The organism is Natronocella acetinitrilica (genome assembly GCF_024170285.1).
GTDB classification, from domain to species: domain Bacteria; phylum Pseudomonadota; class Gammaproteobacteria; order Nitrococcales; family Aquisalimonadaceae; genus Natronocella; species Natronocella acetinitrilica.
This window is the reverse complement of sequence record NZ_JALJXV010000004.1, coordinates 171959-400511: the sequence shown is the minus strand read 5'-3', so window position 1 is coordinate 400511 and position 228553 is coordinate 171959. Positions and strand designations below refer to the sequence as shown.

Annotated in this window: 225 protein-coding genes and 4 tRNA genes (2 of these 229 cut by a window edge); 83 read left to right on the top strand and 146 right to left on the bottom strand. The window is 62.0% G+C overall.

Features of this window, described 5'->3' with window-relative positions; all coding sequences use genetic code 11:
* Nucleotides 1-1691, bottom strand: the 5' portion of a protein-coding gene (gene rnr / locus J2T57_RS10690) for a ribonuclease R (protein ID WP_253477791.1). 625 nt of this gene lie to the left of the window's left edge; the window shows 1691 of its 2316 coding nt (coding positions 1-1691); the start codon lies at nt 1689-1691; the stop codon falls past the left edge of the window.
* Between the two features lie 109 nt (nt 1692-1800).
* On the opposite strand from rnr, the gene J2T57_RS10685 reads away from it, so the two are divergent.
* A tRNA-Leu gene (locus J2T57_RS10685) sits at nt 1801-1887 on the top strand.
* Between the two features lie 57 nt (nt 1888-1944).
* On the opposite strand, the gene J2T57_RS10680 is transcribed toward J2T57_RS10685, so the two are convergent.
* From J2T57_RS10680 to J2T57_RS10625, 12 genes are all read right to left on the bottom strand, one after another.
* A complete protein-coding gene (locus J2T57_RS10680; protein ID WP_253477787.1) occupies nt 1945-3240 on the bottom strand; it encodes an adenylosuccinate synthase in 1296 nt (431 codons plus the stop codon).
* Between the two features lie 37 nt (nt 3241-3277).
* Complete coding sequence (locus tag J2T57_RS10675; RefSeq protein WP_253477784.1) at nt 3278-4477, bottom strand: ATP phosphoribosyltransferase regulatory subunit; 1200 nt, start codon at nt 4475-4477, stop codon at nt 3278-3280.
* An 18-nt stretch (nt 4478-4495) separates the two neighbouring features.
* Entirely contained in the window at nt 4496-4690 is a 195-nt protein-coding gene (locus tag J2T57_RS10670; RefSeq protein ID WP_253477782.1) for a DUF2065 domain-containing protein, read from the bottom strand.
* Nucleotides 4691-4790: 100 nt separating this feature from the next.
* Nucleotides 4791-5663, bottom strand: coding sequence for a protease modulator HflC (gene hflC, locus J2T57_RS10665; protein ID WP_253477780.1), 873 nt, complete (start codon nt 5661-5663; stop codon nt 4791-4793).
* On the bottom strand, nt 5663-6913 hold the full coding sequence (gene hflK, locus J2T57_RS10660; protein WP_253477778.1) for an FtsH protease activity modulator HflK: 1251 nt from the start codon (nt 6911-6913) through the stop codon (nt 5663-5665). The genes hflC and hflK overlap by 1 nt, the downstream gene beginning before the upstream one ends.
* Nucleotides 6914-6998: 85 nt before the next feature.
* Entirely contained in the window at nt 6999-8285 is a 1287-nt protein-coding gene (gene hflX, locus J2T57_RS10655) for a ribosome rescue GTPase HflX (RefSeq protein WP_301289331.1), read from the bottom strand.
* 31 nt (nt 8286-8316) lie between these two features.
* A complete protein-coding gene (hfq, locus tag J2T57_RS10650; RefSeq protein WP_253477774.1) occupies nt 8317-8577 on the bottom strand; it encodes an RNA chaperone Hfq in 261 nt (86 codons plus the stop codon).
* 165 nt (nt 8578-8742) lie between these two features.
* Entirely contained in the window at nt 8743-9738 is a 996-nt protein-coding gene (gene miaA / locus J2T57_RS10645) for a tRNA (adenosine(37)-N6)-dimethylallyltransferase MiaA (RefSeq protein ID WP_253477772.1), read from the bottom strand.
* A 1-nt stretch (nt 9739) separates the two neighbouring features.
* Nucleotides 9740-11599 (bottom strand): DNA mismatch repair endonuclease MutL, encoded by a 1860-nt coding sequence (gene mutL, locus J2T57_RS10640; protein WP_253477770.1) that lies wholly within the window; start codon nt 11597-11599, stop codon nt 9740-9742.
* Nucleotides 11600-11687: 88 nt separating this feature from the next.
* Nucleotides 11688-12971 carry an N-acetylmuramoyl-L-alanine amidase gene (locus J2T57_RS10635; protein WP_253477767.1) on the bottom strand — a complete coding sequence of 428 codons (1284 nt, stop codon included), beginning with the start codon at nt 12969-12971 and terminating at the stop codon, nt 11688-11690.
* 101 nt (nt 12972-13072) lie between these two features.
* Nucleotides 13073-13570 carry a tRNA (adenosine(37)-N6)-threonylcarbamoyltransferase complex ATPase subunit type 1 TsaE gene (tsaE, locus tag J2T57_RS10630; protein ID WP_253477764.1) on the bottom strand — a complete coding sequence of 166 codons (498 nt, stop codon included), beginning with the start codon at nt 13568-13570 and terminating at the stop codon, nt 13073-13075.
* On the bottom strand, nt 13567-15051 hold the full coding sequence (locus J2T57_RS10625) for an NAD(P)H-hydrate dehydratase (protein ID WP_253477762.1): 1485 nt from the start codon (nt 15049-15051) through the stop codon (nt 13567-13569). Before J2T57_RS10625 ends, tsaE begins: the two co-directional genes overlap by 4 nt.
* 60 nt (nt 15052-15111) lie before the next feature.
* Between J2T57_RS10625 and queG the strand changes: the two genes are divergently transcribed.
* Entirely contained in the window at nt 15112-16182 is a 1071-nt protein-coding gene (gene queG / locus J2T57_RS10620) for a tRNA epoxyqueuosine(34) reductase QueG (protein WP_253477759.1), read from the top strand.
* On the opposite strand, the gene panC is transcribed toward queG, so the two are convergent.
* From panC to pcnB, 5 genes are all read right to left on the bottom strand, one after another.
* On the bottom strand, nt 16163-17020 hold the full coding sequence (gene panC / locus J2T57_RS10615) for a pantoate--beta-alanine ligase (protein WP_253477756.1): 858 nt from the start codon (nt 17018-17020) through the stop codon (nt 16163-16165). The two genes, queG and panC, sit on opposite strands and share 20 nt — an antisense overlap.
* 27 nt (nt 17021-17047) lie before the next feature.
* Complete coding sequence (gene panB, locus J2T57_RS10610) at nt 17048-17869, bottom strand: 3-methyl-2-oxobutanoate hydroxymethyltransferase (RefSeq protein WP_253477754.1); 822 nt, start codon at nt 17867-17869, stop codon at nt 17048-17050.
* Nucleotides 17870-17962: 93 nt separating this feature from the next.
* Entirely contained in the window at nt 17963-18631 is a 669-nt protein-coding gene (locus J2T57_RS10605) for a deoxynucleoside kinase (protein ID WP_253477751.1), read from the bottom strand.
* On the bottom strand, nt 18628-19134 hold the full coding sequence (folK, locus tag J2T57_RS10600) for a 2-amino-4-hydroxy-6-hydroxymethyldihydropteridine diphosphokinase (RefSeq protein WP_253477748.1): 507 nt from the start codon (nt 19132-19134) through the stop codon (nt 18628-18630). The genes J2T57_RS10605 and folK overlap by 4 nt, the downstream gene beginning before the upstream one ends.
* Entirely contained in the window at nt 19131-20486 is a 1356-nt protein-coding gene (pcnB, locus tag J2T57_RS10595) for a polynucleotide adenylyltransferase PcnB (RefSeq protein ID WP_253477745.1), read from the bottom strand. Before pcnB ends, folK begins: the two co-directional genes overlap by 4 nt.
* Before the next feature lie 121 nt (nt 20487-20607).
* Here pcnB and J2T57_RS10590 point away from each other — a divergent pair, with 121 nt between their 5' ends.
* Nucleotides 20608-21051: an RDD family protein gene (locus J2T57_RS10590; RefSeq protein WP_253477742.1), complete on the top strand. Its 444-nt coding sequence runs from the start codon at nt 20608-20610 to the stop codon at nt 21049-21051.
* On the opposite strand, the gene lptG is transcribed toward J2T57_RS10590, so the two are convergent.
* Together lptG and lptF are read right to left on the bottom strand one after the other, a co-directional pair.
* Nucleotides 21027-22088 carry an LPS export ABC transporter permease LptG gene (lptG, locus tag J2T57_RS10585; protein WP_253477740.1) on the bottom strand — a complete coding sequence of 354 codons (1062 nt, stop codon included), beginning with the start codon at nt 22086-22088 and terminating at the stop codon, nt 21027-21029. The genes J2T57_RS10590 and lptG overlap by 25 nt on opposite strands.
* Nucleotides 22088-23185, bottom strand: coding sequence for an LPS export ABC transporter permease LptF (gene lptF / locus J2T57_RS10580; protein ID WP_253477737.1), 1098 nt, complete (start codon nt 23183-23185; stop codon nt 22088-22090). Before lptF ends, lptG begins: the two co-directional genes overlap by 1 nt.
* A 173-nt stretch (nt 23186-23358) precedes the next feature.
* Here lptF and J2T57_RS10575 point away from each other — a divergent pair, with 173 nt between their 5' ends.
* The 4 genes from J2T57_RS10575 (at nt 23359) to J2T57_RS10560 (ending at nt 28441) form a co-directional block, all read left to right on the top strand.
* Entirely contained in the window at nt 23359-24849 is a 1491-nt protein-coding gene (locus J2T57_RS10575) for a leucyl aminopeptidase (protein ID WP_253477733.1), read from the top strand.
* Between the two features lie 15 nt (nt 24850-24864).
* Nucleotides 24865-25305 carry a DNA polymerase III subunit chi gene (locus J2T57_RS10570; protein WP_253477730.1) on the top strand — a complete coding sequence of 147 codons (441 nt, stop codon included), beginning with the start codon at nt 24865-24867 and terminating at the stop codon, nt 25303-25305.
* Entirely contained in the window at nt 25306-25572 is a 267-nt protein-coding gene (locus J2T57_RS10565) for a hypothetical protein (RefSeq protein WP_253477727.1), read from the top strand.
* A gap of 97 nt (nt 25573-25669) precedes the next feature.
* Nucleotides 25670-28441 carry a valine--tRNA ligase gene (locus tag J2T57_RS10560; RefSeq protein ID WP_253477724.1) on the top strand — a complete coding sequence of 924 codons (2772 nt, stop codon included), beginning with the start codon at nt 25670-25672 and terminating at the stop codon, nt 28439-28441.
* 19 nt (nt 28442-28460) lie between these two features.
* On the opposite strand, the gene J2T57_RS10555 is transcribed toward J2T57_RS10560, so the two are convergent.
* The 8 genes from J2T57_RS10555 to J2T57_RS10520 all read right to left on the bottom strand — a co-directional run bounded on the left by J2T57_RS10555 (nt 28461) and on the right by J2T57_RS10520 (nt 35255).
* Entirely contained in the window at nt 28461-28712 is a 252-nt protein-coding gene (locus tag J2T57_RS10555) for a DUF2970 domain-containing protein (protein ID WP_253477719.1), read from the bottom strand.
* A 37-nt stretch (nt 28713-28749) separates the two neighbouring features.
* Nucleotides 28750-29322, bottom strand: coding sequence for a DUF2845 domain-containing protein (locus tag J2T57_RS10550; protein WP_253477716.1), 573 nt, complete (start codon nt 29320-29322; stop codon nt 28750-28752).
* Nucleotides 29323-29344: 22 nt separating this feature from the next.
* Nucleotides 29345-29737, bottom strand: a complete 393-nt coding sequence (locus J2T57_RS10545; protein ID WP_253477714.1) for a hypothetical protein — start codon at nt 29735-29737, stop codon at nt 29345-29347.
* A 106-nt stretch (nt 29738-29843) separates the two neighbouring features.
* Complete coding sequence (locus J2T57_RS10540; RefSeq protein ID WP_253477712.1) at nt 29844-31130, bottom strand: TRAP transporter large permease; 1287 nt, start codon at nt 31128-31130, stop codon at nt 29844-29846.
* Nucleotides 31127-31642 (bottom strand): TRAP transporter small permease, encoded by a 516-nt coding sequence (locus tag J2T57_RS10535; RefSeq protein WP_253477709.1) that lies wholly within the window; start codon nt 31640-31642, stop codon nt 31127-31129. The genes J2T57_RS10540 and J2T57_RS10535 overlap by 4 nt, the downstream gene beginning before the upstream one ends.
* 25 nt (nt 31643-31667) lie before the next feature.
* Nucleotides 31668-32660: a TRAP transporter substrate-binding protein gene (locus tag J2T57_RS10530; RefSeq protein ID WP_253477706.1), complete on the bottom strand. Its 993-nt coding sequence runs from the start codon at nt 32658-32660 to the stop codon at nt 31668-31670.
* Nucleotides 32661-32726: 66 nt separating this feature from the next.
* The gene (locus J2T57_RS10525; protein ID WP_253477704.1) at nt 32727-33719 is read right to left on the bottom strand and encodes a TRAP transporter substrate-binding protein; all 993 of its coding nucleotides are present in this window, start codon (nt 33717-33719) and stop codon (nt 32727-32729) included.
* Between the two features lie 315 nt (nt 33720-34034).
* The gene (locus J2T57_RS10520) at nt 34035-35255 is read right to left on the bottom strand and encodes an amidohydrolase family protein (RefSeq protein ID WP_253477701.1); all 1221 of its coding nucleotides are present in this window, start codon (nt 35253-35255) and stop codon (nt 34035-34037) included.
* A 12-nt stretch (nt 35256-35267) separates the two neighbouring features.
* Here J2T57_RS10520 and J2T57_RS10515 point away from each other — a divergent pair, with 12 nt between their 5' ends.
* Nucleotides 35268-35489 (top strand): hypothetical protein, encoded by a 222-nt coding sequence (locus tag J2T57_RS10515; protein WP_253477697.1) that lies wholly within the window; start codon nt 35268-35270, stop codon nt 35487-35489.
* A gap of 229 nt (nt 35490-35718) precedes the next feature.
* Here J2T57_RS10515 and rimI read toward each other — a convergent pair whose 3' ends face one another.
* The 6 genes from rimI to ilvN all read right to left on the bottom strand — a co-directional run bounded on the left by rimI (nt 35719) and on the right by ilvN (nt 41119).
* Nucleotides 35719-36198 (bottom strand): ribosomal protein S18-alanine N-acetyltransferase, encoded by a 480-nt coding sequence (gene rimI, locus J2T57_RS10510; protein ID WP_253477694.1) that lies wholly within the window; start codon nt 36196-36198, stop codon nt 35719-35721.
* Entirely contained in the window at nt 36195-36974 is a 780-nt protein-coding gene (locus J2T57_RS10505; protein WP_253477691.1) for a uracil-DNA glycosylase, read from the bottom strand. Before J2T57_RS10505 ends, rimI begins: the two co-directional genes overlap by 4 nt.
* Nucleotides 36975-36979: 5 nt before the next feature.
* Nucleotides 36980-38530, bottom strand: coding sequence for a 2-isopropylmalate synthase (locus J2T57_RS10500; RefSeq protein ID WP_253477688.1), 1551 nt, complete (start codon nt 38528-38530; stop codon nt 36980-36982).
* Nucleotides 38531-38630: 100 nt separating this feature from the next.
* The gene (pssA, locus tag J2T57_RS10495) at nt 38631-39422 is read right to left on the bottom strand and encodes a CDP-diacylglycerol--serine O-phosphatidyltransferase (RefSeq protein ID WP_253477685.1); all 792 of its coding nucleotides are present in this window, start codon (nt 39420-39422) and stop codon (nt 38631-38633) included.
* A gap of 148 nt (nt 39423-39570) precedes the next feature.
* Nucleotides 39571-40587, bottom strand: coding sequence for a ketol-acid reductoisomerase (gene ilvC, locus J2T57_RS10490; RefSeq protein ID WP_253477682.1), 1017 nt, complete (start codon nt 40585-40587; stop codon nt 39571-39573).
* Nucleotides 40588-40624: 37 nt separating this feature from the next.
* A complete protein-coding gene (ilvN, locus tag J2T57_RS10485) occupies nt 40625-41119 on the bottom strand; it encodes an acetolactate synthase small subunit (protein WP_253477679.1) in 495 nt (164 codons plus the stop codon).
* 269 nt (nt 41120-41388) lie between these two features.
* Between ilvN and J2T57_RS10480 the strand changes: the two genes are divergently transcribed.
* The 3 genes from J2T57_RS10480 to J2T57_RS10470 all read left to right on the top strand — a co-directional run bounded on the left by J2T57_RS10480 (nt 41389) and on the right by J2T57_RS10470 (nt 44271).
* Nucleotides 41389-41826 (top strand): DUF4124 domain-containing protein, encoded by a 438-nt coding sequence (locus J2T57_RS10480; RefSeq protein ID WP_253477676.1) that lies wholly within the window; start codon nt 41389-41391, stop codon nt 41824-41826.
* A gap of 157 nt (nt 41827-41983) precedes the next feature.
* The gene (locus tag J2T57_RS10475; RefSeq protein WP_253477673.1) at nt 41984-43705 is read left to right on the top strand and encodes a proline--tRNA ligase; all 1722 of its coding nucleotides are present in this window, start codon (nt 41984-41986) and stop codon (nt 43703-43705) included.
* On the top strand, nt 43675-44271 hold the full coding sequence (locus tag J2T57_RS10470; RefSeq protein ID WP_253477670.1) for a lytic transglycosylase domain-containing protein: 597 nt from the start codon (nt 43675-43677) through the stop codon (nt 44269-44271). Before J2T57_RS10475 ends, J2T57_RS10470 begins: the two co-directional genes overlap by 31 nt.
* Here J2T57_RS10470 and trmH read toward each other — a convergent pair whose 3' ends face one another.
* Nucleotides 44272-44931: a tRNA (guanosine(18)-2'-O)-methyltransferase TrmH gene (gene trmH, locus J2T57_RS10465; protein ID WP_253477668.1), complete on the bottom strand. Its 660-nt coding sequence runs from the start codon at nt 44929-44931 to the stop codon at nt 44272-44274. It abuts the gene before it with no gap.
* A gap of 71 nt (nt 44932-45002) precedes the next feature.
* Between trmH and J2T57_RS10460 the strand changes: the two genes are divergently transcribed.
* Entirely contained in the window at nt 45003-45869 is an 867-nt protein-coding gene (locus J2T57_RS10460; protein ID WP_253477665.1) for an SDR family oxidoreductase, read from the top strand.
* Here the strand turns inward: J2T57_RS10460 and J2T57_RS10455 are convergent.
* From J2T57_RS10455 to J2T57_RS10435, 5 genes are all read right to left on the bottom strand, one after another.
* Nucleotides 45826-46206 (bottom strand): sirohydrochlorin chelatase, encoded by a 381-nt coding sequence (locus J2T57_RS10455; protein ID WP_253477663.1) that lies wholly within the window; start codon nt 46204-46206, stop codon nt 45826-45828. The two genes, J2T57_RS10460 and J2T57_RS10455, sit on opposite strands and share 44 nt — an antisense overlap.
* Nucleotides 46206-46553 carry a c-type cytochrome gene (locus J2T57_RS10450; RefSeq protein WP_253477660.1) on the bottom strand — a complete coding sequence of 116 codons (348 nt, stop codon included), beginning with the start codon at nt 46551-46553 and terminating at the stop codon, nt 46206-46208. The genes J2T57_RS10455 and J2T57_RS10450 overlap by 1 nt, the downstream gene beginning before the upstream one ends.
* 16 nt (nt 46554-46569) lie before the next feature.
* Nucleotides 46570-46899 (bottom strand): c-type cytochrome, encoded by a 330-nt coding sequence (locus tag J2T57_RS10445; RefSeq protein WP_253477657.1) that lies wholly within the window; start codon nt 46897-46899, stop codon nt 46570-46572.
* 103 nt (nt 46900-47002) lie between these two features.
* Nucleotides 47003-47275, bottom strand: a complete 273-nt coding sequence (locus J2T57_RS10440) for an acylphosphatase (protein ID WP_253477654.1) — start codon at nt 47273-47275, stop codon at nt 47003-47005.
* Complete coding sequence (locus J2T57_RS10435; protein ID WP_253477651.1) at nt 47275-48603, bottom strand: virulence factor BrkB family protein; 1329 nt, start codon at nt 48601-48603, stop codon at nt 47275-47277. The genes J2T57_RS10440 and J2T57_RS10435 overlap by 1 nt, the downstream gene beginning before the upstream one ends.
* Before the next feature lie 242 nt (nt 48604-48845).
* On the opposite strand from J2T57_RS10435, the gene wrbA reads away from it, so the two are divergent.
* Together wrbA and J2T57_RS10425 are read left to right on the top strand one after the other, a co-directional pair.
* Entirely contained in the window at nt 48846-49454 is a 609-nt protein-coding gene (gene wrbA, locus J2T57_RS10430; protein ID WP_253477648.1) for an NAD(P)H:quinone oxidoreductase, read from the top strand.
* Entirely contained in the window at nt 49451-49852 is a 402-nt protein-coding gene (locus J2T57_RS10425; protein WP_253477645.1) for a DUF2069 domain-containing protein, read from the top strand. The genes wrbA and J2T57_RS10425 overlap by 4 nt, the downstream gene beginning before the upstream one ends.
* Here J2T57_RS10425 and hda read toward each other — a convergent pair.
* Nucleotides 49812-50513, bottom strand: coding sequence for a DnaA regulatory inactivator Hda (gene hda, locus J2T57_RS10420; RefSeq protein ID WP_253477642.1), 702 nt, complete (start codon nt 50511-50513; stop codon nt 49812-49814). The genes J2T57_RS10425 and hda overlap by 41 nt on opposite strands.
* A 105-nt stretch (nt 50514-50618) precedes the next feature.
* Here hda and J2T57_RS10415 point away from each other — a divergent pair, with 105 nt between their 5' ends.
* Complete coding sequence (locus J2T57_RS10415; protein WP_253477638.1) at nt 50619-51638, top strand: DUF481 domain-containing protein; 1020 nt, start codon at nt 50619-50621, stop codon at nt 51636-51638.
* A gap of 17 nt (nt 51639-51655) precedes the next feature.
* Here J2T57_RS10415 and J2T57_RS10410 read toward each other — a convergent pair whose 3' ends face one another.
* Nucleotides 51656-52732 (bottom strand): DUF2066 domain-containing protein, encoded by a 1077-nt coding sequence (locus J2T57_RS10410; protein ID WP_253477635.1) that lies wholly within the window; start codon nt 52730-52732, stop codon nt 51656-51658.
* Nucleotides 52733-52884: 152 nt separating this feature from the next.
* Between J2T57_RS10410 and purM the strand changes: the two genes are divergently transcribed.
* The 3 genes from purM to J2T57_RS10395 are packed head-to-tail and all read left to right on the top strand — an operon-like array spanning nt 52885 to nt 55031.
* The gene (gene purM / locus J2T57_RS10405) at nt 52885-53961 is read left to right on the top strand and encodes a phosphoribosylformylglycinamidine cyclo-ligase (RefSeq protein ID WP_253477632.1); all 1077 of its coding nucleotides are present in this window, start codon (nt 52885-52887) and stop codon (nt 53959-53961) included.
* Nucleotides 53958-54614: a phosphoribosylglycinamide formyltransferase gene (purN, locus tag J2T57_RS10400; RefSeq protein WP_253477629.1), complete on the top strand. Its 657-nt coding sequence runs from the start codon at nt 53958-53960 to the stop codon at nt 54612-54614. Before purM ends, purN begins: the two co-directional genes overlap by 4 nt.
* 39 nt (nt 54615-54653) lie before the next feature.
* Nucleotides 54654-55031, top strand: a complete 378-nt coding sequence (locus tag J2T57_RS10395) for a SirB2 family protein (RefSeq protein WP_253477626.1) — start codon at nt 54654-54656, stop codon at nt 55029-55031.
* Between the two features lie 28 nt (nt 55032-55059).
* Here J2T57_RS10395 and J2T57_RS10390 read toward each other — a convergent pair whose 3' ends face one another.
* A complete protein-coding gene (locus J2T57_RS10390) occupies nt 55060-55416 on the bottom strand; it encodes a carboxymuconolactone decarboxylase family protein (RefSeq protein WP_253477623.1) in 357 nt (118 codons plus the stop codon).
* Nucleotides 55417-55553: 137 nt separating this feature from the next.
* Between J2T57_RS10390 and mobB the strand changes: the two genes are divergently transcribed.
* Together mobB and fnr are read left to right on the top strand one after the other, a co-directional pair.
* On the top strand, nt 55554-56108 hold the full coding sequence (mobB, locus tag J2T57_RS10385; RefSeq protein ID WP_436262691.1) for a molybdopterin-guanine dinucleotide biosynthesis protein B: 555 nt from the start codon (nt 55554-55556) through the stop codon (nt 56106-56108).
* Nucleotides 56109-56269: 161 nt separating this feature from the next.
* Nucleotides 56270-57040, top strand: a complete 771-nt coding sequence (gene fnr / locus J2T57_RS10380; RefSeq protein ID WP_301289301.1) for a fumarate/nitrate reduction transcriptional regulator Fnr — start codon at nt 56270-56272, stop codon at nt 57038-57040.
* Between the two features lie 65 nt (nt 57041-57105).
* Here the strand turns inward: fnr and hemN are convergent, their stop codons facing one another.
* The 3 genes from hemN to motA form a co-directional block, all read right to left on the bottom strand.
* Nucleotides 57106-58494, bottom strand: a complete 1389-nt coding sequence (gene hemN, locus J2T57_RS10375; protein WP_301289300.1) for an oxygen-independent coproporphyrinogen III oxidase — start codon at nt 58492-58494, stop codon at nt 57106-57108.
* Between the two features lie 105 nt (nt 58495-58599).
* Nucleotides 58600-59463 carry a flagellar motor protein MotB gene (gene motB, locus J2T57_RS10370; RefSeq protein ID WP_253477618.1) on the bottom strand — a complete coding sequence of 288 codons (864 nt, stop codon included), beginning with the start codon at nt 59461-59463 and terminating at the stop codon, nt 58600-58602.
* Nucleotides 59464-59482: 19 nt separating this feature from the next.
* On the bottom strand, nt 59483-60337 hold the full coding sequence (gene motA, locus J2T57_RS10365) for a flagellar motor stator protein MotA (RefSeq protein ID WP_253477616.1): 855 nt from the start codon (nt 60335-60337) through the stop codon (nt 59483-59485).
* A 373-nt stretch (nt 60338-60710) separates the two neighbouring features.
* On the opposite strand from motA, the gene J2T57_RS10360 reads away from it, so the two are divergent.
* The gene (locus J2T57_RS10360) at nt 60711-62183 is read left to right on the top strand and encodes an HDOD domain-containing protein (protein WP_253477613.1); all 1473 of its coding nucleotides are present in this window, start codon (nt 60711-60713) and stop codon (nt 62181-62183) included.
* On the opposite strand, the gene tsaB is transcribed toward J2T57_RS10360, so the two are convergent.
* The gene (gene tsaB, locus J2T57_RS10355) at nt 62161-62871 is read right to left on the bottom strand and encodes a tRNA (adenosine(37)-N6)-threonylcarbamoyltransferase complex dimerization subunit type 1 TsaB (RefSeq protein ID WP_253477610.1); all 711 of its coding nucleotides are present in this window, start codon (nt 62869-62871) and stop codon (nt 62161-62163) included. The two genes, J2T57_RS10360 and tsaB, sit on opposite strands and share 23 nt — an antisense overlap.
* Nucleotides 62871-64175: an MFS transporter gene (locus tag J2T57_RS10350; protein ID WP_253477606.1), complete on the bottom strand. Its 1305-nt coding sequence runs from the start codon at nt 64173-64175 to the stop codon at nt 62871-62873. The genes tsaB and J2T57_RS10350 overlap by 1 nt, the downstream gene beginning before the upstream one ends.
* A 355-nt stretch (nt 64176-64530) precedes the next feature.
* Between J2T57_RS10350 and ectA the strand changes: the two genes are divergently transcribed.
* The 3 genes from ectA (at nt 64531) to J2T57_RS10335 (ending at nt 66840) form a co-directional block, all read left to right on the top strand.
* The gene (gene ectA / locus J2T57_RS10345; RefSeq protein WP_301289324.1) at nt 64531-65061 is read left to right on the top strand and encodes a diaminobutyrate acetyltransferase; all 531 of its coding nucleotides are present in this window, start codon (nt 64531-64533) and stop codon (nt 65059-65061) included.
* Between the two features lie 11 nt (nt 65062-65072).
* A complete protein-coding gene (gene ectB / locus J2T57_RS10340; RefSeq protein WP_253477601.1) occupies nt 65073-66365 on the top strand; it encodes a diaminobutyrate--2-oxoglutarate transaminase in 1293 nt (430 codons plus the stop codon).
* Between the two features lie 85 nt (nt 66366-66450).
* Complete coding sequence (locus tag J2T57_RS10335) at nt 66451-66840, top strand: ectoine synthase (protein WP_253477598.1); 390 nt, start codon at nt 66451-66453, stop codon at nt 66838-66840.
* 56 nt (nt 66841-66896) lie between these two features.
* Here the strand turns inward: J2T57_RS10335 and yoaA are convergent, their stop codons facing one another.
* The 4 genes from yoaA to J2T57_RS10315 are packed head-to-tail and all read right to left on the bottom strand — an operon-like array spanning nt 66897 to nt 72163.
* A complete protein-coding gene (gene yoaA, locus J2T57_RS10330) occupies nt 66897-68819 on the bottom strand; it encodes a DNA repair helicase YoaA (RefSeq protein WP_253477596.1) in 1923 nt (640 codons plus the stop codon).
* A complete protein-coding gene (locus tag J2T57_RS10325; protein WP_253477593.1) occupies nt 68816-69322 on the bottom strand; it encodes a tetratricopeptide repeat protein in 507 nt (168 codons plus the stop codon). The genes yoaA and J2T57_RS10325 overlap by 4 nt, the downstream gene beginning before the upstream one ends.
* Nucleotides 69319-71637 (bottom strand): penicillin-binding protein 1B, encoded by a 2319-nt coding sequence (gene mrcB, locus J2T57_RS10320; RefSeq protein WP_253477591.1) that lies wholly within the window; start codon nt 71635-71637, stop codon nt 69319-69321. Before mrcB ends, J2T57_RS10325 begins: the two co-directional genes overlap by 4 nt.
* Nucleotides 71638-71641: 4 nt before the next feature.
* Nucleotides 71642-72163, bottom strand: a complete 522-nt coding sequence (locus J2T57_RS10315) for a disulfide bond formation protein B (protein WP_253477588.1) — start codon at nt 72161-72163, stop codon at nt 71642-71644.
* Between the two features lie 204 nt (nt 72164-72367).
* On the opposite strand from J2T57_RS10315, the gene J2T57_RS10310 reads away from it, so the two are divergent.
* Both J2T57_RS10310 and J2T57_RS10305 read left to right on the top strand, forming a co-directional pair.
* Nucleotides 72368-74833 (top strand): acyl-CoA dehydrogenase, encoded by a 2466-nt coding sequence (locus J2T57_RS10310; protein ID WP_253477586.1) that lies wholly within the window; start codon nt 72368-72370, stop codon nt 74831-74833.
* A gap of 199 nt (nt 74834-75032) precedes the next feature.
* Nucleotides 75033-77333 carry a methyl-accepting chemotaxis protein gene (locus J2T57_RS10305; protein WP_253477583.1) on the top strand — a complete coding sequence of 767 codons (2301 nt, stop codon included), beginning with the start codon at nt 75033-75035 and terminating at the stop codon, nt 77331-77333.
* Here the strand turns inward: J2T57_RS10305 and sufU are convergent.
* The 7 genes from sufU to J2T57_RS10270 form a co-directional block, all read right to left on the bottom strand.
* Nucleotides 77317-77811 carry a Fe-S cluster assembly sulfur transfer protein SufU gene (sufU, locus tag J2T57_RS10300; RefSeq protein WP_253477580.1) on the bottom strand — a complete coding sequence of 165 codons (495 nt, stop codon included), beginning with the start codon at nt 77809-77811 and terminating at the stop codon, nt 77317-77319. The two genes, J2T57_RS10305 and sufU, sit on opposite strands and share 17 nt — an antisense overlap.
* Nucleotides 77808-79070: a cysteine desulfurase gene (locus J2T57_RS10295; protein WP_301289298.1), complete on the bottom strand. Its 1263-nt coding sequence runs from the start codon at nt 79068-79070 to the stop codon at nt 77808-77810. Before J2T57_RS10295 ends, sufU begins: the two co-directional genes overlap by 4 nt.
* Nucleotides 79067-80395, bottom strand: coding sequence for a Fe-S cluster assembly protein SufD (gene sufD / locus J2T57_RS10290; protein ID WP_253477577.1), 1329 nt, complete (start codon nt 80393-80395; stop codon nt 79067-79069). Before sufD ends, J2T57_RS10295 begins: the two co-directional genes overlap by 4 nt.
* A 30-nt stretch (nt 80396-80425) precedes the next feature.
* Nucleotides 80426-81175 (bottom strand): Fe-S cluster assembly ATPase SufC, encoded by a 750-nt coding sequence (gene sufC, locus J2T57_RS10285; protein ID WP_253477841.1) that lies wholly within the window; start codon nt 81173-81175, stop codon nt 80426-80428.
* 75 nt (nt 81176-81250) lie between these two features.
* Nucleotides 81251-82720 carry a Fe-S cluster assembly protein SufB gene (gene sufB, locus J2T57_RS10280; protein WP_253477574.1) on the bottom strand — a complete coding sequence of 490 codons (1470 nt, stop codon included), beginning with the start codon at nt 82718-82720 and terminating at the stop codon, nt 81251-81253.
* A gap of 14 nt (nt 82721-82734) precedes the next feature.
* The gene (locus J2T57_RS10275) at nt 82735-83199 is read right to left on the bottom strand and encodes an SUF system Fe-S cluster assembly regulator (protein ID WP_253477571.1); all 465 of its coding nucleotides are present in this window, start codon (nt 83197-83199) and stop codon (nt 82735-82737) included.
* 146 nt (nt 83200-83345) lie between these two features.
* A complete protein-coding gene (locus J2T57_RS10270) occupies nt 83346-84665 on the bottom strand; it encodes a nucleoside recognition domain-containing protein (RefSeq protein ID WP_253477568.1) in 1320 nt (439 codons plus the stop codon).
* 153 nt (nt 84666-84818) lie between these two features.
* On the opposite strand from J2T57_RS10270, the gene J2T57_RS10265 reads away from it, so the two are divergent.
* Together J2T57_RS10265 and J2T57_RS10260 are read left to right on the top strand one after the other, a co-directional pair.
* The gene (locus J2T57_RS10265; RefSeq protein WP_253477565.1) at nt 84819-85145 is read left to right on the top strand and encodes a hypothetical protein; all 327 of its coding nucleotides are present in this window, start codon (nt 84819-84821) and stop codon (nt 85143-85145) included.
* Between the two features lie 46 nt (nt 85146-85191).
* Nucleotides 85192-85268: transfer RNA gene (locus J2T57_RS10260), tRNA-Pro, on the top strand.
* Between the two features lie 173 nt (nt 85269-85441).
* Here the strand turns inward: J2T57_RS10260 and J2T57_RS10255 are convergent.
* From J2T57_RS10255 to J2T57_RS10245, 3 genes are all read right to left on the bottom strand, one after another.
* Entirely contained in the window at nt 85442-86524 is a 1083-nt protein-coding gene (locus J2T57_RS10255; protein ID WP_253477562.1) for an NAD(P)-dependent alcohol dehydrogenase, read from the bottom strand.
* 137 nt (nt 86525-86661) lie between these two features.
* On the bottom strand, nt 86662-87129 hold the full coding sequence (locus tag J2T57_RS10250; RefSeq protein ID WP_253477560.1) for a CYTH domain-containing protein: 468 nt from the start codon (nt 87127-87129) through the stop codon (nt 86662-86664).
* Between the two features lie 61 nt (nt 87130-87190).
* Nucleotides 87191-88597: an NAD(P)/FAD-dependent oxidoreductase gene (locus tag J2T57_RS10245; RefSeq protein ID WP_253477557.1), complete on the bottom strand. Its 1407-nt coding sequence runs from the start codon at nt 88595-88597 to the stop codon at nt 87191-87193.
* A gap of 323 nt (nt 88598-88920) precedes the next feature.
* Between J2T57_RS10245 and J2T57_RS10240 the strand changes: the two genes are divergently transcribed.
* The 6 genes from J2T57_RS10240 (at nt 88921) to yghU (ending at nt 93677) form a co-directional block, all read left to right on the top strand.
* A complete protein-coding gene (locus J2T57_RS10240; RefSeq protein ID WP_253477554.1) occupies nt 88921-89529 on the top strand; it encodes a DUF1989 domain-containing protein in 609 nt (202 codons plus the stop codon).
* A gap of 187 nt (nt 89530-89716) precedes the next feature.
* Nucleotides 89717-90466, top strand: coding sequence for a transporter substrate-binding domain-containing protein (locus tag J2T57_RS10235; protein WP_253477551.1), 750 nt, complete (start codon nt 89717-89719; stop codon nt 90464-90466).
* 10 nt (nt 90467-90476) lie between these two features.
* Complete coding sequence (locus J2T57_RS10230) at nt 90477-91127, top strand: amino acid ABC transporter permease (protein ID WP_253477549.1); 651 nt, start codon at nt 90477-90479, stop codon at nt 91125-91127.
* A gap of 2 nt (nt 91128-91129) precedes the next feature.
* Nucleotides 91130-91795: an amino acid ABC transporter permease gene (locus J2T57_RS10225; RefSeq protein WP_253477546.1), complete on the top strand. Its 666-nt coding sequence runs from the start codon at nt 91130-91132 to the stop codon at nt 91793-91795.
* Complete coding sequence (locus J2T57_RS10220) at nt 91782-92549, top strand: amino acid ABC transporter ATP-binding protein (protein WP_253477543.1); 768 nt, start codon at nt 91782-91784, stop codon at nt 92547-92549. Before J2T57_RS10225 ends, J2T57_RS10220 begins: the two co-directional genes overlap by 14 nt.
* 249 nt (nt 92550-92798) lie before the next feature.
* Nucleotides 92799-93677: a glutathione-dependent disulfide-bond oxidoreductase gene (gene yghU / locus J2T57_RS10215; protein WP_253477540.1), complete on the top strand. Its 879-nt coding sequence runs from the start codon at nt 92799-92801 to the stop codon at nt 93675-93677.
* Nucleotides 93678-93755: 78 nt separating this feature from the next.
* On the opposite strand, the gene J2T57_RS10210 is transcribed toward yghU, so the two are convergent.
* The 5 genes from J2T57_RS10210 to J2T57_RS10190 form a co-directional block, all read right to left on the bottom strand.
* Nucleotides 93756-94094: a diacylglycerol kinase gene (locus tag J2T57_RS10210; RefSeq protein WP_253477838.1), complete on the bottom strand. Its 339-nt coding sequence runs from the start codon at nt 94092-94094 to the stop codon at nt 93756-93758.
* A 29-nt stretch (nt 94095-94123) separates the two neighbouring features.
* Nucleotides 94124-95590: a 1-acyl-sn-glycerol-3-phosphate acyltransferase gene (locus J2T57_RS10205; protein WP_253477537.1), complete on the bottom strand. Its 1467-nt coding sequence runs from the start codon at nt 95588-95590 to the stop codon at nt 94124-94126.
* 103 nt (nt 95591-95693) lie between these two features.
* The gene (locus J2T57_RS10200; RefSeq protein WP_253477534.1) at nt 95694-96881 is read right to left on the bottom strand and encodes a CaiB/BaiF CoA transferase family protein; all 1188 of its coding nucleotides are present in this window, start codon (nt 96879-96881) and stop codon (nt 95694-95696) included.
* Nucleotides 96882-96925: 44 nt separating this feature from the next.
* Nucleotides 96926-97711: an enoyl-CoA hydratase/isomerase family protein gene (locus J2T57_RS10195; protein ID WP_253477531.1), complete on the bottom strand. Its 786-nt coding sequence runs from the start codon at nt 97709-97711 to the stop codon at nt 96926-96928.
* A gap of 15 nt (nt 97712-97726) precedes the next feature.
* Nucleotides 97727-100705, bottom strand: coding sequence for an FAD-binding and (Fe-S)-binding domain-containing protein (locus J2T57_RS10190; RefSeq protein ID WP_253477528.1), 2979 nt, complete (start codon nt 100703-100705; stop codon nt 97727-97729).
* 190 nt (nt 100706-100895) lie between these two features.
* Here J2T57_RS10190 and J2T57_RS10185 point away from each other — a divergent pair, with 190 nt between their 5' ends.
* Nucleotides 100896-102065: a pyridoxal-phosphate-dependent aminotransferase family protein gene (locus J2T57_RS10185; RefSeq protein WP_301289293.1), complete on the top strand. Its 1170-nt coding sequence runs from the start codon at nt 100896-100898 to the stop codon at nt 102063-102065.
* A 62-nt stretch (nt 102066-102127) separates the two neighbouring features.
* Here J2T57_RS10185 and J2T57_RS10180 read toward each other — a convergent pair whose 3' ends face one another.
* From J2T57_RS10180 to J2T57_RS10170, 3 genes are all read right to left on the bottom strand, one after another.
* Entirely contained in the window at nt 102128-103411 is a 1284-nt protein-coding gene (locus tag J2T57_RS10180; protein WP_253477522.1) for a TRAP transporter large permease, read from the bottom strand.
* The gene (locus tag J2T57_RS10175; RefSeq protein ID WP_253477835.1) at nt 103408-103995 is read right to left on the bottom strand and encodes a TRAP transporter small permease; all 588 of its coding nucleotides are present in this window, start codon (nt 103993-103995) and stop codon (nt 103408-103410) included. The genes J2T57_RS10180 and J2T57_RS10175 overlap by 4 nt, the downstream gene beginning before the upstream one ends.
* An 82-nt stretch (nt 103996-104077) precedes the next feature.
* Nucleotides 104078-105052: a TRAP transporter substrate-binding protein gene (locus J2T57_RS10170; RefSeq protein WP_253477520.1), complete on the bottom strand. Its 975-nt coding sequence runs from the start codon at nt 105050-105052 to the stop codon at nt 104078-104080.
* Between the two features lie 325 nt (nt 105053-105377).
* Here J2T57_RS10170 and J2T57_RS10165 point away from each other — a divergent pair, with 325 nt between their 5' ends.
* The 10 genes from J2T57_RS10165 (at nt 105378) to J2T57_RS10120 (ending at nt 113816) form a co-directional block, all read left to right on the top strand.
* Complete coding sequence (locus J2T57_RS10165; protein ID WP_253477518.1) at nt 105378-106109, top strand: GntR family transcriptional regulator; 732 nt, start codon at nt 105378-105380, stop codon at nt 106107-106109.
* Nucleotides 106109-106870 carry a 2-keto-4-pentenoate hydratase gene (locus J2T57_RS10160; protein WP_253477516.1) on the top strand — a complete coding sequence of 254 codons (762 nt, stop codon included), beginning with the start codon at nt 106109-106111 and terminating at the stop codon, nt 106868-106870. The genes J2T57_RS10165 and J2T57_RS10160 overlap by 1 nt, the downstream gene beginning before the upstream one ends.
* An 86-nt stretch (nt 106871-106956) precedes the next feature.
* Nucleotides 106957-107451, top strand: coding sequence for a Na+/H+ antiporter subunit E (locus tag J2T57_RS10155; RefSeq protein ID WP_253477514.1), 495 nt, complete (start codon nt 106957-106959; stop codon nt 107449-107451).
* The gene (locus J2T57_RS10150) at nt 107448-107705 is read left to right on the top strand and encodes a monovalent cation/H+ antiporter complex subunit F (RefSeq protein ID WP_253477512.1); all 258 of its coding nucleotides are present in this window, start codon (nt 107448-107450) and stop codon (nt 107703-107705) included. Before J2T57_RS10155 ends, J2T57_RS10150 begins: the two co-directional genes overlap by 4 nt.
* Nucleotides 107706-107708: 3 nt before the next feature.
* Nucleotides 107709-108005, top strand: coding sequence for a cation:proton antiporter (locus tag J2T57_RS10145; RefSeq protein ID WP_253477510.1), 297 nt, complete (start codon nt 107709-107711; stop codon nt 108003-108005).
* A complete protein-coding gene (locus J2T57_RS10140) occupies nt 108002-108943 on the top strand; it encodes a hydrogenase subunit MbhD domain-containing protein (protein ID WP_253477506.1) in 942 nt (313 codons plus the stop codon). The genes J2T57_RS10145 and J2T57_RS10140 overlap by 4 nt, the downstream gene beginning before the upstream one ends.
* The gene (locus tag J2T57_RS10135) at nt 108940-109236 is read left to right on the top strand and encodes an NADH-quinone oxidoreductase subunit K (RefSeq protein ID WP_253477503.1); all 297 of its coding nucleotides are present in this window, start codon (nt 108940-108942) and stop codon (nt 109234-109236) included. Before J2T57_RS10140 ends, J2T57_RS10135 begins: the two co-directional genes overlap by 4 nt.
* A complete protein-coding gene (locus tag J2T57_RS10130; protein WP_253477500.1) occupies nt 109229-110674 on the top strand; it encodes a complex I subunit 5 family protein in 1446 nt (481 codons plus the stop codon). Before J2T57_RS10135 ends, J2T57_RS10130 begins: the two co-directional genes overlap by 8 nt.
* Nucleotides 110671-112155: a proton-conducting transporter transmembrane domain-containing protein gene (locus tag J2T57_RS10125; RefSeq protein WP_253477498.1), complete on the top strand. Its 1485-nt coding sequence runs from the start codon at nt 110671-110673 to the stop codon at nt 112153-112155. Before J2T57_RS10130 ends, J2T57_RS10125 begins: the two co-directional genes overlap by 4 nt.
* Entirely contained in the window at nt 112152-113816 is a 1665-nt protein-coding gene (locus tag J2T57_RS10120) for a complex I subunit 5 family protein (RefSeq protein WP_253477495.1), read from the top strand. Before J2T57_RS10125 ends, J2T57_RS10120 begins: the two co-directional genes overlap by 4 nt.
* Here the strand turns inward: J2T57_RS10120 and J2T57_RS10115 are convergent.
* Together J2T57_RS10115 and J2T57_RS10110 are read right to left on the bottom strand one after the other, a co-directional pair.
* The gene (locus J2T57_RS10115) at nt 113798-114409 is read right to left on the bottom strand and encodes a GNAT family N-acetyltransferase (protein ID WP_253477492.1); all 612 of its coding nucleotides are present in this window, start codon (nt 114407-114409) and stop codon (nt 113798-113800) included. The genes J2T57_RS10120 and J2T57_RS10115 overlap by 19 nt on opposite strands.
* A gap of 14 nt (nt 114410-114423) precedes the next feature.
* The gene (locus J2T57_RS10110) at nt 114424-114894 is read right to left on the bottom strand and encodes an Lrp/AsnC family transcriptional regulator (protein ID WP_253477489.1); all 471 of its coding nucleotides are present in this window, start codon (nt 114892-114894) and stop codon (nt 114424-114426) included.
* Nucleotides 114895-115038: 144 nt separating this feature from the next.
* On the opposite strand from J2T57_RS10110, the gene J2T57_RS10105 reads away from it, so the two are divergent.
* From J2T57_RS10105 to J2T57_RS10090, 4 genes are all read left to right on the top strand, one after another.
* On the top strand, nt 115039-116376 hold the full coding sequence (locus J2T57_RS10105; protein WP_253477486.1) for a D-amino acid dehydrogenase: 1338 nt from the start codon (nt 115039-115041) through the stop codon (nt 116374-116376).
* Nucleotides 116377-116586: 210 nt separating this feature from the next.
* Nucleotides 116587-117183 (top strand): tripartite tricarboxylate transporter substrate-binding protein, encoded by a 597-nt coding sequence (locus J2T57_RS10100; RefSeq protein ID WP_253477484.1) that lies wholly within the window; start codon nt 116587-116589, stop codon nt 117181-117183.
* On the top strand, nt 117120-117689 hold the full coding sequence (locus tag J2T57_RS22420; RefSeq protein WP_366519094.1) for a tripartite tricarboxylate transporter TctB family protein: 570 nt from the start codon (nt 117120-117122) through the stop codon (nt 117687-117689). Before J2T57_RS10100 ends, J2T57_RS22420 begins: the two co-directional genes overlap by 64 nt.
* A 68-nt stretch (nt 117690-117757) precedes the next feature.
* On the top strand, nt 117758-120316 hold the full coding sequence (locus tag J2T57_RS10090) for a tripartite tricarboxylate transporter permease (protein WP_253477478.1): 2559 nt from the start codon (nt 117758-117760) through the stop codon (nt 120314-120316).
* A 4-nt stretch (nt 120317-120320) separates the two neighbouring features.
* Here the strand turns inward: J2T57_RS10090 and J2T57_RS10085 are convergent, their stop codons facing one another.
* From J2T57_RS10085 to edd, 10 genes are all read right to left on the bottom strand, one after another.
* A complete protein-coding gene (locus J2T57_RS10085) occupies nt 120321-121112 on the bottom strand; it encodes a DeoR family transcriptional regulator (RefSeq protein WP_253477475.1) in 792 nt (263 codons plus the stop codon).
* Nucleotides 121113-121256: 144 nt separating this feature from the next.
* A complete protein-coding gene (locus J2T57_RS10080) occupies nt 121257-122366 on the bottom strand; it encodes an ABC transporter ATP-binding protein (RefSeq protein ID WP_253477473.1) in 1110 nt (369 codons plus the stop codon).
* 9 nt (nt 122367-122375) lie between these two features.
* Entirely contained in the window at nt 122376-123200 is an 825-nt protein-coding gene (locus J2T57_RS10075) for a carbohydrate ABC transporter permease (RefSeq protein ID WP_253477471.1), read from the bottom strand.
* Entirely contained in the window at nt 123197-124123 is a 927-nt protein-coding gene (locus tag J2T57_RS10070) for a carbohydrate ABC transporter permease (RefSeq protein WP_253477469.1), read from the bottom strand. Before J2T57_RS10070 ends, J2T57_RS10075 begins: the two co-directional genes overlap by 4 nt.
* A 62-nt stretch (nt 124124-124185) precedes the next feature.
* A complete protein-coding gene (locus J2T57_RS10065; RefSeq protein ID WP_253477467.1) occupies nt 124186-125463 on the bottom strand; it encodes an ABC transporter substrate-binding protein in 1278 nt (425 codons plus the stop codon).
* 228 nt (nt 125464-125691) lie between these two features.
* The gene (pyk, locus tag J2T57_RS10060; RefSeq protein ID WP_253477465.1) at nt 125692-127137 is read right to left on the bottom strand and encodes a pyruvate kinase; all 1446 of its coding nucleotides are present in this window, start codon (nt 127135-127137) and stop codon (nt 125692-125694) included.
* A gap of 49 nt (nt 127138-127186) precedes the next feature.
* Entirely contained in the window at nt 127187-128203 is a 1017-nt protein-coding gene (gene gap / locus J2T57_RS10055) for a type I glyceraldehyde-3-phosphate dehydrogenase (RefSeq protein ID WP_253477463.1), read from the bottom strand.
* A gap of 84 nt (nt 128204-128287) precedes the next feature.
* Complete coding sequence (locus J2T57_RS10050; protein WP_253477461.1) at nt 128288-129079, bottom strand: hypothetical protein; 792 nt, start codon at nt 129077-129079, stop codon at nt 128288-128290.
* Nucleotides 129072-129734, bottom strand: a complete 663-nt coding sequence (eda, locus tag J2T57_RS10045; protein WP_253477459.1) for a bifunctional 4-hydroxy-2-oxoglutarate aldolase/2-dehydro-3-deoxy-phosphogluconate aldolase — start codon at nt 129732-129734, stop codon at nt 129072-129074. Before eda ends, J2T57_RS10050 begins: the two co-directional genes overlap by 8 nt.
* 1 nt (nt 129735) lies before the next feature.
* The gene (gene edd / locus J2T57_RS10040; RefSeq protein ID WP_436262689.1) at nt 129736-131586 is read right to left on the bottom strand and encodes a phosphogluconate dehydratase; all 1851 of its coding nucleotides are present in this window, start codon (nt 131584-131586) and stop codon (nt 129736-129738) included.
* 302 nt (nt 131587-131888) lie between these two features.
* On the opposite strand from edd, the gene zwf reads away from it, so the two are divergent.
* From zwf to hexR, 4 genes are all read left to right on the top strand, one after another.
* Nucleotides 131889-133346 (top strand): glucose-6-phosphate dehydrogenase, encoded by a 1458-nt coding sequence (gene zwf / locus J2T57_RS10035; protein WP_253477453.1) that lies wholly within the window; start codon nt 131889-131891, stop codon nt 133344-133346.
* A 1-nt stretch (nt 133347) separates the two neighbouring features.
* Nucleotides 133348-134067, top strand: a complete 720-nt coding sequence (pgl, locus tag J2T57_RS10030; protein ID WP_253477450.1) for a 6-phosphogluconolactonase — start codon at nt 133348-133350, stop codon at nt 134065-134067.
* A complete protein-coding gene (gene glk, locus J2T57_RS10025; protein WP_253477447.1) occupies nt 134048-135025 on the top strand; it encodes a glucokinase in 978 nt (325 codons plus the stop codon). Before pgl ends, glk begins: the two co-directional genes overlap by 20 nt.
* Before the next feature lie 76 nt (nt 135026-135101).
* A complete protein-coding gene (gene hexR, locus J2T57_RS10020) occupies nt 135102-135947 on the top strand; it encodes a transcriptional regulator HexR (protein WP_253477444.1) in 846 nt (281 codons plus the stop codon).
* 23 nt (nt 135948-135970) lie between these two features.
* On the opposite strand, the gene J2T57_RS10015 is transcribed toward hexR, so the two are convergent.
* The 11 genes from J2T57_RS10015 to thrS form a co-directional block, all read right to left on the bottom strand.
* Nucleotides 135971-137113, bottom strand: coding sequence for an ABC transporter ATP-binding protein (locus J2T57_RS10015; RefSeq protein ID WP_253477441.1), 1143 nt, complete (start codon nt 137111-137113; stop codon nt 135971-135973).
* A 14-nt stretch (nt 137114-137127) separates the two neighbouring features.
* Nucleotides 137128-138762, bottom strand: a complete 1635-nt coding sequence (locus J2T57_RS10010) for an alpha-glucosidase family protein (RefSeq protein WP_253477438.1) — start codon at nt 138760-138762, stop codon at nt 137128-137130.
* 167 nt (nt 138763-138929) lie between these two features.
* Nucleotides 138930-140165 carry a maltoporin gene (locus J2T57_RS10005; RefSeq protein WP_253477435.1) on the bottom strand — a complete coding sequence of 412 codons (1236 nt, stop codon included), beginning with the start codon at nt 140163-140165 and terminating at the stop codon, nt 138930-138932.
* Nucleotides 140166-140579: 414 nt separating this feature from the next.
* A complete protein-coding gene (locus tag J2T57_RS10000) occupies nt 140580-140936 on the bottom strand; it encodes a MerR family transcriptional regulator (protein WP_253477432.1) in 357 nt (118 codons plus the stop codon).
* Entirely contained in the window at nt 140914-141216 is a 303-nt protein-coding gene (gene ihfA, locus J2T57_RS09995; protein ID WP_253477429.1) for an integration host factor subunit alpha, read from the bottom strand. Before ihfA ends, J2T57_RS10000 begins: the two co-directional genes overlap by 23 nt.
* Before the next feature lie 5 nt (nt 141217-141221).
* Nucleotides 141222-143597, bottom strand: a complete 2376-nt coding sequence (gene pheT, locus J2T57_RS09990) for a phenylalanine--tRNA ligase subunit beta (protein ID WP_253477426.1) — start codon at nt 143595-143597, stop codon at nt 141222-141224.
* A gap of 53 nt (nt 143598-143650) precedes the next feature.
* Nucleotides 143651-144685, bottom strand: a complete 1035-nt coding sequence (gene pheS, locus J2T57_RS09985) for a phenylalanine--tRNA ligase subunit alpha (protein ID WP_253477423.1) — start codon at nt 144683-144685, stop codon at nt 143651-143653.
* 140 nt (nt 144686-144825) lie between these two features.
* Nucleotides 144826-145185 (bottom strand): 50S ribosomal protein L20, encoded by a 360-nt coding sequence (gene rplT / locus J2T57_RS09980; protein WP_253477420.1) that lies wholly within the window; start codon nt 145183-145185, stop codon nt 144826-144828.
* A gap of 19 nt (nt 145186-145204) precedes the next feature.
* A complete protein-coding gene (rpmI, locus tag J2T57_RS09975; protein WP_253477417.1) occupies nt 145205-145402 on the bottom strand; it encodes a 50S ribosomal protein L35 in 198 nt (65 codons plus the stop codon).
* 70 nt (nt 145403-145472) lie between these two features.
* Nucleotides 145473-146018: a translation initiation factor IF-3 gene (infC, locus tag J2T57_RS09970; protein WP_253477413.1), complete on the bottom strand. Its 546-nt coding sequence runs from the start codon at nt 146016-146018 to the stop codon at nt 145473-145475.
* A gap of 9 nt (nt 146019-146027) precedes the next feature.
* Complete coding sequence (thrS, locus tag J2T57_RS09965; protein ID WP_253477410.1) at nt 146028-147950, bottom strand: threonine--tRNA ligase; 1923 nt, start codon at nt 147948-147950, stop codon at nt 146028-146030.
* A gap of 220 nt (nt 147951-148170) precedes the next feature.
* Between thrS and J2T57_RS09960 the strand changes: the two genes are divergently transcribed.
* Together J2T57_RS09960 and J2T57_RS09955 are read left to right on the top strand one after the other, a co-directional pair.
* Nucleotides 148171-148794 (top strand): TetR/AcrR family transcriptional regulator, encoded by a 624-nt coding sequence (locus J2T57_RS09960; RefSeq protein ID WP_253477407.1) that lies wholly within the window; start codon nt 148171-148173, stop codon nt 148792-148794.
* A gap of 93 nt (nt 148795-148887) precedes the next feature.
* Nucleotides 148888-149250 carry a hypothetical protein gene (locus J2T57_RS09955; protein ID WP_253477405.1) on the top strand — a complete coding sequence of 121 codons (363 nt, stop codon included), beginning with the start codon at nt 148888-148890 and terminating at the stop codon, nt 149248-149250.
* Between the two features lie 76 nt (nt 149251-149326).
* Here the strand turns inward: J2T57_RS09955 and J2T57_RS09950 are convergent, their stop codons facing one another.
* From J2T57_RS09950 to J2T57_RS09940, 3 genes are all read right to left on the bottom strand, one after another.
* The gene (locus J2T57_RS09950) at nt 149327-150796 is read right to left on the bottom strand and encodes a metal-dependent hydrolase family protein (protein WP_253477402.1); all 1470 of its coding nucleotides are present in this window, start codon (nt 150794-150796) and stop codon (nt 149327-149329) included.
* A 116-nt stretch (nt 150797-150912) separates the two neighbouring features.
* Nucleotides 150913-151890, bottom strand: a complete 978-nt coding sequence (locus J2T57_RS09945) for a lysylphosphatidylglycerol synthase transmembrane domain-containing protein (RefSeq protein ID WP_253477400.1) — start codon at nt 151888-151890, stop codon at nt 150913-150915.
* Nucleotides 151891-151903: 13 nt separating this feature from the next.
* Entirely contained in the window at nt 151904-152887 is a 984-nt protein-coding gene (locus J2T57_RS09940) for an NAD-dependent epimerase/dehydratase family protein (RefSeq protein ID WP_253477397.1), read from the bottom strand.
* A 189-nt stretch (nt 152888-153076) separates the two neighbouring features.
* On the opposite strand from J2T57_RS09940, the gene J2T57_RS09935 reads away from it, so the two are divergent.
* Entirely contained in the window at nt 153077-153283 is a 207-nt protein-coding gene (locus J2T57_RS09935; RefSeq protein ID WP_253477395.1) for a hypothetical protein, read from the top strand.
* Between the two features lie 40 nt (nt 153284-153323).
* On the opposite strand, the gene J2T57_RS09930 is transcribed toward J2T57_RS09935, so the two are convergent.
* Nucleotides 153324-153785, bottom strand: coding sequence for a YHS domain-containing (seleno)protein (locus tag J2T57_RS09930; RefSeq protein ID WP_253477392.1), 462 nt, complete (start codon nt 153783-153785; stop codon nt 153324-153326).
* 11 nt (nt 153786-153796) lie between these two features.
* Nucleotides 153797-154210 carry a DoxX family protein gene (locus J2T57_RS09925; protein ID WP_253477389.1) on the bottom strand — a complete coding sequence of 138 codons (414 nt, stop codon included), beginning with the start codon at nt 154208-154210 and terminating at the stop codon, nt 153797-153799.
* 300 nt (nt 154211-154510) lie between these two features.
* Between J2T57_RS09925 and J2T57_RS09920 the strand changes: the two genes are divergently transcribed.
* The 9 genes from J2T57_RS09920 (at nt 154511) to J2T57_RS09880 (ending at nt 162466) form a co-directional block, all read left to right on the top strand.
* Entirely contained in the window at nt 154511-155875 is a 1365-nt protein-coding gene (locus tag J2T57_RS09920) for an NAD(P)/FAD-dependent oxidoreductase (protein ID WP_253477387.1), read from the top strand.
* 18 nt (nt 155876-155893) lie between these two features.
* The gene (locus tag J2T57_RS09915) at nt 155894-156286 is read left to right on the top strand and encodes a hypothetical protein (protein ID WP_253477384.1); all 393 of its coding nucleotides are present in this window, start codon (nt 155894-155896) and stop codon (nt 156284-156286) included.
* Between the two features lie 74 nt (nt 156287-156360).
* Nucleotides 156361-156810 carry a DsrE family protein gene (locus J2T57_RS09910; protein ID WP_253477381.1) on the top strand — a complete coding sequence of 150 codons (450 nt, stop codon included), beginning with the start codon at nt 156361-156363 and terminating at the stop codon, nt 156808-156810.
* Between the two features lie 150 nt (nt 156811-156960).
* Entirely contained in the window at nt 156961-158211 is a 1251-nt protein-coding gene (locus tag J2T57_RS09905; RefSeq protein ID WP_253477378.1) for an RNA polymerase sigma factor, read from the top strand.
* Between the two features lie 62 nt (nt 158212-158273).
* On the top strand, nt 158274-159065 hold the full coding sequence (locus J2T57_RS09900) for a YciI family protein (protein WP_253477375.1): 792 nt from the start codon (nt 158274-158276) through the stop codon (nt 159063-159065).
* Between the two features lie 49 nt (nt 159066-159114).
* Complete coding sequence (locus tag J2T57_RS09895) at nt 159115-159474, top strand: YciI family protein (protein WP_253477372.1); 360 nt, start codon at nt 159115-159117, stop codon at nt 159472-159474.
* Nucleotides 159475-159489: 15 nt separating this feature from the next.
* The gene (locus J2T57_RS09890) at nt 159490-159843 is read left to right on the top strand and encodes a DUF1428 domain-containing protein (protein ID WP_253477369.1); all 354 of its coding nucleotides are present in this window, start codon (nt 159490-159492) and stop codon (nt 159841-159843) included.
* 106 nt (nt 159844-159949) lie between these two features.
* Nucleotides 159950-161845, top strand: a complete 1896-nt coding sequence (gene ggt, locus J2T57_RS09885) for a gamma-glutamyltransferase (protein ID WP_253477366.1) — start codon at nt 159950-159952, stop codon at nt 161843-161845.
* A 168-nt stretch (nt 161846-162013) separates the two neighbouring features.
* On the top strand, nt 162014-162466 hold the full coding sequence (locus J2T57_RS09880; protein WP_253477363.1) for a hypothetical protein: 453 nt from the start codon (nt 162014-162016) through the stop codon (nt 162464-162466).
* Here J2T57_RS09880 and J2T57_RS22225 read toward each other — a convergent pair.
* Both J2T57_RS22225 and J2T57_RS09875 read right to left on the bottom strand, forming a co-directional pair.
* Nucleotides 162463-162594 carry a hypothetical protein gene (locus J2T57_RS22225; protein ID WP_301289283.1) on the bottom strand — a complete coding sequence of 44 codons (132 nt, stop codon included), beginning with the start codon at nt 162592-162594 and terminating at the stop codon, nt 162463-162465. The two genes, J2T57_RS09880 and J2T57_RS22225, sit on opposite strands and share 4 nt — an antisense overlap.
* A 430-nt stretch (nt 162595-163024) precedes the next feature.
* Entirely contained in the window at nt 163025-163834 is an 810-nt protein-coding gene (locus J2T57_RS09875; RefSeq protein WP_253477360.1) for an ABC transporter substrate-binding protein, read from the bottom strand.
* A gap of 144 nt (nt 163835-163978) precedes the next feature.
* On the opposite strand from J2T57_RS09875, the gene J2T57_RS09870 reads away from it, so the two are divergent.
* Nucleotides 163979-164875, top strand: a complete 897-nt coding sequence (locus J2T57_RS09870; protein ID WP_253477357.1) for a substrate-binding domain-containing protein — start codon at nt 163979-163981, stop codon at nt 164873-164875.
* 6 nt (nt 164876-164881) lie between these two features.
* On the opposite strand, the gene J2T57_RS09865 is transcribed toward J2T57_RS09870, so the two are convergent.
* Nucleotides 164882-165313 carry a hypothetical protein gene (locus J2T57_RS09865; RefSeq protein WP_253477354.1) on the bottom strand — a complete coding sequence of 144 codons (432 nt, stop codon included), beginning with the start codon at nt 165311-165313 and terminating at the stop codon, nt 164882-164884.
* A 116-nt stretch (nt 165314-165429) separates the two neighbouring features.
* Between J2T57_RS09865 and J2T57_RS09860 the strand changes: the two genes are divergently transcribed.
* A complete protein-coding gene (locus tag J2T57_RS09860; RefSeq protein ID WP_253477351.1) occupies nt 165430-165636 on the top strand; it encodes a hypothetical protein in 207 nt (68 codons plus the stop codon).
* A 240-nt stretch (nt 165637-165876) separates the two neighbouring features.
* On the opposite strand, the gene J2T57_RS09855 is transcribed toward J2T57_RS09860, so the two are convergent.
* A complete protein-coding gene (locus J2T57_RS09855; protein ID WP_253477348.1) occupies nt 165877-166167 on the bottom strand; it encodes a hypothetical protein in 291 nt (96 codons plus the stop codon).
* A 129-nt stretch (nt 166168-166296) separates the two neighbouring features.
* On the opposite strand from J2T57_RS09855, the gene J2T57_RS09850 reads away from it, so the two are divergent.
* The 5 genes from J2T57_RS09850 (at nt 166297) to J2T57_RS09830 (ending at nt 170122) form a co-directional block, all read left to right on the top strand.
* A complete protein-coding gene (locus J2T57_RS09850) occupies nt 166297-167154 on the top strand; it encodes a WD40/YVTN/BNR-like repeat-containing protein (protein ID WP_253477346.1) in 858 nt (285 codons plus the stop codon).
* Between the two features lie 85 nt (nt 167155-167239).
* A complete protein-coding gene (locus J2T57_RS09845) occupies nt 167240-167872 on the top strand; it encodes a Spy/CpxP family protein refolding chaperone (RefSeq protein ID WP_253477344.1) in 633 nt (210 codons plus the stop codon).
* 71 nt (nt 167873-167943) lie between these two features.
* Complete coding sequence (locus J2T57_RS09840; protein WP_253477342.1) at nt 167944-168150, top strand: heavy-metal-associated domain-containing protein; 207 nt, start codon at nt 167944-167946, stop codon at nt 168148-168150.
* A gap of 76 nt (nt 168151-168226) precedes the next feature.
* A complete protein-coding gene (gene copM, locus J2T57_RS09835; RefSeq protein WP_253477340.1) occupies nt 168227-168631 on the top strand; it encodes a CopM family metallochaperone in 405 nt (134 codons plus the stop codon).
* Nucleotides 168632-168742: 111 nt separating this feature from the next.
* Nucleotides 168743-170122, top strand: coding sequence for an MFS transporter (locus J2T57_RS09830; RefSeq protein ID WP_253477338.1), 1380 nt, complete (start codon nt 168743-168745; stop codon nt 170120-170122).
* Between the two features lie 8 nt (nt 170123-170130).
* Here J2T57_RS09830 and J2T57_RS09825 read toward each other — a convergent pair whose 3' ends face one another.
* Together J2T57_RS09825 and J2T57_RS09820 are read right to left on the bottom strand one after the other, a co-directional pair.
* Nucleotides 170131-170820, bottom strand: coding sequence for an MBL fold metallo-hydrolase (locus J2T57_RS09825; RefSeq protein ID WP_253477336.1), 690 nt, complete (start codon nt 170818-170820; stop codon nt 170131-170133).
* 50 nt (nt 170821-170870) lie between these two features.
* Entirely contained in the window at nt 170871-171566 is a 696-nt protein-coding gene (locus J2T57_RS09820; RefSeq protein ID WP_253477334.1) for a GntR family transcriptional regulator, read from the bottom strand.
* Nucleotides 171567-171751: 185 nt separating this feature from the next.
* On the opposite strand from J2T57_RS09820, the gene J2T57_RS09815 reads away from it, so the two are divergent.
* From J2T57_RS09815 to J2T57_RS09785, 7 genes are all read left to right on the top strand, one after another.
* Complete coding sequence (locus J2T57_RS09815) at nt 171752-172846, top strand: carbon-nitrogen hydrolase family protein (protein WP_253477332.1); 1095 nt, start codon at nt 171752-171754, stop codon at nt 172844-172846.
* 31 nt (nt 172847-172877) lie between these two features.
* The gene (locus J2T57_RS09810) at nt 172878-173186 is read left to right on the top strand and encodes a hypothetical protein (protein WP_253477330.1); all 309 of its coding nucleotides are present in this window, start codon (nt 172878-172880) and stop codon (nt 173184-173186) included.
* Between the two features lie 146 nt (nt 173187-173332).
* Nucleotides 173333-174853, top strand: a complete 1521-nt coding sequence (locus J2T57_RS09805) for a sodium:solute symporter family protein (protein ID WP_253477328.1) — start codon at nt 173333-173335, stop codon at nt 174851-174853.
* Between the two features lie 86 nt (nt 174854-174939).
* Nucleotides 174940-176307 (top strand): malonyl-CoA decarboxylase, encoded by a 1368-nt coding sequence (locus tag J2T57_RS09800; protein ID WP_253477326.1) that lies wholly within the window; start codon nt 174940-174942, stop codon nt 176305-176307.
* Complete coding sequence (locus tag J2T57_RS09795; protein ID WP_253477324.1) at nt 176304-177833, top strand: malonate--CoA ligase; 1530 nt, start codon at nt 176304-176306, stop codon at nt 177831-177833. Before J2T57_RS09800 ends, J2T57_RS09795 begins: the two co-directional genes overlap by 4 nt.
* A gap of 22 nt (nt 177834-177855) precedes the next feature.
* Nucleotides 177856-178467, top strand: a complete 612-nt coding sequence (locus J2T57_RS09790) for a DJ-1/PfpI family protein (protein WP_253477322.1) — start codon at nt 177856-177858, stop codon at nt 178465-178467.
* A 13-nt stretch (nt 178468-178480) separates the two neighbouring features.
* Complete coding sequence (locus J2T57_RS09785; protein ID WP_253477320.1) at nt 178481-178870, top strand: VOC family protein; 390 nt, start codon at nt 178481-178483, stop codon at nt 178868-178870.
* A 179-nt stretch (nt 178871-179049) separates the two neighbouring features.
* On the opposite strand, the gene J2T57_RS09780 is transcribed toward J2T57_RS09785, so the two are convergent.
* From J2T57_RS09780 to J2T57_RS09765, 4 genes are all read right to left on the bottom strand, one after another.
* Nucleotides 179050-179538 (bottom strand): hypothetical protein, encoded by a 489-nt coding sequence (locus J2T57_RS09780; RefSeq protein ID WP_253477318.1) that lies wholly within the window; start codon nt 179536-179538, stop codon nt 179050-179052.
* Nucleotides 179539-179701: 163 nt separating this feature from the next.
* Nucleotides 179702-180484, bottom strand: a complete 783-nt coding sequence (locus J2T57_RS09775) for an anti-sigma factor family protein (protein ID WP_253477316.1) — start codon at nt 180482-180484, stop codon at nt 179702-179704.
* Complete coding sequence (locus tag J2T57_RS09770) at nt 180481-180999, bottom strand: sigma-70 family RNA polymerase sigma factor (protein ID WP_253477313.1); 519 nt, start codon at nt 180997-180999, stop codon at nt 180481-180483. The genes J2T57_RS09775 and J2T57_RS09770 overlap by 4 nt, the downstream gene beginning before the upstream one ends.
* 202 nt (nt 181000-181201) lie before the next feature.
* Complete coding sequence (locus J2T57_RS09765) at nt 181202-182047, bottom strand: SDR family NAD(P)-dependent oxidoreductase (RefSeq protein ID WP_253477310.1); 846 nt, start codon at nt 182045-182047, stop codon at nt 181202-181204.
* A gap of 149 nt (nt 182048-182196) precedes the next feature.
* Between J2T57_RS09765 and J2T57_RS09760 the strand changes: the two genes are divergently transcribed.
* Nucleotides 182197-183957, top strand: a complete 1761-nt coding sequence (locus J2T57_RS09760) for a mechanosensitive ion channel family protein (protein WP_253477307.1) — start codon at nt 182197-182199, stop codon at nt 183955-183957.
* A gap of 351 nt (nt 183958-184308) precedes the next feature.
* On the opposite strand, the gene J2T57_RS09755 is transcribed toward J2T57_RS09760, so the two are convergent.
* The 19 genes from J2T57_RS09755 to J2T57_RS09665 all read right to left on the bottom strand — a co-directional run bounded on the left by J2T57_RS09755 (nt 184309) and on the right by J2T57_RS09665 (nt 207006).
* Nucleotides 184309-185136 carry a MipA/OmpV family protein gene (locus J2T57_RS09755; RefSeq protein ID WP_253477304.1) on the bottom strand — a complete coding sequence of 276 codons (828 nt, stop codon included), beginning with the start codon at nt 185134-185136 and terminating at the stop codon, nt 184309-184311.
* A gap of 289 nt (nt 185137-185425) precedes the next feature.
* Complete coding sequence (locus J2T57_RS09750) at nt 185426-186178, bottom strand: sulfite exporter TauE/SafE family protein (protein ID WP_253477301.1); 753 nt, start codon at nt 186176-186178, stop codon at nt 185426-185428.
* Nucleotides 186179-186251: 73 nt separating this feature from the next.
* Nucleotides 186252-186328 (bottom strand) — tRNA-Val (locus J2T57_RS09745).
* A 94-nt stretch (nt 186329-186422) separates the two neighbouring features.
* The gene (locus J2T57_RS09740; RefSeq protein WP_253477299.1) at nt 186423-188198 is read right to left on the bottom strand and encodes a DEAD/DEAH box helicase; all 1776 of its coding nucleotides are present in this window, start codon (nt 188196-188198) and stop codon (nt 186423-186425) included.
* A 104-nt stretch (nt 188199-188302) separates the two neighbouring features.
* A complete protein-coding gene (locus J2T57_RS09735) occupies nt 188303-190945 on the bottom strand; it encodes a sensor domain-containing protein (protein WP_253477297.1) in 2643 nt (880 codons plus the stop codon).
* Nucleotides 190938-191885, bottom strand: a complete 948-nt coding sequence (locus J2T57_RS09730; protein WP_253477295.1) for a helix-turn-helix transcriptional regulator — start codon at nt 191883-191885, stop codon at nt 190938-190940. Before J2T57_RS09730 ends, J2T57_RS09735 begins: the two co-directional genes overlap by 8 nt.
* 178 nt (nt 191886-192063) lie before the next feature.
* Nucleotides 192064-192939 (bottom strand): NAD-dependent epimerase/dehydratase family protein, encoded by an 876-nt coding sequence (locus J2T57_RS09725; protein ID WP_253477293.1) that lies wholly within the window; start codon nt 192937-192939, stop codon nt 192064-192066.
* Between the two features lie 38 nt (nt 192940-192977).
* Complete coding sequence (locus tag J2T57_RS09720) at nt 192978-194510, bottom strand: SRPBCC family protein (RefSeq protein ID WP_253477291.1); 1533 nt, start codon at nt 194508-194510, stop codon at nt 192978-192980.
* Nucleotides 194511-194513: 3 nt separating this feature from the next.
* Nucleotides 194514-194954: an SRPBCC family protein gene (locus tag J2T57_RS09715; RefSeq protein WP_253477289.1), complete on the bottom strand. Its 441-nt coding sequence runs from the start codon at nt 194952-194954 to the stop codon at nt 194514-194516.
* Nucleotides 194955-194969: 15 nt separating this feature from the next.
* Nucleotides 194970-196718: a flotillin family protein gene (locus J2T57_RS09710; protein ID WP_253477286.1), complete on the bottom strand. Its 1749-nt coding sequence runs from the start codon at nt 196716-196718 to the stop codon at nt 194970-194972.
* 80 nt (nt 196719-196798) lie between these two features.
* The gene (locus tag J2T57_RS09705; RefSeq protein ID WP_253477283.1) at nt 196799-197659 is read right to left on the bottom strand and encodes a phosphoenolpyruvate hydrolase family protein; all 861 of its coding nucleotides are present in this window, start codon (nt 197657-197659) and stop codon (nt 196799-196801) included.
* On the bottom strand, nt 197619-199901 hold the full coding sequence (locus J2T57_RS09700) for an ABC transporter permease (protein WP_253477280.1): 2283 nt from the start codon (nt 199899-199901) through the stop codon (nt 197619-197621). The genes J2T57_RS09705 and J2T57_RS09700 overlap by 41 nt, the downstream gene beginning before the upstream one ends.
* A complete protein-coding gene (locus J2T57_RS09695) occupies nt 199894-200679 on the bottom strand; it encodes an ABC transporter ATP-binding protein (RefSeq protein WP_253477277.1) in 786 nt (261 codons plus the stop codon). Before J2T57_RS09695 ends, J2T57_RS09700 begins: the two co-directional genes overlap by 8 nt.
* A 39-nt stretch (nt 200680-200718) precedes the next feature.
* Complete coding sequence (locus J2T57_RS09690) at nt 200719-201966, bottom strand: ABC transporter substrate-binding protein (protein WP_253477274.1); 1248 nt, start codon at nt 201964-201966, stop codon at nt 200719-200721.
* On the bottom strand, nt 201960-203030 hold the full coding sequence (locus J2T57_RS09685) for a branched-chain amino acid ABC transporter permease (protein WP_253477271.1): 1071 nt from the start codon (nt 203028-203030) through the stop codon (nt 201960-201962). The genes J2T57_RS09690 and J2T57_RS09685 overlap by 7 nt, the downstream gene beginning before the upstream one ends.
* Before the next feature lie 24 nt (nt 203031-203054).
* Complete coding sequence (locus J2T57_RS09680; protein ID WP_253477268.1) at nt 203055-203924, bottom strand: branched-chain amino acid ABC transporter permease; 870 nt, start codon at nt 203922-203924, stop codon at nt 203055-203057.
* Between the two features lie 52 nt (nt 203925-203976).
* Nucleotides 203977-205263, bottom strand: coding sequence for a metal-dependent hydrolase family protein (locus J2T57_RS09675; protein ID WP_253477265.1), 1287 nt, complete (start codon nt 205261-205263; stop codon nt 203977-203979).
* 69 nt (nt 205264-205332) lie between these two features.
* Nucleotides 205333-206109: an alpha/beta fold hydrolase gene (locus J2T57_RS09670; RefSeq protein WP_253477262.1), complete on the bottom strand. Its 777-nt coding sequence runs from the start codon at nt 206107-206109 to the stop codon at nt 205333-205335.
* On the bottom strand, nt 206110-207006 hold the full coding sequence (locus J2T57_RS09665) for a fumarylacetoacetate hydrolase family protein (RefSeq protein ID WP_253477259.1): 897 nt from the start codon (nt 207004-207006) through the stop codon (nt 206110-206112).
* A gap of 175 nt (nt 207007-207181) precedes the next feature.
* On the opposite strand from J2T57_RS09665, the gene J2T57_RS22415 reads away from it, so the two are divergent.
* Nucleotides 207182-207868 carry a FadR/GntR family transcriptional regulator gene (locus tag J2T57_RS22415; protein ID WP_253477256.1) on the top strand — a complete coding sequence of 229 codons (687 nt, stop codon included), beginning with the start codon at nt 207182-207184 and terminating at the stop codon, nt 207866-207868.
* Between the two features lie 57 nt (nt 207869-207925).
* Here J2T57_RS22415 and uvrB read toward each other — a convergent pair whose 3' ends face one another.
* Entirely contained in the window at nt 207926-209944 is a 2019-nt protein-coding gene (gene uvrB / locus J2T57_RS09655; RefSeq protein WP_253477253.1) for an excinuclease ABC subunit UvrB, read from the bottom strand.
* Nucleotides 209945-210096: 152 nt separating this feature from the next.
* Between uvrB and J2T57_RS09650 the strand changes: the two genes are divergently transcribed.
* Both J2T57_RS09650 and J2T57_RS09645 read left to right on the top strand, forming a co-directional pair.
* Nucleotides 210097-211278 carry a pyridoxal phosphate-dependent aminotransferase gene (locus J2T57_RS09650; protein WP_253477250.1) on the top strand — a complete coding sequence of 394 codons (1182 nt, stop codon included), beginning with the start codon at nt 210097-210099 and terminating at the stop codon, nt 211276-211278.
* 48 nt (nt 211279-211326) lie between these two features.
* Nucleotides 211327-211402 (top strand) — tRNA-Asn (locus tag J2T57_RS09645).
* A 93-nt stretch (nt 211403-211495) separates the two neighbouring features.
* On the opposite strand, the gene J2T57_RS09640 is transcribed toward J2T57_RS09645, so the two are convergent.
* From J2T57_RS09640 to gyrA, 18 genes are all read right to left on the bottom strand, one after another.
* A complete protein-coding gene (locus tag J2T57_RS09640; RefSeq protein ID WP_253477248.1) occupies nt 211496-212260 on the bottom strand; it encodes a substrate-binding periplasmic protein in 765 nt (254 codons plus the stop codon).
* 26 nt (nt 212261-212286) lie between these two features.
* Nucleotides 212287-213831, bottom strand: a complete 1545-nt coding sequence (locus J2T57_RS22410) for a PP2C family protein-serine/threonine phosphatase (protein ID WP_253477246.1) — start codon at nt 213829-213831, stop codon at nt 212287-212289.
* A 6-nt stretch (nt 213832-213837) separates the two neighbouring features.
* A complete protein-coding gene (locus J2T57_RS09630) occupies nt 213838-214203 on the bottom strand; it encodes a slr1659 superfamily regulator (protein ID WP_253477244.1) in 366 nt (121 codons plus the stop codon).
* Entirely contained in the window at nt 214200-214772 is a 573-nt protein-coding gene (locus J2T57_RS09625) for a slr1658 family protein (RefSeq protein ID WP_253477241.1), read from the bottom strand. Before J2T57_RS09625 ends, J2T57_RS09630 begins: the two co-directional genes overlap by 4 nt.
* Before the next feature lie 58 nt (nt 214773-214830).
* On the bottom strand, nt 214831-215673 hold the full coding sequence (locus J2T57_RS09620) for a diguanylate cyclase (protein ID WP_253477240.1): 843 nt from the start codon (nt 215671-215673) through the stop codon (nt 214831-214833).
* Between the two features lie 163 nt (nt 215674-215836).
* A complete protein-coding gene (locus tag J2T57_RS09615; RefSeq protein ID WP_366519086.1) occupies nt 215837-216115 on the bottom strand; it encodes a ComEA family DNA-binding protein in 279 nt (92 codons plus the stop codon).
* A gap of 133 nt (nt 216116-216248) precedes the next feature.
* The gene (gene pyrF / locus J2T57_RS09610; protein ID WP_436262690.1) at nt 216249-216959 is read right to left on the bottom strand and encodes an orotidine-5'-phosphate decarboxylase; all 711 of its coding nucleotides are present in this window, start codon (nt 216957-216959) and stop codon (nt 216249-216251) included.
* A 5-nt stretch (nt 216960-216964) separates the two neighbouring features.
* Nucleotides 216965-218134 (bottom strand): lipopolysaccharide assembly protein LapB, encoded by a 1170-nt coding sequence (gene lapB, locus J2T57_RS09605; protein WP_253477236.1) that lies wholly within the window; start codon nt 218132-218134, stop codon nt 216965-216967.
* A 3-nt stretch (nt 218135-218137) separates the two neighbouring features.
* Nucleotides 218138-218431, bottom strand: coding sequence for a LapA family protein (locus tag J2T57_RS09600; protein WP_253477234.1), 294 nt, complete (start codon nt 218429-218431; stop codon nt 218138-218140).
* A 72-nt stretch (nt 218432-218503) separates the two neighbouring features.
* A complete protein-coding gene (locus J2T57_RS09595; RefSeq protein WP_301289307.1) occupies nt 218504-218848 on the bottom strand; it encodes an integration host factor subunit beta in 345 nt (114 codons plus the stop codon).
* Between the two features lie 66 nt (nt 218849-218914).
* On the bottom strand, nt 218915-220591 hold the full coding sequence (gene rpsA / locus J2T57_RS09590; RefSeq protein WP_253477230.1) for a 30S ribosomal protein S1: 1677 nt from the start codon (nt 220589-220591) through the stop codon (nt 218915-218917).
* A 106-nt stretch (nt 220592-220697) separates the two neighbouring features.
* A complete protein-coding gene (cmk, locus tag J2T57_RS09585) occupies nt 220698-221387 on the bottom strand; it encodes a (d)CMP kinase (RefSeq protein ID WP_253477228.1) in 690 nt (229 codons plus the stop codon).
* Entirely contained in the window at nt 221384-222718 is a 1335-nt protein-coding gene (gene aroA, locus J2T57_RS09580) for a 3-phosphoshikimate 1-carboxyvinyltransferase (RefSeq protein ID WP_253477227.1), read from the bottom strand. Before aroA ends, cmk begins: the two co-directional genes overlap by 4 nt.
* A 13-nt stretch (nt 222719-222731) precedes the next feature.
* Nucleotides 222732-223628 carry a prephenate dehydrogenase gene (locus J2T57_RS09575; protein ID WP_253477226.1) on the bottom strand — a complete coding sequence of 299 codons (897 nt, stop codon included), beginning with the start codon at nt 223626-223628 and terminating at the stop codon, nt 222732-222734.
* On the bottom strand, nt 223628-224713 hold the full coding sequence (gene pheA, locus J2T57_RS09570; protein WP_253477224.1) for a prephenate dehydratase: 1086 nt from the start codon (nt 224711-224713) through the stop codon (nt 223628-223630). Before pheA ends, J2T57_RS09575 begins: the two co-directional genes overlap by 1 nt.
* Nucleotides 224714-224770: 57 nt before the next feature.
* Nucleotides 224771-225940, bottom strand: coding sequence for a phosphoglycerate dehydrogenase (locus tag J2T57_RS09565; protein ID WP_253477221.1), 1170 nt, complete (start codon nt 225938-225940; stop codon nt 224771-224773).
* A 24-nt stretch (nt 225941-225964) separates the two neighbouring features.
* On the bottom strand, nt 225965-227041 hold the full coding sequence (serC, locus tag J2T57_RS09560) for a 3-phosphoserine/phosphohydroxythreonine transaminase (protein WP_253477218.1): 1077 nt from the start codon (nt 227039-227041) through the stop codon (nt 225965-225967).
* A gap of 100 nt (nt 227042-227141) precedes the next feature.
* A protein-coding gene (gene gyrA / locus J2T57_RS09555; RefSeq protein WP_253477215.1) for a DNA gyrase subunit A crosses the window boundary here: on the bottom strand, nt 227142-228553 show its 3' portion. The gene runs 1171 nt beyond the window's last position; 1412 of the gene's 2583 nt are visible here — the last part of the coding sequence; its start codon lies beyond the right edge, outside the window; it ends in the stop codon at nt 227142-227144.

The following is a 228553-nucleotide window of genomic DNA, read 5'->3' as shown; positions in this document are numbered from 1 at the left end:
TGGCCGGCATTCTCCGGATGATAGACAGCCTGTTGCAGCGAGCGGAGCATGACCGTCTGGATCAGTTCCCGATCAGGCCGCCGGGAGACCGCATCCATCAGGCGGGCGTAGTCCTTGGGTTGCGGGTCATCGCCCCCGCCCAGGCTCAAGCCGATACCGGAGAGAAAGTCCCGGAGGTTGTCCAGCCGGTCCCCATCCGGACCCTCGTGATTTCGAAATAACGACGGCACCCGGTGCCGCTTGAGATAGCGTGCCGTCGCCAGGTTGGCTGCGAGCATGCACTCTTCTATTATCTTGTGGGCTTCATTGCGCTGTACCGGATAGACGCCCTCGATGATGCCATCGGGGCCAAAGGTGATAGCGGTTTCGGTGGTCTCGAAGTCGATGGCGCCGCGGTGCCGCCGCGCCTTGCGCAACACCCCGTACATCTCGAAGAGATCATCCAGATGCGGCACCAGGGCCTGGTAGCGCTTGCGCAATTCACTATCCCGGTCGACGACAATCTTCGCCACCTGTTCGTAGAGCATCCGCGCATGGGAGCGCATGACACCGCGGTAGAACTGGGAGCGGCGAATCGTGCCCGAATCACTGATCAGCATGTCGCAAACCATGCACAGGCGATCAACCCGAGGGTTCAGTGAGCACAGTCCGTTGGACAGGCGCTCCGGCAGCATGGGGACGACCTGACCGGGAAAATAGACCGAGTTGCCCCGATCCTGAGCCTCGTGGTCCAGCGCACTACCCGGCTGTACGTAGTGCGAGACATCGGCGATGGCCACCACAAGACGCCAGCCACTGGGCTTGGGCTCACAATAGACGGCGTCGTCGAAATCCTTGGCGTCAGCGCCATCGATGGTGACCAGGGGGAGGTCCCGGAGATCCCGACGTCCTGCCTTGTCTGACTCCGCCACCTCTTCCGGCAACTCTTCGGCCTGCTGGAGCGCCGCCTCCGGCCAGGACACGGGAACACCATAAGTCAGTGCAGCCGTCTCGACTTCGCTGCCGGGCTCGATCTGCTCGCCCAGCACCTGCATGATCCGGCCAACTGGCTGCAAGCGCCGTGTCGGCTGCTGCTCGATGCCGACCACGACAAGCTGTCCGTCCAGCGCCGACCCGCGATGCTCGGGCGGAATAACGATATCCAGGTGCAAACGTCGATTCTGGGGCACCACGAAGGACACGCCGGACTCTTCGAGATACCGCCCAACTACCGCCTTGTTGGCCCGAGTGAGTACGTCGACGATGCGCCCTTCCGGCTTTCCCTGCTGATCCATGCCGACAATGCGGACCACGGCCCGGTCACCATGGAGCACGGTGCGCATATCCCGCGGCGAAAGAAAGATCCGCTCGCCACCGGCGTCCGGAGCCAGCCAGCCGAACCCATCCTTATGGCCAATAATGCGCCCCCGGATCAATTCCTCATGATCCACCAGCACATAGCCTTCGCGACGGTTGCGCACCAGCTGTCCATCCCGCTCCATGGCGATCAGACGGCGCCGCAAACCCTCGAGCGCGTCCGGGTGGTCGAGACTGAGCGCCGCGGCAATTTCATCCCGGGTGAACGGAGCGGCCTGCTCCTCAAGAAACTCCAGGATGAACTCCCGGCTGGGGACGGGGTGAGCGTATTTATCCTGCTCTCGAGCGAGAAACGGGTCGGTATTCGGGTCAGCAATGGGCTTTCGTGTTGTCATTGCGGCATTGTACGCGTTTACGGCCTCGGAGGCGCGGCCGGCAATCGTTGACAGGATAGGTGGCCGCCGGTAGAGTACGCGCCGAACTGCGGTGGGAAGCCACTGACAGGCCCAGGTGGCGGAATTGGTAGACGCGCTAGCTTCAGGTGCTAGTGGGGGAAACCCCGTGGAGGTTCAAGTCCTCTCCTGGGCACCAGACGAGCAAAAAGGCGAACCTCATGGTTCGCCTTTTTTTGTGGGCCGATCCGGACGATCAGGCGTCGAAGGGGTGACGCAGCATGATGGTCTCATTGCGATCCGGACCCGTGGAGATCATGTCCACGGGAACGCCCACGAGTTCCTCGAGCTTCTCCAGATAGGCCCGGGCCGCCGCCGGCAATTGCTCCCGATCCGTCAACCCGGCCGTGGACTCTTTCCAGCCGGGCATCTCGATGTACTCGGGATCACAGGCTGACAGGGCTTCCGCGCCGGTCGGTGGCAGGTTGTACCACTGACCTTTCGCCTCATAGCCAACGCAAATTTGTACGCTTTCAAGCCCATCCAGCACATCCAGCTTGGTGATGCAGAGCCCGGAGAGGCTGTTGACCTGTGCGCTGCGACGCATGGCCACCGCGTCGAACCAGCCACACCGCCTGGCCCGACCGGTGGTGGATCCGAACTCCTTGCCCTTCTCGGCCAGATGACGACCGATGTCGCAATCGAGTTCCGTGGGGAAAGGCCCCGCCCCGACTCGCGTGGTATACGCCTTGGTAATTCCCAGCACGTAGTCCAGGTGCCTGGGGCCGATGCCGGTACCCGTGGCTGCCGCCCCGGCGGTGGTGTTCGACGAGGTTACGAAGGGATAGGTGCCATGATCCACATCTAGCAGGGCGCCCTGCGCTCCCTCGAACAGGATGTGGCTACCCGCGTTGACATGTTGCTGCAGGATGGCGGTCACGTCATCCATCAACGGGCGCAGCTCTTCCGCCTGGGTACGGAGCTTCGCCAGTACCTCGGCGCCATCTACAGGCTCTTCGTTGAAATAGTTCTTGAGAATGAAGTTGTGGAAGTGCAGCAGGTCACTCAGTTTGCGCTCGAGGCGCTCCTGATCGTAGAGATCTGCGAGACGGATACCCCGCCGGGCGACCTTGTCCTCATAGGCCGGTCCAATGCCACGGTTGGTGGTGCCGATACGATCCTTGCCTCGTGCTACCTCCCGGGCACCATCCAGACGCTGGTGAGTGGGCAGTATGATCGGGCAGGCGGGGCTGATGCGCAGCCTCTCCCGGGCGGGCACACCGCGCGCCTCCAGGGCGGCGATTTCCTCAAGCACCTTGCCGGGCTCGAGCACCACACCATTGCCGATCAGGCAGTGCACCCCCTCATGCAGAATGCCGGAGGGTATGAGATGCAGGACCGTCTTGCGACCATCCAGCCAGAGCGTATGCCCGGCATTGTGCCCGCCCTGAAAGCGCGCGACTGCCTGAGCACGCTCGGTGAGCAGGTCCACCACCTTGCCCTTGCCTTCGTCACCCCATTGCGTCCCGATTACGACTACGTTCTTTGCCATGCTCTCCGTCCAGCATCATCAAGCCCCAGCGGGGCGCTCATTGTCTGGGTTGCAGCCGCCAGCGGCCTTCCTGTTCGACCAGTTCCCTGTCGTATAAGCCATCCTCGGGAATGGGCTCTCCCGGCAAGGCGAGAACGACGCGCTCACCCGCATCCCGCAGGCGACGCACTTCCCCCAACAACGCCGGATCATCCGACCACGGCGCAAGAATCCCGGCAGCCGGCGAAACGCCTGACGCAGCATCGCCCAACTGCAGCAGTTGCTTGAGGTCGGCGCTGAAACCTGTTGCCGGCCGCGCCCTGCCGAACACGCGGCCGATATCATCATAACGACCACCGCGCGCGAGTTCGCGACCCTGACCGGGCACATAGGCTGCAAAGACCACACCGGTGTGGAACTGGTAACCGGCAAGCTCGGCAAGATCGAAGTGCAATGTCATTCCCGGATGCCGGTTTTCGAGACGGGACGCCAGTGCCCAGAGGTGCTGGAGCTCTCGTCGCACGCCCTCGCCGGCACCGCGCAACTGCTCGCCTGCCTGGTCGAGCACACCGATACCGCCATTGAGATCCGTCAATGCGGCAAGCCGGGCGCGACAGTCCGCATCGGATACCGTATCAAGCAGTTCGGCAACTTCACCGCGGGCCTTGCGTTGCAGCGCCTCGAACAAACGCGTTTCACATTCCTCGCCCAATGCCGCTTCCTCGGCCAGCGCGCGGAAGATGCCGACGTGGCCCAGATCAAGGTGGGGCGGATTCACGCCTGCGACGCTCAGGGTTTCCAGCATGAGATCGATGATCTCCACATCGCTCTCGACACCGGCATGTCCGTACAACTCGGCACCAACCTGCACGGGATTGCGGGATTGTCCTGGACCCTCGGAGCGCGTGTGCAGCACCGTACCTACGTAGCAGAGCCTGACCGGGCCGTTACGACGCAACTTGTGGGCATCAATGCGGGCAGCCTGGGGTGTCATGTCGGCGCGGACACCCATGAGTCGGCCACTCAGTTGGTCCGTGAGCTTGAAAGTCTGCAAGTCCAGATCCCGTCCCGTTCCGGTGAGCAGGGAATCCAGATACTCGATGGTTGGCGGCATGATCAACTCATAGCCCCAACGCTCATAAACATCGAGCACGCGCCGACGCAGTAGCTCGAGCGCCCGCGCACGCGGCGGCAGCAATTCATCGACGGCTTCCGGCAGCATCCACCGGTTATCGTCGGAGAAGTCTCCGTCGTTCATGTTCTCGCGCTCCCGGCGTCAGGGCCGGATCAGATAAAGGATGGCGAGTCCGGTGAGCATGGCTACCAACCCGGCAATGCGCAATGACCGGTCATCGAGTTCGATGATCTGGCGCATGTACTGGCGCAGTGTCGCCGGACTCAGAAAAGGCATGATGCCCTCGAATACGAGCATCAGGCCCAGCCCGATCAGCAGGTATTCCCAACTTGCCAAAGGGCCTCCACAAAAAAATCCGGGCGGCTACTCTGGCCGCCCGGCTGACTGATCGATCGATCAACCGCTTCCGCGTTTTGTTCGAGCGGAAAACGTCGCGCTAGTCGCGACCCTCCACATCTTCAAAGTAGCGGAAGAAATCCGAACGGGGGGACAATACCATTACGTCATCCTCACCGTCGAACGCACGCTGATAGGCCCGCAGGCTACGCGTGAAGTTGAAGAACTCCCGATCCTGATCAAATGCATCGGCGTAGATCTGGGCAGCTCGCGCATCACCTTCACCACGAATGGTTTCGGCGTCACGCTCCGCTTCCGCGACCAGGATGGTCACCTGCCGATCGGCCTCGGCCCTGAGGGTTTCAGCCTGCTCTTCACCTTGTGCCCGAATGTTCCGCGCCACACGCTCGCGGTCGGCCCGCATGCGGGCGAACACGGATTCACTGACGTTGGGCGGCAGATCGACACGCTTGATGCGGACGTCCACCACTTCAACACCAATGTTGGCGGCAAAATCACGCAGCTCTTCCTGCAGGATGTCCATGATCAGGGCTCGATCGCCGGCGATCACGTCGTCCACCTGGCGCCGCCCGAACTCGCTCCGCAATCGGTCGCGGACTCGCACGCCCAAGCGCCGATTCGCCTCTTCCACACTGCCACGCACCGTGGTGTAGAACTCTCGAGTGCTGCCGATCCGCCACTTCACGAAGGTATCGACAATGAGGTTCTTCTGCTCACCGGTCAGGAAGCGCTCAGGCTCCGCATCCAGCGTCTGCACACGGCCATCGAACTTACGCACGTTATTGATAAACGGCATCTTGAAATGCAGGCCTGGCTCATAGTCCGCACGGACCACCTCACCAAGACGGAATTTCATGGCCCGTTCGGTCTCATGAACGGTGAAGACCGAGAAGTAGAGCAGGGTCCCTGCCACCACAAGCACAGCTACGATGATGTTCTTCATGCCACTCATCAGTTTGCCCCCCTGCTGCGCAGATCGCCGCGGCTGCGGGCATCGCTACTGGTAGCCCCGGCCGCCGGCACTCGGCGTTCGAGGACGTCTCTGTCCAGCGGTCGGACGCTGCCGCCATCGGTCTGCCGGCCGCGCTGAAGCTGGTCCATCGGCAGGTATAGCAAGGGATCTCCGGCATCGGAGTCAATCAGGACCTTCCGATTGCGCTCAAGGATCTCCGCCATGGTGTCGAGATAAATTCGACCCCTGGTAACTTCCGGCGCCCGTTCGTACTCGCGCAGCAGCGCAACGAAGCGGGTGCTTTCACCGTCTGCCTCGTTGGTCACCCTCGCCCGGTAACCCTCGGCGTCCTCGCGGATTCGGGCGGACCGACCACGAGCCTCCGGCACGACCTGGTTGGCGTAGGCATTGGCCTGGTTGATGACGCGCTGCGCATCTTCACGCGCCATGATCACGTCTTCGAATGCTTCCTGGACTTCATCCGGGGCCTGAATGTCCTGCATGTCCACACTGACCACTGTCAGGCCGGTTCCGTAGTTGTCCATTGCCGCGCTGACCAACTCGAAAACTTCTTCGGCCACCTCGGCCCGACCCTCGGTCAGCACGAATTCAAGGTTGGATCGCCCCACCACTTCGCGGACCGAACTCTCAGCGACCTGCTTGAGGCTCTCATCCGGGTCACGGAAATTGAAGCGGTACAGGCGGGGATCGCCGACCTGATACTGCACGGCGAGCTGAACCTCGACGATATTCTCGTCCCGGGTCAGCATCAATGCCTCGCGCTCGATCTTGCGCCGGCGGTCACCACCCATGAGCTCGTAACCAACAGGGGCAACACGGCGCTCTTCGACGTTGACCTTCTCAACGGAGCCGATGGGATACGGCGGCCGCCAGTGTGGCCCAGGAGTCGTGGTCTGCTGGTATTGACCGAAGCGCAACTCAAGACCACGGTGACCTTCGTCGACGATGTAGATGCCGGAGGCCATCCAGACCAGGAAGGCCACGCCGATGATGATAGCGATCCCGGTTCCGCTGATGCCGGCACCGCCGCCACCCTGGTCGGAACCGTTGCCGTTCTCGCCGCCGAAGCCACCATTGCCGCCGCCGGAGGAACCTTTACCTCCAAACAGGCCGCCGAGCTTGCCTCGAACCTTTTTGATCACCTCGTCGAGATCTGGCGGCCCCTGGTTGCCGGACCCTCCACCACCCCACGGATCGCGGTTGCCGCGACCGGGTTCATTCCAGGACATAAAGTCTCTCCGTACCGTCAGTCATCGAACCGCCCTGCTCGGCGGCAGCAGATTTTATAGAGCGCAAGGGCGCTGCCGCAAGGCATCACGCATCCACGAGCTCGATTTCGCGGGACAACCCTTCGTTGTCCCGCAATCGTTCCAGATCCGTACGACGAATCTCGATCTCCATGAGCAGATCACCACACGCCTCTGTCTGCTCACCCAATACTTCGCCCAACTCGAACAATCGCGACCGCAACCGGCCCTGGCTAGGCGTCAGACGAATTCGACCATGGACACGTTCCGCGCCCTGCAAGCGTCGAACTTCCTCGTGCAGAAGCTCCAGCCCCTCGCCGCTAACCGCTGACAGCCACACCTCGGTGACGCCCGCGTCCTGGTTGAAGGTGACACGCGGACGACCACCAATCAGGTCGGTCTTGTTGTAGACACGCAAACGAGGCAATTCGTGCGCCCCGATGTCGGCAAGTACCTTCTCAACCTCTTCAATCCCGGCTGCACGCTCAGGATCACTGGCGTCGATAACGTGCAGCAAAAGCTGGGACTGCACCGATTCTTCCAGCGTCGAGCGGAAAGCGGCAACCAGCTGGTGGGGCAGATCCCGGATGAAGCCTACGGTATCGGCCAGGACTACCGCGTCACCGTGGGATAGCTCGAGCCGCCGCAAGGTCGTATCGAGGGTCGCAAACAGGCGGTCATCGGCATACACCTCGGCCTGGGTGAGCGCGTTGAAGAGCGTTGACTTGCCAGCGTTGGTGTAGCCCACCAGCGAAACCGTCGCAACATCTCGCTTGCGCCTCGACTGCCGACCCTGCTCACGCTGTTTCTGCACGCGCTGCAGGCGTTTCTCCAGCTGCCGGATGCGCACACCAAGCATGCGTCGGTCCATTTCCAGCTGCGTTTCACCCGGGCCACGCATCCCGATGCCGCCCTTCTGTCTCTCAAGGTGCGTCCAACCCCGCACCAGGCGACTCGCCATGTGGCGCAGTTGCGCGAGCTCGACCTGCAGCTTGCCTTCATGACTTCTCGCGCGTTGCGCGAAGATATCAAGAATCAGCTCGGTGCGATCCAGCACCCGGCAGCAAAGGGCACGCTCCAGGTTGCGACCCTGGCTCGGGCTGAGAGGATGATTGACCAGGACCGCCTCGATCCCCTCAACGGCCACTCGGGCCTGTATTTCCTCCATGCGTCCGCGGCCGATGAAGTAGCGCGGGTCGGGACGGTTACGCCGAATGATCAGGCGATCAACCACCTCTGCGCCGGCGGATACCGCCAGCGCCTCCAATTCGTCTATTGCTGCCTCGGGCGGGAGCTCGCCCAGATCCAGATGAACAAGAATGGCCCGCTCACCGCCTGCGGGCCTTTCGAACAGATTCAGCTCTGAAGCCGCGCCATTAATCGTTTCAGACGTTACCAAGATCTGGGCTACCTCGGTCGTTGCCTTCCCCCTGGGGCAGTTTCACATTGCGCGCAGGTACCACGGTCGAGATGGCGTGCTTGTACACCATCTGACTCACTGTATTGCGCAACAGCACCACAAATTGGTCAAAAGACTCGATCTGGCCCTGAAGCTTGATTCCGTTCACCAGGTAGATGGATACGGGAATCCGCTCCTTGCGCAGCGCATTCAGGAACGGTTCCTGCAGAGATTGTCCTTTGGACATTTCAGTAGCCCCTTGTTATTCATCCCAAATTTGTTGTTTTCCGTGAGCCCGCGCCTGCCTTCCCTTACAGATCTCGGCTACCGCGTTCGGGACACACTGGCCCAAGCCCCAGTTTATCACAACAGACCACGTTTCCCGGCTCCGGAAATACTGCCAGCCCGTGCCTCAGCAGGGCTCGTCCGCCTGGGCCAAAGTGACCGTCGGCGGCCTCCATCGAACGAGTTCCCTGTCGATCTCGCGCTGCAAGTCATCCGCCAGCGCCGCATGCGGCCCAGTCAGCACGCGAACGGTATCATCCCGGCGCAACCACGTCAGCTGTCGTTTCGCATACTGCCGGGTCGCAGTGACTGCCCGCTTTATCATCTCCTGCCGCCCATATGCACCATCCATATGGAGCCACATCTGTCGATAACCGACAGCGCGCATGGACGGTTGGTTCAGCGCAAGATCACCCCGCTCTCGCAGTGCGCTCACCTCGTCTTCGAATCCGGCCTCGAGCATCGCATGGAAGCGCTCCGCAATCCGTTGATGCAACAGGCTTCGCGCCGCAGGCATCACGGCAAGACGATGCAGGGCCAGACCTTCTGGCGGCCCCTCCCCACCCGCCTGCAGATCGCTCATTGGCCTGCCCGTAATCAGGCAGACCTCAAGGGCGCGCTGCACGCGCTGGCTGTCATTGACGTGCAGACGCTCTGCAGACGCTGGATCGAGTTTCCGCAGCCAGGCGTGCATTCCGTTGACGCCGCGAGTAGCGGCCTCCCGCTCCAGTCGATCACGCAATGCCGGATCGGCAGATGGCAGCCTGGAAAGACCCTCTTCCAGAGCACGGAAATACAGCATGGTTCCCCCTACCAGCAGGGGAATACGTCCCCGGGCATGGCTGCGCCGGATTTCCCTTAGCGCATCCCGACGGAACGCAGCGGCGGAGTAGCTCTCCGCAGGATCGAGTATATCGATCAGGCCATGCGGCACACGTTGCCTGAGGGCCACCGAAGGCTTGGCGGTACCGATATCCATGCCGCGATAAATCATGGCTGAATCGACGCTGATCACGTCTACTGGCGCGCGCTCAGCCAGCACCACGGCCAGATCCGTCTTGCCGCTGGCTGTTGGCCCCCGCAGGCAGAAAACCGGAGCCGCGCTGGCGCTCACGTCAGCCACGCTACTGACCCCGCATGAACAGACGGTCCAGGTCGGTCATACCCAACTGCGTCCAGGTTGGCCGGCCATGGTTGCACTGCCCACTGTTGGGCGTATTCTCCATATCCCGCAGCAAGGCGTTCATTTCCGCCAGCTCCAGTCGCCGGTTGGCGCGTACCGAACCATGGCAGGCCATGGTTGAGAGCACTTCATTGAACCGGGCTTCAAGACGCGACGCATCACCACTGGTACCGATATCCGCCAGTACATCCCGGACCAGCGCGCCGACATCGGCCTGTCCGAGAATGGTTGGCACACCGCGAACAACGAGGGATTCGGGACCGCTGCGATCGATCTCGATCCCCAATCGGACAAACGCCTCGGCATGCTCCTCTGCAAGTGTCGCTTCGGCGGGTGTAACGGCGAGTGGAAGAGGAACGAGCAGCGGCTGCGACTGGACACCCTGCCGGGCCATGTCTGCCTTGAGACGCTCGTAGACGATACGCTCATGGGCAGCGTGCATATCCACCAGCACCAGGCCATGGGCATTCTGCGCAACGATGTAGACACCGTGAATCTGCCCCACCGCATAGCCGAGCGGAGGCGCCCCGGCAGCCGCCGGATCAGGCCTTGGCACGGGATGCGGATTGACGCCACCAGACGGCGCCGACCGTTGTGGCATCGGCGCCGCTTGATCCGACCATTCAGCGACCCGTTCGCCATAAAGGGCGCGGGCCTCCTGTACCGGAAGCTCCATACGCCCCTGACGCGGAGTGACGGCCTGGTAAGCCGCACCCGCACCCGTGGTCGAGGCGCCCCGAGCCAAGCCAAACGCCGCTTCCTGCGGTCGCAGGGCGGACTCCATGCCCGGCTCGGGACGCACACCCTCAAGCACCTGTCGAAGATGCCGGGACAGAAAGTCATGAATGAGCCTGCCGTCCCGAAACCGGACCTCATGCTTCGCCGGATGCACGTTGACGTCTACCTGTGCCGGGTCCACGTCGATGTAGAGCACGTAGGCCGGGTAGCGATCCTTGAACAACACGTCCTGATAGGCTCGGCGAATGGCATGAACAGCGGTCCTGTCGCGCACCATACGACCGTTGACGTACAAATACTGTAAATCCGCCTGGCTGCGGGAGAATGTAGGCAGGCCCATCCAGCCGCGCACGCTCAGTCCACTGGCTTCCACATCCACCCCCAGCGCATGCTCGACGAACCCATCGCCAAGCAACCTGGCCAAGCGCCGTTCCCGCTCTTCCTGTAGCGCGGCGGGCGGCAACTGCAGGGTGGCCCGGCCGTTATGACGTAGCGTGAGCCCGACGTCGAAGCGGGCCATGGCGAGGCGACGAACCATCTCCAGCAGGTGGGTGTATTCGGTGCGCTCGGTACGCATGAACTTGCGCCGTGCAGGGGTGTTGAAAAAGAGATCACGCACTTCAACCGTGGTCCCTTCCGGGTGAGGCGCGGGGCTCACGTCGATGTCATCGCCCTGGCAGGTCGCCGACCAGGCGTGAGTCTCACCCCGGGCCCTGGACGTCAGTGTCAGGCGTGACACGGAGGCGATACTGGGCAGCGCCTCACCCCTGAACCCCAGGCTTGCCACACGCTCCAACTCGGCAAGCGAACCGATCTTGCTGGTTGCGTGGCGTTGCAGGGCCAGCGCCAACTCCTCACGAGGAATTCCAACGCCGTTGTCGCGGATGCGGATCACCCGTGCGCCACCGGCCTCAACATCGATTTCGATCCTGTCAGCACCCGCATCCAGGCTGTTTTCGAGCAGCTCCTTCGCCACAGAGGCGGGACGCTCCACGACCTCCCCCGCAGCAATCTGGTTGACCAACTGGCCAGGCAACGGACGTATAGGCCGCCGCTCGGTCATGACACCCCCTCGAGGACAAACTGAAGAATTCGCACATTATGGGAGATCGGGCCGGGAGTTGTCGCCCCACCCGTGGGAAAGAAGTGAATCAGGGGATACGCAGCGTAGCGCCAACGCGAATGCGATCGCCATTGATGTCATTGGCGGCTCGCAGGTCAGAAACACTGACCCGATGCTGCCGGGCGATGCCACTGAGAGTATCGCCCCGCCGTACCACATGCTCTCGATCGCCACCGGCAGCCTGGCGCAGCTCCGCTGGGGTATGTCGCTCGGCGTAGCTGGCAATTCCGGAATTGATTGCCCGGGCGAGCTTCCACTGGTGATCCGGGTTCCGCAACAGGCGCTCTTCATGGGGATTGGAGATGAACGCCAACTCAACCAGGACGGAAGGCATATCCAGAGACTTTAATACGACGAATCCGGCGCGCTCCACATCCCTCTTGTGCACCGGACCGACCTCCGAGAGCCCCTTCAGCACCTCCGAGGCAAGGTCAACGCTGTATTCCAGGGTGGCGCCACGGGAGAGATCCACCAGCACGGATCGCACCAGATCGTCCTTGTCGGACAGGGAGACACCGCCGATCACGTCTGCGGCATTCTCACGTCTGGCCAACATCCGCGCCTGCTCCGAGGTCGCACCGCCGCGGGACAGCGTGTAGACCGACGAGCCACGCGGCCCACCACTTTCCACGGCGTCGGCATGCAGGGAAATGAAAATGTCGGCACGCTCGCGGCGTGCCATCTCACGACGCTCGGCCAGGGGGACGAAAACGTCGTCATCCCGGATCAGGACCGGGCGAAACCCCGGTTCGCGCTCCAGCAGGTAGGCAAGCTTGCGGCCCACCTCAAGGACCACATCCTTCTCACGCGTACCACCGGGACCAATGGCACCAGGGTCCCGTCCGCCGTGTCCCGGGTCGATGGCCACCACGATTTCGCGCCGATCACTGTCGACGCCACGAGCCTGCCGCAGTGGCTGCGTGCGCCCACCATCCGGGCGCAGGTCCACGACCAGGCGGTAGCCGTACTGGTCATTGGGACGGACCAGGAAGCTCTGCACCCTCACGGCCTGCTCCACGTCGAGGACCATGCGCAGACCGTCATCGCCACGACTCGCGCTGCGAACACGCTGCAATACACCGCGCCCGGACGGGGGGTTGTCCGTGGCCATGCGGGCGCTGGAGAGATCGATCACCACACGGTGGGGGTCTTCAAGGTGGAATACCTTGTGGTCCGACGGGCCGCTGAGATCGAACACCACCCGGGTGCGATCCTCATCGTGGGATACCCGCACGCTGTCCACCCGGGTGTCCGCCGATGCGAACAACGGCTGCAGCAGCAGGCAGACCAGCAGCAGAAAGATACGCTTCATGTCGGGCAGGAACTCGACGGCCAGTTGTCCTGATAAAGTACTTTGGCCACGCACCCATTGCAAGAAAAACCCCTTCAACGGCAGGTCTATAGAAGAGGAACCTAGTGTGCGTTCTCATCAAAATGTTCGGATTTGTCCGCATGATCCACAAGTTCGAGCGCTGCCTGACCACGTTCACTTGCTGCATGGAGGGTCGCTGCACGCCCGTCACCGTCGTAATCCAGCCGCAGTTCGAGATCCGCGGGAGGCAAGGCGCCAGCGCCACGCTCCGGCCATTCGATCAGGACGAGCACATCGCCATCCATGAGCTCACGCAGCCCGAGATAGTCCAGTTCTTCAGGATCTCCAAGGCGATACAGGTCGAGATGCAGGCAGTGACGATCCCGCAGTGTGTAAGGCTCAAGCAGGGTGTAGGTGGGGCTGGGCACCAGCCCGGCGTGACCCAGGGCCCGCAACAGGCCACGCACCAGGGTCGTCTTGCCGGCTCCCAGGTCGCCATGAAGAAAGATCACCAGCGCCCCTGGCACCCTGGCCAGCCGGGCGCCCAGCGCCTCTGTACCTGCCTGGTCAGGAAGAACATAGCGTCGTGTATTGCTCATATCGGGTTCACCAGGGCCCGCAGCGGTTCCAGCAGATCCGTGGCGACCATCCCCCGCTCGCCATGCTCAGCCGCCTGATCCCCCGCCTCAGCATGCAGGCAGACGGCAAGCTCTGCCGCCTCGGCAAGGGTGAGGCCCTGCGCCACCAGTCCGGCGCAGATGCCGGTGAGCACATCCCCGGTGCCGCCGGTGGCCATACCGGGGTTGCCGCCGGTACAGACCCGGGGTGGCCGATCGCCGCCACCGATCAGGGTACCCGCGCCCTTGAGAATCGCGGTGGCCTGGTAGCGCTGGCAAAGCAGACCAAGTGCATGCCAACGATCGTTCTGCACGGCCTCGGTGGACATGCCAAGCAGCCGGCCCGCCTCGCCGGGATGGGGCGTAAGAATGGCTTGTGGCAGCGCTTCCGGCGTATCGGCCAGCAGGTTCAGGGCGTCAGCGTCAACGACCAGAGGCTTGCCACTGTCAATGCATGCTCGCAGGAGGGTACGGCCCCATGCAGCGGTGCCAAGGCCGGGGCCCAGGGCAACGACGGAGGCCCGCGGCAGCAGCCTGTCCAGCGCATCGGGGACGTCCTCGGTGCCAAGCACCATGGCTTCAGGGCAGGCACCCAGTAGCGGCGAGACATGAGCAGAACGCGTCACCACCGACACCAGCCCGGCCCCGGCGCGCAATGCACCGCCGGCGGCCATGATGACGGCACCGCCAGTGCCATGATCACCACCCACCACCAGGACGTGGCCATACAGGCCCTTATGGCCATCGCGGCGCCGCCTGCGTAGCCGGTGGCGCACCGCCGCATAGTCAGTACGCCAGGCGGCGGGGACTTCCTGCTCGACCACAGTCGGCGGTAATGCCAGATCACTGTAGAGCAGATCCCCCGTGCAGGACGGGCCCGCGCCCGTGAACAAGCCCCGTTTCAGGCCGATGAAAGTTGTGGTCAGATCCGCCCGGATTGCCGTGCCGAGTACGCCACCGGTTTCACCATTCAGGCCTGAGGGGATATCCACTGAGAGCACTGGCAGACCCGATGCGGTCACCGCATCGATGAGCTTCGCCCAGTCACGCGCCACTGGCCGCTCCAGACCGGTGCCGAGTAGCGCGTCGACCACTACGGCGCCTGCAGTGGGCAGGGTCTCGTCCAGTCGCCTCAGGTGCCCACCGCCCCCCAGATAGCGCTGGGCGGCCGACGCCGCGTCACCCTTGAGCCGGGAAGATTCAACCATGGCAACAACACTGACCGGGAAACCGTCACGACGGGCCAGCTCTGCGATCACATAGCCATCACCACCGTTGTTACCGCCACCACAGAGTACGACCAGAGAACGCATCTCGGGCCAGGTCGCTCGCAGCGCCGCATAGGCAAAGCCGCCGGCGCGGTCCATCAGTTCCATACCAGGCACACCCAGCACGTCAATCGCATAGCGATCGAGTCGCGCGACCTGCTCCGGTCGGAAAAGGGGGCGTGGAAGACTGCGCATGCCGCACAGTATAACGAAGGAGGACGCACCCGCGGTGCGCCCTGCAGTACAATCGCGGTCATGCGAGAACCCATGGACATGAACGCGCTGGCGGCAAACATCCGCGACTGGGGCCATGAGCTCGGTTTTCAGCAGATTGGCATTACCGACACGGCCCTCGAGCAGGCCGAGACACGCCTGGGCGAATGGCTGGAGCAGGGCCGACACGGTGACATGAGATGGATGGAGCGCCATGGGACAAAGCGCAGCCGACCGCAGGAACTGGTGCCGGGAACCGTGCGCGTCATCAGCGCACGGATGGATTACCTGCCGGAAGCGAAGGAATCGTGGACACAGATCGACTCGCCCGGAGCAGCATTCGTGGCCCGCTATGCCCTGGGGCGGGACTACCACAAGTTGCTCCGAAAGCGCCTGCAGCAGTTGGCGACCCGCATCAGTGAGACCGTGGGCGAGGTGGGCTATCGGGTATTCGTCGACAGTGCCCCGGTCATGGAAAAACCGCTGGCGGAGAAAGCCGGGCTGGGCTGGATCGGCAAACACACTGTCTTGATCAATCGCCAGGCGGGGTCATGGTTCTTTCTCGGCGAGATCTACACAGACCTCCCGCTGCCACTGGACTCACCCGCCGACGGCCATTGCGGCAGTTGCACCGCCTGTCTGGACATCTGCCCGACCCGCGCAATCACGGCGCCCTACCAGCTAGATGCCCGCCTGTGCATCGCCTATCTGACCATCGAGCATCAGGGCAGCATTCCTGAACACCTCCGGCCCCTGATGGGCAATCGGGTGTTCGGCTGTGACGACTGCCAACTCGTCTGCCCCTGGAACAAGTTCGCGCAACCGACCGGGGAGCAGGACTTCCAGCCCCGGCATGGCCTCGATGGCGCGGCGCTGCTGGAACTCTTCCAGTGGGATGAGGACACATTTCTGCGCCGCACCGAAGGCTCGGCCATTCGACGGCTGGGGCATGTCCGCTGGTTGCGGAACCTGGCAGTGGGGCTGGGTAACGCAAATCCGTCACGGGCGATTCAGGATGCCCTGCGGGGCCGCTGCGGCCATCCCTCGGCTCTGGTACGGGAACATGCGCAATGGGCGCTGTCGCGACAGCTTATCAACCAGCAGCAGTCGTGACGGTGACGTTGTCGATCAAACGGGTGCCACCCAGCCTGGCTGCACCAAGGACGATGAAGGCATGCTCGCCGACGCCGGGACGGAGCAGATCGTCGGGGCGCCGAATGGCCACGTAGTCAGGCTCCAGTCCGGCCTGGATGAGGGCTTTGCTCGCGGTGTTCTCAAGGGCAGTAAAGTCCCGCTCGCCCTGTTGCAGTGCGGTAGCGGCATCCGCCAACACCTTATTCAACCAGGGCGCCCGAGCGCGATCGTCCGGCGACAGATATCCGTTGCGGGAACTGAGCGCCAGCCCATCCGGCGCCCGGACGGTCTCGACGCCAATGACCTCTACCGGCATGGACAGATCCCGCACCATGTGTTGAATCACCAGCAGCTGCTGGTAGTCCTTGAGACCGAAGTAGGCGCGGTCCGGAGCGACCAGATTGAAAAGCTTGGCCACGACGGTGGCGACTCCGGAGAAGTGTCCCGGGCGCGACAGGGCACAGAGCATCCCCTCAAGCGCCGGCACCTGGATACGAGCCCCCTTCGCCGTGCCTTCCGGGTACATGGTGCCGACGTCTGGCGCGAACAGCAGGTCTACGCCGCGGACCTCCAGGAGTTGCCGATCCGCATCCAGGGTCCTCGGGTAGGTGGTGTAGTCCTCACCGGCGCCGAACTGGGTCGGGTTCACGAAGACGGAAACGACCACCCGATCCGCAGCCTCCCGTGCGGCATCCACCAGGCTGAGATGGCCGGCATGCAGATTGCCCATGGTGGGAACCAGCGCCACCAACTCCCCTGCCCGCTTCCAGCCGGATACCCGCCGGCGCAGGTCCTCGCGCGTCGTGATCTGATGCATGGCGACCAGAGACTCCAGGGGGGCGACCTAGAAGGTGTGCTCCGCCGCCGGGAACGTACGCCCCCGAACGGCCGCCACGTAGGCTTCGAGCGCCCCGGGGATACTGCCGCCCTCGGGCATGAAATTCCGGGAGAAGCGAGGAATACGCCCCGGCGTCAGGCCGAGCATATCCTGTAGTACAAGAATCTGCCCGTCGCACTCGCCACCGGCGCCAATGCCGATGACCGGTACCCGGGTAGCAGCGGTGATTTCCGCCACCAGTCCCGCAGGCACGCACTCCAGCAAGAGCATGTCGGCACCTGCCTGCTCCAGCACCCGCGCGTCTTCCAGCATGGCACGGGCTGCTGCTTCTTCACGCCCCTGGACGCGATAGCCACCCAGCTTGTGCACGGCCTGCGGACGCAGGCCCAGATGAGCACAGACAGGAATGCCGGCCACAGTCAGTTGATTGACAATTTCCGCCTGCTCGCCGGTTCCTTCCAGCTTGACCATTCGTGCGCCGCCCTCCTTCATGAGTCGGCCAGCGTTGTGCAGGGCCTCGGCCACGGTGTAGTGGCTCATGAACGGCATGTCCACCATGAGCAGCGCGGCGGTGTGGGCACGGGCAACGCAGCGTGCGTGGTAGATCATGTTCTCCATGGTGACAGGCAGGGTGGTCTCCCGCCCCTGCATGACCATGCCCAGCGAGTCGCCAACCAGAATCACGTCGACACCGGCCCGATCAAGGGCCACGGCAAAGCTGAAATCGTAGGCGGTGAGGCAGGCGATCTTCTCGCCACGCTCCTTCATGCGTAACAGGGACGCGACGGTCACTGGCTTGCGTTGCTTCTCGGTCTCACCTGCGTACATAGTTCATTCACCCACGGCAATGGCCCGGCAGTACATTGTTCAGGGATCGCAAGGATAGTGCTGCAGCGCGTCAGATGAAAGGGGCGGGTCCGACTAAAGATCGATCGGCGCCGGGTTGAAGTATCGCCGCCCGCTCTGCAAATCCCAGACCCGCTCCAGCAGCTGAGCGTAGTCTGCATCGTTATCCGCGAGGTCAATGGCCGTCGCGTTCACAATGAGCAGGGGTGCAGCGTCGTAATGATAGAAGAAGTTGACGTAAGCATCACTGAGACGTTGCAGGTAGTCAGCGGTAATCGCCTGCTCATGGGCGATGCCACGGCGGCGGATGCGCTCCATCAGCACGTCCACGGGCGCCTGCAGGTAGATCACCATGTCCGGCGGCGCCAGCTCTACCGCAAGCTCCTGATAAATCTTGTCATATAACGCAAGTTCCGGCGGCCGCAGGGTCAACTCGGCGAACATCCGGTCCTTTTCGAACAGGAAGTCGGCCACATGCCGTTCCTCGAACAGATCGCCCTGGCGCAAGCCACGCAGTTGCTCTGCACGCTGGATCAGAAAGTACATCTGGGTCGGGAAGGCAGCGTCCCTGGGGCTCTGGTAGAAGCGCTCGAGAAACGGGTTCTCATCGGCGCCCTCAAGCAGGAGTTGACTGCCGAGAGACTGTGCCAATCGCCGTGCAAGCGTGGTCTTGCCGACGCCGATGGGCCCTTCCACCACGAGGTGTCGCGGCACCCTTGGTGGCTCCTGCAGATTACCCGTCATGGCGTCTCCAACCGAGTCTGTGGCTCATCGAGCGGTCGTGCCCCACGGGCCGGGCAATCATGCAGCAGCTGCGCCACTGGCCCCAGCCCGGGGACAACATAGTCCGGCGCAATCTCAGCCCACGGCGCGAGCACGAAGTCGCGCTCCAGGACGCCGGAGTGTGGCAGTGCCAGAGTCGCCGACATAACCCGTATATCACCCATGCTGAGGAGATCCAGATCCAGCGTTCTGGGGCCCCACGGACGAACACGACGACGCCCCTCGGCAACCTCGATCGCCTGCAGGGCAGTCAACAATTCATGGGGTTGCAGGTCGGTCTCAAGGCACGCCACCGCATTGTAGTAGTCCGGTTGATCCTGCGGGCCCATGGGCGGGCTGAGATAGAGCCGGGAACACGCCTGCAGGGACGTCAGCCGCAGCCCACGCAAACCGGCAAGGCCCGCCCTGAGCCGCGCCGGCGGATCATCGAGGTTACTGCCAAGCCCGACGAAAGCGACCGTCACTGGCCACCCTCGCCGCCACCCCCTCCGCCATTTCTCCGCCGGCGACGGCGGCGTCGACGTGGCCCAGTGGGGGCAGAGGCAACGGCGGCCGCACCTTCATCCTGTTGCTGGTATTCGGTCCACCAGTCGGCCAGATCCTGCGGCGCATCGCCCACTCGGGCCCGCAACAGAAGAAAGTCGTACGCCGCACGGAAGCGTGGATGGGCGGCGAGTCGCCCGGCGCGACGCCCGCGGAATCGCAGCAAGCGCGGTTGCATCAGGAAAATCTCGCGCATTGGCAGGCTGAAACGCTTGGGAATGGCCACGCGCTGCACCTGCTGCTGCAATACGTCGGCAGTGGCGTTCTGCAGTGCCTGCGCTTCGTTCAGGCCCTCTTCCTCGACGCTGCGGGCAACCCGCGCTGTCACCACCGGCCAGAGAATTGCGGCGAACAGGAAAGCCGGGGTAACGGGCTTTCCGTCAGCGATCCGCTGATCAGTGTTCTCCAGCGCCGCGTTGATGAACTGAACCCAGGTGCCGTGCTCGTCAATCTGAAGCTGCGCCTCGGTGGCCGGAAACAGCGCACCGAACAGACCATGGTAGCGCAGTGCGTCGAACGTCTGGGCACCCTGCCCGCCCATCAAGAGCTTGAGGACTTCTTCGAACAACCGCGCCTGCGGCACATTCTCGAGCAGTCCCGCGAGCTCGGGAATCGGCCTGGCGGCATCATCTTCGACCCTGAAACCGAGCTTGGCGGCAAAGCGCACCGCCCGGAGCATGCGTACCGGATCTTCCCGGTAACGTTCCTCGGCATCGCCGATCAGCCGGATCAGTCCGGCCTCCAGATCATCCATGCCATGGGCAAAGTCGACCACGGAGAAGTCGGCAATGTTGTAGTACAGGGAGTTGACGGTGAAATCGCGCCGCAGCGCGTCTTCTTCCACGGTGCCGTAGACATTGTCGCGCACCAGCATGCCGTCACGCATCTCCCCTTCGCCCTCGGCCTCACCGTTGCCGTCATGGGCGGCCCGGAAAGTGGCCACCTCGATGATCTCCGGCCCGAAATGGACGTGGGCAAGACGGAACCGCCGGCCGATCAGCCGGCAATTGCGGAACAGCGCGCGCACCTCCTCGGGCTTGGCGTTGGTCGCCACGTCGAAGTCCTTGGGTTCGCGGCCAAGGGACAGATCCCGGACGCCGCCGCCTACAAGATACGCCTCATACCCCGCCTTGTTCAGGCGATACAGGACCTTGAGAGCGTTATCGCTGATTTCCGCGCGAGAGATGCGATGCTCGGAACGCTGGAAGATGACCGGCTGGGGTAAGCGTTCTGATGAAGTCTGTTCCGTCACTGGGTACCGAGCTTGAGCCATGAAAGTGAGGCCGTATAATACCACCGGGCTCGGGGGTTTGCAGCGACCGCTCAAGCACACAGGCCATTAGACGCGCTCCCGACACGCCGGGAGCGGCATCTCCTCGCCAAAGGCAGCGATCATGTCCAGAGAAGAGATCCCTGACGGCGCCCCGGGTGGCGTGTTCCGGCGCCTGTCCGCCATGGTCTACGACGGATTGCTGCTGCTGGCAGTACTCATTGCCGGCAGCTTCCTGTTTCTGCCCCTGACCGGAGGCGAAGCCGTGGATGGCCCGATGCGCCTTGCGTTCCAGGCATACGTCGTGCTGCTGATCGTGGGCTTTTTCGGCTATTTCTGGATGCGCGGCGGCCAGACACTGGGATTGTGGACGTGGAAACTCAGGCTGCAAAGGCATGACGGCGGACGCATCGGCATGAACGATGTCATGCTCCGGATTATGGTCGGTGTGCTGACGCTGGGGCCTATCGCCCTGATCAGTGTGCCCTTCCACCCCCGCCGGTTAAGCCTGACGGATATGCTGTCAACCACCCTGGTGGTGCGTCACCGAACCCGTGACGTTGTATAGATTGCGATTGCCAGAAAGACCAGCGTGGGCAGCAGAGCACTGACCACCGGTGGCAGGCCATACACCAGCCCCAGGTGATTCAAGAGGTTGTTGGCGAGGAAAAACACGATACCGATCATCACGCCGATGAAGATCCGCTGGCCGGCCCCGACGGAACGCAGCGAGCCGAATGCAAGCGGGATGGTCAATAGCAGCATGGTGATGGTGGCAAGCGGCGTGGCGAGCTTGAGCCAGAAAGCCAACCGGTAGCGGTCACTTTCCAACTCGTTACGCTCCAGGTAGCTGACATAGGTCCAGAGTTCTGCAATGGACAGGGCCTCCGGATCAACCACCACAACATCAAGCACCTCGGGGCGCAGATCTGACCGCCATGGCGCCTCATCACGGACTTCACGCTCGACGTTGCCATCAACGAAACGCGTGACGATCACGCCTTCCAGTAACCACTCGCCGCCGACATAGCGGGCACGGTCGGCGCTGGTCACGAAGGCAAGCCGGCGCTCCTCGTCGAATTCGTAGATGTTCACAGTCTCAAGCACCGACGCCGAGGGCGCGTATCCCACCTGAACGAAACGGCGACCATCCCGTGCCCAGAATCCGTCGCGGCTGAGTGCGCCAACCTGCCCGGATTCCGCCCTCGCCTTGACCTCCAGTGACAGCCGCTCCGCCGGCGGTGCGACCCACTCCCCCAGCGCCACCGCGATCAGGGCGAGCAGGACACCCGCCGTGGCCACGCTGCGGCCGATCCCCAGGACCGACATGCCGGCAGCCCGCATGACCACCAGTTCACTGCGCGCCGCCATCCCGCCAAGCGTCATCAGGCTGCCGATCAGAGTGGCCACCGGAAACGACTCGTAAGCCCGTTGCGGGGCCTGCAACCCCACATGCAACAGGGCGATGAACGCGGTGTAGTCGTCGGTAATGTCGCCGCTTTCCTCGACAAAGGTGAAGATGAGGATCAACGACACGAAAATGACCAGGGCCACCAGCGAGCCGCTGATCACGGCGCGGGCGATGTACCGGTCGAGAATCCCCATCAGGCGGCCCCTTCACGTGGCCGCCGCCGCAACAGGCCATATTGGCCGGCCAGCCAGATCAGGCCGATGCCGGCAACCAGCACATGCACCGGCCACAAACCAAGCCACAATGGCAGACGGCCATCCTCCAGCCAGCCCTGTGCCACCGTGAGCGCATTGGAATAGGAGGCAAAGATCAGCACCGCGAGGAGCAGACGTCCGTATCGGCCATCCCTGGGGGAACTGCGGGACAGCGGGATCGCGATCAAGCCAAGCGTGATCACCATCAGCGGCATGGACAATCGCCACTGTAGTTCAGCTCTTTCCCCCAAATCGTCGCTACCCCAGAGCTGTGCTGTTGCGATGCCGTCGCGCCGGGTACGCACCGTCGGCGGATCACCCTCGCTGATCCGCACACCATGGACGGCATACTCCATGACGCGCCACTGACTCTGACCCGGGAAGCCGTCATACCGATGGCCGTCGAGCAGCACGAGGTACTGGTCGCCGGTATCCGGATCAACCTGAATGAAGCCCTCGGCAGCGGCGAGCATGACCTGCTCGTCGCCCTGCCGGGTCTGCAGGTAGACATCCCGCATGCGCTCGCCGTCTGCAGCGAAGCGTTCGATGTAGAACATCCCGTCGGCGCGTGAGGACTGGATGAACCGACCGGGTCGTATTGCCTGGATTTCCACCGTCTCCCTGGCCACTTGCTCCGCTTCGCGACCCTCCCGGGCAGCCCAGGGGCCAGTCTCGATGGACAGCCAGCCCACCAGCAAGGTCAACGGCAGAGCCAACAGGGCGACGGCGCGGTAAATGTTGCCGGGGCCAATGCCGCAAGCGCCCATGGCCGACATCTCGCTGTCGCGGTAAAGCCGTCCCATGGCGAGCACCACGCCGAGAAAGAAGCTGCCCGGAATCACCAGCGCTGTGTAACTGAGCGCCTTGAAGCCCATAAGCAAGAGAATGATGTCACCCGGCAGGGCCCCGGAGGCCGCATCGCCCAGGTAGCGAATCAACCGGTTGGTAAACAGCACGGCCACCAGCACCACGGTCACAGCCAGCCAGGCCAGCGTAATCTCGCGCACCAGGTAGCGACTGATAATGGAGAAACGCAACGATGGTCTCCGAATGTCCGATGGCGACGGGGCCGCCCCATCATAATGGCTGCGCGCCCTCGCAGCACAAGATCACGGCGTTACAGTCGCTTTGCCGAGTGCGTTACAATCCTCGCACTTTCAAGGCGCGGCGTTCACTGGCGAATGTCGCGGCGAGCATACAGGAGCAATCGATGGAATTCGCGGTAAAGCACGTCAATCCGATCAAGCAACGCACGGGCTGCCTGATCGTCGGTGTCACCGAGAAGCGGCGCCTGGATGCGGTTGCGACCGCGGTTGACGAGGCCGCCGACGGCTACCTGAGCCGACTGTTGCGGCAGGGGGATATGGATGGCCGTATCGGCCAGACCCTGCTGCTGCCAGCCGTACCGGGGATCGCCGCCGACCGCGTTCTGTTGGTCGGCCTTGGCCGCGAACGGGATCTGACCGAGCGCGCATACGACAAGGCCGTGCAAGCCATGTTGCAGACCCTCTCGAATTGTGGCGCCAAGGATGCCCTTTGCTGCCTGGCGGACGCCCGGGTCAAGGGTCGCGATCAGGCCTGGATCATCCGTGACACCGCCCAGTCGGTGATCCACTCCCGTTACCGCTTCGATGCCTGCAAGAGTGAGAAGGACAATACGCCGCCGGCACTGAAGAAAATGATCTTTCACGTCGGTGCCAAGGCCGACGTTGCCAGCGGTGAAGCGGCGGCTGACATTGGCAAGGCCATCGGCGAGGGCATGAACCTGGCTCGCGAGTTGGGCAACCTGCCTGGCAACATTTGCACCCCCTCCTACCTGGCCGGACAGGCCAAGGCGCTGCAGGAAGCCTATCCGGCCATCGAACTGGATGTGCTCGACGAAGCATCCATGGAGGAACTGGGCATGGGCGCCCTGCTCTCTGTCTCCCGGGGCAGCGAACAGGAAGCACGGCTCATCGTGATGCACTATCGCGGGGCAAGCGATGATGAGCCGCCCCACGTGCTGGTGGGCAAGGGGATCACCTTCGACACCGGCGGCATCTCGCTGAAGCCCGGCGCGGCCATGGATGAGATGAAGTTCGACATGTGCGGCGCGGCCAGTGCTTTCGGTGCCATGCAGGCTGCGGTGGCGCTGAAGCTGCCCATCAACCTGGTGGTGATCATAGCCGCGGCGGAAAACATGCCCGACGGCCGCGCCACCAAGCCCGGTGACGTCGTCACCAGCATGTCCGGACAGACCATCGAGATTCTCAATACAGATGCCGAGGGGCGCCTTGTGCTCTGCGATGCCCTGACCTATGCCGAGCGCTACAAGCCGGCGAGCGTGGTCAACATGGCGACGCTGACCGGCGCCTGTATCATCGCCCTGGGTCATCATGTGCATGGCCTCATGAGCAACAACACCGGGCTCGCCGACCAGTTGCTCGCCGCCGGCAAGTCCGCCGATGACCGCGCCTGGCAGTTGCCACTGGGCGAAGAGTGGGACGAACAGTTGAAGAGCAACTTCGCCGACATGCAGAACATCGGCGGGCGCTCCGCTGGCACCATCACCGCCGGCTGCTTCCTGGCGCGTTTCACCAAGAAGTACCGCTGGGCGCATCTGGATATTGCCGGCACAGCCTGGAACAGTGGCGACAAGAAGGGCGCCACCGGGCGTCCGGTCCCACTGCTCACACAGTATCTGATCGACCGCGCCGGCTGATAGAGAGGGTGCCCCATGGTCACGGCGCAACGTCGGGCGGATTTCTACGTGCTCGAGGGCACCAGCGCCGGTGATCGTGAGCTGCTCGCCTGCCGCCTGGTAGAGAAGGCATGGCATCAAGGCTACCGGGTGTTCGTGCGCGCCGAAGACCAGGCGCAGGCGACCCGTCTGGATGCCTTGCTGTGGACCTTTCGGGATGGTGCCTTTGTGCCTCATGCCGTTGTCGACAGCGCCGATGAACAGGATCCGGTGGTGATCGGCGCGGCGGAGCAGACCCCGGGCAATGCCTATGATCTGATGATCAACCTGGCGCCTTCAGAGCCTGAACCGGCTGTCGGTTGCAATCGCCTGGCGGAAATCGCCGACCAGAGTGAACGTCTGCTCGCGCCGGCGCGCAGCCGATTCCGGCAGTACCGTGACCTGGGCATGGACCTGCACTACCACCGGATCGGATGAATGGCGACAGACAAGAACAAACCGGACGACCCCACCGTGCTGACCGATGTGATCTGCCCCGGCGACCGCCTCAAGCCGCTGGGCTTGTGGCTTCCGCTCTCGGAACAGGCCGCGGACAGTGGGTCGGCCCCGGAGACCGAGGGTTGGGGCCAGCGCGTCCCTGCCGAGCTCAGGCCTGTAGCCGGCAGCCTGGTGGACGAAGTCGCGGCACGGGTACGCGGCCACGTCGGCCGACGGCAACCCCAGGACCGCGACGAACCGTCCTGAGCCGGCGACACCCCCAGCCAGTCGGCTATAATGCACGGCTTTGCCGGCAGCCCCGGCGGCGACTCATTTCGTTATTCACACAGTGACAAGGTAAGGCATGGACAAGACGTACGATCCCAAGGCCATTGAGCAACGTTGGTACGACGACTGGGAGCAGCGCAACCTGTTCGCGCCAGCGAGCGGCAGCGGCCCGGCCTACTGCATTGTCATTCCGCCGCCCAACGTTACCGGCACGCTGCACATGGGCCATGCCTTCCAGGACACCATCATGGATGTGCTCACCCGTTACCATCGCATGCGGGGTGATCGCACGCTGTGGCAGCCGGGCACGGACCATGCCGGTATTGCCACGCAGATGGTAGTTGAGCGCCAACTCAACCAGGAAGGCAAGACACGCCACGACCTTGGCCGTGATGCCTTCATCGACCGGGTCTGGGAATGGAAAGCGGAGTCCGGCGGCACCATCACCCGGCAACTTCGGCGCATGGGCGCATCGGTGGATTGGTCACGGGAATGCTTCACCATGGACGACCGTCTCTCCCATGCCGTGCGCGAAGTCTTCGTGCGCCTGCATGAAGACGGGCTCATCTACCGCGGCAAGCGCCTGGTGAACTGGGATCCGGTGCTGCACACAGCGGTCTCCGATCTGGAAGTACTGGCAGAGGAAGAACAGGGCAGTCTCTGGCATATGCGCTATCCCCTGGCCGACGGCAGCGACTCCCTGGTGGTCGCCACCACCCGGCCGGAGACCATGCTCGGCGACACCGCCGTGGCCGTGCACCCCGACGACGAGCGCTATCGGCACCTGATCGGTAAAACGATCCGCCTGCCTCTCACCGACCGGGAAATCCCGGTCATCGCAGACGATTACGTGGACCCGAGCTTTGGCTCCGGCTGCGTGAAGATCACCCCTGCCCACGACTTCAACGATTACGCCGTTGGCCAGCGCCATGACCTGCCGCTGATCAACATCTTCACGGAAGACGCACAGATCAATGAAGAGGCGCCCATTGCCTATCAGGGACTGGACCGCTACGAGGCACGCAAGCGCATCGTGGCTGATCTTGAAGCCCAGGGGCTGATGGAGCGCATCGAACCACACAAGCTCATGGTGCCCCGCGGTGACCGCACCGGTGCAGTCATCGAGCCGTTTCTCACGGACCAATGGTTCGTGCGGGCAGAACCATTGGCGAAACCGGCCATCGAGGCCGTGGAAGACGGCCGTATCCGCTTCGTGCCGGACAACTGGAAGAACACCTATTACGACTGGATGCGCCGCATCGAGGACTGGTGCATCTCGCGGCAGATCTGGTGGGGGCACCGGATTCCCGCCTGGTACGACGAGGACGGCAATATCTTCGTTGCCCGCAGCGAGGAAGACGCCAAACAACAGGCCCGCGACAAACATGGTCGGGATGTCCCCCTGCGCCAGGACGAAGACGTGCTGGACACGTGGTTCTCGTCGGCCCTGTGGCCATTTTCCACCCTGGGCTGGCCGGAGCAGACGCCGGAACTGAAGACGTTCTACCCCACCAATGTGCTGGTCACCGGGTTCGACATCATCTTCTTCTGGGTGGCTCGAATGATCATGTTCGGCATGAAGTTCATGGACGAGGTGCCGTTCCATGAGGTCTATATCCATGGCCTGGTGCGCGATGCCGACGGGCAGAAGATGTCCAAGTCCAAGGGCAACGTCCTCGACCCGCTGGACATCATCGACGGCATCGACCTGGAATCCCTGGTGGCCAAGCGCACGGCAGGACTGATGCAGCCGCAAAAGGCCGCCAGCATCGAGAAAGCCACCCGCCGCCAGTTCCCGAACGGCATCGAGCCCCACGGTACGGATGCCCTGCGCTTCACGTTCTGCTCCCTGGCCACCACCGGCCGCGACGTCGTCTTCGACATGGGCCGCGTGGACGGGTACCGCAACTTCTGCAACAAGCTGTGGAACGCGGCACGCTACGTACTGATGAATACCGAAGATCAGGATTGCGGTGTCGACGGCGGTGAGGTCACCCTGGGGCTTGCGGAGCGCTGGATCATCTCCCGTCTGCAGGCAACGGAGCAGGAAGTCGACCAGCACATCCGTAGCTACCGCCTCGACCTGGCCAGCCAGGCCCTCTACGAGTTCATCTGGAACGAGTACTGCGACTGGTACCTGGAGTTATCCAAACCAGTACTCCAGACCGCGGACGATGCGCTCGCCCTGCGTGGCACCCGCCGCACGCTGGTACGGGTGCTGGAGGCCGTGCTGCGCCTGGCCCATCCATTCCTGCCTTTCATTACAGAAGAAATCTGGCAACGCGTCGCACCGCTGGCGGGTGTTCAGGCCGACAGCATCATGTTCCAGGCCTATCCGGTTGCAGACGAAAGCCGACGGGACACCGCGGCGGAGGCAGACATTGCCTGGGTGAAGTCCTTCATCCTGGGTGTACGGCGGATTCGCGGCGAAATGGACATCCCGCCCAACAAGGCACTGCCGGTTCTGTTACAACAGGCTGGCGACGATGATCGTCGTCGGCTCTCCGAGCATCGACTGTACGTTGAACGCCTGGCACGGCTGGAAAGCATTACCGTGCTTGCTGATGGCGAAGAAGCACCCGAGTCGGCCATTGCCCTGGTTGGAGACATGCAGGTGCTGGTTCCCATGGCCGGGCTCATCGACAAGGACGCCGAGCTACGCCGTCTCGCGAAAGAGCGGGACAAGGCGCGGGCAGACCTCGATCGAGCCAGGAAGAAGCTCGACAATCCGAGCTTCACCGAAAAAGCCCCGGCTGAAGTGGTGGAACAGGAACGCAAGCGTGTCGCGAGTTTCCAGTCCGCCCTGCAGCGGCTGGAGGCACAGTACGAAAAGATCGAGCGTCTGTAGTGTGCTCTCTGGGTCGGCACTACATGCCGGCCCTGCTCAGCACCACGCGCACAATGACTACCAGCGCCACGATCAGCAGAATCGTAAACACCGTGCCGCCGATGATGTAGGGCATCGGGCTGCCACGTGTGAAATCCCGTCTACGCGCCGCCTCTGTCTGCACGCCAAAGGCGGCAGCCAGTATGCTTTGTGTGACCTGCCAGAAACCCGGTTTCGGCAGATCCGAATTCTCTGGCGCGTGCTGATCTTCATCGGAGTGATTGCGACCCATCAGTGTGTCCTGGTGTCCCGTAACAGAAGTTCGCACACTAGTGCGTGCGCCGACCGGTTTCTACCCGCGTCACGCGGCCGTGTTCGAGAGTCACTATGCGGGACAGCTGCCCAGAGCCAAACGTATAGAACCATTCCTCGCGGACTGGCAGGTGGCGAACTGCATGATGGCCATGACCGAAGCCAGGGGTCTGGATCGGCGGGAGCGTCTGCTGGGCATCTGGGGGACCACACGTGCCCAGTAGCTCCATGCGGTTCATACCCCGCCGTAGGCTTTGCGCACTGCAACCGGAACCCGGAAATGTCCGGTATCCGTAACCACCGGACTCGAAACGCCGCACTCGTCCGTCACGGAAGTCGATCATTCGCACCAGGCCTTGCGGCCCGGGGTTGTAATACCACCGCTCGGACACCGTCAGCAGGGCCCCGTCGTTACCACGCACGACAGACAGCGGCTCACGCAGATCCGGGGTTCCGCACAGGTCCTCGATCTCGAAGGTTCGGTCACCGCGCTGGGCTATGCCGCCTTCACAGCGCATGGTTGCCTCAGCCGAGATGGCAAGGATGAACAACCCGGGAACAAGTGCCGCCTTGAGTATCCTGTATCGCATATCAAGTTTCCGACAATCAGCCTCATGCGCTAATGGCTGTCGCCGTGAACGGTCCTGTCCCGAAGACCTCCAGGCTATAGTCGAGAAATTCCTCGATGCGACTTACCAGTGCCGCAGACATGGAAACGCGCTTCGATCGCAGGTCATCTGGATCGACTCGCTCAACCAATAACCCCTCGTCGATTGCCCGCTGGACATACTTCACAGCGGTGCGATGACTCACCTTCGGCATCAGGTCGTACAGTTGCGTCTTCCGGAACTCTCGTTCGCGCTCCAGCCACATGCGCGTGAACAAGTCCGAGTAATTGAGATCGTAGTACACCTCATCACCAAACAACTCACCCCAATAACGATCCATGTCAGTTAGCGCCATCACAAATGCTTTTCTGCGCTGGTCCGTTGACCGTTCATCCACCCGGCTTCCCTCCTCCTGCCATTTAAGCATCAAACAGTAGGTATACGAGCCCACAGCCCATCATGGTAATCGAAACCCGTTTTCAGGGGACCCCCGGGTCGTTGGACTAGCGCGGCGTATAAAGGCCGGTCAACTCAGGCAGGAACGTGGCAACACCTGGCAAGAAAGCAAGGGCAACCAGCGCCAGACTCACTGTTATCAAGTAAGGGGCGGCAGCCCGCGAAGCGGCTCCGATTGACGTACCGCTGATGCCGCACGCGACGAACAGGCCGGCACCGACCGGTGGCGTAAATAGCCCGACCCCGGTTGCGCCGACAATCAACACGCCGGCGTGTAGCGGATCCACGCCAAGGGCGGCCAAGGACGGCAACAGGATAGGCACCACCATGATGACCGCGGCTATGCCATCCATGACCATCCCCAGCAGCAGGAAGAAGAGAATGACGGCGATGAGAACGCCGAACTGGCCGAGGTTGAGCGCATCCATGTAGGCGGTCAGGCGCTGTGGAACCTGTTCCACGGTGAGATACCATCCGAACAGACTCGACATTGCGATCAGGAACACCACAACGCCGGTCAGATTCACCGCCTTGACCAATATGGTTTTCATGCTGGCGAAATCGAGTTCCCGATAGACGAAGACATCAATGACCAGCGCATAGATGACCGCCACGACCCCCGCCTCAGTGGCAGTAAACACCCCCGAAAGAATGCCGACGATGATGATCAAGGGCATGCCCAGGGCCCACCCGGAATCCTTGAAAGCTGGCCAGAGTGGTTCCCGGGTCTCGGGGCGGCGTTCCTTGATGATGCCTCTGCGGTCCTCGAAGTCCAGGTGCACCATCATGGCCAGGGCACAGAACAGTGCTGGAATGAAGCCTGCGGCGAAAAGTGCGCCAATAGAGACGTTGGCAACGCCTCCGTAGACAATCATCGTGATGGATGGTGGCACCAACATTCCCGCTGCGCAGGCGCCGCATACCACACCGGTTGCCTTTGCGGCGGTGTAGCCATCCCGCCGCATCTCGGGGATGACGGCTGCTCCGATCGCCGCCGTATCTGCAACGGTAGAACCGGAGATACCGGAGAACAAATACTCCGTCGTAACGACAACCTTGCCCAGTCGGGCTCGACGGATGGGCAGCAGGGCCTTGGCCAGGGTGATAAGCCGCCGCGAGATGCCCGCGACGTTCATGATTTCACCAGCCAGGATAAAAAGCGGTATAGCAAGCAGGGTAAAGCTGTCCATCATGCCGAATATCCGCTGTCCCACCATGCTCACAGGGAAGCCGAGCAGGTACATGGAGAGCAGTCCGACGAACCCCATGACTACGACTACCGGAACGCCGAGTATCAGGAGGCCAAGCAGAAGGGCAAAGATCAGTGCGGTCACGGCGTTTCACCATCCAGTATCTGCCCACGTCCAGGCGGCGGTTCTCCAGCCACCATATCGATCAAGCGCATGGTGAAGTGGTAGGTCATGAGAAAGCAGCCAGCCGGTATGGCCCCGTAAAACCAGGACATGGAGTAGCCAAGACTTGCACTGCGGTCCATGGCGTTCAGGCTGTTCTGCAACGAGATGTAGCCGATGATCGCGCAGGTCACGACAGCGATCAGGAAACAGAATATGGCTACGATCCTGGCGACCGCGACAGGCAGGAGATCCTGAAAGTACTGGATAGCCAGATGGTCGCTGCTATAGACGGCGATGGCCGCGCCGAAGAACGTCGTCCAGATGAACAGATAGGTGGCCAGTTCCTGGCTCCAAGGCAACGGATAGCCGATGACATAGCGGGCGAATACCTGCATCGCGCAGATCGCCACGACACCGAGCATGCATGTGGAGCCAAGAAAGCGCTCGACTGCGACGACCCGGTCCTCCAGCCAGCGTAAAGCGGACAGCACGCTCCGCTGCCCGCGCCACCGCAAATTACCGCTCGAGGAAGGCATTCAGGGCCTCGCGAACCTCCGGCGAAAACTCGGCCATGAATGCCTCGTACAGTGCTTCAAGACCCTCGTTTGCCGATTCCGGCACACTGAAATCGCTGAACGTTGCCCCCGTGGCCTCAGCGTCCGGCATCAGCGCCGCTGCCGTGGCCGCCTCGATCTCGCGATGCAGGAAAGCAGCCTCCCTTCCCGTCTCCATGACCAGTTCACGATGCTCATCGGACAGGGATTCCAGAAATGTGGGACTGGCCAGGAAAATACCGGCGCCCAGAGTGTGGTTCGAGAAATAGAAGTGCGGCGCGACCTCGTGGAAGTCATAGGTCACGTAAGCGGAAACGAGATTCTCCGCCCCGTCGACAACACCCTGCTGCAGTGCTGAGTAAAGTTCCCCGAAGGCCACCGGTGTCGGCCGGGAGCCGAGGGCACGGAAGAGTTGGATATAGGCTTCGCTGTTGGGAACGCGCATTGTCTTGCCAGACAACGATTGGTCCTCATCCAGCGGCCGACGCATCATGATGCCGCGGAAGCTCGCCTCTGAGAACCCGACGCCAACGAGATTGATCTGCTCCAGCTGGGCGAAAAGGGCTTCTCCCAGCGGACCTTCCAGCAGGTCGGACACCTCCTCCTGTTCGGTCACAAGGAACGGCAGATCAAGCACTGCAAAATCCCGAGAGAAATTGGTGAGATGCGTCGCCGCAACGAAGGCCATGTTGATGCCACCGGACTGCATGCCCTGGATGAATTCACGCTGCTCGCCCAACTGTCCATTGGGATAGATAGTCACCGTGATCTCGCCATCCGAGCGCTCCTCTATTGTCTCAGCGAACCATTCGATCGCCTCGTGGGAGGGATCGGACGTCGGCGCGGGATGGGCGAAAGTGATATTGGTGGCCTGGGCCTGAAGTACCACGCCGGTGGACAACAGGCCTGCGGTGACAACGGCACGGCGCATGGTGCGGAAGAACTGGCTATCCATGGGACTACCTCCATCGAATCGTCAGAAGAATCGGGACCCACATGAAGCGCTTTGAAACGGTTAAGCTCAGCGCTCCAGGAACTCGGTGATTGCGTCCTGCACAGGAGGCGAGAATTCCGCGATAAAGCCGGCGTACAGTTCTTCCAGCTTTTCATCAATGCCATCAGGCAGCGTGAACTCCGAGAACGTGGCGCCTGCGGCTTCGGCCTCCGGCATGAGCGCAGCCGCAGTCTCTGCCTCGATCTCACGGTGCCTGAAAGCAGCCTCTCGTCCCGTTTCCAGCACCAGTTGCCGGTGCTCGTCGGACAGGCCATCCACGAAAGCAGGGCTGGCAAGAAAGATGCCCGCGCCAAGCGTGTGATTGGAGAAATAGAAATGCGGGGCCACCTCGTGGAAGTCGTACGTCACGTAGGCTGACACCAGGGTCTCTGCACCATCGACCACACCCTGCTGCAAGGCGGAATAGAGCTCACCAAAGGCGAGTGGTGTGGGCCGCGCGTCAAGGCTGCGAAACAGTTGAATATAGGCATCACTGTTAGGCACGCGCATGGTCTGGCCCGCCAGCGAATGATTGGCGTCAAGCGGACGCCGCATCATGACGCCGCGAAAGCTGGCTTCCGAGAAGCCAACTCCAACGAGGTTGATTTCCTCAAGTTGCTCGAAGAGCGCCTCGCCAACGGGGCCTTCAAGCAGCCCCGGTACATCGGCTTGATCGGTCACCAGGAATGGCAGGTCGAGCACCGCAAAGTCCTGAGAAAAGTTGGTCAGGTGAGTCGCGGCAACGAAGGCCATATTGATGCCACCGGACTGCATGCTCTGTATGAACTCGCGCTGCTCACCAAGCTGACCGTTGGGATAGATTGTGACCGTTATCTCTCCATCCGACCGCTCGTGGATGGCCTCGGCAAACCACTCGATTGCCTGATGGGCAGGGTCAGAGGTGGGCGCGGGATGCGCGAAGGTGATTCGCATCGCCTGTGCCGGCATTGCGAAGCAGACGAGAAAGACAGCGGTGAACATGATAAGCGGCAAGTGCTTCGACATCGTTCCCTGCGCCATGGCCAAAACCCCGGTTACCAGAATGTATCTGCAGTAATGCAAGCAAGATGCCATGCAAATCCAGGTCGCATAAAACCCGTCCGGGTGCCTTGCCCTTCGCCATCTGCGTGGGTATCCCGACCTCCTGCTTCCGCTCTCACCAAGTCGAAAAGCGCACCGCAAAGGCGCGCAGTCATGGACTAGCGCCTCTCATCGGTGCACAGCTGAGCACGGCAATTCGGTGTGGAGGGATCGATTGAGTCGACTAAAACCGGCTCGCCCTGCAGGGCGAGCCGGTAGCTCCATGACATGGCAATGAGAGAGGAAGAAAGTTGGTCAGGCGAAGCGATCTGCGATTTCGAGTATGTCGCTGTTCCGTCGTTGCGATGCACCGAGGATCGCCCGCGCTTCCTCAAGCACAGCGGCCTCGTCCACGCCAACGACCCCGTCCTCATCCAGTACGACGCGGCCGTCAACGATCGCTGTGCGGACGGAGCTGCCCCTCTCACCGAACACGAATTGTTGCTCGGGGGAATTGAGCGGTATCCACCACGGCGCAGACAGATCATAAAGAACCAGATCTGCGCGCTGCCCCGGGGCAATTCTACCGAGTTCCGGCTCCAGCATGGCCTTGGCGCCGCCGACGGTGGCCATATCGATGACCTGCTCAACCGTGGTCCAGCGACCGCGGTCGGCCTCACCAGCTCGATGGAGCATCGCTGTAAGCTGCATCGCTTCCTGCAGAATCAGATTATCGTTCGTGATGACGCCATCGGTACCGAGCGCACAGACCACGCCGTTAGCGAGCAGGTCCGGGACAGGCGGTATGCCGGAGCCGATTTTCAGGTTACTTTCCGGATTCAGAACGGCAATCGCGCCGCGGGCTCCCATCAGCGCCATATCATTCACGGTCACCCAATTGCAGTGGGCGCAGCTCCAACGCTGATCCATACAGCCGAGATCCACCAGGTGCTCGACCACTGAACGGCCATAGAGTCGCCTGGCAATGTCGACCTGTGCTTGCGTCTCGAGAAGATGGCAATGCACACCACCATCGTGTGCCTGCGCTAACTCCTGACATGCGACAAGCAGCGCGTCCGAACAGCGAACAGGGTTGGATGGAGCCGTGAACACACGTATGCGGTCCTGGTGCCGATCAAAACGGGTGATCGACTCACGGCAGACATCCAGAGTCTCTTCGAGTGGACGTGGGCGCAGCGGATTGGACTTGTCGATAGCGGACAGCAGTTCGGGAGTAGCGGCGGATCCCTGGGGCATGATATCCGAGTACTCGCCATCGAATATCCGCAGCGCTACAACAGCGCGCATACCGCAATCCTCATAAGCGCGCACCACAGCCGCCACATCTTCGACACCAAACTGCTGCTCGGGGAAGTGGTCCATCACCGCCGTGGTACCCGAACGCAGCATCTGGAGGCAGCCAAGCAGAGCGCTGGCGTAGATCTCATCCGACGTCCGGCGAGCCGTATTCGCCTGGTTAAGCCACATGACACGCTGGTGGTCCAGGCGGTCAGCGGTGCCGGGTTCCACTTGCATTGGCGAGTGCCAGTGGGCATTCACCAGCCCTGGAGCCAGGAGTTGCCCTCGCCCATTGATCAGTTTCGCTCCTTCCGGGGCGACGAGCCCACGTCCGATGGACGCTATGCGGCCGTCCTGAATCACGACATCCACCGGGCCGCTTATATCACCCGCGCCGATAACGGCATCGATGTCTTTTATGTGAATCGCTTGCTCCTTGGGGGCACCGGTCTGGGAACGCGGGCGAGGTGATGACACCATGTAACAGATCTCCCATTACAGAATTTGCTTGCAGATATGCAAGCAAGATGCCATGGAAAACGGGAGGCTTTCAGATCAGGATGCGCAGGCATTGCCAAGGACAATCTCCGCACACGACGGAAAGACTGTCAGGAGTTTCTGCACCGGAGTGGCGCAGATGGACCGGCTTTGCCCTGAGGCAGGGCACACAGACAGGTTCTTCCCTGTCGTTCAGGGACCCTCAGTCCATCGGGGTCAGCGGGCGGGCGAGGATCAGGGCGTCCTCACGGCGGCCACCGAGGGCCGGATAGTAGCCAGGCCGCTGCCCCACCTCTCCGAAACCGGCAGACTCGTAAAGGCGCAGCGCGCTCCGGTTGGAGGGGCGCACCTCAAGAAAAATGATGTCAGCGCCCAGCCTGGCAGCGCTGTAGAGCCCATGAGCAAGCAACTCGCGCCCCAGACCGCGGCGCTGCATGCCCGGGTGCACACAGAGATTGAGTATATGTGCCTCACCGGCCACCACCGACACGATGAGATGCCCGGCGGTCTGGCCTTCATACTCCAGCAGCCAACAGCCATACCCGACCCGCAGGCAGTCGCGGAACACGGGTTCGGTCCAGGGGAAGCGATAGCCGGCACGCTCCACATTGATCACATCGGAGAGATCCGCCTCGCGCATCCGGCGTATTTCCCAGTTTTCGCTGCGCACTACCGCGTTCACTTCGATTCACTCTCCGTCGCCGATCCCGCGCCAAGCAGGGGAATCAATCGCTTCAGATCCTGCCAGGCTTTGCCCTTGTCGCCGGGCGTTCGCAGCAGATAGGACGGATGATAGCTGACCACCACTGGTATTTCGCTCTCGGGATAATGCCATTGCTGTTGGCGCAACGCCTTCAACGGCTTGTCCGTGCGCAACAGGTACTGGGCTGCGATTCGACCGACAGCAAGTATTACCCGGGGTCTGATCAAGGCGATCTGGCGATCCAGATACGGTGTGCACTGGCTCATTTCCTCGGCCTGGGGGTCGCGATTTCCCGGTGGCCTGCACTTGAGAATATTGGCGATGTAGACCCGCCGCCCTCGCTCAAGGGTGATTGCCCGCAACATCTGATCCAGCAGCTGGCCGGCCCGCCCAACAAACGGTTCGCCGCGGCGGTCTTCCTCGGCACCCGGCGCTTCACCAATGACCAGCAGATCCGCTCCTCGGTCACCCACACCGAACACGGTCTTGCGGCGGTTCTCGCAGAGACCGCAGCGTTCACAGGCGGCCACCCGGGCTTCCAGATCCGCCCAGTCGAGATGCCGGATATCGGCGTCCTCTGTGGCCCCTTCAGGGCTTGCCGTGCTGGAGTTGACCAGATGGACCGTAGCGTGGATTTCCTGAATGTCCGGCGGATCCGGCAGCGTCGCTTGATGCTGCACCCCATCGTCGCGGCGCTGCCAGACGGGAATCCCCATGCGCTGCAGATAAAGCCGTTTTCGAGCTGCTGTGCTCATTCGTATCAGACGTCGGCAGCCTGGGGATGGGTACGATCGCGGCCCGCGATAATGCGATTCAACGCGTTGACGTAGGCACGGGCAGACGCGATAACGATGTCCGTGTCCGAACCTTGCCCGTTAACCACACGCCCGCCCCGCTCGAGGCGCACCGTGACCTCGCCCTGGGCGTCTGTTCCGGTGGTAATATTGTTCACCGAATAGAGCAGCAACTGGGTTTTCGACTGTACCACCCCATCGATGGCCTTGAACGCGGCATCCACCGCCCCGCTGCCTGCGGCCTCGGACTGCCGCTCCTCGCCATTGAGTTCGAGAGTCACCCTGGCCACAGGGACTTCACCGGTCTCACAACAGACCCGCAACGACACGAAACGCAGCGCCTCCTGCTCCAGCTCCTGGGCGGCTTCGGTCACCAGCGCCTGCAAATCCTCATCGAAGATTTCGTGTTTCTTGTCGGCGAGATCCTTGAAGCGGGCGAAGGCCTCGTTGAGGTGCTGTTCCGACTCGAACTCCACACCCAACTCCTGCAACCGGCTACGAAACGCGTTGCGGCCGGAATGCTTTCCCAACACCATGCGGTTGGTGCTCCAGCCCACATCCTCCGCGCGCATGATCTCGTAGGTTTCCCGGTGCTTCAGAACTCCGTCCTGGTGAATACCGGACTCGTGAGCAAAGGCGTTGGCACCAACAATGGCCTTGTTGGGCTGCACGGCGAAACCAGTGATGTTCGCCACCAGACGGGACGTAGGCACGATCTCACGGGTATCGATCCGGGTCTCCACTGGCAGGGCATCCTGACGCGTACGCACCGCCATGACGATTTCTTCCAGAGCCGCATTACCGGCACGTTCGCCCAGCCCGTTGATGGTGCATTCCACCTGTCGGGCGCCCTGACCGACCGCCGCCAGGGAGTTGGCGACAGCCAACCCGAGATCGTTGTGGCAATGCACTGAAAATACCGCCTTGTCGGCATTGGGAATGCGTTCTCGCAAGCGGGCGATCAAGGCACCGAACTGCTCCGGCACGGCATAACCCACGGTATCCGGTATGTTCACCGTGGTCGCCCCCGCGTCAATGACGGCTTCCAGGACCCGGCAAAGAAAATCCGGATCAGATCGTCCGGCATCTTCCGGGGAAAACTCCACGTCATCACAATACTGTCGAGCCCGTGTCACCGCCCACACTGCCTGCTCCACCACCTGATCCGGTGTCATCTGGAGCTTGCGTTCCATGTGGATCGGTGATGTAGCGATAAAGGTGTGGATCCGGGGCATGACAGCTTCGGCCAGTGCCTCGCCGGCGCGATCGATGTCCTCTCCACGGGCCCGGGCCAGGCCGCACACCCGACTCTCGCGAATTGTTCGGGCCACGGCACGAACGGATTCGAAATCCCCCTTGCTGGCGGCAGGAAACCCCGCCTCGATAACATCAACGCGCAGGCGTTCCAAGGCCCGGGCAATGCGTACCTTTTCTTCCCGGGTCATGGAAGCACCGGGGCTTTGCTCACCATCCCGTAGCGTGGTGTCGAAGATGATCAGTTGGTCGCGGTTGCTCATGGTTGCCTTGCCCTCTGGAAGACCTGCACCTGACCCTTAAGGAGACACTGAATTATTCGAGCGCGAGCGTGCGAATAATTCAGTGTCTCCTTAAAGTTTATCACTCGCCGCCGCTACTGCGCCGGATCGCGGATTCCTGGCGATGACGACGCCGCAGCATGATGGTCAGCACAGGCCCGGAGCTGGCGTAGACCAGAAAGGTCAGGAACAGCACCATGGGCGGATACAACGCCAGGAAGGCCAACCCAAGTACCAGAATCACCATCACAACGAACGGAACCCGGTAACGAAAATCCACTTCCTTGAAGCTGTAATAGCGGAAATTGCTCACCATGAGCAGGCCGGTCACCGCCGTCACGATCAGAGCGAAGACGCGCATTGCATCGCTCTCGAGTCCCAGGTTGTGCCCGAACCAGACCAGACTGGCGATGCCCGCCGCCGCGGCGGGGCTAGGCAGGCCCTGGAAGTACCGTTTGTCGGCCACCCCGGCCTGTGTATTGAAGCGGGCAAGACGCAGTGCCGCACAGGCCGCGAACATGAAGGCGCCGATCCAGCCCAGCTTACCCACAAAGCCGGCCATCTCGCTGAGGTCGCCCAGCGCCCATTGGTACATCACCAGCGCTGGCGCCAGACCAAAACAGACCATGTCGGACAGGCTGTCGTACTGAACACCGAAGTCGCTCTGGGTGTTCGTGAGGCGGGCGACGCGCCCATCCAGCCCGTCCATCACCATGGCGATGAAGATGGCAATGGCCGCCGCAGCGAACTGGAGGTTGATCGCCGAAACGATGGCAAAAAACCCGAAGAACAGGCCAGTAGTGGTCAGGGCGTTGGGCAGCAGGTAGATCCCGCGCCGTTTCCGCCTCGGCGTCTGCGATTCGTCGTCGGTCACGCGGCACACTCCGGATAGAGAAAGGGTTCAGTTCTCAGAGAGCCTAACCGTATCACAGCACTGGCCGCTCACCCGGGGGCAGGTGCACAAAAAAACGCGCCACTGTGAGCAGTGGCGCGTTTCGAACGGACAGGCGCGTATCAGGACATCAGTTGCGGCTTTTATCCACCAACTGCTTCTGCCGAATCCACGGCATCATGTCACGCAGCCGCTCGCCCACCACTTCGATGGAATGCTCCCGGGCCAGACGACGTCGGGCCTTGAGCGTGGGCGCATTGGCCTGGTTCTCAAGAATGAAGTCACGGGCAAACTTGCCGGTCTGCACATCATCGAGAATGGCCTTCATGGCCTTGCGGGACTCGTCGTTGATAACCCGCGGCCCACTGACGAAGTCGCCATACTCGGCGGTGTTGGAGATCGAGTAGCGCATGTTGGCGATACCACCTTCATAGATGAGGTCGACAATGAGCTTGACCTCGTGCAGGCACTCGAAATACGCCATTTCCGGGCTATAGCCGGCTTCAACCAGTGTTTCGAAGCCCGCCTGGATCAGAGACGTGAGGCCACCGCAGAGCACAGCCTGCTCGCCGAACAGATCGGTTTCCGTTTCCTCGCGGAAGGTGGTTTCGATAACGCCGGCGCGACCACCGCCGACCGCTGACGCGTAGGACAGCGCCACATCCTTGGCCTGGCCCGAGCTGTTCTGGTGGATCGCGATGAGACAGGGGACACCGCCGCCTTCGACGTAAGTGGAACGAACCAGGTGGCCCGGACCCTTGGGCGCGATCATCAGCACATCCAGATCAGCCCGGGGTTCGATCTGCCCATAATGGATGTTGAAGCCGTGAGCAAAAGCGATGGCTGCTCCCTGCTTCAGATTGGGCTCGATCTGCTCGCGGTAGATGCGCGCCTGATGCTCATCCGGGGTGAGAATCATCACCAGATCGGCCTGGGCAACTGCCTGCTCCACGCTGGCAACATCGAGGCCAGCCTTGCGAGCCTTCTCTGCCGATGCCGAACCTTCACGCAGCCCGACAACCACGGAACCGCCGGATTCCTTGATGTTGTTCGCATGAGCATGGCCCTGCGAGCCGTAACCGATCACGGCGACCTTGCGCCCCTGGATAATCGACAGGTCGGCGTCTTTATCGTAATAGACTTTCATTCTGACCCCACTCAGAGTTAGGAGGATGTCGCTGGAATTAGACTTTCAGGTGCTTCTCGCCACGCGAAATACCGATAACACCGGAGCGAACCACTTCCAGCAGCGTGTTCTCTCCCAGTGTCTGCAGGAAAGCGTCGAGCTTGCCGCCGGCACCGGTCAATTCGATGGTGTAGATCTTGTCGGTCACATCAAGGATGCGGCCGCGGAAGATGTCACTGAGGCGTTTGATTTCTTCCCGCGCCTCACCGCTACTCGCCGACACCTTAACCAGCATCATTTCTCGCTCGATGTGGGCACCCTCGGTCATGTCCATGACCTTGACCACGTCGAGCAGCTTGTTGAGCTGCTTGATGATCTGTTCGATGATGCGATCGTTGCCAACAGTGACCAGCGTCATTCGTGACAACGTGGGATCATCCGTTGGTGCAACCGTCAGCGACTCGATATTGTACCCACGGGCAGAGAAGAGCCCTGCCACACGGGACAAAGCGCCGAACTCGTTCTCAACGAGAATGGAAATGATATGCCGCATAGAAGTCCAAAGGTCGCTCGAGCCAGTCGGCAAACACCCACGTACCCTGCGTTCGGTGACTCCAGCTCGCTGGGGCTAAGCCGCTCAACAAGCTCGGAAAAGTGCCGTTATCGTTTAGCAAGGGTCGCGAGAAAGGGAGCAAACTACTGAGGAATGGGGATCAGGTCAAGCCTCCAGGGAGGCGCCGAAGTAATCAGGCCGCCGACTCCGGTCCGGAGTGAGGCTGCGCTCGCCTCTGGCATGAATCAACGACAGACAAGGAGTACCGCATGAAATCATTCGGCCTTTGGATCAGCCTTGCTCTGGGTATCGCCATACTCGTGGGTACCCAGGCGCAGTCCCGTGATATCTACCGCTGGGTGGATGCCGACGGCACCGTCAGCTACGGCCAGACGCCGCCACAGGGAGTGGACGCGGAACGCATCCGCAGTTCCTCTGCTCCCCCAACGCCGGCCGAGACGGCATCGGAGGACGCTGACGATGCGCCCATGGAAGCCGAAGGTGGCAACGGCATGCAGTTGTCCGATGAACAGCAGGAAGTTCTCGCGCAAGAGTGCGAGCGCGCGCGGGAGAACCTGGCCGTACTGGAGAACCCGGCAACCCGCCGTATTCAGGCGGGCGAGGACGAGGTGCAGGTCCTGACGGAAGAGCGCCGCGCCGCCCTGGTGGCAGAGAATCGCGAATTCATCGACGAATGGTGTGGGTAGAGCCTTTCCGGATGTCAGTTCGCTGCCAGGCCCGGGCTTGATAGACTACGGCGCGGCAACGCGTTCCGCGCGCTGCCGACACGCTGACCGACCCCATTTCACGGACACGGCATCCAAAACCCGACGCCTTGCCTGACCGTAACTACAGGAATCTCTGATGCGGCTTTCGAATTTCCCGCTTGCCACGACGAAGGAAACCCCGGCCGACGCCGAAATCATCAGCCACCAGCTCATGTTGCGGGCTGGACTGATCCGAAAACTGGCCTCCGGACTCTACACCTGGATGCCGCTAGGGCTGCGGGTGTTGCGCAAGGTCGAGGCTATCGTTCGTGAGGAAATGAATCGAAGCGGGGCGGTCGAGGTTCTCATGCCAGCGGTACAACCGGCAGAGCTGTGGGAGGAATCTGGCCGCTGGCAGCAGTTCGGCCCGGAACTCCTGCGACTCAAGGATCGCCATGAGAGAGACTTCTGCGTGGGCCCCACCCACGAGGAGGTGATCACCGACCTCGCGCGCCGCGAATTGCGCAGCTACAAGCAACTGCCGGTCAACTACTACCAGATCCAGACCAAGTTCCGCGACGAGGTCCGGCCACGTTTCGGGGTCATGCGGGCGCGGGAATTCATCATGAAGGATGCCTACTCCTTTCACCTTGATGATGCCTCGCTGCGCGATACGTATCAGGCCATGTACGACGCCTACACCCGGATCTTCACCCGAACCGGACTGCACTTCCGCGCCGTGCTGGCGGACTCAGGCAGCATCGGTGGACACACCTCTCACGAATTCCACGTCCTGGCCGAATCCGGGGAGGATGCGATTGCGTTTTCCGATGACAGCGACTTCGCAGCGAACGTGGAACTCGCGGAGGCTGTGGCCACGGCAGACGCGGCTCCGCCGGCAGGGGAGCAATTGCGACTGGAAGAGACGCCAGGCGTGCGCACCATCGATGACCTGGTCCGGAAACACGGCGTACCCATCGAGCGCACGATCAAGACGTTGATCGCCCGCCATAGCGACGGTGGGCTGATCGCGCTGATCGTGCGTGGCGACCACACACTGAATCCGCTAAAGGCGGTGAAGCACCCCGCCGTGGCCGACCCGCTGACTCTGGCGGACGAAGCGGATATACGCGCAGCCGTGGGCGCTGGCCCGGGCTCTCTCGGGCCCGTCAATCTGCCTATCCCATGCATCGTCGATCGCAGCGTCGCGGTCATCGCGGATTTCAGCGCCGGCGCCAACGTCGACGACAAGCATTACATGGGCATCAACTGGGGGCGTGATGTGGCGCTCCCGGAAATCGCCGACTTGCGCAATGTGGTGGCCGGTGATCAGAGCCCGGACGGCAACGGACGGCTGTCCATCGCCCGGGGCATCGAAGTGGGCCACGTATTCCAGCTTGGCCGCAAGTACAGCGAGGCAATGGGGGCCACCGTGCTCGACGAAAACGGCAAGACCGTAGCCATGACCATGGGCTGTTATGGCGTAGGGGTCTCACGGGTGGTCGCCGCCGCCATCGAGCAGAATCATGACGAGGCGGGAATTGCCTGGCCGGCACCCATCGCACCCTTCGAGGTCGCCCTGGTTTCGATCAATCTGCAGAAATCCGAAGCTGTGCGCCGCGCCTCGGAAACGCTTTATGAAACACTGCAGGCTGCTGGTATCGATGTCTGTTGGGATGACCGCGACGCACGCCCCGGCGTCAAGTTCGCGGACATGGAACTGGTGGGCATACCGCATCGAATCGCCATCGGCGAGCGGGGGCTGGAGAACGGAGTCGTCGAGTATCGTGCGCGGCGTGGTGATGAAACACGGGAATTACCCATCGAGCCAATCGAAGGAGTGGTGGCATGGCTGAAGGAGCAGCTCGGTCGCTCCTGAGGGCCTGCCGGATCGCCCTGCTGGCGGCCGCGGTGGCGATGTCGCCAGCGGCGGTTGCCCAGGAGCAAACGGTAGACCCACCGCTTCGTGAGGCGTTGATCGAGGCTGTACACAACAGCGAGAGCTTCGATAACCGTTACGTGGCACAGGTATGGCTCGCCGACATGTCCCATCGGCTACGGCGACAGCTACCTGATCCACAGGAGCGCGTCGAACTGCTGACACTGGTTCACCAGGAATCGCGGCTGGCCGAACTCGAACCTGAGCTGGTGCTGGCGGTGATCGAGGTGGAAAGCAATTTCAACCGCTACGCCATCTCCGTTGCCGGCGCTCGCGGGCTCATGCAGATCATGCCGTTCTGGCTGAACGAAATCGGCGCGGACGGCGACAACCTGTTCAACGTCCGCACCAACCTGCGCTTCGGTACCACCATCCTCAGGCATTACCTGGACGTGGAGAACGGCAACCTTACCCGAGCCCTGGCGCGCTACAACGGCAGCCTGGGGCAGACCTGGTATCCGGAGCGCGTATTCAGAGCCCAGGCCGAGCGCTGGTACCCGCACTGATCAGCCGGTCTCCAGGCTACGAACATGGCCGTCATCATCCAGGGCGGGATACGGCAAATTCCGCTCTCGGCAATACCGGGCCAGCTTGGGCTGCATCCATTCGAACAGCAGTCGCTGATAGGTGGCCTCGTCAAGCCGGGGACTGTCATAGAGGCCAGCCTGCTCGCGCTGACGCTGGGCTTCGTAAAGGATCACGGCGGCGGCTACCGAGACATTCAGCGATTCGGTCAGGCCGAGCATCGGGATCGCGATGAAACCGTCGCAGACCGCGCGGGCCTCCGGGTCGAGCCCCTCCTTCTCCCGTCCCAACATGATGGCCACCGAGCGACAGTAATCCTCCTGCCGGAAGTCCCTGGCCTGTGGATCAAGATGTGCGCCGAGGATGCGGTATCCCGCTGCTTTCAGATCAGCCACCCCCTGCTCGATATCCGAACAATGCCGCAGCGGCACGCGCCGCCCCACTCCGGCCGCCGCGGTGCGCTTCACCGCGAGATGCCCGTGAACACCCATGGCATGCACCTCGGGCACGCCCACCGCATCGCAGGTGCGCATGACTGCGGATACGTTATGCTCCTTGTGCACGCCAGCCATGATCACGGTGAGATCAGGTTGGCGACGGTCGAGCACCTGCCGCATACGGGCAAGTCGTTCTGCTGTCATCTTTGCATTCCTCGGAGGCGCCCCGACCAGCCTTGCCGGCCGGGCACCTTGGATTCTGGAGGCACCGACCCATGAAGTTGTTGATCGCCGGCTGCGGCGAACTCGGTATCACGCTCGGCCTGCGCTTGTGCGCCGCCGGTCACACCGTCCATGGCCTGCGCCGGCGGGGGGATCGCATTCCGGCCCCCATACAGCCCATTATCGCCGACCTGGCCGATCCGGCGACATTGACAGCACTCCCGCCATCCGTGGATAGCCTGGTCTACACGGCAACACCCGGCGCCTTCAGCGATTCAGGCTACGAGGCTGCCTACGTGAACGGTCTGCGCAACATTCTGGACGCGCTACCCGACGCCGGCCGTCAGCTGCAACGTGCGATCTTCGTGTCCAGCACATCGGTCTACGGCGATGTAGAAGGTGACTGGGTCACTGAAGATACGCCGACACGACCCACCAGTTTTTCGGGTCGCCGACTTCTGCAGGCCGAAGCGATTGCACTCGGACTTCCCCAGGGCCTCGTGGTGCGATTCGGCGGAATTTATGGCCCCGGGCGGGAGCGCATGCTGCGCAAGGTGCGCAATGCCGAACCGGTATCTGCCGAGCCGCCGCGCTGGACCAATCGCATTCATCGCGACGACTGCGTCGGCGTGCTGGAACACCTGCTGCACTTGCAGAACCCGGAGTCAGTCTATCTCGGTGTGGACGACCACCCCTGCCCAATGCATGAAGTCACGGACTGGCTGGCCACGCAACTGGCGCTACCCAAACCGCCTCGTGGCGACGCCAGTGAAGCAACAGCGCGGGGCGGCAACAAGCGCTGCAGCAATCGACGGCTGAGGGTTAGTGGTTATCGATTCGTTCATCCGGACTTCAGGAGCGGCTACGGCGAGATGCTCAGGCAGGCGTCGACTGACGACGATGCACCGCCGCCAGCATGAGCTCCAGCAGCCCGGCATCAGCGCCCAGATACTCCATCACGTCAATCGAGATGCCTGGGTAACGCTTGGTGGCAATCGCCACTTCCCGGGGAACGTCCTCCGCGACATGGCGGCCGGCGGAGAGAAAGTAGGGCATCACCAGCACCTCGCTCGCGCCGGCCTCAACACAGTGACCAATGACATCGGGAATCGAGGGCTCCGCCAACTCCAGAAAGCCGCAGCGGACGCCGCCAAGTGTGTCCCCTGCCCGCCTTTCGAGCGCCTGCGCCAGCCGGCGCACTTCGTCATTGGAGGCTTCCCGGCGGCTACCGTGGGCGATGAGCGCCAGGTATCGCATCAGGGGCGTCGGGGCGTGTAGAGCCCGCCTTCCTGACGCGAGAACCAGGACGCCAGGTCGCGTTTATCCTGCAGCGACAAACCCTCAACCTGGCCACGCATGATCGCGTTATCGCGCCGGCCGCTCTTGTAGTCCCGCAGTGACTGGAGAAGATATTCGGCGTACTGGCCTCTGATCTCAGGCCACTCGCGATTTCCCCTGATCGCATCGGCGGAGTGGCATTGCAGGCACTGTGCCTCGGCCAGCTCAGCACCCCGGGTCGGGTCGCCGCGATCAACTGCCTGGGCGGCGGCGCTGGCGCCCAACGCGATAGCCGCCGATAAAGTGATCGAAAACAGTCTGCTCATGTCTGTCTAGGTCCCGTTAGCGTTCCTGGGCGAAAAAGGCGGAAATGTTGCGCATTTCCTCGTCCGACAGATGCCGTGCCTGCGCCTGCATGGTGCGATGCGAGCGGCTACCATCACGATAGGCACGCAAGGAGTTGTACAGGTACTCCGCACTCTGGCCGCCGATCTTCGGCACGCGGTAACTCGGATAGGCGTTTCGCAAGCCCTCAACCGCATGGCAGCCGAGACAGGTGTTGGCAAGCCGTTCCCCGGCGATGATGTCGGCATCACTGAAATCGGCCTTGGCGACGCCCACTCCGCCCAGCCCGATGGCCAGCGCAGCGATGAGCAGATTCTTGACTCTCATGAGACCTCTCTTGACCAACTAAACGGGCGGCAGTCCCGAACGGATAGGAAAACCGGGCATATGTTTCCACGGATAGCCCATGGGGTAAAGTCCAACTCCGGGCTCACAGGATTCTGAATCCGCTTGGGGGCACTTCCTGCATGACGGTTTGCTCCACTGCCTCGACCCGGGCCCTGGGCGTCCCCTGCCAAAGCCAGACAACCAGTTGCTCAAGGGCGTCATCGGGCCCGGCTGCAAGCACTTCAACCCGGCCATCGGGCAGATTGCGAGCATGGCCCTGAAGTCCAAGCGCCTCGGCCTGCTCCCGAGCCCCTGCCCGGAACCAGACGCCCTGCACGCGACCCGAAACAATGCAGCGAACGCAAGATGTGTGCATCAACCCCTCCTTTCACGAGGAACAGGAGTCTCGGTAGACACCGGCGTCGGTCCGGACGTATCGGCAACATCGCGGCGGGTGAAGACGTCCTTCAATGGGCAGGCCAGTGCACCCTCGACACCCTGCATTGCTTCGTGCATCCGTTCTCCCAGGGCCCTGTTCCAGGGATCACGGTCGCGCAGCGCATCGGGCAACTCAGCCAGGGAAAACGGATGCTGCCGGTAGAGATCAAGCAGTGTGAAGTGTTCCGGATCCCTGGCCATCATCCAGCGATTGTCCGCCGTTCGCCGAACCAGTCGCGCGCGCTCGAGAATACTCAGAGCTTCCTGGATGGCATTGTCTCCGGCGTCCGGCTCAAGGCGCAGGAGATCCTTTCGACCCAGCGCCCTGCCATCCTGCTGTGCGCGCCAGAAATCTCCCAGCAGACGCACGGCCAGCACCAGCGCCAGCCGGGGATCGCTCAGCGAGCCGGTCCGGCCCCGCCGGTACCCACCAACGGCCTGGGTGAACTCCGCGCCGAGCAGCACCACCACCCAGGATACATAGATCCAGATCAGGAAGATCGGCAGAGTCGCCAGCGCACCGTAGATCGCCTGGTAGGTGGGAACATTGGTGACAAACAGGGTGAAGCCCCGTTTCGCCAGCTCGAACAGCAAGGCCGCGAACAATGCACCCAGCACGGCATGCCAGATGGGCACCCGACGATTCGGTACCGCGCAATAGAGGAAGGTGAACGCCAGCACAAGGGCGACCACCGGCGTGGCCTGCAGGACGTATTGGCCGACAGCTCCCGTATCCACTGCATCGGTGAACTCGGTCAGGGCCACAACATACGAGGTGGCAGCGAGACTGATGGCCACCAGAAACGGCCCAACCGTGATGACCGTCCAGTAGACCATGAAACTCTGCACCGGCCGTCGACGCTGCTCGACGCGCCAGATTCTGTTCAATGCGCGATCGATGGCGCCCATCATCAGCACAGCAGAAACCGTGATGCCGATAATACCGGCCAGGGTCAGGCCTGCCGCGCGACTGGCGAACTGCTGGATATAGTCCTGGACCACTTCGCCGGTGGCCGGCACAAGATTGTCGAAGAGGAAGGCCTGGAGCCGATCATGCAGGTCGGCAAAAACCGGGAATGCCGTCAGCACCGAAAAGCTCACAGCCATGAGGGGGACGAGCGAGAGCAAGGTCGTATACGACAGCGTGGCGGCGCTGTTCAGGCAGTCATCGCGGACGAAGCGGCGGGCTAGGTAGACCCAGAACTCCATGAGTTCCCGCAACCCCGCGCGGCCCTGCTCGAGTATGGCGCCTCGATCCAGTTGCATCGCTCTTCACCGCCTCCGATCGCGCCGCCGGGTCAGCTCCACCCTCACCTGCAAGTTATCAACCGGGCCAGACCTGCGTAAAATCGCGACTCGGGTTGGCGCGGTGCGCTGAACCATGTCTGTGAAAACTTATCACACTCCCGGGTGTGGCAGTCGTTCCGCCGCTCGCTGACACCCCAACCGCCGGCCGGATTTGGCTCCGAAGTGGCATGCAACACACGATTAGACGGGGGCAAAAGCCCATGACCGCAACCATTCTTGTGCTCTATTACAGCCGCCAGGGCTCCACGAGGCTGCTGGCCGAACAGATTGCCCGTGGTATCGAGGGCGTGGACGGGGCCGAGTCCGTGCTGCGGACCGTGCCACCGGTTTCTACGGTCTGCGAGGCCACGGAAGCAGCGGTACCGGCGGACGGGCCGCCCTATGCCGAGAAGGATGATCTGCGCCACTGCGACGGCCTCGTTATGGGTAGCCCAACCCGCTTCGGTAACATGGCGGCACCGATGAAGCATTTCCTCGACGGCACTTCTGACCTATGGATGTCCGGCTCGCTGGCAGGCCGTCCCGCGGCGGTTTTCACGTCCACCGGCTCGCTGCACGGTGGTCAGGAATCAACCCTCCTCAGCATGATGCTGCCTCTGCTGCATCACGGCATGTACATCATCGGCCTGCCCTATACAGAATCGGCCCTGATGCGGACCCGGGAAGGTGGCACACCCTATGGCGCCAGTCATTGGTCGGGAGCCGAGGGCGACCGGGCCCTGGGCGACGATGAGCAGACACTGGCGCGACATCTGGGCCGGCGCGTCGCCACTGCCGCCGTGCAACTCAAGCGGGGGCGAGAGGCATGATGCCGGTAGCTCGAATCGCACACGTGGCCATGGCCACCAGCCTGGTTGCCCTTGCCATCCTGCTTGGCGCCTGGATAGCCTACCTGAGCCCGCCTCAGAACGAGGCGCTGATTGCACCGCTGTTACTCTTGCTGGTCCTGCCCCTGGTGGTCCCGCTACGGGGGTTGCTCCATGGACGCCGCTATACTGCAGCCTGGGTCAGCCTGCTGAGCCTGTTCTACTTTGCGTTGGGCGTCGCGCAGATTCCCGATCCGGCGCCGGTACGCTGGCTGGCCTCGGCCTGCACGGTACTGTCATTGCTTCTATTCGTATCGACGGTCGCCTACGTGCGGCTGACCCGGGCACCGAAGACGGACATCAACCAAGGCCAAGCACCTGGCGAACAAAGGGAATCGTGAGCCGCCGCTGCGCCTCGAGGGCGGCTCGGTCGAGGCGGTCGAGCAGCGCGAACAAACCGGCCGGATCACGGCTCAGCCGGCTGAGCATGAATGTCGAAGTCTCTTCGGGAAGTTCCAGGCCCCGGTGTCTCGCACGTTGCCGCAAGGCTTCACTGAGATCGTCATCCTGCAGTGGCAGCATGCGCTGCACCAGCCCCCAGTTGAGGCGCGATCGCAGATCGGCAAGACCGAGTGACAGGTCCGCAGGGCGCTTACGGGCGGCGATCAGCAAACGGCCTCCGCCGTCGCGCACACGGTTGTAGCAGTGAAACAGCGCCTGCTCCATTTCCGAATCGCCGTTGAGGCGCTCCAGGCTGTCGATGGCGACCAGAGCCATGCTGTCGAGGCCGTCGAGCATTGCCGGCGTCCTGCCGGCCTGATCCAGAGACAGGTAGAAAACCGGGCTGCCGGATTCACCAAGTCGTCTGCAAGCTGCCTGCAGCAAGTGGGTCTTGCCGCTGCCACTCCCGCCATAGATGAAAAGGGGCTCCATTGATTCGCCCTTCAGCAGGGACCGCAATGCATCAAGCGTGACTGCATTTCGGCCGGGATGGAACTGCTCCAGGCTGGCAATGTCATGCCAACGGATGTCCAGCGGTAATTGTCGAGCTTCCGAGTGCACGGCGCCGCGCCCTCATTCCGGGTAGAAGTTGCCGCAGTGTAACGGCTAAGGTGTGGCGTCGCACCGCTCGGCCAGAACCAACACAATACGATCAAGGAAGCCTACATGGGTTCAAGACTACTCGCCGGCCTGCTCGGCATTCTCATCGCGGGAGCCGTTCAGGCCGACACTCTGCTACTCGACAATGGTGACCGCATCAGCGGTACGCTGATTCGCCTCGGGGACGGTCGCGTGGAGTTCCGCCAGCAAGTCACGTCCACGACCGTGAACATCAACTGGGACCGTGTCGCGGGCCTGACCACCGACGACGTGGTACGCGTCCTGCTGAATGACGGCACCGAGATCGCCGGACGGATCGTCGAAGCGGAAGATGGCCGTCTGCGCATGGACTCCGTCAATCTCGATGCCCCGGTGAGCTTCGCATTGACATCGGTGGCCGAGATCAGCGGGCCCTCCACGCCCGAGCGTGACCGGGTGCGCACCACCGGGAATATCGCCGCAGGTGGCAATTTCACCCGCGGCAACACGCGCAGTGAAGCCTATAACGCCAATGGCAATTTCGAGGCCCGTACCAACGTCAACCGCTTTCGCCTCGCCGGTGACGTCAACCAGGCCAAGGATGACGGCGTTCTGGTGCGGGACAACGCCTCAGCCACGGCCCGCTACGACCACTTCCTGTCGGACCGGGTCTACGCCAACAGCTCCGTTTCCTTGAACAGAAACCGCTTCAAGGATCTACGCCTGCGAACCGCCGCCGGTGCCGGTTTCGGTTATCAGTTCTTTGATTCCCCGCGTCGCAGCCTGTCCTCCGAACTCGGTGTCAGCTACGTGAACCAGGATTTCTATGACGCCGAGAACGAGTCGAACCCGGCAGGGCGTTGGGCCATTGACTACGAAGAGCGGCTATTCGGCGCCTCCCTGCGCCTTTTTCACTCCCAGGAGGGGCTGGTCAGTCTGGAGAAAGCCGGCGAGTTCCTGGTGCAGACGCGAACCGGCCTGCGATTCCCGCTGATGTTCGGGCTTACGGGAACCTTACAGGCCAACGTGGATTACGATAACGATCCGCCGGGTGACCGCCGCAAGACCGATCAGGCCTATGTGGCGACCATCGGCTACAGCTGGTAGGTCAAGCCGGCGCAAGATCAGCCGCGCAGACGGAAACCGAGATCAACAGTGGGCGCATCCGCGGCGGGGCTGGTCATGGAGTCGGAGCGGACGCGCTCCAGGCGACCGCCCTGCTCCACATCGCGAATGAAACGATCGCTGTCGCCCTCTAGTCGAATACGCAAATACAGCGTTTCGCCATCGGCGCGTAGCACGTCTACGCCGCCGACGCCGCGCGTCTCGCCGAGCAGTCGGTGAACGTAGGTGAAGTCTGCAAGCCCCTGAAGACCATCGACCTGCAGCGTGAAATCACCCACGACCCGCTCGCCTGGACGCCTCCCAAGTGCACGCGCCAGGCGTTCAGCAGCGCCACTGGTTCCTGCGGCGAGGACAGCGTCCAGTTCCTCGTCCGTCGCACTCCACTCCTGGGTTTCGCCATCCCGGAACAGCAACCAACGCCCCGCAAATTCCTGGCCCCGCCGGTCCAACCGCCCTACCAGCACCACCTCAGCCCGATAGCGCGCCGAGGCTTCAAGAATCGGCCCGCGGAACCCGCCCCAGACGTCCGAGGAACTCAGGCGCTGGCGATCCTCCAGATCCTGCAGTGGCATGAGCACGGGCAAACCGGCATCACGCGCGCCATCACGAACCAGTTGCTGGACATCCAGCGCCGTATCCCCGCCGACAAGCTCGCGGTCGCCGGCCCGGTCGATTGCGAGCCAAATGAGCACCCGTGGGCGGTCAGCCTCGACCCAGACCGAAATCTCGCGTTCTGCCAGAGCGCGTTGCAAGGCCTGCCCGTCGAACCGCAGTCTCAGTTCAAGCTGGTCGCCATCGTCGGTCTCCCGGGTTTCGAAGCCGAACTGCTGGACGTAGCGATCAGCACCCCGTACTAGATCCCGGACGGACTCGTCACCGAGGACTTCCCGCTGCCCGGTCATTCGGACAACCACCTGCTCCAGCCCCTCCCTGGTGGCGCGACGACGTTCATCGTCCGCCTGGGATTCCACCTGCACACGCGCATCGTAAAGCCCGGGAACCGAACTCTGACCCCAAGCCAGCGGGGACGCGACGAACATCAACAGAATGCAGACGGTAAAGCGGGCAAGGGACATGGACCAGGTCTCCGGGTAACGACTCGCTCTGGCATGGTACCCGTCTCGCAAAGGTCGCGCATAGCTGTCATCGGCAGGAAACAGTGGACGATGATTCAGGCTAAGCGCTCCGGTATAGTAGCGCCCTCGCGCACACTCGGAAGGAGCCTGGCTTGACCAGTCATGACGCATCGGGAACCACCGGTCTGACCTACCGCGAAGCAGGGGTCGACATTGATGCCGGAAACGCCCTGGTGGAACGCATCAAGCCCGCAGTGGCCCGCACCCGGAGACCCGAGGTCCTGGGCGGCCTTGGCGGCTTCGGCGGCCTGTTTGAGGTACCGGTGGATCGCTATCGCAGACCGGTCCTGGTGTCGGGTACCGACGGTGTTGGCACCAAGCTGCGTCTGGCCATCGAGACGGGCCTGCATGATGGTATCGGCATCGACCTGGTTGCCATGTGCGTCAACGACATTCTCGTTTGCGGTGCGGAACCGCTCTATTTCCTGGACTACTACGCCACCGGCAAACTGGACGTGGATATCGCGGCCCGGGTCGTGGAAGGCATCGCCACGGGCTGCGAGCAGGCCGGAGCCGCGCTGATTGGTGGCGAGACGGCAGAAATGCCAGGCATGTACGAGGCAGGAGACTACGATCTCGCCGGCTTCTGTGTCGGCGTAGTGGAGCGTGACAGGATCATTGACGGCAGCGCGGTGGCTCCCGGAGATCAGCTGATTGCGCTGGCGTCCAGCGGTCCGCACTCCAACGGCTATTCACTGATTCGCCGGATCATGACCCATGCCGGCGCAACCCCCGACATGCCCCTTGGCGAGCGCCGTCTTGCCGATGCGCTTATGGCCCCCACCCGCATCTACGTCAAGGCGGTGCATGCCCTGATCGCCGAGCAGCCAGTCCATGCCATGGCGCACATCACCGGCGGCGGGCTGACAGAGAACCTGCCGAGGGTGCTACCAGATGGCATGCAGGCGGTTATCGACACCGGTAGCTGGCAATGGCCAGAGGTTTTCCGTTGGCTGCAGGATAGCGGGACTGTTGCCCAGGACGAAATGTATCGGACGTTCAACTGCGGCATCGGCATGGTCCTGGTGGTTCCGGCGGACTCCCTGGAGACCGGCCTGCGCCTGCTTACGGCAAACGGTGAGCAGGCGTGGCATCTCGGCGCTATCGAAGCCGCGACCAGCGCTGATGATGCCCGGGTCCACTTCACCCCGGACAGCACCCAGCGATGACTGGGGTTGTCGTGCTCATTTCCGGTAGCGGTAGCAATCTGCAACAACTGCTTGATGCCGCCGCCAGTGGCGACCTGCCGGCACCCATTGCCGCCGTGATCAGCAACAGGGCAGATGCCCACGGACTGGAACGCGCTCGCCGGAGCGGCGTGCCTGCCATCGCCCTGCCACATGGCAACTACGCCAACCGCGAGGCTTATGATGCGGCCTTGCAACAGGAGATCGACGCCCACAAACCTGCGCTGGTGGTGTTGGCCGGATTCATGCGCATCCTCTCAGAAGGTTTTGTGCAACATTACGCGGGTCGCATGCTCAACATCCATCCGTCTCTGTTACCAGCCTACCGCGGACTTCACACCCATCAGCGTGTGCTAGCCGCCGGAGATAGCGAGCACGGCTGCAGCGTGCACTTCGTGACGCCTGACCTGGACGCCGGCCCCCTGGTGATGCAGGCTCGCATACCCGTGTTGCCCGATGACACGGAACACAGCCTGGCAGCACGGGTTCAGCGCGAGGAACACCGGATCTATCCGCGCGTGATTCGCTGGTTTCTGCAAGGGAGATTGACGCTGACCCAGGGCGTGCCACGGTTCGACGGACGGCCGCTTAAGGAGCCGGTGACCGTTCGGCCTGACGCCCCGCTGCCCGCCTGAAGCCAACAATTCGTCATTTGAGGACCGAACCCCAAGGCCATGGATTACATCGTCGTCAAACACCTGCACTCCACGATGGCGCTGCTCACTATCTCGCTGTTCCTGCTACGGGGCGTCTGGATGATCGCCTGGCCAGGCATGCTGCAGCGACGCTGGGTGCGGATTGTCCCCCACGTCATTGACACCGTGCTGCTGGCGTCGGCGATAACCATGCTGGTGATGATCAGCCTTAACCCCCTCACGCAGGGCTGGCTGATGGTCAAGATTCTGGGCCTGGTCGCCTATATCGTGCTGGGGACCATCGCGTTGCGGAGAGGCCGCACCAAACCTGCAAGAATTGCGGCCTTCGTCGGTGCCCTACTGGTTTTCTTCTATATCTATGCCGTTGCCTTCAGCAAGCAACCATGGCCGTTCTGAGGCCCTTCGCCAGCGGATGCGGGGCAAGCTAGGCGTCGTCCTCATCAAGATCATCGTCCTCGTCGAGTTCTTCCTCGTCGAGTACATCATCGATCCAGGTAAGCGCAGCCACCGCTCTGGGAAAACCGAGGGTGGGCACGGCCAGCATGGCGATGTGGCGGAGTTCGTCAACGGATATATCATCGTCAAGCGCGCGTCGCACATGGGAATGGGTCGCACCTTCGCTGCCAACCGCCATGGAAAAGGCGAGTTTCACCAGACGCCGCTCGCGGTCGTCAAGCGGTCCGCCCTCCGCACAGGCGGCACCAAGGCGGCAGTAGGCTTCCCAGATTTCCGGAAAATCTTCCGCGACTTCCGCGGCACCGGAAGGCAGTTCATCAGCCATCGCCAGCTCCCCTTGTGATGGTTCATTCCATGGGCGGATTGCCCACGGGCAAGATAGCAGATCCGCGCAGAGTCTGAAGAGGAATCGCCCGAATGTCCCCACCGATAAGTCAGTGCGAGGTCAAGGCCTGGAGACAACTGCAGCCTGAGGGCATCGAAGTTCCCGTACTGGGCTTCGCTGGCTGGAGCGGTGCCGGCAAGACAACCTTGCTTGCGCAGGTCATACCGCAGTTGCGGCAAGCCCGTGTGCGCATTGCGCTGGTGAAGCATGCTCATCATCGGTTCGATGTCGACCACCCAGGCAAGGATAGTCACCGATTGCGCAGCGCCGGAGCCGACCAGGTTCTGCTGACCGGGGCACGACGCTATGCATTGATGGTCGAGCGCACTGTCGAGAAGGATCCGGTGCTGGAGGAGGAACTGCCAAGGATCGATTGCAGCGCCTGCGATGTGATACTGGTCGAAGGGTTTCGCGACGCACGGATAGCAAAGATTGAAGTCCATCGTCCCGCCCTGGGTCGGCCGACTCTGCATCAACAGGATCCCTGCATCATTGCCGTGGCGACGGACGCGCTTGCGGAGCTTGATACACAACTCCCCCGGCTCGCCCTGAACAATCCGCAAGAGGTTGCCTCTTTCATACTGGGTTTGCTGAACATTCCGCATCGGGAAAACTCGATGGACGCAAAATGATGCATTTGAATTAGCAACCTTTTGCATCCATCATTTACAGGCGACAAGATCAACCGGCTGATTCCGGCTTATTGTCAACCGGCCTGACTTTACATCCGCTGCGCTGCGTTATACTGCTGGGAGTGTTGGAATTTTTCCGGCAACGCGGTAAGGATACTGAAATGGGAATCATGAAGCCCGTCGCAGACAATGGAGTACGGTTGCGGGCGATTCGGGAAGCGTGCAGTTCCTGCAGCCTCAGTGACCTCTGCCTTCCCGTGGCCCTCGAAGGTTCCGACGTGGATGCGCTGGACAGGATCGTCCAGCGGCGTCGGCCGTTAAACAGAGGGGATCAGCTGTATCGGGCCGGAAACACCTTCGGCTCGATTTATGCGGTGCGCACCGGATCCCTCAAGAGCAGCACTCTGTCCGAGGACGGCGAGGAACAGATCACGGCATTTCACCTGCCGGGCGAGCTGTTGGGCCTCGACGCCATCAGTTTCGACCACCACCCGTCCACTGCCGAAGCCCTGGAGACCACCAGCCTCTGCGAAATCCCCTTCACCGAGCTGGAGCTCCTGTCGGCGAAGATTCCCGGGCTGCAACACCAGCTCCTGCGCATCATGAGCCGCGAAATCTTCGATGAGCAGGAGATGCTCCTGGCCCTGGCAAGGCGCACGGCCGAGCAACGGCTGGCCATTCTGCTGCTGAGCCTGGGGGATCGTTTCGGTCGGCGCGGGCTCTCGCCTACGCGCTATCGCCTGCCCATGTCACGCCATGACCTGAGCAACTATCTGGGGCTGGCGCCGGAGACCATGAGCCGTCTTTTCAAACGCTTTGTGGATCAGGGCTGGATCTGCGCCTCGGGACGGGAAGTACACCTGACCGACGTACCGGCACTTCGGGAAATGACGGGTAATCCCAACGTGCGCCGACAAAGCGAGGGCGCGTAAATCGCCTCGGGCATGACAAGCGCCGCGACGCAATGGCAGCCCGGGACTTTCAGCCCGGGTTTCGGTCAGACGGTCCGTGAATACTGCACGATCGGTGTCGCCGTCCGCAGGTAGCGATCGAACACCATGGCGACGTTGCGAAGCAACAGACGACCTCGCGGTTGTATGCGAAGGCGTCCCGGCTCGCGTGTCACCAGACCGTCGGACTCCATCTCATCCAGGGACACGAGTTCCGGCGCGAAGTAGTCCTGGAAGGCGATATTGTAGTCGTCCTCGAAGCTTGCGTAGTCCACTTCCCAGCGACACATCACCGCCTCGATGACCGCGCGGCGGAGTCGATCGTCGAAATCCAGCAACACACCGCGCTCCAACGGCAGTCGACCCGCGTCGAGTTCAGCGTAGTAGCGGTTGAGATGCTTGACGTTCTGGCTGTAGCTGTCGGCCACCTTGCCGATGGCGGTCACGCCGATCCCGATCAGGTCACAATCAGCATGGGTCGAGTAGCCCTGGAAATTGCGCTGCAACGTGCCTGCATCCATGGCCCTCGAGAGTTCGTTGTCCGGAAGCGCGAAATGGTCCATGCCAATCGTGCGGTAACCCGCCGCATTGAGACGGTTGATGCTGTGGCCGAGTATGGACAACTTCTCCCCCGCAGGCGGCAGGTCCTCGGTGCGTATCAGGCGCTGGGCGCGTACTCGCTCCGGCAGATGGGCATAGCTGTAGATGGAGAGGCGGTCGGGACGAATATCGAGGACGCGATCAAGCGTCGCGTCGAAGCTCTTGACCGTTTGTAGCGGCAGCCCATAGATCAGATCGAGGCTGATGGAGTGCACCCCGTTGGTGCGGGCCTGCTCGATAACTCGACGAGTCTCCTCCTCGCTCTGCAGGCGATTGACCGCCGCCTGGACGCGTGGGTCGAAATCCTGCACGCCGAGGCTGATGCGATTGAAGCCCAGCTCAGCGAGCACTTCCATCGTGTCCTCGTCGACGGCCCGCGGATCAATCTCGATGGAGAACTCCCGCTCCTTGCCTGCGGCCAACCGGAAATGATGGGCGATACTCTGCATCAGCCGCCAGAGCTGCCGCGCACTGAGGTACGTGGGTGTGCCTCCACCAAGATGCAACTGCTGGACCGTGCGATCGCCATCGAACAGCGCCGCTTGCAGGGCCAGCTCGCGCTCGATGTAATCCAAGTAGACATCCGCCTTGCCGCGATGACGGGTGACGATCTTGTTGCACGCGCAGTAGTAGCAGAGTGACTCGCAGAAAGGCACATGCACATAAAGTGACAGCGGGCGCGGCAGCGGCACGGCGTTGCTCTCAAGCGCCGCGGCCGCGTACTGGACCGCGTCGAATCCATGATGGAACTGCGGCGCAGTGGGATAGGAGGTATAACGCGGCCCGGGCCGGTCATACTTCTGCTGGAGAGCGCGATCGAACGGAACCACCGACATACCTATCACCTGCAAATGGCAAGGGAGCCGTCCGGCTCCATCCTTCAGGCACACTATGCAGATTCGGTGGAGGCCGGGTTGATTCAGGTCAACGGCCGTGGTGGATCAGTCCGAGCCCTGAAACTCGAGGCTGCCTTCGCGCTCGGTGATGGCGCGTTCGGCTTCTTCATTGAGAACGGTAATGCTGATACGCCGGTTGATCGGGTTGGTGGGGTTTTCCCTGTCAAACAGCACCCGATCGGCCAATCCGACAACCTGGGCGATGCGCTGCGGCTCGATACCACCGCTCAACAATGCCCGGCGTGCTGCATTGGCGCGGTCGGCCGAGAGTTCCCAGTTGTCGTAATCCTGGGCACGGGGGCCGGCGAAGGCGATGGCGTCGGTATGACCGGTGATCGCAACCTTGTTGGGAACGGCGTTGATCACCACTCCAAGCTCATTCAGGATGCGCGCCGCATAATCCCGCAACTCCGCACTCCCCAGGTCGAACATGGGTCGGTTGCGGCGATCTACCAACTGAATTCGTAACCCCTCCGGCGTAATGTCCAACAGCAACTGATCCTTGAACGGCTCCAGCGCCTGGCTTTGCTCTATGGCGCGTTCCAGCTCCACCTGCAGGCTTTCGAGCCTTTCCGCCTGCAGACGCCTTGCCTCCTCCAGGATCGAGGCATCGTCAGGGCGAACAGGAATCTCGCCCAGATCGATGGGGACTTCCGAGCCACCCTCGAAATCGATGAGCGACGGCGGCCCGGCACCGTCGGCACCCTCCACCATGGTGGGGTTACGGAAGTACTCCGCGACGGCCTGTCGCTGCGGCTCATCCATGGCCGTCACAAGCCAGAGAACCAGGAACATGGCGAACATCGCAGTCATGAAGTCAGCAAACGCGACCTTCCAGGAGCCACCATGATGGCCGCCCTTCACCTTCTTGATGCGTTTGACGATGATCGGCTGGATTCTGTCTTCCATGGCCTGCGCCCGCGCTCCGCTACTTCCGACTCTTCACGAAATCCTCCAGCTCCTGGAAGCTGGGCCGCTCGGACTCGTACATGACCTTGCGGCCGAACTCCACGGCGAGTACGGGCTTGTATCCGTTGAGAATGGCGACGATGGTCACCTTGATAATCTCAAGAAACTTTGCCTTCTCGCGGGCCTGGTGTTCCATTGCGGTGGCCAGCGGGCCCACGAAAGAGTAGCCGGCAAAAATCCCCAGGAAGGTGCCGATCAGGGCCACCGCCACGAGCCCACCGATGACTTCTACGGGTCCATCGATCTCACCCATGGCGATAATGATGCCGAGGATTGCCGCGATGATGCCGAACCCGGGCAGTGCGTCGGCGACGCGATTGACGGCGTGGGCCGGTTGTTCTTCCTCGTCGTGCAGGGCTTCGAGTTCCTGTTCCATCAAGGCCTCGAGTTCATGGGGATTCATGCTGCCCCCAACCATGAGGCGCAGATAGTCGAGCAGGAACTCCATGGCATGCTTTTCCTTCTTGATCCGCGGGTAGCGATTGAACAACTCGCTGTTCTCCGGATCGTCGATATCTCCCTCAATGGCCAACAAGCCTTCACGCTGGGCCTTGTAGAACAGCTCATAGAGCAGGGCCAGCAAGTCCATATACATGCCCTTGTTATACGGTGAGCCCTTCAACAGAGTTGGCATGAAGCCGAACACGCTCTTCACGATCTTCATGGGATTGGCGATCAGAAAGGCGCCGAAAGCGGCGCCAAAAATGATCAGCACCTCCAACGGCTGCCAGAGCATCATGAGATCACCGCCATGCAGGGCGTAGCCCGTCACGACGGAAATCACGACCACCAGGAAACCCACCAAAATCAGCATGCAAGAAACCTCTGCAGGTCGATACGGGACGGCCCGAAAGTCCGGACGAATGTTGCCGGGCGGCGTTCGGCATCACCGGCCCCTGGGTCTTTGTCGACCGGTTTACCGGGAACTCAAGCCCTCGTCGAATACCATCACCATCTTAGGGGCTCGCCTCGATGCCGGATGGGAACGCCGTCGCAATCCGGCAAGCCCCAACGCAGTCGCATGTCAGCAAATGACCTCACGGCGCCGGCATCGGCAGCCCGGAGTGGTTACGGTGTGACGGGGTTCACACCAGACACTTCCCTTTTACCCACGCTGCGCCCATGCTGAAGGTTGCATGGGCGCAGCGTAGGCTGCCGTCCCGGTTCAAACGCGGGAAAGATCGGCCATGACCAAGCCGGCACGCCGTCTCGAAGACTGGATACAACGCCTGGCGGCGCTGACGCTGCCAATCCTCACATCTAGCCGGAACGCCCTCGCCCAGCTTTCAGAAACGGAAGATACGGGCGTGCGCGAGCTGGCCCGGATCGCCTATGGCGACGCCGCTCTGGCAATCAACCTTATTCATGCGGCCAATCAGCTACGCCATCGGCATTTGGACACCCGCATTGTTGCCATAGAGCAGGCCATCATGATGCTCGGCGTCCAACGCACCCTGGAGATGGCCGGCGATTACGCGAGCGTGGACGAGAAACTGCAGGAGCCAGCCCGGCGGGGCTACCTGCTTGCTTGCAGCCTGGCCTATCACGCCGCGTGGCATGCTCGCGACTGGGCCGAGGCACGGCAGGACATCCTGCCGGCCGAGATCGCAACCGCTGCGCTGGTCCGCTCCGTGGGTGAATTGGCCATGTGGTGCGCGGCGCCCCGGGCCATGACGACAGCGCGTGAACTGGGCGGTCAGCGGCCTCACCTTTACCAGCAGGCCCAGTACGTGGTGCTCGGGGTCGGCCTCGCGGATATCAGCGCCGGGCTGATCCGCCAGTGGCGCCTGCCACTGCTGGTCCTGGAGCATCTTGTACCGGACAAGGTAACCGGGCGCAGAACGCTTGGCCTCGCCCTCGCTGCCAACCTGGCGCAGCTCGCGCCGCTCGGCTGGCGACATCCGGAGTTCGAAGATCTGCTGGAGACCGTAGGCGCCTTTCTGGGGCTCGATGCCGACCACACGCAAACCCATGTCCAGCATGTCGCCAGCGAAGCCGAACGTTATCGGCCTGCCGGTCTACCCCTGACCTGGAAACCATTGCTTCCGGACCAGCAGGACACCGCAGCTTCAAGCGTTGGCGGCCGCGAGTTCTGCATGATGCCGCGCCCCGGGATCGCGCGATCCCTGCTGTCACTCTGTGCCCGGGGCGACGACAGCCGCACCCTGGACGACCTGCATCTCAAGCACGCCACCGTGGAAGCCATGGACGTGCCGCTGAGCCTCGCGCTGCGAGCCCTGCATCATGGCTATGGACTATCCCGGGCCATTTTCCTGCGTCTGGATAGACGTGGCGACTACTGCAGACCCTACATGGCGCTCGGATGCGAGGGCGATCCTCACCTTCCGGACCTTGAGCTGTCCAGCCTCCCAGGGACGCAAATCCATGCCTTCCTACACGCCCCCCAGGCACAATGGCTGGACGGCAGCGCCCTGCAGGCCTGGCGCGCCGAGCTACCTCTGCGTGGCCGCCGCCTGTTCTGCGGAGAGAGTGCGCTGGTGGGCCCTGTTCGGGATGTCAATGGCCTTTGCGGGCTAATTTATGCGGACCGCACTTCAACCGAATGCGCCCTGAATGAGCGCGTCTTATCGGGATTCAACGCCACCGTACAAGCATTGGAGACGGGGTTGCGGCGAATCAGGATCCCTGTTGATGGGTGACCCGGTCACGCAAGTAGACCGGAGCCAATGCCTCCGCCGCACAGACGTCGCCAGCTCGTAACATGGCCAGTGCCGGCCGGAGCATGTCCTGGGCCTCGGGCAAGGCCTGCTCGTCAACTGTGCCGGGCATCGTGGGGAGAGCGCCTATCAACGCGTCGCGATGCACGCCCCAGCCGGACCCGGCGGCCGCATAGTCACACCAGTGCGGCGGGAGGGATACGCTGCCGGGTGCGCACACCGACTCCTCTATCTCCGCCACCATGCTCTGCGTGGCCTCGTCACGCCGAAACGCGCCCCAGTAGACCTCTCCCATGCGGGCGTCCAGCGCAGTGGCAACCGACGTGGTACCCAGGCGACGGTGGGTTCCCTCCGCCAGGACTGCCAGCGTGGACATGGCCGCTACCGGCACATCCAGCGCCAGGGCAAGCCCCTGGGCAACGGCGAGGCTGATGCGCACCCCGGTGAACGCACCAGGGCCACGTCCACAGGCAATCAGATCAATGGCCGAACGCTCCAGCCCGGCCTCATGCAACAGGACATCCACCATGGGCAGCAAGCGCTGCGCGTGACCTCGCGGAGTGACCTCGAATTGCTGTAGTACCCGGCCCTCGAGCCAAAGAGCGACACTGCAAGCCTCGGTGCAGGCATCCAGTGCAAGAACGATTGGCGAACTCGGCACGACAGTCATCAGGCGGTGGATTCCTGTTGTTGTTCCAACGGTTCGCTCTCCTCGGCGTCGAAATCGAACTCGAGTTGAGGATCCTCGACATCGACGCCCAACTCGACGGAGTATTGGGTCGCCGTCATGGTCTGTGGCGCAGCGCGGTAGGCACCCTGACTCTCCACTTCAAGTGGCTCGCCATAGCGGTTCCGGTACCAGCCATACAACCCGATAGTCACTGCAATCACGGCGAAGCCGAGGAATAGCCCTTCGGGCCCAGCCAGCCCCATCACCCGGGCCAGGACGATCGGCCCGGTGATCATGCCGATACCGTGGGTCAACAGCATCGTAGCACTGGCGGGAATTCGCTCTTCCTGGGTCATGAAATCGTTGGCCAGGGCCAGGGCCAGGGCGTAGACGGTGAAGTTGAGGCCACCCCAGACGACTGCAAGCCCGACGACGATCCAGATACCCCGGTCGTGGGCCATGGCGATGGCGACGCTGACCATTGCAACCAGCGCGGTCACGGCCATGATGACGCGACGGCGGTCATAGCGGTCGGACAGACGCCCGATGACATACTGCAGAAACAGACCGCCAAGAATCGTCGAGCCCATGAATGTCGCGATCTGGTTAACGGGGAACCCCACTGCCACGGCAAAGACCGGTCCGAGGGCATAGAACGCGCCGTTGGTGAGCCCCGATGCGAACGCGCCATAGGTGGCCAAGGGCGATATATGGTAGAGACGGCGAAGACTGACCCGCCGGGTCTTCTGCAGTTCCGGCGACGATACCCGCGTCAGCGCAACCGGCACCAGGGCGACGGCCATGAGAATCGCAGCCAGGCTGAACAGCTGGTATCCACTCACGTCCCAGACATTGAGCAGGAACTGCCCGGAACCGAGCGCCAGAGACGTAACGATGATGTAGATGCTCAGCACCCGGCCCCGATACTCCTTCGGGGTCCGGTCGTTAAGCCAACTCTCGGTGACCATGTAGATGCCGGCCAGCGAAAAGCCGAACAGAATACGCATGGCGGCCCAGAGCCAGGGGTCAACGTGCAAGCCGTGCACGAGGGCGGCACAGCACGCGAGCGCAGAAAAAGCCGCAAAGCAGCGTATGTGACCGACTTTCTGGATAATCCGCGTACAGACCAGCGTGGCCAGCACAAAGCCTACGGAGTAACAGGCCATCACCAGGCCGATCGTCTCGGAGCGCAATCCCTCGACACCCATGCGCACGGCAAGCAGCGTGCCGAGCAGCCCCCCTCCAAGCAGAAGGATGCCCATAGAGGTAAAAAGGGCGGCGAGAGACGCCAGTGTGCGCGACATGTTCGACGGTCCGTGTGCAGGAAACCAGCAAGCGGTGAATGTTGGGCTGCGCTTGGGGCGGCGTCAATGTTGTCACCCGGCGCAAAGGCGAGTGACCAGCCCCGGCATTGACTTTTTGTTCCCCAAATGCTTAAATACGACGCGAATTTGTAGCCGCGAGGAAACGGCTTGCCCCCTCCGCAAAGCAACTGTCATGCCCTCCCCGCCCGGAATCGACATCCGCGGCAGCCTTAGCAAACTGATACACGGGCCGGTCGAGCCGGCAAGGCGACGAAGACTTTCACCGGTTTTCATTGCCTATACTCTGCGGACGGATCGCAAGCGCCAAGCCCGATACCGACACAGGATCGACAGCATGCACCAGGAGGATCAACGCGCGACACTCCGATTCAGGACGCCCAACGTCGCAGATGGCGCCGCAATCTGGCGACTGGTGAAAGAATCCGGCGTGCTCGACGTAAACTCGGCCTACATGTATTTGCTGCTGGCCAAGGACTTCGCAGATACCTGCATCGTCGCTGAACAGGACAATCATCTGGCCGGATTCGTTACCGGCTACCGTCCACCGGCACGACCCGGATCGATTTTCCTCTGGCAAGTGGGTGTCGCGGCGGAGGCCCGGGGCCAGGGGCTCGGCAAACGCCTGCTCGCGGCTTTCCTGCAAGCGCCGGGCGCTCGCGGGGCAACCATGCTGGAAACGACAATTTCGCCGTCGAACGCGGCTTCAAAAGCATTGTTTTCGGCCGTCGCCAGAGACCTTGGCACCGAAATCAAGGCTACTGAATGTTTCCGCGAAGACCACTTTCCCGAAGGTGGGCACGAGGCCGAAGAACTCTACCTGATCGGTGAGTTCGAGCCAGCCCGCGTCGATCAGCTCAACTATTGAAGAGGTGTTCCATGGACCTGATGAAGGCCATTACTGACCATGAAAGCGTTGTGCGCAGCTACGTGCGCAATTTTCCGGCTGTGTTCGAAAAAGCACGGGGCTCCTGGCTTTACGACGTGGACGGCAACGCCTATCTGGATTTTTTCGCCGGGGCGAGTGTGCTCAACTACGGCCACAACCACCCGGAGTTGAAGGAAGCGTTGCTGGATTACATCTCCGGGGACAACATCACCCATAGCCTGGACATGGCCTCGGTGGCGCGGGCCGAATTCCTGGAAGCGTTTGACCGTCTGATCCTCCAGCCCCGGGGCATGAATTACAAAGTGCAGTTCCCCGGGCCGGCCGGTAACAACGCCGTCGAGGCGGCGCTCAAGATCGCCCGCAAGGTCAAGGGGCGTGAAAAGATCATGTCCTTCACCAACGCCTTCCACGGCATGACGCTGGGCGCTTTGTCCATCACGGGTAACTCGTTCAAGCGCCAGGGTGCCGGTCTGCCGCTGACCCACAGTGACTCGATGCCCTACTCCAACTACTTCGGGCCCGAGCACAACACCATCGAATACATCGACCGGATGCTCCAGGACTCCGGCTCCGGCATGGACCTGCCTGCCGCTGCGGTCGTCGAGACCGTGCAGGCCGAAGGTGGCGTCAATGTCGCTGCCGACGAATGGCTGCGAGGCCTGCAGGATATCTGCCGCAAGTACGACATCATGCTGATCGTCGACGACATCCAGACGGGTAACGGACGCTGCGGCAAGTTCTTCAGCTTCGAGGAAGCCGGAATCGACCCGGATGTAGTTACCGTTTCCAAGTCTATCAGCGGCTACGGGCTTCCCCTGGCATTGACGCTGCTGAAACCGGAGCACGACATCTGGGAGCCTGGCGAGCACAACGGCACGTTCCGGGGTCACAACCTCGCCTTCGTGACCGCCAGGCGGACCCTCGAGCTGTTCTGGGCCGACGACACCCTGGAGCAGGATATCGCCCGACGGTCATCCATGATCGAGAAGCGGCTGCTGGAGATGGTGCGCAAGTACCCCGAGGCTGAAGGTACGCCCCGGGGTCGCGGCATGATGCAGGCCATCGAATTCGGCAATAAGGAACTGGCCGGCAAGACCTCGGCAGTTGCTTTCAAGAAACGGTTGATCATCGAAACCGCCGGACCCGACGACGAAGTGCTGAAGTTGCTTCCGCCGCTGACCACCTCCGATGAGGATCTGGTCAAGGGACTGGACATCATCGAAGACAGCCTGGTCGAGGCCATGCGGGAGTTGGGCATCACCAAGAAAGCTGCCAGCGAATAGGGCAAGCACTCGCGGCCCCGGAGAACGAATAGTCTCCGGGGCCGTTATTCATTGATGGGGACCAAACAGCAAACCGGGAGCAACTATGAAAATCGTTGACGTGAACAAGATCATCGGTACCGACCGTGAAGTGGAAGGCCCGGGCTGGACCAGCCGTCGGTTGCTGCTCAAGAAAGACGGCATGGGCTTCTCGTTTCACGAGACCATCATCCCTGCCGGCGCCGAGCTGCACCTGTGGTACAAGAATCACCTTGAGGCCGTCTACTGTGTCGCCGGCAACGGGAGCATTGAAGATCTCGCTACTGGTGAAGTGCATGAAATCCGGGACGGGGTGCTCTATGCCCTGGATCAGCACGACCGCCACATTCTCCGCGGTGGCACCGCGGACATGCGCCTGATCTGTGCGTTCAACCCCCCTGTCACCGGCCGCGAGACCCACGACGAAGACGGCTCTTACAACCTGGCCGACGACTGATCGATTCATCGGAAATTCGACAGGCATGGCACCCGTTGTCATGCCTGTTTTTCGCTCTACTCAACGGTTTCTTCCGACTCGAGAAAGGCCCGGACGATGCTGATTTCACGGGTCCGGGCCATGGCGGGAAGGCTGTTGAGAAACTGCCTGCCGTAGCTCTTCGTCGTCAGTCTCGGATCGCCGATCATCAGCACACCGGTGTCGCGTTCATCGCGGATCAGGCGTCCTACGCCCTGGCGCAGGGTAATGACCGCATTGGGCAACTGAAAATCGACGAAGGGATTGCCGCCGTTACGACGCAAGTGATCGATCCGCGCCCGGGTGACCGGGTCCCCCGGCGATGCAAACGGCAAGCGATCGATCAACACCGCAGACAGCGCGGATCCTTTGACGTCCACCCCCTCCCAGAAGCTCGCCGTGCCAAGCAGCACAGCGTTTCCCTGCTGCCGGAATGACTCCAGCAGAACATGCTGCGCCGCCTCACCCTGCACCAGCAACGGATAGTCCAGCCGCTCTCGCAGCCATTCCGCCGCATGCCGTAGAGCACGGTGGCTGGTGAACAGCACGAAGGCCCGACCGCGGCTTGCCCGCAAAACCACCAGCGCCTCACGCAGGAACGCCTGGTCATAGGCAGGCATGTTCGGAGCGGGCAGTCCCTTGGGCGCATAGAGCAAGGCGTTGTTGCCGTAATCGAAGGGGCTGTCGAGCTGCAGCTCGTCGGCCTCATCCAGCCCCAGACGACGGCGGAAGTGGTCGAAACTTCGGTTCACCGAGAGTGTGGCAGATGTAAAGATCCAGGCAGCCGGATGCCGCTCCATGTGACGGTGGAACGGTGCGCCCACGTCAAGTGGGGTGAGCCTCAACAGAAAGCTCTGGGCATGGGTCTCGAACCAGCGCACCGAGCCTTCTTCCTCGTTGGCACGGAAACGCCCCAGCAATGCTCCCAATTCCTGCGCACGTCGATGTGACGACTCCAGGCCCTTTCCCCTCGCGGCCAGCGGTTCGAGCAGGGACTGCAGCTCGGACAGGGCGGCTTCCAGTGCGTCCAGGCCATCCGCCACCTGCGGATCGTCCTCAACCTCAGTCCAGGCCTCGCGGCGCTTGCCATGTCCGAGAGCCAGGCGCAGGTCCTGGGTGGCCCGCCGGACCGTCTCTATCGCCGGCGTCATTTCCGGTACGTCACCGGCCTCACTCAGATAATCGGCGGTGACATCCCGCAACAGGTCCATGATCTGGCGACTGGAAAAATTCAAACCGAAGAACTGGGCGGCGATGTCCGGCAACTGGTGCGCTTCGTCCAGCACGTAGGCATCGGCGGCGGGCAGCACTTCGCCGAAGCCGCCCTCCTTCAGCGCCATATCCGCCATGAGCAGGTGATGATTGACCACCACCAGCTCCGCCTCCTGGGCCCGGCGTCGCGCCTCCATCAGAAAGCACTCGCCGAACTGTGGGCACTCCTGCCCAAGGCAGTTATCCACGGTGGAGGTTGCCCGAATCCAGATCGGCTGCTCCGCGGGTACGTCGGAGAGCTCGGCAATGTCACCAGTACGCGTCCGGCTTGCCCATTGACGAATGGCCTGCAGGTCGGCTGCCGCCTCGCGTGACTCCAGCCTTCCGTCCAGCTCGGCCCGATCCAGCCGGTAGAGACAAAGATAATTGGAGCGGCCCTTCAGCAATGCGGTGCGAACGGGGAGGTCCAGTGCCTGGCGAACCAGCGGTAGATCCTTCTGGTAGAGCTGATCCTGCAGGGTGCGTGTTCCGGTGGAGATTACTACCCGACGGCCGGAGCACAGAGCCGGCAGCAGGTAGGCGAAGGTCTTTCCGGTGCCGGTGCCCGCCTCCGCCACCAGGGTTCCACCCTTGGCAATCGCCGCTTCCACTGCCTGGGCAAGGGCCAGCTGTTCCTCGCGGGTCTGGAACCCATCGATGGACTGGGCCAGGGCCCCTTCCGGCTCGAAGTAGCGTTCGATCTCGCTCATTCCCTCTGTCCCGCAGGGATCGTACGCAGGCGCTCCCGCGCCGCACTGGCCCCATCCCGATCTCCGGCCTGATCACGGCTCGCAGCAATCAGCTCCCAGTTCCTGCGCATCAGGCTGGCCTGACCTGAACCGACATCCAGAGATCGGAGGGCCATGGATTCCGCCTGACGATAATCACCTTGTCGATAGTGGACCACTGCGAGGTTGTGCCACAGGACCGGGTGATTGGGCGCGATGCCGATGGCCCGCTCCAGCAGGGCTGCTGCACGCTCATGGTCGCCTTCTGCAGATGCGGCTTCCGCTTGATCCTGGAGCGCCCGAGCCGCGGCGGGGACGTCCTGTTCCCGGGAATCCGGCTCGGGTGAAGGCTCGGCCCGTTCGGCTTGGGGTGCCTCTGGTTGCGGCGACGTGCGCGCCGATGGATCCAGCGGTGCAGCGCAACCCACAAGAAACACGCCGAGCAGCAGTATGACACCGTGTAAATACGCTTGATTGCGCTTCATCTGAAGAGCCCTCTCAACCAGCCGCCGCCCCGCGCCGGCGATGCCGCGCGGCGACCACAGTCGGTCCATTCATCAGGGGCAGCGCCGAGGCGATAGGGCAACTGCATGGCACCGGTACAGCCCTCGTCTGATCGCAACCCCGTTGTCCGATCAATCCAGACAGCCTCGAGGGCGTCCTGATGGCGCGGAATATAGGGCCGCAAAGCCGCGTCCGCCATGATGTCCGCCCAGACGGGCAAGCCTCCGCTGGCACCGGTGAGTTCCGTCGGCTGATTATCGTCACGGCCAACCCAGACTACAGCGAGGCGATCCGCGGAAAACCCTGCGAACCAGCTGTCCCGACCATCGTCGGTGGTGCCGGTCTTGCCGGCGACCCCCGCAGCCTGGCCGGGCAGGCGCGTACGTAACCCCCGCGCCGTGCCAACCTGCACCGCAGCCTGCATCCCGGCATTGACCAGTTCGATGGCAATGCCTTCTGCCACCTGATCGACGGCCAGAGGATAACGATTCAGACGGCTGCCGTCCTGCCGGGTCACGGCACGCACGGAGCGGGCCGGAGTCCGGTATCCGCCGGATGCGAAGACCTGGTAGAGCTCCGCCACTTCCAGGGGAGTCAGGGCCTGCGTACCCAGCAGGTAGGCGGGATAAACACGCCCCGGATCGGGCACCCCCAGGCGCACGCCGGTTCTCGCGACCTGCTGCAGTCCGAGTTCGATCCCGAGGTGAATGGCCGGCAAGTTGTAGGAATGCGCCAGAGCCTCCACCAGCAGCACCGGCCCACGATACTGGCGATCATAATTCCTCGGCTCCCAGGGGCTTCCAGCCCGATCCTCCAGCGTCAACGGCTCGTCGGGCAGCACCGTCCCGAGCCCATAGCGACTGGACTGCTCCAGTGCGGTGAGATACACCAGCGGTTTCACCAACGACCCGATCTGCCGCCGCGCATCCAGTGCCCGGTTGAATCCTGCGTAGCGCGGGTCCTTGCCACCAACCAGCGCCTGCACCTCACCGGACTGGGGGTCGAGCAGCACCACAGCGCCCTCGACATCCGGGAGATTCTCCAGCCGGGTAGCCAGTGCCCGTTCTGCAGAAGCCTGCAGCGACGGTGACAGGGTGGTGAAAATCCGCAACCCCTCGGTTTGCAGATCCTCCCTTCGATAATCCCGCTGGAGGTGGCGCTGTACCAGCGTCATGAATGCCGGATAGCTCGACTCAAGCTGGCGCCTCGGGGGCACAACACCGAGCGGGCGCGCCTTCGCCCGTTCCGCATCCACGGGGGACGCCACACCGGCCGCCGCCATCTGATCAAGCACCAGATTGCGCCGCTGCATGGCGCGCTCCGGGTGGCGGTAGGGGTGATAACGCGACGGACCACGCACAAGGGCCACCAGCAGGGCCTGCTGCTCGAGTGACAGCGCGTCGATGGATTGCCCGAAATAGTGGTAGGAGGCGAGACCCATGCCATGGATCGCGCGATCCGGTGCCTGGGCAAGATAGACCTCGTTCAGGTAGGCCTCGAGGATCGCTTCCTTGTCGTAGCGCAACTCCATGATCACGGCCATGACGGCTTCGTTCAGTTTGCGCCACAGGGTCTGGTCGCGACTGAGATAGAAGTTCTTCGCCAGTTGCTGGGTGAGCGTGCTACCCCCCTGGACAACCCGCCGGGCGCGCAGATTGGCAAGCGCGGCGCGAGCGATGCCGCTGGGCGAAAGCCCCAGATGACTGAAGAAACCACGGTCCTCCACCACGATGAGCCCGGCGATCAACGTGGGTGGCACGTCCCCCAGTCGCACCAGCAAGCGGTCTTCCCGATGGCTTGGAAGTATGCTGCCAATGCGGGCGGGATCGAGCCTGGCCAGAGCAACCTCGGCACCGCTGTCAACATCCCTGACCCGGGAAATTCGGCCGTCACCAAACTCCAGGCGCAGGCGCCGGGCGGATTCATCCCCGTCCCAGTAGGCGAAGCGACGACTGAACAGCTCCACTGCACCATTCGCCGGGCGCCATGTGCCCGGTCGCTCCAGGCTCGCCGACTCGTGATAACCCATGGCGTCGAGTTCCAGCAGGACTTGCGGGCGGGTTAGCTGCAGACCGGCGTGCAACTCCAGCGGCCGGGCGTAGACGGTGGCGGGAATGGTCCACTGGACGCCTTCAAAACGGGACTGCACGGCACGATCGACGGACACCAGCCAGCCGGCCGTGAGTATCACCAGGCCCAGCAGGACCGGCGGGATGATCCGGCGCAGTCGCGATTTACGCGCCGGCCGGCGCCCTTTTCCGGGGCTGCGGCGTGGACGACGGCGAGGTCGATTCATTGCTTCAGGCCCAGATCAGCCGCTCCCTCGGCTTCACGTTTACCCAGAAACCGTACAGGCCGACGATAACGAACGCCGCCAGCGTCCAGCCCGGCAGGGTCACACCGAACAACGTTTCCACCTCGGCGCACTCGCCGGACCCCTCGAGAACCATCATCAGCACTTCCTGCAGCGGGAACGCCTCGACCATGAAATCGAGCCCGGGCCCACAGGCCGGTACCTGATCGGGTGGCAGGCTCTGCAGCCAGAGATGCCGCACGGCGATCGCGGCGCCGGTACCCGCGGACAGCAGAATCAGAAATGCGTAACCGAAGCGGCCGCGGCCCCGTGGCCCGTGAACCACGGCAAGCAGGAACACGATACCCAGCGCAAACATGGCAAGACGCTGAAGAATGCACAGCGGGCAGGGCTCCATGCCGACCACGAACTCGAGATAATACGCGCCACCAAGCAGCCCGGCACAGGCCAGAAATCCCAGCATGTTGGCCCCGCGCAGACGACGCCATTCGATCCAGCTCACTGTCATGCGGTCTACCCACCCCCCAAGGCGCGGCCCGCTTTCGACGCAGGTCCACCATATGGTGGCGGCAGTGTAACAGATCGGGCCCAGGCGGACCGCCAGGCGACGCAGAGCAGTCGAGTGTTTCGATCCACGGCCGGGCAAGGCAGAATAGAATACGCTAGCGTATGGAAACGGGCGCCAAGCTGCCTACAGCCCTCAGGAGGACCCATGGCAACAATACTCTGGCTCATTGGATTGATCGGCTTGTCGGCAGTGGTGGCCTACGCCGGTGTCTGGTTGCTCACTGGAACCGCCATCATGGCGGTGTACCTGGCGCTGATGACGGTGGCAGGCCCTTTGCACTGGACCGTCAATCTGCTCCTGTGGCTGCTGTTCGCGCTCATCGCCATCCCACTGAATGTCGAGGGGCTGCGGCGTCGCTATATCAGCCGACCGCTGTTCCACTGGTTCGGCAAGGTGCTGCCCGCCATGTCGGAGACGGAACGCGAGGCTATCGAGGCGGGTACCGTGTGGTGGGATGGGCAACTGTTTTCCGGCAATCCGGATTGGGACGCACTGCTGCATTACCCATCACCCCGCCTGAGCGATGAAGAACAGACCTTCCTCGACGGCCCCACCGAAGACTTGTGCCGAATGACCAATGAGTGGGACGTCACCTTCAAGCGCATGGATCTCTCACCCGAGACCTGGGATTTCATCCGCAGCCAGGGATTTCTCGGCCTGATCATCCCCAAGGAGTATGGCGGCAAGGGCTTCTCGGCCATTGCCCACTCCGAGATTGCCATGAAGCTCGCCAGCCGCTGCAGCGACCTGGGCTCCACCGTGATGGTGCCGAATTCGCTGGGACCTGCCGAGCTGCTCATGCATTACGGCACCGAGGCGCAGCGCAGCCACTACCTGCCGCGTCTCGCCCGTGGCGAAGAGATCCCCTGCTTTGCCCTGACCAGCCCGGAAGCCGGCTCGGATGCGGCCGGGTCCATGCGCGACTACGGGATTGTCTGCAAGGGCGACTGGCAAGGCGAAGAAGTAATCGGCTTGCGACTGACCTGGGAGAAACGCTATATCACCCTTGGGCCTGTGGCGACGCTGCTGGGCCTCGCATTCCGCGCCTACGACCCCGACGGCCTGCTGGGCGATGAACCGGATCTCGGCATCACCCTGGCATTGATTCCCACGAAAACCCCCGGTGTGAATATCGGTCGCCGCCATTTCCCGCTGAATGCGGCCTTCATGAATGGCCCCAACAGCGGCAAGGACGTGTTCATTCCACTGGACTGGATCATCGGCGGTCGCGACATGGTGGGCAAGGGCTGGATGATGCTGATGAACTGCCTGTCCGTCGGCCGCTCAATCTCACTGCCCGCAGGCGGCACCGGCGCGGCGAAGGCCTGCGCCCTGCATACCGGTGCCTACGCCCGCGTGCGTCGACAGTTCAAGATGCCCATTGGCGAGTTCGAAGGCATCCAGGAGGCTCTGGCCCGGATTGGTGGGCTGACCTACCTCATGGACGCGGCCCGCACCATGACCGCGGGCGCCGTGGACCTCGGCGAGAAACCATCGGTGCTCTCCGCTGTAGTGAAATACCACCTCACGGAGGGCATGCGCCAGTGCGTCAACGACGCCATGGATGTTCACGGTGGCAAGGGCATCTGCCTGGGCCCGAACAACTACCTGGGCCGCACCTACCAGACCGCGCCCATTAGCATTACCGTCGAGGGTGCGAACATCCTCACCCGCAACATGATGATTTTTGGCCAGGGCGCCATCCGCTGTCACCCCTTCGTGCTCCGGGAAATGCTGCTCACCCGGGAAGCGGATCAGGAGCAGGCCGCCGAGGACTTTGACGCACTACTGATGGAGCACCTGGGATTTGGTGCTGGCAATGCGGCTCGCTCGCTGCTGCTGGGCCTGACCGGCGGGGGGCTGCTCAGCACACCGGGGGGACGATCCACCCGACGCTACTATCGACAGCTGACTCGCCTCTCGGCGGCCTTCGCGTTGCTTGCGGACTGCAGCATGCTTGTGCTGGGCGGCTCGCTCAAACGCCGGGAGCGCATCTCGGCACGGCTAGGGGACGTCCTCAGCTACCTTTACCTGGGCTCCGCCTGCCTCAAGCGCTACGAGGATCAGGGCCGCCCGTCCGAGGATCTGCCACTGCTGCAGTGGGCGATGGCGCACTGCCTGTCGATGATCGAACTCCGCCTCGACGAAGTTCTGAAGAATTTCCCCGACCGGGTCGTCGCCGCGGTATTGCGCCCGATCATCTTCCCCCTGGGACGTCGCCTGCGCGGCCCGGACGATCGGACCGGAGCCAAGGTGGCACGCCTGCTGATGGAGCCGAACCCGGCACTGGACCGCCTGGTCGCTGGCGCCTACCGCAGCGCCGATCCGGAGGACGGTGCCGGGGCAGTGCTGCACGCGGTGGATCGCGTGATCGCCGCTGCCCCCATAGAGGCCAGGGTTCAAAAGGCGATCAAGGAGGGTGCCCTGCAGCCTGCCTTGTGGGAAGAACTCGCCGACGCCGCCCTGGCAAAGGGCCTGATCAGCGATCACGAGGCAGCAACGCTGCGTGAGGCGGATGCGGCAAGGCGCACGGTCATCGCCGTTGACGACTTCAGCCCAACCGACGTGCTACCCGGCAAGCCGCGACGCAAACAGACCAGGGCCGCGTGACCTGCGAAGGGCGGGATCCACCGCTGATCCCGCCCATCTGTGACAGTGACCACGGAAAAGTCTCTTATCCTTCAGCACAGTAGCAACATTGTGCCGCCCATGGTGCGGCTCAAGCGGCGGCCATGGCTGCCGTTAAAGCACTCAGGGAGTACACCAGCGACGGTTTATCCATCGCGGCGAGGGCGGGAGAAAAGATTCGATGAACCTGTTCGGCTTTTTCAGAAGTTCCGGCCAGACGGCAAGCCTGGTCACCGAGTCCGTGGGCCGTGCACCCCGTGACTACACAGAGGTACTTGGCAGCATTGCCGCACTCGGCACGGAACTGGGCGACATTACCGGGAACATGGCCGAGGGCCTCGATCGCATCTCGGAACGGGTCGCCCGCGAAGCGTCCCAGTATCGCGAGTTGCTCGACTCGGCAGAGGACCTGGACCAGCGCAATCGCACGGTGGATACATCAGCTGGCCGTGCCCGGGAGTCTGCCTCGGAAGCGTCGACCCAGGTGTCGGCGTGGAAAGACACCATCGAGCAGGCCGTCAAGGCCGTTGGTGAACTCACCGAATCGGTGGGTACCATCGAGCATCAGGTGGGCGGACTGAAAAGCGCCCTTGATCGGGTCGCGGAAGTCGCTGCCGGCATCACGAGCATCGCCAAGCAGACCAATCTCCTCGCCCTGAACGCGACCATCGAGGCGACCCGGGCCGGCGAAGTGGGCCGCGGCTTCGCAGTGGTCGCCGAACACGTCAAGGAGCTGGCGAGGCAGACCAGCGAAGCGACAGCGGACATTCGCGCCCTGCTGGAAGAATTGACCAGCCGGATCGATCGACTGATGGATCGTGGCGCCGCCGGAACCGAGCGTGCGGAAAGCGTTCGGCAAGGTGCAGAAACCCTGTCCACGATGATGGCAGCAGTGGCAGAAGCCATGGCTGACGTGGAACGGGAATCCGATCGTATCGGCAGCGCCGTCAGCGCGATCGACGAACATTGCAGAGAGACCGTCGACGGTCTGAACGGCATGCGCCAGGATGTCGCCCAGGCCGACAATGCCGTCAGCGAAGCACAGCAACGCGCCGCGGGATTACTGGAGACCGCTACGGCGTTGGGGTCACTGGGCAAGGACGGGCAGATCGGCGCCAACGCCGTTGCGCAGGCGGCCGTGCATGGCCGCCGGATTGCCGTTGAGACCTCGGATATCGCCGGCAACGTGGACGCCATTGCCGGTCGTGTCGATCGGCAGGCAGCACTGTTCGAGCAGCTGCAACAGATGACAGAGACCCTCGGTCAGCATCATGGCGAGGTGGACGAGGCTGCTCGCGGTGCCCAGCATGTCGCGGCGACGGCAGCGCAAGATGTGGCCAACGCGGCAAGCACCGTGACGGAATCCATCACCTCCATGCAGGCTCTGGCGGACGATGTCTCCGGCATCCATCAGGATCTCACCGGCTTGGCCGATGTGCTCGCACGCATCACCAAGGCTGCCCGAGGCATTGACGGCATCGCCAAGCAGACCAATCTGCTTGCGTTGAATGCGGCCATCGAGGCGGCCCGCGCCGGCGAGGCAGGTCATGGGTTTGCAGTGGTGGCGGACGAGGTGAAGCAACTGGCCCAACAGACCAGCGAGGCCACCACCGACATCGAAACCACACTCAACGGGCTTACGGTGCAGGCTCATACCCTGGCCGACATCGGTGCGCAGGGCAGTTTGCGCGCGCGGGAAGTCCGCGCAGCCACCGGCTCACTGGACGAAGTTGTCGAGCGTATCGGCCAGGCAATGGCGGGCGTGGACCGCCAGTCAAATGAGATCGTGGAAGCCGTGCAGGCCATCAGGGCGCTGTGCGCGAGCATGCAGGACCATCTCACGGGTCTGAGCCGCGAGAGCGCGATCTCGGCGGAACACCTCAAGGAAATGCAGGAAGACGGCAACCGTGTGCTCGGCAAGGCCGAGGCCTTGCTCAATCTGGTCAACGACGGCGAACTGGAGACCCCGGAGCGGGACATGATAAGCCGGGCGCGGGAGGCGGCTCGAAGCGTCTCCGCCGCATTCGAGCAAGCAGTCAGAGACCAGCGCATCAGCCTTGAGGAATTGTTCGACCGGGATTATCGCCCGATTGCCGATTCCGATCCAAAGCAGTATCTGACCCGCTACACCGGCTTCACGGACGAGGTCCTGCCGGCGATACAGGAACCCCACTACCAGGCAGCGGATACCATCCTGGCCTGCTGTACCACGGATGATCATGGCCACATCGCGACCCACAATCAGCACGTGTCACAGCCGCAACGGCCCGACGATCCGTTGTGGAACGCGGCCAATTGCCGCAACCGTCGCATGTTCGACGATCGAGTCGGGTTGGCCGCAGCGAAAAATGAAAAACCATTCCTGTTACAGGCCTACCGACGCAACATGGGCGATCGTTTTGTCCTGACCATGGATGCGTCTTCGCCGGTGATGGTAAACGGCCGTCACTGGGGCGCGGTGCGGATCATCTATCTACCGTAACCTGGAGCGCTGCAGCACTCTGCTTCGCGACGGGGTCCGCCTGCTCGCCCAGCATAGTCTGCAGCGTCATCCAGGGAAGCCTTGCGCAATTGCAGCGGCCGGGAAAGTGACGCACGTCCGCGAGCACATTCAGATCGTCTCGGCCCGGAGCCGAATCCGCGACGCGATCGCCCTGGCTAATCATGATTTCCACCGAGCGAGCCAATTCGAGGGCGTCGTCGACGGTTTGCCCGAGCAGATTGACCGTGAGCAGTGAAGCGGAAGCCGTGGTCACGGCGCAGGAATCGCCCTGAAATCCGACATCGGCGATGCGTCCATGGTCATCGACTCGCAGAAGCAGGATCACTGTGTCCCCGCACACGGGATTGCGCCCGGTGGCGGCATGGCTGCACGGCTCTACGACGCGAAAGTTGCGTGGTGATCGGTTGTGTTCGATCACCACGGTCTGATAGAGCGCTGCCGGGGACTGCTCGGTCATCGAGGCCCGAACAGCTCCCGAACCTTGCCGATGGCCATGACCAGGCGATCGACCTCTTCCCGGGTGTTGTACACGCCAAAGGAAGCCCGTGCCGTTGCTGGCACCCCATACCGCCGCATGACCGGCTCCGCACAATGATGCCCGGCTCGTACCGCCACGCCATATCCATCGAGGATGGTGCCAATGTCATGGGGGTGGGCGTCTTCCATCACGAACGACAAGGCCCCGGCCCGCTCGTGCGCCGTGCCGATGAGGCGTACGCCAGCAATGCCGCCGACCTGTTCGGTGGCGTAGGCGAGTAGATCGGCTTCATGGGCCGCCACGGCAGCGGGATCCAGTGCCATGAACCAGTCCACCGCCGCTCCCAGACCAATCACGCCGGCGATATTCGGTGTACCGGCTTCGAAGCGGGCTGGCGGGTCGGCGAACTCGGTCTTCTCGAAAGTGACCGAGCGAATCATGTCGCCCCCGCCCTGCCAGGGCCGCATGGCCTTCAACAGATCGTAGCGGCCCCAGAGCACGCCCACACCAGAGGGACCGTAAAGCTTGTGGCCGGAGAACACGAAGAAATCGCAACCCAGGGCCTGAACGTCCACCGGCATGTGCGGTGCCGACTGGGCACCGTCCACCAGCACGGGAATATCCCGGGCATGGGCGAGATCCACGACCTGCTTCACCGGGTTGATCGTTCCCAGCGCATTGGAGACATGAATGATGCTGACGATCCGGGTGCGCTCGGAGAGCCGCGCTTCCACGTCCTCAAGCGAGATCTCTCCGGCGTCGGATATCGGCACCACCACCAGCTTGGCGCCGGTGCGCTCGCAGAGAATCTGCCAGGGCACGATGTTGGAGTGATGCTCCATGGCAGTGATGAGAATTTCATCGCCGGGCTGCAGCCGCGGTTCAACGAAACTGTAGGCCACCAGGTTGATGCCCTCGGTGGTGCCACGGGTAAAGATGACTTCCTTCTCCGAGGGCGCGTTGAGCAGCTGCCGTACCTTGCCACGCACCGCCTCAAAGGCGCTGGTGGAACGCTGCGACAAGCTGTGCACACCCCGGTGAATATTGGCGTAGTACTCCCGATAGCATTGCGCCTCTGCCTCGATCACGGCATTGGGCTTCTGGGCACTGGCGCCATTGTCGAGATAGACCAGCGGGTGGCCGTTGACCTGCTGGTCCAGAACCGGAAACTCGCGTCGGATGGCCGCGATATCCAGCGCCACGGGCGCAGACTGCACTACCGGATTCACAGAGCTCATGACAACTCCTTCGCCGCCTCGTCGCCGGGCAGGATGCCGAACAGGCGCTCTCGCTGGTACTGCTTCAGGGATTCGATACCGACGGCCTCAAGCATGTCGTTCGCAAACGCAAAGGTGAGCAGGCCTCGGGCGTCTTTTTCACCGATGCCACGGGAGCGCAGGTAGAACAGCGCGTCCTTGTCCAGCTGACCCACGGTGGACCCGTGGGCGCACTTGACGTCATCAGCGTAGATTTCAAGCCGCGGGTTGGAATGCGCCAGAGCCCTTGGGCTCAACAGCAGGTTTCTGTTCTGCTGCTGGGAATCGGTTTTCTGGGCATCCTTGGCAACCCGGATGAGGCCGTCAAACACCGACTCGGCCTTGCCATCGAGTATGCCCTTGAAGAGCTGTTCGCTGGTGCAGTGCCCAACCTGATGTCGTACCCACGTGTGGTAGTCGGTGTACTGGCCGTCATTGACCAGCGACAAGCCACCAAGCTCCGCGTGGGCGCCCTCGCCGTTCAGGTTGACGTAGAAGTCGGTGCGTCCGATCTTGGCGCCGGTGCTGAAACTGTGCGCATGAAACCTGGCATCACGTCCCAGATCGGCATGCACCAGACCAAAATGGTAAGCGCCGTCGCCCTCTTCCTGCAGGTGATGCAGCGTCACCCGGCTGTTGTCGCCCACCGAGACTTCCACGACGGGGCAGCTCATGTACGACAGCCCATCCGGCCCGGCATGCACGATCGCCAGTTCCACCTCGGCACCGGCGGCCGTGCGCACCAGAACACGTGGGTAGACGGCAACTCCGGCCGCGGCCTCGCTGGCCATGAAGACCAGAACTATCGGTTGATCGACGGCGGTATCCGCAGCAACGTCCACCACGACGCCATCGGACCAGAAAGCCGTATTGAGGGCTGCAAACGGGTGATGGTCGAGTTCGGCCCGGGCCGCAAGATCGGCCTGAAGGGCATCCGGCTCCGATGCCACCGCCTCTGGCAGACGGCGCACGGCAACGCCAGCCGGCAGCGCATTCATGGACTCATGCGATTCACTGAGGTGGCCGTCAACAAACACCATGCGGTGCGCCTCGGGAATCAGTGCCGCCGTTGGCGCCAACGCCATGGGAATGGCGCCCAGTGTCGAGGCCGGCCGGAAATGCTCTTGGGCCAGGGCATTCAACTTGACGTTGCGCCAGGCCTCGACGCGACGTCCCGGAAAGCCCTGGGCTTCAAAGGCGCGAATGCCGGCTTCCCGACGCTCTCGCAGCCAGGCGGGTTCCGCCGCCGGCGCCTGCGCCTCGAAGTCGGCCAGGTAAACACTCTTTTCTTCCGCAACTGCAGACATGTTGCTCCCCTGCTCGGTCGTGGAGGCGGCTCAGGCCGCGTCCTCTTCAAACAGCGCGTAGCCGGAATGCTCCAGCTCCTCGGCCAGTTCCTTGCCGCCGGAGCGGACAATCTGCCCCTTGACCAGCACATGCACATGGTCAGGCTGGATGTAGTTGAGCAAGCGCTGATAATGGGTGATCAACAGGAAGGCGCGACTCGGAGAGCGCAGCGCATTGACCCCTTCCGACACCGTCTTGAGGGCATCGATGTCCAGGCCCGAATCGGTCTCGTCCAGCACCGCCAGGGTCGGCTCGAGCACCGCCATCTGAAAGATCTCGTTGCGCTTCTTCTCGCCGCCGGAGAAGCCCTCATTCACGGGCCGCTTGAACAGGTTGTCATCCATCTTCACCAGCTTCATCCGTTCACGGATAAGCTTGAGGAATTCAACAGCCTCCACTTCAGGCTCACCGCGATGTTTGCGAATCGCGTTGACCGCCGCCTTCAGAAAATAGCTGTTGGCGACCCCGGGGATCTCCACCGGATACTGAAACCCCAGGAATATGCCTTCCCGAGCGCGCTCTTCAGGCTCAAGCTCGAGAAGGTTCCTGCCCTGGTAGATCACTTCACCTTCGGTCACCTCATACCCGTCATGCCCGGCAAGCACCTTGGACAGGGTGCTTTTCCCGGAGCCATTGGGGCCCATGATTGCATGCACCTCACCCGCCTCGATGGTCAGGTTGATGCCCTTGAGGATTTCTTCACCTTCCACGGAAGCCCGCAGGTTCCTGATTTCCAGCATTGCCATGTCATGCTCCAATCGATATCAAGCAGGCGGCAGCGCTCTGCGCCACCGCCAAACGACGTAAAGGACGCTCTAGCCGACGCTGTCTTCCAGCGTCACTTCAAGAAGCTTCTGTGCCTCTACCGCAAACTCCATGGGCAGGGTCTTGAACACATCCTTGCAGAAACCGTTGACGATGAGCGAAACCGCTTCTTCTTCCCCGATACCGCGCTGTTTGCAGTAGAACAGCTGGTCTTCACTGATGCGCGAGGTGGTTGCCTCATGCTCGATCTGGGCGCCGGGATGCTGCGCGTCGATATACGGGAAAGTGTGCGCGCCGCACTGATCGCCGATCAGCATGGAGTCGCACTGGGAATAGTTGCGTGCATTGGTTGCCGTGGGCGCAACGCGCACCAGGCCTCTGTAGCTCTGCTGCCCGTGGCCTGCGGAAATACCCTTGGAGATGATCGTGCTGCGGGTGTTCTTGCCCAGGTGGATCATCTTGGTGCCGGTATCCGCCTGCTGCCAACCACGGGTCACCGCCACCGAGTAGAACTCGCCAACGGAATCATCGCCCTTGAGCACGCAGCTGGGGTACTTCCAGGTGATGGCCGAACCTGTCTCGACCTGGGTCCAGGCGATCTTCGAGCGCTTGCCGGCACAGAGCCCGCGCTTGGTCACGAAGTTGTAAATGCCGCCCTTGCCGTTCTCGTCACCCGGGTACCAGTTCTGCACCGTGGAGTACTTGATGTCGGCGTCGTCCAGCGCCACCAGCTCGACCACCGCAGCATGGAGCTGATTCTCGTCGCGCATGGGCGCGGTGCAGCCTTCCAGGTAGGACACCTGGGCACCCTCTTCGGCGATGATCAGTGTCCGTTCGAACTGCCCGGTGTGCCCCGCATTCATGCGGAAATAGGTGGAAAGCTCCATCGGGCATTTAACACCCTTGGGTATGAACACGAATGAACCATCGGAGAAGACTGCCGAGTTGAGTGCGGCGAAGAAGTTGTCGCCGCGAGGCACGACAGTACCGAGATACTTGCGCACCAGCTCCGGATGCTCGTGCACGGCCTCGGACATGGAGCAGAAGATCACTCCCGCCTCTGCAAGCTTTTTCTTGAAGGTGGTGCCAACCGAGACACTGTCAAACACGGCGTCAACCGCCACCTGTGGCCGCTCACCGGCACCTTCAACACCAGCCAGCATTTCCCGCTCGTGCATGGGGATGCCCAGCTTCTCGTAGGTCTCGAGCAGTTTGGGGTCAACCTCGTCCAGGCTCTTGGGCTGGTCCTTCGGCGCGGCGAAGTAGCTGATCGCCTGGAAGTCGACGGGCGGATACTTGACGTGGGCCCACTCCGGCAACGGCATCTTCAGCCAGTTCCGATAGGCCTCCAGCCGCCATTCAAGCAGCCACTCCGGCTCTTCCTTCTTCGCCGAAATGAAGCGGACCGTATCTTCATTCAGCCCGGGCGGCAGGGATTCCTGCTCGATATCGGTGATGAAGCCGTATTCGTAACCACGCTTGCGCGTGAGTTCTTCAATAGTCTTTTCGCTTGCAGACATTGTCACCTGCTCCGCTAGCTAACAGCCGTTTTGACCCGCTCACCCAGGGCACGAAGACTCGGATGCTCCGCAGGTAAGGGGGCGCTCATGTCTTTCAGGGAGACCGCCTCCAGAGCGGTCTGGAAAACATCGTTGATGCGTGACCAGTTGTGGCTCACGGCGCAATGAGCACTGTACTGGCACGCCGCATTGCCCCCCTCGATGCAATCGGTGAGGGCAATCGGTCCTTCGATGGCGTTGATCACGGCGGCGATGGAAATATCTTCCGCCGGACGGGCCAGACTGTAACCGCCCTTGGCTCCTCGATGGGAAACCAGCACCTCCGCCCGCACCAGTTGCTTGAGAATCTTGCTGACAACCGGGGCCGGCAGCGAGCGCTTCGACGACAACCACGCCGCGCTGTAGCGCTCCTGCGGCTGTCTCGCCATCAAGCTGAGGATGGCGGTGGCGTAATCCGTTTCGCGATTAATCCGTAACATGACGCTTGCCGTCGCTTAATCAGTACCAAATTCGTCCTGTATTATTGCCGGACTTGGTCTGCAGTGCAAGCGCGGGGCCTGATCGACGAGACGCAGAATTATCGGCTAATCATTAAGGAAACGCTGAAATATCCACGCATCGTTAACTAACCGAACAGAAGCAGGCAGATAATCACCGCCCCGATGATACCCGCGAGATCCGCGGTGAGCCCCGCCGCGAGGGTGTGACGGATGCGCCGTACCTGAATCGCGCCGAAGTATACCGCAAGCACGTAGAAAGTGGTCTCCGTGGAGCCCTGCAGCGTACTGACCAGCATGCCGGTATAGCTGTCCGGCCCGATGGCCGGGTCGTTGATGATGGAGGCCATGACCCCATAAGCACCGGACCCCGAAAGGGGACGCAGCAGCGCCATGGGCAGTGCCTCGGCGGGCATCCCCAGCGAGGCGGTAAAGCCGCCGATGTAACCGACCATGGCCTCCATGGCGCCGCTGGCACGAAACATCCCCACGGCAACCAGAATGGCGACCAGGTACGGGATGATGCGCAAGGCCACCTGGAAGCCCTCCTTGGCGCCATCCACGAAGACCTCATAGATGCGCACCCCGCGCGACACACCGAACAGCAAAAAGCCCACCATCAGGCCGGGGATGATCCAGGGCGCGATGATTCGGCCATAGAGTATGGACAGCGGTATGAGGCCGAGCACCCCCAGTAACGCAAGCGCCGATACCCAGCCCGGATAGGCCTCGCCGGATTCCGTTGGCAGGGCGTCCTGTTCGGTGCTCTCGGCCTTTTCGGCGTCAGTCTGCGCGGCCCCGGTATCCTGCGCCTGCGGCTGCTCCGCGATGGGAAGCGGACGCACCGGGAACCAGCGGGCATAGAGCAGCGCAGCCATGATGGCCACGGTGGTGGCACAGACGGTGGCAAACAGCGTGGTGGGCAGGATGGCCGCCGGCTCGCTGGAACCCGCCGCGGCCCGAAGCGCGATGACACCAGTGGGCAACAGGGTGATGCTGGAAGTGTTGATGGCGAGAAACAGCGCCATGGAATTGGTGGCAGTGCCCTTGTGAGGGTTCAGCTTGTCCAGTTCCTGCATGGCTCGAATGCCAAAGGGCGTCGCTGCGTTCCCCAGGCCCAAGGCATTCGCGGAGAAGTTGAGAATCATCGCGCCCATGGCGGGATGGTTCGCCGGCACTTCCGGGAACAGACGTACCATCACCGGACGAATCAACTTGGCCAGTATGACAAGTAGACCGCCCTGCTCGGCGATCTTCATCAGACCGAGAAAGAGCGTCATCACGCCGACTAGCCCGATGGCCAGTTCCACCGCCCCACCCGCGGAATCCACCATGGCCGTGGTGAGCGCCTGCATGGGCGAGTCGCCATCCGCCGGATCGTGCCGCAACTCCCGCCAGGCTGCGGTGAGGAACGCGGTGAGCACGATGACGAGGAAAACAACATTCATTAATTGCGGTCCATGGCAGATGAGTTCACCGCGCCTACACGGTGCCGCCATGATGCCGAGGCAAGTGCCCTGCGCCAAGCACCTTGGCTGGACGACTTGCATCGGACGCGGCATGCTCGGGCGCCGACGTCGAATCGCCGGAGTAACGAATCCATGACCCGCCTGACTGGCTTTATCGCCTTCGCCATCATCGTCACGACAACCATCGTGATGATCCTGCGCGCACAGCCCGATCCTCTCCCCGAACCCCATGCAAGCTGCCTGCAGTTGCACAGAGACAACCCACGCCACACCCTGGGGCCGCTGGGGCGCACGGATCTGCTGTTCGAGCAGGGCGACTCGTCGGTCACGGAAAGAGATAATGGCGACGGGGAGCGCATCGTTACGCACATGCGTCCTGCGGCACGGTCCGCGGGCGAATCGCTGGACCTCGTCTGCTATCGCGATGGCGACGGCGCGGAGCTGCGCTTGGAGCCGTGATACCGCTTTGCGCCGACTGCGGATTTGTGTAACATTCGTCGCCACTCGGGGTGTAGCGCAGCCTGGTAGCGCACCTGCATGGGGTGCAGGTGGTCGGAGGTTCAAATCCTCTCACCCCGACCAATATAATCAAGGGGTTGGCGAACAATCGCCAACCCTTTTTTGATGACTTCCGAAAGATCCCTTACGGTCTATGCCTTGGCCTGTAACGGTCCCACCTTCGTGTACATGCCGGTATCGAACGGTGTGCATCTTCGTGCAGCACCCACAGCGAACATGATCAGAATGCCATGCATTCATCCCCCCGGCCTGATGGCCACCTTGAGGACGCCATCGCGCTGATGCGAGAAGAGATCATAGGCTTCGGCGATGTCGTCCAGCGCGTAGTGATGAGTCACCATCGGGCCCAGATCCACTCGCCCGGAATCGGTCATCTGCATCAGGCGCCGCATGCGCTCCTTGCCTCCCGGGCAGAGCGACGTGATGATCTTGTGGTCGCCCAACCCAGCCGCAAAGGCGCCAAGCGGAATATGCAGATCCTCGGAATAGACACCGAGGCTGGACAACGTGCCGCCGGGTTTGATTACCCGTAACGCAGCCTCGAACGTGCTCTGCAGCCCTAGCGCCTCGATGGAGGCATCGACGCCGCGACCGCCGGTGAGCTTGAGGATCTCATCCACCACATCCACCTTACGGAAATCCAGAGTGACGTCGGCGCCCAGCTGTTTTGCCATGGTCAGCCGCTCATCCACCCCATCCACCGCAATGATCATCCCTGCTCCGCGCAAGCGGGCACCGGCCGTGGCACAGAGCCCTATGGGACCTTGCGCGAAAACCGCGACCGAGTCGCCGATGCGGATGCCAGCAGCTTCTGCCCCGGCGAATCCGGTCGACATGATATCCGGACACATCAGGACCTGTTCGTCACTCAAGCCATCCGGCACCGGGGCCAGATTGGCCTGCGCATCCGGGACGACCAGATACTCCGCCTGCGCCCCATCGATGGTATTCCCGAACCGCCATCCACCCATGGGCTTGTAGCCATGGCCCCCATGCCCTCCATCCTGGGCGGAGCAGCCATCCTGACACGCGTATGAAGTGAAACTTGGGCAGATGGCGCCAGCAATCACGCGCTGTCCCTCGCGGTAGCCAGTGACGCTGGAGCCAAGTTTCTCGATCACGCCGACCGGCTCATGACCCACGATCAGGCCCTTCTCCACCGGATACTCACCCTTGAGGATATGAACGTCGGTGCCGCAGATGGTTGTGGTGGTTATTCGAATCAATGCATCGTTGGGGCCAATATTCGGAACCTGCCGCTCATCAATCTCGATGCGGCCCGGTTCGACAAACACGGCGGCTTTCATCATCTGTGCCATAGCAGTTGCCTCTGTGCTGAAGCGGAGTGCGGATGAGTTCACCCAAGGTGAGCATGGCACAGCTGCGTCGGGATGCGCTGTCAGAGAGCCGCTGGCATGCTTCGTTCCGGAACTCTCGCGCGTCCTGGGCCAAAACTTCAGCGCCAGCGACAGTAAGGATGGGCGATCAGGTTGGCATTGAAGTAACGCGCATCGTCGGACACTTCCTTCCCGACCCACGACGGCAGCTCTATCGCCTGGTCCGGGTGGTCGAGTTCCACTTCGGCGATGATCAGACCTGCATTGTCGCCGAGAAACTCGTCGACCTCCCAGGTGAGTCCGGCGTGCTGTACGCGGTAGCGATACTTCTCGATCAATGGCCGCAAACACAGCTCGTCGAGCAGGATCTCGGCATCCGCAGGCGGAACGGCGTACTCGAACTCCCGCCGCGACACGCCCTCGGTCACCCCCTTGATGGTGAGCCAGGCGGCATCACCCGCCAACCGCACCCGCACCGTGCGCTCGCGGTCGGTGCTCAGGTATCCCTGGCGGAACAATGTCCGTTCTGCGCCGGCACGCCACTGCTCGGTGACGACGAGGAATTTGCGTTCGACTTCGATGCCCATTTCGGGGCTCCCAAGGTGCATCGGGCTCAGGTCGGCCCGCGATCGCTCATGGCGTAAACCTTCAGAACTTCTCGTCCCGTAGTTGATACCAGCGGTAGAGCAGACTCTGGCCGAGCCGGCGGAACGGCGCCAACGGATGGCTCGGAAGTTCGGAACAGAAGATGGGCAGGTCCGTCTTCTCCGGCTTGCCGGCAATCCACTGGGCCAGGCGCTTGCCAGCCTGGGCAGAGTACATCACGCCGTTGCCACCATAGCCCAGTGCGTAATAGATGCTGTCGTTCGGATCAGGCCGGAATACCCGCGGCATCATGTCGTGACTGAGATCGACCCAGCCCCACCAGTAGTAGTCCACGTCGATTCCGGCGAGGGCCGGGAACTTGCGCCGCAAGCCGTCTACCAGCAACTGGCGATGTCGTGGATGGGTCGCGTCGGCGCCGGCAATGGCGCTACGGCTGCCGATCTGCACGCGATCGTCCGGCAGCTTGCGATAGTAGAACCGCAGGGTCCGGGTATCCGTGATGATCTCGTTGGTGATGAAGTTGCAAGCCTGCTTTTCCTCGGCCGTCAGGGGCCGGGTGACCAGGGAATTGGACATCACCGGATAGAAGCGGTTGCGCAGGGCGGGATGCAGTTGCTGCGCGGTGTAGCCGCCGGTGGCCACGCCCACCGCGCGGGCGCGAACGATGCCACGCGGGGTGTGCAGATGGTGCACACCGTTCCGGGTGTGCCAGCCGGTGACCGGGCTGGCCGGATGCACTGTCGCACCGAGTTCCCGGGCCTGACGCAAGTAACCGTAGGCCAGCTTCAGGGGGTGAACGCCGATACCGTCGGGTTCGTGCATGGCACCCACGGCCTCGGCTTCGTCCACGTAACGTTCCGCGAGAGCTTTACGATCCAGAAGCTCCACCTTGTAGCCGAATACGTTCTCCAGAACCCGGGCCTCCGCCCCGAGTCCCCGCATGGCGCGATCCCGGTGGGCGATATAGAGATGCCCGCCGTGCTGGGCGTCGCAGTCCACATCCTTGATCAACTCCCGGAAGGTGTCGAAACCGGCGGCGATCTCGGCATGGAGCTGGATTGCCACCTCCTTGCCGTAACGCTTGATCCACTGCGACCGGCTCAGCCTGCCTGAAGCGTTAAGGGCCTGACCTCCGTTGCGGCTTGTGCAACCCCAGGCCGTGCGGTTGGCCTCCAGCACCGTCGCCTTGATGCCATGCTCCCGCGCCAGGAACAGGGCCGCCGAGAGACCGGTGAAGCCTGATCCGATAATCGCGACGTCAACATCCAGGTCTGACTGCACGGGGCCATCGTCGGCGGGGGGCTCGCCAGCAGTCGCAACCCAGTAGGTCGGCGCGTACTCGCGCCCATGGCCGGGATGGGGTGTGGTCAGTGGGTCATAGGTCGGGTCGTAATCGGCAGTAGCCGTGGTAGGCCTGCCCTGATGTCGTTCGACGGCGGGTTCAGTCATTTCTAGCCTCGTTCGGTTCGAAATCGGAATTACGGAGTCTACGCGGGCGACGCCACTGTTCGGTAGGTCCAGTCTGCACCGTGACCACTTCGAGGCTCTGAATCTGGCGAACCTGAATCAGGAGCATCTGCACTACCTGGGAGCGATAACCCATTACAGACGCACCAATAGGAAGCGCTCGCAACTGCGGAAAACCGGGACAACCTTCGACTCTCTTAACAGTGGCAGTGAATTCCGGAGATGGCACGTCATTTGCATAAGGAAACTGGAGCAGCCGGAAAACAAGAACCCATTCCGAAGATGGAACGCACAGGAGTAAAAGTGTGATTGAGAAGAAAATCGAGATACCTGCCGGACACGGAAAGGCGGTTGAGCTAAGATCGGGAGATCACATCACCATAGTCATGGTTGAGGGCCCCCAAGTCGCGGACACTTGGGCCTTTTGCTCTAGCAATCTCGACGAGTACGTCTCCACAGAGCACACGAGATCGTGCCTTGATCGACTGACTCCTCGCGCCGGTCAAGCCTTCTACTCCAATCAGCGTAGGCCTCTTCTGACAATCGTCGAGGATACGTCGCCCGGTGTTCATGACCTCTTGTTGTCCGCTTGCGATCAAGCAAGGTACACCCTGCTTGGACATCCTGCCGCTCACCGCAACTGTGTGGACAATCTGGTTGAAGCCCTGGCGGAACTGGGGCTCACAGCTCCGGAAATCCCTTCCCCTATCAATATCTTCGAGCACGTAGCGATACGTTCGGACGGCGAGTTGTTGATCGAGCCACCTCTCGGAAGAGCTGGAGACACCATCACTTTGAGAGCCGAGGACTCATTGGCGGTGGTGGTTTCGGCCTGCCCAATGGACATCGTTTCGACGAACGGCGCGGATCGGCGCCCCAAACCCCTGGAACTCCGACTCGAACGGCAGCAATGACTCCGATCCCGGCTGCCACCCTGCCACTCCCGTTCCACGGACACATGAATAAAAGGAGAACACTGATATGCAAAGCGCTCGGACAGCACTAAGAACATTCGTTCGGGGTACCCTCCTCGCCGCCCTCTTCACCGCACCCCCTCTGGTTCACTCGGCTTCGCTCGAGGAGATCAAGGAACGCGGTTATATGAACATCGCCACTGAAGATGACTACGCTCCCTTCGAGATCATGGATGGCGATCGCCCCTCCGGCTTTAGCAACGACATCGTAGCGGAGCTCCGTGAATACGCCGACTTTGAGATCCGCCAGGATATCTTGCCATGGACTGGTCTTTTGTCAGCGGTGAATGCCGGCAGCTATGACACAGCCATCACCGGTGCCATCGTCTCGGTGGAGCGTCTTCGCGTTTTTGACTTCACTAGACCGACGGCCAGTGCCCAGCATTACTACATCATTCGAAAGGATGACGATCGCATCAGTGGCGTCGCGGACCTAGACGGACTGACCGTTGGCGTACAGGCAGGCAGTGTCATGCTTTCGCGTCTCCCCGAACTGGAGGAAATGCTCGAGGAGACTGGCGGCAGCATCGGGCGCGTCGTCGAATACACCTCCTACCCGGAAATCTACGAAGATCTTGCCAATGGCCGACTCGACTACGCGATCAACTCCGTGGTGGGTGCCCAGATGCTGGTCGAGACACGTGGAGATACCTTCGAGTTGGGCGAGCCGGTGTCGGGACCTGGCTTTCATGCCTACCCGGTTCCCCGTGGCAACGAAGGTCTGCTCGAATACCTAAACGACTTCATTACCCACTTGGCGGATACGGGCCGTCTCGCCGAATTGCAGGAAAAGTGGTTCGGCCAGGCGTTCCCAGATCTACCTACGGACTCGATTCGCTCCGTTGAGGAATTCGAACGCCTGACGACGGTGGACTAGGCCTGACCCAGTGCTGACGCCAACTGCCATTGAGGCATTGTTGTGGGGTGCCTGGACGACGATCTGGATCTCCTTTCTGGCCATCATTGGCGGGATTCCACTGGGACTCGGGCTCGGTTTGTTGCGAGCCACCCGAGTTCCGGTGGTTTCCCAGGTGATCACCGTCTACGTGAGCCTCGGACGTGCCACCCCCCTCGTCACGATGATTCTGTTCATATTCATCGGGCTGCCCGCACTGGGCCTCGACATTAATCGCTATGCTGCAGCAGTCTTCACGCTGCTACTGAACACCACCGCCTTCAATACCGAGATCTGGCGATCCGCATACCAGGCATTTCCCCGCTCGCAGATTGAGGCCGCAAAGGCCCTTGGAATGCAGCGTGTCCCGATATTTTTCCGGATCATGTTGCCACAGATGACATACCGAGCATTGCCGGCCCTGGTCAATGAAATGACTTTCCTGGTGAAGGCGAGCCCCGCAATTGCGGTCATCGGTATTGTCGATCTGACCCGAGTCACCAATCGTATTTCCGCGGTTACCTACCAGCCGCTCCCTCCCATTATCGCCGCGGGCATTCTTTACATGCTCTTTATCGGCGTACTGGTTCGACTCCAGCGTATGGCGGAAAACCGCGCCAGCCGCTTTTCGGAGAAAAGCTGAATATGTCTAATTGGGACATTATCCTGCTGGAGTGGCCGCGGTTCCTGAGCGGTTTCCAGAATACGCTGATACTGTTCGGCGTCTCGTCCATCGCGGCATTCGCCCTGGGCGGAGTGCTGGCCATCGGAATACAGTCGCGAAAACGGCCACTCCGGTCTGCGATCGTCTGGTACGTCGACGGTATGCGTATGCTGCCGTTCCTGATTCTTGCCTATCTGCTGTACTACGGCCTGCCGGGAGTCGGGATACGGCTTGATGCCTGGACGGCTGGCCTGACCGCACTGATTGTCTACCATGCCGCCTACTTCGCCGAGATCCTGCGTGGCGCCTGGGCAAATCTGCCACGGGGACAAATGGACTCGGCTCAGGCACACGGATTTCAAGGGCGGCGTCTTTTTACTCGCATCATCCTGCCGCAACTGGTTCTGGGGTCCGGGCCAGTCATGTGCAATCAGTTGATTATTCTGCTGAAAGACACCGCATTCCTGATGATCATTACCGTTACCGAACTCACCTATGCCGCAAGTTCGGTGCAATCGACATACTTCATTCCCTTTGAAGCGTTCCTGGTGGCTATCGCACTCTACTGGGCTATCAGTCTATGTATCGAGGGGGTTATGAGCATCCTTAACCGAATGGCAGAGGAGAGAGGTCTTGGCCGCAACTAATGCATCCCTCGTTCTCGAGGCGCGCTCCATCTGCAAGTCCTTCGGTGGCGAAGAGGTGCTGCGAGACGTGTCGTTATCCGTGCGTCGCGGCGGAACCGTCAGCATTCTCGGGCCATCGGGTTCGGGTAAGTCGACATTCCTGCGATGCCTGAACTGGCTAGAGGAACCCGACAGAGGGGAAGTTCTCATTGCGGGGAAGCACGTCGGACGCCATGCGGATGGAAAAAGAATGCGCGACCACGAGCTTGCCATGATGCGAGCACGTACGGGAATGGTGTTCCAGAACTTCAATCTCTGGCCCCACCTCACCGTGTTGCAGAATCTCATGGAAGCCCCTGTACAAGTGTTGCGAAAGAGCAAGGCCGAGGCAAAAGAGACTGCCGAGAACCTGCTGGTGAAAGTAGGACTATCAGAAAAGCGTGACGTCTATCCCTACACGCTCTCCGGCGGCCAGAAACAGCGGGTAGCCATCGCGCGGGCTCTTGCCATGACGCCGGAGGTCCTGCTGTTCGACGAGCCCACAAGCGCACTCGACCCGGAACTGGTAGGCGAAGTTCTCGCCGTCATGCGTGATCTGGCAGAAGAGGGCATGACAATGCTGATCGTCACCCACGAGATGCAATTCGCCAGGGATGTCTGTCAGAACATTCTCTTTCTGGACCATGGCATTGCGGTCGAGCAGACCACGTCCGAGCGGTTCTTCAACAACCCTGCGACTGAACGGGCGCAACGCTTCCTGAGCCGCTATATGTGATAGGTCTTCTCGCCTCCGGAAATTTGCCTGGCTGGGGCATGTCTGACATCCTCTGGGCCCAGTCGAGCAGTCGATCATGGGGCAACTCGCCCCTGTCTTGCTGGCCCGTCGGCCACTGATCATCTATTTCAGAATGATCATCGCACCCCGAGGGTCAAACGTCCTCCCACTTTCGAGGCATCGAATGGCTGCGGCGGTTGCCTTCCGCAGTCGCGATCAATCCAGTTCAGCAAACAGCGGAGCACACACATGGCCGACAGCAACGGCAGCTATACCCCACCGAAAGTCTGGACCTGGGACAAGGAGAGCGGCGGCAAATTCGCCAGCATCAACCGCCCCGTCGCCGGCCCCACCCATGACAAGGAATTGCCGGTGGGCAAGCACTCGTTGCAGCTCTACTCGCTGGCCACACCCAACGGCGTGAAAGTCACCATCATGCTCGAGGAACTGCTGGCGGCGGGGCACCGGGGAGCGGAATACAACGCCCACCTCATCCGCATCACCGAGGGCGAGCAATTCGGCAGCGGTTTCGTGGCAATCAACCCGAACTCCAAGATCCCGGCCATGGTGGACCAGAGCACCACGCCGCCGACGCGGGTCTTCGAGTCGGGGTCGATCCTGTTCTACCTTGCCGAGAAGTTCGGCGCATTCCTGCCCGCCGATGGCGCCGACCGGGCCGAATGCATGAACTGGCTGTTCTGGCAGATGGGTATGGCGCCGCTGCTGGGTGGCGGCTTCGGCCACTTCTACGCCTACGCTCCCGAGCCCTACGAGTACCCCATCAACCGCTTCGCGATGGAGGCCAAGCGCCAGCTTGACGTACTGAACCGTGAACTAAAGGACAAGCGCTACATCACCGGCGACGACTACACCATTGCCGACATGGCCATCTGGCCCTGGTATGGCGCACTGGCCCTGGGGCGGCTGTACGACGCCGGGGAATTCCTGCAGGTCGAGAGCTATGAGCATGTGTTGCGCTGGGCACGGGAGATCGATCAACGCCCGGCCGTCAAGCGCGGTCGCATGGTGAACAAAATCTGGGGTGAGCCCGAGGAGCAGCTACCGGAACGCCATGACGCCAGCGACTTCGACAAGCCAGCGCAGGACGTCGCAGACAATCAGGCGTAAACACCCTGAGCGTTGGCTGGCTACATGCATTTCGAACACTGACGGCTGATCGCCGCGACAGGGCGCCCCGGTCGCGGCTCAGCCTGTCAGGCGTTCCCACAGAATCAGGCCCCAGACCACACCCGTCAGGATAAGGCTCAACAGCACCGCCGCCGAGGCCACATCCTTGGCCCGACCCGCCAGGGCATGGAATTCATCGCCAACACGATCCACAGTTGCTTCGATGGCGGTGTTGAGCAATTCGGTAATGAGCACGATGAACAGGGTGCCAAGCAACACTGCCCGCTCCAGCGCGTTGGAACCAATCAGTAACGCCAGGGGTGCAAGCACCACGACCAGCCAGAATTCCTGGCGGAAGGCCGCCTCATAGCGGTAGGCGAAGCGCAGGCCGCGCAAGGAGTAGCCCAGGGCATCCATGATGCGGGTCAGGCCTTTTTTGCCAGGCTTCAAGGGCGACCCTCCCCGTTACCGCTTGTAGCCGGCCCGAACCGGCGCGCCATGGCGGAAAATTGCTCGGCCAGCCTGCGCCGCTCGACGACGAGCAGGTCCACCAACGCCTGGTCAGTAAGAAACACCGTGCGCACCAGAATGCGTTCACGATAGTAGAGGATGCTGCGACGGTAGCTCAACGCGACCAGGCCCGTGGGCGGCAGCAGCGCGAGATAACCCACCACGGCACTGGGGCCAAGGGCGGTATTGCGCCACAGCCACCAGCCGAGCCCGGCATACCAGAGCAGGAACACAAGAACACCGATGGCGAAGTAGGCGAAGGTGCGCAGCGCGTCATCCCGATACAACCGCGCCAGGCCGGCGGTCAGCAGGTAGGGCACGATGTTGTGCACCAACCCGAACGCCGCCACCGGTGCCATGGCAATCGCGTAGGCGGTCATGCGCAGGCGGATAAGGCGTTGCCGGGTGGACTCTTCGAAGTGATGGCTCAGGCTTAGACGCAACTGTCCCTGGGCGAGGTGGTCCTTGTAGCGGTTCACCCGGTTTCGCAGGCGCTCCACCTGGCCCGGGGCCTGCTGCTCCGCCCGCTGCAGGATAGCCGTCACGTACTGGCGGCTGTGGATGCGTTGCTCAAGCGCCCGCCCTGCCGAGGCCGAGTTGCGGGTGTACCAGCGCAGCAGCCACGCCAGCCAGCGCCTGGGCCCCCGTGCGGGGCGGCTGTCGTCCGTTTCTGGTTCCACATGCAATTGGTCCGTGACCTCGGTGCGCAGCGCCGCCGCCACGTCGTCGACCAGTTCTTGCAGCTGCTGGTTTTCCAGTTGACTGGCCTGTTGCAGAAGACGGTCCCGCAGGTCGCTGGTGAGCTGCCGGACCGCGACATTGGCGTTGTGTCGGTGCAAGTCGGCGTAGTCGGCCACGGAGATCGGCGGACCAAAGCGCAGCAGCACCGACGACATGAAGAAATCCCGGTTTTCGAAATTGATACCCACAGGCACGATGCGCAGGCCAAGCTGAAAGTCCGCCGCCGCTTCGGCGTCCAGTGCCAGTCGGGCCGCACCCTTGCGCAGCTCAGCGACGCCATGGCGGGGGGAGTTGCGTCCTTCAGGGAAGATACCGATGCAACCACCCCGGACCAGCTCGGCCCGTACACGGCTGAACACGGCTTCATTGCGGGTTGCGGCATCGCCGGTTTCCGCCGCGCGATAGACCGGGATCGCCCCCATCCAGCGGAACAGGGAGGCCACCAGCGGGAAGCGGAACAGGCCGCTGCGGGCCAGGTAGCGCACCGGCCGGTCGACCTCCGCACTCAGCAGCACGGAGTCGAGCAGCGAGCTGGGATGATTGGCGGCCAGTATCACCGGACCACTGGCGGGCACATGCCGCAAGCCGCTGCTATGGATGCCCAGGAAGTAGATCTGGGCGAGCCCACGCACCAGCCACATGACGGCCCAATAGAACCGCATGGCTGGCAGTCGGCCGGATGAGTCGCCTGGATTGGAGTTCGGGTTGCTCGACATGGTCAGCCGGAAGCATCCCGAGGCTCGCCCGGCTTGTCAACGCCGACGCTTAAACCACGGCACCGCCGGCGCGCAGCGCCGCGATCCGGGACGCGTCCAGGCCCAGCTCTTCCAGTACCTCGTCGGTGTGCTGGGCGAACAGCGGCGCCGACTGCCTGATCTCCTGCGGCGTGCTGGAGAACTTGCTGGCAAAGCCCAGCGTGTCCACCTTACCCAACGTCGGGTGCTGGAAAGACTGCACCATCCCACGGGCCTGGTAGTGCTTATCCTGCAGGGCCTGCTCGAAGGTGTTCACCGGCCCCGCCGGCACACCGGCGGCGTCACAACGTGCCAGCCAGTTCTCCGTGGTGTCCGCCGCCAGTATTTCTTCGATCAACGCCTCCAGGGCCTCGACGTTCTGACGGCGATCCTGATTGGTGACGAAGCGCCGATCCTCCATCCACTCGGGCCGATTCACCACGTCCTGACAGAATCGCTCCCAGGTCCGCTGGTTGGCACAGCCGAGCATCAGATAGCCGTCGGCGGTCCGCAGGCTCTGGTACGGAGCGGACACCCGGTGCCGCCAGCCTGTGGCCTCCGGTTGCGTGCCGTTGCCGAAGTAACCCGCTGCCTCCCAGGTGAACCAGGGTAGGCCGCATTCGGCGACGGCAATGTCGATATGCTGGCCCTCGCCGGTCTTCTGACGGTGGATGTAGGCGGCCAGAATGGAGTAGACGGCGGTGATACCGGCACCGATGTCGTAGACTGCAATACCCGTCTTCATCGGTCGCTTGCCGGCTTCACCGGTCATGCTCATTAGCCCGGTCATGCCCTGCGCCACCAGATCGAAACCGCCCTTCTCCCGGTACGGTCCGGTCTGGCCGAAACCGGAGATGGAGCAGTAGATGATGCCCGGGTTCATGCCGCGGATGGTCTCGAAATCCACTTTCAGCGACTGGGTGACGCCCGGACGGTAATTCTCGACGATGACGTCCGCCTCGCGGGCGAGCTGGTAGAAGATCTCCCGGCCGTCAGGGTCCTTGAGGTTGAGGGCGATGCTCTTCTTGTTGCGGTTGATCTGGACGAAGCACATGGATTCGCCCTCGACATAGGGCCCCATCTGGCGGGAATCATCGCCGCCCTTGGCCTTTTCAACCTTGATGACCTCGGCCCCCATGTCCCCAAGCACCATGGTGCAATAGGGTCCGGCCATGATCTGGGAGATATCCAGTACGCGCAATCCGTCCAGGGGTAACATGGCGACTCCTCCAGGGTTTTCTAATGATTGCGAGGCGGGACGCTTCAGCGGCCCCGCCACTGGGGGCGGCGTTTCTCGGTGAACGCCGTCACCCCTTCACGGAAATCCTCACTCATGTAGCAGGACAGGATCAGGTCGCGACCCTGCTCCGCCTCGGCGCGGCGCTCAAGCTGCGTGCGCCGCACGGCTTCCTTGATGGCCCTGAGTGTCAGCGGTGCAAGCCCGGCCAGTCGGTCCGCCACGGCTTCCACCTCTTGCCGGATAACGCCCGCGTCGAACACATCGTTCACCAGACCAACCTGCTGTGCCGTCTCGGCATCCAGCAACTTGGCAAGCATCAGGGCTTCCTTGGTGCGGGCCGGGCCTAGCAGGTCCACCATGCGGGAGATGTTGTCCAGTGACAGGCAGTTGCCAAGGGTCCGCGCGATGGGGATGCCGAACTGCAGCTCGGGTGTGGTGTAGCGGAAGTCACAGGCCAGGGCAATGGCGGCCCCGCCACCGACACAATAGCCCTCAATCATGGCAATGGTCGGTACCGGTAGCCGCTCCAGTTTGCCCAGCAGGCGATCGATGCGCTGCTCGTAGTCCAGTGGGTCCTGTTCCGTTCGGAAATCGTGAAACTGGGTAATGTCAGTGCCAGCAACGAAAGCCTCGCCGCCGGCGCCGCGCAGTATCACCACGCGCAGTTCGTCATCCTCGGCAAGTCGGTCACAGAGCTCCTCCAGACGGGTGTACATGCCAAAGGTTACGGCATTGCGCACCTTTGGCCGATTGAAGGTGATCCAGGCCCGATTGCCCTCCCGTTCGAACAGTAATTCTTCCTCGCCCATGGAGCCTCCTCGGGGCTAGTGACTGACGCGGGTGCGCACCGCTGCCCGCACCTCGGCAGGCAATGCCGCCGCCAGGACCGAAGCCACATGCATGGCGTCCTTGCGCCCGGCACCATCCGCTACCTGGTGCCGGCAGCTCGTACCGTCCGCCACGATCCACGTATCTGCGTCGGCCTCTCGCACCGCCGGCAGCACATCCAGTTCGCCGATCTTCATGGATGTCTCGTAGTGCTCCCTCTGGTAGCCGAAGGCGCCAGCCATCCCGCAGCAGGTCCCCTTGATGGTGTCCACCTGCAGGTCGGGAATCAGGCCCAGCACCCGCTGCACCGGGCCCATGACATCGAAGGCCTTCTGATGGCAGTGGCCGTGGAGAAGCGCCTTGCGCCCGGCCTGCGACTCCAGAGGCAGTTCCAGACGGCCGGCATCCAACTCACGGGCCAGGAACTCCTCCAGCAGGAACGCGTGCTCGGCAAGGCTTTGTGCCTCCTCTCCGGGGAGCATGGACAGGAATTCGTCGCGCAAGGTCAACAGGCAGGACGGCTCCAGCCCCACTACCGGCACACCCTCACGCACGAAAGGCAGCAAGGCGTTCAGGGTTCGGCGGGCTTCGGATTTTGCTTCATCAACCTGCCCCACGGACAGGTAGGTGCGACCGCAGCAGAGCGGGCGGTCTTCGCCTCCCTTCGATTGCGGTACGATCACTTCGTAACCCGCGGCGCAGAGCACGTCCACGGTGTCGCGCAAATGCCCTGGTTCGAACCAGCGATTGAAGGTATCGGCAAACAGCACCACGCGGCCGGTTTCGCCCTTGCAGAGCGTCCCGCTAGCCTTGAATGGCTTGGCGGACCAGCGCGGCAATGGGCGCTGCGCCGAGAATCCCGTCACCCGTTCGCCCAGCCATGCCAGGCCCGGTAACACATCCCGGGCATTGGCCAGCCAGCGCAAGCGCGACGCCCAGGCCGCGTAACGGGGCAGGCCCGCCACCAGTCGGTCACCCAGGCTGCGCCCATGGCGTGCATGGTAGTGATGCAGGAATTCCACCTTCATCTTGGCCATATCCACGCCGGTGGGGCATTCCCGTCGACAGCCCTTGCAAGCCACACAGCGTGACAGGGTGTCGTACATGTCTTTGGAGGTGAGGGCGTCCTCGCCCAACTGGCCGCTTAGCGCCAGCCGCAGGCTGTTGGCCCGACCCCGGGTAAGATCCTGCTCGTTCATGGTGGCGCGATAAGACGGGCACATGACGGCGGCATCGAACTTGCGGCAAGTGCCGTTGTTGTTGCACATCTCAACCGCCGCGGCAAAGCTGCCGTGAGCCGACCAGTCCAGTGCCGTCTTCAGGGGAATGGTCTTGTACTGGGGTGTGAACCGCATCAGGGAGCGGTCGTCCATCTTCGGCGGGTCGACGATCTTGCCCGGGTTCATGATGCCGGTGGGGTCGAACAACTGCTTCACATCGCCAAAGGCCTTGACCAGCCGTTCGCCGAACATATCCTTGTGGAACTCCGAGCGGACAATACCGTCGCCGTGTTCACCGGAGTGCGAGCCCTTGTACTCCCGCACCATGGCGAAGGCCTCCTCGGCGATGGCCCGCATCTTTACCGCACCAGATTCTTCCTTCAGATTGATGATCGGCCGCACATGCAGGCAGCCCTCGGAGGCGTGCGCATACCAGGTGCCTTCGGTACCGTGCTTGTGAAAAACCTCGGTCAAACGTTCGGTGTAATCCGGCAGGTGCTCCAGTGCAACGGCGCAGTCCTCGATAAACGAAACCGGCTTCCCGTCGCCTTTCATGGACATCATGATGTTGAGCCCGGCCTTGCGGACATTCCAGACGGCGGTCTGCTCCTTGGGATCCACCACCTCCACCACGCCTTCGGGATAGCCGAGATCCGCCATCAACTCCACCAGCTTGCGCAGGTTGGCGAGCTCCTCGGCGTGATCCTCACCCGAGAACTCCACGAACAGCACGGCTTCCGGTTGGCCCTTGATGTAACGGGTCATGATGGGGCGGAAGATGTCGATCTCCATACCCAGATCGATCAGCGTCCGGTCCACAAGCTCGACGGCGGAGGGGCTCAGCTGCTCCACGATGGGCTTGGCCGCCTCCATCGCCTTGCGGAAGGTTGGGAAGTGGCAGATACCGAGAGTCTTGTGAGTCGGCAGACGGGTAAGGTCCAGCTCCAGCCTCTGGAAGAAGGCCAGCGTGCCTTCGGAACCCACCAGGAGCTTGGCCAGGTTACCGCCCGCGGGTGTGAGGCGATCGAGATTGTAGCCCCCGACACGACGACGGATCTTGGGAAAGCGGGCATCCAGTTCGTCGGCCTCGCGGGCATGGAGCGCATGCAGCGCCTGAACGATCTCCCGGTAGCGTGGCGACCCCTCCACCAGTTCGTCTGGCTTCGGCAAGGCTCCGAAATGCAACGCTGAGCCGTCGGGCAGCACAGCGTCTATGGCACGCACGTTGTGGACCATGTTGCCGTAGCGCAGGCTTCGTGAGCCGCAGCTGTTATTGCCAGCCATTCCGCCGATGGTGGCCTGGGCTGCCGTGGAGACATCCACCGGATAGAACAGGCCATGTTGCTTCAGCAAACCGTTGAGTTGGTCCAGCACGATGCCCGGCTGCACCGTGGCGATCTGTCTCTCGGGATCGACAGACACCAGCTTGTTGAGGAATTTGCTGCAATCCAGGACCAGGGCCGCATTCACCGTCTGCCCGCATTGCGATGTCCCACCGCCTCTGGGTAGCACCGGCACGCCTGAATCACGGGCAATGGCAATGGCGGCGGCCACGTCCTCTTCGTCCCGCGGCACCACAACCCCCAGCGGTTCGATCTGGTAGATGGAGGCGTCCGTGGCATAGCGGCCACGGGTAAAGCGGTCGAACAGGACCTCGCCCCTGACGTTCTCCCGGAGTTGCCGGGCCAGATGGCTATCGCCCGGACTCACCTGCCGTCTTGCACTGGGCCTTGCCACCACGGGCTTGGCGCTCATGAGACACCTCCGGTACTGCGTTGCTGATACATGGCAAATACTCGAATAACTGCTGTGTTTCGCTGATGCACTGATGCGTCTTCTGAACGCGGCTGCGGCGTGACAGCCTACGTCGATTATGATACTGATACTGAATTCATAATTCAGTTTTGTCTACCCATACCAATACAAACGCCTCAGGAGCCCCCAAATGGCTTATCCCAGCGGTCGTCATTTTCTGCAAATCCCAGGGCCGACAAATGTGCCGGATCGTGTCCTGCGAGCAATGGATATGCCCACCATCGATCACCGCGGACCGGAGTTTCGCAAACTGGCGCTGGATGTGTTCGCCAAACTGAAACCCGTATTCGGTGCCGAGCATGTCATTGTCTACCCCTCTTCCGGCACGGGGGCCTGGGAAGCGGCCATCGTCAACTGCCTGGAGCCCGGCGACCGGGTGCTGATGTTCGAGACCGGGCACTTCGCCACCCTGTGGCAGACCATGGCCAAGCGTCTGGGCATCGAAGTGGACTTCGTCCCCGGCGACTGGCGCCGCGGCGTAGATCCCGCCCTGGTGGAACAGAAACTCAGGGAAGACACCGACCATGCCATCAAGGCGGTCATGGTTGTGCATAACGAAACCTCCACCGGCGTCACCAGCCGCATTCCGCTGGTGCGCAAGGCCATTGACGCGGCTGGACACCCGGCACTGCTCCTGGTGGACACTATTTCTTCCCTCGCCTCGGTTCCCTACGAGCACGACGAGTGGGGCGTGGACGTCACGGTGAGCGGTTCGCAAAAAGGGCTGATGTTGCCGCCCGGCCTGGGCTTCAATGCCATCTCGAACAAGGCGCTCAAGATTGCCGAACAGGGCGGCATGCGGCGTTCCTATTGGGACTGGCATGAAATGCTCGCCGCCAACGCCAAGGGCTTCACCCACTACACACCGGCTACCAACCTGTTGTATGGCCTGCGGGAAGCACTGGATATGCTGCAGGAAGAAGGCATGGATAATGTATTCAAGCGCCATGCCCGCCACGGTGAGGCAACCCGGCGTGCCGTGCGCGCCTGGGGCCTGGAGATCCTCTGCGAGGTGCCAGAGGAATACTCTCCTGTGCTCACCGCCGCAATCATGCCCGAGGGCCATGACGCCGACGAACTGCGGGCCATCATCCTCGACCGATTCGATATGTCCCTGGGCGCGGGCCTGACCAAACTGGCCGGCAAGGTGTTCCGCATCGGTCACCTGGGCTCCTTCAACGACCTGTCGCTGATGGGCACGCTGGCGGGTGTGGAGATGGGCCTCGGCATTGCCGGCATACCCCATAACAAGGGTGGCGTCGACGCGGCCATGCGGTACCTCGAAGAAACCGCCGGCTGACCGGAAAAAAACTGCCGGCCATTACTGGCCGGCAGTCAATCACCTTCAGCTACGAAACAAACTCACCGATAGAAGTATTCCACCAGGCTCATTGGCACTGCCGGCACATAGGTGATCAGCAGGAGCACCCCCAGCAACACGGCAATGAACCCGAGATTCGAGCGTGTCACTGACCACACGTCAGCCTTGGCAATGGAGCAGGCCGTGATCAATACGCTCGCCACAGGCGGTGTCTGCTGACCAATGGCCAGGTTGAGACAGACCACCAGGCCGAAATGCACCGGGTCGATACCAGCGGCATTGACCAACGGCATCACGATGGGCACCACCAGAATGATGGCTGCAGCCGAATGCAGGAATAGGCCGATCAGCAGGAAGAACACATTCAGGATCATCAGGATGAAGTACTTGTTATCCGTGAGATCCAGGATTGCCTGCGCCAGCTGCTGCGGCAGCCGCATTTCCGTGAGGAACATGCCCACCAGCGCGGACGCAGCCACCAGTAGCATGACGACGGCAGTCTGTTGACCGCCGTCGATCATGGCGCGATAGAGTGCCCGAAGGTCAAGTTCACGATAAAGGACAGTGCTGATAAGGACTGCTGCCGCGACTGCAAGTCCGGCACCTTCGGTGGCCGTCACGAAGCCCCCGAAGATCGAACCCAGGATGATGATAGGCAGGGTGAGAGCCCAGAAAGCCTCCTTGAAGGTCTTCCACACCTGGCGCAGCTGAAACACCTCCTCCACCGGCCAGTCGTACTTTCGGGCGTAGTAATAGCTGAGCCCCATCAAGCCGACACCACCGAGAATGCCCGGAATGATGCCTGCCACGAACAGCTGTACGATGGACGACCCCGACATGACCCCGTAGAGGATCATCGGGATGGACGGCGGGATGATGATGGCCAGCGAGGCGGATGACGAGGTCACCGCCGCAGCGAAGGCTCGCGGATACCCCCGCTTTTTCATGGCCGGGATGAGCACCGAGCCGGTGGCCGCCACGTCGGCCACCGCCGAACCGGATATCTCCGCGAAGAACATGGAGACACCGATGTTGATCATTGCCAGGCCGCCGCGAATAAAGCCGAACAGGGCGGAGGCAAAGGCGATCAGCCGGCGGGATATCCCGCCGGTGTTCATGATGGCCCCGGCCAACACGAACATCGGGATGGCCAGCAGGGGGAAGCTGCTTGCTCCCTCGAACATCGTCAGAGCGATGTTCGGCATCATGTCCCAGCCTTGAACAGTGACAATGGCCACCACCGCAACGCTCGCGAGGGCGACGGCAATTGGCACATTGATCAGGATCAGGGCGAGCAGGCCAAGCAGCATCAGGGCGATGATCATCGTCCATCCCTCCCCGCGATGCTGTCGGCGGTGAGACCGGCCTCTTTATTGTCCCGCTCGGCCTCGGCAATCGCCTGTGCGATTTCCTCTTCCTCCTGCGAGATACCGGAGCGTATCTTCTTGAGGTGGGCGGGCATGCTGAGGAATGTCGCGATGATGAACAGCGCGGCCCCGATGGGAATCACGGATTGTGTGAACGTGATGGGCACCCAGCGCAAGGTGATGAGGTTCATGCCCTGCATGATGTCCAGGACCACCAGTCCCGCCCAGCCGAGAATGACAAAGAAAACGATGACGCAAGCCTCAGCCAGATAGGCGACCGGCATTCTGATTGCGACTGGCATCGCTCGCAGTACGCCGTCGACACCGATGTGTCCGCGCTTCAGGGCGGCCAGGGCGCCTGCGTAGTAAGTGAGCCACACCAGCATGATCGCCGCCACTTCGTCGTACCAGGAGGGCGTGCGTGCGGTGTAGCGCATGACCACCGCGTAGAGCACAACCAGCGTGAGCGTCACCATGAGGACGGCGGTGAAGACTTCCAGGATTTTTTCCAGCCACGTCGATAGTCGATTAACGATTGTCATCACGTCATCGTCCATAGGGAGGTTTGAGGAATCCCGCGCCGGAATGGCGCGGGACTCCTTGGGACGGACGGAAAGCCTGGGATTACAGGTCTTCGCCCAACGCCATGATGCGATCAATGAGTTCCTGTGACCCGCTCACCTCGCGTGCAAAGGCCTCATAGACGGGCTGGGACGCATCAATGAATGCGTTGGTATCGACTTCATTGACCTGGGTGCCGGCGGACTCGATGACACCGATCAGGTCCCGATCCAGCTCGGCCGCATGACTGTAGACAAATTCCTGGGTGTCCACCGCGGCCTGGATCAGTATCTCCTGAATTTCCTCGGGCAAACGTTCGAAACGACGACCTGCGGCGATATAAGCCGGCGTGTACACATGCCCGGTCAGGGAAAGATAACGCTGCACTTCCTGGAAGCGCTGACCCGCGATCTGGGCCAGCGGGTTTTCCTGACCATCCATGACACCGGTCTGCAGGGCCATGAAGACTTCAGAGAGCGCCATCGGCGAGGGCTCGGCACCATACTCTTCGAACATCCGTACCCGCCAGGCCCCACGCGGCGTCCGCAGCTTGATACCCCGCAGATCTTCCGGGCGCTCGATGGCACGGCGGTTGTTCGTGATGTGGCGGAACCCGTTCTCCCAGACTGCCAGTATCCGGTAGCCGTTCTGCTCTGCTATGGGGGCGAGGGTGGGCCAGAAGATCTCCTCTTCGATTCGCGCCATGTGCTCCCGGTTCTTGACCAGATAGGGGAGCTCGAAAATCCCGAATTCGTCGGCAACCGATGACATGATGGTGGACGGCAAGGCGAAATCCACCGTCCCGAGCCGTAGTCGCTGCAGGAGTTCCTGGTCATTGCCGAGCTGGCTCGACCCGTAGACTTCAACACGATAGGGCTCAGGCAGGCGTTCATTCGCCAATGCAGCAAAATGCTCGGCGGAATCGGCAAAGAGCGAGTCGGGACCGCCCACATGACCGAAGGTAATCTCGCGCGCTTGTAATGGAGCCGAAAGCAAAGCGAGGGCGAGGGCCAGCGAAAACACGCGTAACAGAACCATAGTGCGACTCCTCCTCATTTCTTCTGTCGTTGCTCCGGCTAGGCGCGGAGCTTTTCTACTACTCTGGGCGGGACCGCATTTCTCAAAAATGAATACTTAATGCGAAATGCGTTAGAATCGAACCTAACCCCGGCATCGGCACCTGTCAAGCCGACGAAATACTGCCGACGAGGCCTGATGCGTGTCTGGGGAACCCTCCCAATCATGCATTATGGGTGCAAGCTGGAAGTCTGCACGGTAAAGTTGGTGCCATGTGACCTAACCGTGAAGCAGGCTCCATTGGGGGTCTTCCGGTGATGCATTCGATCTGACAGAGAGCGAGGCAATGGCGGCATCCGATCAGCAGAATCCCAGAACGGACCAGACCTCTGGCCGGCGCATTGCGCGCCAGACGCTCCACGATGAGGTGGTCAACCAGGTCCGCAATATGATTATCGAAGGGGAGTTGTCCCAGGGAGAACGCGTACCCGAGCGACAACTCTGCGAACAATTGGGTATCTCGCGCACGCCCCTGCGGGAGGCACTGAAAGTGCTTGCCTCCGAGGGCATGGTGGAATTGCTGCCCAATCGCGGTGCCCGAGTCACCAAGCTCACGCTGGATGACCTGCAGGAGATCTTCGAAGTGCTGGGTGCCCTCGAAGGCTTGTCCGGAGAGCTGGCTGCCGTGCGCATGAGTGACGCGGATATCGCCGAGGTGCGCGAGCTCCACGACCGCATGGTCGACGCTTACGAAAAACGTGAGCGACTGGAGTATTTCGTGCTCAATCAGCAGATTCATGACCGGATCATGGACGGCGCCCAGAGCGAAACCCTGCGCTCCATCTACCAATCCATCTGCGGGCGGGTCCGCCACGCGCGCTATCTGACCAACCTGTCGGAGAAACGCTGGAAGCAGGCCGTCAACGAACACAGCGCCATCATCGGAGCCCTGGAAGACCGGGACAGCGACAAACTGTTCCGCATTCTGCGTCAGCATTTGCGCAACAAGGCGGACGTGGCCAAGGCGGCGTGGATCGAGGGCGGCGACCGCCAGGCAGATGCCAGGCAGGCATCCTGATGACCGACCCCATCGACGAGGCGGGTCTCGCCCTGCACGGGGCGTTAGTCTCCGGCGAGCGCCTCGACGGCCTACCTCCCGGCTGCAAGCCGACCAGCGAAGACCAGGCCTACGCCATACAACAATGCATCGTTGACCATGACGGCGGCCTGAGCGGCTGGAAAGTCGGCGCCGCCGATTCCGCTGCACAACCCCGCTGTGCACCCCTGCTCACCAGCCGGGTGACAGAGGATGCGGATGCTCGCATGCAGCTGCACCGTTTCTCACTGGGCGGCATCGAAGCGGAAATCGCCGTGCGCCTCGCCAGGGACTTGCCCCCGCGGCAGGAACCCTACCAACGGAACGACGTGCTGGCGGCTATCGGGACCGTGCATGCGGCCATCGAAGTCCTGGACACCCGCTATCGGGACTGGGCAGCCGCGGATGGGCTGTCAAAACTGGCGGACCTGCAGAATAACGGCCTGTTCGTGCTCGGCCCGCCCCAGACGGACTGGCGAGGCCTCGCCCTGGAAACCATGTCGGTTACCCTTTCCGCGGATGGGGCGATCATCAAACAGGCCAATGGCGGCAACCCTGCCGGCGACCCGATTCGCCTGCTTCAATGGCTGGCAAACGAACGCGCATCCCGTGGCCCCTGGCTGCAGGCCGGTAATATCGTAACCCTGGGTTCCTGCACCGGCGTCTGGGACGCCACCCCTCCCACCGCAGTCGTCGCCCATTTCGAGGGCCTGCCGCCGGTCAGCCTCCAGGTTGAACCTTAACCGGAGCAGCGCCATCCGGCGGCATTGACGATCCGCATCTCGCCTTCTAGGGTGCTCAGTCGAACGGGCACAATTTAGGGATTTCAATGCGGACCACGCATAGGGATCGCCTCCACTGGGCGGTCACGCTGACGGTGGCCCTGGTGGGGCTTTGGTGGCTACTCGGCGGCGGCGAGGGGCTGCTCTACGGGTTCATATTCGCGCCACTGGCCGCTGGCCTGTGCGCCTGGATTGCGCCAGGCCGACTTCCAGGATTACGGCCCTTGGCGTTGCTCCGCTTCGCTACGCTCTTTGCCACCCGGTCGCTGGCCGGCGGCCTTGACGTTGCCTGGCGCGCAGTACAACCCGAGATGCCGCTGCAACCAAGCTGGGTGCGTTACCCGCTGCGCTTGCAACAGCCTGTTGCCCGATCGCTCATGATGATAACCATTAGTCTGACGCCGGGCACGCTCTGTGCGCGCCTTGAGAACGACACACTGTTGATTCACATCCTGAGTCCGGACATGAAAGACGGCATCTTCGATATCGAGCAGGCGGTGGCAGCTGTGTTCGGCGACCATGGGGCGGGCCGGCACCCATGACAGTCTTTCTCACCGGCGCCACCATCACACTGACGCTGCTCTTCGCCCTCAGCCTGCTACGCCTTTATCTGGGTCCCACCGAGGCTGACCGGGTCACCGCCATCCAGCTCACCGGCACGTCCACCGTCGGCATCCTGTTGCTGCTGTCCCTGCTTTTGGACATGTCGGCGCTGATCATCGCCGCACTGCTGTTCGTGCTGTTTGCTGCCCTGGTGGGCGTCGCCTTTGTCCGACAACCGACTCGGGGGCAATAACAGGTGCTCGAAGCCATCGCAGCTTTGCTGATAGTTGCCGGACTGCTGTTCTACCTGGCGGGAACGGTGGGCCTGCTGCGCTTTCCCGACCTCTACACCCGACTCCATGCCCTGACCAAGGCGGACAATACAGGACTGGGGCTGTTGTCCGTGGGCGTGGCCCTGCTCTGGGGTTCCTGGCGTCTTGCGTGCCTGATCGCCCTGGTGTGGCTGGTGGCGGTGGTGGCGGCGTCCATTGCCTGTCACCTGGTTGCCGGCCACCGTCTCACCGAGGATGAAGCCAGGCAGGAGCGATCATGACCCTGCTCGACACCCTGCTCGCTGTCATGATCACACTGCTCGCCCTGCAATGCGTCACTGCCCGGGGCCTTTTCGCCGCCATTGTCGGCTTCATCGTGATGGGTCTGGTGCTGGCGCTGTCCTGGGCCCGGCTGGATGCACCGGACCTCGCCCTGGCGGAGGCTGCCATTGGTGCCGGGCTGCTCGGCGTGCTCCTACTCAGCACCTGGCGCTACTTGCGTGCCCATGGCGATGACGACACGCAGACACCTCCGACAAGCCCACTGGTGCGCTGGCTGGCGGCAGCAGGCAGCCTCACTTTTGGCCTGGGTGCCGCCTGGGCGCTGACGGGCCTCGTTCCCGGAGACGACTCTGCCGGCGCCCTGGCACTGGACAGCCTCGATGCCGCCGGGGTGGAGCAACCGGTAACCGCAGTCCTGCTCAACTTCCGCGCCTACGACACGCTACTCGAGATGGGTGTGCTCCTGATGGCGCTGATCGGCGCGGTGCTGGCCCGCTCCCCGCTATTCGAACACGCGCCTGACGAGAAGGATGAGCACGGGTCACCACTCACAACAACACTGGCCACGGTATATGCACCCATGCTGTTGCTGGTTGGCGCCTACCTGGTCTGGGCGGGGGCCTACATGCCCGGCGGCGCCTTCCAGGGAGGCGCCGTGCTGGCGGGCGCCGGTGTGATGCTGGTGCTCTGCGGGCGTCTCGCCGGAGCCCCCGATGGCACCCTTGCTCTGCGAAGCGTACTCACGCTGGGTGTACTGGTCTTCATTGCCATCGGCCTCGCGCTGATGCCCTGGCAAGGCACTTTCATGACCTATCCCGCAGGTTTCGTAACACCAATCATGCTGATCATCGAGTTCAGCCTGGCCGCGTCCATCGCCGTGTCCCTGTTGCTGCTGTTCACCGGCACCAATGCCCTGCGGCAGGGAGAGGCCCGATGATTGTCGACCCCTACGCCCTGGCGGCGGCGGCCCTGCTTGCCATCGGCTTTTACGGTTTTGCGGTGCAGTCGCATCCGCTGCGCCGTCTCCTGGCGATCAACATCTTCGGCAACGGCGTGTTCCTGGCCTTGATCCTGATCGCCCGCCGATTGCCCGAGGGGCCGGATCCGGTACCCCACGCCATGGTACTGACCGGAATCGTGATTGCGGTCAGTGCAACCGCCTTCGGCCTCGCCCTGGTACGACGCAAGGCCGCGGAGGACAACGCCCGCCGGGAGCGCAGAGGTGGCTGACGCGCTCCCCGTACTGGCGGTGTTCGTGCCGTTTGTCGGCGGCATCCTGCAGTTTCTCGCGGGTCGACGCTGGCTGCTGGTGTTACCACTGTCCACCAGCATCGCCACCGTGCTTGTGACCGCAGCACTTATCGGCGTATTCGCGCGTCACGGCGTGCCTGAACACAGCCTGGGTGGCTGGGAGGTGCCGCTGGGAATTCAGCTGCGCATGGACGGCCTGGCGGCCGTGATGCTGTTGCTGACCACCACCGTGGGCGCCATGGTGTCAGTCTATGCCCTGGCGTACTACCGACAGCAGACGAAGAAGGCCCACCATTTCTGGGCCCTCTGGCTGCTGCTCTGGGGCTCACTGAACGCGCTCTTCCTGTCGGGGGACCTGTTCAACATCTACGTGACGCTGGAACTGGTCTCGCTGGCAGCAATTCCCCTGTTGCTGCTCGCAGGGCCGGGCAAAACGGTGGACGCCGCCCTGCGCTACCTTCATTACGCCCTGTTCGGCTCACTCATCTATCTCGCCGGCGTGGCACTGGTCTACGGACTTGCCGGCAGCCTCGATCTGGCACTGGTACAACCGGCTCTGGCCGAGGGCGGCTTCACTGCTAGCGCGGCAGCCGCCTGCCTGATCCTCGGCATTCTGATCAAGGCCGCGATCCTGCCCTTTCATGTCTGGTTGCCGGATGCCCATGGCAATGCGCCCGCCGCCGTCAGCGCCCTGCTCTCTGCACTGGTGGTCAAAGCTGCCGTCTACCTGCTGCTGCGACTGTGGACAGGGCCACTGGCGGGACTGCCCAGCGAGGCGGTGGCGCAACTGCTCGGGGTACTGGGGGCGACGGCCATCATCCTCGGTTCCGTTCTCGCCTTTCGCCAGCAGCGCCTGAAGCTAGTGGTGGCCTACTCCACGGTGGCGCAGCTTGGCTACATGCTGCTGTTCTTCCCGCTGGCCGTCACCCAGGCCTGGCAGGGCGCCGTCTATCACGGCCTGGCCCACGGTGTCGCCAAGGCGGCGCTGTTTCTCGCAGCCGGCAATGTGCTCTTGTACGTGGGGCATGACCGGCTGACTGAACTGCGCGGACTGGATCGCCCGCTATCGCTAAGCCTCATGGCCTTTGCCCTGGCGGGGGTCAGCATCATGGGCTTGCCGCCCAGTGGTGGCTTCGTTGCCAAGTGGCTGCTGCTTAGCGCGGCACTGGAGACCGGACAGTGGTGGTGGGCCGCAGTCCTACTCAGCGGTGGACTGCTGGCAGCAGGCTATATCTTCCGGGTGTTGCGCTACGCCTTCCTGCACTCACCGGGGCCAGCCATCGACCGACCGGGACCGGTACCCTCCGTCTTTCTTGCCTGGAGTGCCATGGTGCTCGCCCTGCTCTCCCTGGCGCTGGGCTTCACCGCAGCACCCATCCTCGATCTGCTGGGTGATCTGCCGGGGGCCCCGGCATGAGCGCCGCCTACCAGGCCATGCCCCTCTGGGTTCTGATGACCTCGCTGGTGACGGCGGTGGCCGTCTTCTCCGCCGGTGAAAACTGGCACCGGTTGCGGATCGGCCTGAACCTCACCGGCGCCGGTCTCAAGCTGGTGCTGATCGGAGTCATGCTGTGGGGCGTGCGGCAGGGGCATGAGTTCGTAGTGCGGCTGCCGCTGCTACCGGGGCTCGACTTCGTCCTCCACGCCGACGCCCTCACCATGCTGTTCGCCACCCTGTCGGCGATCCTCTGGCTGGCCACCACCATCTACGCCATCGCCTATCTGGAGCATGCACCCAACCGGGCGCGTTTCTTCGGCTTTTTCAGCCTTTGCGTCGCCGCTACCATGGGCATCGCAACGGCGGGAAACCTGTTCACCTTTTTCATTTTCTATGAACTGCTGACCCTCGCCACCTGGCCTTTGGTGGTCCATCGCGGCATACCCAAGGCCATGCAGGCGGGCCGCGTCTACCTGCAGTACACACTGGCGGGCAGCGCGGTCTTTCTGCTCGGCATCGTGCTGCTCTACAACATCGCCGGAAGCGCCGACTTCGTTGCTGGCGGCACCCTGCTGCACCTGGCAGAGACTCACCCCGTTGTCCTGTCGGTCGTGTTCGTGATGCTGATGGTCGGGCTCGGGGTCAAGGCGGCGCTGGTTCCGTTGCATGGCTGGCTACCCCTGGCCATGGTGGCGCCGGCGCCGGTCAGTGCCCTGTTGCACGCCGTGGCCGTGGTCAAGGCCGGCGCCTTTGGCATCGTGCGGGTGGTGTATGACGTCTACGGCGTCGACCTGGTGCAAGTGCTGGATCTGAATACGGGCCTGGCCATCATTGCCGCCATTACCATCATCTACGGTTCGCTGCGGGCCATCTGGCAGACGGATCTGAAACGGCGACTGGCGTTTTCCACGGTCAGCCAAGTGTCCTACGTGGTCCTGGGTGTCGCCATCGGCAACCCCCTTGCCACCATCGGTGGTCTTGTACACCTGGTGCATCAGGGTCTGATGAAAATCACCTTGTTCTTCTGCGCCGGGGGCTACGCGGAGACCCATGGCATTCATGCCATTGATGAACTCGACGGCATGGGTAGGCGCATGCCCTGGACCAGCGCCATGTTCACACTGGGGGCTTTCGGCATGATGGGTGTGCCGCCGCTGGCAGGCTTCGTGAGCAAATGGTACCTGGGGCTGGGTGCGGTGGCGGCCGCGCAGTACTGGATCATCGCCGTGCTGATTGCCAGCACCGTACTCAACGCCATCTACTTCCTGCCCCTGTTACGCCGCATTTGGTTTCACCCACCGGCAGACGGCAACAACCGCGTCGCCGAGGCGAGCCCGGGGCTGCTTGGGCCAACAGTATTCGTGGGGCTGGCCTCGGTGGGTGTCGGACTCTTCGCCGGCTACGTTCTGAGCCCGTTGGGCTGGGTCGAACTTATCGGCGAACGGGAGTACGGCGGATGACCTTGCTGCTGATACTACTCCCTGCCTTGCCCATGGCCCTGGCCCTTGTCGCCCCATCCGGCCGGCTCGGTCCACAGGCAACCGCCGCCGGTGTCGCAAGTACTGCGCTGATCGCGCTGTTGCTCGCCCTGCTGAACCCCGAACCGATCCGGCTCGACTGGTTGATGCTGGGCACAACCCTGGGGCTGGACGTGGTCAGTCGGCCACTGCTGGCGGCCGCGGCGCTGGTCTGGTTTGTCGCAACGCTGGCGGCAAAGGATCTGTTCACCGGCGACACCGGGCCGCGCTTCACCATGTGCTACCTGCTCACGCTGGCCGGCAACATGGGGGTACTCATCACCCAGGACATGGTGTCGTTCTATCTTTCCTTTGCGGTGATGACCTTCGCCGGCTACGGCCTGATCGCGCACCAGAGCACCGATGAGGCACTGCGGGCCGGACGCATCTACCTGATACTGGCAATCGCCGGGGAAGCGCTATTGCTGGCCGGCCTGTTCGTACTCGGCGCAGCGGCGGGCAACCCTACGGCCAGCGACATGCCCGCCGTCTATGCGGATCTCGCCAGCCCTGGCATGGTGGGCGGGCTGCTGCTGGCCGGCTTTGCCGTGAAGATGGGCCTGATGCCCCTGCACGTCTGGCTGCCTCTGGCCCATCCGGCGGCGCCGGTACCTGCCAGCGCCGTGTTGTCGGCGGTGATCGTCAAGGGCGGGCTGCTGGGCTGGCTCCGCCTGGTTCCCCCCGGGGAAGCCGCCTTGCTGCCGGCCGCAGATCTGTTGATCGCGCTGGGACTACTGACGGCATTCGCCGCGGCGCTGATCGGCTGCCTGCAACACCGCCCCAAGACCGTACTGGCCTACTCCACCGTCAGCCAGATGGGCTTACTGGCAATACCGGTCGGCATGGTCGTGGGCGGTCGCGCCGAGTCGGATCTGCTGTTGCCGGTGATCGGTCTCTTCGCCCTGCACCACGCCCTGGCAAAGGGTGCGCTGTTTCTCGCCCTTGATCACATCAAGACAGTTCGGCCGCTCTTCCTCGCGGCCACGGTGCTCGCCGCAGCAGCGCTGGTGGGGGTGCCGTTCACGTCCGGCCTGGTGGCGAAAGCGGGGTTGAAAGCCGGGCTGACTGACCCTTACCCGCTGCTCATTACGCTGACCTCAGTGACCACGGCGCTGCTGCTATCAAGGTTTCTTGTCCTGGCCTGGCCACGCCGCCGCGACCAGACGCCTGCTGGCGCACGCAATCGGGTAGAAGTTGCCTGGCTGGTGCTGGTCGCTTTGGGGCTGGCACTACCCTGGATACTGGCCGGAGACGGCGCCCGCGCTTATGCCCTGCAGTTCGGTGGAATTCGGGACGGCGTCTGGCCGGCACTGGTCGCCGCCGCACTCGCTCTTGCGGCCGGGAGTGCGATCAAACGCTGGCCGGGCGTGCCAGAGGGCGATCTCGTTGTCCCCGCCGAACGTCTGCTGCGAGCCGGGTATCAGCCCATCGATCGCTTATTCAATGCGCTCAAGCGCAGTCTTGTCCGGATGCGGGAACGTGTTCCGACACTTGCGACCCTCAAGCGGGATCTGCCCATGCACGAGCCATCCACCCCGGTCGTCGCCTTGTTGATGTTGGTGCTGGTTCTGCTCCTGCCGGCGCTCTATCTGCTGGATGCCTGATGACGCGCGAGGCGAAAGCGCAGGTGCTGCTTCACTGCTGCCCACTCGTGATTGATGATGGAGAACACCACGGTATCGCGGTAGCTCCCGTCGGCTAGACGCTGGTGATTGCGCAACACGCCGTCCTGCTTGGCGCCCAGCCGGGCGATTGCCTCGCGGGAGGCATGATTGAACCAGTGGGTGCGGAATTCCACTGCTATGGCGCCCAGAGTCTCGAAGGCATGGCCGAGCAGCAGTAGCTTGCATTCGGTGTTCACCGCGGTGCGCTGATAACTCGCCGAATACCAGGTGTAGCCGATCTCCAGTCGCTGCCGCTCCGCCTCGACATTGCAAAATCGCGTTGAGCCGATGGGCCTGCCGTCGGCGGCTTCGCGCACGATGAATGGCATCTCTCCATCACGCTCGCGACGGGCGAGTGCCTGCGACACCGACGCCGCCATTGCCTCTGGCGCAGCCACCGTGGTGTACCAGAGTTCCCAAAGACGACCGTCGGAGGCGGCGGCGCTGAGCTCGTCGACGTGCTCGAGGGCCATGGGCTCAAGCAGGACGTGTTGCCCGGTCAGTGTGACGGGCGTTACCCAGCGCTCACTCATGCATGATTCTCCATTCAAAGGGATAGCCGGCCGTCATCCTTGATGGTCTTCAAGGCAAAGCTGGAGCGCACGTCATGCACGCCGGGCAAGCCATAAAGCTTGTTGATGAGCAGATCATGATACTCACTGGTCCCGCCAGTCGCGACGCGGAGCAGAAAATCCGATCCGCCACTGACGAAATGCGCCGTGAGCACTTCGGGGATTTGCAGCACCGCCTCGGCGAAGGCCTGCTGTACGGCTTCGGAATGGCCCTTGATCGTGACGTCGACGAACACCGTCTCGGTCATGCCCAGACTGGCGCGGTCGATAATCGCCGTATAGCCGCGGATGACCCCCTGCTCCTCCAGCCGACGCACACGACGCCACACCGGTGTCGGTGAGAGCCCCACTTCCTCGGCCAGTTGCGCATTGGTCAGTCGACCATCCCGCTGGAGGGCAGCGATGATCTTCCGATCTGTAGCGTCAAGCTTCACAGAATCCTTCATAAGTAGATTTTTATTCCTTTAATTATAAATAATTAGAATTTCTATCTAATTATAGCGGTTCTTGTGAGTCAAAAAGCAAGCACATTCCAACTCTGGTCCGGTAGGCTCTGGTTCTTCCTAACGGAACGAGGCCAGGAGGTCGCCATGAGTACCGTATCCATCGCCCGCAAGAATGCTGACAAACCCGATGCCGTCGTCCTCGGCGCAGGTATCATCGGCGTCGCCACCGCCTACTGGCTCGCCCGGTCGGGCCTTCAGGTCACCGTGGTGGATCGTCGGCCCGGCCCGGCGCTGGAGACGAGTTATGGCAACGGTGGCCAGATCTCGGTGAGTCATGCCGAACCCTGGGCCAATCCTTCTGCCCCCGGCAAAGTGCTCACCTGGTTGTTCGACGCAGGGGCGCCGCTGCTCTATCGACCGAAGATGGATCCTGCCCAGTGGAGCTGGCTGGCCCGCTGGATGCTGGAGTGTCTGCCGTCCCGCAGCCGGGCCAACACGCGTCGTATCGTTGAGATCGCCACATTCTCCCGGGAAATGCTGCAGGCAATCCGCGAGCGAGAGGGTATCCGCTACGACGAGCGCACCCAGGGTATCCTTCACTTCTACCGGGATCGCAAGGAGTTCGAGAGTGCCATCCCGGTGGCCGAGATGATGCGCGAGATGGGTTGTGACCGCGAGGTGGTTGATCGGGAGGCAATCCTGCGTCTGGAACCGGCATTCGCCGCCCACGGACAGGACATCATCGGTGGCACCTACACCCGTTCGGACGAGAGCGGCGACATCCATCTCTTCACCCGCGGACTGGCCGATGTCTGCGAGCGCATGGGTGTGCGATTCCTGTTCAACCAGGACATTGAATCTCTGGAGACGGCTGGTGGCAGTGTGCGGGCCGTTCACCTGCGGGACCGGGCTGATGGTGACCGCCCGAGCCGTATAGAGGCGCGCACGGTGGTTGCAGCCATGGGCAGCTACGCTGCGCCGTTCCTGAAACGTTATGGCGTGCGCCTGCCCATCTATCCCGCGAAAGGCTACAGCATGACCATTCCGGTGGGTCCGGAGCATGACGCCCCGACTGTTAGTCTCACCGACGACCAGTACAAGCTGGTCTACAGCAGGCTTGGTGATCGGCTACGGGTGGCGGGCTCCGCGGAACTGGTGGGCTACGACACGGGCATCAATCAGACCCGTTGCAATGCCATTTTCGAGAACGTGCGCAATCTCTTCCCCAATGCAGGGGATTACGAGCAAGTACAGTTCTGGACAGGTTTGCGGCCAGCGACTCCCAGCAACGTGCCCATTCTGGAGCGCCGCGGCTTCGACAACCTCTATCTGAACCTCGGCCATGGCACCCTGGGCTGGACCATGGGTTGCGGCAGCGGCTATGTGGTGGCCCGCCAGGTCGCCAGCGATCTGGGCGCGCCGCAGATCGAGGCCTTTGACGTTGGCGCCGAGCGCGCCCAAGCCCTCCGTCTGGCCGCCTGACCGGGAGCGCCCGACGCGCTGCAATCGCGCGTCGACGCACACCCAAAGAGCAGGTCGGCGCATTGCGCACCATTGCAGTGCAAAATAGTGCCGGCCTGCTGCCGTCTTCCGTTCTCTTGACTCCCCCCGCACGCCAGGTTTCGCGCGCCATGAAGGCTTGACGGGCTTTTCGAGACCACTGGCACCAGTCTCTACCTGCTCAGCCAGACGGTGAACATTCCAGCAGTCAACGCGGAATCCGACATCACCGGCATCGAGGACGCCCTGGCGCACATCCGCGATAATGGCGCCCGCATCGGCATGACTCCAACGTCCACCGATCACTTCTTCTGGGTGATGTTCCTCAACGCAGCGGGCATTCCGCTGGATGAAGTGCGACTCATCGGCTATCCGGACACCGGTAGCCAGGTTCCCGCATTGCTCGCCAACGAGATCGACTTCACCATGCTGAACCTGCCCTCCGGCGGCTCCTTCTTCGAGGATGGTTCGTTCCGGCCCATCGGCGTCGCCCATGACGAACGCCCCGGTCGCCTGCCCGACACCCCAACCATTCAGGAGCAGGGCCTTGAGGTGCTGCACTCCACCAACCGCGGCCTGTTCGCCCCTCTCGGCACGGCCCCGGAACGCATCGAGATCATCGCCGAGGCATTTCGCCGCGCGCTGGAAAACGAGGAGCTCGTGGAGCGCATCACCAACGAGTTCGGCTCCGTGGTCAATTTCCTGCCGCCGGATGAGTACCAGGAATTCCTGGACAACAGCCAGGAAAGCCTGGGCGTCGTGGCCCGGGAAATCGACTTCGACCAGTAAGCAGCGCAGCACATAGCGCAACGCTTCGGGCCGTCAGACGTCATCAGCGCCTGACGGCCCAAGTCCGTCTGAATAATGAAGAGGCACACCATGGTCAGGGACCGCGTCTTTGCGATTGTCGTCCTCTTGTTCACCAGCGTGATGCTCTGGGAAACAATGAGCGTTCCCGGGCCAACAAGCTGGCAACCTTACGGCTCCAACTTTTCCCCCGCATCGTTCTGGTGATCCTTGGCGTTCTCTCCCTGGCCTTGCTGGTGAGAAGCTTCGTGGTTCGTCTGCCGGTGGCCACTCCCACGGATGAGCCCGGCTTGGACGCTGCCGCCTTCTGGCAGCGTTATCGACGAACATTCTTTCTGTTTGCCGGCTTCGGCCTATATGCCTGGCTGCTGCCCAGGCTGGGATTCATTATCGCGTCGCTGCTGTTCGTGGGGTCCATGCAGGCCTTGCTACTCGGTCGAGTCCGCCCGCGCCAGGCACTGATGATCGGACTGCTGACGGTGGGGTGACGCTGGCCCTCTACGCCACCTTCACCTACGGCCTACGCGTTCGACTGCCCTGAGCCGGGAGAGACCCAATGCTGGAACTCTTCATGACAGCCTTCATCGAGGTCAGCAACCTGCAGACCTTGACGCTGATTCTCACCGGCGTGATTGTCGGGATCATCGGCGGCACCGTACCCGGCTTCACCGTGGTCATGGCCATTTTGATGGTGTTTCCTTTCACCTTCGCCATGACTCCGATGAACGGGCTGGCGCTCATGATCGGTGTATTCGCCGGCGGTTACTCCGGCGGCATGGTCTCGGGGATCATGTTGGGCATCCCCGGCACGCCATCCTCCATTACCACCGTCTACGACGGCTACCCCATGGCAAAAAACGGCGAACCTGGCCGTGCACTGGGTATTGCGGTGCTGGCATCGTTCCTGGGCACACTGATCAGTCTCGCCATTCTGATCATGTTCGGCCCGCTGATCGCACGCTACAGCCTGAACTTCCGGCCCTGGGAGATCACCGCGCTGATTGTCTTCGCCCTCACACTGGTGGCGGGTCTTTCCAACGGCGCCATTCTCAAGGGGCTGATCGCGGCGGCACTTGGCTTGTTCATCACCATGGTCGGCTATGACCGCAACGGCAATCTGCGCTACGACTTCGGCATCTCGAGTTTGTCTTCCGGCTTCGAGTTGCTGCCCGTGATGATCGGGGTTTTCGCTTTCTCCCAACTCATGCGCAACCTGGAGTCCAGCGACCAGGAGCGGGCCACCAAGGTGGAAACGCGAATTCACATTCCCTACGGCCTGATCATGCTCGATATGCTCAAGCAGAAGGTTAACGTGCTTCGCTCCTCGGTCATCGGGGCGACAATCGGCGCACTGCCCGGAACGGGTGGCACCGTTGCGAACTTCATCAGCTACGATCAGGCCAAGAAGGCCTCACGTCGCCCGGAGCGCTACGGCAAGGGTATTCCGGACGGCATCGTTGCCTCGGAGTCCTCCAACAGCGCGGTGGTGGGCGGTGCGTTCATTCCCACGCTGGCGCTGGGCATACCCGGCGACCTGCCCATGGCGATCATGATGGGCGTGCTCATTCTGCATGGCATCAGCCCGGGGCCGCTGATGTTCCAGCAGAACCCCATACTCATCGGCAGCATCTACGTCAGCCTGTTCATTGCCGCCATCTTCATGATCATCACCATGTTCCTGTTCATGCGCTGGTTCGCACGGGTATCCCTGGTACCCATCGAGATCCTCGCGCCGCTGGTCCTGTTGTTCTGTGCAGTTGGCGCCTTCGTACTCAACAACAACACGTTCGATGTCTGGGTGCTGTTCATCTTCGGGATTATGGGCTATCTCATGGACAAGGCGGGCGTACCGTTGACGCCACTGATACTCGGCATCATCCTTGGCAGCAATCTGGAACAGCAGTTCATTCGGGCGCTGGAGCTCGACAGCAACTGGACGACCTTCTTCACCCGACCCATCGCCCTGACATTCTTTGTGCTCGCAGCTGTCTCGGTAATCGCCGCGATCCGCCAGAATCGCCGCATGAATCAACGCATACGGGACGGCCAGTCAGACGCGCCGCGTGTCGGTGCCCTGCATCGACAGCCGCGTCTCGCCAATACTCTGCAGGCCATCGCTGATGGCGGCAAGCGGGCATTCTACGAAGGCCCGCTTGCCGAGGATATGGTGCGTCATCTGCAAAGCCATGGCGGGCTGCACACCATGGAGGACTTCGCGGCGGTAGCCGGCGAGTATGTGGAGCCCATTCACAGCCGCTTCCGGGGCATGGACATCTACGAGTGCCCGCCCAATGGCCAGGGCATTATCGCGCTGCTTATCCTGAACATGCTTTCCGGGTATGAGCCTGGTGGCGTTGAACCCCTGTCGGCAGAGCGCCTGCACCGGGAAATCGAAGCCGGCCGACTGGCCTACAACGTGCGCAACGCTCTGGTGGCCGACCCTGCACAGGCCAACGTCCCCATCGACTGGATGCTCTCGGAAGCCCATGCTGAAACATTGCGTGGCCGCATCGATCCGCAGCGCAGGCTGGATCCGCTGCCCGCCGTTACGGCACCAGTCAACGAGGACACCGTGTACATCACGGTGGTGGATCGCGACCGCAATGCGGTGAGTTTCATCAATTCCCTATTCTCCCCCTACGGGAGCGGCATCGTGTCGCCGAAGAGCGGTGTGCTGTTTCATAATCGCGGACGCAGTTTCTCTTTCCAGCCAGGACACCCGAATGCGATCGCGCCGGGCAAGCGCCCCCTGCACTCCATCATCCCCGGCATGGTGATGGAGAACGGGCGTGCGCGCATGCCTTTCGGCGTCATGGGCGGCCACTACCAGGCAACCGGTCATGCCTATTTCCTGTCGAATCTCTTCGACTACGGCCTTGATTTGCAGGAAGCCATGGATCTGCCGCGCATGTTTTCGGAGCCGGGTAGCGATGCGGTTCAGGTCGAGAGCACCATTCCCGCTGAAGTGCGGGAAGGCCTGCAAGCCCTTGGGCATCAGCTGATCGCACCACCGCGGGCGATTGGCGGCTCACAGGCGATCTGGATTGACTGGGAATCCGGCGTACTCACCGGCGCCTCGGACCACCGCAAGGATGGCTGTGCCCTCGGCTACTGATCAGCTAGTCATCCGCTAGCGAGAATGCCGCATCGACGCCGGCCACATGAATGTGGCGGCCGTGCTCCTCCATCAGCGCGCGAATGGCGGCGGGGGGCTCGCGATCGGTGAACAGCGTGTCGATCTGCGTGACATCACCCAGTCGCACCAGGGCGTTTCGCCCGAATTTACTGTGGTCCGTCACCAGCATGACCCGACGCGAGTGCTCGATGATCGCCTGCTGTACACGCACCTCGCGGTAGTCGAAATCAAGCAGCGTGCCGTCCTGATCGATACCGGAGATCCCAATCACCGCGTAATCCGCCTTGAACTGGCGAATGAAGTCGATGGCTGCCTCGCCAATCACCCCCCGGTCGCGGTTTCGTACCACGCCGCCTGTAATGATCACGTCGAAGGTGGGATTGCCACTCATGATGCTGGCAACATTGAGGTTGTTGGTGATGACGCGCAGGTCACGGCGATCCAGCAGGGCCTTGGCCACTTCCTCCGTCGTGGTCCCCAGGGTGATGAACAGCGAAGCCTGGTCGGGGATAGCCGCTGCAACAGCCTGGGCAATACGGCGTTTCTGCTCCAGCCATAAGACCTGGCGTGCGGAGTAGGCCGCGTTCTCGACGCTGGACGGCAGCCCAGCACCACCGTGATAACGGCGCAGCAGGCCGAATTCACACAGGGAATTGATATCCCGTCGTATCGTCTGGGCCGTGACGTCAAAATGCTGTGCCAGGCCCTCGACGGACACAAAACCCTGCTGCCGTACCAAGCTCAGCATCTGCTGCTGCCTACGGTTGAGATCCATGGCCACTCACAACTCGTTCCCGGTGCGGGGCGGCACGCCGCTGGTATGAACCGCCGAACTGCCAGCAAGCTGCCACAGCCCGACCCCCGGGTAAAGCGAACCCGCATCGTCGGCGGCCGGAGACCAACCGGCGACGGCAACGATTCAGGTCGCCAGGCGCGGCAGCGCCCGTCCGTCGGCACGGAACAGATGACAATGCTCCGGCACCATCCGCACGGTCACCTCGGCGCCCTCCTCATAGCGCCGGACGCCCTCCTGCTTGACCACCATCGGCTCGGACTGACCTTCCAGGTTCACGTACAGCAGCGTGCCCTCGCCTAGCATCTCCGACACATAGATACGGCCATGAACCCAACCATCACCCTCGGCCTGGTGGCCGTTATCGATGCCAAGCATCTCCGGACGGACACCCAGCTCAACGGCGGCGCCAGCCTCCAGCCCGGTGGCATCAACAGCGGCCAGCAATTCCCTGCCGTCAGGCAATCGAACGGTTGCACCGGCATCGGACAACGCCGCCACCTCGCCCCGCAGCAGGTTCATTTTCGGTGAGCCGATAAACGTGGCCACGAAACGATTTGCCGGATGGTGGTAGAGCTCAAGCGGCGCGCCTGCCTGCTCCAGGTATCCGTCGTTCAATACCACGATCTTGTCAGCCAGGGTCATGGCCTCGACCTGGTCGTGGGTCACGTAGACCATGGTGTTCTCCAGCCGCTGATGCAGCTTGGCCATTTCCATGCGCATGCGCACCCGCAGCGAGGCATCAAGGTTGGAGAGCGGCTCATCCAGCAGGAACACGTCCGGCTCCCGGAGGACCGCACGGCCGATTGCCACACGCTGCCGCTGCCCGCCGGAAAGTTGCCGTGGCAAGCGATCCAGAAGCTGGTCGAGTTGCAGCATCCGTGCAGCATCCAGCACCAGCTCGCGCAACGCCTCCTTTCCGCCAGGCGGCGTATCCATGCCGAAGGCCATGTTCTGATACACCGTCATGTGGGGATACAGCGCATACGACTGGAACACCATTGCAACACCCCGCTGCTTGGGTGCCACACGATTCACATTGCGACCGCCGATTCGCAGTTCGCCGGCAGTCACATTCTCCAGCCCTGCAAGAATGCGCAACAGGGTGGACTTGCCGCAGCCCGACGGTCCCACGAAGACGGCGAACTCGCCATCCTCGATCCTGAGATCGATACCGTGGATGGTCTCGACATCGTCGAATGATTTGCGCAGCCCGATGAATTCCACTTCTGCCATGTCAGCCCCCTAACCCTTGACGGCACCGGCGGTGAGACCGGAAACGATGCGACGCTGGAAGATCAGCACAAGGATGATCAGCGGCACCGTCACGATCACCGACGCAGCCATGATGTTGCCCCAGGGCAATTCATGCTGGCCGGCCCCGGTGATCAGGGCGATCGCCACGGGTACGGTGCGCTGGTCATTGCTGAGGGTGAACGTCAGCGCGAAGAGGAACTCGTTCCAGGCTGCGATGAAGGCAAGAAGTCCCGTGGTGACCATGGCCGGCCACATGATCGGCATGAAGACCTTGGTGATGATGGTGAAGGGGCTAGCCCCGTCAACAATAGCCGCCTCTTCCAGCTCCTGGGGCAGGTCTCGCATGAAGGTAGTGAGGATCCACACGGTAAACGGCAACGTGAAGATCATGTAGGACAGGATCAGGCCACCGCTGCTGTTGTAGATACCGAGGGTGCGAATCAGCTCGAACATACCCGAGAGCACGGCCACCTGGGGGAACATGGACACACTGAGTATCGTCAACAACATCAGTCGACGACCCTTGAAGTTCACACGGCCCAGGGCGTAGGCCGCCGTTAATCCGAAAAACAGGGACAGCACCACAACCGACACGGACACGATCACGGAATTGAGAATGTTCTGTCCAAAGGGTTGCTGCGCGAAAACCGCTACGTAGTTGGAGAAGTTGATCGATGTCGGAAAATAGCTGACATCGAAGATCGCCGACCCTGAGCGCATCGAAGACACGATGGCGTAGTAGAACGGGAACAGCGAAAGCAGAAGTATGAATACCACCAGGGCATAAAAGCCCACTTTCTTGACGTGATTCATCGCCCGTCCTCCCCGCCGAGGCGCACCCGGCCGAGCATGATGTACATGATGGTCAGCAACGCGACGATGAAAAACAGTGCTGTCGAGGCCGCGGAGCCGTAACCCACCGACTGGAAATCAACCAGCTGCTGCCTGGCATAGATGGACATCGACATGGTCGACGTGCTGTTCGACGTCAGCACGTAGATCACGTCGAACACCCGTAGCGCATCCAGCGAGCGGAAGATCACCGCAACCATCAAGGGTTGCTTGATCAACGGCAGTGTCACGTACCAGAAGGTCTTGAGCGGGTGCACGCCGTCCACATAGGCGGCGTCGTAGCAGTCCTTGGGCAGCATCTGCAAGGCGGCCAGGGCCAGCAGTGCCATGAATGGCGTGGTCTTCCAGACATCGGCAAAGATGACTGCCCACATGGACAGCTGGTCATCGGCCGTCCAGGCGAGCGGCGCGGCAATCACGCCGATCTGCATGAGCATTTCGTTGATGATTCCGTACTGGTCGTGGAGCATCCAGCCCCACATCTGGGCGGAGACGATGGTGGGAATGGCCCAGGGGACCAGCACCGCCGCACGAACCAGGCCACGCAGCTTGAACGATGCGTTGAGAATCAGCGCAATGGCAACGCCCAGTATGGTCTCAAGCGAGACCGACACCACGGTGAAGTAGAGGGTGTTCCAGACGGACGTCCACCAGATGGGGTCAGCCAGCACCCCGGCCCAGTAACCATCGTAGTTGACAAGGTAGTTCTCGAAGCCGACGAAGTCGGCATCACTAAATCGCCCCAGCCGGGCATCCGTGAAGCTGAGCCAGATGGTGCGGACAAGGGGCCAGCCGGCAACGAACGCCAGCACCACAATCATGGGTGACAGAAACAGCCAGCCCGTGCGCACCCGATGCTGCGCCAAACGCGAGGTCTGTGCCATGGTGATCCTCCAGCAGCATAAAGAGCGGGCCGGCAGCTGCCGGCCCGCTCCCGCCTATCGTTCTACCAGTTACCGCCGCGACTCATGCGCATGTACTCACCGTGGAGCTGCCCAAGGCGGGCTTCGGGCTCGGCACGGCCACGCAAGACATCGTGAACGGCGTTGTAGAAGGCACTGCTGACACGGTTGTACTCCTCGCCAGTCACCGTGGACGGGCGGGGCACCGCGTTGACAAAGGTCTCGTAGAGTTCGCCAAAGAAGGGAACGGCCTCGAGGACTTCATCGTTCTCGTACAAGGCCTCGATGGTGGGGTTGTAGGAAGCCTGAATGGCCCGACGCTTCTGCTCCTCGTAGGAGGTCAGGAACATGACCAGGTCGGCGGCCTCTTCCTGGTGCTCGGAGTACTTGGCGACGGCGAGCTGCCAGCCACCCAGCACGGCAGCCGGGCTGTTATCACCACCGCCGTGAGGCAAGGTGGTCACCCCGACGTTACCCCGAATCGGGCTGTCCTCGGACTGGGCCAATGACCAGGCATAGGGCCAGTTGCGCATGAACACGGCATTGCCCGATTGGAAAACACCACGGGCTTCTTCCTCGGCATAGTTGAGCACGCCCTGGGGGCTGATCCGCTCAATCCAGCTGGCAGCCTCGCTGAGGGCGGCAGCAGCCTCATCGTTGTTGATGGTAATCTGCCCGTCGGCTTCGACGATGTTGCCACCACCATAGCTCGCCACCCACTCGAGCGCATTGCAGGTCAGGCCCTCGTAGCCACGCCCCTGGAACACGAAACCCCACATGCGGGAGTTGCCTTCCTCGCGCTCGGCATTCTGGATGCGCTCGGCAACCTCGGCCATTTCGCTCCAGGTTTCGGGGACGGACTCCCCGTGCTTCTCCAGCAGGTCTTCGCGGTAGTAGAGCACGCCGGCGTCGGTGAACCAGGGCATGGCGATAAGGCGCCCATCCATGGTGTTGTTCTCGACGATGGCCTCGAAGTGTCCGTCGATGGCGTCTCCGGCGTAGTCGGCAAGATCGATGAAATGATCCCCGAGGATGCCTGGCCAGATCACGTCAATCTGGTAGACGTCGATATCCCGCGCCTCAGCGGAGAGAATCTGCTGATAGAGTGCCAGCCGCTCCGTCGTTGAATTCGGGGTCGATACGATTTCGACTTGATTGCCCGTCTTTTCCGCCCAGGCGTCGGCGCCTTCGCGGCAAAGCTCAAGCTCCTGTCCTACGGCGCCGCAGGAGATGGATATGGTCACTGATGCGCTGGCGGGGGCGGTCATGCCCATCATGGCGAGGGCGCCGCAAGTAACGAGAATATTGCGCTTTGCTTTCATTAGGGGTTTCTCCTCCGTTCCCTTCCTTTTTCCCCGGAGTCATTCCGGGATCCGTACTACCTGACTCAGGGTCGCGACTTGTAGTTTTACTACCCTTATGCCGCTTGTTTTTCACCTCTGAACATTGATGAACGTTCATTATGCATAACTTAAGGGGTGATGCCACCCTAAGGCATCAATCGATGAACTTCCTGTAGCTAAAGTACAAGAAAATGCGCTTTGCTGCACTCACTCGACGGGGTCCGGCTCTTCTCCAACCCGCAGAATCTTCATGGTGTTGGTGCCACCCGCCACGCCGGTGAGATCGCCCTTGGTGATCACTACCAGATCGCCGTCGGCAACGGCATTCATTCCACGCAGGCAGTTCACCGCGTCCCGAACAACCACGTTGGGGTTCGCCCGCATGATCTCGAACCCCACCGGATACACGCCCCGGTAAAGCGTTACTCGACGACGCGTCGCTTCATGCTGGGTCAATGCGTAGATGGGAATACCCGAGCTGATCCGCGACATCCACAGCGCAGTGGATCCCGACTCGGTCAGCGAAATGATTGCCCGGGCTTCCAGGTGGTTGGCGGTATACATGGTGGCCATGGCGATGGCCTCGTCGATGCGCTCGAAGTGACTGTCCATGCGATGACCGGAGCGCTGCGTGAACCGCTGACGCTCGGCACCGAGGCAGACGCGATCCATCGCCTCCACCGTCCGCACCGGGTACTTGCCCGCCGCCGTCTCGGCGGAGAGCATGACGGCGTCGGTGCCATCCATCACCGCGTTGGCCACGTCCAGCACTTCGGCTCGCGTTGGCGCAGGCTGGGAAATCATGGATTCCATCATCTGGGTGGCGGTGATGACCACGCGGTTCAGGGCGCGCGCGACGGAAATGATGCGCTTCTGCACACCCGGCAATTCCGCATCGCCGATTTCCACGCCCAGATCACCGCGGGCCACCATCACCACATCGGAGGCGACGACGATTTCCTCGATGGCGTCGACCGCCTCGGCGCGCTCGATCTTGGCAACAATGCCGGCACGGCTTCCCGCCTCGGTCAGCAGCGCCCGAGCCGCGTGAATGTCATCCGCGGAACGCGGAAACGAGACGGCCACATAGTCCACCTGCATGGACGCCGCGGTCACGATATCCTGGCGATCCTTGTCGGTGAGGGCCCCCGCGGACAACCCCCCACCCAGACGATTGATGCCCTTGTTGTTCGACAACTGGCCGCCGAGTTCGACCTCGCAATGGACGCGCGCGCCCTCCACCTCCGTCACCCGCATGACGATGAGGCCGTCGTCCAGCAGGAGCCGATCGCCAGGGCTGACGTCCCTGGGTAAGTCCTTGTAGGCGATACCCACCCGTTCGCTGGTGCCGGCCTCGGCATCGAGCTCGGCGTCCAGACAGAAAGCAGCGCCCTCTTCCAGCGTGACCCGCCCGTCCCGGAACCGATCGATACGAATCTTCGGGCCCTGCAGGTCAGCGAGGATCCCCACATCCCGGCCAACCGTGGCCGCTGCCTGCCGAACGCGCTCGGCGCGGCGCTGATGATCCGCCGCCTCTCCATGGGAGAAGTTGAGACGGAACACGTCGACACCAGCGCGAATCAGCTGTTCGAGAATCTCCGCACTGTCGGATGCTGGTCCGAGCGTGGCGACGATTTTTGTTCGGCGTGGCATGGCACTCCTCCTCTCGGCCGACCCATCGTTAGGCGATAGTCGGCGATTATTATTGTGCAGCCCGCATCAGCGCACCGGCTGTGTCGAGCATGCGATTGGAAAATCCCCACTCATTGTCGTACCAGGCGCAGACCTTGACCAAACGCCCTTCCGTAACCCGGGTCAGGGACGGATCGTAGGTGCAGGACGCAGGATCATGATTGAAATCCATGGATACCAGGGGTTCATCACAGACATTGAGCACACCCTTCATGGGGCCGGCCGCAGCCTCTCTCAGCAAATGGGTCACTTCTTCGGCGCTGGTCTCCCGAGCTGCATCGAATGTCAGGTCCACCAGTGAAACATTGATAGTCGGCACACGCACCGCAAAGCCATCAAGGCGCCCCTTCAGTTCCGGCAGAACCAGACCAACCGCAGCCGCCGCACCGGTCTTGGTGGGAATCATCGACTGGGTTGCAGAGCGCGCCCTGCGCAGATCCTTGTGATAGACATCAGTGAGAACCTGGTCATTGGTGTAGGAGTGGATGGTAGTCATCAGGCCACGCTCCACACCAATGGACTCGTGTAATGGCTTCACCATCGGTGCCAGGCAGTTCGTGGTGCAGGAGGCATTGGAAATCACCTGGTGGGCAGCGGTGAGCACATGATGATTGACACCGTAAACGATGGTGGCATCGACGTCACTGCCGCCCGGCGCGGAGAGGATCACCTTCTTCGCACCGGCTTCAAGGTGCGCGCCGGCCTTTGCCTTGCTGTTGAACATCCCGGTGCATTCCATGACCACGTCGACATCCAAATCGCCCCAGGGCAGGCGTGACGGGTCCCGTTCGGCGAACACGCGAATCCGATCCCCATCCACTAGCAGGTCATTTCCATCGACACTCACCTCCGAGGCAAATCGCCCGTGCACGGTGTCATACCGGGTCAGGTGCGCGTTGGTCGCTGCATCACCCAGATCGTTGATAGCCACAATCTCGAATTCGTCACGTCGGGCGGTCTCGTAGAGAGCTCGCAGCACGTTGCGGCCAATACGTCCGTATCCATTGATCGCCACTCGGTAGGCCATGTCAGTCTCCTCGTCTTGTCCATTTATGCCGGCCAGGCCGGCGCATCCATTTCGGCCGGGCGGTTCCTGCCGCCGCGGCGCACTTCAGTCAGATCGTGAACTCGTGTCAGGCAGCGGGAATCGCAACCAGTCGGTGCGGCGGCTATCCACGTCTGCCCGCGTACTGGCCAGGGGAGCCGACAGGCTGGTTGCCGTCTGCCGGTCCGGAACGCGAAAAGCCTGCATGAGACCGCTGTTTCTCGCCGATCCCTCATAACTCTCGTGAACATCGCCGAGGAGAAGGTTGACCTGCCCGTCGGCAACGAACATCACACCGCTGGTCATGGTGGTCGGCCCCACATATCGCCAGCCACCCCGGATGGTGCCTATGGCAAAGGCAACCTCTTCGCCAGCCTCCGCCGCCGCCAGGGCCAATACCAGGGGCGCTACGATACGGTCCAGTTCCTCGGGTTCGAACAAGGCATCGCCAGGCAAATCCCGGTTACCGCCGCCCCAGGCGGGACGCAGCCCCAGAACTCCGCCGCGAGCAGGCCCTGCATCTTCGTCTTCCAGATACAGCGACGCCAGGCGTTCACGCAGCCAGTCGACTTCGATATCCACCGGATGCCGAGAGGGCTCCGCATCGGCCGGCAGGGTCTGTCGGCGTACGAACCAGGGATCCTGCCGCCAGTGAACTTGTACAACCCGGCTATCCGACTCGTTGAGTTGCTGGCGCACCGTACGACCACTCGCCGCACTGAGACCCGTCAAGGGGCGATAGCCTTCGCCGGAGGTCGCACAACCGCTCAAAAGCAGTGCAAACCCGACGACGATCCCCACAACCGCAAGCCAGGCCGCAACAAGGGAGGCACGTCTGGTGGCAGGTTGGCTATCCATTGCCCTTCTCGCCGTATGCGTGACTCACCGAGGCAGCCGCCAGACGCTCGATACGCGCCCAGTCCCCCGCGGCCACGGCATCAGCAGGTGCCAGCCAGCTGCCGCCCACACAGGCCACATTCGGCAGGGCGAGAAAGTCCCGGCAGGTTTCGGCCTTCACGCCACCCGTGGGGCAAAAGATGAGATCGGGGAACGGTCCCGCGAGCGCCTGCAGCATGGGCACACCCCCCGCCTGCATGGCGGGGAAAAGCTTCAGGCTGGTAAAACCATGGCCACGCGCGTGCATGACCTCACCCGGCGTCATTACCCCCGGCAGGAAGGCAATTGCCGAGTAACGCGCCGCATCAGCCAATTCGCTGGTCAAACCGGGACTCACGGCAAACTGGGCGCCGATCTGTTCAGCTTGCAGCAGATCCTCCGGCCGCAGGACGGTGCCAACGCCGACGACTGCGTCGGGCACTTCCCGGATAATGGCCTCGACAGCGCGCATTGCGGTAGCAGTGCGCAAGGTGATCTCGAGGACCGGCAGCCCACCGGCAACCAGCGCCCGCGCCAGAGGGACGGCCTTGTCGGCGTCTTCGATCTTGAGCACCGGAATCACCGGCGCCAGCTGCATGATTGCCCGAATATCCATGGCGCCATTGGAAGTTGTCATTTCAGTCATGCTCCCCGGGCACTGCCGGCTCGGCGACAGCTCGCAGGGCACCGTCGAGCAAAACGCTCATGGCACCCTGCTCCGCCCCCGAGGTGACGGCGCGGAAGTTGTCGAACAATTCGCGCCCCATCCCCACATGCTGCGCGGCGAGCGACGGCGACGTGATGTCACGCGCCTGCCACTCCGTATCATCCACCAGGGCCTGCAAGTTACCCTCAAGGCTGTCCACTCGGATGAGGTCGCCAGTACGTACACGGGCGAGAGCGCCACCGGACAGGGCCTCCGGCGTGACATGAATCGCGGCGGGAACTTTGCCCGAAGCGCCGGACATGCGGCCATCCGTTACCAGGGCAACGCGATGCCCCTGATCCTGCAGCACACCGAGAATGGGGGTGAGCTTGTGCAACTCCGGCATGCCACAGGCCCGCGGACCCTGGAACGGCAGCACGGCGACCATGTCCCCGACGAGCTCTCCGGCCTGGAAGGCGTCGATCATTGCCTCCTGACTCTGGAACACCCGGGCCGGCGCTTCGACGACGCGGTGCTCGGCAGCAACAGCCGAGGTCTTGATTACGGCCCGACCGAGATTGCCCGTAAGCAGTCGCAGACCACTCTGGCCGTCGAATGGATCAGCTGCGGTTCGGAGCACATCGACGTCGCCGGACTGGATCGGAGCTTCTCGCCAGACCAGCTCACCGGCCTGTTGCACCGGTTCGCGGGTGTAGTGGCGCAGACCAGGGCCGACCACCGTTTGCACATCTTCATGCATGAGGCCGGCGTCCAGCAGTTCGCGAATCAGAAAACCAACACCGCCGGCGGCATGAAAATGGTTCACGTCCGCCTTGCCGTTGGGGTAGACCCGGCTCAAGAGCGGTACCGCGCGAGACAGGTCGTCGAAATCGTCCCAGTTCACGTGAATACCGGCAGCACGGGCCACTGCCACCAGATGCATGGTGTGGTTGGTGGAGCCCCCGCTTGCCAACAGGCCGACGATGCCGTTGATCACTGCCTTTTCGTCGACGATGCGGCCGATGGGGGTGTAATCACCAGCCAGCGCGGTGAGGCCGACCACGCGCCGGGCCGACTCGGCTGTCAGCGCGTAGCGCAGCGACGTGTCGGGATTGACGAATGCCGTGCCCGGCAAGTGCAAACCCATACACTCGAGCACCAGCTGATTGCTGTTCGCCGTGCCGTAGAACGTACAGGTTCCCGGGCTGTGGTAGGACCTGGACTCGGCCTCCAGCAACTCGTCACGGCTCACCTTGCCCTGGGCGAAAAGTTGACGGATGCGCGCCTTTTCCTGATTCGGCAGGCCAGAAGGCATGGGCCCCGCAGGCACGAAGATCACCGGCAGATGACCGAAAGACAAGGCCCCCATCAGCAGGCCCGGCACGATCTTGTCGCAGACGCCCAGGCACAGCGCCGCATCGAACATGTTATGGGACAGGGCCACAGCCGTCGCCATGGCGATGACGTCGCGACTGAAAAGGGAGAGCTGCATGCCCGGCTGACCCTGGGTCACGCCATCACACATGGCCGGCACACCGCCCGCGAACTGCGCGGTCGCGCCGACTTCTCGCGCAGCCTGGCGAATGATCTCCGGGTAATTGCCCAGTGGCTGATGCGCCGACAGCATGTCGTTGTAGGCAGATACCATGCCGATATTGGGCCAACGCAGGGCTTTCAGAGCGGCCTTGTCATCGCCCGGCGAGGCAGCGAAACCATGGGCCAGATTGGTACAGGAGAGCGCGCCCCGCAAAGGGCCTTGTGCGGCGGCAGCCGCGATGCCCTCCAGATAGGGGGAACGTGTCGCCGCGCTGCGTTCGACCACGCGGCGGGTGACCTTAGCCACTACAGAATTCAATATCGCCATGCACCTGTCCTGGGCGTGAAGTGTCGTCATTTTGTAGCTTTACTACAGTTTAGGCGGGAAAACCGTCAACTTCAAGCTCCCATAGCACTATACCTCAGACCTGAAAAATGTCGGTTTCTAGTAAAAAAAGTAGAACAAGACAAAGGTAAAACAGGAACTTTGATCACCTGCCCATTCGTTCAGGAGCATTTGAGACTTGATTGTAGTTTTGCTACAAATTAGTCTATAGACCCCGCTGGCATATCTGCCTGGCCGAGCGACAGGAAAGGAAGGAGTCTCGTGTGTCCAAGTCCACCCCCTTCGACATCGTCATCTTTGGCGGCAACGGCGACCTGGCGCTGCGAAAGCTGCTTCCCGCCCTCTATCACCGCCACCGGGACGGGGCACTCTCAGATGACGGCGGCATCATCGGCGCCGCGCGCCGCGGACTCAGCCGCGAGGACTACATCGCCGAGGTACGTGAGGCATGTGTCCGCCATGTCGGCATCCACTTCCAGGAGTCCGTCTGGGAATCGTTCGCCAAGCGACTCGACTATGTGAAGCTTGATGCCACCAAGCTGGCCGATTACCAGGGGCTGGCGGACCGTCTCAAGGCGCAACCGCAACGCACCCGTATCTACTACCTCTCTACGGGACCGGAGCTGTTTTCCGGTATTTGTCACAATCTGGCGAGCAGCGGGCTGGTCTGCCCCGAGTGTCGTGTTGTCCTGGAAAAACCCCTCGGCCGGGACCTCGCCTCTGCCGATGCGATCAACGAGTCCGTCGCAGAAGTATTCGCAGAACGCCAGATCTATCGCATCGACCATTACCTGGGCAAAGAGGCGGTGCAGAATCTGATCGCGCTGCGCTTCGGCAACGCGCTGTTCGAGCCCCTGTGGGGCAGGAGCAGTATCCGCGACGTGCAGATCACGCTGGCAGAGCAGGTGGGTGTCGAGAACCGCGGCCCGTTTTATGACAACACCGGCGCCCTTCGGGACATGGTGCAAAACCACCTGCTGCAACTGCTCTGCATCATCGCCATGGAGCCACCCACGAGCATCGACCCGGATGCGGTACGGGACGAAAAACTCAAGGTACTTCGTGGCCTGCGGCCGCTGGAAGGCAAAGAGGCAGTCCTCAATACCGTGCGCGGCCAGTATCGCGCCGGCGCCATCGGCGGCTCGCCGGTACCCGGCTACCTGGAGGAAAACGGGGTCTCCCCGGACAGCCGCACCGAGACCTTCGTCGCCCTGAAGACAGAGATCGACACCTGGCGTTGGGCTGGCGTGCCCTTCTTTCTGCGCACCGGCAAACGGATGCAGGACCGGGTCGCGGAGGTCGTAGTCAACTTCCGGCAAGTGCCTCACTCGATATTCAGCCAGGCGCAGACTCCTGGCGCCAACCGGCTTGTCATTGAATTACAGCCCGATGAAGGGGTGCAATTGCATCTGATGGCAAAGGCCCCGGGCGACGACATGGAGTTGCGTCCGGTGGCACTCAACCTGGATTTCGCAAAGACCTTCACCACCCGCAAGGCCGACGCCTACGAACGCTTGCTGATGGACTGCCTGCGGGGTCGGTTGACGCTGTTCATGCGCCGCGATGAAGTGAATGCGGCATGGCGATGGATTGAACCGATCCTTGATGCCTGGGATCACCAGGGCGACGCTCCAAAGGCCTATACGGCCGGCACCTGGGGCCCTGCTGCGTCGAGCGCCCTGGTCGGACGGCAAGGTTACGCCTGGCATGAGGAAAGCTGACATGGCCAACGGGGTCAGGCCACCGCGGGTCATGGAGCATCGCTTCAAGGATCGCAATAGCCTGGCAGGCGCACTGGCCGCCGACGTCTGCGACTGGCTGGGCACCGGGCTCAGCGCAAGGCCGCGTGCGAGCCTGATCGTCTCCGGCGGCAGTACGCCACTGCCGCTATTCCATGCGCTGCGTGACAAGCCACTGGCCTGGGAGCGGATCGACGTTACCCTGGCGGACGAGCGCTGGGTTTCACCGGACCATGCCGACAGCAATGAACGACTGGTGAGGCAGGAACTCCTGCAAGCCAAAGCGGCGGCGGCTCGCTTTATTCCGCTGAAGACGACGGCGGCAACGCCTGAACAGGGCCTGTCGGAGTGCGAAGCTCGCCTGGATGACCTGCCCCGGCCACTGGATGTGGTGATTCTGGGCATGGGTGGAGACGGCCACACCGCTTCGCTCTTCCCCGGCAGCGAGGCGCTCGCCAAAGGGCTTGACCCGGAGGGAATCGCGCGCTGTGTTGCCTGCACCCCGGGCACGGCACCCTACCCGCGACTTTCCCTAAGCATCAGCACCCTGCTCAATGCCAGGCGCGTCGTGCTGCATATAGTTGGCGCGGACAAGTGGGCGGTGTACCGTCAGGCCTGTGAGGCTGGCGAGCCGAGCAGCCTGCCCATCCGTGCCGTGCTGCATCAGAACCGGGTACAGGTCGATGTCTACTGGTCTCCGTGAGAAACCCTGGCTGCTCGCCGATATCGGGGGGACCAACGCGCGTTTTGCCATACAGCAAGCAACGGGGGGCGCTCCCGAGCAGCAGCGGGTTCTGGCCTGTGCCGACCATGCAACACTGACCGAGGCCGTCGAGGCCTACCTGATCACCACGGATGGCCCGCGCCCGAAACAGGCCGCCATGGCGATCGCCACGCCGGTAACTGGCGATCACGTCCGCATGACCAATCACCATTGGTCGTTCTCCATCGAGCAGACCCGCCGGGCCCTCCATCTGGCCGAGTTGCATCTACTGAACGACTTCACCGCCCAGGCGCTGGCGGTACCGCACCTGGCGGCAGCCGACAAGACGCCACTGGGCGGCGACACTCCAGCACCCGGTTGCGCCATCGCCGTGCTTGGCCCAGGCACCGGACTTGGGGTCTCCGGCCTGCTGCCGGCGGCGGATGGCTGGATTCCGCTACAGGGTGAAGGTGGCCATGTCAGCTTCAGCCCGGCCACGGACCTCGAAATCGAACTGCTGCGCACGCTGCGACAGAATCATGACCATGTGTCCGCCGAGCGTGTTGTCTCCGGGATGGGGATTGCCAACATCCATGGGGCGCTGGTGCAAATCCACGGACAAGCGGGGGATTCGCTGAGCGCGCCAGTGATTGTCGAGCGTGCGCGCCAGGGGGATTGTGAACTCTGCCTTCTCACCCTGCGCACGTTTGCGGGCATTCTCGGCAACGTCACCGGTAACCTGGTACTGACGCTCGGTGCCCGCGGTGGCTTCTATATTTGTGGCGGTATCGTGCCGCGCCTGGGCGCGTTGTTCGACCGAGACCTGTTCCGGCAACGCTTCGAGGCCCACGGCCGATTCAGTGACTATCTCGCCCCCATTCCCGGCACGCTGGTCACGGCCGCGCAGCCCGCGCTCATGGGCCTGGCGCGGGGGTTCACGCCACTGCACGCAAGATGAGCAACACCACTTGCACGTCGCCGGAACGGATCAGCGTGCTACTGTATTCAACAACCACTCCAGGAGTCATCGCGCGATGCTAGCCCGAATCAAGGCCTTGAGAAGCGGTCTTCGGCGATCCGAGCAGAAAGTGGCCGATCTCGTGCTGAACCGCCCCAATGCCGTGATCAGCGCCCCGATCGCCACCATCGCGGAAGAGGCCAACGTCAGCGAACCGACTGTGATCCGCTTCTGTCGCGCCATTGGCTGTGCGGGCTTTCAGGATTTCAAACTCCGGCTTGCCGGCAGCCTGGCCAGCGGCATCCCGTATATCTATAGCGGAGTCAATCCTGGCGACCGCGCCGAAGATCTCTCCGCCAAGATCTTCGACCGAGCCATCGCCACCCTGGTGCAGGTGCGCAACCATGTGAACACCGACGCCCTGGAGCGGGCCATCACTTTGCTGGCCAACGCCGATCGCATCGAATTCTATGGTCATGGCGCATCAGGCATCGTGGCGCAGGATGCGCAGCACAAGTTCTTTCGTCTGGGTGTGCCAACTGTGGCCTATACCGACCCACACATCCACAGCATGTCGGCGGCCATCCTCAAGCCCGGAAGCGCAGTGGTGGCCATTTCGCACACGGGGCGTTCAGCGGACATTGTTCGCAGCGCGGAGCTTGCGCGTGAGGCGGGTGCCGACGTCGTGGCAATCACAGCCTGCGGCTCACCCCTGGCGGAGGTCAGTTCCGTGGCCCTGTTCGCAGATGTCTCGGAGGACACTGACACCTACACGCCCATGACCTCGAGAATCGCGCATCTGACGATCAGCGACATACTCGCGGTGGGCGTGGCGCTGCGTCGAGGCCCGGATCTGGTCAAGCAACTTGAGAAGACCAAGCGCAATCTGGCGGAAAAACGCGTGCAGGGCGACCCGGCCTGAGCGGCAAGGTCGCCTGACACCTTTCAGGCGACCTTGATTGCCTCACTGTCCTTGTTAAGGCGCACCCGCGTCCGCGGGAAAGCAACGCCATCGGCGTTGAAAAGGTGGCAGTCTTCCTCTTTCAACCCAAGGGATACCTTGTCCCCGATGGAGAACCTGGCGTCACCCGGGAATCGCGCCACCACCGGCTCTTCGGCGGCAGACAGCGCCAGATAGATTAGCGTCGACTCACCAAGATGCTCGATCACGCTGACCTCACCCGTCAATGCGGCGGAATCGGTACTTGTGTCGGCGGCGTGGTCCAGATGCTCCGGCCGCACACCCAGCGTGATGTCATCTCCCGCAGCAGCGCCCTCTGCATTAACCGCCACCACCACTTCTTCGCCACTGGTGAGTCGAATAGTCGCCTGCTCCGAGCTACCGCTGACCATCTCGCCACGCAACAGATTCATGTTCGGCGAACCGATGAATCGCGCGACGAAGAGATTCTCAGGATGATGGTAGAGATCCAGCGGCGCGCCGATCTGCTCCACCCGACCGGCATTGAGCACCACAATCTTGTCCGCCATGGTCATGGCCTCGACCTGATCATGGGTCACGTAGATCATCGTCGCACCCAGCTCCTCATGGAGCTTGGTGAGTTCGATGCGCATCTGGACGCGCAGCGATGCATCCAGATTGGACAGCGGCTCGTCGAAGAGAAACACCTCCGGCTTGCGAACGATGGCACGGCCGATGGCGACGCGCTGACGTTGCCCGCCGGAGAGGTCCTTGGGTTTGCGCTCCAGCAACGGTTCGATCTGCAGGATCTTCGCCGCCTGCTCCACCATGCGCTGGCGCTCGTCCTCCGGCCGGCGGGCGAGCTTCAGCGCGAAACCCATGTTCTCCCGTACGGTCATGTGCGGATACAGCGCATAGGATTGGAAGACCATGGCAATGCCGCGCTTCGCCGGCGGCACGTCGTTGACGCGATTACCCCCGATGTGCAGATCTCCGCCAGTAATCTCCTCAAGACCGGCAACCAGGCGCAGCAGCGTCGATTTGCCGCACCCGGATGGACCGACGAAGACCGCGAATTCGCCATGCTTGATCTCGATGTCCACCCCGTGAATCACCTTGGTGGACCCGAAAGACTTCTCGACATTCCTGAGGACCACGTCTCCCATGCTCTTTTCTCCCTCTACTCCTCCAAGATCGGCAGATCCCCGAACCAGACGCCCCATGGAGGCAGCATGACCTCCCCGCCCGACTCGCTACCGGAAAATCCATGTCCACCGAGGCTCTCTGCACGAAGCCCGCCAGATAGTGGAAACTGGCGCGCCTCGCCTGCCAGGTTGATGGCGACCAACAGACGTTCCTCATCGCAGTCGCGGATGAACAACAGCACATCCTCTGGTGCATCGAGAAACCGGATACTACCGTCTCGCAACGCCGGATGATCCCGACGCCACTTAAGCAGCCTTCGATAGGCATTGAGCACCGAGTCTTCCTGAGTGTCCTGCACATCCACGGCCAGCGCCTTGTGCTCTGCCGGGACGGGCAGCCATGGCTCGCCTCGCGTGAAGCCACCATGGGGCTCACCACGGTGCCAGGGCATGGGCGTGCGGCAACCGTCACGGCCCTTGAAGCGAGGCCAGAACTTGATGCCGTAGGGGTCCTGCAGGCGCTCGTAAGGGATATCCGCCTCGTCGAGCCCCAGCTCTTCGCCCTGATAGATGCAGACACTGCCCCGGAGCGAGAGCAATAGAGCCAGATAGGCTTTGCTCATCTCGGCGCTGGCCTCATCACCACCCCAGCGGGTTACTACCCGCATGACATCGTGGTTGCCGATGGACCAGCACACCCAGCCATCCCCGATACTCTCCTCGAGATCCTCGATGGTCTTGCGGATGTAGGCAGCGCCGGTGCGCGGCGTCAGCAGTTCGAAGGAATACGCCATGTGCAAGCGATTGCGGCCGGCAGTGTACTCTGCCATCGCCTCCAGGGCGTTATCCACGCCGAGCTCGCCCACCGAGGCGCGATCCGTATAACGGTCCAGCAGGGCCCGGAATCGCTTCAGAAAATCGATGTTTTCGGGGCGCGTCTTGTCGTAGACGTGATCCTGGAAAATGTAGGGGTTGTCCGGAGGCGCAGTCGTCGCCGCATAGGGGTCGCGCGCCGGCGGGTTGGAACGCAGCTGCTGATCGTGGAAATAGAAATTCACCGTATCGAGCCGAAAGCCGTCGACACCGCGATCCAGCCAGAACTGCACGTCGGCGAGCACGGCATCCTGCACGTCCGGATTGTGGAAGTTGAGGTCCGGCTGGCTGGTCAGGAAATTGTGCAGATAGTATTGCCGGCGCCGGGTACCCCACTCCCAGGCGGATCCACCGAAGATCGACAGCCAGTTATTGGGCGGTGAACCATCGGGCTGCGGATCGGCCCAGACGTACCAGTCCGCCCGCGCATTGTCGCGGCTCTCGCGGCTTTCGATAAACCACGGGTGCTGGTCCGAGGTGTGACTGAGCACCTGGTCAATCATCACCTTGAGCCCCAACGCATGGGCCTTGATCACCAGTGCGTCGAAGTCCTCGAGGCTACCGAACATCGGATCGACGTCCCTGTAGTCGGACACGTCATAGCCGAAATCCTTCATGGGTGAACGGAAAAACGGCGACAGCCAGATCGCATCAACGCCCAGCGAGGCAATGTAGTCCAGCTTCTCGGTCACGCCCCGAAGATCGCCGATTCCGTCGCCAGAGGTGTCGAGGTAGCTCCGCGGGTAGATCTGATATATGACGCCTCCGCGCCACCAGTTCTGATCGTCTCGCTTCATGAAAACCCTGTCTTCGCCCCATCCCGAGGCTGCTGTTTACGAATGCCGGCGCTGCAATCCGTGTCTTTGCCCGCCGCCGGCGATCGCGGGCCAGACAATAAACCGGGGCGGATGGGTTTGCAGCCCAACCGCCCCGATGTGAACGGCATCAAGCCGTTGCTATCGGTCTACCACCAGGTTTCCGCCTGGAAGCCGTAGGTAAAGCCGTCGGTGCTGCCGTCGAATACACCATTGGCGATACCTGCCTCGTCTGCGGCATCGTTCCAGGTGGCGTAGGTGACAAATGCCCGCAGGTTCGGCCGCGAGAAGAAGGCCATCTCGGGGCTGAGCTGGGCTGCGAAGGTCACCTTCGTCAGGTTGCGGCTGTCACCCTCCTCCGGGCTTACGTAGTCGTAGCCGATCTCCGTAGCCAGGTCAAAATACTGGTTCACATGGTAGATCGGGCGGATGCCCACCGAGTACCAGGTCTGCACGTCGTCCTGATCCTCGTAGACGGCGGTGAACATGCCGGACCAGTTGTCGGTGACCTGGAACAGCAGCTGCTCAACCACGCGAAGAACCTTGGCATCGTCGTTCAGGCCAATGGCACCGGCACCCGCCTGCGCGCCGTAGGGGCCCGTGCCATACTGGACAGCCAGCTTGTTGAAGCCGCCAAGCACACCGTCCTGGAAGTGCTGAATGGTAAAGAGCAGGCCGTCATCGCCGTCAAAGTCCTCGGCGTCCAGGTCGTCAAGATCTTCGTCATGACGGGCGTAGGTCACACCCAGCTCCAGGGCACCGCCCGGATTCACGGCAATATTGCCAAGGCGCAGATCGTGGGACTCGAGGGCTACGGTTGACGAATCAAAGCTGCGATCGGTATCGCGGCGATAGGCATACGACAGATCGGCGAAGCCGAGATCGACACCCTGGACGCCGGCGCCCGGGCCACTGTTGTTCCAGTAGAAGTAATCCGTGATGTGCACGTCGTGCCGCTGATAAAAGCGCTTGCCGACCCAGAAGCTGGCGTTGGCGAAGGCACCGCCGAACAGGTTACCGGCCTCGACGTAGGCTTCGGGAATCCACCAACCGTCACCCGTTTCAGAATCGACAATCGGCTCGTAGGATGCGTCCTGATCGGTGGCCAGGGCGAAGCGGGTCTGCACCCGGAAGTACGCCCCGTCCGGCCCCTCGAAGATATTGGTCCCCAGGCCGATTTCGGCATAGGTTTCACATTCGTTACCGAGACGGTACTTGCTGCTCGCACCGGGAAGTGCGAAGCACTCCTGCGCGCCACCTTCCGAGTTACCACCCACACCGGAGCGCAGATACCCACTGAAATCAATGGCGAGAGCGGTTTGCGTCACCATTGCGGCGGACGCCGCAGTCAACGCAGGCAGTACTGCTTTGCGGAACTTGGTCATTGACCCCTCCTTTTCATATTCGAACAGGCCGCTCTAGGGACGCGGCTTATCGTGGCCGGACAAAGCCGGCGGCTTCCATACCGGGGATGACACGCAGGAAACGAGAACCCCCATCAATGATCCGGTAGAACCGGACGACAATCTGTGGCCTCGCAACAACGAAGGTTGCTTCAGGACGACAGACTTGTAGCAAAAATACCGGATTAATGGTTGTAGTCAATCATAAAGATGAACAAATACGCGCATTTATTTTTAAATAATTGTTTTTTATATATTTATAAGAACTTTATTCTTGTAGCTTGGCTACATATGATGACGCAGCGCAACATGCTGCATGTTGACAACAGGGGAAGGAAAATCAGAAAACGGCGCCCGAGAGGACGCCGTGCAGAAGAGGGCTGGCCCAGGGTCTCGCTAGCGCTTCAGCAAGTGGTAGATTTCTTCCAGCTCCACGCGGACCTGGTGAATCACCTGCTGGCTCTGGTTGAGGTCTTCCTTTGCATCATCACCTGAGAGGCGCTGACGAGCACCGCCGATGGTGAAGCCCTGCTCATAGAGCAGCGACCTGATCTGGCGGATGATGATGACATCCTGTCGCTGGTAATAGCGACGATTGCCCCGCCGCTTCACCGGGCGCACCTGCGGGAACTCCTGCTCCCAGTAGCGCAGAACGTGGGGTTTGACCCCACAGAGCTCACTGACCTCACCAATTGTGAAATACCGTTTGGCGGGGATCGCCGGCAGTTCGTTATTGTTCGCTGCTTCCAGCATAGGCTTCCACTCGCGACTTCAGCTTCTGGCCCGGGCGAAAAGTCACCACGCGCCGCGCTGAAATCGGGATCTCCTCTCCGGTTTTTGGATTGCGCCCTGGGCGCTCGCTTTTGTCTCTGAGATCAAAGTTGCCGAAGCCGGACAGCTTGACGCTGGTCCCATCCTCCAGCGCCGAGCGGATTTCCTCGAAGAAGGATTCCACCAGTTCCTTCGCTTCGCGCTTGTTCAGCCCCACTTCCTCGAACAGGCGCTCGGCCATGTCAGCCTTGGTCAATGCCACTGAAACTACCCCCTGAGTTCCACACCGAGTTCGCTGCCGAGGCTGGCCACGACGCGCTCCACGATGTCATCACAGTCAATATCCGTAAGAGTGCGCGAGAAATCCTGTAATATCAAGCCTATACCCAGGCTTCTTGCGTTCTCGCGCACACCCTTGCCCCGATACACATCAAATAGCACGATTTTCTTCAATGTCTCCCCCCCTGCGCGGAGGATGCAGTCCCGTACCCGGGCTTCGGAAACGGACTCATCCACCACCAGGGCCAGGTCCCGCCGAATGGACGGATAACGCGATAGCCCGCGATAGGCAGGCACTTGACCGACCTGCAGAGCGGCGAGTTTCAACTCGAACAGGAAGACCGGCCCGTTGAGATCCAGCGCCCGCTCCACCGATGGATGCAGCGCACCCAACCAGCCCACCACCTCTCCATCAAGATCAATCCGTGCACTCTGCCCGGGATGCAGCGCCGGATGCTGGTCCGCCACATAATCGAATGCCGTGGCATCTCCACGCAGTTCGGCCAGGGACTCGACCACGCCCTTCAGATCAAAAAAATCCACCACGCGCCGCGAGGCTCCCCACTGCTCCGGCAGTGCAGCGCCAGCGATCACCCCCGCGACAGCACCGTCCTGGGTGAGGGCGTCCAGTTCGCCGCGAAAGCGAAGACCTGTCTCGAACAAACGCAGGCGCTCTTGCTGTCGACTCTGGTTCCGTGCTGTGGTTCGCAGCAACCCGGGCCAGAGACTGGTCCGCATGACTGCGAGGTCGGCAGACAACGGGTTCGCGAGGGCGACGGGCTTCCAGTCCGGATCGACCAATTCCTGGACCCGCTCATCGACGAAGGCGTAGTTCACGGCTTCATGGAAGCCGTCAGACACCAGGTGTTGGCGAATCCGCGCAAGGGAAACATGGGCCTCCGGCTGCGGTGACACAGTCACCGGCGTTGCTGGATGACGAACCGGAATGCGGTCATAGCCGTAGACGCGGGCCAGCTCTTCGATCAGATCCGCCTCGATGGAGATATCAAAGCGATAGGCGGGCACGCTGACCTGCCATTCCTCCGGACCGCCTTTCACAGTCAGGCCAAGCCGCTGCAATACGCCGGTGACGGTCTCCCGCGGTATATCCGTGCCGAGCAGGCGACTGATGCGGGAGGCACGCAGATTGACGGTTCGCGCTGGAGGCAGAGCAACGCTGTCCACCACGTCGATAAGGGGACCGGGCTCGCCACCAGCGATCTCGAGTATCAACGCGGTAGCCCGCTCCGCGGCCTGGGCCTGAATGACCGGGTCCACTCCCCGCTCGAACCGATGGGAGGATTCGGTATGCAAGCCGTAGCTGCGGGCGCGGCCGGCGATGGCCATCGGCGAGAAGAAGGCACTCTCCAGCAGGATATCGCTGGTTCCATCTGTCACCGAGCTGGTCTCGCCGCCCATGATCCCTGCCATGGCTACAGGCACCGATTCGTCGGCAATGACCAGGGTTTCCGGCGTCAGTTCGACCGTCTCGCCATTCAGCAGCTCCAGAGCTTCGCCTGCCCTCGCCTTGCGCACCACGATGCCGCCCTGCAAACGCGCCAGATCAAAGGCGTGCATGGGCTGACCGAGCTCGAGCATGACGTAGTTGGTCACGTCCACGACCGGGCCCAGACTGCGGATACCCGCCCGGCGCAGGCGCTCCTGCATCCAGACAGGGGTGGGCGCCGACACGTCGACACCGCGAATGATGCGGCCTACGTAACGGGGGCAATCCGCCGCGGCCTCCAGGCGGATAGGGAGTTGGTCGTCGTGGCGGGGGCTGATGGGCTGCAGTGGCAGGCCGGGGAAATCCACACCTGTCAGCGCAGAGACCTCCCGCGCCAGACCAAGCATGCCCAGGCAGTCACCGCGATTGGGGGTGAGATCCACTTCGATGATCTGGTCATCCAGCCCCAAGTAATGCCGCAGGTCCTCTCCCACCGGCGCATCAGCGGCGAGTTCCATGAGGCCCGAGCCATCCTCGCTGAGCCCGAGCTCACGGGCCGAGCAGAGCATGCCGTAGGATTCGACACCCCGCAGTTTCGCCTTGCGTATCCGCAGGTCTCCCGGCAGTTCGGCACCGACAACGGCCAACGGCACACGCAGCCCCGGCCTCGCGTTCGGTGCGCCGCAGACGATCTGCAGGGACTCGCCACCCGCGTTCACCCGACAGAGCTTCAGGGAGTCCGCGCCCGGGTGCGGTTCGCAGTTCTCGATCTCGGCAACGATCACGCCGCTGAACGGCGGCGCCGCGGGCTCGACGGCATCCACTTCAAGCCCCGCCATGGTCAGGCGATCAGCCAGCGCCGCGGGTGCGTCGGTCACCGGCAGCAAGGTCTTCAACCACTCGGCACTAATTCTCATCCACAATCCTCGTCAGGGCTCGTACCGCGACATGGAGCTGACATCGACAACGGCTAGCGAAACTGCTGCAGGAACTGCAGATCGTTGTCGAAAAAGATCCGTAGGTCATCAACGCCGTAGCGCAGCATGGCCAAGCGCTCAACACCCATGCCGAAGGCATATCCGGTGTAGCGTTCCGCATCGACACCGCAGTACTCGAAGACCCGGGGGTGCACCATGCCGCAGCCCAGCACTTCCAGCCAGCCAGTGCCGCCGCAGACACGGCAACCCTTGCCGCCGCAGTGTACGCACTGCACGTCCATTTCCGCCGACGGTTCGGTAAAGGGGAAATAGGACGGCCGGAAGCGCACGTCCAGATCCCGCTCGAAGAACTCCCGGGCAAAGTCGTGGAGCGCGCCTTTCAGGTCGGCAAAGCTGATGCCTTCGTCCACCAGCAAACCCTCGACCTGATGGAACATCGGCGTGTGGGTGACATCGGAATCGCAGCGATACACACGGCCCGGCGCGATGATGCGCACGGGCACGCCATCGGCCTCCATGACACGGATCTGCACCGGCGACGTGTGGGTACGCAGCAGCCTGGTCGCGTCGAAATAGAAGGTGTCATGCATCGCCCGGGCCGGATGATGCGCAGGAATATTGAGCGCCTCGAAATTGTGATAATCGTCTTCGATTTCCGGGCCTTCCGCGACTTCAAAGCCCATGGTGCCAAACAACCGCTCCATGCGCTCCAGCGTACGCGTGACCGGGTGCAGGCTGCCCACGGCCTCACGCCGGCCCGGAAGGGTCACATCAATGCGGTCGGCGGCCAGCTTCTGATCAAGGGCAGCCTGCTCCAGGGCGCTACGGCGCTGGTCGATGGCTTCCTGCACGGTGACCTTGGCCTGGTTGATGGCCTGCCCCGCGGCGGGCCGCTCTTCGGCGGGCAGCTTACCCAGCGCCTTGAGCTGATCGGTCAGGCTCCCCTTCTTGCCCAGGAATGCGACGCGCACGGCATCCAGCGCCCTGAGGTCCCCGGCTTCGGTGATCTCTTCCTGCGCTTTCGCGACGAGGCTTTGCAATTGTTCCGCGTGATCGTCGGTGCTCATCAATCACAACCATTGGTTAGGGGCGACAGCATTTGCCCGGACCCCGGAGACAAAAAAGGGGAAAGGTTTGCGGCCTTTCCCCTTTCCACCTCGTTCGCCAGGGCCTGACGGCCCCGCGAGTTTCGGCGAATGAGCCGGATTCAGCCGGCCAGCTTGGCCTTGGCCTGCTCCGCCAGCGCGGCGAATCCAGCCTTGTCATAGACAGCCAGATCGGCCAGGACCTTGCGGTCCAGTTCGATGTCCGCCTTCTTCAGACCGTTGATGAACCGGCTGTAGGAAAGCCCACACTGCCGCGCAGCGGCATTGATGCGGACGATCCAGAGTGCGCGGAACTGACGCTTGCGCTGACGCCGATCGCGATACGCGTACTGACCAGCCTTGATAACAGCCTGGTTGGCAACGCGAAATACGCGGCTTCGGGCGCCATAATAGCCCTTGGCCTTCGCCATCACTTTCTTGTGGCGGGCCCGGGCGGTCACCCCTCGCTTGACTCGTGGCATGGTTAACTCCCAGTTCTACTTACGCGTACGGCAACAGCCGACGCACCATTGCAGTGTCCTGTTCGGCGACAAGCGTTGCGCCCCGAAGGTTACGCTTACGCTTCTGCGCCTTCTTGGTCAGGATGTGGTTGGCGAACGCCTTGCCCCGCTTGAACCGGCCGGAACCCGTCTTAGCGAAGCGCTTGGCGGCGCCCCGGTTGGTCTTCATCTTCGGCATTGCCAATCTCCCGTCATAAAAACAGCAGGCCAGCCGCACTGGCTGGCCATGATCGTCACGTAAGAGCCGCTTAGCTCTTCTTCTTGGGCGCCAGCATCATCACCATGGTCCGCCCTTCCATCTTCGGGCGCTGCTCCACGGTTGCGATATCCTCGACGTCCGCCTCGACACGATTCAACAATTTCAGGCCCAGATCCTGGTGCGCCATTTCACGGCCACGGAAACGCAGTGTCACCTTGCCGCGATCGCCATCCTCCAGAAAGCGTCGGAGGTTGCGCACCTTGATGTTGTAATCACCATCGTCGGTACCGGGCCGGAACTTGATTTCCTTGAGCTGGATCTGCTTCTGTTTCTTTCGAGCCGCCTGCTGCTTTTTACTCAGCTCGAACTTGTGCTTGCCGTAATCCATGATGCGACAGACGCTGACGTCGGCATCCGGCACCATCTCAACCAGGTCAAGTTCCGCTTCTTCGGCGCGCGCTAGCGCGTCCTGGATGGACAAAATCCCGAGCTGTTCGCCATCAGTTCCGATCAGCCGCACCTGTTCTGCGGTGATTTCGTCATTGATGCGTTTTTCATCAGCTGAGGGGCCACCACCCCGCTTCCGACTTTTCACGGCGATACCTTAATCCTCCTGTATGTTCGTCGCGAGTCGCGTTTCGGCATCGAGCCTTGCAATGAAGTCATCCAGGGGCATTGACCCCAGGTCTTCTCCAGTGCGGGTGCGAACGGCGACGGAACCGGTCTCGACTTCACGATCCCCGATGACAAGCATGTAGGGGATTCTATGAATCGTGTGCTCACGAATTTTAAAGCCGATCTTTTCGTTTCTCAAGTCGGCAGATGCTCGAAAACCGCGATTGCGCAAGGTTTTTTCCACTTCACGCACTGTATTGGCCTGCCGATCGGTAATATTGAGCACGACAACCTGCTCCGGCGCCAACCACAAAGGCAACGCCCCGGCGTGTTCTTCAATGAGAATACCGATGAACCGCTCGAAGGAGCCCAGTATGGCACGGTGGAGCATCACCGGCTCTTTCCGCTCGCCGCTTTCGGCCACATACGTGGCGCCGAGGCGGCCAGGCAAGGCGAAATCAACCTGGATCGTGCCGCACTGCCAGACCCGCCCCAGACAATCCTTCAACGAGAACTCGATCTTCGGCCCGTAGAATGCCCCTTCGCCGGGCTGCAGCGTAAAATCCAGGCCCTTGTTACGCAACGCGGTATCCAACGCCTCTTCCGCCTTGTCCCAGATGGCATCGGAACCCACCCGTTTTTCAGGCCGCGTCGACAGGGCAATCAGCACCTCATCGAATCCCAGATCCTTGTAGGCGCGGAAAACCAGATCGATAAAATCGGAAACCTCTGACTGCACCTGGTCCTCGGTACAGAAGATGTGGGCATCATCCTGCACAAAGTTGCGCACCCGCATCAGGCCATGCAGCGTCCCCGAGGGCTCGTTGCGGTGACAGGAGCCGAACTCCGCCATGCGCAGCGGCAGATCACGATAGCTCTTCAGACCCTGGTTGAAGATCTGCACATGACAGGGGCAATTCATCGGCTTCACGGCATAAGTCCGCTTTTCGGACTCCGTGTAGAACATATCGTCGCCGAACTTTTCCCAATGGCCTGATTTCTCCCAGAGACTGCGGTCCACCAGCTGCGGCGTGTGCACCTCCTGATAGCCATGGCGCGACAACAGCCGGCGGATATAGTCCTGCAGGATCAGGTAGATGCGCCAGCCCTTGTCATGCCAGAACACCATGCCCGGCGATTCTTCCTGCAGGTGGAAGAGATCCTGCGCCTTGGCGATCCGGCGGTGATCCCGTTTCTGCGCCTCTTCCAGGCGCTTCATGTAGGCCTTCAGGTCCTTCTTGTCGGCCCAGGCGGTGCCGTAGACGCGTTGCAGCATCTCGTTGTTGGCATCACCGCGCCAGTAGGACCCGGCCAGGCTGGTCAGCTTGAAAGCCTTGCAGAAGCGCACGTTGGGTACGTGGGGGCCCTTGCACATGTCCACGTATTCCTGGTGGTGATAGAGCCCCATGGCCTGCACCTCGGGCATATCCTCCACCAACTTGACCTTATACGTCTCACCCCGCTCACGGAAGGTGGCCAGCACTTCCTCCCGTGGCGTCACCTTCTTGATGACGTCGTATTCCTGGGCGATCAACTCGGCCATGCGCTGCTCTATCCGCTCCATGTCGTCGGGGTCGAAGCCCTCGTCATGGCGGATGTCGTAGTAGAAGCCATTGTCGATGACCGGTCCGATGGCCATCTGCGCTTCGGGATAAAGCTGCTTCACCGCCTGCCCAAGCATGTGAGCGCAGGAGTGGCGGATGATATCCAGGCCTTCGGGATCCCGCGGTGTGATGATCGCGAGTTCGGCGTCGGCGTCGATCAGGTCGCAGGCATCCCGCAACTCGCCATTGACCCGCCCGGCCAGGGTCGCCTTGGCAAGCCCCGGGCCGATGTCCTCGGCCACCTGCATGATGGAAACGGCTTCTGGGTAACTGCGCTGACTACCGTCGGGGAGAGTAATAACTGGCATGGCGTTGCTCCACAGTGGTGACCCATACGAGAGGCCACGTGCATGTCAGCCCGCTGTCAGGCAGGCCGCGGAAATCAGAACGCGGCAGTCTACCGTGTCGGCCCTGCAAGTCAACGCGTCAACCGTAAACATGGCCGATTCATCGGACGCTACTCAATAACTTGCAGAGCCAGCGCCATGGACTAGTGTTGTAATAGACCGGTCAATTAGTTGGCAGCTCATGGGCAAGGACACCAAACAGCATTTACTCGAAGCGGGGCTCGATCTGCTGCTTCGGCATGGCTACAACGGCCTGGGCATCCAAGACCTTCTCAAGGCCACGGGGACGCCGCGCGGATCGTTCTACCACTACTTCACGAGCAAGGAAGATTTTGCGCTGCAGGTGGTCGACCGCTACATGGAAGAGGTGCACGCCGGTCTGGAAGCCTGCATTCATGACGCCGCGTTGCCGCCACTGCAGCGGGCACGCCGATTCTTTGAACTCTCACGGGACAAATACGCCCGCGATGGACACCTGGGCTGCATGCTGGGGGCGCTGGGGCAGGAACTCTGCACCGTGAGCGACGTTTTTGCCGCGAAGATCGACTGGTGCTTCTCCGAAGTCGGGCGATCTATCGCGATTGCTCTTGAAGATGCCAGACAGTGCGGCGATCTGCCGGCAGACACCGATCCGGAAGAAATGGCCACCCTGCTGCTGAACTGTTGGGAAGGTGCCGCCCTGCGCAGTCGACTGCGGCGCGACTCGGCGCCACTGGACCAGATGCTGGACTTCTACCTGGCCGCCGCACCGCGCGTGTCCATAGCCAAGACCAGGAACACCCGGGAGACCATTGGGCCGCTCTAGCAAGACGCAGAGCGGAATTTGGGAGGAAGCCCGAAGACGGTGGCGGAAATCCTTGTGAGAGAGCCGCCGAAGCCGAGGGGCAGGAGGTTCGTCATGTTGGAAGTCGATGTTCGCCGTGTTGTGGATGGTGGCCTGGTTCGCGTGAACCTTGCAGGGCTCGCCATGAGTGTGCGAGGACGGTTCATTTTCCCCACAGCCGGGAGTCGTGGACCAGTTCTGGTCGTGCAGTGCGCTGATGTTCAGGATGCAATGGAATGCCTGGACTTTGCGTTGCGCAAGGGTGTGCTGGTAAGCATGTGCAATGCGCAGGACACCGGAGATGCATGGGGCGCCTGTGATGGTGGTATCGCCGTGGACTTGTCGCTACCGGTTACGCAGGCAGCCCGATCGGTCATGGGTCAGAGCGAGCACGACCCACGCCAGCCCGCGATACGGGAAGCCCGCGCGGCCACGTGAGTTGCGAAAGCGACGGCGAGCGCGATCGGCAAGGCCGTCGCGCCCGCCGTCGCCTCTGACGCCAGCCATATCTCGGTCAGGACTGCATCTTGACGATACGGCCGTTCTTCACGATAACGCGCATGCTGCGCTCCGGTTCGCCCAGTAGATCCAGGTTTTCCGCAGGGTTGCCATTGAATAGCAGCATGTCGGCCCAGGCGCCCTCTTCGATGACACCAAGTGGCGCGGGATAAGGGTCGCGGATACCGCAGGCCTGCAGGTAGCGGGCATTGCCGGAGGTCGCCATTCGCAGCACCTCCATGTTGGAAAAGAACCGACCCAGCTTGGCCAATTGCCGGCCCTGCCGTGCAGCGAGTTCGGCATTGAACAGGGTGTCGGTTCCAAAGGCCACATCAATGCCGTGCTTCCGAGCTAATTCATAGGCCCGCACGGTCCCGCGGGCGACCAGCTGTTGCTTGTCGCGCTGTTCCTGCGTGGCCATGGGGTTTGCGTCCTCATCGGCGAGAAACGGCTGCAGGCTCCAGAGCGTACCCGTCTCCGCCACCAGGGCGGCAGTTTCATCATCCATGAGTTGACCATGCTCGATACAGCGAACGCCGGCGCGTATCGCCCGCTGAATCGCCCGGGGCGTGTAGGCGTGAACCATCACGTAGGTGCCATAGTCCTCTGCAGCCTCTACCGCGGCGCGCAATTCATCCTCGGTGTACTGGGAGACCTCGATGGGGTCGTACACGGAGGAAACGCCGCCTCCAGCCGCCAGCTTGATCTGCGTGGCACCCTGCATCAGTTGTTCCCGGACCCGGCGAAGCACCTCGTCACGACCGTCTGCAATCTGCCCGACACCGAGTTCCTCTGAATGACTGGGCGGCGTGCCGGGGAAGCGCGGTAGTTCGTGCAATAGGCGATAGTCGCCATGCCCGGATGTCTGCGAAATCATCGCACCAGAGGGGTAGATGCGGGGCCCCAGAACAAGCCCCTCGTCCACCGCCCGCTTGAGCGCGAACACCGGACCAGCGGCGTCGCGGACACTGGTAAACCCGCGCATCAGCGTGCGCTCGGCCTCGTTGGCAGCGACGATGTGCAGGTATCCGACATCCGCCGTCAGCGCCGCCATCTTGGGCACTGCGGCCATGGTCGCATGCCAATGTGCGTCGATCAGCCCCGGCATCAAGACACCGCCACGGCCATCGATGATCTCCGCGCCCTCTGGCCGGGGAGCCCCGTGATCCCGGACTGCAGTGACCTTGTCCCCCTCGACAATCACCTCCACCCCATCCCGCAGGGCGGCGGACTTGCCGTCGAAGAGCCGCATGTTTGTGAACACCAAGGCCGTGGGATGCGACTCCTGCGGGCGGGAGAGCACACTTGCCGGATAGACCCCGAGTCCGACCGCTGCGACGGAAGCCCCCAGCGCCAGCATCATTCGGCGGCGGGAGAGATCTGCAGAGATACGGCGCGTGTATTTGTTGAAGAGCGGGCTGCAACAAAGGCAGGTTGCGGAATGCTCGGTTACGGGGGACAACCCTGAAATGGCATGCTGATCCATGCGCAAACGTCCTCCTGACGGGTATCCACGCCACGGGCTGGCGAGGTCACAATCTACAATCGGCGACTCGGTAACCGCAAGGTGCCAAACCCCGCCGCACCCCGAGGACTTGGGCTTCAGGCGCGGTCGCTGGCGGGCACACCGATACGACCCGCCCGCAGGGTATAGACGATCCACCAGGGCAACCATGACAGGATCTTGAACAGATGGCCGAGCAGCGCCACGGACAGCGCCTCGGTCGTGGGGATGCCGATCACGGACATCCCCAGCACGAACATCGCCTCGAAGACGCCGAGCCCGCCGCCGAAGGAGATCGGCACGCGGGAGACAAGATTGGCCACGAATGCCACTGCAAGGACATCCACCAGACCCACCGAAACGCCGAGGCCCCAGGCGATCAGCCAGAACGCCGCGCCGGTGACCAGGTTCTCCACCACGGTCAGACCAAGGAACAGGAGAAGTTCGCCGCGATGGCTGCGGAATGCCAGATAGGCACTGTGGAGGTCACGCAGTGTTCGGGCAATGCGCCCTTCGCGCACGCGGCGAAGCAGGCGGTCGTGGACGAACCCATGCAGCCACTCGGAGAACGAGAGCCACATGCCGATCACCAGCCCGACAATCAACGCGGCCGCGAACCAGCCGGTCCAGTACAAGGTACTGCCGAGCACGGCCTGCTCTGCCAGGTAGAGCACGGACACCAGGCAGAGGCTCGCGCCGATGATGAATCCGATACCCCGCTCCACCAGGATGGACGCGATCACATCCCGCGCCGGCAAGCCCTCGCGGCTCGCGCAGACGGTCCGCACCGCATCCACACCAAGCGTGGATGGCAGGACCAGGCCCCAGATGTTGGCGGCACAGTAGATCTGGGTGGCAATGGACAAAGGCATGACGGCGCCGAAGCAGCGCATCAATCGCAACCACTTGTAGGCCATCACCGTGCGCCCCAGGGTGATGGCCACCAGGGCAAGCACCGCCGCCAGCGGGGTGAGCTGCGACATCACTGCCCAGTGCGCTGCAATGCCATCACCGATCCAGACCAGAACCCCGATGATCAGCAATGCAATTGCGAAACGTATCCCGAGTTTCAGCACGTCAGCCCACCAGCTAGGTTATCCAGCCCGCCTCCCGGTAGCCCCGCGCGGTGGCAGCGATACCCGCTTCCAGGGACCAGCGCGGCTGGTATCCGAGCATTCGCTCCGCCTTGGCCGTTGTGAAGCTGCGATTCATCGTGAAGAATTCCACCCGTCGGGGATACAGCGGCGGAGATATCCCGAACGGACGGCACATGACTTCGCACAGGTGAGCAGCGGCCTTGACCGGTGCAACCGGAATGGCCCATCGCGGACGCCTGACGTGCAGTACGTCAGCCACGAGGTCAACGATTTCGCGAATGGAGGCGGCCCGCGGTCCTGCCGTGATGAATACTTCGCCCAGTGCCGCGGGGTTGCTTCCCGCGAGTACGAACCCATCCACCAAATCGTCTACGTAGACCATGTGATACCGGGTATCCCCGGAGCCGATCATGGTGAAAAAACCGCTCTTGATGGCACGAAACAGCTTCAGAAAGCGCCGGTCACCCGGCCCATAGATGGCGGCAGGGCGCACCACGCAACCGGGCAGGCCGCTGGCAAACGCTGCTCTGGCGACCTGCTCACCCTCCCATTTGCTTTCCTGATAGTGATCATTTGGCTTTGCCCGATATTCCTCGTCGGCGGGCGGCTCTTCAATCGGACCGTGGACACCCACCGTGGAGCAGTGCACGAAGCGTCCCACCCCAGCCGTCCCGGCAGCGTCCACGAGATGGCTGGTGCCCTGCACATTGACTCGACGAAACTCCTCGGGATCAGAATGCTCCACCCGATAGCTGGCGGCAACATGGAACACGCAATCGAAGGGCTCCATGTGCTGCTTGATGGCGTTCGGGTCCGTGATGTCAACCGGGCACACCCGGACACCCAACTCCTGCAGGCTTGTCGCCTGCGCCGACGACCGCAGAAACGCGGTCACCCTGTGCCCATCAGCAACCAGGCGGCGCGCAAGCACCCCACCCGCGAAGCCGCTTGCTCCCGTCACGAGCATGTTAGCCATGGCCTGCTCCCTGTTTTTGTCCCCCGCCCGGGGGATAACTGTTGACCATAGCGTCGCGGACTAGCGACAGTATGTTCGCTCCCGCACACACCTTCGCCTGGCAGACGCCATTCGGCGTCCGTTTCCGCGTGGAGAGACTAAGCTTCAGGCCCTGCGGTGGTTGTGCATTGCGCCGATATTCAGGATGCGATGGAGTGTCTCGGCTTCGCGCTTCGCAAGGGGCTGCTGGTCACCATGTGCAACGACGGTGGCGCAGCCGAGGCATGGAATAGCTGCGCTGGCGGCATTGCCGTGGATCTGTCACTCCCGGTCGCCGAAGCAGCCAGCACGGTGATGGGCGTCGGCATGCCCGACGCGATTCCCACCAGTCGCGACCCCGTGTCCATGAGTGGCTAACGTAACGGCCGCGCTGAATCATGGTTCAGCGCGGCCTGCCTCATTCAAGTAATCCCGGCCAGTTGGCATCCCCGCGGGCGATGTTGCCAAGGATATCCCGCTGCCACCGTTGATGGATTGAACGGTTGTAGTTGAGGTACAGGGCGCCGTCATGAATCGTCCACGCATGGGGGTCGATACTCGCGGTGGAGCCCCGGCTGACCGCCCACGCGCAATACCCGCCGTACTGTGGTGCGTACGCCGCCGGGTCGGCAACAAAGCGCTCCCGATGCTCGGCACTGGAAAAGCGCCAGGTCGCCCCATTCCACTGTGCTTCAAACTGGTCACTGCCCGGTGTCGCCTCGCCAAGCGTGAAGTACGCCACCGGATCATAGCCGCGGATGGCAAGCCCGTCTTCGCTGAAAACGGACGGCTGCTGCGCCATCAGGGCGGGCGCAGCCAGCAACAGCAGGGTAGCAAGCACGATTCGAATTGGTGATTGCCAGGCTTTCGATGTATTCATGGCCTTTCCCCTCATGTCTCGGCCCGAACCGAGCGTTGCACAACTCCAAAGACGGCATGCCGTCGGTGCCACGCCACCGTTACCACCGCCAGGAGGATGATCGCCGCCAAGGCCCCCATGCCAGCCTCCAGATGGACGATGTGGGTGAGCACCGCGCCAGTCATCAGACCGGTCAGGGCAAGTGCGGCCAGCCCGGATAGCGGTCGCAGCAGCAGCGAGATCGCGCCGACCACCTCTGCCACGCCGATGAGGTACATGAACCATAAGGGGTAGCCCCATCGCATGAAGGCCTGAACCTCGAACTCCAGGGACAACAACTTGGCGCCCCCCGACAGCAGAAAAATCATGGCCAGGGCGACCGTCAGAACCGTCATCAGGCGACTCGAATCGCCGACCCGAAAGCGTAATCCAGCAGCATCCATCATTGTCTCTCTCCCTCTTGGATAGTGCCCGCGACTGGGCAGTCCACGAGACGTTACGCACGGGTTGGTAGCCAGACCATTAGGAAGATTACTTAATTCATTCGGACGCACTATTTTTCATTTCACGATCAATGGTTTGTGACTAAGTCACTAACCGCTTCCAGCGACTGTGAAAGACTTCAGATCGGTGTGTCGCCAGTCGGACAAAGGCACTGACAACGCCTGTGTGCCACGGGCCGGAACTGGAAAGCACTGCTCCCAAGCGGGCACAAGACCCGCTGGCAATAACGTGAGGACACGACGATGAAAAACATCTTCTCCAAGCGCGCGATCGCTGCCCGGGACGACGATATCGATACAGGCCGCAGGCAGTTTGTCATCACGTCCGCGGCAGCAGGCGCCCTTGCGGCTGCAGGACTTGGCGGAGGCACCCTGCTTGCGCCGTTGCCGGCGCATGCGGTCCGAACCAATGCGCGCATCGTGATCGTCGGCGCCGGTGCGGCCGGCATTTCGCTGGCCTCACGACTCTCCCGCAGCCTGGATGGCGCACGCATCAGCATCATCGACAGCCGGGAGGCTCATTACTACCAACCTGGCCTGACACTGGTGGCGACGGGGGCCTGGGATTCATCCAGGGTGTTCGATCGTACCGAGCGCTATCTGCCCGGAGACGTAGACTGGATACGCGATTCAGTAGTGGCGTTCGAGCCGGAGAGGAACCGCGTGCATTTGCAGCGCGGCACGACCGTGGATTACGACTACCTGCTGGTGGCAACCGGGGTCGAACTGGACTTCGCGGCCATCGATGGCATGGACCCGCACCTGATCGGCAGCAACGGTATCGCCTGCGTTTACGACAACCCTGATCATGCCGTGCGTACCTGGCAGGCCATAAACCGCTTCATCGAGACCGGCGGTGTCGGCCTGTTCACACGGCCGCCGGGTGCACTGAAATGCGCAGGCGCACCGCTGAAGGTGACCATGCTCACCGAGCACGGGCTGCGCAAGGCGGCCAAGCGCGGGCAGGCACAACTCGAGTACTTCGCTCCGGATCAAAATCTGTTCTCTCAACCGGATATCAACGAATTTCTGAAGCAACATTTCCCGCATGAGCGCGACATCGGCCTCAACTGGCAACACCGCCTCATCGCCATTGATCCGGGCCGCCGCCAGGCCACCTTCACCACCGGGGACGGTCAGCGGACGCTGGAGTACGATCTGATCCACGTCGTACCGCCCATGCGCGCCCCGGCAAGCATTCGGCAGAGCGAACTTGCCTGGGGAGACGGCAGCTTCACCGGATGGCTTGAGGTTGATCGCCACACCCTGCAACACCAACGCTACCCGAACGTGTTCGGCGCCGGTGACGTGGTCGGGACCCCCGTCGGCAAGACTGCGGCAAGCGTCAAGGCACAGGTGCCGGTCGTGGTGGACAACCTGCTTGCGGTGCTGCAAGGGAGCGAGCCACCCGCCCGCTACAACGGGTACACCTCATGCCCCCTCATTACCGAGCAGGGACGCGGCATCCTGGTGGAATTCGACTACGAGATGAAGATGGTGCCGTCATTCGGCTTCATCAGCCCGTATCGGGAGCATTGGGTGCCCTGGCTCATGAAGGACCGCATGCTTCACGCGGCCTATAACGCCATGCTGCGCGGCCGCATCTGACGGCGAGGAGAACTGAACATGGCATTCTCATTGATGGGTATTATCGCTGTTCTGCTTGAGTTCCTGCGGCCGTTCCTGCTGCCGCTGGCGGCCCTGCTGCTCGTGGAACTCGTTCTGCTTGGCGTGCTGGTCACACAACGCCATGCCTTGCGCCTGCGGCCGGCTGCCCGACTGTCTGCCGGTGTTGGTGTAGCGTCCGGGGCATTGCTCGCGCTCATGCTCCCTGCCTGGACCGGCGCAGGCCTCGGCCAGTTAAACGGTGTACTCGATTATGCCTCGCTGATCGCGGCAGGGGTCGGTCTGGGCGTTGCCGTGGCCTGCCTGCTTTACCCTCCGCTGCAGTTACTGTTCAGACTCCCGGTAACGGCACCCGTCGGGCGGCCGCGGACCTTGGGCAGCGTTCCGCGGTGACATTGTCACAGACGGACATAGCGACCGACCGATAGCCTGCGGAGACACTGTTCAACTTTCGAGGAGAATCACCTGTGATCAGAACGTTACAACTCGCACTCTGCCTTTCGCTCGCCGTTCTCGCGTCATCGACACTGACCGCCGGTGAACATGGGGGAAGCAGCCCCAAGCTGCTCACCATCATCACGTCGGACTCGAACGAGACCCAGGCCATGGCGCTGATCCTGACCATGCATTACACGCGCGGCGGCGGTGAGGCGAGGATTCTGCTCTGCGATGCCGCCGGGGAAATGGCCGTGGCCGACTCCGAGATGGGGGGCACAGTGGTCCAGCCGGCGGACCGCTCGCCGCGGCAGATGCTCCAGGGCATGATTAACGCTGGCGTGACGGTGGAGGTTTGCGCGATCTTCCTGCCGGGCCAGGGGCTCGAACAATCCGCCCTTGTCGATGGTGTGGGCGTCGCGCAGCCGCCACGGATTGCCGAACTGATGGCCAGCCCGGACTGGCGCCTGTTCACCTTCTGAAGCATTAGGGAAGAGGAGCTTCCCCAAAGGCACATGACGGCGTCCGGCGCATCAGCCGGACGTCCCGGCTTCCCACCCTTTCATGCAGATTCCCGGTGATGGATACTTAAGGAAGCGCTTAAATTTGAGGAAGGATTCGGTGTCTGCGCCATGGCCAGCGTCCACAGGGAACTAGAACGGGTCTACCACCGGGACTCGCGACGTGTGCTGGCAACCCTGATCCGGTTGCTCGATGACTTCACCCTGGCTGAAGAGGCCCTGCAGGAAGCATTCGCAGCGGCGGCCCAACAATGGCCGGTCGACGGCGTGCCGGACAACCCCGCCGCCTGGCTGATCCGCACCGGCCAGCGCCGGGGCATCGACCAGATCCGACGCCGGCAGACGGCACGGCAGTATGCCCATCTGCTCATTCCGGATGACACCGCCGCCGACGAATTCGACGACCAGACAATCGCCGATGACCGGTTGCGCCTGCTGTTTACCTGCTGCCACCCGGGGCTCGCCATGCCTGCACGGTTGGCGCTGACGCTGCGGGAGATGTGCGGGCTGACCACCGAGCAGGTGGCCAGCGCGCTGCTGCAGAAGCCCGCCACGCTGGCCCAGCAGATCGTGCGGGCAAAGCGCAAGATCCGCGATGCCCGCATCCCCTATGAAGTGCCATCGGCGGACGAATTGCCGGAGCGCCTGCCCGGCGTGCTGCGGGTGATCTATCTGGTGTTCAACGAAGGCTACTCCCGCAGCGACGGCGACGCAGTCGTGGACGTCAGCCTCACCGACGAGGCGATCCGCATGGCCACTGAACTGGCATACTCGTTGCCGCACGGCGAAGTCCACGGCCTGCTGGCCCTGATGCTGCTCCACCATGCCCGGCGGGAAGCCCGTGAGGATGAGTGCGGTGACCTGGTGACCCTGGACGAGCAGGACCGCAGTCGCTGGGACCGGACCCACATCCTTGCCGGGATGGAATGGCTGCAGCAAGCCATGGCCGAAACACCCACTGGCGCCTACACCCTGCAAGCCTGCATCGCCGCGGAACATGCACGGGCAAACACCTATGACGACACCGACTGGCGACGCATCGCGCTTCTCTACGATGCACTCTACCGCCGCCAGCCATCGCCGGTGATTGCTCTCAACCGCGCCGTGGCCATGGCCATGCGTGACGGGCCGGAACAGGGCCTGAGCCTGCTGGACGAACTCGCCGGCGAAAAGCAGATCGTCAACTACCACCTCTATCACGCAGCCCGGGCGGATCTGCACCGGCGGGCGGGCAACTTCTCGGAGGCTCGAAAAGCCTATGAGCGCGCCCATGCACTGGCGGCGCAAGGGCCGGAACGACGCTTTCTGCAGCGGCGAATCGCCGAACTCGACCACGCTGGTGGTGAAGCAGCGGCGCCCTGATGTCGATTTCCCTGGGTCTCGTGCGACCTCACAGTGCATACACCAATCCGGGGGAGAAAAGCATGAAGTACATGATGATGCGCAAGGCCGACGAGGACACGGAGCGCGGCGTGCTGCCCAGCGACGCCATGCTGCAGGCCATGGCGAACTACAACGAGCGCATGGTCCGCGCCGGCGTTTTCGTGACTGGAGACGGGCTACGCCCTTCCAGTGAGGGCTGCCGGGTCGAGTTCCACGACGGCGAGCCCGTGGTCACCGACGGCCCCTTCGCCGAGACGAAGGCACTGCTGGCGGGTTACACCGTGCTTGACGTAGAAAGCCTTGAAGAGGCCATCCACTGGGCCAGGCAGTGGCCGCCGGAGGACGACGGCGGCAACGTGAGGCTGGAACTGCGTCGCTACTTCACCATGGAGGACTTCGATCCCGGACCGGGGGTTGAGCACCACCGTCGCCATGACCGCCTGCCCGCAGAGGTGAACGTACACGTGGCATTCGCCGGCAACTGCCGCCAGGCCATGACCTTCTATGCCGACCTCACCGGCGGCCATCTGGAGGCCATGGTGACCTTTGGTGAGACCCCCGCCGCAGCGGACGTGTGCGAGGACTGGCACGACCGCATCATCCACGCCGCGGTGAACATCTGCGGCCGGCGGCTGATGGGTGCTGACATGCGCAGCGACTGCTACCAGCCACCCCGGGGGGTTCAGATCCACCTGGAATACGAGCAGGCGGCGCAGGCCGAAACGGTTTCCGGCGGCTGCTGGATGGCGGCATGCAGATCATGCCGTTCGAGCGCACGTTCTGGGCGGAGGGCTTCGGCATGGCCACGGACCGCTTCGGCGTCAACTGGATGATCAGCCACGGCCTTGGCCGCGGTTGTGACGAGCAGGGAGGAGCGGCGTCATGAAATACGTGGCACTGGTGTACTACCAGGAAAGCATCATCAACGCCATGAGCGAGCAGGAATGGCACGACCTCAACCAGGAATGCGTGGCCGGGGTCGAACGACTCTCCGCCGAGGGCCATTACCTGGGGGGCCAGCCCCTGCAGCCCACGGAGACGGCCACCACCGTGCGGGTCCGCGACGATGAGGTGATCGTATCCGACGGACCGTTCGCCGAGACCAAGGAGCAGCTTGCCGGCTTTTACCTGCTGGAGGCGGCCAACCTGGATGAAGCCCTGAAACTCGCCCGGCGCATCCCGCCGGCCCGCTTCGGCACCATCGAGGTGAGGCCGACCCGGGAACTGCCACCCAAGGACTGAGCGGAGAGCGCGATCATGACCTACGTTGACGGATTTGTTGCCGCCGTACCCACGGCGACCAAGGAACGCTACATCAGGCACGCCAGCGACGCCGCCACGGTGTTCAAGGAGTACGGCGCGCTGAAGATGGTGGAGTGCTGGGGTGACGACGTACCGGATGGCGAGATGACCTCCTTTCCCATGGCGGTGAAGCGCAAGCCGGACGAGACAGTGATCTTATCCTGGCTGGTGTGGCCATCCCGCGCGGTGCGGGACCAGGCAATGCCGAAGATCATGGAAGACCCCCGCCTCAAACCGGACGTCAACCCCATGCCATTCGACGGCAAGCGGCTGATCTATGGCGGCTTCGAGGTGGTGGTCGATAGCTAGGCCAGCGCCTCGATTCGACATCGGGGCCGGAGTCGACCACCTATACTCCCTTGGGGCGCAGCGGTGCCGCGTCGGCCTTGCTGGGACGCCCCAGGGAGACACAGCAATGGAAAGGTCTGATGCTTTTTCCTTGTTTTGGGGGCAACGCGCAAGGCATGCCGTGAGCCGACTGATGGTCACCGTCGCCGTCAGCCTGGTTATCGCAATCCCTGCCAGCGCGGAACTGCGCTCGTTGGGTGAGCCAGGTGTGCGCGGCGGCGTGGTGACCACCAGCGAGCCAATCGCGGCCCGGGTCGGGGCCGACATCCTGCGCCAGGGCGGCAACGCCGTTGATGCGGCGATTGCCGTGCTTTTTGCACTGGCGGTGGTTGAACCACAGTCCTCCGGCATTGGCGGCGGTGGCTTCATGGTGGTCCACCTCGCCGGCGGCCCGAAGCAGACCTTCGTGATCGACTCCCGCGAGACCGCGCCGGCGGCAGCAACACCGGACATGTTCCAGGGCCAGAACTTTGGCCTCGCGTCCACCAGCGGCCTGAGCGTTGGCGTGCCGGGCACTGTACGGGGTGCTGAACTTGCCGTGCAGCGTTGGGGGAATCTCAGTCTTGAGCAGGTCCTGCAGCCCGCCATTGAGCTGGCGGCGAACGGCTTTCGCGTCAGTTCCCGACTCGAGGGAAGCATCACGAGCGGCCGCCTCGGCAACGAGATCGGCAACCCGGCCTACGATGAGGCCCGCAATGTGTTCCGCCCCGGAGGCATCGGCCTGGTGGAGGGCAGTTTGCTTGTCCAGCCGGAGCTGGCGGCCACCCTTCAACTCATCGCCGAACAAGGTGCCGATGCCTTCTATACCGGCCCGATCGCCCAGGCCATCATTGACACTCAACTGAACTTCCGTGGCGCAAACGCGCAGCTCGCGGGACGGATGACACTGGATGACCTGGCCAATTACGAGGTTGCGATCCGGGATCCGGTGGTGGGCAATTATCGCGGTTACCAGATCGTCTCCATGCCTTCACCCTCCTCCGGCGGCCTGGCCATCATCCAGATGCTGAAGATGCTTGAGCGCTTCCCCCTGGGCGATGCCAGTCAGGGTTACGGGTTCGGATCGCCCCGGACGCTGAACGTGATGATCGAGGCGATGCGCCTCGCCTTCGCGGACCGTGCCCTGTGGATGGGCGACGATGACTTCGTCGATGTGCCATCTGCGGGCCTGATCAGTGACGGCTACACGGCGCTGCGCAGTGGCCTCATCGACCCGGACAGCCGGCAGGGCTTCGTCGCCGCCGATGACCCCCGACCGTTCGATCTGGCCTGGAACGGACAGGAAAGCCAGCTGGCGCAGGCCAGCGTAGCGGACCCGGAGACGGTCAGCACCACCCACTTCAGCGTCAGTGATGCCTCGGGCAACCTGGTGTCGTTCACCAGCACCATCGAATCCGCCTGGGGTACGGGCCTGATGGTTCCCGGCTACGGCTTCCTTCTGAACAACGAACTGACCGACTTCAACTTCGTACCCCAGGCCAACGCCGACCCCATGAACTTCAACCCCGGGGCCAACGACGTGGCGCCCGGAAAGCGGCCCCGGAGCAGCATGGCCCCGACCATGATCTTCAGGAACCCGCAACAACCGCTGGCGGCATTCGGATCGCCCGGCGGTGCGACCATCATCAATATCGTGCTTAACGTTGCCATCAACCTGGTGGATCACGACATGACCATCCAGGAAGCCATCGATGCGCCCCGCATCTCGCAAACCAGCGCCAACGGCAACCCGAGTTTCGAGTACGGCTTCCCCGAGGCCAGCATCCAGACTCTGCGCGACATCGGCCATAATCCGGGGCCGACCTTCAACCTGGGGTCTGTTCAAGGCGTGGTATTCGGGACCGGAAACCAGCAGTACGGCGCCGCCGACAAGCGCCGCATTGGTGGAGTGGTATCGGTGACTCCCGGCGAGATCAGCAACAGCCCACCGGCGCGTGGGGCCGGACAGCGCGGCGGTCGCTGACAGTCGTTGCAGCCCCGATCGGAGCGCCAGTTCGGCGCTCCGACGCTTGAGCGGCGCCCGCCCTGCCGGCCCTAAAATTGCCTGACTACGTAGTTCCCCCAATGCCCGATCAGACAGTCCCTGACTATGGTGCGGCTGACACGCGTCATTCGAAACAACAGGAAGAACATGAGCAGAGCACATCGAGCTAACACCTTTTCGCGCTTGGCCTCCTGCGTCGTGGCGGCGCTGCTGCTGACCGCTGCCCAGAACGCCCATGCATGGCATCAAGGCGGCGGCCATGGTGGTGGTGGAGCCGTGAGTGGCGCGCCCATGGCAAGCGCCAACATCTACTCAGGAGCGATGCCCCAGAGCGAGCTTTTCGAGCTGGGGGACATCGACGAACGAATCCTTGACGTCTACTCGACGGTGCGCAGCCGCGTCGACGCCATTCTCGACGAAGCGGAAAGGGAAGCAGCCGATCTCAATGATGGCGACGGCGTGCGATCGGTACAAGTCGGCGCCAACCAGCGCGTTTTCGATGAGATCACTGCAGCCGGTTTCGATATCTCTACGTTCGAGCGACTCTGCAGCCTGATGCACGATGAGGCAGGCCACGCGGACGGGCGACTCCCCAACTAGTGTCGTGAATCACTAAGTTCGGCGAGCTCCATGAAGCCCTCACCGAATGCAGCCCGGGTCAGCCAGCGGGGCCGGTCAGCCATACGCTCCAGGTGCGGCAGGATGTTGGCGACGCCCACGGTGAGCAATTGCGGCCCCTTATTGGTCGTCGCTACACCACTCCTCCACCCACTGGAATGACCCCTGGGCTATGTCCGCTATCGAACAGAACCGTCGCCCCACCTCTGGTCAGCCTGCGTTGAAGCCTGTGGCATCGAGGCCCGGGTAATTCGAAATAAAAATGAAACCAATGCTCTGGCCCATGGCACTCACGGATCTCGCGGCAGCCGCCGGTAGGCCAAGCGCCGTTCCATCAAGGAAGCTGGTCATAGGGCAATCCAAGGGCGGACACATCGCCTGCGTAGCGCTGTAGAACAAGACCCTTGCCAGCGGCGGCGACGTCTATCTCTACGGGAGAATGTGCTGGATGCGGAAGTCGTCGCCGATCCGTTATTCGGCTGCAAGTTTACGGCAAGAGCGCTGGACCCGGCATTCTCTTGCCCATGAAGACAGGCACGGTCACTCGGCGTTGGGGAAGAACAGCTGCTCACCCCGAAGTTGGTAGCTGGCAATGGCGGCCTGACCCTCGTCCGACACCAGCCACTCGTGCCAACGGGTGGCTGCCTCGCGCTTCAGGTGTGGATGGCGCTCGAAATTCAGCAGCAGAGAGCCATACTGGTTGAACAGAACATCGTCCCCCTCTAGAAGAATCTCCAGACCCTGTCGGTTATCAAAGGCAACCCAGGTACCTCTATCGGCCGTGACGTAGGCATCCATCGCCGCGGCGGTATTGAGAGTCGGCCCCATGCCGCTGCCAAGCTGCCGGTACCAACTGCCACCCGGCTCAATCCCGGCCTGCTCCCACAGCCGGCGTTCCGCCCTGTGGGTGCCGCTGTCGTCGCCGCGTGAGGTGAACGGGGCAGGATGCGCGGCAATTCTCTGCATGGCCTCACTGGCAGTACCCGCGTCGCGAACGCCAGCCGGGTCGTCAGCCGGGCCTATGATCACAAAGTCGTTGTACATGACGTCCCGACGCTCACTGGCATGGCCGTCTGCGACGAACTGCTCCTCGCCCTCGGCATCGTGCACCAGCAGAGCGTCTGCATCGCCCCGCCGGGCAATTTCAAATGCCTGGCCCGTGCCAACCGCGACCACCCGCACATCGATACCCGTGGCTTCCCGGAACTGGGGAATGATGTGGCTGAACAGTCCGGACTGATCGGTGGACGTGGTCGAAGCCAGGGTGATGTGGGTGTCGCCGGCGAAGGCAGCGGAACTGACCATAGCCGCCATGGCGAGGCTTAACGTTACTTTGCGTAGTGCGCTCAAGAGCTGTCCTCCAACCGGAACATCAGCGTCGGGACCCCGCCCGAGTGGCGGTCGTGAGTCCGGAAAGCATCTGGATTTGACATGCATCTTGTGCTTATTTGAAAGAACAGACCAAGAGTTGGGAAATTAAAGCAGTCAAAAGACATGAAAAACCAGATTCTGTCGCACCGGTACATGACGACCAGCGAGGTCGCGGACTACTTGCGACTAAAGGAGCGCAAGGTCTACGACCTGGTGCGCCAGGGGCAGATCCCGTGCACCAAGGCGACGGGCAAGCTGCTCTACCCCCGGGAGAGCGTGGATCTCTGGGTACTCAGTCACCTTGAAGGGGACCAGCGCTCGGCACGGCCCGTTCCGCCGATACTGGCGGGCAGTCAGGACCCGCTGCTCGACTGGGCCGTCCGTGAAACCGGCGTCAATATCGCCACTCTGTGCCACGGCAGCAGTGACGGCGTCGAGCGGCTGCTATCCGGTGACGCCATGGCGGCCGGGCTGCACTTGGTGGACTCGGCCAGTGGCCGCTACAACGACCCGGTGCAAGTCGGCCTCGGCGGCCTGCGTGACCTGGTGGTGATTCACTGGGCACAACGCCGACAGGGCCTGTTGCTGCAACGGGGCAACCCGCTGGGGATTCGCTCCTTGAAGGACCTCGCCGGTTCCAGAGCCCGCGTCGTGCGCAGGCAGCCCGAAGCCGGCGCTGATACCTTGATGCAATGGAAGTTAAGGCAAAGCGGCCTATCCGCCAAAGACCTGCGTCTCTGCGATAACCTCGCGCTCAGCGAGGATGATCTAGCCCTCGCCATCAGCGCCGGCGAAGCCGACGCCGGTGTGGCGGTGGAGGCCGCGGCACGCAGGCACGGGCTGGAGTTCATTCCCATCCAGGACGAACAGTTCGATCTTGCGATGCGTCGCATCAGCTACTTCGAAGAACCCATCCAGCGCCTGATGGCGTTTACGCGGACCGAACGCTTCCTCCAACGCGCCAACGCACTTGGTGGCTACGACGTCTCCCGCCTTGGAACCGTTGTCTATAACGCCTGAGGCAGCTCAGTATTCCGCGAGGATGAAGTCGAACAGATGGGAATTCGCATTGTCCTCGATTCGAACCTGCCACTGCCCGGCCATCTCCAGGCGGCCGGTCGCCAGGTAGTCTCTGCTACCGATCTGACGCACTGCCGAGTCCACGGCTCCCATATCGTGCCCTGGCATATCGAATACAACGCGCGGGGGGGACGCCTGCCTTCCCTCGGATGGCAGCCTGATGAGGAACTCGAACTCTCCGCTGGCATTGACGCGCAACTGCGCCGCAACCCGGTGGGATGGGGCATCAGCCGCCGGGAACGTGACACGCTCGCCCCGATTGACCACCGGCAAGGGGTCACTGATCAGCCAGGGGACACTCAGAAAGACGCCGACAAACCCAACAAAGGCAATCAGCACAAGAATGGCCAACAGGCGAATGCGACCGGCTTCCGTCATTTGGTTTCCTCCCGGATGGTACGCATACAATCGAGCAATACCTTAATGTGGCAGGATGGCAGTGGGATACACTTGAATGACTGATTGTCTTACGCAAGATTCCTGGAGGTCGCGCAATGATGATGGACGGTGGAATGGCCGGAGGACACCTCTTGTGGATGCTGATCATGGCGACGATCGTTGTCATACCGTTCTGGCGAATCTGCAGCAAGGCTGGCTTTCCCGGTTGGCTGAGCCTGTTGATGTTGATCCCGTTGGTGAATATCGCGTTCCTCTATTTTCTTGCTTTCGCCCAGTGGCCTGCGAATCGCACGTTTCGCTGAACGTGGATCTCAATTCCGCGAGTGAGAACGAGACGGTACGACACCAGGCGCCTCACGGATCAAGCTGCGCCCGCCGCAGCAGGACGGAAAGGTGACGGCACTGCGACGCCTCGTTGGCCTGACATTGGAAAAGCGCGAGGATGCCGGGCCCGATCCGCCTTTCACTTGACGAATGTCAAGAACCAAATCACCGTGTCGCAGTCTACTCAATCGGCCAGATTCGAGATGGAGAGCCAGGTGTCAGGTGACACGCCAACCGAGTACCAGAAGCGCTCGCGGGGAGTGACTCTCCTCGCCTTGCTGTTGGTATTCGTCGTTGGCATGACCAGCCTGTTCGGGCACGCAGCGGCCCACGTGGACGGGGCTCACGGCGACCACACCAGCAGCAGCCTGGTGGAACCCCATGACCATGACGGGGAAGATCATGGCGACTGCGGCGTCTGCAGCGTTGCCGTCGAGTACTCGCCACTGCTCGCCGTACCTGTGCATGTCGAGGCCAAGACCGGCTTCCCGCATTTTTCGAACCGACACACCCTGCCTCCCCAGCGCCCTCCTCGCGCCTGAACCGTTCTCCCGCGTAATTCGGGCGGCTGTTGCCGCCCATCGAGAACGTATTTCAGGAGTTGAATCATGGGGCATACGTCTGCTCACCAATTCCGCATGCGGAAAGCCGCACTTCTGCCGCTGGTCAGCGCACTGCTCCTGTTGGCTTGCGGCGGTAGCGACGAAACACTGAGCGTCACCGAACTGAGCGAGAAAACCCACGTGCACGGGCTTGCGGTTGCGGCCGATGACCCGGAGCGGCTATATATCGCAAGCCATTTCGGCCTCTATGTGGCCGATCCGGGAGGCACGGCACGCCTTGTCTCCGAGGAGCGGCATGACTTCATGGGGTTCACGCCCCATCCACTTGAGCCGCAAACCTTGTTCGCAAGTGGTCACCCCCACGGTGGCGGTAACCTCGGTTTTCTTGTCTCGGAGGATCGCGGCGTGACATGGACACGCCGCGCCAGCGGCGTGCGTGGCCCGGTGGATTTTCACCAGATGGATGTCAGTCCCGCTGACGCCAACGTGATCTACGGGGTCTATCAGGGCCTCTTGCAGCACAGTGCCGACGGTGGCCACACCTGGGAACTGCGAGGGCAGGCACCCCAGGGGTTGATCGAGCTCGCCGCATCTTCCCGCCGCCCCGAGAGGCTCTTCGCGGCAACTCAAAACGGCCTGCTCGTAAGCCATGACGGTGGCGGCAACTGGGAACGCGCACATTCCAGCACGGCCCCCAGCAGCACGGTCCGCACCGTAGCGGCCGGCCACGTCTATGCCTACATCGTGGGCGTGGGGCTGGTCCAGGCATCGGAGGGCAGTCTGAACTGGCGCGTCGTGGGTGAGCACTGGGGCGACGACTTCATGCTGCATCTGGCCGTCGACCCGTCCGACCCCAACCGAATGTTCACGGTAAACAGCCAGGGGAGGGTCCTATCAAGCAGCGATGGTGGCGCCTCATGGGCACCGTTCTGACAGGCACAACAGGTACGGCGCTGTATCCGGTCATTCAAAGCGAATACCGGGCAGCGTCGAACGACTCAACCGCGAGGGTACGACCATGAAGACACGACAGATGGGAACGCGAACGCTTCTGCTGACGGCAGGACTGGCTACGGCTCTGACAACCGCGGGCGCGATCGCCGGCATGCACGGTGGTGGTGGCCAAGGAGGCGGTATGCACCAGAACGCGCCGGACGCGACCGAGGGCCGCATGATGGGCGGCTCGGGAATGGGCGGAATGATGAGTCGAATGATGGGCGGTTCGGGCTCGGGCGGAATGATGGCGCCCTGCCCGATGATGCAGGGTGGCGCAGCCATGGGCGGCATGATGCCGGGAATGATGGGTCCCATGGACCTGAGCGGCATCGATCTCACTGAGGATCAGCAGTCCCGGGCCAGGGAACTGCGCCATGCCCACCGCGAGGAACACTATCAGCGCATGGCGCGGATGATGAACCTTCGGGAAGACATGCACGCTCTCATGCAGAGTGACTCACCCGACCCGGATGCGGTGCAGGAGCTCCATGGCCGCATGGCGGCCGTGCATGGCGAAATGCTGGCAGAGAACGTACGACTGCGTAACGCCGTGCGCCAGATGCTGACGCCGGAGCAGCGTGGGGCACTGGACAAGACGCCACCGCAGGGCGCGGCTCCCGGGTCTGGCGGTGATGACCACGCCGAGCATCACTAGGCGTGGTGCCACGGCCGGGGCGCCACTGCTGCGACGCCCCGGCCATCTACCACCAACCATGAGGTGAAAGCATGATTCGCATTCGCGTCACAGGCATGACCTGCGGGCACTGCGAAGCCAGCGTCCGCGAGGCTTTGGCTGCAGTCCCAGGCGTCGATGAGGTGACCAGCGTCGACCGCGCCCAGGGCCAGGCGACAGTCACGGGCGCAGCCGACACGGCGGCCCTGATCGCGGCTGTCCGCCAGCGCGGCTTCGAAGCATCCGAGATCAGGGACTAATCCACTATCAACCGAACCATGCGGGCTGATGCGCCCGCGTTATTCATCCAACAGCAACACATCAGGAGATAACAGCATGAAAAACGGTATCAAGGGCTTTGTGGTCGGCGCAGTTGCGGGAGTCTTCCTGGCGGCAGGCGCAACCAGCCTGGTGCTTGCCCACCACCATGGGAACGATAACGGCGGGCATGGGGACCATGGCGGTCACGGCCAGGGCCATTCCGACAACCCGGCGGTGAAGGCCTATATGGAAGCCAACGACCGCATGCACGAAGGGATGAACATCGACTTCACCGGCGACGCCGACATCGATTTCCTGAAGGGGATGATTCCCCACCACGCCGGCGCCATCGACATGGCCCGCGTGGTGCTCGAATACGGCGAGGATGCCGAAATCAGGGCGCTGGCCAACGAGATCATCGAGGCTCAGGAATCGGAAATCGAGCAGATGCGGGAGTGGCTGCGGGAGCGCGGGCACTAAGAGGAACCATGGCTGACGGGGCGACGTCCAGTGCCTGAAACCGGGCGCCGGACGCGGCCCCGTCAGCCGCCTGTGCGATACTCCTCGTGAAAATGATGGCGTCGAATATCCATGATCGAGCCGCTGCACAACGCCACGTATCGCCGACTTTTCCTGTCCCATGTCCTCGCCCTGGTGGCGACGGGACTGACGACCGTGGCGCTGGCCTTGCTGGCCTACGACCTTGCTGGGGGGGAAGCGGGTGCGGTGCTGGGTACGGCACTCGCCATCAAGATGCTGACCTATGTCGCCATCGGGCCGCTTGCCGGTGCGGTGGCCGGCTGGTTTCCCCGCCGCGGGCTGCTGGTATCACTGAACCTGATTCGTGGCGGAGTCGTGCTGCTACTGCCGTTCGTCACGGAGATCTGGCAGATCTACGCTCTGGTTTTCACGCTGCAGGCCGCATCGGCCATGTTCACCCCGACCCTGCAGGCAACGGTGCCGGACATCATCCCCGATGAGGCGACGTATACGCAGGCCCTGTCACTGACGCGGCTTGCCCACGATCTGGAAAACCTGCTGAGTCCCGCACTGGCGGCGATGCTGCTGTTGTTCATGTCTTTTCACTGGTTGTTCGGCGGCACGGTGATCGGCTTGTTGATTGCTGCAGCCATAGTCTACCGGACACCGCTACCGACGTTTTCGCCTGGTGCCGTCGAGAGCGGCGTCGGCCACAGGGCCACGCTCGGCCTGCGCATCTTCGCCGCGACGCCACGACTGCGCGGCCTGCTGGCGCTGAACATGGCAGTGGCCGCTGGCGGCGCCATGGCACTGGTGAACACCGTCATTTATGTTCGCGACTCCCTGGGGCTCGGCGATAATCATGTGGCCATGGCCATCGCCGCATTCGGGGCCGGCAGCATGCTGATCGCTCTCATGCTGCCCGCGGCACTGGAATACCTTCGGGAGCGTTCGGTCATGCTCGGCGGTGCGGTACTCATCGGCGCGGCGCTGACATTGGGGTTACTGGGACCTGACTTCCTGTCACTACTGCTGCTCTGGTTCCTGCTGGGGGCGGGGTCATCGCTCGTACTCACGCCATCCGGGCGCTTGCTGCGGCGATCGGCCCAGCCGGAAGACCGGCCAACCCTGTTCGCGGCGCAGTTCTCCCTGTCACACGCCTGCTGGCTGTTCACCTATCCGCTGGCGGGGTGGCTCGGACTCTACTGGGGCCTCGAGCCGCTATTCGCAGGCTTTGCAATTCTGTCATTCGCCGCGGCAGCCGCAGCCTGGCGACTCTGGCCTGCAGACGACTCGCTGGCGCTGGAGCATGTCCATGCCGACCTGCCGGCGGGACATCACCACATCAGGGATGCGCTGCCCGTGAACGACGGTTTCAAGCACTGCCATACCTATAACGTCGACAGATACCACGGCTATTGGCCCGGACCGGGGCGCCTGGTCCGGGCCATGCGTCGACGGCGGGCTGGACAGACTGGGTCGCGGCGCTGACCCGGCAGCTATCTGATCACGAGGTTGAATTCGGCACCCTCGTCCCAGGCGTACCGATTGTCGCCGACCTTATAGATTTCCGGGAAATGTCCGGGAATGATCCGGTCGGCAATCTGCATGATTCGGGCGATGCTAGCCGTGCCGCGCTCGACGCGATCGAACGCCATGTCACAACGCCCGGTCAGGGTCTCCTTGGGATACTTGATGGCGTCACCGGCGATCACCACAGTCCCCTTGTCTTCCGTACGCAGAACCAGGGACATGTGACCAGGAGTGTGCCCGGGTGTTGCAAGGGCCTGCACGCCGGGGCAGATCTCCGGCTCACCGGTGAAAATGTCGACATTCATATCGCTGAGTATTCGGGTCACTCCGCAGGGAACCAGCTGGTCCTCCGCATGTGGACGGTGCGCATAGTCCCATTCCGTCTGCGACACCATGATGCGTGCTGATTCGAACAGATCAACATTGTTGGCATGATCAAAGTGCAGGTGCGTCAGGAAAACCACATCGATATCCGCTGGCGACAGTCCACGAACCTTCAGGGCATCCAGCAACATGTGTCGCGTGACGTGATGACCCGTATCAACGAGGATTCTCAGGCCACCGGCCTCCACCAGCACCACCGAGGACAAGCCGAGGAACCCCCCTTGCAGGCGCACGTTGTTGCCCTGTAGCAAAGTCGTATAGGTGACACTCATGTCGCTCTCGCTGCCTGTAACTCGATGGATTGCTGGGGCCTGTTTATCAATCAACCGCTGTTGCCCCTGGAGAGCGGTTTTTCGCTTTGCATCCTGTTGACCTGCCCCGCCAGATCGCTGAATCGCTCGCCCTGTATGAGCACGTGATCGCGCATCAGTTGCTCTGCGGCCTCGCCGTCGCCATCGCGAATGGCCTCGAAGATTGCGCGGTGTTCATCCAGTGACCGGTTGATTCGATCGGATACTCTCAGCTGCAAACGTCGGTACGGTTTCAGGCGATGCCGCAGCCGCTTGGCCTCTCCAGCCAGAAACTGATTCTGACTGGCGTCGTAGATGCAGGAGTGGAAGGTCGCGTTTTCATAGTAGTACTCATCCGCAGCGCCCTGGCTGGCAGCTCTTTCACAGGCATGTAGCGCCTCTTCCAGGGCCTCCAGTTGGTCCATCTCGATGCGCCGGGCAGCCAGACGGCCACACATGCCCTCCAACTCCGCCATGACCTCGAACATCTGTATCAATTCCGCCAGGCCAACCTGCGCCACGAAGGTCCCGCGCTTCGGTATGACCGTCACCAGACCGCTGATGGAAAGCTGCTGAAGGGCTTCACGGACAGGCGTTCGAGACACCTGGAACCGCGATGCAAGAGAAGGGATATCCAATTGTTCCCCGGGAGAAAAATCCCCGTTGATGATGCCGTCCTCAAGGGCATCCCGAAGTTTCTGCACCACAGAAGTCGCGTTTGTGTTCACGTGTTTTCCTTCTGGCTCTTCACTCCATCGCCCGGCATACATCATCCGGGGCATTCGGAATATAAGCAAAGCTTGACTCAGGTATATATCAGAGCTATCTGTAATATGTAACAGTTGGAAAATCAGAATTCATCAGAGTGCTATGTAACGTACTTCACTTTTTACAGAATTCGGCTTGATGCCGTATGGGGGATATCCAGATGGGCGGTACACCCGTAAAGGTCGCGCTGGCACAGGTGAGTCCTCGGTTTCTCGATACACCTGCGACACTCGACAAGGCGTGCAGCCACATTGCAGAGGCCGCACAGAACGGGGCCGATATCATTGCATTCCCCGAAACCTATCTCTCCGCTTTCCCGATCTGGTGCGCTTTCGCTGCACCCATTCGCAACCACGACTACTTCTGTCGCTTTGCAGCGAGCAGCGTTCTGCTCGATGGCCCGGAACTCAGAAAACTCGCCGAGGCTGCCCGGGCCGCCGGCATCTGGGTGTCCATGGGCTTCAACGAACGCAGCGCGGCGAGTGTCGGCTGTATCTGGAACAGCAACGTCATCTTCAACCGAAAAGGTGAATTGGTTAATCACCGTCGGAAGCTGGTACCCACCTTCTTCGAGAAGCTCGTCTGGGCCAACGGCGATGGTGCAGGGCTGGAAGTCGTCGATGGGGACATCGGCCGAGTCGGTATGCTGATCTGTGGAGAGAACACAAACCCGCTGGCGCGCTACGCGCTGATGTCACAAGGCGAGCAGTTGCATCTGTCCTCCTACCCGCCGGTGTGGCCGACGCGGGATCCCTCCGAACCGACCAATTACGATCTGGCGGAAGCGATTCGAATCCGCTCCGCTGCGGTGGCATTCGAGGGCAAATGTTTCAACGCGGTGGTTGCCGGGGTGGTGGACAGCACCACACGCGCAGCCATCGCTGACGGCATTCCAGGCGGCGGGGAACTGCTCGACGCCTGTGACCAGGGAATCTCCCTGGTGATTGGCCCCAGGGGCACCACGATGGCCAGCAGCACGCCGGGAGACGAGACATTGCTCTATTGCGACATCGACCTGGGCGAGTGCGTGGAACCCAAGCAGTTTCACGATCTGGTCGGCGGATACAACCGCTTCGACATCTTCCAGTTTCATGTGGATCGCCGGCCACGCCCGCCCGCCACTTTCACCGATGCAGCAGGCTCCCCGCTTGCTCAACGCCAGGTCATAACAGTGGCCGGAGATAGCCAATCGGGGGCAACCCACGATGATTCCCAGTCCGGCGAGGAACGCCGCGACTAATTCAACCGCGCTATGACAGGAGGGCGGGATTATGGAGCAAGCAAGAACGGCAACTGCAACCCACGAGGGGTATGAGATTGAAAAGCATTCCCCGATGTTCGGGCTGATACCGCGACGCAAGTTCGAACGCTTCATTCTACTGTGGGCCGTGGCGAACATTGTGCTCACGCTGACACCGGTCTTTACCTCCATCGGCAACAGTGCCGTGATGGTGGGCAGCATCCTTCCCATGACCATCTTCTGGTCGTATGCAGTCTTTCTCTCGAACTGCGCGCTTGGGCTGACTTACTTCCTTGTGCGGGCCCGGCCGTGGGCGATCCACGGTTACAAGGAAAACTAGAAGCATCCGTCAATCTCCGCCCAGGGCGGGATCGACACGAATAACTACAGCGGCTCAGCCGCAACTTGAGAAGTCGGCGTGGTGCCGCAAGGCTTGGTTGGTCAATCTCGGCCAGCTCGGAGTCAAACCACTTGGTAGGGGGCCCCATGGGCGGAATAACAGCACTTACATTACTTGGTATTGCGCTTTACCTGGTCATGATGGCGGTCATCGCCTACAAGGCCTATCAGACGAATCTCGCCGGAAACTACGATGATTGGTACCTGATTGGTCGAAGCGCCAACCTGCTCATGCTTGTGGGCACATTATTCGCGACCTGGTTCAGTACTTTCGCGTTTCTGGGCGGGCCGGGCACTTTCTACAACATCGGTGTCAACTGGCTACTGTTCGGGTTCTTCAACTCCATGGGCCCGCTGCTGATCATGTTCATCGGCGTACGGATCTGGTTACTCGGCAAGAAGTACGGATTCGTGACCCCCGCCGACCTCCTGAGCTTCTATTACGATGACAGCAAGCGGCTTCGTTACCTCACGGCGCTGGTCTGCATCGTGGTGCTGTTTCCGTACGCAGCCATCCAGCTCTCGGGCATTTCCGTGGCACTTGCGAGCATCTCCGGCGGCCTGGTGCCTTATGAAGTCGGTATATTCGGTCTGGCGATCTGCGTTGCACTGTACGCCATCTTTGGTGGCGCCCGCGCCATCGTCTGGACGGATGCCATTCAGGGTTTCATCTTTGCGGCCCTGATCATCCTCACTGCACTGCTGGTCATCGCCTGGAGCGGCGGCTGGGTCAACGGCTGGACCAACGCCGTGGAAGCGAACCCGAGCCGATTCGTCTTTGACGGCTCCACCGGCGGCAACTACATCACGCTGATGCTGCTCTGGACCCTCGGCTGGGTGCTGACTCCCCATCTCTGGCAGCGGATGTACATGGCGGAATCGCCACGCACACTCGTGACCGGATCAATCATCGCCTCTTTCCTTGCCCTGCTTGTGGTGACTTTCTCCGGCGCGGTGATCGGCTTCCTCTCCCTCGGTATGCCACTGGATCTGGGCCAAGGCTTCAGCAGCGACGCACTGGTGCCGCTCATCTACGCCAACATGCTGCCGCTCATGGGCGCGGTGCTGGTGGTGGCGGTATTCGCCGCCGGCATGTCAACGCTGGATAGTCAGATCATTTCCGCTTCATCCGTGTTCTCCCAGGACCTCTACAAGCGGGTCAAACCCAGCGCGACTCCATCGAGCAACCTGCGTGCGAGCCGGGTTTTCGAAGTGATCTTCGTCTCCCTGGTGATTGCGTTCACGCTCTCCGATGCCGGTCGCCAGTTGCTGATTCCGCTGGCATCCATCGGGGTCGGGATGGCGCTGGTGTTCCTGATGCCATTGATCGGCTGCCTTTTCTGGCCAAGGGCTTCTGAAGCCGCGGCCTTCTGGGCCATGCTTGTCGGCTGGGCGGTCATGCTCGCACTGCAGTTTGGCGTCGTCACCTTCCTGCCCACCGCGGTTGGTCCTGCATTCTGGGGCTTCGTGGTCAGCGCAGTGGTGTTCTACACGGTATCCTCGCTTACCGAGCCGGTGTCCCTCGAGAAGCGCCGGCTGGTACACGGCGTCTTGCAGGAGGCCTTCGGATATACGTCGTCGACAAAGGGTGTGAAGTCCGGAGCCTGAGGCTCGCGGGCAATTCCTGACCGCCGGTGCGGAGAACAGTCGCCGCACCGGCGGCAACCTGAGTCCCGTCACGAGGGCGAACATCCATGGCAACCAGCTTGTTGCAGGATTTGCTCAATGCCTTGACCCGTCGCGACTTCCGGGACCGCATGCCGCACCCCGGCATAGACGGACGTCCAGCGACAGCGCAGGAGCTGCGGCTTGCCTGCGAAGAACTACTCGCGAGCGATGGCGAGGCCAGCAGCATCGGCCTGGCCCGTCAGGTTCTCGATCTTTATGTGACTCTGGATCCCGAGGAAGTTGGCGCATTCTTCCACCTTCTGCTCGATGCATTCGGACCAGATCGTGCTGCGGTGGACACGGCATACGAAGCGTACAAGCAGACCGACTCGGAGTTATCACTTTCCCACTTGTTCGATGCATGCGAACCGCGGCGACAGGCCCTGCTACGTCGTTTGAACCTCGCACCCGGTGGCACCCTGGACCTTGTAAGGATGCGGGAGGGTCTGCTGAAGCGACTGCGTGACGAGGAGGCCCTTGTTCCCGTGGACCGGGATTTCTCCCACCTGCTTTCGTCATGGTTCAACCGCGGTTTTCTCGTACTGCGCCGGATTGAATGGCAGACGCCGGCGTCGATTCTCGAGAAAATCATCAAGTACGAGTCTGTTCACGCCATCAGTGACTGGAACGATCTTCGCAGACGTCTCGACCCAAGAGACAGGCGGTGCTTCGGGTTCTTTCATCCCGCACTGGGGGATGAGCCCCTGGTCTTTGTGGAGGTCGCCCTGACATCAGAGATTCCCGGGGATGTGCAGGACATCATTCATGCGGAGGAGACGCCAGCCAATCTGGATGCCCCGACAACCGCGGCCTTTTTCGGAATCAGCAATTGCCAGTATGGGCTTCGTGGCATTTCCTTCGGCAACTTCCTCATCAAGCAGGTGGTGCAGGAGCTGAAGCAGGAATGCCCCAGCCTGGAAACCTTCGTGACGCTATCGCCACTGCCAAGCTTTCGAGCATGGCTTGATGCCGTACATCATGACGCCGTGGAGTACCTACGACTGCCTGATGCCTGGCGAGAGACCCTGGCCCTGGCGGATGCGCCCGATTGGCACAGTCAACCGGAATCAGTGGCGGCGCTGGAGCCAGTCGTGGTGGCGCTGGTGGCCCATTATCTGTGTGAAACACGCAATGCCGAGGGTTATCCGCAGGATCCGGTGGCGCGGTTCCACCTGGGCAACGGGGCTCGTCTGGAGCGGATCAACTGGCTGGGAGACGTTTCTGACAAGGGTCTGCACCAAAGTCTCGGCATCATGGTGAATTACGTTTACGCCATCGATGAAATCGAGAACAACCATGAGCGATATGTTAACGAAGGCCACGTTGCCACCTCTCGTGGCGTGCGCAAAGTTGCAAAGGCAGCCGCAGACGGCCTGAAGGAAAAGAAACAATGACAGATAACCTGTTCACCGCAATCTCCACCCGTCTTGAGCAGACACCGGAGCAGATTCTGGTCGAGCGGCCCGGTGGCCGCCGATACACTTATGGCGAGGCGCTGCAGGAAAGCGCCCGGCTTGCCAACCGCCTGGCCAAACTCGGCCTGCGGCCCGGTGACCGGTTGGCGGTACAAATAGACAAGAGCCCCGAGATGCTGCTGCTCTACCTTGCGTGCTTGCGTGCAGGCGGCGTCTACCTGCCCCTGAACACCGCCTACACCGAGGGCGAGCTCCGGTACTTTCTCGACAACGCCGAGCCAACCGTCGTTATCGCCCAGGCGGGCAAGACGAGTACGCTGGCGAGCCTGTCAGCGGCTGCGGGCGCCTGTGTGGCCACTTTGGGTACCGCCCGTGACGGTACCCTGGTGGAAGAGCTTGACCATGAGCCAACAACGCATGAACCCGCCAAGGTTGGCATGGAGGCGCCGGCGGCGATCCTCTATACATCCGGCACAACCGGCCGCCCGAAGGGCGCCGTGCTCAGTCATGGCAACCTGTTGGCCAATGCCGAGGCGCTGATCGACGCATGGCGCTTCTCGGCTGAAGACCGACTGCTTCATGCGCTGCCCGTGTTTCATGTGCACGGACTGTTCGTCGCATGCAACGTGCCGATCCTCGCCGGTGCCCGTATCACCTTTCTGGACAAGTTCGATGTCGATGAAGTCATCGAGCACCTGCCGCACTGCACCGTGATGATGGGGGTGCCAACCTTTTACGTACGCCTGCTGCAGGATGAGCGGTTCAACCACAAGACCACCGAAAACCTGAGGCTCTTCGTCTCCGGCTCGGCGCCCTTGCTGGCCGAAACCCACGAAGCCGTGCGTGCGCGAACCGGTCACGGCATCGTGGAGCGATACGGCATGACCGAGACGAACATGAACACCTCCAACCCCTATGACGGTGAACGGCGGGCGGGCACCGTCGGTTTCCCTCTACCCGGCGTCGAGGTTCGCATTGTCGATACCGAGACCTTGGCCGAGTTACCCCACGGAGAGATCGGCGGACTGGAGGTGCGCGGCCCCAACGTATTCGGTGGTTACTGGCGCATGCCGGAAAAAACCGCCGAAGACTTCCGTGAAGATGGTTTCTTCATCACCGGGGACCTCGCATATGTCGATGAGGATGGATACATCCATATTGTCGGCCGCGCAAAAGATCTGATCATCTCAGGCGGATACAACGTCTATCCCAAGGAAGTGGAACAGATCGTGGATGACCTGCCGGCAGTCGTGGAATCAGCCGTGTTCGGCGTCCCACATCCTGATCTGGGAGAGGCCGTCACAGCGGTGGTGGTGCCGCAGCCCGGACGGCATGTCAGCGAGTCCGACGTACTCGGGGCCATGAAGGACAAGATCGCCAAATACAAGCGGCCAAAGCGGGTGATCGTTGTCGACAGCCTGCCACGAAACGTCATGGGGAAGGTGCAGAAGAACATGCTGCGCGAGCAGTTCGGCGACATCTATCGACAATCATCGGAATCATGAAATTCATCGACGGAGGTTCCCAATGAGCGCCAACGAACAACTGGATGTCGCGATCGTGGTATTCGACGACGTCGAGGTTCTTGATGTGTGCGGCCCATTCGAAGTTTTTTCGGTGGCCGGCTTCGTCGAAGACCGCAAACCGTTTTCTGTGCGACTGGTGGCAGCGGAAAACAACACCGTGTATGCCCGAAACGGGCTAAAGCTTTTGCCGGACTGCACATACAGTGACTGCCCAGTGCCGGACATTCTGGTGGTGCCGGGCGGGCCCGGTGCCCGGCCCCAGTCCCGGGACCCCCACCTGCTGACTTTCCTCCAGCAAATGGCTCCCCAGGTGCGCACTGTCCTCTCGGTGTGCACGGGCGCTCTCATAATGGGCCGCGCCGGGCTACTGGATAACCAACCCGCAACGACCCACCACCGGGCCATTCAAGAGCTGCAGGATGCCGCTCCCAGCGCGCAGATCCAGACCCAGGTGCGCTATTTGCGCAGCGGTAACATGATCCTCTCCGGGGGTGTGGCCGCCGGCATAGATGCCGCACTTGAGGTTGTCGCCGACTACTGCGGCCCGGAACTGGCGAAATCCACGGCGCACTACATGGAATTTCCGTGGAATCGAAACGGCGAAGCGTATTGAGGAAAAAACCGGAATGAAAACACTCGGCATCCACCACCTCGGCCTTGCGGTATCTGACCTTGAGGCCACGGCGAATTTCTTCATCGACTGCCTGGGCTGGTCTCTTGTGCGGGAGGTGCCGGAGTACCCCGCGAAGTTCGTCTCCAATGGCGAAGCCTTCTTCACCCTTTGGCAAACCAATGCCGACAGCGCGTCATTCGATAGAAAATCAAACGTCGGGTTGCACCATGTGGCAATCAAGGTCGCCTCCGAGCAGGACCTTCAGGAGATTTTCGACACGGTTTCAGGCCATTCGGGCGTCACCGTGGAATTCGCGCCGGAGTTACTGAGAGGTGGACCAGCGAAGCATTGCATCGTCTACGAGCCGAGCGGTATTCGCATTGAATTCATATGGGCCCCCTGACGGTAGGATCGGTCCGACGCTGAACCCTTTGTTGCTCAACCGCCTCCGCCAATTCAGCAAGACGGTTATCCAGACTTTTAACTGCAGCCATATGGAGACCCGCCTTCTGACGGCGTCTCGTTGAGACAGCGCCCGGGACAGTACCCGGGCGCGATGATTGCGGACCGTAATCGGCTAGCTCAGTTCGTCTGCTCGTCGTCAGTCGTGGCCTGGACTAACAATTCCTCAATGATGTTGAACGTCGCACCACCTTGTCGGCCGGTGTAACGCACGGTAGCCGGGCTACCGTTGCGGTAGGCAATGCTGATCTGCTTCGGCACTTCGTCGTTACGGCCAAATCGCACCGGTAGCATCAGGTCGCCATTGACCAGGGCCACCTCCCGACCACGTCCATCCACCTTGGTGCTGAACTGCAGGTTCACCAGGCTCCCGGTGGACTCGGCGTCCAGCGGACCAAAGCGGACGGGTACGCCCGGCGCCGCGCTCGTGAGCGTGATCAGTGGAATGCCGAAACCAGAGCCCGCCGGTAAGCCCGCGCCCGTCTTGACTACCGGCACGATTTCCGGCTTGTGGCTGCTCGCGCCGTACCAGTAACCACCCAGCCCAACCGCCAGTGTCATTGCGACGGCAACCCCACCCAGCTTGATCTGCTGCATATCAATGCCCATTGCCCAACCTCCTTCCCAACCATGACGGTCCCGCCAGTTATCGGGAGCATCCTCTCCGCCCAACGCTGCCCTGGTCTCGGCCATGCCGCAGTTGCCAGGCGCAACACCTGAACGGATCCGACGTTCCCCAAAACCTCGGCCCGGGAACCACAGGCCGTGGTGATCACTCGTATGTCGGCTCGTCTCCGCCAATCACCGCAGCGATGGTCAAGAGCTGCTCCCTGGTGGTGTCCGCAACCAGGGTGTAGACAAGCCCTTCATCTTCCCAATACCCCGCCCTGAAGCCGCCCACCTTCACGACTTGCACATCGGCACCGCTGTAAGCATCAGCCGGCGATATGTAGAACGACAGCCGGCGGCCAAAGTAATCCTCGTACAGCATCTGGGCCAATGGCCCCTGCTCGGTGGCGAGCAGCCGGCCACCCATGAAGGTGAGACCGATAGCCTCCAACTGCGGGATATCCACCGACGCGTACAGGTGCTCGGAGAACCAGTGCTTGAGCTCCAGGCTATCGGACGCCGCAAGCTCCACCGGCCGCCGGTTCGTCTCGGCGAAGATCTGGTGGGCCTTGGCAGCACCGTTCACCACCGGCGGCACGGCCCATGCCCGGTAAGCGTCGTAACCCAGGCTGGCACCCCACCCAGCGGAGAACAGGACCACTGCCGCCGCGGTCTGCCGCCACCAGGGGGAGGGCCGCCGACTTGTGGACAGCTCCAGCCGCGCCGCCAACTCCGTGGCAAGCCCGGCTGTCACCGGATCGTCAACGCGATCCACCTGCTCCGCGACATGACGCCGCACGGCACGCTTGCAGCGCAAATCGGCGTCCACCCGGCGCCGTGCCTCGGGATGCTCCGCGAGGTACTGACGCACAAGTGCGAGGCGATCGGCACTCAGCTGGCCGTCGACAAACCGCTGCAAATCGTCTTCAGTTATATCCCGTCTCATTGCCCGCCTCTTACGATGCGCAAATGCCGTCCGCGATCCTCGCCCGTGAGTACCCGCAAAGCCTGGCGCCCCCGGCTAAGCCGTGACATGAAGGTGCCCAGCGGCACGCCAAGGGCATCGGCGGCGTCGCGATAGGGCAAATCTTCCACCGCCATCAGCAAAACGGCATCGCGCTGCTCGGATGGAAGCAATTCCAGCGCGGCCAGCACATCGCGCAACTCCAGGGACGCCATCTGATCAGCCGCTACCGCACCGTCCGCCTCGTCCGGATCATGCACTGGTCCACGCACCTGCCTTTGGCGCACTTGACTGATGTGGACGTTATGCAGAATGCGGAACAGCCACGGCTTGAGCGGGGCGCCGGGACGCAGACTGTTGGCCGAGGCGATGGCCCGGCTCAGACACTCCTGAACCAGATCCTCCGCCTCGTATCGATCGCGGCAGAGCCCGTAGGCATAACGGCGCAAGGCCTGGATGTGCGTCTGCAACGCGTCGAAGTGCGCCGATTTCTCCAACGGAACGACCTCGCTTTATCGCCGCGTGGAATCACACAGCCGCCATTGTTAAAGATAGATACGCGCGACGTGGCGATTTCATCCACGGGAACAGCAAAAATCATTCAAGCCGTGGCAGGACGGGGGGCCGCCGTGCATTCAGGCTCGGCACCTGCCACGTTTTCCGTTCGGCTGCTCATTGCCGAACTTCTGTTTCGGGACACTAGAACCTTTGATCCATCAATACCGGCAGCGTGATCTCCCGTGCCAGGGATGCCGGGGACAACGACAGAATGGCACGGGTCATGGTCACCACGTCGTGGACTGGGACCATCGCTCCATTGCCCCTTGCACTGGCCTGCTCGAGCGGCACAGACAGCGAGTCCTCGGTGTTCAAATAACCCAATTGCAAGCAGGTAACTCCCAGACGACTGTCACGAAAGCTTTCACGAAGGGCGGTCGCAATTCCCGTAAGTGCAAACTTGCAGGCGGTGAAGGTCACTTCAGGCTGGCCGTTGTTTGGCAGACCGGAGGTCGAACCCGTGAGTATCAGACTTGGATGGCCAGAGTCGAGGAGGATCGGCATCAGTCTTTTCAACCCGAGGATGGTCGCCGTGATATTCACGCTGACCATCTCCATGATCTGCTCGTCCCGGTCGGCGAGGAAACTGTAATTGTCCTCGAACGCGTGATCTTCCCAGATGCCCACGTTCCAGATGATGACATCGAGGCCCGCCTGAACGCTCCGCTCGATATCCTTCGTCGCATTGAGGGGGTCGGACAGATCCGTCTCGATCCAGTCCACGACGACTGAAGCATCGACTATTGCAAGATCGGCTGGCTTGTTCCTCGACACACCAATCAATCGGTCGCCATGCTGGCCCAAACCTTCCATGAATGCCTTGCCAAGTCCCCGGCTGGCACCAACGATCAAAATCCGCGTCTCAGAAACTCCGACTCTCGTTAGCAGGGGAAGTATGCCGACCATGCGAGCACTGCGCCGCCCCTGGCTTGAGAGCGCCGCGCCGCACAGACGGCAATGATGCGGCGGTTCTAGGCTTGCAGCCAATGCGAGATCACCACATGAGCCTGGGCGGGACATCTTACGGCGTCTGACCCGCCCCATCCCAGAACGCATCGTGCACTGATGCCCTGCGCGCCATGCACAGGGCTGTCGGCAAAAGGTTGGCGTCGGACCTCTAACCGGGGAAGCCCCGCATGAAAGGAAACGGCACATGGCTTCTGCCGATGGTCCTGGCAATCGCTTTCCTCTTTTCCGGCCAGAGTGTGGCGCAAACGCTGCTGAGCGAGAGCGAGACCGAGAAGCAAACCGAAACCGTGGGCGAAGAGAGGCTATGGTTTCCTCTCGATTCGTTGAACGTCGGGCTCGATGAACCACCCGACAATCTCAAGCGACTGACGCCACGGGATGCGATTCGCAGTTTTCTGGAGTTTGTCGAACAGGAGGAGTTTGCTGCCGCCGCGCATGTTCTCAACCTTTCAGCTCTGGACAGTACCGAGCAACAGGAGACGGGTAGCCTGCTGGCCAGACAACTCGCGGAGGTGCTCAAGCGCGGTGAGTGGATCAATGTTTCCCGCCTTTCCGGGCGACCGGACGCCGCCGTCGAGGACCCGTCGGATCAGCATCGCCGGGCAGGTGAGCCCCAGCGGGATATCAAACTGGCATCTCTCACCGTGGATGGCGAAGCCTATGACATTCGCCTGGGGCGATATCGGGTAGATGACGAGGAGCCCATCTGGCTGATTACGCCGAACAGCGTGTCGTCGATCCCCTTGCTCTACGAGGAATACGGTCCCTCGCTACTCGAGGAGTATATTCCGGAGCGCTTCAAGGCCTCGTTCGGCGGGCTCGAGATCTGGGAGTGGATCGCCATACCGGTATTCCTGCTGGCCATTGGCCTCGTGGGATGGGGGGTCTACGCTCTGGTCGGCCTGCTGGCGTATTGGTTTCCCTCCGGTGCGCTAAGCATCTTTGCCGGCAGAATCAGGGTCCCCACAGCGCTTCTCGTCATGGCGTTCGTCGCCCAGGCACTGCTCGACTACGCGATTTCCTTCACGGCGGTGGCGACCACCTTCATACGCATCCTGCTGATCATTCTTATCGCCTGGGGCGTCGGTACGATAGCGCTTCGCCTGGTGGACACCATCCTGCTCAAGGTGACACGGCGCATCATGGGAGAAATCGACGACACCAAGCCGCGGGATGAACGCGAGCTGCTGACCTCCCTCTATGCGGTGCGTCGGATCATCATTCTGGTCACGGTGATCGCGGTGTCTGTCTATGTGTTAAGCCAGATCCCGCTGTTCGAGACGTTGGGTCTGACGCTGCTGGCGTCAGCGAGCGTGCTTGCAGTGTTGGTAGGCATTGCCGGCCAGGCCATCCTCGGCAACATTCTTTCCTCGTTTCAGCTATCGCTGGCAAAGCCCATTCGCATCGGCGACCTGGTCATGTTCGAAGGGCAGTGGTGCTACGTGGAAGGCATCTTCTACACGTTCATTCAGCTGCGGGTGTGGGACAAGCGGCGACTGATCGTGCCCGTAACGTACTTTGTCTCCCGGCCTTTCGAGAATTTATCGATCGAAAGCGCCAAAATGTACCGAACACTGGAGTTGATCCTCCATTTGAGCGCCGACATTCAGACCATCAGGGAGAAGTTTCTGGCGTTCGCCAAGGAAGAGGAAAGCGTTGTCGAGCATCACAATCTGTCCTGCTACGTGACGGGACAGACCGAGACTGCTCAGACGATATCCTGCTACCTGGTGGCATCCGATCCCTTCGCCGGCTGGGTCGCTGAAATGCAGATCCGCGAGAGGTTGATGGTCTTCATTCGGGACGAGCATCCGGAGTGGTGGCCAAGAGAGGTTGTAGTGCTCAGCCATCACGATATCGCGCAAGGCGAGAGACGGGATACTCGCCCACCATCAGAAACCGGTGGTGTCGATGAGTCTTGTTCTTGAAGCTTGCATGTGTCCGCCACAGCCAGGGCATCCTTATCAAGCCTGGAACATTACGAGGGTTAACGGGCAGGTCCAACTGGTCGCCCCAATGAACTGCTGACTGTCATTTGCCACACCGCATCTCCAGACTTCCCGCACACTGTAAGCGGTGACCATTGACTAGATTTCGCGCGCACTGATCGTCTTGAAGTTCGCTCGATGGAATTAGGCGTCGGCAGTGAGTACGTCGAGCCTCATGCCTTCGTTCCTTAGACGGCTTGGAGTTTAATAGCGGGCATTCAATAACAGTGTCGTGCGCGAGCCAGCAATCCGGACACACCGCGCACGCAAAGTAATAAAATATTAATCAATCTAGAATACGTAAATGAACCCGCCGCCTACTTCGGCCTCATAGTTACTGCGAGCGATTGGGCTAGCTCGAACGTCGCTACTATAATGCTCATAGAGTGCTTCACCGAAAATCTGCCAATTCTTGTTGATAATATGCCGGTAATTATAATTGATGCCAAGTGAGCGAAATCCACCGCTCATTCTAGTTTCATCCAATCCGGATGCAGCAGACTGCTTTGCGGTGATGCCAAAATCTTTATTGGCAAAATCGCTATCGTGCAACACCGCAACGAGATTAATCTCAGAGCCGGAACCGTCAAATTTATCGCCGAAGCGGCGGCCTACGCCAAAGAGGCCAAGGTTCCCATTCTCTCCAGCGATAACCCGGCCAACCAACCAATTACGCCAATCGGCAGCGAAAGCACGGCGTGCTTGTAGAACCAATTCGAAACCTTCTTCGCCATCACCGAGTCCATCTAAACGACCTTTGTCGGAATCACTTTCTTCACGACCCTCATCGAATCCAACAAGGGCCTCGAGTAACCAAGTATCCGCACGTAAACCACGCCAACCTAACGCTTCACCAGCCCAAAAGAAAATATTATCCTCTCTGCGCCATTGCAATGCACCAGCAGGATCGATCTCAAAACCAAATTCGTCTGAGCCTTCGTATGCAGTTTCATATTCAATACCAAGGCCCAGCCCTAAACCCCAGCCATCCTTACCTCTGGTGAAGTCGTCGACTGAGGGCAAAGGTACTAACGCTATTCTTTCGTCTTGCGCGAATGCTGTTTGAAAGAAGAAGCCATGTATAAAAATGATCAACACCAAACCTGTAAACTTTGTCATGAATAATGCTTCCTATGTGAGGTCCGACAAAGCCGACCACGAGAGTATGGTCGTTCGCTACTTATACGCGTTATTTTGGTGGCGAGTTCATGTATTTTTCAGGAGCCATCTGGCCCCCAAGAACCCGTTTTCGGGCTCAGCGGGCGGATTTCCGCCCTCAAGGCATCAGTTGTCTCCTCGCCAGGTACAGATTGGTCAGGCCAATCAGGGAAATACCTGCACCACCTTGCTTCTAGCCACGAACGAAAACCGGACTCGAGCGCGGCGGCGTCAATACTTCAGCGCTTCCTTAAAGAAGAGAACGAATGGCATTCACGACGATGTACGCACCAAGCAAGAGAAGCGCGATGAAGAATACGGTGCGGAATCGCTGCTCGGAAATGCGCTTCCTCAGCGCCTGTCCGCCGACCATTCCCACGATGGCCGGCACAACCGCGCCGGCTGACAGTATCGCGTGCTCCACGCTGAAGAAGTTCGATTGCTGGAGGGCAATGGCCAGTGCCGCGGTGCATGCGATAAACGATATCCCCATCGCCTGGATCAGCACGTCGCGGGGTAGCCCTATGGCCTGCAGAAACATCACTCCAGGAACGATGAACGACCCGGTCATACCGGTCAGCACGCCGCTGACAGACCCGGCCAGGGGGCCGGCCCACACCTCGTGTCTGGGCGGGACCGTCAGTCTGATTCCACCCAGACTCACCAGCGAGTAGATCACCAGCAACGCGCCAAGGAGACCCGTGAGCAGGGCGAAATCCAGGCGTGCGAGGGCGAGCACGCCTATCCATACCGTGACGATGGTCATCAGCAGGAATGGCCAAAGGCGGATGAGTATGACTTTGGCGTTCCCGCCTACCACGGACTGCCAAAGGTTTGTAACCAACGTCGGTATCAGCAGCAGCGCCATCGCCGTTGGCAGATCGAGAGCTACAACCAGGAGCGCGAGACTGACGGTCGGCAGACCGAGCCCGGTAACACCTTTCACCGCACCGGCGAACAGGAACGCCCCGAATACTACGAGCACGGTCCAGGGTTCAAACACGCTTTTGCCTCATTGCCAACTGTTTCGGGCGAAAAAAAGGGCTCACGGATTAACCGTAAGCCCTTGATCTGTCTGGTAGGCGCGATTGGACTCGAACCAACGACCCCCACCATGTCAAGGTGGTGCTCTAACCAGCTGAGCTACGCGCCTGTCGTTGAAGCTGGCATAGTCTACAACCTCGAATCTGCTTGGCCAAGCCCTGGATACCCGATGTCTTCCAGGCGCGGGGCAGAAGCCGACAGAATCAGGCCTTGCGCCCTGGGCTACGCTTGCGCTTGGCCCGCTGCGCAGGCTTTGCCGCAGGACCTGTCTGGCGCTTGCTTGCCGCCGCCTTTGGCGGCGACTCTCCCAGACGACGCAGGCCAAGCCGACGGCCGCACACCCACACCGTTTTCAGGTGCTTGAGCAACTCGTCGGGAATGTCGGCTGGAAGATCCACGGTTGCCTGGGAGTCATTGATGTCAATGCCACCGATGTAGCTGCTGTCGATTCCGGCCTCGTTGGCGATGGCGCCAACCAGGTTTCCCGGCTTGACGCCGTGTTCGTAACCCACGTCCACCACGTATCGCGCAAGGACGATCTCCGGATGATCTTTCAGCGGGCGTATATCGGCGGCGGAATTGGGGGCATGCTGGGCGCGCTTGCGTGGCGCTCCGGCATCACGCTCCGTTTTCTCCCGGACCGGGGGCAAAGACTCCGGGAGCAGGAACGGTGTTTCACCCTGCGCCATCCTTGCCAGCGCTGCGGCTACCCGCACAGGGTCCACTTCCTGGTCACGCACGTAATCGGAGATAAGGCGCAGGTAGAACTCGAGATCTTCCCCGGCAAGGGTATCGCTGATGCGTTGCTGGAAGCGTGCGATTCGCTGCTCGTTCACATCGTCGGCGCTGGGCATACCCATCCGTTCGATGGGCTGACGGGTGGCCCGCTCGATTGCCTGCAGCATGCGCTGCTCCCTTGGAGCCACGAAGAGGATCGCCTCACCGCTGCGTCCGGCCCGTCCGGTGCGGCCGATCCGATGCACGTAGGACTCGGTATCGTTGGGGATATCGTAATTGATGACGTGACTGATCCGCTCCACGTCGAGCCCCCGGGCGGCGACATCGGTGGCGATGACCACATCCAGCTGGCCGTTTTTCAATCGCTCAACCGTGCGTTCCCGCAACTTCTGGGGCACATCACCGTTCAGCGCTTCGCAGGCATAACCGCGTGCGGTGAGCTTCTCCGCCAGATCGACGGTGGACGTCTTGGTGCGCACGAACACCAGCGCGGCGTCAAAGGGCTCCGCCTCCAGCACCCGTGACAGGGCGTCCAGCTTGTGCAGCCCGCTGACCCGCCAGTAGCGCTGGCGAATGGTCTTGACGGTGGTGGTGGATGAGGCGATCCGCACTTCCAGAGGGTTGCGTAAGTGCATCCGGGCAACCCGGCGGATGACATCGGGCATGGTCGCGGAGAACAGCGCAACCTGACGGTTTTCCGGGGTCTGCTCCAGGATCCATTCGACATCGTCGATGAAGCCCATGCGCAGCATTTCGTCGGCCTCGTCCAACACCAGGGCGAACAAGGCGTCCAGCTTCAGGGTTCCCCGACGCATGTGATCCATGACTCGGCCAGGCGTCCCCACGACCACATGCGCACCACGGCGCAACTGCTTGAGCTGTATGGCGTACTCCTGCCCCCCGTACACGGCCAGCACATGGAAACCAGGTAGATTCCTGGCGTAGGTCTGAAAAGCCTCGGCGACCTGGATGGCCAGTTCACGGGTCGGCGCCAGCACCAGAACCTGGGGCTCACGACGGGTCAGGTCCAGGCGCGAGAGCATCGGCAGGGCAAACGCTGCGGTCTTGCCAGTGCCGGTCTGCGCCTGACCAAGCAAATCCTGCCCCGTCATCAACGGAGGAATGCTCTGAGCCTGAATGGCTGTGGGTGCCTCATAGCCGGCCTGATCCAGGGCAGTCAGGAGTGGTTCGGCGAGACCAAAGCTTCTGAAATCTGAGGGAATGCTGTTATCTGATGCCACGGGGTTTCGAGTTCTGCGTGATGAATTTCTTCCATTGTACGCGCTGCTGTACATCGTCGCCGAACAGCTTGTTGAGTCGCTTCGCGGGACCGGCTACCAGCAACTCATCGGGGAAAGGTCGCGCCGGATTCAAACAGACTCTGAAAATCCGCCGGCGATTCCTGTTGCTCGAATAGGAGGCCCTGCCCGCGATCGCACCCAAGGGCCAGCAAGCGTCGCTGCTGTTCGGCGGTTTCGACGCCGTCAGCAACCACCCAAAGGCTCAGGCTGCTGCCAAGGTCGCATATGGCCCGGATGATGGGCTCCACGATGCGCCGTTTATCCGCTTGCCCCAGATCGGCCACGAAGGACCGGTCGATCTTCAACGTCTCGATGGGCAGTTTCGCCAGGTTGCGCAGTGAGGAGTAGCCGGCGCCGAAGCCACCCAGCGCGAGCCGCAAGTCAGGACAGTGCTTGCGCAGCGCTTCAAGTTCACCGGCTGCGCGGTCAGCGTCCTGCAGCAGGGCGCTCTCGGTGATCTCAAGCTCCAGCAGCATTCCTGTCGGACACGACTCCGCGATGAAAGCCCCGAGCTCATCACCCACATTGCGTCGCGCGAGGGTCTCCGCGGACAACTGCATTGAAAAGGTCAGCGCAGCGGCGGTGCCTGACCAGGCGGCGAACTGCCTCATTACCAGCGCAAGCACATGACGGTCGAGTTCCGGCATCAGTCCCGCCTGCTCGGCCACGGGCAGGAAATCCGCGGGCATCAGCAAACCCCGTTCCGGATGCTGCCAACGCAACAGGGCTTCCGCGCCGGCAATGGAACCGTCTTGAAGGGAGACACGTGGTTGAAAGCACAAACTCAACAAGCCGGCCTGCAGCGCATCGCGCAACTCACGCTCCAGCCGCAACCGCTCATTCACGGCGAGATTCATGGACTCATCGAAGAATCGATACTGGTTCTTGCCACCCTGCTTGGCAACGTACATCGCCGTGTCCGCAGCACGGATCAGTTGCGCCACGGTATGGCCATCCTGGGGGTAGAGGGCGATCCCGATGCTGGGGCGCGCCGACACCTGCCGCCCGTCGATGAGGAAGGGCTCGTTCAGTGTTTCCAGGACGCGTTCAGCTCCCCCACGCGGATCGTCGCCGTCATCACCGAACGGCTGAATGAGGACGAACTCATCCCCACCGAATCTTGCCACCGTATCGGATTGCCGCACGCAGGCCCTGAGCCGCACCGACACCTGCTGCAGCAACGCATCACCGGCATCATGGCCCAGGGTGTCATTGACCAGTTTGAATTCGTCGAGATCCAGCAACATGATTGCCGCACTGCATCCACGCCGGCGCGCCTCGCGCATGACCTGATTCATGCGGTCTTCCATGAGCACGCGATTCGGTAAACCGGTGAGTGCGTCGAAATGCGCCTGCTCGAACAACCGGGCTGCAAGGCGCTGTTGCTCCAGGGCAATGGCGGTGATCTGCGCCAGTTCCCTCAGTACCCCACGCACGTCATCGCCGAAGGCATTCACTACCGTCGAAAACGCAGCCAACAACCCAAGGACCGTACCCTCGCTGTCCTTGATCGGGGTTGCCAGCAGTGCCGAGAACCCAACCTCCCGCATGGAAATCTGCAGCGGACTGTCGTCGACACGACCGACATCCGTTTGCAGCCGGATGCCACCGGAGGCGATTGCCGCAGCGATCGCTCCGCCGACCTCCTCCGGAGCACGGCAATCAATGGTGTGACAGCATCGCGAGGGCAGATTGGGCGCCGCCGCAATCTCCAGGCCGACCTGCCGTTGCAGGACGACAGCCACCGTATAGCCCTCCCGATACTCCTCGACAACGCGTATGACCTGCTTGAGCACGCTCTCCAGCGGCGCATCACGGGCGATGAGTTCGAGAATCTCGGCGCGACGACTCGCAAGCCGGTGGGCCTGGTACTCCTCGGTTACATCTCGGACGGTACCCTGGTAGTAGAGCACCTCGCCGGCGGCATCCCGGATAACGCGGGCGTTCTCCTGCTGACGAAAGCGTCCACCGGTCCCGATGCGATAGACTTCCGCTTCGAAGCCTTCGACATGGCCATCGCGGTTCAGCACCTCCAGGATGGTGGTGCGGTCTTCCGGATGCACGTAGTAGTCCTTTGCCAGGTCGTTCACGGCTTCGAGCAATTCTTCCTTGGTGGAAAACCCGTGCATGCGCGCCAGAGGTGCGTTCGCGTCGAGCAGTCGACCATCTGGGGAGGAGCGGAAAATACCTTCGGTGGTGTTCTCGAAGATGGAGCGGTAGTCGGTTTCCACCCGCATGCGCTCCTCTTCGGCGCGTTTGCGGCGGGTGACATCGAGCAGCAGACCATTCCAGATAACGCTGCCATCGTCGGCCTGATGGGGTTGGGACAACCCCTGCAACCAGATTCGGCCTTTCGGCACGTCGATCGGCCATTCGTGACTCCAGGGGGTCAGGCTCCTGGCGGAAGCATCGATGCTTTGCAGATAGGGCTCTACATGCTCAAGGGGAATGCGGGAAATCCATCCGCGCAGATCTGTCAGATCGATATTGTCGGGGACTCCAGTGATTCGCCGTAGCCCCTCACTCATGCTCTCGATGTGGAACTCACCATCGGCATCACGTCGAAACCGGAAGATCGCGCCAGGGATCGTCGTTGTCAGGTCGCGCAAAAGTTGGGCATCAGCCGTCAGCAAACTTGGGCTGCTGCCGGTTGTATCGACGGGGGTCATGATCAAGCAGTCAACCATGTCTGGTGAGCCAAAGGGCAAGTGCGCCCTTGTCGGTGACGCCGAGTTTCTGGTAGATGCGGCGCAAATGCGTATGCACGGTAGTGGGCGAGATGTCGAGTTCCCGCGCCACCATCTTCTGGCTCTTGCCATTGGCGTAGGCCCAGGCGACCTCCAGCTCCCGCCGACTCAACGATGGCGGCAGGGCTGCGCGGCGACGCGCCCGCACCAGTAACCGGGTGCCGGCCGGTTCGGCATCAAGATGCAGACCCAGGGCTTCGTGATGTCCTCGCTGCCACAAGTCCTGCGCGGCCGCCCGCGGCAATCGGCGACCTGCCGCTGCCCCCCATTCGTCGACGATGAGTTCGATGAAACCGGGGAGGCTGGCATGCACATGGCCAAGATGATCGATAAGTGCAGCAGGCGCGCCGGTTCGACCGAGTTGTGCCTGGTCATTGTGGCGCGCCGCGACAAACAGGTGTTTGGTCACCAGGTTCTTGAAGCGGCGCTCCGGTTCGGTAAAGCGCCGTTCGAGACGATCCCTGGACAGGGTAACAAATACGTGAAGGCCGGTGACCGGATCGACCTGCATGGTGGAGAGCATTTCTCTCGCATCGTAGAGCCGCCAGTGCTCATTGTACGCTCGGGTGCGAAAGACGTTGGGCACCTGGCTCAGCGTCCAGGTCTTCCCGGTATTGCCAATCACGAGATCGGCGTAACCGTCTTCGTTCTTAACCGGCTCCCAGGTCTGGAACAGTGTTTCCACCTGGTTGTACACACTGGCACGATGCAGCCGGCGGTCGTGGCCGTCGCCGGCACCCCAGATCGCGAAGTCGAAATCGATGTGGCGCTGCAATTCGCGCAGTGTCCACATCTGAAAGTCTTCCGGTGCCAAGCGGGCGCTTGCATCGTGCACATGTAGCAAGAACTCGCTGACACTGCCACTTAAGTCCTGTCGCATCGTCTCTCTGTCTTCCAATCACCAACGGACGCGGCTCAGCCCTCCTTGCTGTGCGTCACCGGCGACGAGATCGGCAGGAATGCCGTTTTTCCACGGCTCTCAATAACTTGAAGTTAGCAGGAGGCGTGAGCAGGGATCAAGCGGGAAGATAGGATGGCAAGGGCCACTGGCGCACCGATTACCGATCGGAGGTGAGCTGGCTCCAGGCCTGCGCCGGCTCGAAACCCAGCTGCTCCCGCGCCCGGCTCCCATCAAACAAGGAGGCGCGGGGGTTTGCGGCATACACATCCGGGCGTCGCAATGCCGGCAAGCGACCGAAGACACGCTCGGCAAAACCAAGGGTTGGCTCGCAAATGCAACTGTCCGGCGCGGTGATGTAGAAGATGCTGTCACGCACACCGGTTGCGAACAGCGCGCAGCGGAACGCCCTGGCGCAGTCCTCTGGCCCGATATGGGAGAACGTCCAACGGGTCGTCGGATCGGCGGCCTTGGCCTGCAGAATCGGGATGTTCTCGGGAAGGGACACCATCATGGGCCGCAGGCAGAGCACCTGCATTGGGCCGCCGATTCGCACACTCCCCGCCATCATCTCGGCGAGCTGCTTGCTAAGACCGTAGGGGTGGCCCGGCCGGTCGGGGTGATCCTCGTCGATGGGCAGATAGGCGGGGGCGTGATCCTCGCGCATTTCCGGCAAACCGGAGGCCATGACGCTGGAGCAGAGCACCACGCGGCGAGCACCACACTCTCGAGCCGCCTGCAGCACGTTCCAGGTACCCATGGCGTTGACCTGAATGAAATCCTCCGGCCCGCGGGGGAAATCCAGATCGATCCCTGCCAGGTGGATAACCGCATCGACACCGGCAAAAGCGTGCCTGAGGGCCTGAAGATCGGTGACATCGGCCTGCCGGAACTCGCAGTCCGGCAGGCGTTCAGGATGCTGCTGATCAACCACCAGCAAGTCGGCATGCGCTGCGAGTTCTGCAACCACGTAGCGGCCAAGCCTTCCGGCGCCGCCGGTCACGGCAACGCGTCGAATCTCGCCAGCCTCTGTCATTCGTCTCCTCACGGCTTAGCCGCGCCCGCTAGTGTCCCCTAAGGTAGCAGGATCGTTGCACCCGTGGTGCCGCGACTCTCAAGGAGACGATGGGCCTCGGCAACCTGCTCGAGCCGGAAGCGATGGCCGATCTCGACGCCGAGTCGACCATCTGCCAGCAGGGGAAACAGCCGGTCGCTCATGGACATCACGTCCGCCGTTGTACTGGCGTAATGTGCGAAATTGGGACGACTGATAGTGGCAGACTTTCCTGCATATTCGGCAATATCTATGGGGTCAATGTGCCCGGAGGCCTGACCAAAGCTGACGAGATGCCCGCGCACCGCCAGCGCCGCATAGGATTTTCCAAGATTGTCTCCGCCCACTGCGTCATACACGACGGAGGCACCCTTTCCTCCAGTCAATGCCTGCACCCGCGCAACGAAATCCTCCTCTGTATAGACAATCACATGCTGGGCCCCGAACTCCTGGGCCCGCCGGGCCTTCTCCGGCGTACCGGCGGTACCGATCACGGTGGCGCCCTTCAATGCGGCCCACTGGCAAAGCAGCGAACCCACGCCGCCAGCGGCCGCATGCACCAATACGACCTCGCCTGGCTGTACGTCATGGACCCGATGCAACAGAAACTCTGCAGACATGCCCTTGAGCATTGCCGCCGCCGCCATTTCATCTGACACGGCGTCAGGGAGTGGCACCACAAGCGCCGCATCCATGGTACGGACATCACAATAGGCGCCTGGTGGCGGACAGGCATAGGCAACCCGATCTCCGGCCCGGAGATGGCGGACACCAGCGCCCACATCCATGACAACACCTGCTGCCTCCATACCGAGGATGGCGGGCGGCTCCGCCAGCTTGAAATAGCCCGAGCGGCAATAGACATCAATGAAGTTCAGGCCAATAACAGTGTGCCGGAGCCGCACCTGACCCTGCTCCGGCGGCGGCGCGGTGACATCTTCCGAAGCGAAAACCTCCGGACCGCCGTAGGTGGTGGCAATCATGCCGCGACCGCGTACGCTCTCATGCCCGGACACGGCGGCACCCACTGATACCGGCGTTCGAACCAGTTTCGCTGGCGTCGGAGGCTCCACCGGCTCCGTTCGAGCCGCTGGCCGTCGCTCCAACAGTTGGCGAATGGCGTCGAAACCCGCCTCGTAAATCTGGCCGCCGACAATCTCTACAAGTTCGTCGGCAAGACCTGGCGGGGGCTGGAATCGACCTTCCCAGTGCCAAAACGTTTGCTCGCCATCGGTCACCGGCTTCAGAGTCACCGTGGATGTGTAGCCATTCAAGGGCAACGGTGCTTCAAGAATGCAGTAGGTGAAGCAGTGATTCCGGTCAGACAGACTCAGCAATTGCTCTCGAATACGGCCACCATCCTGCAGGCTGAAGTCACGCACGCAACCAACCGCGTCGGGAAGCCGGTTGTCCTCAATGCGGCTACTGGCAACCGCCGGATGCCAGCGATCATGACCGTTGAAGTCCCGAATCAGACCCCACACCACGTCGATCGGTGCATTGATGACCGTACTGCGGGTGACGGTAACCCGCTTACCGAAAGGTGCGCCCATCGCTCAGCGACCGCCCAGCCGTTCCTTCAGCGCATTGAACCCGCCCTGAAAGACGCTGTTGCCGACGAGTTCCGACAACTCGCGCTCACGGCCAGGGGCGCACTCGAACTCTGCCGACCACTCGATGAAGCAGCGGTTGCCATCGGTGATGGGGGTGACTTTCAACGTTGCGATGTAGTCATCGACGCCCATGGGCGACTCGAGGATGGAATACACGCAGGTAAACTCGAAATCCGACAGGGCCAGCAGTTGTTCACGGATGCGCCCACCATCCTTCAACGAAAAGTTGCGAATACAGCCCACCTTGTCCGACGGATGATGCTGCTCGATTCGGCTCTCGGCGATCGCCGGATGCCACTCCGGCAGGGCATTGAAGTCCCGTACAACCCGCCAGACCCGATCGGCGGGTGCGTTGATGACGCTGGATCTGTAGACCTTGACCATACAATCTCTCCGACGTCAGGGCTTCTTGCGGGCCTTGGCGGCGTTGTCTGCAGACCCATCGTCGGCTTGATCACCGCCGACACGCTCCTCCGCCGAGATGCCCGCGTCATTGGACACGCGGCTGACCATGCGATTGAGATCACCTCCCTGCAAACCGACCTCGCGCAGCAGAGAGTCCAGCAACGGCGCCTGGGCGCGGTAACGCAGGGCACTGTTCACCACGTTGTCGGCCAGGTTGCCACTGCCACCCTCGCTGCCCCGTGAGGCGGGTGTCAAAGGCCCGGTCAGTCCGTCCACCTGGAGAATCTTGATACCTTCGATGCGCTCCATGGGCTTGGCGCTCTCGCGGATAATGCCTTCCAGCTTGTCCAACAGCTTGTTGCGCATTTCCGATTGGCGCGACTCCACCGTCAGTATGTTGTTGGCCTCGTTCATCTGGCGACGGCCCTCGGCGTCGATCTCGTAGCGCAGCTTGGCAGCCAGGGCCCGAAGCTTCTCGGCCTCGCTCTCGCCTTCAGCAGCCAGTCGCCGGGCCTCGGCCCGATCCTCGGCGGCGACGCGCTCAGCCTGGGCGGCGGCGCGCAGACGAATACCCTCGCGCTCGGCCTCCTGGGCGGCGAGGATAAGCTCCACGGCCTTTCTCCGTTCCGCTGCCTCGCGCTCACGTACCGTGAACACCTGCTCCTCGGCCTCCACTGCCTTGCCTCGGGCCTGCTCGGCGGCAACCTGGGCCTTTGATTGCGCCTGGGAACGTTCGGCTATCTCTATCTGACGATTCTGCTCCGCCAGTTCGAGGGCCTTGCGGCGCTCGACTTCCAGTTCCTGAATTTCCCGCTCGCGGCGAATGCGCTCTTCATCCAGACCGCGCTCCATGCTGATTCGTGACCGCTCGGTTTCCAGGCGGCTACTGATGCGCGACTGCTCGGATTCCCGCTCGTACTGTGTTTGCTCGCGGACGATTTCCGCCTGCTGCAGTGCGCGGCGGGATTCCACGTCACGTTGTTGCTCCAGGCGGGCGAACTCGGTGTCCCGATCGATTTGCAGCACCATGCGATCGGTTTCCAGGTTCTTGTTGCGAATCTCGATCAGGGTGTCCTGCTCGATATCGTTGCGCAGCTTCTTGCGATGCTCGATTTCCTGGGTCAGCCGGGTCAGACCCTCGGCGTCAAAGGCATTGGACGGACTGAAATACTCCATGGCCGTCTGATCCATGCCGGTGAGCGACAGGGCCTGCAGTTCCAGGCCACTGCTGGCGAGATCTTCAGCCACCGCCGCCTTGACTCGCTTGACGTATTCGCCGCGCTTTTCATGCATCTCTTCCATGGTCATCTCCGCGGCCACGGAACGCAGGGCATCAACGAACTTACCCTCCACCAGTTCCTTGAGGCGATCCGGTTGCATGGTTCGCCGCCCCAGGCTCTCCGCGGCGATTGCGATTCCCTCATGAGTCGCCTTGACGCGTACGTAGAACTCCGTCACCACGTCCACGCGCATCCGGTTGCGGGTAATCAGCGCCCGATCCTGACCCCGTTGCACCTCCAGGCGCAGCGTGTTCATGTTGACCGGAATCACTTCATGAACAATGGGCAACACGAAGGCACCGCCGTCCTTGACAACCTTCTCGCCACCGAGACCGGTGCGCACGAAGGCGGTCTCCTTCGTCGACCGGCGGTAAAGCCAGTTGAGCAGATAGACGACCCCGACAATGATCGCCGCGAGGATGATGATCCCCAGTATCGTCCAACCAAACGCTGCACCAGACATGCTCTCCTCCGTCTGCGGGCCCGGCCCGCTGTTTTTATCAGAAAGGTTTCGGCACCTACGCGATCACCGAGCGGCTGCGCTCAGGCTCGCCGAATACCCTTGAATTTCCGCGTCTGCTCGATCAGCGCCTGCTCCACCGGCAGACGCTCCATGGACGATGCGCCATAAAACCCGTGGCAATCAGGGCACTTGCCGAGGATGTAGGCGGCATCATCCGGCATGGCGATGGGACCACCGTGGCAGAGCACGATGACGTCCGGCTTGACCTCCCGGGCGGCGGCCGCCCAGGCATTGATCATCGGGACACAGTCGTCAAGGCTCAGCGCTGTCTCTGCACCGATGGCACCGCCGGTGGTCAGTCCCAGGTGGCAGACGACAATGTCGGCACCAGCGTCCGCCATGGCCCTGGCATCGTCCTCGCAGAAAACGTAAGGCGTTGTGAGCATTTCCATTTCCCGCGCCTTGCGGATCACCTCGACCTCCATGGCGTAGCTCATGCCCGTCTCTTCCAGATTGGCGCGGAAGGTGCCGTCAATGAGGCCAACCGTGGGGAAATTCTGGATGCCGGAAAAACCGAGATTCCTGAGCCGACCCAGCAGGTGTTCGGTGATCATGAATGGATCCGTACCATTGACCCCGGCCAGCACCGGTGTCTGCTTCACCACCGGCAGCACTTCCGAGGCCATCTCCACGACAATCTCGTTGGCATTGCCATAGGCCATGAGCCCCGCCAGGGAACCACGCCCCGCCATGCGGTAACGCCCGGAGTTGTAGATCACGATGAGGTCGATGCCTCCGGCCTCCTCGCACTTGGCCGACAACCCAGTGCCGGCGCCACCGCCGACGATGGGTTCACCGCGATCGATCATTCCGTGGAATTTGTCCAGCAACGCCTGGCGCTCAAACCGCGGCATACCGTCGTCCCCCCGTCTGTTGCTCACTCATGATCTCCCGGAAGGCCTCCACCAGCGCACGGGAGAACTCCGGGTCATTGATGTTGTGTGGAAGCTTGATGAGGCGTTTGTTGCCAGTGGGTCGAAACGCCTGCTCGACCGCCTGGAACAGTGCCTGGTCTGCCGCCGGATCCCAGAACTGCTTGCCCGGCGCATCCAGAAGTGACACGCCCCCTTCGGGAATGAAGAAACGCACCGGACCGCGGAACTGATTGAGTCGCTCGCCGATCCAGCGGCCGATGGCGGTATTCTCCTCCGGGGTAGTCCGCATCAGCGTGACCTGGGGGTTGTGGCGATAGAGATTTCGCCCCCGGAAACGCGCCGGCACGGTATCCATGGCGTGGAAGTTGACCATGTCCAGGGCACCGCAGGAGCCCACGTAGGGAATGGACTGCCGAATGAAGGCACCGAGACGATCCTCACCGGCGCTGAACACGCCGCCTCCGATGAGATCAGCAACCTCCGTCGTGCTGACGTCGATCACCCCGGACAACATGCCGGAGTCCGCGAGTTTTTCCATGGACTGCCCGCCCGTGCCGGTGGCGTGGAAGGTCAGGCAGTCATAATCGTCAGCCAAATCCCGGGCCACCGCTTGCACGCAAGGGGTCGTGACGCCAAACATTGTCAACCCGATAGCAGCCTTGCGGGCGGTGTTCTGCTGCCTGCCGATGTGGGAGATCATCCCGCCGAGGGCATGGGCTGCGTTGGCCAGCACCTGCTCGGAGATACGGTTGATACCCTGGACGTCGGTGACCGAGTACATCATCGAGATGTCGCTGGCACCCACGTAGCGCTGCACGTCTCCCGACGCCACCGTCGACACCATCATCTTCGGTATACCGATGGGCAAACGCTGCATGGCCGGGGTCACCAACGCCGTCCCGCCGGAACCACCGGCAGAGATGATGCCGCCCACGTCCCGGCGGGTGGGCAGGTAACGCTCGAAAGCCTCAGCCATGGCGCTGACCGCACTGCCGCGGTCAGACGTGAATACAGCCTGGGCGCCGCCGGGGTGATAGCGGGCAACTTCCGTCGGACCCACATCGGCGGATGAAGGGCGCCCGCTGGTGCTGAGATCAACCGTTCGCGTCCGCAGGCCCATGCGCTTCAACCGGTTCTCGATGAAGCGCAGCTCCTGGCCCTTGGTGTCGAAGGTGCCGGCAACATAAGCAACGTGGGCAACCATATCGGCGACGGAAACCTGGGGGATATCCGCTGGGCGGTCTGAGTCCCACGTTGTTCCGGTCGGCGTGATCGCGGTGGCATCCGCAGGCCGCTCGCCACTCCCGCGACTGGATGGACGCCAGCCACCAGGGGCCGGATCACCCGACGACCAGCGCGTCGGGGCGCCGCTCGCCACATAGGCGGGGGCAGGCCCCTCGTCCGACTCCGAGGTCTCGCGGCGGACACGGAACACCATGGGCTCATCCGCTGCCCCTTCGCCGGTATCGACGCCCGGGTCGTCGGACTCGAGGGGATCGAGAGAGTCTTCCTGACGCCCCACCCCGAGTAACTGCTGCTGCAGTGCCTTGTCAGCAGCCAGCTCAGCCGCCGACATGTCGCGAACGATCTGACCATTCATCATGATGGCAATGCGTTCGGAGACATCCAGCGCGACGCCAAGATTCTGTTCGATCAAAAGGACCGAGATTTCGCCACCCTCCCCCAGGTCCTTCAGCAGGCCGGCAAGCTGCTGCACGATCACGGGGGCGAGCCCTTCGGTGGGCTCATCCATGATGAGCAAATCCGGATTCGCCAGGAGGGCGCGACCAATGGCGAGCATCTGCTGCTCGCCGCCGGAGAGCTGCGCACCACCATTGCGGCGTCGCTCGGTCAGCCGGGGAAATGTCTCGTAGACGCGATCAACCGTCCAGGCTCCACGGCGCCCGCTCCGCGCAGCGAGTCGCAGGTGCTCATCCACACTCAATGATGGCCAGACGCGACGCCCCTGGGGCACATACCCAACCCCCAGGCCAACCACTCTATTGGGCCTCAGCCCGAGCATCTCCCTGCCCTTGAAGCGTGCACTTCCGCTCTTGTGGGAAACTAGCCCCATCAACGTATTGCAAAGCGTGGTCTTGCCCATTCCGTTGCGGCCGACGATCCCGAGAATGCCGCTTTGCAGGTCGAAGCTGACCCCCTGCAGGGCCAGGGCATGACCGTAGGCCACCTGTAGATCACGGACCGACAGCACGGGTGTTCCGGTCCGACCTGTCTTTTCGTCAGCCATGACCGTCCCCCAGGTATATGCGCTGTACGTCGGCATCCGCCTCTATTTCTTCGGGTCTGCCTTCCTTGAACATCTCGCCGTTGTGCATGACCGTGCAGTAATCCACGACACGCAAGGCAACATCGAGGTCATGCTCGATGATGATGTAAGCGATGTGCTCCGGTAGGCCTTTCAGTAGCTCAACGAGCTCCCGACGCTCCACCGAAGACAGGCCGGCCGCGGGCTCGTCAAACAGAATGAGCCGCGGGGCGCCGGCCAGCGCCATGCCGATCTCCAACTGACGCTGCTGACCATGGGCGAGATCCGCCACAGGGGTCTGGGCCAGATGGGAAAGACGTACGGCGTCCATCATCTCCCGGGCTGAGCGCATGGCTGGATCAGCCAGACCCGGCCGGCGGAAGGAGAACCGCCCCCGGGAGACACCGCGCACCGCGAGAAAGAGGTTATCCAGTACGCTCAGCCCTTTGAAAAGCTGAGAGTTCTGATAGGTACGCCGCAACCCGCGGCGGATGCGCTCCGCCGCGGGTAACGTCGTGACGTCTTCTCCAAAGAAACGGATGCTGCCCGCCGTCGGCGGGAAGTCACCCGTGATTGCGTTGAACAGCGTCGTCTTGCCCGCGCCGTTGGCACCCAGCACCGCACGACGCTCACCATGCTCCACACGGATGGTGATGTCTCGCAGTGCCACAAGGGCACCAAAGTGGCGGCTTACGCCCTGGAGTTCCAGGGCGCTTGCCGACATGGAGCGGGTTGCCGCTGTTGTGGTCTCTAAAGCCATGTTGTTATCCGAGCCACCTTCGCTGGATACGTGCCGTTGCTAAGGACACTCGGGGTTGTCACGGGCTGCGAAACCACCCGCGAGAAACTCTTCCTCGGTGAAGCCCAGGGTCTGGTTCACACCGTGGCGGACGTCGACGACACGGTTATAGAGAGAACCATCATCGTCCTGCGCAACTTCCGTGATGAACACATCCGCGATTGCCTGCCGGTTGTGGTCAATCTGGATAACACCCGTGGGCGTCTCCAGTTCCAGGTTTTGCAGCGCTTCACGGAAGGCGGCATGACCGTCGGAAAGATCACCATTGACCTGATCCAGCGCCGTCAACGCAGCGAGCGTGTTCACGTAATAGGAATGCGCGAACAGGCCGGGGGAGCGAAGACCGTCCGGGAACATCTCACGATAGGTCGCGACGAACTCCTGCCACTCCTCGCCCTCGTAGTTGTCGGCCACAGGGCCCGCGGTGGGGGTACCGATGAGGTAGTCACGCTGACGACCACGAGCGGAGAGTACCGACTGATCAACCGTGATCGAACCGGCGATCATGGGCTTGGCGCCACCCATCTGCTGGTACTGCTCCAGGAAGTTGAGTGCGTCCGAACCACCCAATGCCACGTAGATGGCATCCACGTCCTGGGGCATACGGGCGATGACCGATGAGTAGTCGCGGGTTTCCAATGGTACGAAGAACTTCTCCGGCACCCTTCCACCGGCGTCACAGAACTCGGTCATGAAGCCCTTGATCAACGCGTACGGGAACGAGTAGTCCTCGGCGATGATCGCCACCGACTCATAGCCCTTTTCCTCGTACACGTAAGAGCCAAGTCCGGCCTGCCACTGCACGCCATCGGTGGAGAAACGGAAGAAGTTCTCCGATGGATCCTCCAGGGTGGTCTGCTGCGCGGCTGAACTGCCGTTCAGGAACGTGACTCCGGGATGTTCCATGGAGTAGTTCTTGATGGCGATACCTTCGGAGCCGGACAGCGGGCCGATCATGATGTCGACCTCGTCGTTCTCGACCAGGCGTCGGGCGGCGCGCAGGGCGCTATCCGGCGATGCGTCGGAAGATGCCTCGAAGATCCTGATTTCACGGCCTCCTGCTTCGTGTCCCCACTTCTCCATGGCCATGCGGAAACCGCGCATCCCGTCCTGGCCGGACGCCGCAAACACGCCCTCAAGGGTGGCGAGCACGCCGATGCGAAGCGGTTCATCCGCATGGACAGTCCCCATCCCTCCGGACAGGGCGACCGATGCCGCTGCCGCCATTAGCAAGCTTTTCTTCACCATTGCTTTTCCTCCTCCTCGTGGTCCCGCCTGTTTACAAACGGGTTTTTTTGCCTGTACCAGGCTTTTAGCTTCCCCCAGAGGCCGAGAACGCCATCCGGGGAGAACAGCACTATTAACAGAAAAACAATACCGATCAGAGTGTTGAACCGGTCGCCAGCGATAAGCTGCATGGCGAAGTTCTCCATCAGGATGAATATCAGGGCGCCGATGAAAGGTCCGATGGGATGCAGGATTCCGCCGAGAATGGCGATGATCAGGATGCTGATGACCGGCCCCAGGCCCACCGACCCCGGAGAAATCTGGGTGTTGAGCCAGACCAGCAGCACGCCGCCGAGGCTGGCAAGGAAGCCGGCCAGTGCATGGGCAGCGATGCGATGCAGATTGACGTTGAAACCAAGGGCTCGCATGCGTCGGGGGTTGTCACGAATCGCCTGTAGCGCCAGACCGAATGGCGATCGGGATATGTACAGAACCAGCAGGTAACCGAAGGCGGCTGCGGCCAATGAGAGAAAATAGAAGTGATTCTGCTGGCGGAGGTTCATGCCGAACAACAACGGTGGCCGCACCCCGGCGAACCCGTCAAACGCATTGAATACCGGCAGGTTCTGAAGAACGAAAAAATAGAAGGCCACGGCGATGGCCAGGGTGATCATGATCGTGTAGATGCCGGATGTGCGCACCGAGATGCAGCCGATCAAGGTTGCGAAGACCGTACCCGCAATGATGGCCAGTGGAATCACCACGAAAGGTGGCCAGCCCATGCCAAGCCCACTGGCGGCGGTGCCAAGAATTGCCACCATGTAACCAGCCAGCCCGGCTACGGTCAGTTGCGACAGAGAGACCATGCCGCCATACCCGGCAAGCAGCATCAACGACAGGGCGATGAGCCCGAGAATCAGCGTCTGCGCACCGATCTGTACGGTCCAGAAACTGCCAACCGTAAAGGGATAGACAATCAGCAGGGCGACGACCACGAAGTGGTACCAGCGGATACCGGAGATCACCCCATAAGTCCCGGCACTCGTCACAGGTTTGCTTGTCGTCTCATCGAGAATGGATGCCATGAGTCTGTCTAGTCCCGCTCTTGTCTAGGATTGAGCTGCCTTGCCCATGATTCCCTGCGGCCGCACCGCCAGCACGATGACCATGATCAGCAACGTATAAACGGGGGCATAGGTCGGCGAGTAAGCCAGCCCGAACTGCTCGGTCAACCCGATCAGCAAAGCGCCAATTGCCGCCCCGGTAATGCTGCCCATCCCGCCGACGATCACCACGATCAGCGAGGCGAGCAGGAAACGCATGTCTTCCCCGGGTGAGAGTGAGAGGTACGTACCCCCCAGCACACCGGCCAACCCCGCCAGACCCGCGCCGATGGCGAAGGTCACGCAAAATACGAGTTGCACGTTGACACCGGACGCAGCGAGCATGCCCTTGTCGTCAACACCGGCCCTGATCGTCAGTCCCATACGGGTCTTGTTCAGGAATAGCCAAAGGGCGATGCCGATCACCACCGCCGCGGCCAGCACGAACAATCGATAGGTGGGGTAGAAGAATCCCACCCCTGGGATCTGCGTTGCCCCGAACAGCCAATCCGGCACGGTGAACTGGTAGGCGACAGCCCCCCAGTAGGCCAGCATGAGGTCTGCGGCAATGATGGAGATGGCGATGGTGACAAGTGTCTGCCGCAACTCCTGGCCTTCCATGAAGCGGAAGATGAGCAACTGCAGCAGGACGCCCATCACAGCCATGGACGAGAATCCGGCGAGCACCGCCAACTCCCAGGAATCGAAGGTGTCGTAGGTGGAGAAGCCCACGTAGCCGCCGAGGAGATACAGGGAACCGTGAGCCAGGTTGATGTTGCGCATCAGACCGAACACAAGGGAGAACCCACTGGCAACGAGAAAATACAGCCCGGCCAGCGTTAACCCATTCAGCAGCGTGATCAGGAAAAGCGTCATCCACCACCCTCTCTTGGCTTGTTATTGTTCGGCCCAGAGCGCGTACCGACCCCTAGCCGGTCCACCGCATCCCCTGCCTCTGCGCCGTGCCCTCAGGTGCGCGATGGAACGTGCCATCCTTCATGACCGCCAGAATTCGCTTCTTTTCCTGTAGCACGCGGATATTGGACAGGGGGTCTCCGTCCACCAGGATCATGTCGGCCAGGTAGCCTTCCTTGATCTGCCCCAGTTCATTCGGACGGCCCATGATCTGACCGCCCAGCTTGGTGGCGGAGAGCAACGCCTCCATGGGAGACATCCCGATCCGGTCAACGAAGTACTCGAGATCCTTGGCATTGGTACCGTGGGGAATCCAGGCGAACCCGTAATCGCCACCGGGCAACACGCGAATGCCTCGGCGATGCATCTTGCGCATGCAGTCGATGGCCATTTCCGCCTCACGGGCGTACATCATCCCCATGGGCGAATCCGGCGCGACGCCATAGTCCCCCGCCTCGGTTGCCGTCTTGATGAGCCAGGCCAACCCCGGCGCAACGAAATGCTTGTCCTTGTTGGCTTCGAGAAGGTCAAGGGTCTCCTCGTCGGCGAACGAGGCGTGATAGATGATCTCGATACCATGGCGGACGCACATCTTGATGGATTCGTTGGACCGGGCATGGGCCGCCACGCGCAAGCCACGACGCTTGGCCTCGGAGACGGCAACCGTAACCTCCTCGTCGGTCATTGGCGTCTCTTCCGCCGGTACACCGGCGATTTCCTCACCGGAGAGATTCAGCTTGATGGTGTCGCAACCGTACTTGATGAACATGCGGACAGCGCGGCGCATCTCCTCGACCCCGGAGACGATGCAGCCGAAGGACATGTCGGGAATGTCGATGTGGGGTGGCGACGTGTCGCCAAGACCGCCGGTGGTGGTAATTTCCTGGCTGGCGGCACTGTACCGCGGCCCCGGAATCTGACCGGAATTGATGGCATTGCGAATGACGACGTCCAGACGGGCCTTGGCCGAAGCCGCACCCATGCAGGAGGTCCAGCCCATATCGATGTAGCGCTTGGCCATATCCGCCGCGAACAGCGTGTGTTCCTCCGGCGGCATCATCTGTATCGCTTCAAGCGATGGCTGATCGTTCCATGACAGGTGTACATGCGCCTCGGTCATGCCGGGCATCAGGGTTGCGCCGGCACCATCGATTGTCATGTGTCCGTTGCTCGACCCCGTACGGCTTGCTCCGCGGCCAACCTGTTTGATCCGGTTTCCCTGGACCAGCACTTCACCGGTATACGGCTGTTCGCCCGTGCCGTCGAAAATGCGCACATTGGTAAATAGATAGTTGCCCATACTCTCCTCCAAACCCGGTCCTGCCATTGAACTGGCTTGTTCGCCCGGCTCCCGTCGCGGGAACCCGATTTAGCGCACGGAAGCCAGGAAGCTCCGCAACTCTCGATTGACCTCCTCGAAGCGCTCAAACGTGGTCCAGTGACCGCAGCGGGGCAAAATCACCGAGCGGCCGTTCTCAAGCTTTTCCGCCATCTGTCGGGATACGGAAGGCGGCCCTACACCGTCCTCCTCACCGGTCACCAGGAGCACCGGACAGCCGATCCGGCCGATATCCGCCGCCCGAGCGTCGGACAGGGCCTCGCAATTCACTGCATAGCCCTCTGGCGACTGACGCATCAGCGACTCCCGAACCATGGCGATGGCAAGCGGATTGCGCTCCTTGGTCTCCGACGAGGTCGCTGCCTGCACGATGGCATCGGCAATGTCCGCCATACCGTCTTCCCGCGCCTTGGTTGCCCTATCCTTCAAGGCCGGGCGGGCCTGCTCCGGCGGCTCCATCAAGGCGCCGAACAGGCTCAGGCTCTTCACCAGAGACGGCCGCTCCACTGCCAGGTGCTGACAGACAATGGTCCCCATGGAGTGGCCAACGAAATGCGCCTTTTCGACACCCAGCACATTGCACATGCGCAATACCGCCTGGACCAGATCTCCGATGCTGGATCGGTCCGGTGCACGGCTGCGCCCGGCTCCGGGCAGATCCGGCCGAACCACGCGATATCCGGAGCGAAGCACAGGCATCTGCGGTGTAAATGTATTGGAGGTGCCACCCAAACCGTGGAGCATGACGACTGCCGTGCCCTCGCCATCTAGCTCCACCGCCATGCGCTCGATCAGCTGCGTAGTCATTCAACCCTCCTGATGCCGATCGATTGCCGCGAAACGATTATGCAGACGACCAATACCGTCGATTTCCACCGTCACCTCGTCGCCGACCTGCAAGTACCTCGGCGGATCGAAGCCAATACCAACCCCCGCCGGTGTACCCGTGGCGATCACATCACCCGGATAAAGGGTGATGCCCGACGAGAGCGTTTCTATGAGAGTGGGTATGTCGAAAATCAGTTGGGAGACCATCGCATTCTGTCGTAGCTCGCCATTGACGTAGCAGCGCACGCCGGTCTGTTGCAGATCCAGTTCGTCGGCCGTCACGGCAACGGGGCCCATGGGGCAGAACGTATCCAGAGACTTGCCGATCAGCCACTGCTTGTGCCGTCCCTGCAAGTCCCGCGCTGTCACATCGTTCACGATGGTGTAGCCCCAGACATGATCCATGGCTGACGCCTTGCTGATGCCTCGCCCGCCCCGGCCGATGATCACTGCCAGTTCGGCTTCGTAATCCACAGCCGCAGTCACCGCTGGATCGATGACCACGTCTTCGCCGTCAGCGATGACGCACTCTGGGACTTTCGAGAAAATGATCGGCGATCCGGGGACCGCGCCGGCGGCGGCGCTTGAATCGAAGCCGCTTCTTGCGAACTCGTGGGCGTGATCAAAGTAATTCTTGCCGACGCAGAAGATGTTCCGTCGCGGCCGCGGTATCGGGGCACGCACGGAAACATCGTCGAGGGGGATTGAGGCAGACCGGTCACCCTGGGGAAGACGCCCCCCATCGGCGGCAGCGATAACCAGCGGAAGAACGCCAACCGCCTCAGAATCAACCCGAATCGGATAAATGGCATCACCTGCCGGCGACAACTCTCCGACGCTACAACACCCGCCTTGGGCGTAGGCAATAAACTTCATGTATTCTCCTCGCGATCATTTATTATTTTTGAACCAATGTTGAACCATTGATCCTTTTGTTTTATTTTTAATAAAACTAGGCGATGACAGGACGGGCGTCAAGAGGCATCTATCCGAGGGATTACCCTGAACTATCAGCGGCACCATCTGCTGCTGTGCACCATAGGTATAGTCAGTGAGTGAGCCAGATATTGGTAAGGCCGCACAGCGTGCGGTTGAGGAATTGCAGCGTCGGATACGATCCGGCCTGCTTGGAGAGGGCCAGCAGCTGCCCCCAGAGCGCGTGCTCTCCTCCGAGTTAGGGGTGGCAAGGAACACCCTGAGAAAGGCGCTTGCGCATCTTGAATCGAGCGGTGAAGTCACGCGACGAATTGGCTCCGGTACCTTCGTGAAGGCAAACGGCGCGATCGCCAATTCGACGCTGCCCAGCAAGATGCGTCACGCGAGTCCGGCGGAGCTGATGGAGGTACGACTCATTATCGAGCCTCAGGCCGCAGCGATGGCGGCAAGCCGTGCGTCTGCGGAAGACCTCAAAGCCATCGACTCGGCGCTAACCAGCAGCCTGATTGCAAAGAGCCTCGCCGAGTTCGAGCACTGGGACGCCCAATTGCACCTGCTGGTGTTCAAGGCAACCCGGAATTCCGTGCTGATCGATTACTGTCAGGCGATCAACGCGATTCGGAACGAACCGGAGTGGTATGCCCTCAAGAAACGAACGGTGAATCCAGATACCCGCCGCATCTATGACCGGCAGCACAGTGCCATCGTCTCGGCACTGCGGGAACGCGACCCGGACCGTGCCCGACGCTGCATGGCCGAGCACCTGGGAATGGTCCGGGATAACCTGATGGGCGCGATCTGAAAAGTGCGACGCAACCCGAGGCCGGCGGCGTGCTTTCCTGTTGCCCCTTGAACTCGGCTACCCGGTAGCCACATCCGGCCTTTCCAGCGCATGGTGTTCGAGACGGCGGATCTCGTCACGCAGGCGGCCGGCTTCTTCGAACTCCAGGTTTCGGGCGTGTTCGTACATGCGTTGCTCAAGCTGCTTGATCTGCTTCACCGCCTGCGCCGGGGTCATGCCGCGGTAGGCACCTGCTTCATCCGCCACCCGGCGCTTCTTGCCTCCCCTGGCCATGCCCCCGTCGCGCTCCATGACATCGGCGACAGCCTTGCTGATTCCCTTGGGCGTGATGCCGTGCTCGGTGTTGAAGGCAATCTGCTTGTCACGGCGGCGGGTGGTTTCATCCATGGCCCGCTGCATTGAGTCGGTGACCTTGTCCGCGTAGAGGATCGCCTTGCCCCGCAGGTTGCGCGCGGCACGGCCGATGGTCTGTATCAGCGAACGGTCCGAGCGCAGGAAGCCCTCCTTGTCGGCATCGAGAATCGCTACCAGCGACACCTCGGGGAGGTCCAAGCCCTCCCGCAGCAGGTTGATGCCAACCAGCACGTCGAACTCTCCCAACCTGAGGTCCCGAATGATCTCCATGCGCTCAACGGTATCGATGTCTGAGTGCAGATAGCGCACGCGGCAGCCGTTCTCCGACAGATACTCCGTCAGATCCTCGGCCATGCGCTTGGTCAGCGTGGTGACCAGAACGCGCTCGTTGCGCCCCACGCGATCGTTGACCTCCGAGAGCAGGTCATCCACCTGGGTGGTTGCCGGTCGCAGTTCCACCTCCGGATCGATCAGTCCGGTGGGACGAACCACCTGCTCCACCACCGCAGCGGCATTCTCCTTCTCGTAGGGGCCCGGAGTCGCCGACACAAATACCATCTGCGGCGCGATGGCCTCCCACTCGTCGAAGCGCAGCGGACGATTGTCCAGTGCCGACGGCAGGCGAAAGCCGTATTCCACCAGCGTTGTCTTGCGTGCCCGGTCGCCGCGGAACATCCCGCCAATTTGTGGCACCGTGACGTGGGATTCGTCGATGAACAGCAGGCAGTCGCTGGGCAGGTAGTCGAACAGCGTCGGTGGCGGCTCCCCCGGCTTGCGGCCGGACAAATAGCGGGAATAGTTCTCGATGCCGTTGCAGTAGCCAAGCTCCTGCATCATCTCGATGTCAAAGCGGGTGCGCTGCTCAAGCCGCTGCGCCTCCAGCAGGCGATCGTTTGAACGCAGTTCCTCAAGCCGTTCACGCAATTCGTCCTTGATCTGCTCGATGGCGTCGACAATGGTTCGCCGCGGGGTCACGTAGTGCGTCTTGGGGTAGATGGTCAACCGGGGCACCTTGCGATCCACCTCACCGGTCAGCGGATCGAACCAGCTCAGCGCCTCGATTTCATCATCGAACAGCTCGATACGCACGGCCTGCTCGTCGGATTCCGCAGGGAAGACGTCGATTACCTCGCCGCGGACCCGGTAGGTACCGCGCTTGAGTTCCATGTCATTGCGGGTGTATTGCAACTCGGCCAGCCTGCGCAGAATCTGCCGCTGATCCACCACATCCCCACGCACCAGGTGCAACACCATGGACAGGTAGGACTTGGGGTCACCCAGACCGTAGATCGACGAGACAGACGCCACGATGATGGTATCGGGCCGCTCGATGATGGCCTTGGTGGCGGACAGGCGCATTTGCTCGATGTGCTCGTTCACCGACGCGTCTTTCTCGATGAAGGTGTCGGATGCCGGCACATACGCTTCGGGCTGGTAATAGTCGTAGTACGAAACGAAATACTCCACCGCGTTGCGCGGGAAGAACTCACGCATTTCGCCGTAGAGCTGCGCGGCCAGCGTCTTGTTGGGCGCCAGCACCAGAGCGGGCCGCTGTTGCCGCTGAATGATATTGGCCATGGTGAAAGTCTTGCCGGAACCGGTCACCCCGAGCAGTGTCTGGCATCGGTGTCCGCCTTCCAACCCATCGATCAGGCCGGCAATGGCCTTGGGCTGATCACCAGCCGGCTCATAGTTCGACGCCATTTCGAATCGCTTGCTCATTGCTCACCTTGCGGCGGAAACCAACTCACCGCCATTTGCCATGCGTGCCCCGGCCGTGACCCCTGGGGTATGCTGAATCACCACGAAAACCATGACTCGACGCGCCGCCTGGCCAGATACGGGCGGCTGACGAACCTATCCGGGAGGTGCACTTGGACAGTCCGCTGTCGAAACGGGTTCAACGCGTGAAGCCTTCTCCTACCATCGCCGTCACGGCCCGCGCCGCCGAAATGCGCGCAGCCGGTAAGGATATCATCGGACTGAGTGCCGGCGAGCCGGATTTCGATACACCGGCGCACATCAAGCAGGCCGGCATCGACGCCATCCGCGCCGGACACACCAAGTACACAGCCGTGGACGGCACGCCTGATCTGAAGCAGGCGATCATCGCCAAACTGCGCCGCGATAACGATCTGGACTATACGGCGCGGGAGATTCTCGTCTCCGCTGGTGCCAAGCACAGCATCTACAACCTCATGGCCGCCGTGCTCGACGACGGCGACGAAGTGGTGATCCCGGCACCTTACTGGGTGTCCTATCCGGACATGACCAAGCTGTTCGACGCTGTGCCGGTGATTGTTGAAACCCACCAGCACAACCGTTTCAAGATGACGCCGGATCAGCTCGATGCAGCGCTCACCGATCGCAGCAAACTGCTGATGATCAACAGCCCCTGTAACCCCACCGGGACGGTCTACACCAAGGCCGATCTACTGGCCCTGGGCGAGGTGTTACAGGCCTATCCGCGCGTACTGGTGATGACCGATGACATCTATGAGCACATCATCTGGGCGGATGAGCCCTTCAGCAATCTCGTCAATGCCTGCCCTTCCCTGCGCGACCGCACGATGGTTGTGAATGGTGTTTCCAAGGGCTACGCCATGACCGGTTGGCGCATTGGCTACGCCGCGGGGCCGGAGGCCATCATCAGCGCAATGAAAAAAGTGCAGTCGCAGAGCACGTCAAACCCCTGCACCATTGCCCAGACCGCCGCCACCGCAGCCCTGCAGGGCGATCAATCCTGCATTGGCCCTATGCGTGAGGCCTACCGCGAACGACATGACTACGTGGTAGCCGCCCTGAATGCCATGCCCGGTGTGGATGCCCTGGCGGGGCTTGGGACCTTTTATAGTTTCCCCAATGTCGAGGGAGCCATTCGCAAGCTAGGCCTGGCTGATGACGTTGCACTGGCAGAGTACCTGATCAACGAGGCGCAGGTTGCCCTGGTGCCGGGGAGCGCCTTCGGGATGGGTGGACACCTGCGGGTGTCCTTCGCGACCAGCATGTGCACCCTGGAAAAGGCGATGCAGCGCCTGCACGCGGCACTAGCCTGATTCAGTTGACGCCATCGCGGCGATCTGTAGAATGTCGGGCGTTCCCAATCCCCGGTAGCTCAGTTGGTAGAGCAAGTGACTGTTAATCACTGGGTCGGCGGTTCGAGCCCGTCCCGGGGAGCCAGTTTAGTGAAAAAGCCCAGACACTTTCTGGGCTTTTTTATCGGCAGGAGTATGACTTACACCCCTCGGCCCGACCCACTCCAGCCCCACCTTCCTATTGCCGGTATTCGGAAATGATCCTGGCAACCGTGCCGTCGGCAATCAACTCATCAAGGACCGACTGCATGGCGTCGATGTGCTCCTGGGGCACCGCCTTGTTGCAGGCATAGCCCATCACCGCTTCGTCCAGCACGTAGACGTCAGCGTATTCGCTGGCATCGATGTCTTCCTGCTGCATCGTCCAACGGGCGGTATGGGCGTCATAGGCGATGAAATCAAACCGCTGCCCGCGCAACATACGCACCATGATGCGGGCGGAATCCGTGCGGATGATCGTACTCTCGGCCCCCTGCTGCACCAGCAGCTGGTCGCCGATATCGTCGCGCACGACACCGATGCGGTAGGGCGCCAGGTCGTCCACGCTATTGATCGCCGGCGCGCCATCACGGGCGCCCACCACGACAATGCTGACATCCACCAGCGGCTCGACGAAATTGAAGAGTTCCTGTCGCGGCTCGGTTACCGTGGTGGCGAACAGGCAGGTATTGGGGTCATCCTGGGCGATGCGGTAGCCCCGCGCCCAGGGCAGGATGGTGATGTCCGATGCCTGGCGCTCGACACCGAGCCGATCCCAGATTCGCTGCAACACATCAACGGATATCCCGGTGGGAATGCCCGTCTCGGGATCGGCATAGTTGTAGGGCGCATACTCTTCGCTCAACCACTGGATATCGTCCAGGGCTTGACCCTGTGCCGCGCCCAGCACTCCGCCCAGCAGGCATACCACAACGCCCCGCGCGCACCACTTCAAGACCCGCATCCATCTATCTCCCATGCCTATCCGCACTAACGCTGTTTGAGTATCACCAGAGTCAGGTCATCAAAGAGAACCTGACCACCAATATGTCGCTTGACGTCGCTGACGATGGCTTCCTTGATGTCTTCCGCTGCAAGCCGATGACACCGTCGCACGACATCGAGCAGTTGCTCCTGGCCATAGAGCCTGTTTTCTTCGTCGGCGGCCTCCGTGATGCCGTCGGTGTACAGCACAACCAGATCACCCGACCCCAGCGTGATGCTGGTCTCACCGACGAACTCGGCCATTTCCTCCACCAGACCGATCGGGAAACCCAGTTCGTCGGTGTCGATGACCTGTTCACTGCCATCAGCGCGTATGACGATGACGGTCTCATGCTGGCCGCTGATGCGCAGACGCCCACTCTCGCCATTGAGCGCCGGCGCTCGGTCGGAAACCGGCTGATAATCGAGCAGCGCCAGGGTGAGGTTCTTGCCCGAGCCCATGCGTTGCACGTTGTTGTAAATGATGTTGTTCAGCACCGCCATGACCCGGACGATGTCGGCCTCACCACTGGCCAGCATCGTGCGCACGGCGCTCTGGGTCATCAGCATGACCACCCCACTCTCAAGGCCATGGCCGGTCACATCACCGATGCCGATTCGAACACCGTCGGCATGACTGAGGATGTCGTAGTAGTCTCCACCCACCTCATCTGCCGCTTCCATGTAGGTTGCGATGTCCAGTGTGGAGATGGCCGCCAGCTCTTCCGCCGAGGGCAGGAGGATATGCTGAATGCGCCTGGAAACGTCAAGTTCGGCCCCCATGCGGACGTTCTCGTCACGGGCCTTGTCGCGCTGCTCCAGGCCTTGCTGGAAGGCCAGCATCAGCGCATCAAGGCTTTCCACGATGCGGCCGAGTTCATCGCGATCGTGGCCGCGAAAGCGCGGACGGGACCACGCTCCGGGGCGCGCCGGATCGATCCGTGAGATCGCGCTGTGCAGCCCGAGCAGCGGACGGGTGATCATGAAGTAGAAAATCAGCACCACCAGTGCCGAAATGATCAACGCCTTGGCGAGGCCTACCACGACGATGACCAGGCCCCGCTCCATGAAGCTGCTGGCTATTTCCGTTTCCGCCAGCGTCACACCCAGGGTGCCGACGTGCTCGCCACCGGCCCCCTCCGGTCCGTGGTAGAGGTTGATGCTGAAATCCGCCACGTCTCCAAACAGCCAGGTCACCAGGGGACCAGGTTCCTCGGCACCAGCGCGATCTCGCTCGGCGATTACGCCCCCGAAATCATCCAGCAGCAGAACACGCTGAATCTGGCGGTTGGCAAACAGCCCTTCCACCACCTGCTCTGCAAGCTCATCGTTGAACTGGTAGGCGGCCTCGGCGGCCGGGCCCCGCACCAGTTCGAGTGTTCCGTGGGACTGCTGACGGATTTCGCCGCGCATGGAGCGCCAGTCGGTCATCAGTTCGATGGCACCGGCAATCAAGCCAAGGACCAGAACGATAAGCAGCGTGGCCGCCGCCTGGCGAAAAGTGAGCCCGGCAGTAAACGGAATGGACTCACTCTCTCGCGCTGCCGACACCGGGGATCAGTCGAAGGTGAGTTCAAGCGCCGGCATGAGACGCTTGAGGTTATTGAGAGACTTGCCCTGCCAGGCGATCTCATTGGAGCCCCGTATGCGCAGGGCACAATCCTGATGATTACGCGCGCTGATCACGAACTTCGACAGTGTCGCGATTCCGGAGCTGTTGAGAAATTCGAGTTCCCGAAGATCAAGCGTCAGTTCAGAGCGATCGTGCAATGCCTGATCGAGCAGACTGGAGATGGGTGCGTACTCCGACAGCCCGTCAAGGCGCAGGGAACCCGCAAGGTGCACGCAATCGTTCTCGTGATCCAACCGGACCGCATACCCTTCACCGGAGACGATATTCATTGCTACTGGGTTGGTCGTCATATTCTGATCGTTACCTGTGTCGTGACGCGGAAGCCGGAATCCGCCAGCGCCTCGAAGCGCCAGGCCAGGTCGGCATCATAGTCGTTGATCATTGTCAGAAACCCCATGCCAGCGGTGCTCTCCGAGAGTGCGTTCTCCTCTAATTGTTGAACGTACAACTCTCCCGGGTCGCTGGTCTGCAACTGCTTCACAAATCCGCGAAGCCTTTCGACCTCGGCTGCTGCCGCGGCATTGGTCTCACGGAGCAGGATGACCTGCTTCTGCAGGTTCATGTCCACCGTGATGGGCTGCAGCGAGCGCTCATCATGGAATTTCATCGCATTCTCGAGCAATTCGTTGGCGATAAACCCCACCGCACCCCGGATTTCATTCTGCCGCCGACGCGTTGCGGGATCGGCGTCATCCAGGGGGAAGAACGTGGTGACGTAATCTCCGAGAAAATCTGCAGACAGGCCGTTGTTGCGCCAGCGCTGCTGGAGTGGGAGCGAGCCCGGCCAGAACGATAGATGCAGGCATTCCGCCTGCCGATCATGCTGCAACGGGTAAATCTCGCCGTAGTCTTCCACCATGCAATGCTTCTCCAGGGCGTCGCACGCGACGCCATCATGAAATCAGGTCATGGAGCGATCAATCGGCTGATACGATGCGGTTGCGACCCTGTTGCTTGGCGACATAGAGGCGTCGATCCACCTCGGCGAACAGCGCCGACTCGTTGTCGTTTGTCGGCATCATGGCCGCGGCGCCAATGCTCAGGGTAATGCGCCCCCAGGGCGAGTCCTCATGCGGTATTGCCAGCGACGCGAAGCCTGTCTGAATGCTTTCAGCGACACGTCTCACGCCAGTCGCGTCCGTATCCGGGAGCAGCACCACGAATTCCTCACCACCGTACCGGGCTATGAGATCCCCCTCCCGGTGCAATTCCTGGCGCAGCGCATCAGCGATCCTGACCAGACAGACGTCTCCGGCCTGATGCCCGTGCCGGTCATTGTATGACTTGAAGAAATCCACATCGCACAACAGCATGCCGATGCACTGCCGCCGACGCCGGCCCCGCGACCATTCCTTGGCCATGGTCTCGTCAAGCATGCGCCGGTTGGCCAGCCCGGTAAGTGGGTCGCTGCGGGCAATGTTTTCGGATTCGATGTAGCGACCGAGCCAGTGGAGGTCCATCTGATCGGAATGCTCGGTGATGGTCTGCAGGACGACCTCGAGATCACGGCTCTTCTGCGAGATTGTCGCGACCAGGTCGCGTAGCTGCTTTTCGATGGCGCGCCGCTCACGAACTTCGCTCATGAGCTGACGGTTGGCGAGGTCAAGTTGAGACTCTATTGCGTCGCCATGTTCAACGGCGGTTGTCAGGGCGATCTCTAGATCATCGCGCTCCTGCCGCAACTGATCGACGGTGTGGTTCAGCTCCGCAAGCGTCTGTTCAATGTCGAGCACTTTGACGTAGGGATCATTGACATCCATGGGTACGCCGCCGGTTTGGTGTCGACCAGCGCGCCTCGGCCCACCCGCGACTGCCCGTCAACCAGATCATTATAATTGGGTTCGGATGTCTGGATTCTCCACCACAGTCTGCCGCTGTGCAAGTGACGTGAGGGCGAACGCCCATCACGTCACACAGGCAGGCCTATTCCACGATAATCAGCTGCCGATTGGCATCAACCGTGGCCGGGCCAATGCCCGAAACCGCGGTCAGATCATCGGCTGTCGCGAAATCACCGTTGGCATCCCGATACTCGACAATGGCCTCGGCACGGGCGACACCCACACCAGACAACATCTGGGCGAGGGTCTCTGCATCGGCGGTGTTGATGTTGACGGGCTCCGGCCCGTCGGCAAGACCGACGTTGGCGAGCGGGAAAAACAGACAGACGGCGAGGAAAAGACGAAGTGCCATGCGTTGCATGTGAATCTCCTTTTTGGCTGTGACATCCATGCCGCCGGCACCTCCATGGCACCGGCATCGCCCGCGACTCCGCGCGGGTCTCTGAAATCTAACGACAAGCCGGGGAACTGTCAAAAAAAAGCAGGCAGGCTTTTCAGGCAGCCGATTGAAGCTCCGCAACGATGGCGGCGAGCGCGCTCTTCGGATCCGCCGCACGGGTGATGGGCCGGCCGACGACGAGATGGTTCGCACCAGCGGCAAGCGCCTCTGCAGGAGTAACTATCCTGGTCTGGTCATCTGCGCTGCTCCCCGACGGACGGATCCCTGGCGTCACCAGCACCGGCACCGAACCGAAACGCTCTCTCAAGAGCGCCGCCTCCCGGGCCGAGCAGACCACGCCGTCCAGTCCCGATGCGACAGCGAGGCCGGTCAGACGCTCCACCTGCTCGTCAATGCTCCCCACCACACCGGTTTCCGCGAGACTCTGTTGATCATGACTGGTCAGCACAGTCACGGCCGTCAGCAGTGGTGGTCGAGGAGTTCCCTGAATGGCGTCACGGGCCGCATCCATCATGCGCCGCCCACCGCAGGCGTGAACATCCACCATCCATACCCCGAGGCGCGCCGCGGCACGGCAGGCGCCAGCGACGGTATTGGGAATATCGTGATATTTGAGGTCGAGAAAAACGTCGAACCCCGAATCGATGCAGCGGCGCACGAGATCCGGGCCGCCAACACAGAAAAGCTCCTTGCCGATCTTGACGCGACAGGAGCCGGGGTCCAGCTGGCCAAGAAACGTCAGCGCCTGTGCGGGTTCGCTATAGTCCAGCGCCACAATGACCGGCGGCGTTTCGTTATGCGCAATGATCGCTATTCCCCTTCCACGCCGTGGATCGGTTTCACACTGGCCCAGTTTCGGCAACTCGGGCAGTGCCAATGCAGCGTGCGCCCGGTGAAACCGCAACGGCCACAGCGATAGACAGGCTTGTCACGCAGCAGCTCCGAGAACAGCCCGGCCAGCACATGCAGTTCATGTCCCGATGCATCCGGATCAGCCGACAGATTGAGCTCGATCAGCCGGTTCAGACCGCGCACCGACGGGCGACGGCTTAACTGTTCGGTCAGGTAACGAATCCCCGCGGCATCCCCTTCCCGCTGGCGAACCTGCTCGGCGAGCATGAGTATGAGCGATACGCCATCGTACTCGTGCTGAACAGACTGCAGGTAGGACACAAAATCCTCCTGCCGCCCCAGTGCCGCATAGCACTCGCCCATGGGGCCGAGCACTTCCGGCAGGTATTCCACGTCCTGATAGCGCACCCGCTGGTAGGCCCGCAAAGCCTGCTTGTAGTTACCGACGCCCTGTTCGAGTCGACCCTGCAGGATACTCGCCCGCACACAGTCAGGATCGGCGGTCAGGGCGCGCTTCAGCAGATTTCTTGCCTGATTCGGCTCCCCGGTCTTGATGGCATGCTCAACCTGCTCGCAGTAAAACTGGGCAATCATCGGTGCCATGGGGCGCCCGGTGCGCCCCTCGAGACGGGATGCTGCCTGAATGGCCCTATCCCACTCCTTCTCCTGCTGGTAGATGTCCAGCAGATGGCCCAGAGCCAGCTCCACGTGGACGTTGAGCTCAACCACTTCCTCGAAGAGGTTTTCTGCTCGATCCAGCAAGCCAGCCCGCAGGTAATCCTCGCCAAGGGCAAGCAACGCATAGGTACGCTGATCGCGACTCAGGCTGGGCCGCGCTATGAGATTCTGGTGTATCCGGATGGCCCGCTCCACTTCGCCGCGGCGTCGAAAGAGATTGCCCAGGGCCAGATGGGTCTCGGCGGTATCGGAGTCCACTTCGACCATGCGGGTGAAGACTTCGATTGCCTTGTCAGGCTGTTCATTGAGCAGGTAGTTCAAGCCCTGAAAATACTGGCCACGCAGCGGATCCTCCGCCGTGGCACGCCTGGAACGCGGCCCTGATTGCCGGGCAATCAGCCACCCGGATAGCGCCGCCACCGGCAGCAACAGCCAGAACAGCGGTTCCATGGCTCAGGGCTGATCCTTCAAGGGCAGGCGACGGAGTTCCTGCAGCTCCTTCTCGGCATCAGTCAGCTGTCGCCGTGTACGCCCGAGTTCCCGACGCCGCCCGACCATCACGGCACTGGCCGCAAACAGGCCCAGTAATGCGCCGACAATCAGGGTGATGACCAGAAGCAGGGACAATGGAAGAGTCACCGCACCGAAATAGAAATCCATCTCCGTGGGCGTGGCGTTGAGCAAAGCAAAGCTCAAACCAAAAAGAATGACGACCAGAATGGCTATGAGTAACAGGATGCGGCGCATAACTCACTCCGTCCTTGTTGCAGAGACGAAAACGGCGCGCCGGAGAGGCGCGCCGCTGCAAATGCGGAACTGTCAGGAGCCGGCGTCGCCTTCACCGTTAACCCGCATCCTGAGCTGCTTCCCCGGTTTGAAGTGTGGCACATATTTTCCAGGAAGGGCCACGGGATCTCCCGTCTTCGGATTGCGCCCGATCCGCGGCGGCCGGTGATGCAGCGAAAAACTCCCGAAACCGCGAATTTCTATGCGCCGCCCGGTTGAGAGCGCTTCACTCATATGTTCCAGCAGCGTCTTCACGGCCAACTCGACATCCTTGTAGGCGAGATGCTGCTGTTTGGCCGCAATCAGTTCGATCAACTCGGATTTTGTCATCGCGTTGTCTCGAAGCCTGCGGGCACACGGACGTGGTTTACGCGCCAGTGCACCGTTACCCGATAAGGAAGAGAGATGGCGGAGCCGATGCCCCTCGGCCCCGCCACGCACCCACTAGTCGTTCTTGTTGTCCATCTGCTCCTTGAGCAGATCGCCAAGAGCAGTGGTGCCTGCATTGCTGGGACGCGCATATTCCTGCACGGCCTTCGCCTCGTCCGCCACATCCTTGGCCTTGATGGAGAGGCTGATCGCGCGGTTCTTGCGGTCCACGCCGACAAACTTCGCCTCGACAGTTTCACCTTCGCGGATGTGCTGACGCACATCGTCGACGCGCTCACGAGCCACATCTGCGGCGCGCAGATGGCCATCGATACCGTCACCAAGATCGATCACCGCCAGCTTGGCATCGACCTCACGGGCAGTACCGGTGACGATGGAGCCCTTGGGATGATCCGCCATCCAGGACGAGAAGGGATCCTGCTCCAGCTGCTTGACGCCCAGGGAGATGCGCTCGCGTTCGGCGTCTACCGACAGAACAACCGCCTCGACCTCATCGCCCTTCTTGAAGTCGCGCACGGCCTCCTCGCCAGTGTCGTCCCAGGACAGGTCGGAGAGATGCACCAGCCCGTCGATGCCACCGTCGAGACCAACAAAGATGCCGAAGTCGGTGATGGACTTGATTGCACCGCTGACGCGATCGCCCTTGTTGAACGTGGTGGCAAACAACTCCCAGGGGTTCGCCTGGCACTGTTTGATGCCCAGGGAAATGCGACGACGCTCCTCGTCGATATCCAGGACCATGACCTCGACTTCGTCACCCACGGCAACCAGCTTGGCCGGATTGACGTTCTTGTTGGTCCAGTCCATTTCGGAGACGTGCACCAGACCTTCCACGCCCTCTTCGATTTCCACGAAGCAGCCGTAGTCGGTGATATTGGTGACCTTGCCGAAGACCCGGGTGTTCTCCGGATACCGGCGGGAAATGTTCTCCCACGGATCCTCGCCCAGTTGCTTCAGGCCAAGGGAAACGCGGTTGCGCTCGCGGTCGAACTTGAGCACCTTGACCTCGATCTCGTGGCCGACTTCCACCACTTCGGAGGGATGCTTCACCCGACGCCACGCCATATCGGTGATGTGCAGCAGACCGTCGATACCACCCAGGTCCACGAACGCACCGTAATCGGTGAGGTTCTTGACGATACCCTTGAGCACCTGGCCTTCCTGCAAGCGCTCCAGCAGGGCTTCCCGCTCGGCGCTGTACTCTTCTTCGACCACCGCTCGACGGGACACCACGACGTTATTGCGACGCTCGTCGAGCTTGATCACCTTGAATTCGAGCTCACGCCCTTCAAGGTAGCTGGTGTCACGCACGGGGCGGATATCCACCAACGAACCGGGCAGGAACGCACGAATATGCTTCAGATCAACAGTGAAGCCGCCCTTGACCTTGCCACTGATGATGCCGTTGACGGTGTCGCCGGATTCATATGCGGTCTCAAGGTGCTTCCAGGCATGAGCGCGCTTGGCCTTCTCGCGAGACAAGCGGGTTTCGCCGAAACCGTCTTCAACGGCATCCAGCGCGACTTCCACGTCATCGCCGACCTCGACTTCGAGTTCACCGGACTCACCGAAGAACTCGTTGACGGGAATAACGGCCTCTGACTTCAGGCCGGCATTGACCACCACATGTTCGCCCTGGATCGCCACCACTCTGCCGGTGACAATCGCGCCGGGGCGCATGTCCGTGCGGGCCAGGCTCTCTTCAAACAGTTGCGCAAAGCTTTCGCTCATGTGTTCATCGTTCCTGGACAGCAACCCAATGTCGCTGTCTGTGGTTGTTGGTTAAATACTCGAAAGCCATGCGCCTGTGGGCCCATGGCTTCCCCGGATCCTGCATTCAGGACTGATTGTGCGACGTCACCTGCGTCAGCAGGCGCATGACGCGATCGACCACCGTCTCAATGGAAGCACCCGTCGTATCGAGCACGACGGCATCCTCTGCGGGTATCAACGGCGCCACGGAACGCGACCTGTCGCGCTGATCACGTTCCGAGATCTCTTTTAAAAGATCGGCAAGATTACCACCGACCCCCTGTTCCTTCAACTGCTTATGGCGCCTGCGCGCCCGTTCCTCCACCGTGGCGGTGAGGAACACCTTGACCGTGGCGTCGGGGAAAACCACCGTACCCATATCACGGCCGTCGGCAATGAGGCCCGGCGGCGCACGAAACGCCCGCTGGCGGGCAAGCAAAGCCTGACGAACCGCTGGCACAACCGCCAGTTGCGAGGCAAGGTTGCCGGTCTGTTCTGCCCGCAATGCGCTGGTTATGTCGTCCCCGGCCAGCAAGACCCGCGGCTCGCCCCCTTCATCGGGTCGGAACTCAAGGGCGAGATCATGGGCCAGATCAACCAGTTCGGCTTCCTCGGCCACAGAGAGGCCCCGCCGGTCGGCGGCAACCGCCAGCGCACGATAGATAGCGCCACTGTCCAGCAAATGCCAGCCGGTCCGCGCCTGCACCAATCGACAGACCGTGCCCTTGCCCGAGCCACCCGGCCCATCCACGGTAAGCACCGGCGCTGGACTCATTCCGGTGACTGCTCCACGTGAATGCCGAGACCGGACTCCCGGGCCAGCCTTGGGAAGTCCGGAAACGAGGTGGATACATTGTTACAATCGCCGATGTCGATGTCTCCACTGGCGCGCAGCGCCGCCATGGAAAACGCCATGGCGATTCGGTGATCACCAAGACTCTGCACGGCCCCGCCCTGCAGACGGCCGCCATTGATGACCATGCCGTCCGGCGTTGGTTCGGCATCGATACCCAGGGTACGTAGACCGTCCGCCATGACGGCGATGCGATCGCTTTCCTTGACCCGCAGTTCCTCGGCACCAGTCAATATCGTGGTGCCGCTGGCGCAGGCGGCGGCAACGAACAATACCGGGAATTCGTCGATGGCCAGGGGCACAAGCCTTTCCGGAATGCGGATACCCCGGAGGTGGCTGGACTTGACCCGCAGATCCGCCACCGGCTCGCCGCCAACCTCGCGGCGATTGCGGATCTCGATGTCAGCCCCCATCAGCGAGAGTATGTCGAGCACGCCGGTGCGCGTGGGATTGATGCCGACATGTTCGAGGATGACCTCGGAGTCCTCGGCAATGCAGGCGCCGACAATAAAGAATGCCGCCGAAGAGATGTCACCCGGCACGTCGATATCGGTAGCCTGGAGTCCGTGACCGCCCTCCACGCCAACCCAGCCGCCATCGCGCAACACCGGATAGCCGAAACCCTCCAGCATGCGCTCTGTATGGTCGCGGGTCGGGGCTGGCTCGCGCACCCAGGTCTCGCCCGCGGCATACAGGCCGGCCAGCAGCAAACACGACTTCACCTGCGCACTGGCCACTGGCATGTCGTATCGAATCCCGTGCAGGCTCTGCCCACCATGAACCAGCAGGGGAGCGGTGCCGGCCTCGGTAGCGTGAATGAGCGCACCCATGGTGGCCAATGGCTCGGTTACCCGCCGCATGGGCCGGGAGGACAGCGACGTGTCACCTGTGAGTATGGAGTCGAAGGACTGTCCCGCCAGCAGGCCGCAGAGCAAACGCATCGAAGTGCCCGAGTTGCCCAGGTCCAGCGCGCCGGTGGGCGCTTGCAGGCCTCGCATACCAACCCCTTCAATGCGCACGCGACCGGCATCCGGACCGGAGATCTTCACCCCCATGGCCCGGAAGGCGGCCAGCGTCGCCAGGGCATCCGCACCTTCCAGGAAACCGCTGATGCGGGTTTCGCCCTCAGCCAGCGACCCCAGCATGATCGACCGATGGGAAACAGACTTGTCTCCAGGCACGCGGAAGCGCCCGCGCAGGCGTCCGCCGGGCGTCAACCTGAAAGTCTGGCTTTGCGACTTTTTCTCACTCACCTGCTCAACACTCCTACCGCTCCAGCATGTCGAGGAATCGCTGACGGGCGTCCCGCGCGTTGCTGAAACATGCGATCAACTGGTCACCATCCCGTTCTCGCACGGCATCCGTCAAAGTTGCCAGGGCCGCCGAATAACGCTCCAGCGCGACCACCACCGCATCGTGATTGGCAAGGCAGATATCCCGCCACATGGCAGGATCACTGGAGGCAATCCTGGTGAAATCACGAAAGCCTCCGGCAGCATACTGAAAGATCTCGTCACGATCCGACCACCGCGACAGCGTATCTACCAGACCGTAGGCCAGTACGTGCGGCAGATGAGAAGTGGCGGCCAGAACCTCGTCGTGGTGTTCCGGGGCCATGTCAGTCACCTCCGCGCCAGCGAGACGCCAGACCCGACGCACCAGTTGCAGAGCCTCCGGACGGGTCTCCGCCATCGGCGTGAGTATGACCCGACGACCACGATACAGATCGGGGAACGAGGCCTCGACGCCGCTCTTCTCCGTGCCGGCGATGGGGTGCCCGGGCACAAAGCGGTCCAGCGCACTCCCCAGTACAGCCCTGGCGTCTTCGATCACGCTGACCTTGGCGCTGCCCACGTCCGAGATGACCGTATCCGGCCCCAGCCCCGGCTCGATGGCCGCGAACACCTGGCGCATCGCACTCAGAGGTACAGCGACCAGCACCATGTCGGCACCGGCTACCGCCTCGACGGGGTCCGTTGCAAATGTATCGATCACCCCGAGGTCCATGCCGCGCTGCAGGTGGGCAACATTGCGCCCACAACCAACCACCTCACCCACCTGGCCGATCGCCCGCAGCGCCCGCGCCAGCGAGCCGCCGATCAGGCCGACTCCGATTACTGCAAGCCGCTTGACCGCAGGCGGGTTGTTGTCCTGCTCCACCATCAACGCGCAACCCGCGGGTAGGAACCCAGCACCCGGAACAGGGACGCCTGTTCGCGCATGGCGTCCAGGGCGCCACGTACCCTGTCGTCGTCGGCGTGACCCAGGAGGTCGATGAAGAACGCGTATTCCCAGACGCCCTGCTTCGATGGGCGGGCATCAAGGCGGGTCATGTTGATACCGTGATCCGACAACGGCTGAAGCAATCGCACCAGGCCACCGGGTTGATCAATTCGCGACACGACCAGAGACGTCTTGTCGTCGCCAGTGGGCGGTGGCGATTGCCGCCCGATCACGAGGAAGCGGGTCGTGTTGCCGCTGTTGTCCTCGATGCCTTCCACGAGCAGGTGCAGGTCATACATTTCCGCCGCCGCCTCGCTGGCAATGGCGGCTGCGCTGGTCTCGCTCGCAGCGAGCCTTGCGGCCTCGGCGGTACTGCTCACCGTCACCCGCTCTGCCGTGGGCAGGTTGACGTCAAGCCAGGTACGGCACTGGGCGAGACCCTGGGGGTGGGAGTAGACCCGCTTGATGGTCTTGGCCGACGGTTCACGGCTCACCAGGTGATGCTGAATCCGCAACTCAACCTCACCCACGATCTGCAGCGGACTGTTCAGGAAGCAGTCGAGGGTGTGATTCACTACACCTTCGGTGGAATTCTCCACCGGCACTACGCCATAGTGCATGTCGCCGGACTCGACTTCCTTGAACACCGTATCGATGGACGCCAGCGGCTGTAACTGCACCTCGTGACCGAACTGCTTGATGGCCGCAGCCTGGGTGAAGGTGCCTTCCGGCCCGAGAAAGCCGATGCGCAGCGGCTGCTGCAGCGCGAGACAGGCGGACATGATTTCCCGGAAAAGGCGGGTCACCGTCTCGTCGGACAAGGGCCCCTGATTCAGGCCCTGCAGGCGCCGGAGAACCTGTTGCTCTCGCTCCGGGCGGTAGAAGTCCGCCTGCTCGCCGGCCTCGCGCTTGATACGCGCCACGTCCTGCGCCAGCCTGCCCCGCTCATTGACCAGCCGCAGGATATCCGTGTCCAGCGCATCGATCCGGTCCCGAACCTGCCGGAGTTTGTCCTGATCCGTCATGCCGCTTCGCCCCGCCACACCGTCACCATCAGCGCACGTGCGCCTCAACCAGAAAGCCTAGCGAATGACACGCACCGCCAGAACACCCTCGATCCCGCGCAGATCCTCGATGACGCCAGCGGGAATCTCGCCTTCCACGTCGACCAGAGTGTAGGCCAGATCACCGCGAGACTTGTTGTACATGTCGTCGATATTGAGGCCCGCAGAGGCCAGCGCCGTGGAGATCTGACCCAGCATGTTCGGTACATTGGAGTTGACCAGGGACAGCCGATCACCCTTGCCACCCCGGGGCATGACCACTTCCGGGAAGTTCACGGAATTGCGCACATTGCCATTCTCCAGGTAATCCCGGATCTGGTCGGCCACCAGCACCGCACAGTTCTCTTCTGCCTCACGAGTCGAGGCACCCAGATGAGGCAGTGTGATGCAGCGCGGGTGTTGTCGCGTCAGATTGGTGGGAAAGTCGTTGACGTAGGCACTCAGATGCCCTTCATCCAGTGCCGCGATCGCGGCCTCATCGTCGATGATGCCGGCGCGAGAGAAGTTCAGCACCACACCACCGGCTGGCATCATGCGCAGGCGATCGCCATTGATCAGGTTTCGCGTGTGGTCGTTGATCGGCACATGGACGCTAATGAAATCGGACTGGCCCACCACCTCATCAACCGTATGAGCCTGCCGCACGTCGCTCTCCAGCTCCCAGGCCCGGCCAACGGTGATGCCCGGGTCAAAGCCCACCACGTTCATGCCCAGGGCGCTTGCCGCATTGGCAACCTTGACGCCGATAGCGCCGAGGCCGATGACACCCAGGGTGCGGCCCGGCAGCTCGAACCCGACAAACTGTTTCTTGCCGGCCTCCACCTGGCTGTTCAGCGAAGCGTCATCGCCCTCCAGCGATCGGGTGTAGTCCCAGGCCTGGCAGATGTTGCGGGCCGCGAGGAACATGCCGGCCAGCACCAGTTCCTTGACTGCATTGGCGTTGGCGCCCGGCGCGTTGAACACCGCCACGCCGCGCTGGCTCATGGCTTCAACAGGAATGTTATTCACCCCGGCTCCAGCCCGCCCAATGGCTACCACGGTTTCCGGTACAACCATGTCGTGCATCTTGAAGGAACGCACCAGGACGGCGTCGGGATGGCCGATCTCCGAGGCGACCTCGTAACGATCGCGGGGCAGCCGGTCCAGACCCTTGACGGAGATGTTGTTCAGCGTCTGTATCTTGTACATCGGTTTCTCCTCGGCGTGACCTGATCAGCCGTTACGGCGCTCGAAGTCAGCCATGAATTCGATCAGGGCATCGACGCCTGCTTCCGGCATGGCGTTGTAGAGGCTTGCACGCATGCCGCCGACGCTGCGATGCCCCTTCAGTGTGGTGAGCCCTGCCTGCCTGGCTTCGGCGAGGAAGCGCTCGTCCAGGGCGGCGTCGGCAAGCACGAACGGGACGTTCATCCAGGACCGGCAGGCGGGATCCACCGGATTGGAGTAGAACGGCGATGCATCAATGGCCGCATAAAGCTTGCCGGCCTTGCGCTGGTTCAACTCGCCAATGGCGGCAAGCCCGCCCTGCTCCTTGATCCACTTGAACACCAACCCCGCCAGATACCAGGAATAGGTGGGCGGCGTGTTGGACATGGAATCTGCCTCGGCCTGGGCCTGGAAGTCCCAGACTCCCGGCGTCACCGGCAGACACTCACCAATCAGGTCGTCGCGCACGATGACCAGGGTAAGACCCGCCGGACCGATGTTTTTCTGCGCGCCGGCGTAGATCAGACCGAACCGCGACACCTCCACCGGACGGGAGAGAATCGTTGACGACATATCCGCCACCAGCGGCGCGTCGACAGCGGGAATATCGTGGAACTCCACGCCAGTGATGGTCTCGTTGGCGCAGTAGTGAACGTAGGCGGCATCGGCGGAGAGCTTCCAGTTGGCCCGCGGCGGAATGGTGAGTTCGCTCTCCGGTGCAGCCGCCGCCACGTTGACCTCGCAGTACTTGCCCGCCTCCTTGATCGCCTTCTTCGACCAGGAGCCGGTATTGACGTAATCGGCGACCTTGCGGCCGCGCAGCAGGTTCATGGGGATTGCGGAGAACATGCCCGTGGCACCGCCCTGCAGGAACAGCACCCTGTAGTTGTCCGGCACATGCAGCAGATCCCGCAGATCCTTCTCCGCGGCGGCCGCGATGGACACGAATTCCTTGCCGCGATGGCTCATTTCCATGACCGACATGCCGCTGCCCTGCCAGTCGAGCATCTCGTCGGCAGCCTGACGCAGCACCGCTTCCGGCAGTACCGCAGGACCAGCGCTGAAGTTGTATACGCGTGCCATGGACACAAACTCCTAAAAGAAATGATGACTTTTCATTGAGATACCAGACCAGGGCGGCGGCCGGGGATCGCCACCGGCCGCGCCTATGGTGCGACTGGGATCAATCCTGCGGGGACGTCTCGTCGTCGCCGTCGTCCATGTCGACATCCGTCTCGTCGTCAAGCAACTCGAGACGTTCCAGACCCACCAGGGTCTCGTCACCGGACAGCGAGATCAATTTCACGCCCTGGGTGTTACGGCTCATGGTGGAAATACCGGCCACCGGCGTACGGACCAGTGTTCCGCGACGCGTGATCAACATGATCTCGTCGTTCTCGGCGACCTGCACGGCCCCCACCACCTCACCGTTACGCTCACCGGTGCGGATGGAGATCACCCCCATCCCGCCACGGCCACGGCGCGGATAATCATCCAGCGGCGTGCGCTTGCCAAAGCCATTTTCGGTGGCGGTGAGAATGTCGCCCTCGCCGAGTATCAGCAGGGCAATGAGATACTGGTCGTCATCAAGCCGCATGCCCCGGACCCCGGCGGCAACACGCCCCATGGCGCGCACTTCCTGCTCCTGGAAGCGAATCGCCTTGCCGGCGTTGCTGAGCAGCATGATGTCGCGCTGTCCATCGGTGATGCCCACGTTGACGAGATAATCCTCGCCGCGCAGGTCCAAGGCGATGATGCCCGTGGAGCGCGGCCGCGAGAAGTGAGACAGCGGAGTCTTCTTGACGGTGCCACGGCGTGTAGCCATGAACACGAAATGCTCATCGTCGAACTCGCGGACAGGCAACACAGCGTTGATCCGTTCACCTTCATCCAGCGGCAACAGGTTGACGATGGGCTTGCCGCGGGAGGCGCGACTACCCTGGGGCAGTTCGTACACCTTGAGCCAGTAGCACTTGCCATGGCTCGAGAAGCACAGCAGCGTGTCGTGGGTGTTTGCAACCCAGAGCTGATCGACGAAGTCCTCGTCCTTCATGGCCGTGGCGCTCTTTCCCCGACCGCCGCGACGTTGTGCCTGATAGGTATCCAGCGGCTGATACTTCGCATAACCATGGTGCGACAGCGTCACAACCACGTCCTGCGGGGTGATGAGGTCTTCCATGGTCAGGTCGAGCTGATCACGGATGATTTCGGAGCGGCGCTCGTCACCGAACTGCTCCTTGATGGCTTCCAGCTCCTCCCGGATCACCTGCATCAACCGATCAGTGCTGTCCAGGATCTCGATGAGATCAGCGATACGATCGAGGAGATCGCGGAACTCGTCGAGAATCTTGTCCTGCTCAAGACCGGTGAGGCGATGCAGACGCAAGTCAAGAATCGCCTGGGCCTGGGCTTCCGAGAGTCGGTAACCGTCATCGGTCATGCCGAATTCCGGCCCCAGGGTTTCCGGTCGGGATGCGTGGGCGCCGGCCCGCTCGAGCATGGCAGTCACGCCACCTGGCGGCCAGAGGCGAGCGGTGAGGCCCTGTTTGGCCTCTGCCGGGCCCGGCGACGCCTTGATCAGCGCGATGACCTCAT

Bases quoted from the DNA above. Each gene is read 5' to 3' on its own strand.
- J2T57_RS10680 (WP_253477787.1), bottom strand. From the start codon at position 3,240: ATGGCAAAGAACGTAGTCGTAATCGGGACGCAATGGGGTGACGAAGGC.
- J2T57_RS10675 (WP_253477784.1), bottom strand. From the start codon at position 4,477: ATGAACGACGGAGACTTCTCCGACGATAACCGGTGGATGCTGCCGGAA.
- hflC (WP_253477780.1), bottom strand. From the start codon at position 5,663: ATGAGTGGCATGAAGAACATCATCGTAGCTGTGCTTGTGGTGGCAGGG.
- hflK (WP_253477778.1), bottom strand. From the start codon at position 6,913: ATGTCCTGGAATGAACCCGGTCGCGGCAACCGCGATCCGTGGGGTGGT.
- hfq (WP_253477774.1), bottom strand. From the start codon at position 8,577: ATGTCCAAAGGACAATCTCTGCAGGAACCGTTCCTGAATGCGCTGCGC.
- mutL (WP_253477770.1), bottom strand. From the start codon at position 11,599: ATGACCGAGCGGCGGCCTATACGTCCGTTGCCTGGCCAGTTGGTCAAC.
- J2T57_RS10635 (WP_253477767.1), bottom strand. From the start codon at position 12,971: ATGAAGCGTATCTTTCTGCTGCTGGTCTGCCTGCTGCTGCAGCCGTTG.
- tsaE (WP_253477764.1), bottom strand. From the start codon at position 13,570: ATGAGCAATACACGACGCTATGTTCTTCCTGACCAGGCAGGTACAGAG.
- J2T57_RS10625 (WP_253477762.1), bottom strand. From the start codon at position 15,051: ATGCGCAGTCTTCCACGCCCCCTTTTCCGACCGGAGCAGGTCGCGCGA.
- queG (WP_253477759.1), top strand. From the start codon at position 15,112: ATGCGAGAACCCATGGACATGAACGCGCTGGCGGCAAACATCCGCGAC.
- panC (WP_253477756.1), bottom strand. From the start codon at position 17,020: ATGCATCAGATCACGACGCGCGAGGACCTGCGCCGGCGGGTATCCGGC.
- panB (WP_253477754.1), bottom strand. From the start codon at position 17,869: ATGTACGCAGGTGAGACCGAGAAGCAACGCAAGCCAGTGACCGTCGCG.
- J2T57_RS10605 (WP_253477751.1), bottom strand. From the start codon at position 18,631: ATGACGGGTAATCTGCAGGAGCCACCAAGGGTGCCGCGACACCTCGTG.
- pcnB (WP_253477745.1), bottom strand. From the start codon at position 20,486: ATGGCTCAAGCTCGGTACCCAGTGACGGAACAGACTTCATCAGAACGC.
- J2T57_RS10590 (WP_253477742.1), top strand. From the start codon at position 20,608: ATGTCCAGAGAAGAGATCCCTGACGGCGCCCCGGGTGGCGTGTTCCGG.
- lptG (WP_253477740.1), bottom strand. From the start codon at position 22,088: ATGGGGATTCTCGACCGGTACATCGCCCGCGCCGTGATCAGCGGCTCG.
- J2T57_RS10575 (WP_253477733.1), top strand. From the start codon at position 23,359: ATGGAATTCGCGGTAAAGCACGTCAATCCGATCAAGCAACGCACGGGC.
- J2T57_RS10570 (WP_253477730.1), top strand. From the start codon at position 24,865: ATGGTCACGGCGCAACGTCGGGCGGATTTCTACGTGCTCGAGGGCACC.
- J2T57_RS10565 (WP_253477727.1), top strand. From the start codon at position 25,306: ATGGCGACAGACAAGAACAAACCGGACGACCCCACCGTGCTGACCGAT.
- J2T57_RS10560 (WP_253477724.1), top strand. From the start codon at position 25,670: ATGGACAAGACGTACGATCCCAAGGCCATTGAGCAACGTTGGTACGAC.
- J2T57_RS10555 (WP_253477719.1), bottom strand. From the start codon at position 28,712: ATGGGTCGCAATCACTCCGATGAAGATCAGCACGCGCCAGAGAATTCG.
- J2T57_RS10550 (WP_253477716.1), bottom strand. From the start codon at position 29,322: ATGCGATACAGGATACTCAAGGCGGCACTTGTTCCCGGGTTGTTCATC.
- J2T57_RS10530 (WP_253477706.1), bottom strand. From the start codon at position 32,660: ATGGATAGCCAGTTCTTCCGCACCATGCGCCGTGCCGTTGTCACCGCA.
- J2T57_RS10525 (WP_253477704.1), bottom strand. From the start codon at position 33,719: ATGGCGCAGGGAACGATGTCGAAGCACTTGCCGCTTATCATGTTCACC.
- J2T57_RS10520 (WP_253477701.1), bottom strand. From the start codon at position 35,255: ATGCAAGTGGAACCCGGCACCGCTGACCGCCTGGACCACCAGCGTGTC.
- J2T57_RS10505 (WP_253477691.1), bottom strand. From the start codon at position 36,974: ATGAGCACAGCAGCTCGAAAACGGCTTTATCTGCAGCGCATGGGGATT.
- J2T57_RS10500 (WP_253477688.1), bottom strand. From the start codon at position 38,530: ATGAGCAACCGCGACCAACTGATCATCTTCGACACCACGCTACGGGAT.
- ilvC (WP_253477682.1), bottom strand. From the start codon at position 40,587: ATGAAAGTCTATTACGATAAAGACGCCGACCTGTCGATTATCCAGGGG.
- ilvN (WP_253477679.1), bottom strand. From the start codon at position 41,119: ATGCGGCATATCATTTCCATTCTCGTTGAGAACGAGTTCGGCGCTTTG.
- J2T57_RS10480 (WP_253477676.1), top strand. From the start codon at position 41,389: ATGAAATCATTCGGCCTTTGGATCAGCCTTGCTCTGGGTATCGCCATA.
- J2T57_RS10475 (WP_253477673.1), top strand. From the start codon at position 41,984: ATGCGGCTTTCGAATTTCCCGCTTGCCACGACGAAGGAAACCCCGGCC.
- J2T57_RS10470 (WP_253477670.1), top strand. From the start codon at position 43,675: ATGGCTGAAGGAGCAGCTCGGTCGCTCCTGAGGGCCTGCCGGATCGCC.
- trmH (WP_253477668.1), bottom strand. From the start codon at position 44,931: ATGACAGCAGAACGACTTGCCCGTATGCGGCAGGTGCTCGACCGTCGC.
- J2T57_RS10460 (WP_253477665.1), top strand. From the start codon at position 45,003: ATGAAGTTGTTGATCGCCGGCTGCGGCGAACTCGGTATCACGCTCGGC.
- J2T57_RS10455 (WP_253477663.1), bottom strand. From the start codon at position 46,206: ATGCGATACCTGGCGCTCATCGCCCACGGTAGCCGCCGGGAAGCCTCC.
- J2T57_RS10450 (WP_253477660.1), bottom strand. From the start codon at position 46,553: ATGAGCAGACTGTTTTCGATCACTTTATCGGCGGCTATCGCGTTGGGC.
- J2T57_RS10445 (WP_253477657.1), bottom strand. From the start codon at position 46,899: ATGAGAGTCAAGAATCTGCTCATCGCTGCGCTGGCCATCGGGCTGGGC.
- J2T57_RS10440 (WP_253477654.1), bottom strand. From the start codon at position 47,275: ATGCACACATCTTGCGTTCGCTGCATTGTTTCGGGTCGCGTGCAGGGC.
- J2T57_RS10435 (WP_253477651.1), bottom strand. From the start codon at position 48,603: ATGCAACTGGATCGAGGCGCCATACTCGAGCAGGGCCGCGCGGGGTTG.
- wrbA (WP_253477648.1), top strand. From the start codon at position 48,846: ATGACCGCAACCATTCTTGTGCTCTATTACAGCCGCCAGGGCTCCACG.
- J2T57_RS10425 (WP_253477645.1), top strand. From the start codon at position 49,451: ATGATGCCGGTAGCTCGAATCGCACACGTGGCCATGGCCACCAGCCTG.
- J2T57_RS10415 (WP_253477638.1), top strand. From the start codon at position 50,619: ATGGGTTCAAGACTACTCGCCGGCCTGCTCGGCATTCTCATCGCGGGA.
- J2T57_RS10410 (WP_253477635.1), bottom strand. From the start codon at position 52,732: ATGTCCCTTGCCCGCTTTACCGTCTGCATTCTGTTGATGTTCGTCGCG.
- purN (WP_253477629.1), top strand. From the start codon at position 53,958: ATGACTGGGGTTGTCGTGCTCATTTCCGGTAGCGGTAGCAATCTGCAA.
- J2T57_RS10395 (WP_253477626.1), top strand. From the start codon at position 54,654: ATGGATTACATCGTCGTCAAACACCTGCACTCCACGATGGCGCTGCTC.
- J2T57_RS10390 (WP_253477623.1), bottom strand. From the start codon at position 55,416: ATGGCTGATGAACTGCCTTCCGGTGCCGCGGAAGTCGCGGAAGATTTT.
- fnr (WP_301289301.1), top strand. From the start codon at position 56,270: ATGGGAATCATGAAGCCCGTCGCAGACAATGGAGTACGGTTGCGGGCG.
- hemN (WP_301289300.1), bottom strand. From the start codon at position 58,494: ATGTCGGTGGTTCCGTTCGATCGCGCTCTCCAGCAGAAGTATGACCGG.
- motB (WP_253477618.1), bottom strand. From the start codon at position 59,463: ATGGAAGACAGAATCCAGCCGATCATCGTCAAACGCATCAAGAAGGTG.
- motA (WP_253477616.1), bottom strand. From the start codon at position 60,337: ATGCTGATTTTGGTGGGTTTCCTGGTGGTCGTGATTTCCGTCGTGACG.
- J2T57_RS10360 (WP_253477613.1), top strand. From the start codon at position 60,711: ATGACCAAGCCGGCACGCCGTCTCGAAGACTGGATACAACGCCTGGCG.
- tsaB (WP_253477610.1), bottom strand. From the start codon at position 62,871: ATGACTGTCGTGCCGAGTTCGCCAATCGTTCTTGCACTGGATGCCTGC.
- J2T57_RS10350 (WP_253477606.1), bottom strand. From the start codon at position 64,175: ATGTCGCGCACACTGGCGTCTCTCGCCGCCCTTTTTACCTCTATGGGC.
- ectA (WP_301289324.1), top strand. From the start codon at position 64,531: ATGCACCAGGAGGATCAACGCGCGACACTCCGATTCAGGACGCCCAAC.
- ectB (WP_253477601.1), top strand. From the start codon at position 65,073: ATGGACCTGATGAAGGCCATTACTGACCATGAAAGCGTTGTGCGCAGC.
- J2T57_RS10335 (WP_253477598.1), top strand. From the start codon at position 66,451: ATGAAAATCGTTGACGTGAACAAGATCATCGGTACCGACCGTGAAGTG.
- yoaA (WP_253477596.1), bottom strand. From the start codon at position 68,819: ATGAGCGAGATCGAACGCTACTTCGAGCCGGAAGGGGCCCTGGCCCAG.
- J2T57_RS10325 (WP_253477593.1), bottom strand. From the start codon at position 69,322: ATGAAGCGCAATCAAGCGTATTTACACGGTGTCATACTGCTGCTCGGC.
- mrcB (WP_253477591.1), bottom strand. From the start codon at position 71,637: ATGAATCGACCTCGCCGTCGTCCACGCCGCAGCCCCGGAAAAGGGCGC.
- J2T57_RS10315 (WP_253477588.1), bottom strand. From the start codon at position 72,163: ATGACAGTGAGCTGGATCGAATGGCGTCGTCTGCGCGGGGCCAACATG.
- J2T57_RS10310 (WP_253477586.1), top strand. From the start codon at position 72,368: ATGGCAACAATACTCTGGCTCATTGGATTGATCGGCTTGTCGGCAGTG.
- J2T57_RS10305 (WP_253477583.1), top strand. From the start codon at position 75,033: ATGAACCTGTTCGGCTTTTTCAGAAGTTCCGGCCAGACGGCAAGCCTG.
- sufU (WP_253477580.1), bottom strand. From the start codon at position 77,811: ATGACCGAGCAGTCCCCGGCAGCGCTCTATCAGACCGTGGTGATCGAA.
- J2T57_RS10295 (WP_301289298.1), bottom strand. From the start codon at position 79,070: ATGAGCTCTGTGAATCCGGTAGTGCAGTCTGCGCCCGTGGCGCTGGAT.
- sufD (WP_253477577.1), bottom strand. From the start codon at position 80,395: ATGTCTGCAGTTGCGGAAGAAAAGAGTGTTTACCTGGCCGACTTCGAG.
- sufC (WP_253477841.1), bottom strand. From the start codon at position 81,175: ATGCTGGAAATCAGGAACCTGCGGGCTTCCGTGGAAGGTGAAGAAATC.
- sufB (WP_253477574.1), bottom strand. From the start codon at position 82,720: ATGTCTGCAAGCGAAAAGACTATTGAAGAACTCACGCGCAAGCGTGGT.
- J2T57_RS10275 (WP_253477571.1), bottom strand. From the start codon at position 83,199: ATGTTACGGATTAATCGCGAAACGGATTACGCCACCGCCATCCTCAGC.
- J2T57_RS10270 (WP_253477568.1), bottom strand. From the start codon at position 84,665: ATGAATGTTGTTTTCCTCGTCATCGTGCTCACCGCGTTCCTCACCGCA.
- J2T57_RS10265 (WP_253477565.1), top strand. From the start codon at position 84,819: ATGACCCGCCTGACTGGCTTTATCGCCTTCGCCATCATCGTCACGACA.
- J2T57_RS10255 (WP_253477562.1), bottom strand. From the start codon at position 86,524: ATGGCACAGATGATGAAAGCCGCCGTGTTTGTCGAACCGGGCCGCATC.
- J2T57_RS10250 (WP_253477560.1), bottom strand. From the start codon at position 87,129: ATGGGCATCGAAGTCGAACGCAAATTCCTCGTCGTCACCGAGCAGTGG.
- J2T57_RS10245 (WP_253477557.1), bottom strand. From the start codon at position 88,597: ATGACTGAACCCGCCGTCGAACGACATCAGGGCAGGCCTACCACGGCT.
- J2T57_RS10235 (WP_253477551.1), top strand. From the start codon at position 89,717: ATGAACATCGCCACTGAAGATGACTACGCTCCCTTCGAGATCATGGAT.
- J2T57_RS10225 (WP_253477546.1), top strand. From the start codon at position 91,130: ATGTCTAATTGGGACATTATCCTGCTGGAGTGGCCGCGGTTCCTGAGC.
- yghU (WP_253477540.1), top strand. From the start codon at position 92,799: ATGGCCGACAGCAACGGCAGCTATACCCCACCGAAAGTCTGGACCTGG.
- J2T57_RS10210 (WP_253477838.1), bottom strand. From the start codon at position 94,094: ATGGATGCCCTGGGCTACTCCTTGCGCGGCCTGCGCTTCGCCTACCGC.
- J2T57_RS10205 (WP_253477537.1), bottom strand. From the start codon at position 95,590: ATGCGGTTCTATTGGGCCGTCATGTGGCTGGTGCGTGGGCTCGCCCAG.
- J2T57_RS10200 (WP_253477534.1), bottom strand. From the start codon at position 96,881: ATGTTACCCCTGGACGGATTGCGCGTACTGGATATCTCCCAGATCATG.
- J2T57_RS10195 (WP_253477531.1), bottom strand. From the start codon at position 97,711: ATGGGCGAGGAAGAATTACTGTTCGAACGGGAGGGCAATCGGGCCTGG.
- J2T57_RS10190 (WP_253477528.1), bottom strand. From the start codon at position 100,705: ATGAGCGCCAAGCCCGTGGTGGCAAGGCCCAGTGCAAGACGGCAGGTG.
- J2T57_RS10185 (WP_301289293.1), top strand. From the start codon at position 100,896: ATGGCTTATCCCAGCGGTCGTCATTTTCTGCAAATCCCAGGGCCGACA.
- J2T57_RS10180 (WP_253477522.1), bottom strand. From the start codon at position 103,411: ATGATCATCGCCCTGATGCTGCTTGGCCTGCTCGCCCTGATCCTGATC.
- J2T57_RS10175 (WP_253477835.1), bottom strand. From the start codon at position 103,995: ATGACAATCGTTAATCGACTATCGACGTGGCTGGAAAAAATCCTGGAA.
- J2T57_RS10170 (WP_253477520.1), bottom strand. From the start codon at position 105,052: ATGGTTCTGTTACGCGTGTTTTCGCTGGCCCTCGCCCTCGCTTTGCTT.
- J2T57_RS10165 (WP_253477518.1), top strand. From the start codon at position 105,378: ATGGCGGCATCCGATCAGCAGAATCCCAGAACGGACCAGACCTCTGGC.
- J2T57_RS10160 (WP_253477516.1), top strand. From the start codon at position 106,109: ATGACCGACCCCATCGACGAGGCGGGTCTCGCCCTGCACGGGGCGTTA.
- J2T57_RS10155 (WP_253477514.1), top strand. From the start codon at position 106,957: ATGCGGACCACGCATAGGGATCGCCTCCACTGGGCGGTCACGCTGACG.
- J2T57_RS10150 (WP_253477512.1), top strand. From the start codon at position 107,448: ATGACAGTCTTTCTCACCGGCGCCACCATCACACTGACGCTGCTCTTC.
- J2T57_RS10140 (WP_253477506.1), top strand. From the start codon at position 108,002: ATGACCCTGCTCGACACCCTGCTCGCTGTCATGATCACACTGCTCGCC.
- J2T57_RS10135 (WP_253477503.1), top strand. From the start codon at position 108,940: ATGATTGTCGACCCCTACGCCCTGGCGGCGGCGGCCCTGCTTGCCATC.
- J2T57_RS10125 (WP_253477498.1), top strand. From the start codon at position 110,671: ATGAGCGCCGCCTACCAGGCCATGCCCCTCTGGGTTCTGATGACCTCG.
- J2T57_RS10120 (WP_253477495.1), top strand. From the start codon at position 112,152: ATGACCTTGCTGCTGATACTACTCCCTGCCTTGCCCATGGCCCTGGCC.
- J2T57_RS10115 (WP_253477492.1), bottom strand. From the start codon at position 114,409: ATGAGTGAGCGCTGGGTAACGCCCGTCACACTGACCGGGCAACACGTC.
- J2T57_RS10110 (WP_253477489.1), bottom strand. From the start codon at position 114,894: ATGAAGGATTCTGTGAAGCTTGACGCTACAGATCGGAAGATCATCGCT.
- J2T57_RS10105 (WP_253477486.1), top strand. From the start codon at position 115,039: ATGAGTACCGTATCCATCGCCCGCAAGAATGCTGACAAACCCGATGCC.
- J2T57_RS10090 (WP_253477478.1), top strand. From the start codon at position 117,758: ATGCTGGAACTCTTCATGACAGCCTTCATCGAGGTCAGCAACCTGCAG.
- J2T57_RS10085 (WP_253477475.1), bottom strand. From the start codon at position 121,112: ATGGATCTCAACCGTAGGCAGCAGCAGATGCTGAGCTTGGTACGGCAG.
- J2T57_RS10080 (WP_253477473.1), bottom strand. From the start codon at position 122,366: ATGGCAGAAGTGGAATTCATCGGGCTGCGCAAATCATTCGACGATGTC.
- J2T57_RS10075 (WP_253477471.1), bottom strand. From the start codon at position 123,200: ATGAATCACGTCAAGAAAGTGGGCTTTTATGCCCTGGTGGTATTCATA.
- J2T57_RS10070 (WP_253477469.1), bottom strand. From the start codon at position 124,123: ATGGCACAGACCTCGCGTTTGGCGCAGCATCGGGTGCGCACGGGCTGG.
- J2T57_RS10065 (WP_253477467.1), bottom strand. From the start codon at position 125,463: ATGAAAGCAAAGCGCAATATTCTCGTTACTTGCGGCGCCCTCGCCATG.
- pyk (WP_253477465.1), bottom strand. From the start codon at position 127,137: ATGCCACGCCGAACAAAAATCGTCGCCACGCTCGGACCAGCATCCGAC.
- gap (WP_253477463.1), bottom strand. From the start codon at position 128,203: ATGGCCTACCGAGTGGCGATCAATGGATACGGACGTATTGGCCGCAAC.
- J2T57_RS10050 (WP_253477461.1), bottom strand. From the start codon at position 129,079: ATGGATAGCCAACCTGCCACCAGACGTGCCTCCCTTGTTGCGGCCTGG.
- eda (WP_253477459.1), bottom strand. From the start codon at position 129,734: ATGACAACTTCCAATGGCGCCATGGATATTCGGGCAATCATGCAGCTG.
- pgl (WP_253477450.1), top strand. From the start codon at position 133,348: ATGGCCAACGGGGTCAGGCCACCGCGGGTCATGGAGCATCGCTTCAAG.
- glk (WP_253477447.1), top strand. From the start codon at position 134,048: ATGTCTACTGGTCTCCGTGAGAAACCCTGGCTGCTCGCCGATATCGGG.
- hexR (WP_253477444.1), top strand. From the start codon at position 135,102: ATGCTAGCCCGAATCAAGGCCTTGAGAAGCGGTCTTCGGCGATCCGAG.
- J2T57_RS10015 (WP_253477441.1), bottom strand. From the start codon at position 137,113: ATGGGAGACGTGGTCCTCAGGAATGTCGAGAAGTCTTTCGGGTCCACC.
- J2T57_RS10010 (WP_253477438.1), bottom strand. From the start codon at position 138,762: ATGAAGCGAGACGATCAGAACTGGTGGCGCGGAGGCGTCATATATCAG.
- J2T57_RS10005 (WP_253477435.1), bottom strand. From the start codon at position 140,165: ATGACCAAGTTCCGCAAAGCAGTACTGCCTGCGTTGACTGCGGCGTCC.
- J2T57_RS10000 (WP_253477432.1), bottom strand. From the start codon at position 140,936: ATGCTGGAAGCAGCGAACAATAACGAACTGCCGGCGATCCCCGCCAAA.
- pheT (WP_253477426.1), bottom strand. From the start codon at position 143,597: ATGAGAATTAGTGCCGAGTGGTTGAAGACCTTGCTGCCGGTGACCGAC.
- pheS (WP_253477423.1), bottom strand. From the start codon at position 144,685: ATGAGCACCGACGATCACGCGGAACAATTGCAAAGCCTCGTCGCGAAA.
- rplT (WP_253477420.1), bottom strand. From the start codon at position 145,185: ATGCCACGAGTCAAGCGAGGGGTGACCGCCCGGGCCCGCCACAAGAAA.
- rpmI (WP_253477417.1), bottom strand. From the start codon at position 145,402: ATGCCGAAGATGAAGACCAACCGGGGCGCCGCCAAGCGCTTCGCTAAG.
- thrS (WP_253477410.1), bottom strand. From the start codon at position 147,950: ATGCCAGTTATTACTCTCCCCGACGGTAGTCAGCGCAGTTACCCAGAA.
- J2T57_RS09960 (WP_253477407.1), top strand. From the start codon at position 148,171: ATGGGCAAGGACACCAAACAGCATTTACTCGAAGCGGGGCTCGATCTG.
- J2T57_RS09955 (WP_253477405.1), top strand. From the start codon at position 148,888: ATGTTGGAAGTCGATGTTCGCCGTGTTGTGGATGGTGGCCTGGTTCGC.
- J2T57_RS09950 (WP_253477402.1), bottom strand. From the start codon at position 150,796: ATGGATCAGCATGCCATTTCAGGGTTGTCCCCCGTAACCGAGCATTCC.
- J2T57_RS09940 (WP_253477397.1), bottom strand. From the start codon at position 152,887: ATGGCTAACATGCTCGTGACGGGAGCAAGCGGCTTCGCGGGTGGGGTG.
- J2T57_RS09935 (WP_253477395.1), top strand. From the start codon at position 153,077: ATGGAGTGTCTCGGCTTCGCGCTTCGCAAGGGGCTGCTGGTCACCATG.
- J2T57_RS09930 (WP_253477392.1), bottom strand. From the start codon at position 153,785: ATGAATACATCGAAAGCCTGGCAATCACCAATTCGAATCGTGCTTGCT.
- J2T57_RS09925 (WP_253477389.1), bottom strand. From the start codon at position 154,210: ATGATGGATGCTGCTGGATTACGCTTTCGGGTCGGCGATTCGAGTCGC.
- J2T57_RS09920 (WP_253477387.1), top strand. From the start codon at position 154,511: ATGAAAAACATCTTCTCCAAGCGCGCGATCGCTGCCCGGGACGACGAT.
- J2T57_RS09915 (WP_253477384.1), top strand. From the start codon at position 155,894: ATGGCATTCTCATTGATGGGTATTATCGCTGTTCTGCTTGAGTTCCTG.
- J2T57_RS09905 (WP_253477378.1), top strand. From the start codon at position 156,961: ATGGCCAGCGTCCACAGGGAACTAGAACGGGTCTACCACCGGGACTCG.
- J2T57_RS09900 (WP_253477375.1), top strand. From the start codon at position 158,274: ATGAAGTACATGATGATGCGCAAGGCCGACGAGGACACGGAGCGCGGC.
- J2T57_RS09895 (WP_253477372.1), top strand. From the start codon at position 159,115: ATGAAATACGTGGCACTGGTGTACTACCAGGAAAGCATCATCAACGCC.
- J2T57_RS09890 (WP_253477369.1), top strand. From the start codon at position 159,490: ATGACCTACGTTGACGGATTTGTTGCCGCCGTACCCACGGCGACCAAG.
- ggt (WP_253477366.1), top strand. From the start codon at position 159,950: ATGGAAAGGTCTGATGCTTTTTCCTTGTTTTGGGGGCAACGCGCAAGG.
- J2T57_RS09880 (WP_253477363.1), top strand. From the start codon at position 162,014: ATGAGCAGAGCACATCGAGCTAACACCTTTTCGCGCTTGGCCTCCTGC.
- J2T57_RS09870 (WP_253477357.1), top strand. From the start codon at position 163,979: ATGAAAAACCAGATTCTGTCGCACCGGTACATGACGACCAGCGAGGTC.
- J2T57_RS09865 (WP_253477354.1), bottom strand. From the start codon at position 165,313: ATGACGGAAGCCGGTCGCATTCGCCTGTTGGCCATTCTTGTGCTGATT.
- J2T57_RS09860 (WP_253477351.1), top strand. From the start codon at position 165,430: ATGATGATGGACGGTGGAATGGCCGGAGGACACCTCTTGTGGATGCTG.
- J2T57_RS09850 (WP_253477346.1), top strand. From the start codon at position 166,297: ATGCGGAAAGCCGCACTTCTGCCGCTGGTCAGCGCACTGCTCCTGTTG.
- J2T57_RS09845 (WP_253477344.1), top strand. From the start codon at position 167,240: ATGAAGACACGACAGATGGGAACGCGAACGCTTCTGCTGACGGCAGGA.
- J2T57_RS09840 (WP_253477342.1), top strand. From the start codon at position 167,944: ATGATTCGCATTCGCGTCACAGGCATGACCTGCGGGCACTGCGAAGCC.
- copM (WP_253477340.1), top strand. From the start codon at position 168,227: ATGAAAAACGGTATCAAGGGCTTTGTGGTCGGCGCAGTTGCGGGAGTC.
- J2T57_RS09830 (WP_253477338.1), top strand. From the start codon at position 168,743: ATGATCGAGCCGCTGCACAACGCCACGTATCGCCGACTTTTCCTGTCC.
- J2T57_RS09825 (WP_253477336.1), bottom strand. From the start codon at position 170,820: ATGAGTGTCACCTATACGACTTTGCTACAGGGCAACAACGTGCGCCTG.
- J2T57_RS09815 (WP_253477332.1), top strand. From the start codon at position 171,752: ATGGGGGATATCCAGATGGGCGGTACACCCGTAAAGGTCGCGCTGGCA.
- J2T57_RS09810 (WP_253477330.1), top strand. From the start codon at position 172,878: ATGGAGCAAGCAAGAACGGCAACTGCAACCCACGAGGGGTATGAGATT.
- J2T57_RS09805 (WP_253477328.1), top strand. From the start codon at position 173,333: ATGGGCGGAATAACAGCACTTACATTACTTGGTATTGCGCTTTACCTG.
- J2T57_RS09800 (WP_253477326.1), top strand. From the start codon at position 174,940: ATGGCAACCAGCTTGTTGCAGGATTTGCTCAATGCCTTGACCCGTCGC.
- J2T57_RS09795 (WP_253477324.1), top strand. From the start codon at position 176,304: ATGACAGATAACCTGTTCACCGCAATCTCCACCCGTCTTGAGCAGACA.
- J2T57_RS09790 (WP_253477322.1), top strand. From the start codon at position 177,856: ATGAGCGCCAACGAACAACTGGATGTCGCGATCGTGGTATTCGACGAC.
- J2T57_RS09785 (WP_253477320.1), top strand. From the start codon at position 178,481: ATGAAAACACTCGGCATCCACCACCTCGGCCTTGCGGTATCTGACCTT.
- J2T57_RS09780 (WP_253477318.1), bottom strand. From the start codon at position 179,538: ATGGGCATTGATATGCAGCAGATCAAGCTGGGTGGGGTTGCCGTCGCA.
- J2T57_RS09775 (WP_253477316.1), bottom strand. From the start codon at position 180,484: ATGAGACGGGATATAACTGAAGACGATTTGCAGCGGTTTGTCGACGGC.
- J2T57_RS09760 (WP_253477307.1), top strand. From the start codon at position 182,197: ATGAAAGGAAACGGCACATGGCTTCTGCCGATGGTCCTGGCAATCGCT.
- J2T57_RS09755 (WP_253477304.1), bottom strand. From the start codon at position 185,136: ATGACAAAGTTTACAGGTTTGGTGTTGATCATTTTTATACATGGCTTC.
- J2T57_RS09735 (WP_253477297.1), bottom strand. From the start codon at position 190,945: ATGGTTGACTGCTTGATCATGACCCCCGTCGATACAACCGGCAGCAGC.
- J2T57_RS09730 (WP_253477295.1), bottom strand. From the start codon at position 191,885: ATGCGACAGGACTTAAGTGGCAGTGTCAGCGAGTTCTTGCTACATGTG.
- J2T57_RS09725 (WP_253477293.1), bottom strand. From the start codon at position 192,939: ATGACAGAGGCTGGCGAGATTCGACGCGTTGCCGTGACCGGCGGCGCC.
- J2T57_RS09720 (WP_253477291.1), bottom strand. From the start codon at position 194,510: ATGGGCGCACCTTTCGGTAAGCGGGTTACCGTCACCCGCAGTACGGTC.
- J2T57_RS09715 (WP_253477289.1), bottom strand. From the start codon at position 194,954: ATGGTCAAGGTCTACAGATCCAGCGTCATCAACGCACCCGCCGATCGG.
- J2T57_RS09710 (WP_253477286.1), bottom strand. From the start codon at position 196,718: ATGTCTGGTGCAGCGTTTGGTTGGACGATACTGGGGATCATCATCCTC.
- J2T57_RS09700 (WP_253477280.1), bottom strand. From the start codon at position 199,901: ATGGCTGACGAAAAGACAGGTCGGACCGGAACACCCGTGCTGTCGGTC.
- J2T57_RS09695 (WP_253477277.1), bottom strand. From the start codon at position 200,679: ATGGCTTTAGAGACCACAACAGCGGCAACCCGCTCCATGTCGGCAAGC.
- J2T57_RS09690 (WP_253477274.1), bottom strand. From the start codon at position 201,966: ATGGTGAAGAAAAGCTTGCTAATGGCGGCAGCGGCATCGGTCGCCCTG.
- J2T57_RS09685 (WP_253477271.1), bottom strand. From the start codon at position 203,030: ATGGCATCCATTCTCGATGAGACGACAAGCAAACCTGTGACGAGTGCC.
- J2T57_RS09680 (WP_253477268.1), bottom strand. From the start codon at position 203,924: ATGACGCTTTTCCTGATCACGCTGCTGAATGGGTTAACGCTGGCCGGG.
- J2T57_RS09675 (WP_253477265.1), bottom strand. From the start codon at position 205,263: ATGGGCAACTATCTATTTACCAATGTGCGCATTTTCGACGGCACGGGC.
- J2T57_RS09670 (WP_253477262.1), bottom strand. From the start codon at position 206,109: ATGACTACGCAGCTGATCGAGCGCATGGCGGTGGAGCTAGATGGCGAG.
- J2T57_RS09665 (WP_253477259.1), bottom strand. From the start codon at position 207,006: ATGAAGTTTATTGCCTACGCCCAAGGCGGGTGTTGTAGCGTCGGAGAG.
- uvrB (WP_253477253.1), bottom strand. From the start codon at position 209,944: ATGAGCAAGCGATTCGAAATGGCGTCGAACTATGAGCCGGCTGGTGAT.
- J2T57_RS09640 (WP_253477248.1), bottom strand. From the start codon at position 212,260: ATGCGGGTCTTGAAGTGGTGCGCGCGGGGCGTTGTGGTATGCCTGCTG.
- J2T57_RS09630 (WP_253477244.1), bottom strand. From the start codon at position 214,203: ATGACGACCAACCCAGTAGCAATGAATATCGTCTCCGGTGAAGGGTAT.
- J2T57_RS09625 (WP_253477241.1), bottom strand. From the start codon at position 214,772: ATGGTGGAAGACTACGGCGAGATTTACCCGTTGCAGCATGATCGGCAG.
- J2T57_RS09620 (WP_253477240.1), bottom strand. From the start codon at position 215,673: ATGGATGTCAATGATCCCTACGTCAAAGTGCTCGACATTGAACAGACG.
- J2T57_RS09615 (WP_366519086.1), bottom strand. From the start codon at position 216,115: ATGCAACGCATGGCACTTCGTCTTTTCCTCGCCGTCTGTCTGTTTTTC.
- lapB (WP_253477236.1), bottom strand. From the start codon at position 218,134: ATGGAACCGCTGTTCTGGCTGTTGCTGCCGGTGGCGGCGCTATCCGGG.
- J2T57_RS09600 (WP_253477234.1), bottom strand. From the start codon at position 218,431: ATGCGCCGCATCCTGTTACTCATAGCCATTCTGGTCGTCATTCTTTTT.
- rpsA (WP_253477230.1), bottom strand. From the start codon at position 220,591: ATGAGCGAAAGCTTTGCGCAACTGTTTGAAGAGAGCCTGGCCCGCACG.
- cmk (WP_253477228.1), bottom strand. From the start codon at position 221,387: ATGAGTCCAGCGCCGGTGCTTACCGTGGATGGGCCGGGTGGCTCGGGC.
- J2T57_RS09575 (WP_253477226.1), bottom strand. From the start codon at position 223,628: ATGGTGGAGCAGGACAACAACCCGCCTGCGGTCAAGCGGCTTGCAGTA.
- pheA (WP_253477224.1), bottom strand. From the start codon at position 224,713: ATGACGGATCAGGACAAACTCCGGCAGGTTCGGGACCGGATCGATGCG.
- J2T57_RS09565 (WP_253477221.1), bottom strand. From the start codon at position 225,940: ATGTACAAGATACAGACGCTGAACAACATCTCCGTCAAGGGTCTGGAC.
- serC (WP_253477218.1), bottom strand. From the start codon at position 227,041: ATGGCACGCGTATACAACTTCAGCGCTGGTCCTGCGGTACTGCCGGAA.